123 protein-coding genes, 1 pseudogene and 6 riboswitches are annotated in these 182,969 nt (G+C 54.1%); of the genes and pseudogenes, 92 read left to right on the top strand and 32 right to left on the bottom strand.

Features of this window, described 5'->3' with window-relative positions:
• Nucleotides 1-317: 317 nt before the first annotated feature.
• A complete protein-coding gene (locus WKI47_RS03450; RefSeq protein ID WP_340225799.1) occupies nucleotides 318-1,223 on the bottom strand; it encodes a DsbA family protein in 906 nt (301 codons plus the stop codon).
• A gap of 569 nt (nucleotides 1,224-1,792) precedes the next feature.
• Here WKI47_RS03450 and WKI47_RS03445 point away from each other — a divergent pair.
• The gene (locus tag WKI47_RS03445; protein ID WP_340225798.1) at nucleotides 1,793-2,122 is read left to right on the top strand and encodes a helix-turn-helix domain-containing protein; all 330 of its coding nucleotides are present in this window, start codon (nucleotides 1,793-1,795) and stop codon (nucleotides 2,120-2,122) included.
• Nucleotides 2,123-2,259: 137 nt separating this feature from the next.
• Here the strand turns inward: WKI47_RS03445 and WKI47_RS03440 are convergent, their stop codons facing one another.
• On the bottom strand, nucleotides 2,260-3,852 hold the full coding sequence (locus WKI47_RS03440) for an ATP-binding protein (RefSeq protein ID WP_340225797.1): 1,593 nt from the start codon (nucleotides 3,850-3,852) through the stop codon (nucleotides 2,260-2,262).
• A 512-nt stretch (nucleotides 3,853-4,364) separates the two neighbouring features.
• Here WKI47_RS03440 and WKI47_RS03435 point away from each other — a divergent pair.
• Together WKI47_RS03435 and WKI47_RS03430 are read left to right on the top strand one after the other, a co-directional pair.
• On the top strand, nucleotides 4,365-7,019 hold the full coding sequence (locus tag WKI47_RS03435; protein WP_340225796.1) for a YhgE/Pip domain-containing protein: 2,655 nt from the start codon (nucleotides 4,365-4,367) through the stop codon (nucleotides 7,017-7,019).
• Nucleotides 7,020-7,162: 143 nt separating this feature from the next.
• Nucleotides 7,163-7,717, top strand: a complete 555-nt coding sequence (locus WKI47_RS03430) for a TetR/AcrR family transcriptional regulator (protein WP_340225795.1) — start codon at nucleotides 7,163-7,165, stop codon at nucleotides 7,715-7,717.
• Nucleotides 7,718-7,805: 88 nt separating this feature from the next.
• Here the strand turns inward: WKI47_RS03430 and WKI47_RS03425 are convergent, their stop codons facing one another.
• The 4 genes from WKI47_RS03425 to WKI47_RS03410 form a co-directional block, all read right to left on the bottom strand.
• On the bottom strand, nucleotides 7,806-9,341 hold the full coding sequence (locus tag WKI47_RS03425) for an HD domain-containing phosphohydrolase (RefSeq protein WP_340225794.1): 1,536 nt from the start codon (nucleotides 9,339-9,341) through the stop codon (nucleotides 7,806-7,808).
• A gap of 272 nt (nucleotides 9,342-9,613) precedes the next feature.
• Nucleotides 9,614-10,051: a MarR family transcriptional regulator gene (locus WKI47_RS03420; RefSeq protein WP_340225793.1), complete on the bottom strand. Its 438-nt coding sequence runs from the start codon at nucleotides 10,049-10,051 to the stop codon at nucleotides 9,614-9,616.
• A 569-nt stretch (nucleotides 10,052-10,620) separates the two neighbouring features.
• Complete coding sequence (locus WKI47_RS03415; RefSeq protein ID WP_340225792.1) at nucleotides 10,621-11,166, bottom strand: hypothetical protein; 546 nt, start codon at nucleotides 11,164-11,166, stop codon at nucleotides 10,621-10,623.
• 189 nt (nucleotides 11,167-11,355) lie between these two features.
• The gene (locus tag WKI47_RS03410) at nucleotides 11,356-12,066 is read right to left on the bottom strand and encodes a hypothetical protein (protein WP_340225791.1); all 711 of its coding nucleotides are present in this window, start codon (nucleotides 12,064-12,066) and stop codon (nucleotides 11,356-11,358) included.
• A 155-nt stretch (nucleotides 12,067-12,221) separates the two neighbouring features.
• Between WKI47_RS03410 and WKI47_RS03405 the strand changes: the two genes are divergently transcribed.
• From WKI47_RS03405 to bshB2, 5 genes are all read left to right on the top strand, one after another.
• On the top strand, nucleotides 12,222-13,463 hold the full coding sequence (locus tag WKI47_RS03405) for a DUF445 domain-containing protein (RefSeq protein ID WP_340225790.1): 1,242 nt from the start codon (nucleotides 12,222-12,224) through the stop codon (nucleotides 13,461-13,463).
• A 259-nt stretch (nucleotides 13,464-13,722) separates the two neighbouring features.
• Nucleotides 13,723-16,413 (top strand): copper amine oxidase N-terminal domain-containing protein, encoded by a 2,691-nt coding sequence (locus WKI47_RS03400; RefSeq protein ID WP_340225789.1) that lies wholly within the window; start codon nucleotides 13,723-13,725, stop codon nucleotides 16,411-16,413.
• A 394-nt stretch (nucleotides 16,414-16,807) separates the two neighbouring features.
• Complete coding sequence (locus tag WKI47_RS03395) at nucleotides 16,808-18,691, top strand: methyl-accepting chemotaxis protein (RefSeq protein WP_340225788.1); 1,884 nt, start codon at nucleotides 16,808-16,810, stop codon at nucleotides 18,689-18,691.
• Nucleotides 18,692-19,326: 635 nt separating this feature from the next.
• Complete coding sequence (locus WKI47_RS03390; RefSeq protein WP_340225787.1) at nucleotides 19,327-19,671, top strand: YojF family protein; 345 nt, start codon at nucleotides 19,327-19,329, stop codon at nucleotides 19,669-19,671.
• Nucleotides 19,672-19,738: 67 nt separating this feature from the next.
• Nucleotides 19,739-20,410 (top strand): bacillithiol biosynthesis deacetylase BshB2, encoded by a 672-nt coding sequence (gene bshB2, locus WKI47_RS03385; protein ID WP_340225786.1) that lies wholly within the window; start codon nucleotides 19,739-19,741, stop codon nucleotides 20,408-20,410.
• Between the two features lie 64 nt (nucleotides 20,411-20,474).
• Here bshB2 and WKI47_RS03380 read toward each other — a convergent pair whose 3' ends face one another.
• Nucleotides 20,475-22,868: a UvrD-helicase domain-containing protein gene (locus WKI47_RS03380; protein WP_340225785.1), complete on the bottom strand. Its 2,394-nt coding sequence runs from the start codon at nucleotides 22,866-22,868 to the stop codon at nucleotides 20,475-20,477.
• 254 nt (nucleotides 22,869-23,122) lie between these two features.
• On the bottom strand, nucleotides 23,123-23,641 hold the full coding sequence (locus WKI47_RS03375) for an antibiotic biosynthesis monooxygenase (RefSeq protein ID WP_340225784.1): 519 nt from the start codon (nucleotides 23,639-23,641) through the stop codon (nucleotides 23,123-23,125).
• A gap of 325 nt (nucleotides 23,642-23,966) precedes the next feature.
• Here WKI47_RS03375 and WKI47_RS03370 point away from each other — a divergent pair, with 325 nt between their 5' ends.
• Entirely contained in the window at nucleotides 23,967-25,658 is a 1,692-nt protein-coding gene (locus WKI47_RS03370) for a methyl-accepting chemotaxis protein (protein ID WP_340225783.1), read from the top strand.
• Nucleotides 25,659-25,835: 177 nt separating this feature from the next.
• Here the strand turns inward: WKI47_RS03370 and WKI47_RS03365 are convergent, their stop codons facing one another.
• Together WKI47_RS03365 and WKI47_RS03360 are read right to left on the bottom strand one after the other, a co-directional pair.
• On the bottom strand, nucleotides 25,836-27,179 hold the full coding sequence (locus tag WKI47_RS03365; protein ID WP_340225782.1) for a response regulator transcription factor: 1,344 nt from the start codon (nucleotides 27,177-27,179) through the stop codon (nucleotides 25,836-25,838).
• A gap of 42 nt (nucleotides 27,180-27,221) precedes the next feature.
• Nucleotides 27,222-29,147 carry a cache domain-containing sensor histidine kinase gene (locus WKI47_RS03360; RefSeq protein WP_340225781.1) on the bottom strand — a complete coding sequence of 642 codons (1,926 nt, stop codon included), beginning with the start codon at nucleotides 29,145-29,147 and terminating at the stop codon, nucleotides 27,222-27,224.
• A gap of 214 nt (nucleotides 29,148-29,361) precedes the next feature.
• Between WKI47_RS03360 and WKI47_RS03355 the strand changes: the two genes are divergently transcribed.
• The 3 genes from WKI47_RS03355 (at nucleotide 29,362) to WKI47_RS03345 (ending at nucleotide 32,658) form a co-directional block, all read left to right on the top strand.
• Nucleotides 29,362-30,222, top strand: coding sequence for a sugar ABC transporter permease (locus tag WKI47_RS03355; RefSeq protein ID WP_340225800.1), 861 nt, complete (start codon nucleotides 29,362-29,364; stop codon nucleotides 30,220-30,222).
• On the top strand, nucleotides 30,223-31,062 hold the full coding sequence (locus tag WKI47_RS03350) for a carbohydrate ABC transporter permease (RefSeq protein WP_340225780.1): 840 nt from the start codon (nucleotides 30,223-30,225) through the stop codon (nucleotides 31,060-31,062).
• Nucleotides 31,063-31,314: 252 nt separating this feature from the next.
• Entirely contained in the window at nucleotides 31,315-32,658 is a 1,344-nt protein-coding gene (locus WKI47_RS03345) for an ABC transporter substrate-binding protein (protein WP_340225779.1), read from the top strand.
• A gap of 299 nt (nucleotides 32,659-32,957) precedes the next feature.
• On the opposite strand, the gene WKI47_RS03340 is transcribed toward WKI47_RS03345, so the two are convergent.
• Nucleotides 32,958-33,860, bottom strand: coding sequence for a LysR family transcriptional regulator (locus WKI47_RS03340; protein WP_340225778.1), 903 nt, complete (start codon nucleotides 33,858-33,860; stop codon nucleotides 32,958-32,960).
• A 322-nt stretch (nucleotides 33,861-34,182) separates the two neighbouring features.
• On the opposite strand from WKI47_RS03340, the gene WKI47_RS03335 reads away from it, so the two are divergent.
• Entirely contained in the window at nucleotides 34,183-35,406 is a 1,224-nt protein-coding gene (locus WKI47_RS03335) for a CynX/NimT family MFS transporter (protein ID WP_340225777.1), read from the top strand.
• Between the two features lie 363 nt (nucleotides 35,407-35,769).
• Nucleotides 35,770-36,210, top strand: coding sequence for a hypothetical protein (locus tag WKI47_RS03330; protein WP_340225776.1), 441 nt, complete (start codon nucleotides 35,770-35,772; stop codon nucleotides 36,208-36,210).
• A 36-nt stretch (nucleotides 36,211-36,246) separates the two neighbouring features.
• On the opposite strand, the gene WKI47_RS03325 is transcribed toward WKI47_RS03330, so the two are convergent.
• Entirely contained in the window at nucleotides 36,247-36,789 is a 543-nt protein-coding gene (locus WKI47_RS03325) for a ClbS/DfsB family four-helix bundle protein (RefSeq protein WP_340225775.1), read from the bottom strand.
• Between the two features lie 178 nt (nucleotides 36,790-36,967).
• Here WKI47_RS03325 and WKI47_RS03320 point away from each other — a divergent pair, with 178 nt between their 5' ends.
• Together WKI47_RS03320 and WKI47_RS03315 are read left to right on the top strand one after the other, a co-directional pair.
• A complete protein-coding gene (locus WKI47_RS03320) occupies nucleotides 36,968-38,191 on the top strand; it encodes a GTP-binding protein (protein ID WP_340225774.1) in 1,224 nt (407 codons plus the stop codon).
• A 414-nt stretch (nucleotides 38,192-38,605) separates the two neighbouring features.
• On the top strand, nucleotides 38,606-39,088 hold the full coding sequence (locus WKI47_RS03315; RefSeq protein ID WP_340225773.1) for a hypothetical protein: 483 nt from the start codon (nucleotides 38,606-38,608) through the stop codon (nucleotides 39,086-39,088).
• 327 nt (nucleotides 39,089-39,415) lie between these two features.
• Here WKI47_RS03315 and WKI47_RS03310 read toward each other — a convergent pair whose 3' ends face one another.
• Nucleotides 39,416-40,045 carry a GNAT family N-acetyltransferase gene (locus WKI47_RS03310; protein WP_340225772.1) on the bottom strand — a complete coding sequence of 210 codons (630 nt, stop codon included), beginning with the start codon at nucleotides 40,043-40,045 and terminating at the stop codon, nucleotides 39,416-39,418.
• A 132-nt stretch (nucleotides 40,046-40,177) separates the two neighbouring features.
• On the opposite strand from WKI47_RS03310, the gene WKI47_RS03305 reads away from it, so the two are divergent.
• A complete protein-coding gene (locus tag WKI47_RS03305; RefSeq protein ID WP_340225771.1) occupies nucleotides 40,178-40,738 on the top strand; it encodes a TetR/AcrR family transcriptional regulator in 561 nt (186 codons plus the stop codon).
• A 98-nt stretch (nucleotides 40,739-40,836) separates the two neighbouring features.
• Here the strand turns inward: WKI47_RS03305 and WKI47_RS03300 are convergent, their stop codons facing one another.
• Nucleotides 40,837-41,328, bottom strand: coding sequence for a hypothetical protein (locus tag WKI47_RS03300; protein WP_340225770.1), 492 nt, complete (start codon nucleotides 41,326-41,328; stop codon nucleotides 40,837-40,839).
• 226 nt (nucleotides 41,329-41,554) lie between these two features.
• Here WKI47_RS03300 and WKI47_RS03295 point away from each other — a divergent pair, with 226 nt between their 5' ends.
• The 9 genes from WKI47_RS03295 to WKI47_RS03255 all read left to right on the top strand — a co-directional run bounded on the left by WKI47_RS03295 (nucleotide 41,555) and on the right by WKI47_RS03255 (nucleotide 54,506).
• Nucleotides 41,555-42,340 (top strand): glucose-1-dehydrogenase, encoded by a 786-nt coding sequence (locus tag WKI47_RS03295; protein WP_340225769.1) that lies wholly within the window; start codon nucleotides 41,555-41,557, stop codon nucleotides 42,338-42,340.
• 112 nt (nucleotides 42,341-42,452) lie between these two features.
• Nucleotides 42,453-44,141, top strand: a complete 1,689-nt coding sequence (locus WKI47_RS03290; RefSeq protein WP_340225768.1) for an alpha-glucosidase — start codon at nucleotides 42,453-42,455, stop codon at nucleotides 44,139-44,141.
• Between the two features lie 198 nt (nucleotides 44,142-44,339).
• Nucleotides 44,340-44,768, top strand: a complete 429-nt coding sequence (locus WKI47_RS03285; RefSeq protein WP_340225767.1) for a MarR family winged helix-turn-helix transcriptional regulator — start codon at nucleotides 44,340-44,342, stop codon at nucleotides 44,766-44,768.
• A gap of 72 nt (nucleotides 44,769-44,840) precedes the next feature.
• Entirely contained in the window at nucleotides 44,841-45,845 is a 1,005-nt protein-coding gene (locus tag WKI47_RS03280) for an NAD(P)-dependent alcohol dehydrogenase (protein ID WP_340225766.1), read from the top strand.
• Between the two features lie 93 nt (nucleotides 45,846-45,938).
• Nucleotides 45,939-46,670, top strand: coding sequence for an NADPH-dependent F420 reductase (locus WKI47_RS03275; RefSeq protein WP_340225765.1), 732 nt, complete (start codon nucleotides 45,939-45,941; stop codon nucleotides 46,668-46,670).
• A 394-nt stretch (nucleotides 46,671-47,064) separates the two neighbouring features.
• Nucleotides 47,065-48,588, top strand: coding sequence for an alpha-N-arabinofuranosidase (locus tag WKI47_RS03270; protein ID WP_340225764.1), 1,524 nt, complete (start codon nucleotides 47,065-47,067; stop codon nucleotides 48,586-48,588).
• Nucleotides 48,589-49,118: 530 nt separating this feature from the next.
• Nucleotides 49,119-50,606 carry an alpha-N-arabinofuranosidase gene (locus tag WKI47_RS03265; RefSeq protein ID WP_340225763.1) on the top strand — a complete coding sequence of 496 codons (1,488 nt, stop codon included), beginning with the start codon at nucleotides 49,119-49,121 and terminating at the stop codon, nucleotides 50,604-50,606.
• 213 nt (nucleotides 50,607-50,819) lie between these two features.
• Nucleotides 50,820-52,121: a glycoside hydrolase family 27 protein gene (locus WKI47_RS03260; RefSeq protein ID WP_340225762.1), complete on the top strand. Its 1,302-nt coding sequence runs from the start codon at nucleotides 50,820-50,822 to the stop codon at nucleotides 52,119-52,121.
• Between the two features lie 606 nt (nucleotides 52,122-52,727).
• The gene (locus tag WKI47_RS03255) at nucleotides 52,728-54,506 is read left to right on the top strand and encodes an alpha,alpha-phosphotrehalase (protein ID WP_340225761.1); all 1,779 of its coding nucleotides are present in this window, start codon (nucleotides 52,728-52,730) and stop codon (nucleotides 54,504-54,506) included.
• A 59-nt stretch (nucleotides 54,507-54,565) separates the two neighbouring features.
• Here the strand turns inward: WKI47_RS03255 and WKI47_RS03250 are convergent, their stop codons facing one another.
• Complete coding sequence (locus WKI47_RS03250; RefSeq protein WP_340225760.1) at nucleotides 54,566-55,396, bottom strand: CPBP family intramembrane glutamic endopeptidase; 831 nt, start codon at nucleotides 55,394-55,396, stop codon at nucleotides 54,566-54,568.
• A 192-nt stretch (nucleotides 55,397-55,588) separates the two neighbouring features.
• Between WKI47_RS03250 and WKI47_RS03245 the strand changes: the two genes are divergently transcribed.
• Both WKI47_RS03245 and WKI47_RS03240 read left to right on the top strand, forming a co-directional pair.
• Complete coding sequence (locus WKI47_RS03245) at nucleotides 55,589-56,518, top strand: manganese-dependent inorganic pyrophosphatase (RefSeq protein WP_340225759.1); 930 nt, start codon at nucleotides 55,589-55,591, stop codon at nucleotides 56,516-56,518.
• Between the two features lie 846 nt (nucleotides 56,519-57,364).
• Nucleotides 57,365-58,123, top strand: a complete 759-nt coding sequence (locus WKI47_RS03240) for a DeoR/GlpR family DNA-binding transcription regulator (RefSeq protein WP_340225758.1) — start codon at nucleotides 57,365-57,367, stop codon at nucleotides 58,121-58,123.
• 173 nt (nucleotides 58,124-58,296) lie between these two features.
• Here the strand turns inward: WKI47_RS03240 and WKI47_RS03235 are convergent, their stop codons facing one another.
• Nucleotides 58,297-60,687, bottom strand: coding sequence for a putative bifunctional diguanylate cyclase/phosphodiesterase (locus WKI47_RS03235; RefSeq protein ID WP_340225757.1), 2,391 nt, complete (start codon nucleotides 60,685-60,687; stop codon nucleotides 58,297-58,299).
• A gap of 222 nt (nucleotides 60,688-60,909) precedes the next feature.
• On the opposite strand from WKI47_RS03235, the gene WKI47_RS03230 reads away from it, so the two are divergent.
• The 6 genes from WKI47_RS03230 (at nucleotide 60,910) to WKI47_RS03205 (ending at nucleotide 68,163) form a co-directional block, all read left to right on the top strand.
• Complete coding sequence (locus WKI47_RS03230) at nucleotides 60,910-64,032, top strand: PAS domain S-box protein (RefSeq protein WP_340225756.1); 3,123 nt, start codon at nucleotides 60,910-60,912, stop codon at nucleotides 64,030-64,032.
• Between the two features lie 232 nt (nucleotides 64,033-64,264).
• The gene (locus tag WKI47_RS03225; RefSeq protein WP_340225755.1) at nucleotides 64,265-65,230 is read left to right on the top strand and encodes a zinc ribbon domain-containing protein; all 966 of its coding nucleotides are present in this window, start codon (nucleotides 64,265-64,267) and stop codon (nucleotides 65,228-65,230) included.
• The gene (locus WKI47_RS03220) at nucleotides 65,227-66,576 is read left to right on the top strand and encodes a S1C family serine protease (RefSeq protein WP_340225754.1); all 1,350 of its coding nucleotides are present in this window, start codon (nucleotides 65,227-65,229) and stop codon (nucleotides 66,574-66,576) included. Before WKI47_RS03225 ends, WKI47_RS03220 begins: the two co-directional genes overlap by 4 nt.
• Nucleotides 66,577-66,589: 13 nt before the next feature.
• Nucleotides 66,590-66,868, top strand: coding sequence for a GNAT family N-acetyltransferase (locus WKI47_RS03215; protein WP_340225753.1), 279 nt, complete (start codon nucleotides 66,590-66,592; stop codon nucleotides 66,866-66,868).
• A gap of 205 nt (nucleotides 66,869-67,073) precedes the next feature.
• Nucleotides 67,074-67,496, top strand: coding sequence for an organic hydroperoxide resistance protein (locus tag WKI47_RS03210; protein WP_340225752.1), 423 nt, complete (start codon nucleotides 67,074-67,076; stop codon nucleotides 67,494-67,496).
• A 67-nt stretch (nucleotides 67,497-67,563) separates the two neighbouring features.
• On the top strand, nucleotides 67,564-68,163 hold the full coding sequence (locus tag WKI47_RS03205; protein ID WP_340225751.1) for a hypothetical protein: 600 nt from the start codon (nucleotides 67,564-67,566) through the stop codon (nucleotides 68,161-68,163).
• Between the two features lie 348 nt (nucleotides 68,164-68,511).
• Here the strand turns inward: WKI47_RS03205 and WKI47_RS03200 are convergent, their stop codons facing one another.
• A complete protein-coding gene (locus tag WKI47_RS03200; protein ID WP_340225750.1) occupies nucleotides 68,512-69,471 on the bottom strand; it encodes a DUF6612 family protein in 960 nt (319 codons plus the stop codon).
• 169 nt (nucleotides 69,472-69,640) lie between these two features.
• Here WKI47_RS03200 and WKI47_RS03195 point away from each other — a divergent pair, with 169 nt between their 5' ends.
• The 3 genes from WKI47_RS03195 (at nucleotide 69,641) to WKI47_RS03185 (ending at nucleotide 72,328) form a co-directional block, all read left to right on the top strand.
• A complete protein-coding gene (locus WKI47_RS03195; RefSeq protein ID WP_340225749.1) occupies nucleotides 69,641-70,204 on the top strand; it encodes a DUF420 domain-containing protein in 564 nt (187 codons plus the stop codon).
• A 409-nt stretch (nucleotides 70,205-70,613) separates the two neighbouring features.
• Nucleotides 70,614-71,699 (top strand): adenosine deaminase, encoded by a 1,086-nt coding sequence (gene add / locus WKI47_RS03190; RefSeq protein ID WP_340225748.1) that lies wholly within the window; start codon nucleotides 70,614-70,616, stop codon nucleotides 71,697-71,699.
• Between the two features lie 104 nt (nucleotides 71,700-71,803).
• Complete coding sequence (locus WKI47_RS03185; RefSeq protein ID WP_340225747.1) at nucleotides 71,804-72,328, top strand: hypothetical protein; 525 nt, start codon at nucleotides 71,804-71,806, stop codon at nucleotides 72,326-72,328.
• A gap of 99 nt (nucleotides 72,329-72,427) precedes the next feature.
• Here WKI47_RS03185 and WKI47_RS03180 read toward each other — a convergent pair whose 3' ends face one another.
• A complete protein-coding gene (locus WKI47_RS03180) occupies nucleotides 72,428-72,577 on the bottom strand; it encodes a hypothetical protein (protein ID WP_340225746.1) in 150 nt (49 codons plus the stop codon).
• A 246-nt stretch (nucleotides 72,578-72,823) separates the two neighbouring features.
• Between WKI47_RS03180 and WKI47_RS03175 the strand changes: the two genes are divergently transcribed.
• The gene (locus WKI47_RS03175; RefSeq protein WP_340225745.1) at nucleotides 72,824-73,762 is read left to right on the top strand and encodes a hypothetical protein; all 939 of its coding nucleotides are present in this window, start codon (nucleotides 72,824-72,826) and stop codon (nucleotides 73,760-73,762) included.
• On the top strand, nucleotides 73,759-74,358 hold the full coding sequence (locus tag WKI47_RS03170; protein WP_340225744.1) for a hypothetical protein: 600 nt from the start codon (nucleotides 73,759-73,761) through the stop codon (nucleotides 74,356-74,358). Before WKI47_RS03175 ends, WKI47_RS03170 begins: the two co-directional genes overlap by 4 nt.
• 348 nt (nucleotides 74,359-74,706) lie before the next feature.
• Here WKI47_RS03170 and WKI47_RS03165 read toward each other — a convergent pair whose 3' ends face one another.
• The 3 genes from WKI47_RS03165 to WKI47_RS03155 all read right to left on the bottom strand — a co-directional run bounded on the left by WKI47_RS03165 (nucleotide 74,707) and on the right by WKI47_RS03155 (nucleotide 80,600).
• Nucleotides 74,707-77,442 (bottom strand): ATP-binding protein, encoded by a 2,736-nt coding sequence (locus WKI47_RS03165; protein ID WP_340225743.1) that lies wholly within the window; start codon nucleotides 77,440-77,442, stop codon nucleotides 74,707-74,709.
• A 228-nt stretch (nucleotides 77,443-77,670) separates the two neighbouring features.
• Nucleotides 77,671-79,656: a hypothetical protein gene (locus WKI47_RS03160; protein WP_340225742.1), complete on the bottom strand. Its 1,986-nt coding sequence runs from the start codon at nucleotides 79,654-79,656 to the stop codon at nucleotides 77,671-77,673.
• Nucleotides 79,653-80,600: a hypothetical protein gene (locus WKI47_RS03155; protein WP_340225741.1), complete on the bottom strand. Its 948-nt coding sequence runs from the start codon at nucleotides 80,598-80,600 to the stop codon at nucleotides 79,653-79,655. The genes WKI47_RS03160 and WKI47_RS03155 overlap by 4 nt, the downstream gene beginning before the upstream one ends.
• Nucleotides 80,601-81,158: 558 nt before the next feature.
• On the opposite strand from WKI47_RS03155, the gene WKI47_RS03150 reads away from it, so the two are divergent.
• The 24 genes from WKI47_RS03150 (at nucleotide 81,159) to WKI47_RS03035 (ending at nucleotide 115,955) form a co-directional block, all read left to right on the top strand.
• Entirely contained in the window at nucleotides 81,159-82,967 is a 1,809-nt protein-coding gene (locus WKI47_RS03150; RefSeq protein ID WP_340225740.1) for a vWA domain-containing protein, read from the top strand.
• A 966-nt stretch (nucleotides 82,968-83,933) separates the two neighbouring features.
• Entirely contained in the window at nucleotides 83,934-87,323 is a 3,390-nt protein-coding gene (locus WKI47_RS03145; RefSeq protein WP_340225739.1) for a tubulin-like doman-containing protein, read from the top strand.
• Nucleotide 87,324: 1 nt separating this feature from the next.
• The gene (locus WKI47_RS03140) at nucleotides 87,325-90,000 is read left to right on the top strand and encodes a transcription initiation factor TFIID (RefSeq protein ID WP_340225738.1); all 2,676 of its coding nucleotides are present in this window, start codon (nucleotides 87,325-87,327) and stop codon (nucleotides 89,998-90,000) included.
• A gap of 630 nt (nucleotides 90,001-90,630) precedes the next feature.
• Nucleotides 90,631-91,923 carry a vWA domain-containing protein gene (locus tag WKI47_RS03135; protein WP_340225737.1) on the top strand — a complete coding sequence of 431 codons (1,293 nt, stop codon included), beginning with the start codon at nucleotides 90,631-90,633 and terminating at the stop codon, nucleotides 91,921-91,923.
• Nucleotides 91,924-92,101: 178 nt separating this feature from the next.
• Nucleotides 92,102-93,463 carry an NAD(P)/FAD-dependent oxidoreductase gene (locus WKI47_RS03130; RefSeq protein ID WP_340225736.1) on the top strand — a complete coding sequence of 454 codons (1,362 nt, stop codon included), beginning with the start codon at nucleotides 92,102-92,104 and terminating at the stop codon, nucleotides 93,461-93,463.
• A gap of 364 nt (nucleotides 93,464-93,827) precedes the next feature.
• A complete protein-coding gene (locus WKI47_RS03125) occupies nucleotides 93,828-94,502 on the top strand; it encodes a beta-mannanase (protein WP_340225735.1) in 675 nt (224 codons plus the stop codon).
• Between the two features lie 341 nt (nucleotides 94,503-94,843).
• Nucleotides 94,844-96,100: a TRAFAC clade GTPase domain-containing protein gene (locus WKI47_RS03120; protein ID WP_340225734.1), complete on the top strand. Its 1,257-nt coding sequence runs from the start codon at nucleotides 94,844-94,846 to the stop codon at nucleotides 96,098-96,100.
• A gap of 3 nt (nucleotides 96,101-96,103) precedes the next feature.
• A complete protein-coding gene (locus WKI47_RS03115; RefSeq protein WP_340225733.1) occupies nucleotides 96,104-99,322 on the top strand; it encodes a hypothetical protein in 3,219 nt (1,072 codons plus the stop codon).
• Nucleotides 99,323-99,697: 375 nt separating this feature from the next.
• The gene (locus WKI47_RS03110) at nucleotides 99,698-101,563 is read left to right on the top strand and encodes a DNRLRE domain-containing protein (RefSeq protein ID WP_340225732.1); all 1,866 of its coding nucleotides are present in this window, start codon (nucleotides 99,698-99,700) and stop codon (nucleotides 101,561-101,563) included.
• A 35-nt stretch (nucleotides 101,564-101,598) separates the two neighbouring features.
• Entirely contained in the window at nucleotides 101,599-106,608 is a 5,010-nt protein-coding gene (locus WKI47_RS03105; protein WP_340225731.1) for a polymorphic toxin-type HINT domain-containing protein, read from the top strand.
• Nucleotides 106,609-106,626: 18 nt separating this feature from the next.
• Nucleotides 106,627-107,013: a hypothetical protein gene (locus tag WKI47_RS03100; RefSeq protein ID WP_340225730.1), complete on the top strand. Its 387-nt coding sequence runs from the start codon at nucleotides 106,627-106,629 to the stop codon at nucleotides 107,011-107,013.
• A gap of 411 nt (nucleotides 107,014-107,424) precedes the next feature.
• Entirely contained in the window at nucleotides 107,425-107,841 is a 417-nt protein-coding gene (locus WKI47_RS03095; protein ID WP_340225729.1) for a hypothetical protein, read from the top strand.
• A 15-nt stretch (nucleotides 107,842-107,856) separates the two neighbouring features.
• Nucleotides 107,857-108,657, top strand: a complete 801-nt coding sequence (locus WKI47_RS03090) for an RHS repeat-associated core domain-containing protein (protein WP_340225728.1) — start codon at nucleotides 107,857-107,859, stop codon at nucleotides 108,655-108,657.
• Between the two features lie 12 nt (nucleotides 108,658-108,669).
• The gene (locus WKI47_RS03085; protein ID WP_340225727.1) at nucleotides 108,670-108,999 is read left to right on the top strand and encodes a hypothetical protein; all 330 of its coding nucleotides are present in this window, start codon (nucleotides 108,670-108,672) and stop codon (nucleotides 108,997-108,999) included.
• Nucleotides 109,000-109,314: 315 nt separating this feature from the next.
• Nucleotides 109,315-109,908, top strand: a complete 594-nt coding sequence (locus tag WKI47_RS03080) for a GlsB/YeaQ/YmgE family stress response membrane protein (RefSeq protein WP_340225726.1) — start codon at nucleotides 109,315-109,317, stop codon at nucleotides 109,906-109,908.
• A 323-nt stretch (nucleotides 109,909-110,231) separates the two neighbouring features.
• Complete coding sequence (locus WKI47_RS03075; protein ID WP_340225725.1) at nucleotides 110,232-110,426, top strand: hypothetical protein; 195 nt, start codon at nucleotides 110,232-110,234, stop codon at nucleotides 110,424-110,426.
• Nucleotides 110,427-110,444: 18 nt separating this feature from the next.
• Nucleotides 110,445-110,846, top strand: a complete 402-nt coding sequence (locus WKI47_RS03070) for a hypothetical protein (RefSeq protein ID WP_340225724.1) — start codon at nucleotides 110,445-110,447, stop codon at nucleotides 110,844-110,846.
• Entirely contained in the window at nucleotides 110,819-111,106 is a 288-nt protein-coding gene (locus tag WKI47_RS03065) for a HEAT repeat domain-containing protein (protein WP_340225723.1), read from the top strand. The genes WKI47_RS03070 and WKI47_RS03065 overlap by 28 nt, the downstream gene beginning before the upstream one ends.
• A gap of 264 nt (nucleotides 111,107-111,370) precedes the next feature.
• Entirely contained in the window at nucleotides 111,371-111,703 is a 333-nt protein-coding gene (locus tag WKI47_RS03060; RefSeq protein ID WP_340225722.1) for an Imm8 family immunity protein, read from the top strand.
• A gap of 262 nt (nucleotides 111,704-111,965) precedes the next feature.
• Nucleotides 111,966-112,103, top strand: a complete 138-nt coding sequence (locus tag WKI47_RS03055) for a hypothetical protein (RefSeq protein WP_340225721.1) — start codon at nucleotides 111,966-111,968, stop codon at nucleotides 112,101-112,103.
• Between the two features lie 602 nt (nucleotides 112,104-112,705).
• A complete protein-coding gene (locus WKI47_RS03050) occupies nucleotides 112,706-113,065 on the top strand; it encodes a hypothetical protein (RefSeq protein ID WP_340225720.1) in 360 nt (119 codons plus the stop codon).
• A gap of 60 nt (nucleotides 113,066-113,125) precedes the next feature.
• On the top strand, nucleotides 113,126-114,190 hold the full coding sequence (locus WKI47_RS03045) for a WG repeat-containing protein (protein WP_340225719.1): 1,065 nt from the start codon (nucleotides 113,126-113,128) through the stop codon (nucleotides 114,188-114,190).
• A gap of 202 nt (nucleotides 114,191-114,392) precedes the next feature.
• Nucleotides 114,393-114,779: a hypothetical protein gene (locus WKI47_RS03040; protein WP_340225718.1), complete on the top strand. Its 387-nt coding sequence runs from the start codon at nucleotides 114,393-114,395 to the stop codon at nucleotides 114,777-114,779.
• A 207-nt stretch (nucleotides 114,780-114,986) separates the two neighbouring features.
• Entirely contained in the window at nucleotides 114,987-115,955 is a 969-nt protein-coding gene (locus tag WKI47_RS03035) for a DUF3800 domain-containing protein (RefSeq protein WP_340225717.1), read from the top strand.
• A 79-nt stretch (nucleotides 115,956-116,034) separates the two neighbouring features.
• On the opposite strand, the gene WKI47_RS03030 is transcribed toward WKI47_RS03035, so the two are convergent.
• Nucleotides 116,035-116,892: a carbohydrate ABC transporter permease gene (locus tag WKI47_RS03030; RefSeq protein ID WP_340225716.1), complete on the bottom strand. Its 858-nt coding sequence runs from the start codon at nucleotides 116,890-116,892 to the stop codon at nucleotides 116,035-116,037.
• 1 nt (nucleotide 116,893) lies between these two features.
• Complete coding sequence (locus tag WKI47_RS03025) at nucleotides 116,894-117,781, bottom strand: sugar ABC transporter permease (RefSeq protein WP_340225715.1); 888 nt, start codon at nucleotides 117,779-117,781, stop codon at nucleotides 116,894-116,896.
• A gap of 167 nt (nucleotides 117,782-117,948) precedes the next feature.
• On the opposite strand from WKI47_RS03025, the gene WKI47_RS03020 reads away from it, so the two are divergent.
• The 3 genes from WKI47_RS03020 (at nucleotide 117,949) to WKI47_RS03010 (ending at nucleotide 123,116) form a co-directional block, all read left to right on the top strand.
• Nucleotides 117,949-119,841, top strand: coding sequence for a sensor histidine kinase (locus WKI47_RS03020; protein WP_340225714.1), 1,893 nt, complete (start codon nucleotides 117,949-117,951; stop codon nucleotides 119,839-119,841).
• Nucleotides 119,834-121,585, top strand: a complete 1,752-nt coding sequence (locus tag WKI47_RS03015) for a response regulator transcription factor (RefSeq protein ID WP_340225713.1) — start codon at nucleotides 119,834-119,836, stop codon at nucleotides 121,583-121,585. Before WKI47_RS03020 ends, WKI47_RS03015 begins: the two co-directional genes overlap by 8 nt.
• Before the next feature lie 223 nt (nucleotides 121,586-121,808).
• On the top strand, nucleotides 121,809-123,116 hold the full coding sequence (locus WKI47_RS03010; RefSeq protein ID WP_340225712.1) for an ABC transporter substrate-binding protein: 1,308 nt from the start codon (nucleotides 121,809-121,811) through the stop codon (nucleotides 123,114-123,116).
• Here WKI47_RS03010 and WKI47_RS03005 read toward each other — a convergent pair.
• Both WKI47_RS03005 and WKI47_RS03000 read right to left on the bottom strand, forming a co-directional pair.
• The gene (locus WKI47_RS03005; RefSeq protein ID WP_340225711.1) at nucleotides 123,095-123,388 is read right to left on the bottom strand and encodes a hypothetical protein; all 294 of its coding nucleotides are present in this window, start codon (nucleotides 123,386-123,388) and stop codon (nucleotides 123,095-123,097) included. The two genes, WKI47_RS03010 and WKI47_RS03005, sit on opposite strands and share 22 nt — an antisense overlap.
• Before the next feature lie 3 nt (nucleotides 123,389-123,391).
• Nucleotides 123,392-123,739 carry a helix-turn-helix domain-containing protein gene (locus tag WKI47_RS03000; RefSeq protein WP_340225710.1) on the bottom strand — a complete coding sequence of 116 codons (348 nt, stop codon included), beginning with the start codon at nucleotides 123,737-123,739 and terminating at the stop codon, nucleotides 123,392-123,394.
• Between the two features lie 107 nt (nucleotides 123,740-123,846).
• Here WKI47_RS03000 and WKI47_RS02995 point away from each other — a divergent pair, with 107 nt between their 5' ends.
• On the top strand, nucleotides 123,847-124,761 hold the full coding sequence (locus WKI47_RS02995; protein ID WP_340225709.1) for an arginase family protein: 915 nt from the start codon (nucleotides 123,847-123,849) through the stop codon (nucleotides 124,759-124,761).
• 87 nt (nucleotides 124,762-124,848) lie between these two features.
• Here the strand turns inward: WKI47_RS02995 and WKI47_RS02990 are convergent, their stop codons facing one another.
• Together WKI47_RS02990 and WKI47_RS02985 are read right to left on the bottom strand one after the other, a co-directional pair.
• Nucleotides 124,849-125,163 (bottom strand): helix-turn-helix domain-containing protein, encoded by a 315-nt coding sequence (locus WKI47_RS02990; protein WP_340225708.1) that lies wholly within the window; start codon nucleotides 125,161-125,163, stop codon nucleotides 124,849-124,851.
• On the bottom strand, nucleotides 125,156-125,539 hold the full coding sequence (locus WKI47_RS02985) for a hypothetical protein (RefSeq protein WP_340225707.1): 384 nt from the start codon (nucleotides 125,537-125,539) through the stop codon (nucleotides 125,156-125,158). Before WKI47_RS02985 ends, WKI47_RS02990 begins: the two co-directional genes overlap by 8 nt.
• A 414-nt stretch (nucleotides 125,540-125,953) precedes the next feature.
• Between WKI47_RS02985 and WKI47_RS02980 the strand changes: the two genes are divergently transcribed.
• From WKI47_RS02980 to WKI47_RS02960, 5 genes are all read left to right on the top strand, one after another.
• Nucleotides 125,954-126,787 (top strand): MerR family transcriptional regulator, encoded by an 834-nt coding sequence (locus WKI47_RS02980; RefSeq protein WP_340225706.1) that lies wholly within the window; start codon nucleotides 125,954-125,956, stop codon nucleotides 126,785-126,787.
• Nucleotides 126,777-128,582 carry an ABC transporter ATP-binding protein gene (locus WKI47_RS02975; protein ID WP_340225705.1) on the top strand — a complete coding sequence of 602 codons (1,806 nt, stop codon included), beginning with the start codon at nucleotides 126,777-126,779 and terminating at the stop codon, nucleotides 128,580-128,582. Before WKI47_RS02980 ends, WKI47_RS02975 begins: the two co-directional genes overlap by 11 nt.
• A gap of 17 nt (nucleotides 128,583-128,599) precedes the next feature.
• A complete protein-coding gene (locus WKI47_RS02970; protein WP_340225703.1) occupies nucleotides 128,600-129,310 on the top strand; it encodes a HEAT repeat domain-containing protein in 711 nt (236 codons plus the stop codon).
• 84 nt (nucleotides 129,311-129,394) lie between these two features.
• Nucleotides 129,395-129,769, top strand: coding sequence for a DUF2750 domain-containing protein (locus WKI47_RS02965; protein WP_340225702.1), 375 nt, complete (start codon nucleotides 129,395-129,397; stop codon nucleotides 129,767-129,769).
• A 203-nt stretch (nucleotides 129,770-129,972) separates the two neighbouring features.
• Nucleotides 129,973-133,359, top strand: coding sequence for a glycoside hydrolase family 9 protein (locus tag WKI47_RS02960; protein ID WP_340225701.1), 3,387 nt, complete (start codon nucleotides 129,973-129,975; stop codon nucleotides 133,357-133,359).
• 721 nt (nucleotides 133,360-134,080) lie between these two features.
• Here the strand turns inward: WKI47_RS02960 and WKI47_RS02955 are convergent.
• A complete protein-coding gene (locus tag WKI47_RS02955) occupies nucleotides 134,081-136,030 on the bottom strand; it encodes an FAD-dependent oxidoreductase (protein ID WP_340225700.1) in 1,950 nt (649 codons plus the stop codon).
• A gap of 449 nt (nucleotides 136,031-136,479) precedes the next feature.
• Between WKI47_RS02955 and WKI47_RS02950 the strand changes: the two genes are divergently transcribed.
• Nucleotides 136,480-136,980, top strand: coding sequence for a hypothetical protein (locus WKI47_RS02950; RefSeq protein ID WP_340225699.1), 501 nt, complete (start codon nucleotides 136,480-136,482; stop codon nucleotides 136,978-136,980).
• A 373-nt stretch (nucleotides 136,981-137,353) separates the two neighbouring features.
• Nucleotides 137,354-138,643, top strand: a complete 1,290-nt coding sequence (locus tag WKI47_RS02945; protein WP_340225698.1) for a hypothetical protein — start codon at nucleotides 137,354-137,356, stop codon at nucleotides 138,641-138,643.
• A 451-nt stretch (nucleotides 138,644-139,094) separates the two neighbouring features.
• Here the strand turns inward: WKI47_RS02945 and WKI47_RS02940 are convergent, their stop codons facing one another.
• From WKI47_RS02940 to WKI47_RS02930, 3 genes are all read right to left on the bottom strand, one after another.
• Nucleotides 139,095-140,177, bottom strand: a complete 1,083-nt coding sequence (locus WKI47_RS02940; protein ID WP_340225697.1) for a phosphotransferase enzyme family protein — start codon at nucleotides 140,175-140,177, stop codon at nucleotides 139,095-139,097.
• A 405-nt stretch (nucleotides 140,178-140,582) separates the two neighbouring features.
• Nucleotides 140,583-142,046: an FtsW/RodA/SpoVE family cell cycle protein gene (locus WKI47_RS02935; protein WP_340225696.1), complete on the bottom strand. Its 1,464-nt coding sequence runs from the start codon at nucleotides 142,044-142,046 to the stop codon at nucleotides 140,583-140,585.
• On the bottom strand, nucleotides 142,043-142,375 hold the full coding sequence (locus WKI47_RS02930) for a PadR family transcriptional regulator (RefSeq protein ID WP_340225695.1): 333 nt from the start codon (nucleotides 142,373-142,375) through the stop codon (nucleotides 142,043-142,045). The genes WKI47_RS02935 and WKI47_RS02930 overlap by 4 nt, the downstream gene beginning before the upstream one ends.
• Nucleotides 142,376-142,609: 234 nt before the next feature.
• Here WKI47_RS02930 and WKI47_RS02925 point away from each other — a divergent pair, with 234 nt between their 5' ends.
• The 12 genes from WKI47_RS02925 (at nucleotide 142,610) to WKI47_RS02870 (ending at nucleotide 163,900) form a co-directional block, all read left to right on the top strand.
• On the top strand, nucleotides 142,610-144,199 hold the full coding sequence (locus WKI47_RS02925; protein ID WP_340225694.1) for a M14 family zinc carboxypeptidase: 1,590 nt from the start codon (nucleotides 142,610-142,612) through the stop codon (nucleotides 144,197-144,199).
• 502 nt (nucleotides 144,200-144,701) lie between these two features.
• Nucleotides 144,702-146,402 carry a proline--tRNA ligase gene (locus tag WKI47_RS02920; protein WP_340225693.1) on the top strand — a complete coding sequence of 567 codons (1,701 nt, stop codon included), beginning with the start codon at nucleotides 144,702-144,704 and terminating at the stop codon, nucleotides 146,400-146,402.
• Between the two features lie 141 nt (nucleotides 146,403-146,543).
• A riboswitch (cyclic di-GMP riboswitch) is annotated at nucleotides 146,544-146,630 on the top strand.
• 106 nt (nucleotides 146,631-146,736) lie between these two features.
• Nucleotides 146,737-146,827, top strand: a riboswitch (cyclic di-GMP riboswitch).
• 95 nt (nucleotides 146,828-146,922) lie between these two features.
• The gene (locus WKI47_RS02915; protein ID WP_340225692.1) at nucleotides 146,923-149,754 is read left to right on the top strand and encodes an LPXTG cell wall anchor domain-containing protein; all 2,832 of its coding nucleotides are present in this window, start codon (nucleotides 146,923-146,925) and stop codon (nucleotides 149,752-149,754) included.
• A gap of 195 nt (nucleotides 149,755-149,949) precedes the next feature.
• Nucleotides 149,950-150,600, top strand: a complete 651-nt coding sequence (locus WKI47_RS02910) for a class D sortase (protein WP_340225691.1) — start codon at nucleotides 149,950-149,952, stop codon at nucleotides 150,598-150,600.
• 114 nt (nucleotides 150,601-150,714) lie between these two features.
• Nucleotides 150,715-150,805: riboswitch (cyclic di-GMP riboswitch) on the top strand.
• Between the two features lie 76 nt (nucleotides 150,806-150,881).
• The gene (locus tag WKI47_RS02905) at nucleotides 150,882-152,921 is read left to right on the top strand and encodes a choice-of-anchor A family protein (RefSeq protein WP_340225690.1); all 2,040 of its coding nucleotides are present in this window, start codon (nucleotides 150,882-150,884) and stop codon (nucleotides 152,919-152,921) included.
• A gap of 243 nt (nucleotides 152,922-153,164) precedes the next feature.
• A riboswitch (cyclic di-GMP riboswitch) is annotated at nucleotides 153,165-153,249 on the top strand.
• 67 nt (nucleotides 153,250-153,316) lie between these two features.
• A riboswitch (cyclic di-GMP riboswitch) is annotated at nucleotides 153,317-153,400 on the top strand.
• A gap of 13 nt (nucleotides 153,401-153,413) precedes the next feature.
• Nucleotides 153,414-154,232, top strand: a complete 819-nt coding sequence (locus WKI47_RS02900; protein WP_340225689.1) for a transglutaminase-like domain-containing protein — start codon at nucleotides 153,414-153,416, stop codon at nucleotides 154,230-154,232.
• 141 nt (nucleotides 154,233-154,373) lie between these two features.
• Nucleotides 154,374-154,456: riboswitch (cyclic di-GMP riboswitch) on the top strand.
• A 13-nt stretch (nucleotides 154,457-154,469) separates the two neighbouring features.
• Nucleotides 154,470-155,285: a transglutaminase-like domain-containing protein gene (locus WKI47_RS02895; RefSeq protein WP_340225688.1), complete on the top strand. Its 816-nt coding sequence runs from the start codon at nucleotides 154,470-154,472 to the stop codon at nucleotides 155,283-155,285.
• A 145-nt stretch (nucleotides 155,286-155,430) separates the two neighbouring features.
• A complete protein-coding gene (locus WKI47_RS02890) occupies nucleotides 155,431-156,024 on the top strand; it encodes a hypothetical protein (RefSeq protein WP_340225687.1) in 594 nt (197 codons plus the stop codon).
• Nucleotides 156,025-156,100: 76 nt separating this feature from the next.
• Nucleotides 156,101-156,841, top strand: a complete 741-nt coding sequence (locus WKI47_RS02885) for a LytTR family DNA-binding domain-containing protein (RefSeq protein ID WP_340225686.1) — start codon at nucleotides 156,101-156,103, stop codon at nucleotides 156,839-156,841.
• Nucleotides 156,841-158,142: a sensor histidine kinase gene (locus WKI47_RS02880; RefSeq protein WP_340225685.1), complete on the top strand. Its 1,302-nt coding sequence runs from the start codon at nucleotides 156,841-156,843 to the stop codon at nucleotides 158,140-158,142. The genes WKI47_RS02885 and WKI47_RS02880 overlap by 1 nt, the downstream gene beginning before the upstream one ends.
• Nucleotides 158,143-158,271: 129 nt before the next feature.
• Nucleotides 158,272-160,398 carry a serine hydrolase domain-containing protein gene (locus tag WKI47_RS02875; protein ID WP_340225684.1) on the top strand — a complete coding sequence of 709 codons (2,127 nt, stop codon included), beginning with the start codon at nucleotides 158,272-158,274 and terminating at the stop codon, nucleotides 160,396-160,398.
• Nucleotides 160,399-160,636: 238 nt separating this feature from the next.
• Entirely contained in the window at nucleotides 160,637-163,900 is a 3,264-nt protein-coding gene (locus tag WKI47_RS02870; RefSeq protein WP_340225683.1) for an immunoglobulin-like domain-containing protein, read from the top strand.
• Between the two features lie 154 nt (nucleotides 163,901-164,054).
• Here WKI47_RS02870 and WKI47_RS02865 read toward each other — a convergent pair whose 3' ends face one another.
• A complete protein-coding gene (locus WKI47_RS02865; RefSeq protein ID WP_340225682.1) occupies nucleotides 164,055-166,676 on the bottom strand; it encodes a LuxR C-terminal-related transcriptional regulator in 2,622 nt (873 codons plus the stop codon).
• Nucleotides 166,677-166,997: 321 nt separating this feature from the next.
• Here WKI47_RS02865 and WKI47_RS02860 point away from each other — a divergent pair, with 321 nt between their 5' ends.
• The 6 genes and pseudogenes from WKI47_RS02860 (at nucleotide 166,998) to WKI47_RS02835 (ending at nucleotide 182,801) form a co-directional block, all read left to right on the top strand.
• The gene (locus tag WKI47_RS02860) at nucleotides 166,998-169,637 is read left to right on the top strand and encodes a LuxR C-terminal-related transcriptional regulator (RefSeq protein WP_340225681.1); all 2,640 of its coding nucleotides are present in this window, start codon (nucleotides 166,998-167,000) and stop codon (nucleotides 169,635-169,637) included.
• 208 nt (nucleotides 169,638-169,845) lie between these two features.
• Complete coding sequence (locus WKI47_RS02855) at nucleotides 169,846-171,897, top strand: methyl-accepting chemotaxis protein (RefSeq protein ID WP_340225680.1); 2,052 nt, start codon at nucleotides 169,846-169,848, stop codon at nucleotides 171,895-171,897.
• A 278-nt stretch (nucleotides 171,898-172,175) separates the two neighbouring features.
• Nucleotides 172,176-174,227 (top strand): methyl-accepting chemotaxis protein, encoded by a 2,052-nt coding sequence (locus WKI47_RS02850; RefSeq protein ID WP_340225679.1) that lies wholly within the window; start codon nucleotides 172,176-172,178, stop codon nucleotides 174,225-174,227.
• 228 nt (nucleotides 174,228-174,455) lie between these two features.
• A complete protein-coding gene (locus WKI47_RS02845; protein ID WP_340225678.1) occupies nucleotides 174,456-178,469 on the top strand; it encodes a TerB N-terminal domain-containing protein in 4,014 nt (1,337 codons plus the stop codon).
• 151 nt (nucleotides 178,470-178,620) lie between these two features.
• Nucleotides 178,621-179,868: pseudogene (locus WKI47_RS02840) on the top strand (ATP-binding protein); the annotation flags it as partial.
• 740 nt (nucleotides 179,869-180,608) lie between these two features.
• Nucleotides 180,609-182,801, top strand: a complete 2,193-nt coding sequence (locus WKI47_RS02835; RefSeq protein WP_340225677.1) for a DEAD/DEAH box helicase — start codon at nucleotides 180,609-180,611, stop codon at nucleotides 182,799-182,801.
• Nucleotides 182,802-182,969 lie beyond the last annotated feature (168 nt).

Here is a 182,969-nt window from a genome sequence, read left to right as displayed (position 1 = left end):
CCGCGTGTTGCAATAGGGAAGCTGCCCAGTTACCTTTTGGCGTGGGCTACTAGATTCTAGAATTAACGCTTTCTAAACATAAAAAAACCGCCTATGGGCGGTTAAGGTCTTCGGGAATTTGGTTTGCGAACCAAGCGCATAGGCGGAGGGAGGAATTCAGTGAAAGACGCCTTTGAACTCGGAAAGCAACTCCCTGAATCCCAATCATGGCAGCTTTCCGAGTGAGACAGCGTCTTGAACGAATTCCTCCCGTAGCCTCCCCCGCTTCCCCTCAAACGAAACTTCCCCGGTCAATTTCAACCGCCTCGGTATCTTGTTCAGATGTACAATTCGCCCAGCACCTGTTGAACGCGATGCGGTCGACCGCTCAATTGCGCCGTAATAAAAGCTTCGGTCTGATCCGGTTGGAGGTCGTACATCACTTCGATTTCTTTGGCGAATAGATGCTCTTTCCCTGAGAACCAGTCGGCAAGCGCAGGCACTTCGGCTGGTGTCGGCTTTTGCTTGAGGACGGATTCCAAGCCTTTGACATAGGTATCGAGTGCTTGCGCACCGACGATCTTCACGCCCTTATTTTCTTCGTTCATAAGGATGATCGTCGGGAATCCGCGTACGCCGAGGCGGGACGCGAGCGCGAAGTCTTCTTCCAGCAGGTCCTGAGCGGCTTCGGTGGCGGCTTCGTCGACGATCGCTTTCCCGTCCAGGCCGATCTCATCGACGAGGCGGATCATGGTGAGGTCTTCGGCAATATTTTCGTTGAAGGCAAACAATTGCTCGCGTGCTTTGCGCAGGAATTCCTGCTCCTTGCCCGCGTGTTTATTTTGAATGACTTTGAAAACGCGGGACGGAGGGAAAGAGGATTGAAGCGGATTGTCGAGCCAAACGCTTCCGTCGATCGGCATTCGGGAATGCTCGCCGACTTCTCTCCAGTGCCCGGCAACGTCGGAAGGCTTTTGAATCCCGTTGGCTCTGTCTCCGAAACCGTGCCAACTCGGCAGCAGTCCGCCCATCGCGATAGTCACGTTGAAATATTGGCCGTACTGGCGAATGAAGCGTCCAAGTACAGGTTCAAGCGCCCAGCAGTGCGAGCAGATCGGATCGGTGACGTAGTAGAGGGTCATTTTTGGCATTTGCGGCGCGAAGTCGATCAGACCGTTTGTTTCTTCTTCGTTGGCAGGTCCGCAGACGCCCGTTTTTAAGTCGCAGAACATATTGTCAGTCATAGATTGAATCTCCTTTCGGTATGAAGAGGAATGTATAGATTCTTGCGCGGATAATAATCTGCAATGTAAAATATATTAACTTTATTTACCTTACGTAGTACAATTATAAGACCTAAAACATAAAGTTCAATTACTGTCTTTTTCCGTACCAGGTATTCAAAAAGATACCTGGTAGCTTGTCTTCAATCGGTGAACGGTTTAGTCTGTCTGAAACGCACTAGTACTCTGTACCAATTAAATGTAAGGTTACGCTTGTCCGAAACGCACTAGAACCGTGCGCGTTTCGGCCAAACGTAAACCCACTATTTGACCTGGTACAGAGTACTAGGGCGTGTCTTCAAACCTCGATGGAAGCAGATTTTGCCGAATTTTCGTTCTCAACAAGGAACTTTTCCGAAGGCGTGCCGGGGCACGTCAAGGGAAAGTGACGTAGGAGAGGGCGAAAAGGTGGCAAAAGATGCACATTGGCAGGTTTGAAGACACGCCCTAGAACCATGCGCGTTTCAGACGAACTTAAACCTGCAATTTATTCAAGACAAGCTACTGGTAAGCGAAGATCGGAGGTTGCGATGAAATACGAATTCGATATGGACAAACTTTGCCCCGCTACGTTTTCTTTTCAGGTCGTCGGAGGGAAATGGAATCTGCCTTTGTTGGCCGTATTGTCGGAAAGCGATTCGATTCGGTATAACGAGTTAAAAAGAAGGTTGGGCGGCATCACGGCGACTACGCTGACGAATGCCCTGAAAGAATTGATCGCCTACGGCATCGTGCACCGCGAAGCGTATATGGAAAGCCCGCTTCGGGTCGAATACTCGCTGACGCAGTCGGGCAAGGAGCTAGTGCCGTTGATCGAAGCGATCGTGGCGTGGGGCGGGAAAAACATGCCGGAGTCCTGAGTTTGCAAAAAACGAACAGCCGGCAAAGAAACGCGGTTTCGTTGAACTTGCTCGGCCTATTAAGCGTTTGAACGGAAAAAGCTTCCGTTCGAACGCTTTTTGGCGTTCGGTCGGAAGCTTTGGCGAATCAAGAAGCATTAGTTTGTCCGGAATCTCACATAAAATGCCGTGCCTTCCTTGCCGGTCGACAAGTCGATCGAAGCGCCGTGCTTGTTTGCGATGCTGAAGCAGATAGCCAGGCCGAGGCCGGAGCCGTTTTCCTTCGTGGTATAGAACGGTTTCCAGATCTGCTCGACAACGTCGGCCGGGATGCCGGGACCGTTGTCCTCGATGACCAAAACGGCGCGTCCGTCCTGCATATACGTTTTAAGCTGAATCCAGCCGTTTTCTCCGGTGGCTTCGAGCGCGTTACGGATAAAGTTAAGGATCAGCTGCGTGATCTGCTTGTTGTCCATCTCGATCGACTCGACATCGGTCAGATGGGTGGTGATGATCTTGCCCGTGACGGAAGCGTCGGCTTCGATCAGCGGCAGGATTTTGCGGATCAGGTCGTTCAGATTCTCGCGCTTGAGCTGGACCATATGGTCTTTGGCCAGCGACAGGAATTCGGTAATGATCTGATTGGCGCGGTCCAGTTCCTCGATCATGACTTGAAGATAAGCCGGTTCGAGCGTGTTTTTGCCCTGCATCAGCATTAATTGAAGGAAGCCGCGCACGGTGGTCATCGGATTGCGAACTTCATGCCCGATGCCCGCCGCGACTTCGCCAACCAGATGCAGCTGGGACAGACGTTGCAGCTCGTGCTCGTACTGTTTATGCTCCGTCAGGTCGCTGATCATCGTGAGCAGCAGCAACTCTCCGTTGAAGTCGAGCCGTACGGTGCGCAAAATGCAGACCTTTTCATCCCCGGCATGGTTGGTAAACGTCACCTCGCGGCTGATCCCTTCGGGAACCGTCGAATGTTCGTCCGGCTCGGGGATCTGAAGCATCAGCTCATTGCCGCGAATCAGCTTGCTGTACTGCGTGTCCATTTGAAGGCGCGTAATGCCAAGTAGCAGCAGAAAAGCGTCATTTGCTTCAATGATCTCACGGTCTTCCAACGTTGTAATCAGCATCGGGTGCGGGCTCGCAGCGAAGATGGCCGCAAAGCGATTTTCCGAGGAATGCAGGAAGCGATTCGTTTCGGCCAAAGCCACGTTTTGCCGCTTGAGTTCATCAATCTGACCTATTCGTTGAAACGCCGGGATTAACTGCTTCGCCACCAAATGCAGGACCTCAAGCTCGATAGGATCGAAGCTATCCGTCACACGCGAACCGAATCCGATCGCAAACGGCCGATTTGCGTCGCCCACCACAATCGGGAAGCATACATAGCGCTGCAATCCCATTTGACGCAAAATCCGCCCGTGAAAATCATTCGTCTCTTGCAGACGCTCGCAGATATAAGGCTGCATCGACTTGATCGCGGCCCCGCAAATCGTCTGCCCTTGATCGAGAGAAAGCAGTGCGTCGGCTTCCTCCGCGGTCACGCCGCGATGATGGATCAACTGAAGCCGATACGGAAACCGCTCCTCCACCCAATAATTCAACAAAAGATCCAGACTAAAATATTTGCTTACGCAATCAAAAACATGCGTAAGCAGCTGCGAAGGCGTCTCGCTGGATAGGATTCCCGGCAGCAGTTCAGTCAGCACGTTATATTTTAGTTCCAGATCGGTCTCCGTGTTCAACGGAACTCACCTCATTTATCAGATATCAGACTTCCCACATTATAACTAGCACAATTATAGCATCCGTTCAGAAGGAAAAGTAGCGATTAATAAGCAATACACATAAAAACGTTCAAAAAAAAGAAAAAATCCTTATTAATGTAAAACTATTTCTACATTATGCTTTGCTTTTCCGCGATAAAAGAAAGAGAAAACGTTCATCTTTCGAAAAGGTTTGTTCTTGATGGAAGCAACAGGCGGAGGGAGAAATTCAGTTCAAGACGCCTTTGAACTCGGAAAACTCCGTATTCAAATCCTATCCATTTTCCGAGTGAGACAGCGAATTGAACGAATTTCTCCCGCAGCCGTCCATGCTTCCCTCACGAACAGGCCCTTGAGATTCTAATGAAAAGTTTTTGAAAAAGGATGAAAAAGATGTTGAATAATATGTCGAATGTGATATACTTCTCATCAGTACCGAATGACCGAAATGTTTTTCTGGTCAATTTTAGGAAAGGAGCCTAACCTCGGAAATGTTTAAATCAGAGTGGAAAAGTATTTTGAAGCATCGGATGACCATGTTGACCGTCATTGCGATGCTGTTGGTGCCGGGGTTGTACGGCTTGTTCTTCCTTTCGGCGTACTGGAACCCCTACGGTCATACCGACCGGTTGTCCGTGGCTGTCGTGAACGAAGACGCAGGCACGCAATATGAAGGCAAGCGACTCGACGTCGGCAAGGATTTCGTCGAGGGGTTGAAGGATAACGACTCGTTCCAGTGGGTCGCAACCGATAAGCAGGAGGCTCTTACAGGGCTGAACGACGAGAAGTACATCATGGTAATCGAGCTGCCGGAGAACTTTTCGGAAAATGCTTCGACCTTGCTGAACAACGATCCCAAAAAGATGAATATTCAGTATTACACCAATGCAGGCATGGGTTACTCTTCCGCACAGATCGCCAAGTCGGCAATCAAGGAAGTAAACGAAGAGATCGCCGAGCAGGTGACCAAAGAATATGCGACAACCGTATTCAAAAGCCTGACCGAGTTGGTCGACGGATTGAAAGATGCGGACGACGGAGCCAAGAAGCTGGATGACGGCGCCGCCGATCTGGCGGACGGTTCGCAGAAGCTGGCTGATAATCTCAAAAAGTTGGCCGCGAACAGCGTCTCCTTCCAAGAAGGCGTCACTGATCTGAAAACAGGCGCAGGCACACTGAGCACCGGGATTGTCAGTGCCGCATCGGGAGCCGCGCAGCTGAACAACGGTTTGGGCACACTGTCCGGCGGAGCTACCCAACTGAATGACGGATTGGGAACCTTGTCTACCGGAGCAAAGAAACTGGATAACGGTCTCGGCACGCTGTCGACAGGCGCTCAGAAGTTGGATGACGGTCTGGGCACGCTTCAAACTGGAGCAGGTAGTTTGCAGACCGGAGCCACGCAGCTCGATCAAGGGCTTATGCAGTTGAAAGACGGTGCAACGACCTTGACGGACGGTTCGCAAAAGCTGCAAAGCGGAGCGGAGCAGTTGAATCAAGGGTTGGGACAATCGAGCGCCGGCCTGAACCAACTGCAAGAACAGCTTACCCCGTTCACGGCAGGCATGGCGCAGTTGAACGAAGCGGTTCAAGGACTGGGCACGCAGGCTTCGGCGGCGGTCGACGGTCTGGGCGCGGCGCAGCAGCAGCTTCAGCAAAAAGCGGCTTCGATCAAGGAGCAGCAGGAAGCGATGGCCGCGTATATTCAAAGCAGTTCCACCATTCCGGACGCGGATAAGCAAAAGCTGCTGTCCTTGATGGCGGCGGGAGCTTCGGCTTCCGGCAGCGATTCTTCCGCAAGCGGCGACGCGTCCCAATTGCAACAATCGCTCGGCCAACTGGATCAGTTGACTTCGAGCGTCGCGCAGTTGAACGAAGGCGCGCAGCAGATCCAGTCGGCCGTCGGTCAACTGGCGAACGGGCAAGATCAACTGCTGCAAGGTTCGTCCAGCCTGGTCGACGGGCAAAAGCAAGTGACGGACGGTCTCGGCACCTTGGCGACCAAAATCGGCGAAGCCGAAGCGGGTTCGAAAAAGCTGGCGGACGGAGCAGGCAGTCTAGTCAGCGGAGCGGATCAGCTGAAAAGCGGTTCGTCGAGTCTCGTCAGTGGAGCCGATCAACTTAAAACCGGATCGGCCAGCCTGGTCAGCGGAGCCGACCAACTGCAAACCGGTTCGCAAAGCCTGGTGACGGGAGCGGACAAGTTGCAAACCGGCTCGCAAAGCCTCGTGAGCGGTCTTGGCCAATTGAAAGACGGAGGCAGCCAACTGGTAACCGGAATCGGCAAGCTCGGCACCGCAACGGGTGAGCTTAGAGACGGAGCCGATCAATTGGCCGACGGATCGGTTACGCTGAATAACGGCGTCGGCGATCTCAAAGACGGTACGAACGAATTGTACACGTCCCTGACCGAAGGCGTGGAAAAAGCCGGCGTCGTCAGCTCGGACGACAAAACGTACGACATGTTCGCGCAGCCGACCGAGCTTCAGCATTCCGACGTCCACGACGTGACCGAATACGGCGAAGGCTTGGCGCCTTACATGATGTCGATCGCCCTGTTCGCGGGCGCGCTCATGTTCTCGTCGGTCTACCCGCTCAAAACGCCGCAAATCCGCCCTCGTTCCGGCCTGGCCTGGTTCTGGAGCAAGTTCAGCCTGATTCTGTTCATGGCGATCTTGCAATCGGCGATTCTGGACGCGGTACTGATCGGATTTGTCGGGCTGCAAGTGCAAAGCCTATGGCATTTCTACGCGATCACGTTCACGCTCAGCCTGACGTTCCTGGCTCTGCTGTTCTTCCTGTTCGCGGCGCTGGGCAAGGTAGGCCAATTCATCGCCTTCCTGATCCTGCTGATGCAGATCGGCGGCAGCGCGGGCACGTTCCCGAAAGTGTTGACGCCGGACTTCTTCCAGGCGATCAACCCGTTCCTGCCTGCGACCTACGGTATTCGCGCTTTGCGCGAAGCGGTCTCGCTCGGCAACGACTGGGGCTACTTCTGGGCGCAGCTCGGCCATGTCGCGATCTTCGGGGTCGTGTTTATCCTGCTGGCGCTGGCGGTATTCCTGTTCAGCAACAAAAAGATCAAAACAGGCATCGAAGAAGAGCAAGAAGGCATGGTGCCGAATCAGACGCCAGCCAAGGCATAAAGCCGTCGCGGGCGGCCGCGCCGTACGTGACAATGTTTGGAACAAAGCTTCCCGCAAGCGAGAACGTCGCTTTGTCGGGAAGCTTTTTTGTATGAAAATGGATGACGATAGAAGCGAGGGATAGAGAAAAAGGAGGGGCCGAGATGGAAAAGAAACGACGTCGTATTCTGGAAGGAGCGATGCTCTGCTTTGAGCGCTTCGGGTTCCGGGGGACAACGATCGAGAGTGTAGCCAAAGCAGCGCATGTCAGCAAAAGCTCGATTTATGATTGTTTTGAAAATAAAGAGGCGTTGCTTCGGGCGATCGTAGAAGATGTGCTGGAGGAGTTGCTGGCCGAGTCCGACCGTGTTTGCGTACCTGGGCAGCCGCTGAGCGAAGATATCAATCGAACTTTCGATGCGATGATCGCCCTGCGCGGACAGCATCGTTTATTGGTCGGCATTTACCGTGAGGCTCGTCAGTCCGGCGCGCATGGAGTGCTGGAAATGCGAAAAGCCCTCGAAGAAGGCATTATCCGCTATATCGAGGAACGGGTTCGGCGTCACGAGTCGTCCGGCGAGACGTTCCGGCTGGAGCCCAAAGTGATTGCTTTTCTCGTCTACCGTTCGTATTTGCAGATGATTTACGACTGGGACGATCTCTACGAGCCTTTACCGCCGCAACAAATCAAAAACGCGCTGAACGCATTTGCCCTGTAAGGGTGGCGTCCGGCGCGTTTTTTTGTCGCAGATAGCGTAAATATGGGAAAAGAAGCACCTGCTTTGATGGAATGCGTGAGCGGAAATCTTAGGCTTCGGCGCGGAATTGCTCTGGCTTTGGCGCTGCCGGCTGTTCTTTTCCCTGGTAAAAGGCATCGACGAAGATTTGCGCATAATACGGGTCCCACTGCGTGCCTTTGCCTTCGGAGATAATCGAGATGGCTTTCTCAAGCGGCATCCCGCTGCGGTAAGGGCGATCCGATGTCATGGCGTCAAATGCGTCGGCTACAGCGATAATGCGGCCCAGCTTCGGAATGTCGGTTCCGGCAAGCCCGTCAGGATACCCCCGGCCGTCATAGCGTTCGTGGTGCGAACGTACGCCGGGCAGCAGGGGAGCCATCATCTCGGCCGGCTCGATCTGCTTTAGGATTTCTTCTCCCAGCGCCGGATGCTTTTTGATCTGCTCGAACTCTTCGTCGGTCAGACGGCCGTCTTTGAGCAGTACGCTGTCGCGAACGCCGATCTTGCCGATATCGTGCAGCAGCGCGCTTTTATTCAGCAGGTCCAGCTCTTCGCGTCCGAGTCCGGCGCCGCGGCCGATCAGGAGCGAATATTCGGCGACACGCTGGGAGTGACCCGCCGTGTACGTATCCCGGGCGTCAAGCGCGGCGGCCAAGGTCGAGAAATAGCTTTGCAGCAATTGCTCGTTAACGCGTTGACGCTGGGACAGCCCTTGCACCATGTGATTGAAGCCCGCGACAAGTCTGGAAAATTCGTCGGAGTACAGGTCGGAGGCGCGTACTTCGAGATCGCCGGTCTGAACGGCGCGAAGCGCCTTTTCCAAATTGCCGATCGGTTGACGGACGCTGCGACTGAGCAACCATGCCCCGAGCGACGAGAAAAGGATACCGAATATCAGAATGAGCGAGGCCCATTGCCAGTAATCTTCGATCAGGGGAGAACCGGTAACGCTCAAGCGAATTTGAGTAGCCAGAACGAAAAAGAACAAAGGAAATGTGCCGATCGAAAATGCACTAAGTTGAAACTTGCGCTGCGTCGAGACGATCACGCGCCCGTCCAGCGAGACACTGATTCCGTAGTCGCGCTGGCCCATTTCGCTCACGAATTTGAGCAGGGGACGAATAGCTTGGTCGGTCAAAAAGTATTCGATCAGGGCGTGCATGCCGGCTACCAGAATGGCGCCCGAGGCAGCGATGCCGATATAATGCACAGGCAAATCGACCCAGCCGATCCGCATAAACAGCAGCGTAAGCAAGATAGCGGGAACGGATAAGCCGAGCAGATGCGGACCCATGATGCGCAGCACCGACAGCGAAGGGAGCCGGTGAATCTGGACATAAGCGTTCCGAATATCGTCAATCGTAGGCTTCTGCTGCAAAAATAGCCCGCGGATCGGCCGAACCTGTCTCGCGAACGTTAAAAATTCCACCGACATCATCACGAGGAAGGAGATAAACAGAACGATGAAAAGAGAGCTGAATCCGCCGATCGGCAACCTGAGCGCTGACGACATGACGGCTCCTCCCAGGCAAAGAACGGCCAGTACCGAACCGATGATGTAATTGCGCACAAGCCGACGTAAGAAGCGCCGGTATTCGGTCATTGAGATTCCTCATTTCTTGAAAAACTTGACTTCGGGCCGCATTCGAACCCGGTACGTAAACGTTGCTCATTGTTGTTATCGGATCAAAACGACGCTGCCATTACAAAATGAGGATTTCCTTCGCAGGCGGAAAACTTAGAACCAAAAGCCGGTCGTCCATCGGGAACGACCGGCTGCAAAAGGCGACTTCGAATGGCTTGTCGCGCTTGACGTTCAAGTTGTAAACCGCATTTGTCCGAAGCGTAAGCCTATCCGTTTAACGAAGCGGGCTTTTAGCGGTAGTTTTCTACGCTGGCCATCAGCGTCCGAATCGTTTCGTTCAACATGTCGATCTGATCGACTTCAAGACCGCTGGATTCAACCAGCGATGCAGGAATACAGCTGGCACGATCTTGAAGCTCCAGCCCTTTTTCCGTGATTCGCACCGTTACGATCCGTTCGTCTTCCAGCGAACGGCTGCGTTCCAGCAGACCCGAAGCCTCCATCCGTTTCAGCATGGGCGTCAGCGTGCCGGAATCGAGACTGAGCACTTGACTCAGTTCTTTGATACTGCTTTCTTGCCGATCCCACAGCACAAGCAGCACGAGATATTGGGGATAGGTCAAATTCAGCTCGTCGAGCAAAGGCCGGTACATCCGGAAAATCGCCCGGGAGCAGGCATAAAGAGAGAAGCAGAGGTGGGAATCAAGCGTAAAGCGTTGTTGATCCATCGCAGTACCGATCCTTTCTTCGATTAAAAATCGTAGTTTTCTAGGGCGTGTACGCAAACTCCGAAGGGCGCAGATTGAGCTGAATTTTCGTTCTCAGCAAGGAACTTTTCCGAAGGCGTGCCGGGGCACGTCAAGGGAAAGTGACGTAGAGGAGGGCGAAAAGGCAGTTCAAGATGCACGTCGCCTGAGTTTGCGTACACGCTCTAGTACTTTGACCGCATCAAACTTAAGGATTGCGTCCATCGGAAACACGTACGGTTCAAGCAGGTTTTCGAGGGGCGTAACCTAACCTTGTAAGCGGTCATAATACTAGCATTTTATGTTTTGAGCAACACAATTGCAATAAATTATACGTAAAAATAAATATAAACACTGCATATCGCTATATTTCGGTAAAGTTCGACAAGAATTGAAGAGTAGAGGAGGAAAAAGCAGGACGCCATAGCGGCCTGCCGGTTTTTTGAGTAAGAAGGGATTAAGGGATAAACGATTAAGAGATGAGAGATAAGAGAGATAAAGATATGGAGATTAGTTCGTGATCAATTCATGGAATCGTTCGAGTCATTCCATTATTGGAGTTTTTTCATGTAAGCATCGAAACCGTCGAGGAAGAGGTCGATTTTGGCTTTGCCGGATTTTAGTTTGGACTGGCCTTGGTTATAGGTGGTCCAGTTGATTTTGGCTCCGTATAGCGACTTTTTGATCAGCTGCATGCCTTCGAGTTGAAGGGCGGCGCCTTGCAGGTAGTAACCGTGCAGCTTTGTGACTTCTTTGCCGGACGGTTTGATTTGCTTGAGGTGGTAATAGAATTTGCTGTAGTTCGGGATGATGGTGTTGTTCAATGTGGAATAGACCGCTTTGCGATTGGACGCAGATACCATGCCTACCGCGTTGAAGGCGTTTGCGGCTTTTTCTTCGTATTGAATGATGGCTTCGAGTGCATCGGCATAATCCAAAGCGGCGATCATGGCTGGGGTCAGCTCTTCTGTCGCGGCAGGGTCTGTTTCGGCCGGTTGCTGTTGAACGGGCGCCGTTTGCGCGGCAAAAGCGGAAACCGGAAGGACCGCGGAGCCGATCAGCGCGAGGGAGAGGGACAAGGACCACCATTTTTTCATTGTTCAAACAACCTCCTCTTATGTATGTAGGCGCAAGGATTGGCGATTTTTTTGCTCCCATTGCCTGTTATTTATTATAAACCAAGCTTCCATAAATTTGTGAAAAAGGGTGTTGCTTTGAATCGTTAGACAGGGGATCGGTAACGCAAATTGAGCCTAAAGGACGGGTGGAGATGTAGCCGTTTACGATTAACCTTCGATGGAGCGTGTGCTATTTTGGTTTTCGCGCGTGCCGGCTTTATTTTGCAAGTAGTCAAAATCACCGCTTAGGCGCTCGCGAATCGACTGCTCCTGTTCAAAAGAATTGCGTTTGGCGCGCTCGCGCAGTTCGGTACGAATGCTTTCCTTCAGGGCATCGTCGGCCGCTTCTGCGTCAAAGGCTCCATTGCGTTCTTCCCACTCGCTGCGAACCGCACGGGCATTCATCACTTCGTAAGCGACGAGCGCGGCGTCTTTGCGTACGGCTGCACTGGCTCCAAGCGTATTGAGTCGGCTGCTGAGGCTGATCTCGTTATGTTCACGAACCAAAGCCAGCAGTGCCCATTCGTTCTCGTTGAGCTTGGCTGCGATCGCTTCAAGCATGCCGGAGTCCTCTACGATCTGTCTGGCATTGAAGTCCGCATCCAGCAGGGGCCCCGTATAGCCTCCAATCAGACTGCCGATCGGACCCGACAGGACAGAGACGACGGAGTCGATCAGATCATTCGTCAAATGGCGGGTTCCCGTCTCGTCTTCGCCGAAATTGTAACTGCGTTCCCGTATGATTTTACCCGACAGTTTGCGCAATACGGCAGCCTGCATGACGGAATATTCATCGGTTACAGGTTTTTCCTTGAAACGATCCAGCACGGCCAAAAGCGGTCTCTCCTGCTTAAAGGTAATGAATACGATATTGTCCATCAGAGTCTCCATCCTTTCGCCGTGACCCGCTCTATCGGGACGCCGGACTTTTCTACTACTGATTTACAGCTGTTTTTTGCGTTTCAATCAGATGCTGTACTAAAATGAAGAAGAAAGTGTGACGTTTTTTTACATTGAAGCAAGGGGAGATGAACGTGGGATCAAGAAATTTGGCCGGAATCTCACTGATCGTGATGGCAGCGGGATTTGTGGCATGTCTATTTTTACCCGAAAATAACTGGACCTTCTTGTTGATCGGAGGCTTCGAAGCCGGTCTGGTCGGTGGATTGGCGGACTGGTTCGCGGTGACTGCGCTGTTCCGGCATCCACTGGGGCTTCGAATTCCGCATACGTCCTTGTTGCTAAAAAATAAGGGGCGGATCGTGGATTCACTGGTTTCTGCCATGGAGACGCAATTGCTCAACAAAGAAAGCATCACCGAGCAACTGCGCAAGTTGAATCTGATTCAAGCGGCAGCGCAAATGCTGACGCGTGTAGTCGCTCGCAAGCGTACGCGCCAGCAGGTGCTGGATTTTGCGGCAGAGACGATTGCGAAGCTTCCGCTTGAAAAAGCCGTAGAGCCCGTGCGCGACGCGGCGGCGAACTATATTCGCGGCGTTAACGCGGCAGACCTGGCGGATCGCGCGCTGACCAAAGTGCTGAACGACGGTTACGAGATCAAGCTGTTCGATTACGCATTGAAGGAAGCGAAGACATGGGCGCAGCGGCCGGAGACCAAAGATACGATGGGCGCATTGGCGATGGATCAGCTCTCGAATGCCAAAGTCGGCGGATTCACCGGGTTTGCTTTTCAGGCATTTGCGGGGATGGTCAATGAGGACAAGCTCGGCTCCATGATTCAGACCATGCTGGTTGCAGGCGTCGATTCCTTGCTGGACCCTTACGGCGAACAGCGGTTGGCGATTTTGCGCGAGGTGCGTGTGAAGCTGTTCGAAGCCGCTGGAGACGAAGAGAAGCTGGAATACGTACGGGGCCAGGTGCTTGAAGTGCTGCATGAGCAGGCGACGGAAGATTTTATTTTGAACAATCTGGAGAAGTTGCGGGAATTCGCACTGGAAAAAACGGCCGAAGAACGTGCCAAAGGCGGTCGGATCGTGTTCCGTCTCTACGCTGCCGTTATGCGTAACATGGCGTCGGAGCCGGAGCGCATCCAAATGTGGGAGGAAAAAACGCGCGGCGCGATCGTGCAGATTGCCGAGCAAAACCACTATCGGATCGGTCAACTGGTTCGCGACAACGTGGACCGGATGGACGATAATCAGCTTGTTGAACTATTGGAAGAAAAAATCGGACAGGACTTGCAGTGGATACGCGTGAACGGGGCTGTCTGCGGATTCCTGGTCGGGATTATCTTGTCGTTGATCCAGTTGATTTGAACATAAAAAAAGCTTGCCGAACGCAAAAAATTGCGCAGTCGGCAAGCTTTTTTTGCTTTTTATTTTTGGAGGCGAAAACCTAGCAACAACGCTGGTTTTCAGATCTTTTTACCAATTAGTTTGGGAGAAATTCGGAGACAAAGGCAACCTTTTCGATGTTTCATGCGTCAAATATTAGGAGTAAAGAGAAATAGGTTTTCGAAAAGTATGGAAAAAATTCAAAATCCAACCGAGGTATCGGAAAGGAGAATTTAAAATCATGAAGAAGAATATGAAAAAAATCAGTGCGGCTTTGCTTGCCGGAGCGCTTCTTGCGCCTGCGGCCATTCCCCATTCGGCAGACGCGGCAGCAAATATTAAAATCTACATCGACGGGGTGGAATTGGTTACGCGCCAGGCTCCGGTTATCCAGAGCAATACGACACTCGTTCCGCTGCGCGGTATCTTTGAAGAGCTGAATGCCAGAGTGGTCTGGAACCAGAAAACGCAAACCATCACGGCTTACAAAGGCAGCAATACCGTGATGCTGAAGATCGGTTCCAAAGCAGCCACCGTCAACGGCCAATCGGTAACGCTTGACGTACCGGCCCGCGCCATCAAAGGCAATACCGTCGTTCCGCTGAGATTCATCGGCGAGTCGCTCGGCCAGGACGTGAGATGGAACGCGGCGAGCCAAAGCGTTCAAATCACCACGACGAGCGAGCTTGTGGCTCCGGCTTCCGTCTCGGCTCGCAGTCTGGGACAATACGGCGACGGTCGCGATCTGCAAGTGACCTTCTCCAAATCGGCGGATGAATCGTATGTGGATCATTACCGCGTATACGCCGTCAAATCGGGCAGCGCGTCTTCGTTCAATGCGTCCAAAGCCTGGAACTCAAGCTACACCACGGTGCTTCCGAACGGATCGAACCAGTCGATCTCGCTGGGCGCGCAAGCTAAAGATTCGGACGGACAAGCGCTGGCGTCCGGTCAATCGTATCAGCTGTTCGTTCTTGCGGTAGGCAACCGTTATGCGACAGGCAAAACGGTATTGTCTTCCCCTTCGGCGGCGGTAACGTTGAGCGGCACTTCGACCGGAGCTGCCGACACGGCGACAGCAGTCAAAGCTACGGATACAGCCGATTACGGCGACGGCCGCGACTTGACGGTATCGTTCACCAAAGCCCAGGACGAATCGCGCGTATCGGGTTACAAAGTCTTTGTCGTGAAAACGAGAGACGCGGCTTCGTTCAACCTGAATGCGGCGAACGGAGTAAATGCGCAAAATTCGACGACGGTTGCCAAAGGTTCGGCTACGCCTAGCGTGACGCTGAATGCGCAGTCGCGCGATACCGCAGGCGATCTGATCCAAAACGGCGTGCCTTATACGGTATTCGTATTGGCAAACAGTACGACTAACGTAGCGGCCAGCAACACGCTGTCCACCGGTTCTTCTTCGGTGACGCTGGCGACGGCCGGATCGGACGTATCGGCTACGGCGGTAAGCGCGAGCGACGTCAGCGACTACGGAGACGGACGAGATCTTCGCGTCAACTTCAACCGGGCGACCAACGAATCGCTGGTCAGCCAATACCGCGTTCTGGTCGTGAAAGATTCCAAATCGTCTTCCTTCAACGTAAATACGGCGAACGGCGTATCGAGCGCCAACTATACCACGATCAACAAAACAGGTTCGAACATCGCTCAAACGCTCACCAACGGAGCACGCGACACGGACGGCGACGCGATCCGCAACGGCACCGCTTACCGCGTCTACGTCCTGACTGTGGGTTCGGGCACGTCGTCCAGCACGAACGTGCTGTCGAACGCTTCCCAGGCGATCACGCTGTCGGGCAACTACAGCGTAGGCGCGGCTTCCACGCCGTCGCTTAGCGACGCCGGCGATTACGGGGACGGACGCGACCTGCTCGTGACCTTCGGACGCGCTTCGGACGAAAGCAGCTTGTCGCAATATCGCATCCTGGTCGTAAAATCGGGTAGCGCGGGCAGCTTCAACCTGTCTTCGGCGATCAACGTGTCTTCTTCCAACTACACGTCCGTATCGAAAACGGGAGCGAACCAAAGCCAGTTCCTGAATGCTTCGACCCGCGACGTGAACGGCGAACCGATCCGCAACGGAGTCAGCTACCGCGTGTTCGTTCTGTCGGTAGGTTCGACCAACTCGTCGAATAACAATTCGAACTATGCGCTGTCGGGCGTATCGAACGCCGTATCGTTGTCGAGCAACTCGGCGGTATCCGGCGCAACCAACGTCGCCGCTACGGTAAGCGGAGCAAGAGGCAACGCGAGCGATATCGAAACGACGTTCACGCGTTCGTCGAACGAAGAGAACGTGTCCGAATACCGCCTGCTGGCCGTACCTTCGGATCGCGCCGGTTCGTTCTCGCTGGCGGATGCCAACGCGACTTCGAACTATGTATCGGTGTCCAAATCGGGCACGGGACAGATTCGCGAGTCGTTCGCGGCCAATAGCCGCGACGTGTTCGGCAACACCATTACGACAGGCGGCAAATACCGCATCTACGTTCTGACCGTAGCGAGCAGCGGAGCCAATACGCTGTCGAACGCTTCGGCCGAAATTTCGCTTAGCGAAGCAGCGGTTCAACCTGTAGCTTCTGTCGGCGTAACGGCGAATGGAGCGGCGGTGACCGTGAACTTCGCTCCTCCGGCTAATGCTTCCGGGATTTCCGGTTACCGCGTTCTGCTGGTTCGGACATCCGATGCCGCGAACTTCACGGCTTCGGTGGCGAACAGTGCGTCGACGGCGTACTCCAAGTCTTCGAGCGGCACCGCTTCGTTCAGCCTGAACAGCGGAGACACGGATATCTACGGCAACGCTTTGCAAGCCAATACGCAGTACCGCGCGTACGTACTGTCGCTTTCGGACGGCAACCAGGCTACGGCCAATGCGCTGTCCTCGGCTTCGAACGACTTCACGCTGAACAACTGATCGCAAGCGATCTCGGTGTGATCGCGTGAACCAGCCGGCTTGCCACGGCGTGGGGAAATGCTTGATAGAAGCCAGTACCTTTAGCGTTGGCAAGGCAGCGGAACGAGACACGCCCTTTTCGAAGGGCGTGTCTTTTTTAGTGCGTGTTTTAGGTCCAAAGACTCTATGGTGTTAATCTATCTAACATCAATATACATTTTATGTGAATCGTTCGTTGAATTTTTAAGAAAAAACAAAAAAATATGCGAAATGTAAGCTTTTTATCCAAAAAATTGATTGAAACGCTTTAGCCGATCGCCTAAACTTATCACAACAGAAAGAGGTGCACCCCTCTTCAGCATTCCAGTTCAGGATTGTGAGGCGAAGTTTTTTGAAAAGCTTGCAGTTGAAGATCATGTTGATTTTTTCTATCTTGATTGTCGTGTCGGAAGTCGTATTGGGTTACAGCATGTACAGGTCTTCCTCCCTGCTTCTGGTTGGCTCCGTAGGCAAACAGGCGCAGAGCATCGCGGACTATGCGACCGGAGAGATCGACACCGGCGCGTATAGCAAGATCACTCCCGAAAGCGGCGTTACCGCGTATTATTTCCAATTGCGCAAAAGGTTGAATGAACTTCGGGAAGCCAATCATCTGAAATACCTCTATACGATGAACATGCGCGACAAAGATGGGTCTCCGGAGTATTTTTACGCGGTTGACGGTGCTCCGACAAATGCCGCTGCGGAAGAAATGTCTGCGCTTGGAGCGGTAGAGGACGCAGTCAATCCGGAGCTTGAAGCCGTCTTCGCTACGGGAAAAGCGAAAATCGGCAGCCTGACGACAGACGACGAGTATGGCACCACGCTAACCTCTTATGTGCCGATCAAGGATGCGGAAGGCCAGGTTCTGGGCGTACTGGGGGCCGACTTCGACGCTACGTCCATCCAGGCGCAGATGGATCATAACCGCAATCAGGCGCTGCTGCTGGGCGGCATCGTTTTGGCTGTCTCCCTGGTTGTGCTGTATCTTCTTTCCCGAATGATCGTTGCGCCGCTGCGGAAATTGACGGGCGAGATGCGCGGGGTGGAAGCAGGGGATCTGACGCTTGCGATCACAGATACGCGCAAAGACGAGATCGGACGCTTGTCGAAAGCGTTCCGCTCCATGTTGGACACGATGAGCGGCATGATTCTGGGCGTGCGCTCAGGCACGCAGGATACCCGTCGCTCTGCGGAAGCCTTGTCGGATCGGGCAGAGGAATGGGCGGCGGCCAGCGGACAAATGGCGGTCCATCTCGGCGAAGCGGGTAAACGCATGCGGGAACAGGCTCGCCTTAGCGAAGAGAACTCGCGGGCTTTGGGCGAAGTCAGCGGAGGCATCCAGCATATCGCCGATGCGCTTAACGTGGTGGCGGGCGCCGCTCAGGAAGCTTCGGAGACGGCGAAAACCGGCGGAGAATTCGTGGTAGGCGCGCTTGGACAGATGGCAGCGGTGCAGGCTTCCTCGGACGAGACGAGATCGCGCGTAGAACGTTTGAATCAGCATTCCAGTCGGATCGGCGAGATCGTAGGCGAGATTCAGGCGATTTCGTCGCAAACGAATCTGCTGGCGCTCAATGCTTCAATCGAGGCGGCAAGAGCCGGTGAGCATGGACGCGGCTTTGCCGTCGTGGCCGATGAAGTTCGCAAGCTGGCCGAGCAGACCGCAAAATCGGCTTCGGACGTAGCGTCGATTGTCACCGGAATCATCGGAGAGACCCATGAGGCCGTCGAGGGCGTACGTGTCCAAACCGGCAAAATCGACGAAGCGGCAAGTGTGGTGAAACGTACAGGCGACTCCTTCAGCGGCATTCTGGCGTCGGTCCAACGCATCGCCGAGCAGTTGCAGGAAATCTCCGCCGTATCCGAGCAGACCGCGGCGGGAGCCCAACAAGCCACCGCTGCTGCCGAATTGATGGAAAAAGCATCGCGCAGCGCATCCGAACACTTTGTCGGTATCGAAGAATCCGCCGACGGCCAACTGACCGCGATCGACCATATGAAAAGCTCAGCCACAGAGTTGGAACGCATGTCAGCCGAACTGGAGCATATGATCGGCCGCTTCAAGGTCGACGAGGCGCTGGCTGCGGAAGCCACGAACTTGACGCCCGTAGCGGAACTTCCGATCGTGCCGTCTGCCGACGATCCCGATCAGGATTTCGTGATCGACGCCACGACTTCTGCTGAAGCAGGCAACGCGAACGTTATTGATCGTCCGGCTTCAAGCGAAGCCAACCCAAAAAGATCCGAAGCTTCCTAAGCATGCTAAAGGGACGAGGTGGAGTAAGCGGGAAAACTGCAAATCCTACAAAATGAGCGGATTTTGCTGGATTTTTGCGCTGGAAAAGGCCGTGTCCCGTGTACGCCGCTGACTGGTTTGATAGGTGTTTGAACACTCTAACGGAACGAACGGACGCTTAGAGGCGAAAAAGCGAGCATTCAAGCTTTTTCGCCTCTTTTTGTCGTTTAAGCTCAAATAGTTTCAACGCCCTATGCGAAAAGGAAGTTAAACTTTCTTCTCCCCTTACCTCGACTCGCAGCGATCAAGAAGGAAAGTCTTCGAAGAAGACCCGGCTTGTCGAGCATGTCCTGACTTCGGTTGCAGCGAAGCGGCGGAGAGGAAAATTCAGTGAAAGACGCCTTTGAACCCGAAAATTTGGGATTGGCACACATGCCACTCCCAAATTTTCGGGTGAGACAGCGTCTTTCACTGAATTTTCCCGCAGCCTATATGCTGCCCTACCGAACAGGACTTTCCCGCGACAAACCACGTCGCCCAAGAACACTCTCCTTCTTTTTCGTCTGCGTAAAATCCTCTCTTCATTGTCCCGATCGGCATCCTGTACTATAATGAAAGTTACTTTTAGTAAATTTTAAACCGAAGGGAAGACTCCGATGCTGCCGATTCAACCGCAAGCCGTTCAAGAGCTGCTCGACAAGCTGAAAAATCAGGAGCTCTATCTGCATCTTGAGCTGACCAACGGCGCCTATACATTCGAGAAAGACCGCTCGAAGCTGATTGCTTCGAACCTGATCCGCAACGTCAAAATCAGCTATTCGACAGGTTCGATCTCCGGCGTCGGCCCGTACCGGGTCGGCCTGAAAATGCCCGAGGGCTGGATCTATGCCGAAGGATTGACGCATTATGAAGAAACCGAACCGGAAAGAGCGATTCTTGCCGGTAACGATAATGACGGCAAACTGGTCGTCAGCCTGATGCTGAGCCCCGAACCTTTTTAAGTCGATACGTATCATTGATCTCCAACAAGGCGGCTTGCACCGCATCAGGAAAGGAGCGGGTATACCCGTGGAACGTCATGTTTTGATAGTTTTTCCCCATCCCGACGATGAATCTTATACCGTATCCGGTACAGCCGCTTATCATTTGCATAACGGCACGCCGGTCACCTATGCCTGCCTGACCATGGGCCAGCTCGGCCGCAACCTCGGTAACCCGCCGTTCGCGAATCGCGTGACTTTGCCGACCGTGCGCCGTGGCGAGCTTGAAGCGTCGTGCGCGGCTATTGGGATTACGGATATCCGTACGCTGGGTTTTCACGATAAAATGATCGAATTCGAAGACCGCGAGCTGCTCGACGGCAAGCTGCGCGAGCTGATCGAGGAGCTGAATCCTTCGCTCATTCTAACTTTCCATCCGGAGTACAGCGTGCATCCCGATCATGACGCCTGCGGTGCTGCCATCGTTCGTGTCGTTGAAGCCATGAAGCCCAAGGACCGTCCGAAAGTACATGTGGTCGCTTTTGCAAAAGGGCATGAGCGTGCGCTGGGTCCGGCCGATATTCATGTCGACATCACGCTTTTCCTGGAACAGAAGATCGGTTCGATCAAAGCGCATAAGTCGCAGTTCCACACCGATCCCGTATTCGAAGGCTTGCCTGCGCACCATCCGACGATCCGGGAACGTTTTGCCAGCGAGAAGTTCTGGACGTACAAGTTCGATACGCATCCGAAAAAATAACAAAAAGGAGATCCAGGCCTTGATAAGGCTTGGATCTCCTTTTTTGTCTTGAATCGGATCAATATCAAACGGGAACGTCTTTGCGGCCTTTTTTCATAGGCGAGCCACATAACGGACATGGCTTGTGCGCGGCGGCCATGTCTTTGCTGTGCATGATGCGGGTCCAGGCGACGCAAGAGCCGGTGGTGCACATCCAGACGGGAACGCTTTGGGTCCGGCCGGTGGCGGTTGCGGACGCGGATGGTGAACTTCCCGTGCCGGAGGTCACGTCTGAGCGGCCATAGCGACCGGTGCGGACTTTGCCGAAGCGGGTTGGGTCCGGGCCGCTTCGGCGGTTGCCGTGTTCGGCGCGCGCCGCGGCGTCGGAGGCTGCGGTGTCCTGGCCGAAGGCGGACAAAAGGAAGCGCGAGACGGCGGCTTTCTTGCCGCGCTGTAAAGCCGGGGAGCTGACGAATAGCTGCTCCTTGGCACGGGTTACGGCGACGTAGGCGAGTCGCCGTTCTTCTTCGAGCGCTTCGGTATAGCTGGCTTCGCCTTCCAAGCCGACCCGGGTGTCGCGCAAGGAATCGGCTCCGAGCGCCGAGGAATGCGGCAGGGTGCCTTCGGAGGCACCGATCAGGAACACAGCCGGGAACTCCAGGCCTTTGGACTTGTGAATGGTCATCAGGGCCACGCGGTTGCCTTGGGCCTGCGACTTTACGGCGGCGGTCTGTTGATTGCGCAGCAGCATGTCGTCGACGAAAGCCAGGAAGGAGACGATAGAGTCGAAGCGTCCGGCGGACGTTTCGAGTTCGTCCAGCATTTCCTTTAGCATTTCGCGGTGAGAGGTCTGCTCGCTATGCTCGCCGGCTTGAATATAGGCGTCATAGAAGCTTTTGCGAATCTGCGTGATCGCGGCGGCAGGAACAAGGCCTTTGAGCGAGCGGATCATTTCCAGGCGCTGGCGGATCTTTTCAAGCTGGAAGTCTTTCAGGCCGGGCAGAGTCAACAGGTGAACGAGCGGTCCTTTTTTTGGGCGCGCTGCATCGGTTGTCTGAATATGCGCCAATCCTTTGTCCCGCGCGATGTATAGGGTCGGCAGTACGCTTGCCATGGCATCGAAGTCGCGGCGGTTGATCGACAATCGCATATGATCGAGCACGGGCTTGACCAGCCAGTGTTCGTACAGCAGACGCCCGTCGCCGTAGTCGATATGCGGAATATCCCGCATCACGAGCTGTTCGAGCACCGCGCGGTTGGTGCTGGACGAACGGTAAAGAATCGCGAAATCCCCGTAGTCGCGGCGACCCGCATCCACCTCGCGCTGGATAAAAGCGATGACTTGGCCTGCCTCGTCGTCAGCCGAATCGGGCCGCATATAGGCAGGAAGTATGGCTCCGTTGTGCGCGGCACGAAGGGTCTTGTCGCGGCGCATTTTGTTATGTCGAATGACTTCGTTGCCCAATCCGACAATGGACGGGACAGAACGGTAATTGATATCGAGCGTGATGATGCGGGCTTTCGGATACAGCTTTTCAAATTCAAGAATAAATTCGCTGCGAGCGCCGTTGAACGAATAGATCGTCTGATCGTCATCGCCGACGACCATCAGATTGTTGCGCGGAGCGGCGATCATTTTCACGACTTCGTATTGCAGCAGGTTGGTGTCCTGGAACTCGTCGACCATCAGATGCGAGAAACGGCGACGCAGCCGCTCCAGCAGATCGGGACGTTCCTTCAACATCGCGTGCGCGCCGGTCAGAACATCGTCGAAGTCGATCCGGTCGTGTTCTTTTTTCCAAGACTCGTAGCGGAGCAGAATCCGTTTCATCTGACGGTCCGCCTCGCTGCCCTCGGGAAGCTGTTCGGCGGTCATCAGATTTACTTTGTAGGAGGAGAGCAGGGCGAGCAGATTCTCGGGCGGGTACGCATCCTGAAGGCTCAGCTCCCGCATGATCTGTTGCAGTTGAATATGCTGTCTGCGCGTATCGCCGAAAATCTCTTTTTGAACGCCTTGACTGAACAGCAGCCAAAGGCAAAAGGAATGGAAGGTACGCGCCTGGATACGCCCGGCATCATATTCGCTAATCCCCGGCAGCCCGGATATGCGCTCGCGCATCTCGGCAGCGGCTTTGCTGGAGAAGGTTAGCAGCAAAATGCCGGACGGTTCGACGCCGCGAACGTCCAGCAGATAGCCGGTTCGGCAAACCAATGTGCTGGTCTTGCCCGAACCGGCTCCAGCCAGGGTGAGCAGTGGACCTTCCGTGCAGCGCACCGCAGCCATCTGCGCAGCGTTCAGACGGATACCTGATTGCTCCAGTCGATGAAAATAAGCGGCATCCAGCTCTCCAAGCTGTCCGCCGATTCCTTTTGCCGAATATCCTCGCTCTGCGTGGGCCTTCGCGATCTCCGCTCTGGGCACCCGGGCCGAGGATGCGCCGAAAGGCTTGTTTTCAAATCCCGATGTCGATTTTTCCACTGCTCGATCCCCTCAATCTATACACTCGCCGGCGTCTGCGTTTGCGAATCGCTTCACCCGGCGGCTAAACCTACTCTTGCTCGCAGCGACTGTTTTTAGCCATTGCGGCGTCCGTTTCCGTCAAAATTCCGATCTTATAAATGTATCATGCTCCCTTCGGAAGCGTCAAAGGAATTGCTTAAAAATAAACCGCAAAAAACCTTCGACGTCGATCCGGGATCAGCTTCGAAGGTTTTTGCATCATGATCTGTTTATTAACAGGTGCTCGGTTGACCCGGTTCGGGCGGAGTTACCTTGTAAGTCGTGACGAACGACGGCCGCGCAAAAATCTCCGGGCGCTGCTGCGTGATGCCCTGCGGCGTATCGCGTTTTTGGTGGGCGTGGTTGTAAGCTTCGGATTCTTGCCAGCCTTTGAAGCTTTCTTCGTCGTTCCAGACGGTCAGTATGACGTACGTATCGCCCTGAAGCGGCCGAAGAACGCGAATGCCCGAGAAGCCTTGCATATCCTCGACGCGTCGGGCGCGCCCCAGGAAACGTTCTTCGAAAGCAGCCCGTCCGTCTTCGCTGACAGGAATATTGTTCATTACCGCGAAACCGCCGGCCAAAGAGCCGGAGCTGTCGATCGCTTGGTATGCGGAACGGGAATCGATCGAAGTGTCCGGGGGATGCGTCGTTTCGAATAAATAGACCGTTTCGTTCTCGCCTTGCAACGCATATACGTTATCGAGCTGCGGATCTTCCGGCACTGTGCCGTGAAAAAGATACAGAAACATACCGATCAACCTGCCTTTGCGTCAAAGTGGGGAAACTTCTTTTTCCCTATATGTTCATTATACCCCTACGCGGGCGGTCGGACGCTCAAGGAATCGGGCAGAACGGGAAAAACGCAAGAAAAGAAAGGACGGGAATAAATGAAATGTAAACAATCGAATTTTGCCGAACATTGTTTCAAACCCTATACGTGAGTCTAAATAACTACAAGAAACAAGGCGGATAGTCACCGAAAGACCCGGGTCCAGGTTATGAGGCATGCTCTCTTTCCGCCTGTCGATGGGTACATGTTATACATACTTCAGAGACAGGACGGGATGAGTAACGATGAAAATGACGATCGCACGAAGGCTACACGCGGGTTTTGCGGGGGTATTGTTAATCATGTTGGTGTTGGCTTCGTTCAGCTTTTACGAGGTGGAACAGGTTCATCGGAACTATGCGAGCTTGATCGATCGGCATGTGGCGGAAATCCAAGCGATCGCGGACATGAAATACGAAGCGACGGCGCAAGCCAAAAATCTACGGGGCTATCTGATTACGGGCAATCCGGAACATGTGAACTCTTTCGAACAAAATAAAGCCGATATGCTGGAAAAAATGCAGCAATTGAACGTGATGTTGACCGATTCGCAATCGCAGGCGCTGCTTGGCGAAATCGCGGAACTGGAACGCAGCTACGGCGAAGTCGGACAGCGTCTGGTGGCACTCAAGGAAGCGGGCGATACGGAAGGGTATACGCGCGTCGTGGAAGAAGAATGCGTGCCGTTGGCCGACGCGCTGGCCGACCGTTCGCAGCAGCTCGAAACGATCCAACGCTCGATGCTCGACGCTTCGGTCACGGATACCGCATCGAGCCTACGGAACATCGAAACGATCATCATTGTATTCGTCGCGGCGGGCCTTTTGCTGGGAACGGCGATTGCTTTCGTGATCGGTCGCAAAATTGCCCGTCCGGTATCGTTGATCGCCGCCGAAGCGAAAAGGATATCGGAAGGCGATCTGCGCGGAGCCGACTTACAGGTCAACAACAAAGACGAGATCGGCGAAATGGCGGAAGCTTTTAATATGATGAAAAACAACTTGCGTAACCTGATCGTCAAGATCGGCAGCAGCTCCGAACAGGTATCCGGCGCTTCGAACCTGCTTCTCAAAAGCTCCGGGCAAGCGACGGAAGCGGCCGATCATGTCACGTCGGCGATCCAGAGTGTGGCGATCGGAGCCGAACGCCAGATGGCGGGCATGGACGAGAACAAGCTGGCCCTCGAAGACGGCGGAGAGAATCTGCGCCGCGTGGCGGATACCACTTCGGATGTGTCACGAGCTTCTGTGGGGGCACTGGAAGGCGCGCAGGAAGGGACGAAGCTGATCGGAGAAACGATGGAGCGGATGCGTCTGGCGAAAGAGACGGTGGGGCGTTCATCGGAAGCCGTGCATGAGTTGGAGCGTGAATCGAAGCGTATCGCCGAAATCGTGCAAACGATCGCCGGTATCGCGGGACAAACGAATCTGCTGGCTCTGAACGCTTCGATCGAAGCCGCGCGTGCGGGCGAACAAGGCAAAGGCTTCGGCGTCGTGGCGCAAGAGGTGAAAAAGCTGGCGGAGCAGTCGAAAACGGCAGCTTCCGAGGTGGAATCCATTCTGGGCAGTATCGTGAATCAACTGCATGGGGCGGTCGAAGCGATGGAGATAGGGTCGCGCGAAGTGGAAAGCGGAGCACAAACGGCGAATCGCGCGGGAGAATCGTTCGATCGCATCTACGGCTCGCTGGAACAGATTACGGGCCGTATGCAGGAAGCGGCTGCTGCCGTCGAGCAAATCTCGGCGGGCATGCAGCAGACGCTCAGCTCGGAGCGGGATATGAACGAGCTGTCGCGCGATATTTCGGCCCGTTCCCAGAGCGTGGCCGCCGCCTCGGAGCAGCAGTTGGCTTCGATGCAGGAAGTGTCGGCGTCGGCGGAGGTATTGAGTCGGTTGTCGAGCGAGTTGCAGGGGGAAGTCGGGCAATTCAGGGTGTGAGGGGGAGAGGCTGCAAAAGCCTCTCCGGGTGGTTAGAGGGTAGGGAAGTGAAGAAAACACAAGAGGGCAAAAACAAAGCAATACAACAAAAAAGAAGGGCTGTCTCGGAGTCGCGGTTGCGGCTTAGGGCAGTTCTTCTTTTTTTACGGAGCATGATCTGAGTTTGGCGAAAACGCTTCAAAAAACGCGCCGGAATTCGTTGGGCGTATAGCCTGTCGTTTTTTTGAACACGCGGCTGAAGTATTTTTCGTCTTGGTAGCCTACCAATTCGGCGATGCGGACGATGGTCATGTCGGAGTCGAGGAGCAGGCGCTTGGCGCGTTCCAGGCGGATGTTGGCGAGGTAGTCGAAGACATTTTCGCCGAGTTCGCGCTTAAAGCGTCTTGAGATGTATTCACGGCTCAGGAAAAAGCGGTCGGCCAGGTCCTGAAGGGTCAATTCTTCGCGGTAGTGTTCCCGGATATAGGCGGCGATCTCTTCCATCACGCCTGCGCCTCCGGTGGAACCGGATTCGAAAGCGTGGATATAGGTGCTGCTCCCGCGATGATCGATTGCCGGGAGAACGAAGGTATTTCGTGTGTTTTTGCTGCCTTGATCATGTCCGGCGTGCGCGCTCGCGGCAACGGCAGGCTGCGCGGAATATCGTTTCAACGCTTCCTCCGCCTGGAGATACGAAGCCCGCAAGCCATCGCCCAATCCGTCTGCACAGCCGCCAATGCCGAAATGCAGCGGTTCGCCCAGCACGACGGCCAGGCCTGCATTGATCCGGTCCAGCTTTTCCGTGGCATGTGCCGCACCGTTCCAAAAGAAGATCGCAATTTCTCGTTCGCGTCCCAGATTACGGAAGGCATAACCCTCTACGCCGCGTCCAAGCATTTCATTCGCCACGTTGGACAGGGTGAAAAAGAGAAGTTCGGTACGCCCGGCATATTTGTGCCATAGCGGCGAATTTTCGCTTAACCGCACAACGGCGCTTCGCACGGTGCCTGCGGGTTCTTTTAACCCAAACTCGCCGGCCAGCTCCCGTTCCGCCGTCTCGCGAGCAGCCGGAGCGCCGAGCAGATCGGAACACAGCTTGTCCCGGTAAACGGGCTTGAAGCGGTTGACCTCCATCGCTTGGGCGAGCAGTTGCCTGCGATTGGCTTCGCTCACTTTCCAACTTTGCACCGCGCGGGAAAAGGAGTCGTTGAGCTGATCCGCGTCAATCGGCTTCAATAAATAATCCATGCCGCCGTAGCGCAACGTCTGACGGGCGAAATCAAAGTCTCCGTGCCCGCTGATCACCAACGTTCGGGTCTCCGGCGCCTGAAGGCTGATCCATTCCAGCAGGTCGATTCCTCCGCCGGCCGGCATAATCATATCCGTCAGCACGATATGCGGGGCATGCCGCTCGATCAGGGCGACGGCTTCGCGGCCGTTGGCGGCTTCCAGCACCTCGGCGGTTTCGTAGTGTTCCCAATCGATCAGGAGGCGAATCGCTTCGCGTACATGGGCTTCGTCGTCTACGATCAGTACTTTCATGATGAAGGCTCCTTTTTTGGAGTAATCGATCTTTCTACCTATTTATGTCCGAAAATCCTCGTCCCCAAACAAAGGTATCCGAAGTGTAACCTGAAGCCCGCCTTCAAGTGCCTGACTTAAAAATACGGCAGCCGCGTCACCAAAATAAAGCCGAAGCCGATCGCCGACGCTGCGTAGCCCGATTTGCGGCGATTCCGTATTTTGACCGAACACGAGCGGACGGTCGAGCATATCCTGTAGCTCCTGCCGCTTGGTTTGCTCGATGCCGGGGCCGTTGTCGGCGACGATGATGATCAGCTCGCGGCGGGGAAAGCGCTGAACGTTATCCGTTTGCGCTTCGTTGCGTGCCGGATGCCCGGACGCGGTCTGTTCGCCGGGCATGCCGTCTTCGTTGCCGTACCGTCCGCGCTTCTCGCGATCCACGCAGCGGACAAAAGCCCGAATACGCAGCACGCCTTCCTTTTCGGGTGCTTCATCTGCGTGCTTGAAATAATTTTCCGCCAGAGGCTGGAGAATCATTCGCGGCACCTGCACCGTCTTCGCCTCCGGCTCGATCTCCAACGAGAACCGGAAGTTGCCCTGAAAGCGGTGTTTTTGCAAACCGAGATAATCCTGCACGTATTCCAGCTCCCGGCTCAATGGGACGAAAGCGTCGCCGACGTGCATGTTATAGTGCATCATCCGGCCGAGCGAGGTGATCAGACCGTAGACCTCTTTGTCGCCTTTTCGTAACGCCTGCGTCGCAATGGATTGCAGGGCATTGTTCAGAAAATGGGGATTGACCTGCGCTTCGAGCGCCCGCAACTGGTTGGTCTTGTTCATGATCTCCAGCCGGTACTGTTTTAAAATGGAGTCGTTCAGCCTGCGCACCATGCCTTCGAACCGACGCGACAGTACGCCGAATTCGTCGGTCCGGTTCGTTTCCAGTTCCAAAGGCAGCCCGCCGGATTCCACCTGCTGCATGCCGCGGATCAGTTTGCGGATCGGCTGGGTGAATTTGAGCGAGATGAACGCCGTCGCCACGACGACCACGATCAGCGATAGCGCGCCTACAGCGGCGTTGAGCAGCAGAATCTGCCGCTCGCGGCGGTACAGGGTGTCGGTATCGACGCTTTTGATCAACGTCCAATCGGCGAGCGGGCTGCGCACTTTTTCGTAAAAAAGAAACGAGTCGCTGCCGTCTTTTTGCGCGGTGTAGCCGGAATCGTTGCGTGCCTTCAGTACCTCGTCCAACCCGTTCAGATCCGGCTTTTCGCCGAGACGGTCGGGAGGACCGACGATAAGCCGCCCTTCGCCGTCCACGATATACACCTGTTCGCCCTCGGCGGCCAGGCGCTGCGTCAACGAGCGGAGAAAGTCGATGCGCACGTCGATCGCGAGCAGTCCGGCTTTTTGGTTGCGGGGGATATCGTAGACAATGCGGTTGAACGTGAACACGTCCGTCGTCCGCTCCTCGTTTTCCGGCCGCAGCCTGTACGTGCCCGCCCGGTGGGTCAAGCCCGCGAACGCCTGCACGTTCCAGCGCCGATACTCCGGAAGCTGCTCCTGACGCGTCGGTCCGTACGGCTTGCCCGCGAAGTAGAGATAGGAGTTGCTGCTTTTGTCGATATGCAAAAAGACTTGGTAAATGCCGTCCAGCGAGTAATAGGACCGCCTCAGCGCGCCCATGACATCGTTGCGGTCCAGCCCGGAATCCAGCTCGTCGGAGCCGGACAGGATAATATCGATTACCGTGTCGCCGTAGACCGATTCGTCGTAAATTTGCAGGGAGAGCTTATTGACCGTGTCGAGATAGTTGACGATATTGATCTGCCCTTGATACAGCAAACTGGCATTGTCTTCGATCGCGCTTCGTTTGACGTTCTCTTTGGTCAGATTGTAGGCGATCAACGCGGAGAGCAGGATCGGCAAAGCCGTAGCGAAAACAAGGAATACGATCAATTTGCTGCGGATCGAGTGTCTGAACATAACGCTCTCCTTTTCCGAAAATAAAAACGCTCTCTTTTCTTATCTCGCATGTTGACCTCATTGTCGACGAAGATGGGGCAGCAGGTCAATATAGTCCACTTTATCCGTCATTTATCTCTATGTTAGCGCTTTCTTTTTGATTCTATAATAAGTGCGTACCCGAAAAAAAGACCGAAACGGGAGGTGCACCAAATTGGCTGGACGCAAGCGCTGGATGAACTTACTGATGCAGAGCGTATTCCTGGGTCCTTCGCTGCTCTTTTTCATCGTTATCGTAATCATCCCGTTTTTTCTGGGCATGTATTATTCGTTCACGGACTGGAATGGTGTCGCCATTACCGTCAATTGGGTGGGAGCGCGTAACTTTGCCGTGATGTTCGCGGACGCGAAATTTTGGACATCCTTCTGGTTTACGATTCGCTTCACCTTGGCTGTCGTGATCCTGACCAATCTGATCGCTTTCCTGCTGGCATTGATGCTGGTTCAGCCGCTCAAGATGCGCAATCTGCTGCGGACGCTGTTCTTTATTCCGAACGTGATCGGCGGACTGCTGCTCGGCTTTATCTGGCAGTTTATCTTTATCCGCGGTTTCGCGGCCGTAGGCAAAGCGACGGGAATCGGATTTTTCAACCTCGAATGGCTCGGCACGGAAGCGACCGGCTTCTGGGGCATCGTGATCGTGTTCGTCTGGCAGGCCGCCGGATACATGATGATCATCTATATCGCGGGCCTGATGAACGTCGACCGCTCGCTGATCGAAGCGTCGGAGATCGACGGAGCCGGTTATTTGCAAAAGCTGCGTTTTATCACGATTCCGCTGGTCATGCCGGCCGTCACGGTCTGCTTGTTCCTGTCGATGTCCAACGCGTTCAAAATGTTCGACCTGAACTTGGCATTGACGCGCGGCGGCCCGTTCGGTTCGACCGAATCGCTGGCGCTGAACATTTACACCGAAGCGTTTACCAACAGCAACTACGGACTCGGCACGGCAAAAGCACTGCTGTTCTTCGTCATCGTCGCCGCCGTATCCTCGCTGCAAGTCTGGTTCACGAAGCGAAAGGAGGTCCAGTCCTAAATGGAGACAAGCCGCAAATATTCCTGGCGCACGCTGCTGCTTGAGCTGATCACGGTTCTGGTCGCCCTGATGTTCCTGGTGCCTTTCTACTTCGTGATCGTGAACTCGCTCAAAAAGTTCGCCGATATCCTGAAAGATTCCGCCGCGCTGCCGAAAGCCGCCACCTTCGACAACTTCAAAAACGCCTGGCGGATTCTCGATTTTCCCAGCGCGTTCACGAATTCGCTCGTCATCACGATTCTGGCGAACGTGCTGCTGGCGCTGTTTTGCTCGATGGCGGCGTACCGGTTGGTCCGTCATCCGAGCCGCTTCAACAATATCGTGTTCATGGCGTTCGTGGCGGCGATGGTCATTCCGTTCCAGTCGATCATGATTCCGCTGGTGCGGGTCGCGGCCAACCTGAACCTGACCAACAATCTGCCGGGCCTTATTATCTGTTACTTGGGCTTCGGCGCTTCGCTGACGATCTTCCTGTTCCACGGCTTCGTGAAGTCGGTGCCGATCGAGATCGAAGAAGCGGGGATCGTGGACGGCTGCACGCCGTTCGGCGTCTTTTTCCGAATCGTGGTGCCGCTGCTCAAGCCGATGATCGTCACGGTATTCATTTTGAACACGCTGTGGATCTGGAACGACTTCCTGCTGCCTCTCCTGATTATCGGGGGCAACGCGGACTTGCGAACGATTCCGCTGGCGACCAACGCGTTCTTCTCCCAATACACGAAACAATGGGATTTGGCGCTCGCGGGACTGCTGATGGGCATCACGCCGATCATTATCTTCTTCCTGGCCTTGCAAAAGCATATTATCGCCGGTATCGCGGCCGGAGCCGTAAAAGGCTGATTCGTTACTAACGGGTAAGCGGAAAGCCCACATAAAGCGAAGCAAAAGACGGAAAGCACTCTTATTGTAAACGCTTGCCAAACGATTGAAAAGAGTATCGGTCGGAGATATCGAACGCGTTCGGAAGCCGGCAGGCATTCCGCTTGCGTACGACTTGCGTACTACCGTCGTCCGCGAAAAAGCGGTCGGCGCGCAAAGGTTCGAAAGATCGAGGGGAGCACGGTTTTACCACACACAAGGGAGGCTCTACACATGAAAAAAACAAGCTTTCTCACGCTGGCTTTACTGCTGATGATTTCGCTGCTGGCCGCTTGCGGCGGCGGGGGCGGCATGCCGAATCCGGAAACGGGGACGACGGGAACGACCGGCACGGATAACGGAAGCGCCACGACGGAACCGGCGACCGGAACCGACACGCCGACATCCGACGTTACGCTCAAGATGTTCCAGTTCAAAGTCGAAATCGCGGACGCGATGGAGAAATTGCTGGCCGAGTATAAGAAAGAAACCGGCGTCACGATTACGATCGAAACGGTCGGCGGCGGCGCGGATTACGGCGCGGCGCTGAAAGCGAAATTCGCGTCGGGCGACGAACCGGACATTTTCAACAACGGCGGCTATAACGAAGCGGTACTGTGGAAAGACCGCATGGAAGATTTGTCGGATCAGCCGTGGGTCGCGGACCTCAGCGACAACGTCAAAGACCCGATGACGATGGACGGCAAGCTGTACGGCCTGCCGATGAATATCGAAGGCTACGGCTTCCTGTACAACAAAGCGCTGTTCGAGCAAGCCGGCATCACCGAGATTCCGACGACGCTGACCGAACTGCGGGCGGCGGCGCAAAAGCTGAAAGACGCCGGCATCGTGCCGTTCGAGAACGGCTACCAGGAATGGTGGGTCATCGGGCAGCATTTGGTGAACGACGCTTATGCGAAGCAAGACGACCCGGACCAATTTATCGCGGACTGGAGAGAAGGCAAAACGTCCGTCACGGATAACGAGATCTTCAACCAATGGATCGATCTGGTCGACCTGACGATGGAGTTCAGCAACGATCGTCCGCTGACGACCGACTACAACACGCAAATGACCGAATTCGCTTCCGGCATGGCGGCGATGACGCAGCAAGGCAACTGGACGCAAGTCCAAATCGACGGCATCGATCCCGATCTGCAAATCGGCGTTCTGCCGATGCCGATCAACGACGACGAAGCGCTGAACGACAACATCTTCGTCGGCGTACCGAACAACTGGGTCGTGAATAAAAACTCGGCCAACAAAGAAGAAGCGAAAAAGTTCCTCGACTGGATGGTCACGTCCGACACGGGCAAACGCTACACCGTCGAAGAATTCAAATTCATCCCGGCGCTCAAGTCGATCACGTACGAACCGGAACAACTCGGCACGATCGCGGCCAGCATCCAGGAATACGTGCAAGCCGACAAAACGCTCGGCTGGCAATGGCCTAAACTGCCGGACGGCACGAGCCAAGAATTCGGCGCCTTGATGCAAGCTTACGTGGCGAAAAAGATTACGAAGGAAGAGCTGTTCAAGCAGATGGATGAGACGGTGCTGAAGCTGGCGGCGAAGTAAGTCCGGAGTCAAAGCATCAAGTGGCAAGCGGTGAAAGAAACGTCAACAAGCGACCTCAAAGCCGGAAAACGGCGACGGGGTCGCTTTTTTGACGCAGTTCTGTTCATTCGTGCGAAAAGGCAATAATTTAGCAAGATTTGCTGGGTTTGGACGTCATTCGTGCGTATAAGCAACAATTTACTGTAAAAACGCCTAAAAAGTCTTTTTCCGAAGTGAATTATTGCTTTTTGGCATGAATGTTCTTCTTTTAGCGAATAGCGAGTTAAATTATTGCTTATATGCAACAATGACGCTAAATCTTAAGACCCGCCTGTCTGCATCTCCGCAAAGAAGTCCGTCAACCACCGGATCAGTTCCCGCTGCGCTCCGGTCAGGAACCGATCCGCGTAATACGTCAGCTCCAGATGCCGCACCGGCTCAACGCCGGAGAGAGGGATCGCGACGATATCGGGATAATCGCCGCCGTTTTGCCCGATCAGCCCCGCGGGCTGGATCGTGGCGCCGATCCCGGCGGAAACGAGTTGCAGCAGCGAAGCCGCCGAAGCCGTCTCCATCGCCGTGGACAACTCGAAGCCCAGTTTCCGGCAGGTAGCGTCGACGAGATCGCGGCCGACGTAGCCTTTCGGGTACATGACCAGTGGGTGCGCCTTCAGATCTTCCAGCGTGATTCGTTTTCGGCGGGCCAACTGGCTGTCGGCGCGCACGAACAGATGATAAGGCTCGGACCCGAGTGGAATATGGGTAAGCCGGTCGTCCGTCAGTCCTTGAAGTCCGATGCCCAGATCGACTTTATGGCTTAACACTTCTTCATGCGCGAAAATGGTCGAGATGACTTGAAGCCGGGTATCGGGGTATTTGGTTTTGAAGCGGACGAATAAGGGAACTAAACGAAAATCGAGATCGGAAGGCAGGGCGGCCAAACGAATTTCGCCCTGGTTGCCTGATTTGAGTTCGGTCGCCGCCGTTTTTATGTCCATTTCGGCTTGGAGCATCTTCGTGCCGTAGTGCTTGAACATTTTTCCGGCTTCGGTCACGACGACTTTTTTGCCGATCCGATCGAACAGAGGGATGCCGAGTTCATTTTCCAGCGCGCGGATTTGTTGGCTGAGCGTCGGTTGCGAGATGCCCAGTTCTTCGGCGGCGCGGGTGAAGTGAAGCTGTTCGTAAACGGCCATGAAATATTGGATATTGCGGGTGTCCATAATAGTCGCCACCTTGATAATTTCGTATGTGAGGAAAATCCTGTTCGTTGGGGAAGCGGGGGGCGCTGCGGGAAAAATTCGTTCAAGACGCTGTTTCACCCGGAAAATTTGATTGAAATTTTAATGGAATTTTTCCGGGTTCAAAGGCGTCTTTCACTGAATTTCTCCCTCCGCTTTGCGCTTCAGCCAAACGAAAGATTTTCCACACACTCAATCATAGTTTTATCCTATTATAATAATAAAGTTTATAGAATTGATCAATGATTGGAGTTTGCCTATACTAAGAGCCAACCGAAATATTGATGGAGGTGGGCTTTTGAATATGAAGATGAAAAACATATACGCGTTGCTGGCGATCGGGATTGCGGCGATGAATCTTAGACCGCTCATGACTTCGGTGGCGCCTTTGCTGGGGAAGATTCAAGAGGAGCTTGGGATGAGCGGGGCGACGGCAAGTTTGCTTACGACGATTCCGGTACTGTGTATGGGATTGTTCGCGCCGCTCGCGGCAAAGATCGGGGATCGGCTCGGGATAGAGCGGACGATCTGGGCTTCGTTGTTGCTGATCGCTGCGATGACCGGACTTCGGGGGTTGGGCAGTTCGGTGTGGCTGTTAATTCTGACGGCGATTGTCGGCGGGATCGGGATCAGTCTGGCGGGGCCTCTATTGTCCGCTTTTATTAAAAAGATGTTTCCGCAACGTCCGGCTGTAATCAGTATCTATTCCGCTTCGATGACGGTGGGGGCGGCGCTTGCTTCTTCGCTGTCGGTTCCGGTGTATGAACAGAGCGGAGATCATTTGAACGTCGCGCTGGCGGGCTGGGCGGTTCTCGGCGTGGTCGCGGCGGTGTTCTGGTCAGGCTTCGCTAAGCGCGGAGGTTCATCCGCATCGGGTGTTCGCGCGCGTTCCGTACTGCCGCTCCGCAACCGTAAAGCTTTTCAACTGACCTTGTTTTTCGGCCTGATGTCCGGCATGTTCTACTCGATCACGGCTTGGATCGCGCCGATGGCGGTCGATTTCGGGTATACCCCGGATCAGGCGGCGACGTTCCTGACGCTGTTTACGCTGATCCAGATTCCGGTGTCGCTGACCGCGCCGAGCCTGGTCGCGAAACTGGGGAATCCGAGAGCGGTGCTGATCGCGTGCGCGTTGTTCGAGCTTGCGGGGATCGGGATGCTGCTGCTCGGACTCCCCATGCTTCCGGCGGTTATCGCGCTCGGACTTGGAGCCGGCGGACTCTTCCCGCTTGCGCTCATGCTGCCGATCGCGGAAGCGAATACGCCTGAAGAAGCGGGCGGCTGGTCGGCGATGACGCAAGGCGGCGGTTATATGATCGGCGCTATGGGACCGCTGACGATCGGAGCGTTGCATGATGCTTCGGGGCATTTTAACGGGGCGCTGACTGTGATGTTACTCGCGATTATCGCGATGATTGCGCTGCAATGGAAGATGACGCAAAGACATAATCCGGCAGGAGAAAAAGAGACACGTTCGACAACCGGAGTTGAAAAAGCACGTGAAACACAGATCAGGTCGCGGAATTGATCCGGCTAACGGATTGCATGTCCTTTAAAATTCATAATCGCCTCTTCTGGAGAATTTAACGGATCGTATGTCCGTTAGCCGCGCTATTCGCCATTTTTCAGACCAAAAACAAGCCGATTCTGGTTCTAAGCGTCACCTTGATCCGTTAGAATTTTTAAAAGGCTAAAAAGAGCGTTTAAGCGTCGTCTCGATCCGTTAGAGTCTGCGTATAGGCGTATCCCAAACGCAAGCCTGCCTCTTGAAGCGGCGCAAAGAACGATCAATAGCAGGATTTTATTCAGCTATGTCGAAACGGATGTACAAGAAACGTAAACGGAGTCATGCCGACCGTAACCTTTCAAAAGGCATCCAGGAGGAATAATCATGAGCCGTATCGAGAACGAACGCGTCAAAGACCAACAAACAAAACGCAGTCGCGAGCGGCGCCGAATCCTGGGCAAAGCGCGAATAATCGTGGGTGCTTCCGTCATGGTTGCGGTAATCGGCTATTGGATAGGGAGCACGAAGTTTATTGCGGAGAATGCTTTTATTCAGGCGGCTTATCGGCATATGGAAGTCGAAGAGCGCGAAGCACTGGAAGCATATCCGGGGCTGCTTGAGGTTCAGGTGCAGAAGGTTGCGCCAAATGGCGTCGTTTCTCCCGGCGGTTGGCAAGCTTTTCACCGTTGGTTGTGCCGGACAAACGGCGGATACGCGGTGCGCGTCACCTACCCGGATTTGAATCCGCGGTTCGGTAACGTGGACAAAAGTTTGTATTTTAATCCGAATACGCGGGCGTGGATCGGGTATGAGCAAAGATCATAAGTCTCCGGTCAATGCCGTTTTTTTGCGTACAACATCTCAGTAGCTCTCGCTTGTGCCTTTTTCTGCTGCTTTCGCTTTTTTCCACTTCCGTATTTTCCCTCGAAAAGTCCCGAACGGCGCAGCCGAATTGATATGTATCCAGCGCGCCATCGGCCAGTTCGGTTTGTCCCCGGTCCAGCGGCGTTGTCCTTGAACGAACACTTCCTCCTCGCTCAACCCTTCAATCCACTCCAGCCATTCCGATTCCGCTTGCGCGAACAGTTGCCGAAGCTCGGTTAGCGAATAGCCTTCATACTGCCGGTAAAAGTCCGCATACATCCCGCCGAGCTGGTTCCATTTGTACCCCGGCGCGGGCATTTGCGGCGTGCCGCCAGCCAATTCTTCCTGATCCCAATCCTGCACCAACGCCAGCCAACCCAGTTGATACGCTAAAATCTCCGCAGGCGTCCGATCGACATCTGGAAAACGTACATCTCGATCCGCGTCGCTAATTCCGTCATACTCGGCATCCAGTTTGAGGTAAGCGGCGTGAATCGCGGCTTTCAACTCGTGTTTGGATGCGTAATCGTAACTTGGCATGAAATCCCTCCTTTTTCCTCAACCTCCATTATAGACCGGTAACTCAGACAGCATAGTGTCCGTTTTGCGAACGAAAATCGGCACGCGTTGACAATCCCTATGAAAAAGGATTAAGATACAACCAGTTAAATCGTAATAATTACGATTAAATTTATTCCGAAAGGAAGCGAGAAGTCTGATGAGTCTTTTGGATATCAAGCAAACAGGGAGCGATCGCCGGATTCCGGTTACGGTTCTGAGCGGTTACCTGGGATCGGGCAAAACGACGCTGCTGAATCATGTACTGAACAACCGGGAAGGGCTGCGAGTGGCCGTGATCGTGAACGATATGAGCGAAGTGAATATCGACGCGGATCTGGTGCGCGAAGGCGGCGGGCTGTCGCGGATCGACGAGAAGCTGGTGGAGATGTCCAACGGCTGCATCTGCTGCACGCTGCGCGAAGATTTGCTGGTGGAAGTAGAGCGTCTGGCGCAAGATGGACGTTACGACTATATTCTGATCGAATCGACGGGGATCGGCGAACCGGTTCCGGTGGCGCAGACTTTTAGCTACGTAGATGAAGAAAACGGAATCGATCTGACGCAGCTCACCAAGCTCGATACGATGGTGACGGTGGTGAACGCGGCGGAATTCTGGAACGATTACCAGTCGCGGGAAAAGCTGCGGGATCGCGGACAGGAAGTCGCCGACGAAGACGAACGCAGCATTGTCGATTTGCTCGTGGAGCAAGTGGAATTCTGCGATGTGCTGATCTTGAACAAATGCGACCTCGTGGAGCCGGAAGAGCTGGACCGTCTGGAAGAGGTGCTGCGCAGCCTTCAGCCGACGGCGAAGTTGATTCGTTCGGTCAAAGGGAAGGTCGATCCGAAAGAAATCCTGAATACGGGCCGCTTTGATTTCGATCGGGCGAGCGCGTCGGCGGGATGGATTCTGGAGTTGTCGAAGGAGGAGCATACGCCGGAGACGGAGGAATACGGGATCAATTCGTTCGTGTATAAAAGAAAGATTCCGTTCCATGCCGAACGCTTCGGTCGTTGGATGGGACGCTGGCCGGAAGCCGTCGTGCGTTCCAAAGGCATCGTGTGGATGGCGTTCGACAACCGCAAAGCGTATTCGTTTAGCCAGGCCGGCAGCTCGAAAGAATTCACCAGCACGGGATTATGGGTATCGGCGCTGACGCCGGAGGAGCGCGCGTTCTACTTCGGCGAAGGCGAATCGCTGGAAAACTCGCCGGACTGGGATGAAAAATGGGGCGACCGCGTGACGAAACTGGTGTTTATCGGCATTGGCATGGATCGCGAAGAGATCGAACGGTCGCTGGACGCGACGCTGTTGACGGCCGAGGAGATGGAGGGGGATTGGAGCAAGCTGCCGAATCCGTTTAAACCGGTGACGGCGTAACCCCGATAGATAGTTTGGAATTGCAAGCTGATTTCTTTCAACCGCTTAAAAGGGATCGTAACGGATCGTATGTCCGTTAGCGATCTCTTTTAAGCGGTTGTTTATTTTTAACGGAACTAGACGACGCTTAGCCGTAAAAACGAGCGGTTTTCGGTTCCGAAAATCCGATTTTTTCCTGCTAAGCGTCCACTCGATCCTTTACATTTTTCAACAGGCCGATATCAGTCGCTAAGCATCGCTACGATCCGTTAAAAGTCGCGAACAGGAGATCCACCTTTTGATATACCGGCAGCGGAGAAAATCAATTTTCGCAAAAGAAGATATTCCTCGTTTTTCCGCACTGACTCATTGTTCAATTTCCTTGCCCGGTGTTAATGAAAGGAAGAAGATCAATCGGCAAGGGAGCGAAGCCTTATGAACGGATACCGATTCGTCAGCGACTGGATGCTGGAGACGACTGCGGAAGAATTGTGGAAACTGATCGAAGAACCCGAACGTGCCGACTGGTGGCGCGGCTGTTCGATCTGCAAAGTCAAAGCGGGCAGCGGCGGCGACGGGATCGGAGACGAATACCTCACCGTCATTCGTACCCGTATGCTATACAAGCTGTCTTTTACCGCGCAGATCGTCGAAAAGCGCAAACCCTACCTCATCGAATTGCGCGCCGACGGACATCTCGAAGGCCGCGGACGCTTGGAATTCGAACAGATCGGAGCCTGCACCCGCGTCCGCTACACCTGGGAAGTGCGGACCAAAAAACGCTGGATGAACCTCTGGGCTCCTTTCTTCCGCCCGGCTTTCGTCTGGAACCACAACCGCGTCATGGCCGACTGTATTGAAGGCCTGACCAGCCGCTTGGGTATTCGCCTGATTTCCCCCGAACCTGCCGAAGCGTGACCGATGCTCGATCCGGCAGCGAGACCTTTCGCGAACCGAATATCGAAGCGAAAATCTTGGGCCTGGGCTTACACCCGCCCGATGATTTTTTGAAATAAGTGCTCAAATGCACTTATTTCGAGCGATTTGCTCCGCGATCTTCAAATAAGTGCGAATCTGCACTTATTTAAAGAAAAAGCGCGCAATAAGGCTGGAAGCCGAGAAATTAAACGCATATTCGCATCTATTTTCTCAAAAACCTCAAATCCGAAAGAAATAGGTGCATATCCGCACTTATTCTCCAAATCCCGATCTTATAATGTAAAGGTAGTTATTTCTTCCCGTCCTTCAGCCTCTCTCGATCACCTGCCGAAAACTATAGTTCGGTATCCGCCCGCCTTCCGGCCCGATCCCGAACTCGCTAAACACCTCGAACCCGTTTTTGCAATAAAATTTCCGGTTCAATTCCGTATGCGTCACCAACGTAATCAGGCCGCCCCCGTGCTTGCGAACATGCGGGAAAATAAAGTAACGGAACAACGCGCTCCCCAGACTTTTCCCCTGATAGCCTTTGGCGACCGCAAACGAATCCACGTACCACGTCTTTTTCCCGTATCGGCGGCAAGCTTCCTTCATCTTGTCCAATGTATTCAAAATATGCTTGATCCGTCCGACCCCTACCCGAGCCGCCAGCGCCAATCCGCCGTTGAGCAGGTACTGTATGAACCCGGGCCCCGAATCTCCGCTTTTTTTCAACAACACCGCCGACACGATTTTCCCGTCCAATATCCCCACAAAACACGCCTCTTGCTGAACATACGACTTTGTATTGATATAATTAAGTCGGAATAACTCGGCCTTGTAGGCGTTGCCTTGGCTTAAAATCAGCGGAAACAACGGATACTCCATAAACGACTCCGTAAACAACGTAGCGACCTCGCGTATTTCGTGCTTTTCGGCCAAACGGTAAGATTGCATGGGTTTCTCCTTTGGTGTGTCGGTTTTCTTTATTGTAGGAAGCGGAGAAAAATTAAAATATAGCGGATTCGCCGATTGTGTCCATTACTGAACAGCGGCGTCCGAATTGTATAGAAACAAAGGAGGAAAAGCGTGGCAGACCGACGGGCGACTCGAACAAAAGCAGCGATCAAACAAGCTTTTTTGACCTTGCTGGATACCAAAACCATCTCCAAAATCACGATTCTCCAAATCACGGAGCGGGCCAATATCGGCAGAGGGACGTTTTATTTGCATTACCAGGACATTTACGCGCTGTATGAAGAAATCGAGAAAGAGATGTTGGAACGGATGGATCAGCTGTACGACGAGTCTTTTCCGATACAGGATCGCCGCGGCGTCGTCCATTTTATCCGAAAACTCACCGACTACATCTACGAAAACCGAACGCTGTTCCGCATGCTGGCCGATCCCGAAAACACGCTGCTCACGCCGAATACGTTCAAAGACTTTTTCAAAACCAAAGTGCTTCAAGAAATATTGACCGAGCGGGCATTAAGCCATCCGCCGACGGTATTCGAAGAAACGGAAAGTTTGTTTATCGTGTCGGGCGTGTTCGGGGTTATCCAGAATTGGATCGAGCGCGGGATGGAGGAGGAGCCGACGGGGATGTCGCTGCGGCTCGAACAGCTGCTGCTCAAGTTGGAGGAATAGAAGAAACGAACGTTAAAAAAGACTCCTTTTTCAAAAAAGAAAAGGGAGTCTTCGTTGCGCGCTTGGAGCGGTCTATGTGGTTAGAGTGTACGTCAGAATCACAAGCTTTCCATACTCGACGACAGGCTCGCCGAGATAATCTCAGGCAGTTCGGCCTTGTACGCTATGTAAGCTTCCTTGGTGATTTGGCCGTCGGCCAGCCGTTGTTCCAACTGCTGTTCCAACTCGCGGACTTGCAGGGAGGCCAGTTCGTCTTCGCTGCCTCCGCCGAGGACGGCGATTTCTCGCAGCGACAGACCTTCGTACATCAGATCATAAACGGCCTGCTCGTTTTGCGCGCCGAGCGCGTACAGGAAGGCGTTCGGTTTGTTCGTCGTTTCGTCGCTGGACGAAGGAGGCGTCTCGCGGTAAACGGCTTCGGCTTCCACCTTGCCTCCGGCAAGTCCGCTTCCCAGCGTGATGCCGAGCGCGAGCGTGCCGATGATCCAGATCCGTTTCAGATTGATGCTTTTTTTGACCGGAAGTTCGGACGCCGCGCTCAAGGTTCGGGGCTGCGTGCTTTTCGCATTGTTTTTTCTCATGGTTTTCATACAAATTCCTCGCTTTCTTCGCTTTGTTGAATATCGTTTTTTGCTATATGGAGGTCGGCCTTCTGTTTGCGTGTTTGGTAGTTTGTTGCTTCTTTCTATTTTTACTATAAACCCCGAATCTTAACCCAAGCTTAACTTCGGGGGATTTTTTTAAAAAAAGCGATAGCAAAAATAGAGTTTCTGTGACAGCCCAAACGTGTACAAATAAGAAGAAGGAGGGATGGTTATGTATCCGGACCTGGAAGGAAAAACGGTGATCGTGACCGGAGCCGCATCGGGCCTCGGCAAGTCGATCGCTCTGCGGCTCGGCCGCGAGAAAGCCAACGTCGTGATCAACTACCACAGTAACAACGAAGGTATCGAAGACATGGTGAAGGACATCGAGCAGGCGGGTGGCCAAGCGATTACCGTTCAGGCCAGCACCTCGGAAGAGGATGGCGTGAAGAAGCTGATTCAGGCTGCGCACGATAAATTCGGTAGCCTTGATATCATGATCAACAATGCCGGTAAAGAAAACGAAGTCGAGTCGCACAAGTTATCGCTCGATGACTGGAACAAGGTGATTGAGCTGAATTTGACGGGTTATTTTCTGGGTAGCCGCGAGGCGATCGCCTATATGCTGGAGCACGGCGTCAAAGGCACGGTCATCAACATGTCCAGCGTCCACGAGATCATTCCATGGCCTCACTTCGTGCATTACGCGGCGAGCAAAGGCGGAGTCAAGATGATGACCGAGACGCTGGCGCTGGAGTATGCACCCAAGGGCATTCGGGTCAACTCGATCGGCCCCGGTGCCATCAATACGCCGATCAACAAAAAGAAATTCGAAGATCCCGAGCAGAAAAAACAGGTGGAAAGCATGATCCCGATGGGATACGTCGGAGAGCCCGAGGAGATTGCTGCGGTGGCCGCCTGGCTCGCGTCGTCGGAATCCAGCTACGTGACGGGTATCACGCTGTTTGCCGACGGAGGCATGACCAAATATCCTTCGTTCCAAGGCGGAAAAGGATAAAGGTGTATCGCCCTGAAGTATTGAATGTAAATGAGGGGAAGCGGAAAGTCGTCTGGTTATAGGGCAGACCTTTCCGCTTCTTTTGGTTCGCGAATCGGAAGGAGGAGCACGCATGAATCCGAAATGGTGGAAAGAAAGCGTTGTTTACGAGATCTATCCGAAAAGCTTTATGGACGCAAACGGCGACGGTGTCGGGGATTTGGCAGGAATCATCTCGAAGCTGGATTATTTGCAGGAGCTGGGCGTGGACGTACTATGGCTGACGCCTGTCTACGATTCGCCCGACCATGAAGGCGGGTACGATATTCGCGACTACCGCAAGATCATGGACAAATTCGGTACGATGGACGATTTTGACCGTTTGCTGGAGGAAGCGCATGCCCGAAGCATGAAGATCATGCTGGAGATGCCGTTCAACCATACCTCCAATGAGCATCCTTGGTTCGAAGAATCGCGTGCGTCCAAGAAAAACGACAAACGCAACTATTATATCTGGCGCGAAGGACGGGGCTCCGGCTTCCCGAACAACTGGGGCTCGTACTTCGGCGGTTCCGTCTGGGAATTCGATGCCGATACGGAAGAATATTATATGCACCTATACAGCCATCGCCAACCGAATCTCAATTGGGATAACGAGAAGGTGCGCGAAGAAGCGTACCAGATCGTGAAGTTTTGGGCGGACAAAGGGGTGGACGGGTTCCATTTCAACTCGATCGCCCATATCGTCAAAACGGAAGGCCACGACGACGAGGATACGGGAAACGCGCAGCATATGCCGGTGGAGCGGGCGTATCAGATGTTTTCCAGCCTGGACAAAGTCAACGGCATCGTCAAGCGTTTATATGAAGAAATCGGCGAGGAATACGATATCGTCGCGATCGGCGAGGCGGCCGGGCTCGATCCGTCGCAGACGCTCGATGCGATCAGCGACGAGCCGGGCAAAGCGAATATGGTGCTGAACTCCGACCACCTGCTGCTGTCGCATTCGTCGCAGGGCATCGGCCGCTGGACAGACAAAACGTGGACGCTGCTCGATATCAAGCAATCCATCAGCCATTGGCAAACGGTGCTGCACGGTTACGGCTGGAATGCCAACAATCTGGCCGACCACGACCAACCGCGCTCCGTTGCACGGTTCGGCCATACGGGCGAGTACCGCGAGCTGTCGGCCAAAATGCTGGCAACGCTGCTGATGACGCTCGAAGGCACGCCGGCCATCTATCAAGGCGAGGAGCTGGGCATGATCGGCGGCGGCTTCGAGACGGTCGGCGATTTCCGCGACGAAGAAACGCTGAATTTCCTCGAACACGCCAGCGAAAGCGGCATCGAAGAAGACGAAGCGCTTCGTCTGGCGAAGCGCAATACCCGCGATGCCGGTCGCACGCCGATGCAGTGGGACGACTCCGCGAACGCCGGCTTCACGAGCGGGCAGCCGTGGATCGGGCTGGCGCCGGGTTACGAGGAGATCAACGTCGAAGCGGCGGTCAGCAAGCCGGATTCGATCTTTCACTACTATAAAAAGCTGATCGAGCTGCGTAAGGTGAGCCAGACGCTGCTGTACGGCGAGTATCGCCTGCTGCTGCCGCTCGACCCGCATATTTTCGCCTATACGCGCACGCACGAAGACGAGACGCTATTGATCGTATTGAACTTTTTTGCGGAGACGCCAACGTTCAAATGCCCGGATCGGCTGTGCGAGCGTCCGCGCGAGTTCCTGTTCGGCAACTACGAACCGGGCGTGACGCAGGGAAGCGACTTTGAGCTGCGGCCTTATGAGGCGGCGATTTATCGGTTAGGGTAAAGTATCGCAATTCATTACTTAAATTTCTAGAGCTTCGTTGTCTTTCGTGGCGAAGCTCTTTTGTCTATAAAATGCAAATGGGATGTATAGAATACGCATCTTGGAGAGAAATGTTTAAATAGAAGACTATGTTGACAAAAAAAATTCAAAGTAATATATTTAGTATGCTAAATATATTACAGCAGAAGAGGCATCCTAATGAAAAATAATTTAGAATGTGACATTCGTCAAACCTTAGATAGAATTTCTGCTAAGATGCGTCGGGATTACAGCGAAGCTCTGAGGGAACTAAATCTTTACGTAGGCCAAGATAATTTACTTTCTCGTTTGTGGTTAGGCGGCGATGGAGTAACACAAATGCAGTTATGTGAATATCTAAAGTGTGAACCTCCTACAGTGACGAACATGGTCCGCTCTTTAGAGCAAAATGGATTTATTTATCGCATAAAAGATAAGGATGATGCTAGGATAATGCGAATTTTCCTTACCGAAAGAGGAAGGGAATTAGAAGCACCGGTGACATTAAAATGGGAACAGCAACAAAAAAAGCTGTTGCATTCTATTCTGCCGAATGATCGCTCACTCCTTAGGAAACTACTGAAGCAGATGGAGAACGACTTATTTTGAGTCTTCTCTTGCGTATATATTTAGCATGCTAAATAAATTTTGAATTAACGATCCAAGAAAGGAACGATAAATATGGCAATGTCTACAGAAACAAAAATGCAATCGTTCAAGATGTCTGAATCAGGTAGAATCGAGCTTGTTGAGGAACCGAGGCCGAAACCGGCTGTTGGTCAGGTTTTGATGCGCGTAAAAGCGAGTTCTTTTAATGCACGTGATCTGTTCATGCTGGATGGTCGCTATCCAGTCCCTGTCGGTCGTGTTCCTTTATCCGATGGCGCAGGTATTATCGAGGAGGTTGGTCTGGGTGTAACACGATTCAAGATCGGAGACCGTGTAATAAACTCGTTTCAACCTACGTGGTTCGGAGGACAGCAACGTGAACCCGGTCTCTTATACCATACGCATCTCGACGGGTGGCTAAGAGAGTACGCCGTGATTGACCAACAAGGTTTGGTGATGATGCCAGAGCATCTGGAATTCACTGAGGCAGCAACTTTACCCTGCGCTGCAGTTACCGCTTGGTCGGCCGTCGCAGGCATTGGCGCGGGGGATACGGTATTAATTCAAGGAACCGGCGGCGTATCGATATTTGCCCTTCAATTTGCTCGTGCCTTGGGAGCTCGTGTGATCGCCACAACATCCAAGGATGCTAAGGTAGAGCAATTGATTCAGCTTGGTGCAAGCGACGTAATCAACTATGCGACTACGCCGGATTGGGGTGCTCAAGTGCGGCAGCTCACCAACGGCCGCGGAGCTGATTTGATTGTAGAGGTTGGTGGGGCAGGAACGATCGCTCAGTCGATCAAAGCAGTCGCATATCGTGGCGTAATTTCGCTTGTTGGACATATCGCGCACACTACAGTCGGCATGAATCTCCTTGACTTTACTTCTAGCGGTGCGACGTTGCGTACCGTAGGGGGAGGCAGTAGAAGTGATTTCGAGAATATGAACCGTGTAATCGAAGCCCATCAACTGCGTCCAGTTATTGATCGCATTTTTCCGTTTAATGATGCGCTTGCAGCTATTTCCTATATGGGTCAGGGGAATTACTTCGGAAAGGTTGTTATGAGTCACTAACGTTAATCCGACAGATGTAGAGCGTAGAGCATCTACTTGCGTTTTGAAAAGTGATGGCAAAGTGTCTAAAAATAATTTATAGGAGGAATATAAATGAAATTCGGAATAATTGGTGTAGGTAATATAGGCTCTGTGCTTGCTGAGAAGTTGGTTAATAACGGATATGATGTCAAAATTGCAGATGTTCGCGGAATTGAACGTTTGGAAGGAAAAGACGTTGTAGGTGAACGTGTGAGCGTAGAAGATGTAGTTAAAGACATTGATGTGCTTATCGCTTCAATCCCTTTGCATGCACTTCCAAGTATTAAATCTATTGTAAGTAAAGTTAGTGAAGAAGTAATTGTGGTAGATACATCCAATTACTATCCTGAAAGAGATACTCAGATTGAAGAGATTGAGAAAGGTATGGTTGAAAGCGTTTGGGTTTCCAAACAATTAGGCAGACCGATCATCAAAACGTTTAACAACTTATTGGCACTCACCTTGAAAAATGGAGGAACTGCCAAAGGTACCGACGGACGTATCGCAATAACAGTTGCTGGAGATCGCGATGATCAAAAAAAGGTTATTATGGATATTGTTAGTGAATTGGGTTTTGATAGTGTAGATAGTGGTTCTTTAAGCGAATCTTGGAGACAACAACCGGGAACTCCAGCATATTGTACAGAGTTGACAAAAGATGAATTAATGGAAGCTTTGAAAAAAGCGAATAAAGAAAAATCGCCACGTATGCGAGAAAAAGTAATGAAGAGTTTCTTAAGTGCTACAGCCGATTTATCCCATGAAGATGTTGTTCGAACAAATAGAGAAATATATAATTCTTGAATCAAAAATCTTAGCATGAATTGATCATATAAAAAGCAGCCTCTGGCCTTTGCCGGAAGCTGCTTTTTATGTGTGTAACATGCAGAAAGAATAAAGTATATCTTCTAACCGATCTTTATAATATCCCCAAAAAAGCTTGAATTCTTATAAAAAATCCTGAATCCTTCTAATTATTAATATAAACATTAATTATTCATATAATAATTGACTTGCTGATATAGGCGTGATAAAGTGGGGCGTAAAGGTTCCTCCATCCGTATATCCTACTGTCCGAGTACATAAACGATCGTCTGGATTTACGGTTCGATGACAGTACCCTGTCAGCGCTAAATGTAAGCGTTTCACCGGAAGCGAACCTTCATTATTATGCAGATGGAAAGGATGAATAAGCATCATGACAGCATCTAACCTGAAAGCCAGAATGATCGTCGACAAATCGTTTCGCATTTCGGAGATCGACGAGCGGATTTACGGGTCGTTTATCGAGCATCTCGGTCGGGCCGTGTACGGAGGAATCTACGATCCGGGGCATCCGACGGCGGACGAGCACGGTTTCCGTAACGATGTAAAGCAACTGATTCGCGACCTGAGAGTGCCGATCGTGCGTTATCCGGGCGGTAACTTCGTATCGGGCTACGATTGGGAAGACGGCGTAGGTCCGGTCGAAGACCGTCCGAAGCGTCTGGAACTGGCGTGGAGAACGCTGGAACCCAACTACGTCGGCACGAACGAATTTATGCGCTGGGCCAAAGACGCCGGCACCGACGTGATGATGGCGGTTAACCTGGGTACGCGCGGCATCGACGCGGCGCGTAACCTGGTCGAATACTGCAACCATCCGGGCGGAAGCCGCTACAGCGATCTGCGCAAGCAGCACGGATTCGCCGAGCCGCACAACATCAAAATGTGGTGTCTGGGCAACGAAATGGACGGGCCGTGGCAGATCGGACACAAAACGGCGGAAGAATACGGACGCCTGGCTCTGGAAACGGGCAAAGCGATGCGCCTGATCGATCCGTCGATCGAGCTCGTGTCGTGCGGCAGCTCCAGCACCGGCATGCCGACGTTCCCGTCGTGGGAAGCGGAAACGCTGGATCACACGTACGAGGTAGCCGACTTTATCTCGCTGCACCAATACTACGGCAACCGCGACAACGACTCGGCCAACTACCTGGCGCGCGGGATGGACATGGACCACTTTATCCATACGGTCATCTCGACCACGGACTTCATCAAAGCGAAAAAACGCAGCAAAAAAACGATGAAGCTCAGCTTCGACGAATGGAACGTCTGGTACCATTCCAACGAAGCGGACGCGAAAATCGACCGCAATCCGTGGACCGTGGCGCCGCCGCAGCTTGAAGACGTGTACAACTTCGAAGACGCTTTGCTTGTCGGCAGCATGCTGATGACGTTCCTGCGCCGCGCGGACCGCGTCAAATCGGCCTGCCTGGCTCAATTGGTCAACGTAATCGCGCCGATCATGACCGAAGACGGCGGACGTGCGTGGAAACAAACGATCTACTATCCGTACCTGCATGCTTCGATCTACGGCCGCGGCGTCTCGCTCAAGCCGGTTGTCGATTCGCCGAAGTACGACGCGAAAGACTATACGGACGTGCCGTATCTGGACACCGCCGTCGTGCACAACGAAGAAGAAGACACGCTCACCATCTTCGCGCTCAACCGTCACCTGACCGAATCGCTGGATCTGACTTGCGACGTGCGCAGCTTCGAAGGGTACGCCATCGAGGAACATATCGTATTGGAAAATGACGACCTCAAAGCCGTCAACACGGCCGACAGCGAGAAAGTCGCTCCGCATAACCGCGGCGCTTCCGAGTTGAAAGACGGCGTCGTCACGGGGCGTCTGGCGAAAGCTTCCTGGAACGTGATCCGTCTGCGCAAACGCGGCTGATCCGGTTCGCTGAAAGCAAAGTTTTCAATAAAGATCAAGTCCGATAAAGCGCAATAATGCCCGAGTCACAGCCTACCCACAGCCCAAGCAAGGAACGATTCGGCAATCGCTTCGGAATCCGCGAAGCGCTGCCGGGCCGTTCCTGTTGGTTTGTTTGGGGAGTTGAGGTGAATGTTGACCAAATGCTCGCATTTATCGGTGTAAATCGCTGTTTGGCTGGAAATGTTGACGTTTTGCTCGGATTTTCAGCAGGAGATGGAGCTTTTCGGCGTATGAAGGCTGAATTGTTGACCGAATGCTCACATTTTCCGGCGAAGTCTCGTTTCAAGCGAAAATTGTTGATGTTTTGAACACATTAGCAGCGATGAGGCGCGAGTGGCGAAGGTCGTGAAGCGAAGTTAGTGAAGTGAAGGCAGCTAAATTCGCAAAGGTCGCGAATTTTCGAGTTGCGAGACTTTTTTTGGAGCAACATCGACTTTTTTAACCCTGTTCAAGTCTGATTTTACATAGATTCCGAAGGAGGAATTTCAATGACGAAAGCATCCGTAGTGGTAAACGCCGACGTATTGTTGGGCAAGATCGATCGCAATATTTACGGGCAGTTCGCGGAGCATCTGGGACGCTGTATTTACGAAGGCATGTGGGTCGGGGAAGATTCGGACACGCCCAACGTCGACGGCATCCGCAAAGACGTGCTGCAAGCGCTGAAAAACCTGAGCATTCCGGTACTTCGCTGGCCGGGAGGTTGTTTCGCGGACGAGTACCATTGGAAAGACGGTGTCGGTCCGCGCGAAGGACGCGCTCGCATGGTCAACACGCATTGGGGCGGAGTCGTGGAAAACAACCATTTCGGCACGCATGAGTTTTTCCGTTTGTGCGAATTGCTGGAGACCGAGCCTTATATCTGCGGCAACGTGGGCAGCGGCTCGGTGCAGGAGATGTCCGAATGGGTGGAGTATATGACATTCGACGGCGAATCTCCGATGGCAAAATGGCGTCAGGAGAATGGTCGCGAGAAGCCGTGGAAACTGAAATACTTCGGCGTCGGCAACGAAAACTGGGGCTGCGGCGGCAATATGCGCGCGGAGTATTATGCCGACGAATATCGCCGCTACCAGACGTATTCGCGCAACTACGGCGACAACAAGCTGTTCAAGATCGCGGGCGGACCGAACGTCGACGATTACCATTGGACGGAAGTGCTGATGCGCGAAGCCGGACGCCATATGGACGGACTCAGCTTGCACTACTACACGATGGAAGGCAGTTGGGAAGAAAAGAAACCGGCGCTGGGCTTCGACGAAGCCGGCTGGTTCGAAGTGATGAAAAAGTCGCTGCATATGGACGAGCTGATTACCCGCCATTCGACGATCATGGACAAATACGACCCGGAAAAAAGAGTGGCGCTGATCGTCGACGAGTGGGGCACATGGTTCCTGAGCGAGCCGGGCACGAACCCGGGCTTCCTGTATCAGCAAAACTCGCTGCGCGACGCGCTCGTGGCCGGGCTGCATCTGCATATTTTCCATAAACATCACGAACGGGTGAAAATGACGAATATCGCGCAGATGGTCAACGTGTTGCAAGCGATGATCCTGACGGAAGGCGACAAAATGCTGCTGACGCCGACGTATCATGTGTTCGAAATGTTCAAAGTGCATCAGGATGCCGATGTGCTGCAAATGTCCGTGGACAGCGCCGACTACTCGGTGAACGGGGAGACGCTGCCGCAAGTGAGCGTGTCCGCATCGAGAAAAAACGGCGACGTGCATATCAGCTTGTGCAATATCAGCACGACGGAGAGCGCGAGCGTGAAGCTGGATCTGCGCGGTATCGGAGCGGAAGGTCAGGTAAGCGGGCGCGTGCTGACTTCCGGCGACATGCAGGCACATAACACGTTCAAGCAGCCGGAAACGATCGCGCCGACGGACTTTGACGGATTCGCGCGCGGCGCAAACGGCACGCTCGACGTGACGCTGCCTCCGATGTCGGTCACGGTACTGACGATCAAAGGCTAATGGCTTGACTTAAAAGTAAGATTGCGTGCGTTAAAAACGTACCTAAAGCCTATACGTTTCAAGCGAATACAGCGGAAAAAACGGACGCCGGAAAAACCGTCGTCCGTTTCGCCTTATCCGTACTCGGGCATACAATCGTTAGGGAATTTTGTGCTTGTAAGACGGACATCTAGGGCGAACATCCAATAGAAGAGAAAGAGAGGAACAATGAATATGAAGCATCACGGATACGCGCAGACGCCGCCGCTCGGCTGGAACAGTTGGGATTGCTACGGCGCGAGCGTGACGGAAGAAGAAGTTCGAGGCAACGCGGATTATATGGCAGAGCATCTCAAAAAGAACGGTTGGGAATACGTCGTCGTCGATATTCAATGGTATGAGCCACAAGCGTATTCCTCCCGTTACCGCCCGTTCGTGCCGCTGGAGATGGACGAGTATTCGCGGCTGATCCCGGCGGCGAACCGCTTTCCTTCGGCGGCCGACGGGGGCGGGTTCCGCGAGCTGGCAGCCTACGTGCACGGGCTGGGCCTGAAATTCGGCATTCATATCATGCGAGGCATTCCGCGTCAGGCCGTTCACGCCGATACGAAGCTGCTTGGCACGGACGCCACGGCGCGGCAGATCGCGCACACGAATTCGATTTGTCCGTGGAACACGGACATGTACGGCGTCGATCCGGACAAAGAAGGGGCGCAGGAATATTATGATTCCTTGTTTGCTTTGTATGCGGATTGGGGCGTCGACTACGTGAAAGTCGACGATATCGCCGATTCCAGACTGTACGGCTACCATGCGGGCGAAGTCGAATTGATCCGCCGCGCGATCGAAAACAGCGGCCGAGACATGGTACTCAGCCTGTCGCCCGGCCCGGCGCATGTCGACAAAGCGGAGCATCTGGTCGCCAACGCCAATCTGTGGCGCATGACCGACGATTATTGGGACCATTGGTTCCTGCTGCGCGGCATGTTCGAGCGCTGCGAAGCGTGGGCGCCGCATGTGGGCGCGGGGCATTTCCCCGATTGCGACATGCTGCCGCTCGGGCGGATCGGCATCCGCAGCGTCGACGGCGGTGACGAAGACCGCATGACGCGCTTTACCCGCGATGAGCAGGTCACGATGATGACCTTGTGGAGCCTGTTCCGCTCGCCGCTCATGTTCGGCGGCGAACTGCGCAGCAACGACGAGTGGACCTTGTCGCTGCTCACCAACGACGAAGTGCTGGCCGTCTCGCAAGGCGGCTCCGACCCGCGCCCGCTGCCGCCGCGCGCAGGCGATCCGGACGGCATCCGGATCTGGACTTCGCGCCGCCCGGACGGCGGCTTGAACCTGGGCTTGTTCAATCTCGGCGACGAGCCTGCCGAGCTTTCCCTGCCCCTGGGCGAGATCGCTTCCGCGCCGGATGCGCGCGTCCGCGATCTGTGGGCGCGGCAGCATATAGCCGCGCCGGAAGGCGTGCTGCGGGCGGAACTCCCGCCGCATGGCAGCCTGCTGTACGCGGTCGGCGCGGCGCTGTAAAGCGCCGACCGCCCAGGCCGCTTCGGCGCCTGTCTATTTGCTTCGCGAGGCGTTTGCGCGGTTTTCTTTTCCTGCCTTCTGCACTTTCATCTGCTTTTTCAAAATAAATGCTCATATGCACTTATTCCGCTGGGTTCTACGCTTTTTTCGAAAATAAGCGCCGGAATGCAATTAAATTCATCGATTTGCTCGCTTTGGCTCGATCTGCGTTCAATTAATTGCATATGAGCACTTATTTCCGAATAAGCGCATGATTTTCGGAAAATAAGTGCATTCCGGCACTTATTTTTGATTTTCAGCTCCCCCGGGCTCCCGAAATTCCCACAACTTCCGCAATCCCCATGAATCCCGCTTTTCCCGCGTCTCCCGAAATCTCCAATCTTCCCGCGATTCGCTTAAGCCCCGCAAGTCCGCAGCCTGTTCCTTTTTCGTTCCTTATCCCGAACTTTTCAAATTTTAAATACTCGCTGATTGGAGACTCGCCCTTGCCGGGTAAATCTTTTTCACCGCGTTGTTTGCGTACGAAAGCCTTTGCGCGTTTTTTTGCGGCGCCTCAAGCTTACGCCCGACACGCCATCTTTTGCTTCACCGAAAGGGGCTATCTCTATGCAGCACGAATCATGGAAAGAAAAAGTCGTTTACCAGATCTTCCCCCGCAGCTTCCAGGATTCGAACGGGGACGGCAACGGCGATATTCAAGGCATCGTTTCCCGTCTGGACTACATCAAGTCGATCGGCGTCGATACGATCTGGCTCGGTCCCGTGTACGAGTCGCCGCGCGTCGATCAGGGGTACGACGTGGCGAATCAGCGCGAGATCGACCCGATGATGGGCACGATGGAAGATTGGGAGGAGCTGCTGCGCGAGACGCAAGCCCGCGGCATGGATCTCTGGATGGACCTCGTGCTGAACCATACGTCCGACGAGCACCGCTGGTTCAAGCGCGCGGTCAGCTCCAAAGATAACCCATACCGCGACTACTATATCTGGCGCAAAGGCGAAAAAGACGGTCAACCGCCGAACAACTGGACCTCTTACCTCGGCGGCAGCGCCTGGACGTACGACGAAGGCAGCGACGAATATTACTTGCACCTTTACAATAAAAAGCAGCCCGACCTCAACTGGGACAATCCGAAAGTGCGCGAAGAGATTCAAAAGATGGTGCGTTACTGGATCGACAAAGGCGTGAACGGATTCCGGCTCGACGCGATCAACGTAATTTCCAAAGACAGCAGTCTCCCGGACACGGACGAAAGCAAGATGGAAGGCAGCGGCTACAAACATTTCAAAAACGGCCCCAACGTCCACGAGTATCTGCGCGAGCTGAACGAAAAAGGCTTTTCCCATAAAGAAGGCATCATCACGGTCGGCGAAGCGTCGATGGTGTCGATGGACGACGTGGCGCGCTACACGCACCCGGATCGCCGCGAATTGAACATGATCTTCATGATGGAATCGCCGAGTATTGGAACCGATCCGAACGATTCGTTCAAAAGCCGCGACTGGAAACTGACCGAGTTGAAAGAAATCGTGACGCGTTGGGAAAAAGAACTGCTCAATGTCGGTTGGTTCGGGCTGTTCGCGAGCAACCACGACCATCCCCGCACGGTGTCGCATTTTGGCAACGACGGCAAATACCATGCGGAATCCGCGAAAATGCTGGCGACGCTCGTGCATACGCTGTGGGGCACGCCGTTCATTTACCAGGGCGAAGAGATCGGCATGACGGATTACCCGTTCGAGTCGGTGGAGCAGTTGGACGATCAGATGGCGCGCCATTATTACGATTTCCGAATCGCGAACGGCGAAGATCCGGCGGAGGTCGAGAAAAAGGTGCTGTCGGGAACGAGGGACCACGCGCGCACCCCGATGCAGTGGGACGACGGGGCCAATGCGGGCTTTTCGACGGGAACGCCGTGGATGCCGGTCAACGGCAACCATGCGACGATCAACGTGCAGGCTCAAGAAAACGATCCGCATTCCATCCTCAACTATTACCGCAGCCTGATCGCGATACGCCGCGAACATGCGGAGGTGATCGTGCATGGCGAGTACGTGCCGATCCTGGAGGAGCATGAGCAGGTGTTCGCCTACATTCGCCGCAATCATGCAAGCCAGGGATTGGTGCTGCTGAACTTTTCCGAAAAAGAAGCGGAGTTCGAACTGCCCGAAGACGTCGGCGTGTGCACGGAGTCGGCGTACCGGTTGCTGGGCAATTACGAGACGGACGCGGAAGCCGCGAGAACGGCAGCGACAGCGGAAACGGACAAGACGGACGCAGGCACGCTCAACGCTTCCCGCCGCGCTTCCGGCATCATCCCGCGCAAGCTCCGGCCGTACGAAGCGATCATTTTCGGCGGGTTGAAGCCGGCCGGGACGGAATAAACCCTGTTCGGTTCGGAAGTGCGAAAAAAGATTCGTTGTCAGGCTCATGCCAAGTCCGCTCAGTCGGAATCGGAGACGGAATCCGCTTTGTGCCGGCTTGGCCTATGCGGCCCGTAATATACGGCGATGCCAATCGCGAACAGCACAACCAGAACGGACGTGACGGCCGGATCGTAATAAGAGCCGTTGATCGGGAACAATTGCCAAGTCATATTGATCGTCATATGAAAAAGGATCGCGGATACCAAGCTGCGGCCGGAAATCAGATATAGTTTCGCCATCAGAACACGCAGCGCAATCGTACCGCAAGACCACCAGAAGATCCATTCGGCCGACCCCCCGACTTGCAGCAGCGGAATCAGATGATAAGCGACCGAAAACAACCCGAGAACAAGACTCGTGCCGAAAACGCCGAAACGGCGCATAAGAGGTTCGGTCGCATAGCCGGTCCAGCCGATCTCTTCGCACCAGGAGCCGACCGTGAACAGCAGCAGGTAAATCAGGAATTGCATCATCGTAAAATGCGGAAGCGGGACGTCGACACCGGACCACCTAAGCCAGCAAAAAGCCAGCAGACTGACGGCGGGCATGGTAAGCAGAATCGGCACATATCGAACTTTGGGTCGCACGCTTGCCCAATCGGTCCCGCTGCGCAGCAACCGGATCAGCGCGGCTTTGCCTTGTTGCCGATCAGTTAGGATCAAAGCAGCGGCGGCCGGACAGATTACCATAAGCGCGTCGATCGGCAAATCCGGCAGCATTTGCAGCGCCATCCATTCGCCAAGCAGCCAAAAAGGCAGGCTCAAGCCGACGACTAGCAGGAAAAAAAGGCCGGAGGTGCCGGAACGGTTGCGGCCGGACGGTTTTTTCGAGCGTTTTGTTAGGATCATGAATGTTCCTCCTGACCGGATCGGCCGATACTTATCGATTCCTCTCGATCTTACGGCAGAATGTTTTACGTTTAAACCGTGTCGTCCCGCATAAATTTTACTGAACCGTGAACATTAAGATGTTTCCGTTCTGAAATTAATGATATAATTAGCATCGGAATTCAGGAGTTAAATTCAAGGAGGCGTTAAACCATGGCAAAGGTATTGGTTTTCGGTCATAAAAATCCGGATACGGACACGATCGCATCGGCGATCGCGTACGCGGAATTGAAAAAGCAGCTCGGCGTGGATGCGGAAGCGGTCCGTCTGGGCGAAGTGAACGGCGAAACGGCATACGCGCTGAAGCATTTCGGCGTCGAAGCTCCCCGTCTCGTGGAGACGGTAGCCGACCAATCGGAAGGCGTTATTTTGGTCGACCATAACGAAAGCCAACAAAGCGCTGTCGATATCGCCGACGCGCATGTGCTTGAAGTTATCGACCACCACCGGATCGCGAACTTCGAGACGGCTCACCCGCTGTACTACCGCGCCGAGCCTGTAGGTTGCACCGCAACCATCCTGAACAAGCTCTACAAAGAGAACGGAATCGAAATTCGCAAAGAAATCGCGGGCCTGATGGCTTCGGCGATCGTATCCGACTCCCTGCTGTTCAAATCGCCGACCTGCACCGAGCAAGACGTGGCGGCAGCGAAAGAACTGGCGGCGATCGCGGGCGTCGACCTCGACGTCTACGGCCTCGACATGCTCAAAGCCGGCGCGGACCTGAGCGGCAAAACGGCGCAAGACCTGATTTCTATCGACGCCAAAGAATTCACGATGGGCGGCAGCAAAGTCGAAATCGCGCAAATCAACGCCGTGGACGTGAACGAAGTGCTGGAGCAACAAGCCGAACTCGAAGCCGCGTTGAAAGACAAGATCGTGGACAAAGGCCTGGACCTGTTCGTGCTGGCGATCACCGACATCCTCAACAACGACTCCGTCGCGCTCGCGCTCGGCAGCAAAACGGATGCGGTCGAACGCGCCTACGGCGTCACGCTGGAAAACAACACTGCCCTGCTTAAAGGCGTCGTTTCCCGCAAATCGCAGATCGTTCCGGTACTGACGAAAGCTTTCGAAGCTTAAGATCCGGATTCGGCTCGGTCTTCGTTTAAGCAGTTAAGCAGTGCTTGAACGTCATAAGCAACAACCGCGAAGCGCGGCGACCTGTTCGCCGTGCTTTTTGCATGCGCAAAAGCGAGTTGCCGCCGTTCACGAAAACGAACGATGCGCGGAGTCCCGTGTTTGCTTTCGTTGTTCGGGGACGCGGAAATCCGACGGAGCGGAAAAGCCGCCCGGAGCGCCCGCGTAGCGTTCTCGGACCGGCTGCTCGGCATTTTAACGGATCGAGACGACGCTTAGCGGGAGTGTGGAACCGTTTCGGATTTTTAACGGATCGAGGCGACGCTTAGAACGGAAATTGGCTTGATTTTTGCGAAAACAACGGCAAAAAACTCGCCTAACGGACATGCGATCCGTTAAAATCGCGATGGAGGTTGATTTGGGCTTGTAAAGGACATACAATCCGTTAGCCCAGCCCAGCCCAGCCCAGCCCAGCCCAGCCCAGATGTGGCACTTTGCCTTTCCCCAGCAAAAAACAGCGAGGCCACCCAGCCGAGCGCTTTTTACCCATCCCTACAAAGCCGTGTGCCTTTTCTTGGCCGTAGGCGGCGGGGGAAGTTCAGTGAAGGAATGAAATGTTCGCCTTTGTCCTCGGGAAATCCCCATTAAAACCTAATCCAAATTTCCCGAGGACAACACGCGACCGAAACGAACTTCTCCCGCCGCCGCCCCCAGGCCAAGAATCCCCCGCATAGGACTTTCCCCTCCCCGTTACATCCTCTATACTAAAAACAAGAAAACCCAAACAAAAACACGGCCAAAACGCAGAAATGCGGATTAGCCGATGAACGAACGAATCGAGGGATGCTTGTGCTGGGATTTGAGCGCAGAGAGAAAATTATCGAATTTTTACGCCGGGACCAAAAGGTTTTCGTCGCCGGGTTAAGCTCCTTGTTCGAAGTCACGGAAGAGACGATTCGCCGCGACCTGGAGAAGCTGGAGAAAGAGGGCATCGTCACCCGCACCTACGGCGGAGCGGTGCTGAACGTACACACCAACGAGGATCTGTCCTACCAGACCCGCCACACGACCAATCTGCCGGAGAAGAACGATATCGCCCGCAAGCTGGCACGTCTCGTCTCGGACGGCGATACGCTGATGGCTGATCCAAGCTCGACCGTATTCGAAGCGCTGCGCGAACTCGGCAATGCCAAAAAGAACCTCACCGTTATCACCAACTCCAGCATCATTTTTTCCGAATATGCGAAGCTGGGCCATACCGTCATCTCGACCGGAGGCACGCTGCGCCCGCACTCGAACTCGCTCGTCGGCGCCGTCGCCAACGAAACCGTGTCCAAATATGTCGTCGATACGGCGCTGTTCAGTTGCAAAGGATTGTCGATCGAATACGGCGCCACCGATTCGAACGAACCGGAAAGCGAGCTGAAGAAACGGATGCTGGCCCAGGCGCGCAAAACCGTTCTGCTGGCCGACCATACCAAATTCGACAAAGTCGCGTTCGTGAAGCTATTCGATCTCGGCTCCGTCGATTATCTGGTCACCGACCGTCAGCCTGCGGACGAATGGTTGGAGCGTCTGGAGCAGCTTGGCGTCGAAGTGATTTACTGAGAATTTGTCTATGAATAAAAGGGGAGCGTCTCACCGAACCGTTAACGAAACTTCGGCGCGCTTCCGGCAAAAAGGCCGCCCGGGTCGTCGCAAGACGCCGGGCGGCCTTTTGATGCAGCATAGGTTGGTTAAAGTGCGTCCAAAGACGGGATTGATCCCTACGAAACTCGCGCTCACGAAGTCAGCTTTCGGCTTGAAAATACTTCGACCGCGGGTACCGGCTTGCTGTAATAGAAGCCTTGAGCCGTAAAGCATTGCAGATCGCACAGCAGATCCACCTGTTCTTTGTGCTCGATCCCTTCGGCAATGATGTGAAGGCCCAATTGGCGGGACATGGTGAGAATCATTTCGACGATCGCCCGGCTGCTTTCGTTCGTCGTGATGCCTTTGATAAACGAGCGGTCGATTTTGAGACAGTCGATCGGGAGCAAGTGCAGATAGCTCAGTGAACTGTACCCCGTGCCGAAGTCGTCCAGGCTGACCGAAATCCCGGCTTGCTTGAACCGAGCCAGCACTTCGATCACCTGCGTTTCATTATGCATCATGGCGCTTTCCGTCACTTCGATTTCCAGCAAAGAATTGTCGAATTTCAAGTCTTCCAGCGTAGCCAGCACGCTCTCGACGATATCGGTCTGCATTAGATGGATTTGCGACAGGTTAACGGCTACCGGAACCGGAGGCTGTCCTTCCTGCGCCCATTGCTGCACCTGAAGGCAGGCGGTTCGCAATACCCAGCGCTCCAGCGGAACGATCAGGCCGGTTTCTTCCGCGATCGAGATGAATTTCAGCGGAGGGACCATGCCGAGTCTCGGATGGTTCCAGCGGACCAGCGCTTCCATGCCGACCAGTTTTTCCGTGCGCATGTCCACTTTGGGCTGATAAAACAAGACGAGTTCGCCGTGTTCGATCGCGGCTTGCAGATCGCGTTCGAGAATCAGGCGTTCATGGTTTTCGATAGCGCGATTGCGGTCAAAAAAGGCAAAGCGCGAACCGCCGCGGTTTTGGGCGTCGAAGCGGGCCAAGTCGGCGTGTTTGAACAGCGTTTCTTCGTCCGCGCCGTCTTCCGGAAAGCGCGCGATGCCCATGCTTGCCGTCAACGCTACCGTTTGTTGGCCGACACGGAACGGCAGCGAAAATTCATCGCCGACCTGCTGCGCCGCATAGACCGGATCGAATCCGGACGGAAGCAGCGCGATGAATTCGTCGGCCGTCGAACGCGCCAGCAGCGTGCCTTCCGGCAGTATGCTTTCCAACTTGGCGGCTGCGCGCCGGATCACTTTGTTGCCGAAGTCAAAACCGAACAAATCGTTGATTTTTTTAAACCGGTCGAAATCGATAAAAAACAGATGGAACGGAGCCGCGGAAATATCCGAGGTCAGGCTGGCGACGTGTTCGAGCATGTATTTGCGGTTGAACAGTCCCGTCAATTCGTCGTGGTAAGCCAAATGACGGATTTTTTCCTGGTTTTTTTTGCTTTCCGTCACGTCTTTGGCGATACTGTAGGCGCCGTCGAAACGCCCTTCGATCAAAATAGGCAAAGACGTCAGGATGAAGTGTATGGTTTCGCCGTTTTTTGTCCTAAGGTCGATTTCGATTTCTTCCGCTTCGCCGCCGATGACTTTGGCGTAATGCGCCTCGATTTTGTTTTGCTGGCCGATCGCAACGGCTTCGGGAATTTCCGTGAACGGCGGCACGATGCCGAGTTTGCCCATGATCTCGTAAGCCTGACCGTTCATGTCGTATACTTTGCCTTCCCGGTTCAACGCGATCACGGCATCCGGATTATGCGCGAACAGCGACATATAATGTTGTTCTTTTTCCTGGATCGTATCATGCTGTTTTTGCGCGTCCGATTCACGGTAACGGTCGGTCAGTACCATCAGGCAAGCTGCCACGCTGACCATCAGCAGATAAGGCAGCATCACGTCTGCAGCCTCGGTAGGAAGCGTGTTCGTAATGCTCGGCGCGGCCGACATTGTCAGCACGGGAGAGACGATGGCGATCGCCACCGAAGCCAAAAACATCCCTGCGGGCGGGAATCGCTCAAAAAGCGTACCCTGTCTGCGGACTACAAGCGTTAACAGTCTAACCAGGGGGAACATGACGCAAAACATGCCGATCGCCGCCGTGATCAGGGGTTCGATTCGCCAATCCGCGTGTCCGAGCATTAGATACGTATTGACGTAATACATGAGCATGATCAAGACACTCAGCATGGACGCCGTCAGCAGAAATTGAAAGGCGCCTTGAAGACCGCTGCTGGCCAGCTTGAATGCCAATACGCATATAATAAGTACCGCAAGCGGGAGGAACACGAAATTTGCCAAGCCCATATTTTGCGGTCCGTCCGGAAGTACGCAAATAATTCCGAAATACTGCGTTCCGGCAAAGACCAGCGCGGTCAAAAAAGTGTACGGGAGGCGGCGAATGCCCAAAATTTCGCGCAGCGATTCAAAACTGCCGGAAGCCAGCTTGACGACCATGAGGCAGCCGACCAGCGAACACAGAAAACCGGCGGTGGCATAGTAGGGATTGAACTGTATTGATTGCAGGTATTGGATCATCAGGTTTCAACTCTTTTCGTATTAAAACATCGCTTCCTCCCTTATATCGACGAAATTCGACGAAATGGATAGTCCAATTCTTCAAATCGTTTCAAGATCGAGTAAAAAGGTTTTGGATTTGAACAAATAAATGTATACTATTGGTAAATGACCGCACGCACAAGAACGGCAGAGGCATCCGAACGGCCGAAGCGGAATATGCGGCAGAGCGAGGGGAATAGGATGAGCAAGCAGCCGGAACAACCAACGACAATCTTCGAGAGAATCTACAAACAGTCTCCGGTCGGCATCGCCGTACTGGCAGTGGGCAGGGGACATCTGTTATATGCGAATGCCAAATTGGGTCTGATCCTTGGATGTCGAGAGGAAGAACTGATCGGCTTGGAGTTCATGGCATTGCTGCATACCGAAGCATCCCCGGAACCGGAACGGGCCGACGAGCGGATTCTCAAAGCGATCGCCGATCCGGAAGACCCGCTTGAGTTTGAACGCCAATGCCGGCGCAAAGACGGAAGCGCGGTGTGGGTGTCTTTTCATCTGGCCGAATTGGATGCGGCGGACGATCAGCCGGGACGCTGTATCATCGTGCATGCGCTCGATGTCACGACGGAATATAAAGATCGTCAGCAGTTGATGGAAAATAGCGACGCCTACGAGATGCTGATGGACAATACGCGCGAATTGGTTACGCAAAGCAGTATGGACGGCCGTCTGCTGTATGCTTCGCCGTCCGTCAAAACGCTGCTCGGCTATACGACGGAAGAGATGGTCGGTCATCACCGCTCGGAATTTTACCATCCCGAAGAAATGCACGCGATGACGAATCTGTCGATCGAGGATGCCCAAGGTCAGACTTTGATGCGGCGAATCCGGCACAAAGACGGGCGTTATCTCTGGTTTGAAACGTTGTTTCGTATCTTGCGCGGGCGGCTCGGGGAAGCCGACACGATCATGGGCATCGGGCGGGACGTGACCACGCGCAAAATGTATGAAGACATGCTTGACGAAGTGCAGCGAATCGCGCATATCGGCTCTTGGGAATGGAATCTGGCGGAAGAACGGATTCATTATTCGGAGGAGACGCTGCGCATTTTCGAAGGCGAGCTGGCACAGGACGAAAGTTACCCTAAGTCGCTGCTGCGTATTTTGCATCCGGCCGATCAGGCGCATTTGCTGGATTATACGGAGCGAATGCTGCGCGGCGAAGCCGAGCCTTTTATTACGTATCGGGTGATTTTATCGGATCGGACGATTAAAACGATACGCAGCCAGTACGAAGTATGGAAAGGGCCGGACGGGGAAACGCTGCGGATCATCGGGATGACGCAGGACGTGACTCAACAAGCCACCATTGAAAATCTGATCCGCGAGAGCGAACAACGATACAAATCACTGTTCGATTATAATCCTTCAGGCGTGTACGCGTACGATCTGGAAGGACGTTTCGTAACCGTGAACGCAGGCCAGGAACGGCTGACCGGCTATTCGGAAATGGAATTGATCGGTCTTCCGATAGCCGAATTAGCCGTGCCGGAGCACAGAGGGCGTGTCGAATCGGGTTTTGAGAGCGTCAAACGCGGCGAAGCGCAGACGTATGAAGTTTGTCTCGTGCGTAAAGACGGAAGTCCGATCGATGTCAGCGTGACCAATACGCCGATCATCGTGGACGAGCGGATCGTCGGCGTGTACGGCATTGCCAGCGACATCACCGAGCGCAAACGGCATTTGGCGCAGATCGAGAAGCTCAGTTACGAGCATACCTTGATCCTGAATTCCGTATCCGAAGGCATTTTCGGTACCGATCTGGACGGAAGGCTTGTTTTCATCAATCCGCCAGGCGCCAAAATGTTGGGTTTCCGTCCCAATGAAGCGATCAACGGACTGGATTTGTCCCAAATCCAGCAAACCAGCCAAGACGGCATTCAGTACGACCCGAACGATTCTCCGCTTATGAACGCTCTGCGAACCGGCAAAGCCCGACAGGACGCGGAGTCGGTCTTTTGGCGAAAAGACGGTTCGAGCTTCCTGGTGTCGTATCGCGTCACGCCGCTGTATGATCAGGGCGAGCGAAAAGGGGCCGTCGTCGTCTTTACCGATATGACCGGCGAGATGGAGATCATCCAGGCGAAAGAATCCGCCGAGCGCGCCGACCGGGCCAAATCCGAATTCCTGGCGATTATGAGCCATGAACTGCGCACGCCGATGAACGGCGTGATCGGAATGGCTACGCTGCTGGGCGAGACGGAACTTGACGAATCCCAACATGCCTATGTGGATATCATCGTTCAGAGCAGCGAAAGCCTGATGCATATTCTGAACGAAGTGCTGGACTTCAGCAAGATCGAAGCGGGCAAGATGGTGCTCAGCAACGAGCCGATGCAAATCCGGCACGTACTGGATCAGGCGATCGATCTTTTTTCCTCGCGTGCAGCGGAAAAAGGCCTGATGCTTACGGCAAGCGTAGCACCGTCCGTGCCCGAAGTGCTGGTCGGCGATCCGGACCGCGTACGGCAGGTGCTGGTCAATCTGGTCAGCAATGCGATTAAGTTTACGGACGAGGGCGGCGTAGTGGTCACGATCGAACCCGGATTTTTCCATCCGCATAATGTGTTGACGTTGGAAGTGGCGGTGCGTGATACGGGGATCGGAATTCCGCCGGACAAGCAGGGTTTGCTGTTCCAATCATTTTCCCAGATCGATCCTTCGATCAACCGGAAATACGGCGGAACGGGGCTTGGTCTTGCGATCTGCAAAAGGCTGATCGATCTTATGGGCGGATACATCGGCGTGCAAAGTCGGGAAGGAGAAGGATCGAACTTCCACTTTACGCTACCGCTGCATATTCCGAGCGAAGAACCGTTGGAAGATTCGGCCGGGTTGGAAGCGCTAGGCGAACGGTTGGCACAAGTTTCCGCGCATGAGCGCTTTGAAGAGTCGAACGTCATCCCAAGCGTCGAAGGCGAACTGCGTGCGCTTATCGCAGAAGACCATCCGGTGAATCTTCGGCTGTTGCAGGAGATGCTGACGAAGTTCGGCTGCGTGTGCGATCTGGCTCGCAACGGGCGGGAAGCGGTCGAAGCCGTGGCGGCGCGTCGATACGATCTGATCTTCATGGATGTGCAGATGCCCGAGATGGATGGTTTGGAGGCTACAGCCCGTATCCGGAAGCTGTCCAAGGAAGAGGAGCCGGTTATTATAGCGGTTACCGCTTTTACGGATAAAGAGAATCAGGAACGCTGCCGTGAGGCAGGAATGCAGGATTTCATCGGCAAACCGTTATTTGCGGAAGAAGTTGAATCGTTGGTCGAAAAGTGGAAACGCCGGATAGCCCGCACCAGGGTATAGTGTCTGGTCACCGCTAAAAGCAAGATTACGAAAAGGTTGGGTCGTTCCGGTTCCCTGAATTTTTCAGGAGCGGACGACCCTTTTTTATTTTTTTTGAGGCGTCGCTATCTTCCTTGATTTGGGTAATAAAACTTAATTCAAAAAGTCAGGAATAAAAGAAGTCTGCGGATCGAATACAGACAAATCGACGCCGGATTCGTTAAAATAAAAGCAAAGCGAGGGGGAGTGAAATATGCGATGTGTACAATGCGGGGCCGAACTGCCGGAAGGCAGCCGCTTTTGCAGCAGTTGCGGCGCAAAGCAGCCGGGAACGCCGCCGGAATCGATAGTGAGGGAACTGGATACCCCTATAGGCACTGCCCCGGGTTGGGGAGCGAACGAAGCGAATGACAGGAAGCAAGCGACGCCGTCCAACCCGGCATGGCCGGAAGCGCGCAACATCCCGCAGCCGCCTGTCGCGGGGGTCAGTGAGACGCCGGGACTGCGGCGAAGCCCGGAGTCGGAGGAGGCGGCAAAAGCCGAACATGCCCCTCCGCCCGTGAGCGAGCCGATCGCGGTTCGTTTGACGAAGCCGGAGAGCGAACAGGGGGCATCCGGCAGTCCGTCCGGGGAGTCCGGAGGACTATTCGGTCCGGGCGAAGCTGCGCCGCCGCAAATGCGGCCTGTGCCGCCTGCCGGAGACGCTACACGTTTTGCGCCGCCGTCCGCGCCGATTGCCGGGCAGCGCCCGGATATGCGTCATCCTCAGTCCTCCGAACGCCCTGCCGCAGGGCGGAAAAGTGTTGTTGCCTGGATCATTCCGCCGCTGCTTGCGATTTGCGTGGCCGGCGTCTTGATCTGGCAGGTGGGCTATGAGCGGGGAGTCAGTGCCGAAGCTGCGGGAAATCAGCGTTCGGGCGTGGATGCGGCATTGGGCGGCAACTACGAGATTGCCGAGTCCAAGCTCGGCGAGGCTCTGAACCGGCGTCCGGACGATCCGGGAATCCGTTCCGACTTGGAATCCGTGCAGACGATCCGCCGCCTTGACGCGCAGCTTACCGAAGTTCAGCGTATGCTCAGCAGCGCGGACGCGTCGGCGGCGGCTACGAAGCTGACTGAAGTCGGACAGGAGCTTTCCTCGTTAAAAGGCGGGGCTTACAATCGCCTTCGTGCCCGTTTCGACAAGCTGCGCAATCAAGTAGAGGAGGAATCGGCATGAAAAAACAAGCGATCCTCAGCATTATAGTCAGTGCGGCCGTGTTGCTCGCCGGTTCCGCCGGCTCCTATGCCATTCATCGAAGCTATTCCACGAATACGGGCGAAGGAGCATTGCTGGCTAACATAGCGGGCGGAACCGAACTTGCTTCGACGCAGGTAACCGTAGGTTCCGCCGCGGACGACTCCAAAACCAACGACTCCCCGGACGCTTCGGGCGGAAATACGGACTCGGGCAACGCTACGGATGACGGGACGTCGAACGACTCGGCCGGGCAAGGCGGCGAAGACGACGGTTTGACGCTCAAACAAATCATTTCTGCGGTCGGCGAAAAGGTCGTCATGATCGAAACGGCAGACGGATCGATCGGATCGGGCTTCCTTTACAACGACCGCGGCGACATTTTGACGAATGCGCATGTGGTCGCAGGCTACAAAGATGTCACGATCACCACGTCCGATTCGGATCAAATGCCGGGCACAGTGATCGGCATCGGCGAAGAAACGGATGTGGCTGTGGTGCGGGTGCCCGATCTCGAAGGCGTAGAGCCGCTTGAGCTGAAGCTCAGTGCCGAAGCCGAGGTCGGGGATGAAGTATTGGCGCTCGGCAGTCCGTTGGGCTTGCAGAACACGGTCACGACAGGCATCGTCAGCGGCGTCGATCGAACGTTCGATATTGCGCCTTACTACTATGAAGGGCTGTATCAGATCTCTGCACCGATCGCGCCCGGCAATAGCGGAGGGCCGCTGGTGGACCGTCGAACCGGCCAGGTGCTGGGGATCAACTCGGCAGTTACCGACGAAGGCGGCATAGGCTTCAGTATTCCCGTGATCAGCATTGCCGATTCGGCCAAAAGCTGGTCCGACAGTCCGATGGAGGTATTGCCGACGCCGGATTACGGATACGACGAGTACGGACTTCCGACAGACGAATACGGCGACGAATACAGTGACGATTATTACGGCGACGACTACGGATATGACGATGTTCCGGCGGAGGCAACCGAGTTGGAATATGCGTCGGAGGACGTTCTGTACGAGTTCTACGACGCGGTCGCGCTGCAAGATTACCAGACGGCCTACGATCTGCTCGGTGCCGAATGGCAAGCGAAGCAGTCTTACGACAATTTCGCCGGCGGTTACAAGGATACGCTCAACGTCTATCTCGACTACTGCATCGGCGTGGAAAACGGGGACGGAACCGTCAGCGTCTATGTCACGATCGCGGCTGACGAGCGCGCAGAGGACGGAAGCACGACTACCGAATTGTACGATCTGGTCTACCAGGTCGGCTATGAAGCGGGAGACGCTTCGGATGTGCTGAAGATCATCAGCGGCAAATCGGAATAAAGGAGGATGCAAGATGACGAATATCGAGCGTAAAGAACATTCATTTGTGATGAGCAAAGACGGGCAGGAAGTCGGTAAAGTCAATTGGACGGTTCGCGGTGACGGAGTGCTTATGGTCGATCATACTTTCGTAGCCGAATCGATGCGCGGTCAGCATGCAGGCGAGCAACTGGTAGAGCGCGTTGTAGAGTTGGCCCGCGAAAGCAGCGTGAAGATCGAACCGGTTTGTCCGTTTGCGGAGGCTTTGTTTAAGCGGAAAAAGGAATACGAGGATGTGTGGCAAAAAGACTAAGGTTGAACATGCAGGCTTAATCGGCTCAAGGTTTTTCTCCGTATCTACGGAGGAAGACCTTTTTTTTATGTCCAAGTGTTCACAATTTAAATTGCAAACAACGTTGACTTCATCATGTAAATAGAATACAATTAGATTGTAAACAATTTATATATAGAACGGCGCATAACCCCAAAATAACGGAAGCGAAAAGGAGAGAATTTAAATGAGCGCATTGTATACGGCAACAGCAACAGCAGTAGGTGGACGTGACGGTAAGGTAACTTCTTCGGACGGTATCATCGATATCAGCTTGAAAACACCAAAAGGCCTCGGCGGCCCGGGCGGAGACGGAACGAACCCTGAGCAACTGTTTGCGGCTGGATACTCGGCTTGCTTTGACAGTGCTTTGAACCTCGTTATTCGCTCCCAACGCATCAAAGAAGTAACCGGAACGAGCGTAACCGGCGATGTATCGATCCTCAAGGACGCATCCGATAACGGATTCAAGCTTGAAGTGATCCTGAACGTTAAAGTCGAAGGCGTGGATTCGGAAACGGCCCACAAACTGGTGGAAGCGGCTCACCAAGTATGCCCGTATTCCAAAGCGACTCGCGGCAACATCGACGTAACGTTGAACATCGTTTAATATAGACGTATCGAAAGTCTTGGCCTTCGCTCGCGAAGCGCAAGGCGCAGCAGCAGGAGGACGGAATATGCGGCAGAACAGATTGTCTTTCTATCCGTATACGCAATGGGAGACCGGCATTCGGTCTCCCTCTTCTGCATGCGGTCCGGCTGCGATCGCGGGGATCGTGCGTTTTTGGGAAGAATGGTTGGCAAAAGAGGGCGGGAAACCGTTCGATCGTTTGCCTGCCGATCCGGTTCAAGCGGTAAACGGCATCTACGCGTTTAGCGGGGGAACGCCGCTCGGGATGCCGGCTCCGGTGTTGTCGTTCGCGCTGCGGCGGCTGTTGAACAGGCGGTTGCAAGACAGCGGATTGCCGGGCAAAGTGGTAACCCGGCGCCTTAGCGGGTTCGAAGCCTACTGCGCGGAGATCGACGCCGGACGTCTGGTCGCGGTGAAGTTCGATAAATGGTTTTCTTTTCGCTGGTTCGGCCGACGGCCTGTGTTCGATTATCATTGGACGGTAGGCTGCGGGTACCGGATCGAGGATGACGGGACGGCTTTCCTGCTTGTGCACGATGCGGGCGGCCGCGGCAAAGACGGTACGTTTGTACGGAGCCGTGAGCGGCGGATTCCTTACGAAGCGCACCGGGGGGTGTTGACGTTTGTGGGCGTGAAGTTGGGGTGAAGTCGGAGTGAAGTTGGAGGGCTGCGGGAGAAATTCGCTGTATTCGCTGTCTCACCCGGAAAGCGGCAAGGAAGGGATTTCAGGGGAGAAGCTTTCTGGGTTCAAAGGCGAATACAGCTGAATTTCCCCCTCCGCGCGCAACTTCGGTGTTTGGTAGGAGATAAGGGGAAAGAGACAAAGATAAAGATAAAGACAAGAATAAAGAGAAGAAGCCCTTTTCCGAGTGGGAAAGGGCTTCTCTTTGGGTGTAGTTCTGTTTTGGCGTAAGTTTGGAATGAAAAGAATAGTACGTATGCGCAGATTACGGATAAATGGATAGCACTTATACCGGTTCTTGCAATCGGCGTATTACTCGCCGGAAGTGTCGGTTTCGGTGTCTGTTGATTCTTTGGAATTGTCGGTACCTGTATCGGTTCCTGTAGCCGCGCCGTCTGCGGTGGCTTCGGCTGGGACGGCGATTTCGCCTACTTCGTTTTGTTTGGAGTACGCGCCGTCTGTGCTGGCTACGATATGCAGGGACTGTTCGGACACTTGAAGCGTTGTATCGAGCTTCACGCTGGAAGATGTCAGTTGGTTACTGGCTTTGTCGATGACCAGGTTGTAGCTGACGCTGCCTTCGGAGCCGCTTTGCAGCAAGGCTGAGAGCTGGTCGGCTTGGGCGGAATCGCCCATCTGGCGCGCCAGGGAAGCTTCGATCAGCTTGCCGGCTTCTTCGCCGCTGGCTTCAAGGCTCAGCGTGTAGGCTGTGTCGTCTTCGGTCAGCTTGAGGCTGTCTTTGTAAGAATCCAGTTCTTCGAGCAATGGAGCCGGGTCGAGCAGGTCCGTCGTGATTGCCACGTCTTCGCCTGCTTCTTCAAGGTTTTGCGTCGTCCATGCGCCGTCATTGCTTTTGGTATGTAGTTCGTTACCTGCCGCATAAATTTCGGTCGATCCTTGTTGTCCCTGAGAAAGCGTATCGATCTTCAGTCCGTATTGGACTTCCGGTTTGGCGATGACGTCGCCGGTGATATCGATTGCCGTTTCTGTCGGATCGGGTGCTTCTGCACCTTCGGCCGCAGGTTGCTCGACGGTATAGCTTGTTTTCGATTCGATGGCATAACTCTCCAGCGCTTGCGCTTCTTTGACGGCCAGATCGTAGACGGCAGCGGCCGTTTGCGTCGTTTCGCCGGAAGGCTTGGTTTCTTTGTCCTTGTCTGCCGTTCCGGTGTCTGCCGTGCAGGCTGCCGAGAACAGAAGCAGCGACAAAGCGCTGATTTTTAGCGTGTTAGCGAGATAATGCCGATTGCGGTTACTTTTTGCCGAGTACATGATGATCCCCTTTCGACTTGTGCGATACTTCTTACCTTACCATTTTAGGTGGACGAAGTAAAAAGTGGGTAACTTTTTTGTCGCAAACATTTCAAATTGTTGTCACTTAACATCAAAGCTTTGACGCGATATAATGGTTAACGACAAAATTTAAGGAGAATACGCCCTTATGAGCTCACCCAACGAGAACGAGAATTACCGTCCGACCACGAATCGCAACTTTGCCGGGCTGATTATTACCGTTTCGATCGTGGCGAACATCATCATCTTGCTGTTGTTCTTTTCGCCGATCGGCTATCAGGGCAGCGTGCATTTTGATCTCACGATCTTCCCGCGATTGAACGCCATCTTTAACAGCTTCACGTTTATTTTCCTGGTTTGTGCTCTCGTCGCGATTATCCGTAAAAACGTTCCGGTCCACAAAGCGTTTATCCTGGCGGCTTTCGCCTCGACGCTGCTGTTTCTGGTATCGTACCTGACGTTCCACTACATCTCGCCGGAAACGACGAAATTCGGCGGCGAAGGCATCTTGCGTCCGATCTACTTCTTCATCTTGATCTCGCACAGCATCCTGGCCGCGCTGATCGTGCCGCTCGCGCTGTTTACGCTGGTATTCGGCTGGACGATGCAAGTGTCGAAGCACCGCCAGATCGCCCGCTGGACGATGCCGATCTGGCTGTATGTCAGTTCCACAGGCGTGATCGTGTATCTGTTCATGGCACCGTACTATTGAGTTTTACCCATCCGATAGATGGAAGCAACATAAGCGTATCCGCGAGGGTGCGTTGATCTGGGCATTCGGGCAGATCAACGGGCTAGCGGATGCGTTTTTTTGTTAATCGGGCAAGGATTAAAGTGTTGAAAAAGGTACGTAGGCGCGGGGAAGCGAGAAGACTGCGAGAAAAATTGCCAGCATACGCTTCCGAAGTGCATTTCTTCGAAATCCTGTATTTCACTGAATTTCTCTCTCCGTCTTCTCGCTTCCAGCTACGTTGGGGTTTTCGACACTTTAGGGGAGGGAAAGATCGGGGAAAAAATTTAATTTGCCGATGTCAGGTTCGATATGGTATAAAACTTGACAATATCCATACATGAATTTACGAAACGAAAAAACGCCATAGGCGCAAAGGGGAGGAAGTTTTATGCTGGAATACCGTTTGCCGGAACTGTTGCACAAGCTGCCAAAAGTCGATCTGCACCTGCATTTGGACGGGAGTATCCGCGAGTCTACGTTGTGGGAGATTGCTACTGAACAGGGGATAAAGCTGCCTGCACGGAGCGCCGAGGAGCTTGTACCTTTCATGAAAGTGACAGAAGAATGCCGGAGTTTGCTGGAATATCTGGAAAAATTCGATTTCGTGGCAGGTTTCTTGCATCATGAGCATGTGCTGGAGCGTATCGCCTATGAGCTGGTTGAGCAGGCGGCCGAGCAGAATTGCCGATATATCGAAGTTCGTTTTGGCCCCCAGCTTCATCGTTCGGAAGGGTTAAGCTGCGAAGAGGTCATTGATGCGGTGCTGCGTGGACTGCGTCGTGGCGAAGATGAGTTTGGCGTTATGGCACGTGGGATCGCGGCTTGCCTCCGTCATCATTCTCCGCACGTTAATATGGAAGTGATTGCTGCCGCCGCGGCTTTTAAAAACCAAGGGCTCGTCGCTGTTGATCTGGCAGGGCCGGAAGCCGCGTTCCCCGCGCACTTGCATCGGGCTGTGTTTGAATATGCGCAGTTATTGGACATGCCGGTGACGATCCATGCGGGCGAAGCAGGGGGTGCGGAAAACGTACACGAAGCCATCACGCGTCTGGGAGCAACCCGCATCGGTCACGGCGTACGCTTGCGCGAAGATTCGAAAGTGCTGGAGCTGGTTCATGCGCGCGGGATTGTACTGGAGATGTGCCCGATCAGCAACTATCAGACGAAAGCGATGAACAGCTGGGACACCTATCCGATCCGTGAGTATTTTGATGCCGGACTCAAACTGACGATCAATACCGATAATTTGACCGTGTCTGATACGTCGATGGCGAAAGAATATGGCATATTGATTGAAAAGTTCGGGTTTACGATGTCGGAGATCGCGACGCTCATCCTGAACGGGGTCGATGCGGCTTTCCTTCGTCCGGAAGAAAAAGCCCGCCTGCGAGCCGAATTTTCAAGCGAGTTTGCATTGCTGGGATTGAAGCCATTCGCGCACCCCGCGTCATCGCAAACTTCGGCAACCGGCTAAAAAATATCGCAAAAGCGGAGAAAGATCACATTAGAGCGCTTTCTTATTGGTGTAGACTTGAGATACAAGGGTCATTGGGCACATCAATAAGGGGGCGCTTTGTCATGATCAGACGCAAATGGCGCAAGCGGGCAAAATGGAAAACGCTGCTGCTTGGGCTGGTTGGAATGGTGATGCTGACAGGATGCACGACGGTACGCGAAACGATGGGGCAATTGCAGATTTACGGAAACAATGAGTTGATTGCGCAAAGTCAGGATCGTTACAGCTACAATTCCCGCGAGGGCGAGGCAAGTCCGGAAGGCACCCAGTTTGATTTTAGACAGTTTACGGGCAAGCATACGTTGTGGACCGTGGATGCGCCGGAGAGCTCGCAACTAACCCTGGACTTGAATCTGGGTATCGATAAAGGAAAGTGTAAGCTGGTGCATGTCATGCCTAGCGGCGATGTCGTGAAGTTGGCCGATGCGAAGACCGATGCGGGAGTCATTACGGTTGAACTGCCGGAAGGCGAGAACACCATCAAGTTAATCGGGAAAAAAGCTTACGGCAATCTGAAGGTGGAATTCAGCGATACCGGAACGGCTCAGGTGTTTGCAGCTTCGGGCGAGAATAGGGCGATTGAATAGACAGCATCGGATTTTGAAAAAGTAAAAACCGGAAACTCCTGAGAAGGGGTTCCGGTTTTTTATGTCAGAGGGTACGGAAGTCGTACAACATAGTCTCTATTAGGCTTTCGCCGCTTCAAAACGCGCGATCCGTTCGAGCTTGCGCGTAATTTCTTGTTGCCATTTCTTGTCGCCTACCTGAACAGCCACATTAAGCAGAACCAAGTAGTCGTCAAGGGTAAGACTTACTCTGGAAGTTGATGGTTGCATGCGATTGTGCCCCTTTGAATATAGAATGAACGTACGGGAATGATAATCATTATCACGTTTACCTAAGTCCTATTATCCATATTTTTAAGCAAAATGCAACGAGCTAGCAGGCATAAATGTTAAACGATTAGCAGAAATGCCTTGAATTTGACGAAAATTTGAAGATTGGCGCGGTTGAAAAGAAGTTATGGAGGAGAATTGGAGCCGTAACGAATGAGAGCATGGCGGCGTTTATAAGAAAAGCAGGTGGGAGTTCAGACTTCCGGGGAGGAGCGGATTTCGGTTCAACATGATCGGATGGCATACTGGGGATTTGTCGGCTTGGCGGTTGCCGTGGCAGCCTGTTGGTTTTTCAACGTCGCCTATTATCGGGAAGCCCAGTTGGAACACCCGGTCTTTCTGGATCATTACATAGAAGCGGAAAGCGGGAGCGGCGTCGTCTTTTATTTATATGTGTTGGAAAATCGGTCAGAAACCAATCGAATAGAGCGTATCCGGATTCCCGAACTTGAAGACGCACAGGTAAGCCGGAGTTGGAACGATTCGTACCGTTATCAGGACCTGGCACACTTCGAAGTTTTTTTGGATCAGGAAATGGCTTCGGAACTCTATTTTGAAAATTGGGAGCATGCCGAGACGCCGATCATGATCGGGCAGGTGGAGGTCATGTATACGGACGGTAGCGTGTCGACTGAAAATATCGGAGAAATCCGGCTTTATCCGCGACTTTATAATACGGATAAGCCACTGTCTGCTCAGGATAAAATCATGGAAGCACAACGCGGGCAGTCTACGGTTGTTGCGCAGGAAAATTTGAAAATAACAGGCGTTGATTATAACGAGGCGTCAAGACTCGGCAATCGGCTGGAGTTGTACTGGGGTCAAGGCAGCGAAGTCGGAGAGTGGGATTTCGAACGGCCGGAGGAAGACCGGATCATCGGCAAGCCGATCCACGAAGTTCAATTCCCGATGGAGTTGAAGCTAGGTGAAGATGTGACCGTTCGCTATCGTTTTCGGGACGTAACCGCTCAGGACTGGTCGAAGGTGTACCAATTGCTCCCGCGGTTCCGGGTCGAGACAAAAAAGGAAATCATTCAAGCTCGCCCTATAACGATTCAGTATAGCCCCGCTCCAACCGAAGACGAAGTGCGTCAATTTGTTGAAGAAAGGAGAAATCGTCCATGAAGCCAGCTTTTGCAAACTTATTCTGGGGGCTACTGCTCGTCTGGATCGATATTCCTTTCTCCACATTCGATGTCTTTAACGATACGGTAGGTTATCTGCTGATCGCTTACGGGATGCACCGGATCAGCAAACCTATTCCATTGTTTACATTTGGACGCTGGTTGGCCGCATTTTTAGCGATCCTTTCGATCCCGACGACTTTTTCCGAAGAATCCGTCTCTTTATTCGACCAACCTTTCTTATTGCAAGGCACCTGGTGGGAAATTTGGATGTCAGGCGTCTTGGGCGAATTCGCCTTGCTCCTGCTGATCTACACGTTATGCGAAGGCATCGGCCGCCTAGCCAAATCCCGAGGAGAAAACGGCCTATTCGAACATATGCGCGGAAGCGGGTCCGTCTACCTTTTTTCCGCCGTGCCGTTAATGCTGATCTCCCCGTTCCTTCTTAATTTCGACATCGAAGCCCTTCCTGTCATCTTGCTCATCTTAGGCGGCGTCAGCTTAATCGGAATGCTCCTTATCCTCTACGGCCTCATCCGCGCCGGACGCGACCTGCACCGCACCACCCCTAAGCGTAGACTGGATATCCGCGTCTGACCGCCAGCCCTATCAACAACGCGTACCCAACAGCCAGAAACAAATCCTACAAGCGAGCACAAAAAAACTTCACCTTCACTCTAATGCAGTGAAGACGAAGTCGTTTTTTAGAATGAAATGATCCGTATCTCATGCTTCTAAGACCTATCTTTTCCTTCCCCTATAACCCCAAAACACGAAGCCCGCTTGTAACCGAAGCGATAGGCGAAGGGAGAAATTCAGTTTAATGCGCCTTTGAACTTGGAAAACCCCATCATTACATTCAATCAAGTTTTCCAAGTGAGACAGCGCATTAAACGAATTTCTCCCGCAGCCGCCCCAGCTTCCTTACAAACAGGAACTTCGCTGTCACCGCGACAACCACACGCGCAACAACGAGAACAATCTCTCCACATCCAACGGCTTGCTGATATAATCCGACGCCCCGGCCTCCAGGCACAGCTCACGCTCGTCTTTCATCGCCTTCGCCGTCAACACGATGATCGGAAGCTCGGCGAACATCGGCTGAGACCGAAGGGTTCGCATGGCTTCATATCCATCCATGACCGGCATCATGATATCCATCAATACCAGATCGTAAGCCGGATCGCGTTCCAGCATATCCAAAGCTTCCCGCCCGTTTTCCGCAATGCCGACCTCGGCTCCGCGGCTTTCCAAAGCGACAGTGATTGCATAAATATTGCGCGCGTCATCGTCGACAATCAGCAGACGTCTGCCTTTGAAAATCTTCCGGTCCCCGTGCTGCTCTTGTGGCAGTTGAATCGCAGGGTTTTCCTCCAACTTTTCCAAATCAGGCTTCTCATCCGTCGGAGTTATAGATTCAGGTTCGGCAGGCGCTTCGATCAACTCGGCTACAGGTTGCGTTACGTTTCGGAGATCGGTCGGCAAAAGAACGGTAAAGGAACTTCCTTGCCCCAACGTACTATTCAGCAAGATGGTTCCGCCCAATAGACGAGAGAACTCACGGCATATGGACAGACCCAGACCCGTTCCGCCGAATCGTCGCTCTGTCGAACCGTCGGCTTGCCGGAAAGCTTCAAAGATCAATTCTTGCTTCTCCGGCTCGATTCCGATCCCGGTATCCGCCACTTCAATCTGTATGCCGCTGAGGCCGCCTTCCGGACTTGGCAAGGTAGCTGGCGCAATGCGCAGAGCCACATGGCCTTCATTCGTAAACTTGATGGCGTTAGCCAGCAGATTTTTTACAATCTGTTGAAGCCGTCGTCCGTCTGTCCAGATCAGCTCAGGCAAGCCGGGTTCGGTCGTGACTTCAAAAGCCAGATCTTTTTTCTTCGCGACTTCGGTGAACAGTCCTTGCATCGCTTGCGGCAATTCCGTGAGGTTGTAGGCTTCGATCGTGACTTCCATCTTGCCCGCTTCCGCTTTGGCCAGATCCAGAATATCGTCGATCAGACCCAGCAGATCATGTCCCGAGCTGTGGATCGTCGTCGCGTATTCCCGTTCCTGAGTCGTCAGCATCCCGTCTTCCTTTTCCGAAAGGAGCTGGGACAGGATCAAAATGCTATTGAGCGGGGTGCGCAGTTCATGCGACATGTTGGCAAGAAACTCCGACTGGAACTCGGCGCTGATCAGCAGATCGTGTTGGACGACCTCAAGCAGCCGATTTTTTTCCTCAACCTGCAAATTGGTACGCTCCAGTCCGTCGTTGACCGTCCGCAACGTCTCCTGCTGGGTACGGAGTTCCTCGGATTGCGCTTGAAGTTCTTCCGTCTGACTTTGAAGTTCTTCCTCCGATTGTTGGGTTTGACGCAGCAATCGATCGACTTCCATTCGGCCGGATACCCCGCTGATCGCAATGCCGAGCGTTCCGACCAATTGCTCGATCAATCTCCGCTGCGCAGACGTGAATACGTTTAGCGAAGCCAACTCTACGACGGCCTCGACGCGGCGCTCAAAATGAACGGGAGCCACAAGCAGACTGCGAGGAGGCATTTCTCCCAAGCCCGAGGCTACATGGAGATAATGTTCCGGCAAATCATCAATCAATAAAGGCTCTTCGCTAAGCGCGGCGCGTCCAACCAAGCCTTCGCCCATTTTGAAAGCGGCAACTGAAGCATCTGCGGCATAATCGGAAAAGGAAGCAATCCGAACCAGGTCTTCTTCGCCGACCCTTAAATAGAACACGCCATAAGCCGCCCCGCTGAGCGGAACTGTTTTTTGAAGAAACGTCGATGCTAATTGTTCAACGGAGTTGATATTTTGATACAGCACGAACGATTCGGCCAAAGTGGTCTGAATCCAGGTGTGTTCTTCCAGATTCGCTGTCATCTCCCGCTCTTGGCGATTATGATGCTCAAGCGAAGCGGCCATTGCATTAAACGAAGCTTCGATATTGCCAATCTCGTCTTGAATCCGGGCATCCAGGCGCGGCAAAGACTCCTTTTCCTTGAAATCGGCACTGCGCATCACGTTGCTGACATGTTGGAGCCTGCGGGCAGTGCTGCGAATCGTCCAAAGGCTCAGTATCGCGGCTGCGGCCAACAGCAAAGGAGCCGAGATCGCCATACTCCACAGCATATTGCGCGCCGCTTGGCCGCTGTCGGCCCGGGCTTCGCTCAGTGCGTTTTCCTGTGCGGCCTGAAAAGCATCCAGATTCTCTACCAGCTGCGCGCGGAATTCTTCTGTTTGGCGACCGGGTTCGGCGATCGCGGCTTCAGTTGCTCCGGCGAGAATTTCGTCGGTCATTTGCTGCGCGGCATCCAGATAACTTTCGTAAGCGGTTCGGATCGCCGCCAGGCGAACGATACCTCGCTCGCTCACGTCAAAGCGCTCTACGATCATCAGGCGCTCCAGCGATTGTTGGCGATATTCGGCGATCTTCGCGAGTCGGTCCTGAATCTCTCCCGGGTTATCCTCGTCGCTCAGGCGGCCAAGCTCGCTGTCGAACGCGTAGAAGGCGCTGCGAAGATCGGAGCCGGCTTTTAATTTGTCGTAGCGCTCGGCGATCGTGATATTGACGGAACGATCGATCGAGTACAGAAACGAAGCCGATACGCCCAAAATCAGCAGCATAATAGCGAACAGGGAGCCGAACCCCAAAAGCTGCCTTGTTTTATAGCTCAAGTGAGTCTCCTCCAGACGGGTTATGAATCGTTGAACAAACCTGCGAAAAGTTTATGTAAGATCAAAATAAAGCAACAAATTGTACTCAAATAGTATAAGCGTTTTCGGCAAATTTGTCGTGCATCGAAGGCAATATTGGCGCGGAAAAAGAGAAACGACGCCCCGGTAAGGGACGTCGTTCTGTCGTCGTTCAAACCATGTAAGGTTATGAATCGTCGGATGTATGCTCTAATTCAACTCATCGACAACGAATACCGGCACCCGAACGGACAAGGTTTGCGTTGGCGGGCCGGATTCCGAATCCGGCTCTGCCGAAGCATCCGGGGCGGCGTTGTCCGAAGTCGGCGAATCGCTGTCGGCGGGCGTATTCGTGTCTTCTTCCGTCGAGTCCGTAACCGGAGAATCCGTGCCTGTATCCTCGGAAACGTCGGGATCGGGGACGGTTTCCGGGTTCGCGGGTTCTTGTTCGATCTCTGCGTATTCGCCTTCGAACGTTCCTGTAACCTGGTAGCTTCCGGGAACAAGGTTCGAGACGCCGCGCAGCACGATCGCCGACCCGTCGCCTGTTTGAGCAAGCGTCTGATCCGAAGCGGACGACACAACGGTCAGCCGCGTACGTACTTTTTCCTGCGGATAGTGCTCGGGGTTATCCGTGCCGATATCGAGCGTGCCGCCTTCAAGCGAGGAAAAGTAAAATTCGCCGTCGCCGCCGGAACGCTCATAAACCGCCGTCTGGCCGTCTTCTTCCGCCTCGATCGGATTTTGCGCGCGCAGCGTGTTGCCGCCATTTTCGATGGTGTAACCATCGGCTTCGATCTGGAAAAGCTGCTCGAATGATCCCGATTGCAGCACGAATGCCGTATAGACCGCTTTGCGCGACGAGGAGCTTGATTGAACCAAAATGACGGGTGCGGTAGGGGTAGACAGGGTATCTTCAACCTCCAGGCTCTGCACATCCAAGCCGCTAAGCAGGGAGGAACTGTTCCGCACACTTGTTGAATCTCCCGTCTTCGTTCCAAAGTACAGCAGACCGTTGTCACCGAGAGCGGCGACATACAAGTCAGCTCCAAAACGGTTTTTCCCGCTGATCGCCAACGAATAGACGATGGACGAATCGGCCTGTTGCAAAATGCGCAGCGGCTGCGCTTCGGTCCAGGCGCTCTCCGTCCGGGTAACTGCCTCGCTCGTGCTAAGGTACGCGTTAAGCGACTGATACAACGCAATCGCTTCTTCAAAACGTTTGTCCGCGACAAGCGAATGTGCACGGCTCATCAATTCTTCGATTCGGGCTTCGATCCATAACGTCATATCCGAATCCAGATTGGCTTGAGAGACGAAGTCGCTGAACGCGCGGGCATGACCGGAAAAGGCGGAATAGCTTTGCGCGTCCAAGTCTTTACGGAGCACGGTATCGGTTGTTTCTTCGGCTTGATGAAGCACCCAAGGCGCGCCGAAGTCATGGCTTTCGTAAGCCTCGATGGTCGAAACCGCTTCGTTCAACATCTCCTGATACTGCCCCGCGGCCGCCATTTTTTTCAACTTGCGCTGATCGTAGTTTTGGAAAAGGGCATTCAACGTCTCGGTTTTCAGTGCCTCTGCATTCGAAGCCGTTTTTGCAACATTTTCGGAAAAAAACACGGCCGGAATACGCAGCAGACTCCATTTGGCCGATTCGTCGTCATAACGGTTATCGTCAAGATTGGCGGCAAGAGCTTGCTCGAAGTCCGAACGGAAAGCGGAAAAGCCTTCGTTTACCGTCTTCGCCAGCTCGTACCGCTCGCTCAATTCCGCGTATTCGACGGCAAAATCGCTGATCAAGGACTGCTCGCGAAAGCCGTCATAAGACTCGTACGCCGTCAAAAAAGTCTCGAAGTCCTTATTTTCCGATGCCGCCAACAATTCGCTTTTGGACTTCAGCAGTTCTTCGCGAAGCGCCGTGATCGGAGCCAACTCGGTTAAGCGTTCCGCAAGATGATCTTCGCGATAACGGATGACAGTGTTGGATTGTGCTGCCGCGTACGCGACTTCGGCTTGAATCCGCAGATTTTGTTCGTAAAAGGCATCGGCCTGACGAACCTGTCCGATCTTGGCTTCGATTCGAAATCCTTTCACGATCACGGCAATCAGCGCAATCACGCAAAGAATCGCGAGCAGATTGCGCAGGGTTAGAGCGTTTCGAATCGTTATAAAAGTGTTGTTGAGCTTTTTGGTCATGAAGAGCTTCCCTGCTGCGAGGCATCGCGTGCGTTGCGTTTGCCGAATCGAACCCAATACACTTCGTCGGCTTCCAGCTTCAACGGACCGAATTCACCGGGATGCTGCGACAAGACCTCGCGGAGGCGTTCCAGTCGATCCTCCGAGAGCTTATGCGTATAACGGCGAATAAATTCCGGATATAGCTGGATATACCGTTTCATGCGCACGGCGGCTCCGGCTACGGCAGCGAGAATCTCTTCCCCTTTGCCCATATTGCGAATTTGGGGTTCGTATTTCAGGCAGTAACGGATCGAGCTTTCTTTGATCAGTTCGCGGTTCAGCTTCGCCACTTCGCCAATGTAGCCCGCCAGATGCGGCGAAAATCCGTCCATGATCAAAGGCTCGACCAGCAGATCCATATCGCGGCGCAACACAAAGGTCTGAAGCAATTCGGCCTGGAGCCCGCGGATCGGATCGTTGCGCAGCAGGGTGTTCACTTCGCGCAGCATCTCGTACGCTTTGGCCGGTTCGGCTTCCAACAATCCTTCCGCGGCGCGAATATCTTGAATCAGGCCATGCCGGATACGATCCTTGTCCCGTGCGAACAGCCGATCCGTGCGTATGCGCAGCTGTGGCTCGAATACCCGGTATTGGTAAAAAGCGAGCAGAGCGGTTAACGCGACGCCGGCCGCTGCCGCGATTCCGATCCACGGCATCGTATCCGCGAAGAACATGGCCAGCAAGGTCAGCAACGCGGAGAAAAGCAACTCCGACTGCATGGAGCGCTTGAGTTCGCGTTTGGCGTAGCCTTGAACGGTGGTTAGGGTGCGTTTTCCGCAAAACGGGCAGATTTCTTGCGACAGCACCGTGTAACCGCCGCATTTTCGGCAAACCCGCAGCTTGTCGTAAGCGTACTCGGTGCGTTCGTAAGGCTTAAACGTGACCGCTTTTTTCTTGATCATGGACTCTCACGCCGTTCGTTTAGAGTGTTTAACAGACGTTGGTCCAAATCTGCCCGGGAAAGGGCTTTTTTCGGACTACGCATATACAGAATGGATTTAATTCCTGCAAAAAGAAACAAAATCCCGAGTAGTCCGTATGTGACATAAATGATATAGGCGGACAATCGTTGCACGTCCCTTTCATGGCCCGGTGACGGGCGTATTTCGGAAGTCCCAAAGAAAAATATCGAATCGTTGGTGCAAATTGGAATAGATTCGTGAATCGCTACACGTTTTACGTTATAATTTGGGCAACGTCTCCTTGCTTAACGATAGCTGGAAAAGCGGCCTTGTGCAACATGTGAAATACGGACTTTTAACGCCTAAAAACAACGATCGTGCAGGAAGGTTACAACCTTTTCAGAAGTTATTAACGAAATATTAAGGAATTTCACAGAAAACAAGCCTATGATAGTTTCGTCGGTGTCCGTCTTTAGCAGCACGCTACGGGCAGTTGGGCTTGTTACAGATTTGATCGGGAATAACGAATCACAGATAAATCAAAGGGGTTTTGTCGAAATGGTGCCAAAAACAAGAAGGCTTATCTACCCGCTGCTCGCGGCTCTGCTGCTGGTGGCGGGATTACTTCCGGCAGGATCGCGGCTTGCGGCGGCCTCGGGAGCGACGTCTGCTGGGACAGCGGCAAGCTCGGCAGGTTCCGCGCCGATCGATGCGGTATTGGTGCTGGATGCGAGTAACTCGATGGCAACCAGCGACCCGCAGAAAATAGGCAACGAAGCGATGAGATTGTTCATCGATATGCTGCCGGTTCAGGGGGATCGCGTCGGCATCGTGTCCTACACCGATGTCGTGCAGCGCGAGAAGGCGTTACTGGAAATTCAAAGTCAGTCTGATAAGGAAGAACTAAAGACGTTTATCGGACAGTTGGGTCGGGGTGCTTATACGGATACGGCGGTCGGCGTCACCGAAGCGGTAAACATGCTGCAACGCAGCGCGCAAACGGGCCGCGAACCGATGATCGTTCTGCTCGCCGACGGCAACACCCAACTCAATAGCACCAAGTCGAAAACGTTGGAACAATCGCAACAGGAACTGGCCGATTCGGTGCAAAAAGCGAAAGCCGCCGGTATTCCGGTCTATACGATCGGACTCAATGCGGACGGCAAGCTGAACCAGGCCGAACTGGAGAAGATCGCGACCGACACGAGCGGCAAATCGTTCGTGACCGACTCCGCCGACGATCTGCCCGGTATCTTGAGTGAGATTTTCGCCAGCCACCAGCAGCTGAATGTCGTTCCGCTCGGTTCGCTGACCGGCAACGGCAATTTTCAGGACTTGAAGATCAGCGTGCCGAACGCCAACGTCCTGGAAGCCAACGTGTCGATTACTTCAACACAAAAGGTAGAGCTGAAATTGAAAGACCCGAGCGGCGCCGAAGTGACAATTCCGTCGGATGCGGTCACTTTGTCCACGTCCAAAACGTATTCGCTGCTCAAAATGATCAAACCGCAAGAAGGCGATTGGACGTTGAGCGTCAAAGGCGCGGACAAAGACCAGATCGATATCAACCTGGTGTTCAATTACGATCTGGAATTGGCGACGGCTCCGCTGAGTGGTTCTTCGTACGGCAAAGGCGATAAAGTCGATGTCTCTGCCTATCTGACAAGTGGCGGCACGAAGCTGGATTCGCCCGAGCTGTACGCCACCATGCAAGGTTCGCTCGTGGTGAAGGACGAAGATACAGGTACGGAGACGAGCGTTCCCATGACGTTAAAGGGCACGCAGTTCGACGGAAGCTATGAACTGCCTGAAGCGCACAAGTATACCTTGATTGTTCGCGCCGAAGCCGACAGTTTCTATCGGGAATCCGCACCGATCAGCATCGACGCGGCATCCGGTGCGGTATCGGGCGGGGCCGGAACTGATGCGGAGAAAAAGTTCCCCTGGATTCCGGTCATTCTGGGCGTGCTCGGTCTGCTCCTGCTGGCGGTCATCGCGTTCTTCGTGATGAAATATCTCAAAAAAGCCAATAAAGGCTTCGTCGGTCAAATGGTGATCGAGATCCGCGACGAAAACACCGGCGAACGCTCTTATCCGCAATATAAGAAACTAAATACGTACAAAGGCCGTCTCAATCTGCATCAGCTTCTCCAACTCGCTCCCGAGTTGAAGGACACCGAAAACATCGTGTTCACCCCGGGCTCCGAAGACCGCATCGTGCTGCGAAGCAGCGCCGAAGGCGTCCCGATCGAAAAATCCGGCCGCGTCGTCGACACGTCCAAAGGACTGGAGCTGAAAAGCGGGGATCGGATTACGGTCCCGATGGCGCAAGCCGGAAAAACGATTCTGGTGGAATATTTGGTGTAATGAGCTTCATCAAATCCACTGGCGAGTTTGACGAAAGAGTTTGAAGCCAGACGGTTCAACTGGCTTCAAACTCTATCCAACGAGCGATTCCAACCGAATTGATGAAGCTATGAGCTTCCTTAAATCCCTCAGCGAGTTTGATGAAAGAACACGAAGCCAGACGGTTCAACTGGCTTCGTGTTCTATCCAACGAGCGATTCCAACCGAATTAAGGAAGCCTACTTCGGAACGCAAAAGATTTTGAATTTTTGCTTTTAATATTTTGACTAGTCGTGACTTCGGCTCCAAGCTACCGTCACGACCTGCTTCACTCTTTTCTCACTTAAATGCACAAATTGCTGACTTTTCATCAACATTTCCGCGTCATCCCGCTCCGTTTTCCGTAAATGCTGATTTACCGTCAACAAATTCGCCGGAAAATCGGGATTTGGCGGATAAAAAGCGGAAAATGTTGACCTTTTGCTCACTTTTGCTGTGAAAATCTGATTTTCTGCCTAAAAAGTTGCTTTTTTATCAACATCCCCGTCTTGAGACGGTGTTGGTCTTCAGCGATATTGCCTAAAATGCAACGTAGAAGAAACAAAAGGTGAAAAATACGAGCTACCTTGCCTATTGTGCAACGTAGAACCGGCAACACGCTCGATGCAGACCGAATGAGGTGTGCCACGTTGCACAATAAGCAGCGTAAGCTCGTCAAACGGCTTCAATTCATAGGCTACGTTGCATAATAAGCAACGCAACCTATCGCACGTTTGCGAGTCACCGGGCTTAATCGGCTTGGTTGTTGGTCACTTGTCGCTTGTTATGCTTTGCTGTTCGCGGCTTGTCGCCCGTTGCGCTTCGCCTTCATGCCTGCGTGCTTGAGCGCGCGACTCCAACTCTTCACCCTTCATATCATCTACACCCCGAACCGGCTTTCCTTCGTTGCAAGCAAGGGCGAAAGCCGTATCCCGAAAGGAGCTTTTCATGAAACCGATCGTAAGAGAACATATCCAGCAACTTGACGTCTCGCTCGGAGGCGGGATCGTCAGCGAGAAAATCCGCGTCGATACTATCGACAACCCGATGCTTATCATCGGTCTGGGCGGTACGGGCATCGACGCGCTGCTGCGCCTCAAATACCAGATCAATCGCCGCTTCAAACTGCCGGAAGATCCGGTTTCCAAAAAGAAAATGGAAAAACCGTCCAACGTCGAATTCCTCGCGTTCGAGACGAACGAGCAGGATCGCGGCAAACGCTACAAAGGCATCGGGCTGGACCCGATCAACGAATTCGTGCTGCTCGCCAACGCCGAGATCGGCGGACTGCTGCAAAACCGCAGCATCTTGGAGCCGTACATCACCGAATGGCTGTCGCCGGAACTGAGCATCACCGACGGCATGAACGGCGCGGCCGGCGTACGCCAGGCGGGACGTCTGCTGCTGTTCACCAAGATCAACCAGGTGGTGCAGGCGATCGACAAAAAGATCAAAACGCTATCGGTCGGCACCAACAAAAAACTTACCGTTTTCCTGCTGACGGGTCTGTCGGGCGGTACGGGCAGCGGCTCGTTCCTCGATATTTCGTACATCATCCGCGGGTTGGTCGAGCGCGACCACGGTTCCGCCGGCGTCGACCGTCTCAATATGCTGGGCTACCTGTTCACGCCGGACGTCAACCTGTCGAACAAAAGCCTCAGCGAGCACACGCGCGAATACGTCCGCAAAAACGGCTACGCCGCGCTCAAAGAGCTGGATTACTGGATGAACGTCGACGCGCGCAGCGAGCGATTCAAGCAGCAGTACGGCAGCATCCTGACCGTCAACTCGCCGCTGCCGCCTTTTAACCTGTGCCATCTGATTTCCGCGACCAACACCGAAGGCAAGCTGCTCGAAAACGCGTACGATTACTGCATGAACGTCACGGCGGAAAATATCACGAACTTCATGGCGAGCGAAGAAAAAGCTTCCGGCGAAGAGTTCGCGATCCACGACTATATCAGCAATATCCGCACGAATATCGCGCAGATGACGAAGGCATACCCGGCCAACTACGATTACAACATCATCGGCGCGTCGTCCGCGGTGCTGCCGATCGAGGAAATGACGACGTATCTCGCGTACCGCCTGTTCCAGAAGATGGAGAAAATGTTCCAGCACGCGCCGAACCAGGAAGAGATCGAACGTTTCGCGCAAAAGATCGCTTTGGACCCGGATTCCATGCTCAAAGCGTTTGAATCCCGAGTGCCGGAACCGATTCCGGGCTACCAGAACAGCGAACGCCTCAGCTACGCCAACGTGGTCAAAATGCAGAACGTGAGCATGGACGCGGAGTTGGAGCAGACGTTCCTGACGCGTGCGCGCGAAGAATACATCAAGATGAAAAAGCAGCTTCCGGGCGAAATGCTGGAACGTTTTTCCGAACAGATCCGCCGCGCGTTCTTAAGTCCCGAACAAGGGCCGTTCTACGTGTCGCGCCTGATTTATACGGAAAAAGGCTTCTCCCTGCTCAAAATGCTGCAAGCGTACATCGAGAACCTGCGCGAGTCGCTGCTGCGTATTCCGCGCGATATCGAAGCAGCGGAAGAACAGGCGAACGAGCGTCTCGGCGACGCGAAAAGCGCTCTGATCTCCCGCGACAAAAAGAAAAACGCCTATATCGAAGCCAAAATGAACGAATACTGGCTGCGGGCCGATATTGAGCGCACGGAGCAGATGATCGAGTTCTACGAGGACTTCTACGAACTGCTCAATCGCGAAAACAACCGGATCTACGGCGTGTTTACCGAAATCTTGAACGCGCTCAGTTCGATTTTCGAACGCAACGGCGAGATTCTGACGCGCGGCGACGAGCAGATGGACCACAAAGGCAACAAAACGTACTACTGGAACGTGGTCAGCGTGCCGGACATTTCCAAAGTCGTAGGCAGCATCATGGAAAAACGCGACGTCGACGATCTGATCCGCGATTTCGCGCAAGAGCTGATCGACCACTCCGACCGCTGGATCAAAGAGCAGGAAGTCGATATCGTCGGTTCGATCTCGGACTTCCTGACCAGCAAATTCGGGGATCTGATCACCCAGTCGATGGAAGATTTCCTGCGCATGAAGTTCGGCGAAGACGAGTCGATCGAGAAGTTCGTCGAGCGCAATATCGCGGGCAAACTGGACGAAGAAGCGATTCCGGTGTTCCATCTGAGCAACAGCTCGGGCAATCTGCATTTCCCTTCGTGGGGATTCGTGTCCGTACCTGTGGAAGCGCCGGGCATTCTCAAAGGTATCCGCAACTACCAGGAGAACGCGATCGGCAAATCCAACTTCACCGTCAAAGAAAGCCGCGTCAAAAACCGGATTTTCTGGCTCAACACGCGTAACGGGGTGCCGTTGTTCGTCTATACGCCGCTCAAAGTGTATGAAGAAAATTACGAACGCACCATTCTCGGCAAAGAAGGCGTCGGCCGCCACCTGGTGCAATCGGAACGCGACAACTGGACTTATCTGCCGTCGCCGATCCCGCAGCAGTCGTGGGGCGACGTGTACGACAACGGCCGGGTCAAAGACTACAACGCGCGCGTCAGAAGCGAATTCGATCGGGCGCGTAGCTTCGGAGTCATTATCGAAAAAGACGCCGACCAAACGACGAGCAGCCGCTACTCGGTCGTGACGACGAAAACCTTCGATCTGTTCGCCGCGCTGTCCGGTTTCGATATGCAGTTGCAAAGCGCCAAGCCGAACCTGGGCGAAGTGAAGCGCGCCTATGCCGAATTGAAGCGTCTGTTGGCCGAAGGCATCGACCGCGAATCGACCAAAGACATTTTCGGCAGCATCAATGAAGAATTGGCTAAAGAAAACCTGATCCGTTCGCCGGAGCAAATCCGCCGCGTGCGCGAAGAACTGGCGAAGTACGAGCAGATTCAGGCGAAGATCGCCGAGCTGGAATCGCTATTGTCGCAGCACGCCGGGGAGGAGCAACTGCTGGATCAGTATATCGAAGCGCTGTACACCGAGACGATCGTCAAAAAAGGCGCGTTGTACGTGTATGACCGCGAAGAAGACGAGGAAAGCTGGGAACCGTTCGTCAATCTGATGAAAAGCCGCAGCTATCCGCATTTCGAAATCTACAACGTGTTCCGCGCGTTGGGCGACCGCGAGCGTCAGACGCTGCTGCGCAAAGCGTCCCGCCGCTCGAACGAGCTGACGGCTTCGGAAGACGTGTCGCTGCTGGTCGGCAAGCTGGACGAGCTTTACACGACGTTTATCGAAGCACGTCAACAGCTCGAATACGAGCGCATGGAGCTGGTCAACGGCGAAGAAGCGTACCGCTTCTATCAGGAAACGGCTGCCAAGCTGAACGAGCTGCGCAAAAGGTTGAGATAACATGAACGAGCTGTTGGAGCAATTCGCCGCCGCGTACGCGGCAAGGGAAGAAGAACTGCCCGGCTTCGCGGAAGGACGAAGCGGCCTGCATTATCCGGCCGCTTTCCTGTTTATCGGGGACCGCGCGGCCGAGGCGGCTGTATCGCTGACGGAACTGAATGCGCACAAATACGACAACGCCGCGGGGATTGCGTATTTCCATATCGCGACGCAAAGGCTGCCGGAAGATGCTTTGGATCGCCACCGGCAAGCCGTGCGTTTTCGCTGGGAGGCTTTCGGTTCGCACGGCGCGGAAGAAAATACGCTGCGGCGCGATACGCACCGGGCGTTCGTCAATTCGCAAGCCGACCATCTGTACGAGCTGAACCGCGACCTGCGCCGGTCCAGCCGGATGTTGTCGGAAAGCGGGCGGTTATTCGCGTCGTTCGACCGTCTGCATCTGTCGGTGGTCGTGCATGCGGACGACGTAATGAACGTGTTGACGCCGGAGATTTCGCTGCTGGCGGGAGCGGTGTTCGGGCAATCGTTCAAATCGGTGCAGACCGATCTGTACGTGCTCGTCAGCGATCAGGAGCAATCGGATTCATTCGGGTATTCCAGCTCGGTCGGCGTCTCGTTCCTGCGGGAGCTGGATCTGATGCAGCGGCCGGAGTATGCGTTTTCCGCGCCTTTGCAGGTGACGGAAAACCGGTTGAAGATCGACGTGAACCACGCGCCTTCGCCGCTGTTCGATCTGGTCTATATCCTGTCCGACAAAAACGAACGGGGCATCGCCGCGCCGGGCGGCCTGCGCGGGGCGTACGAGATTATTTGCCACGCGCATCTGCTCAAAAACCGCCGCCGGGACGCGGGAACGGCCGCTTCGATCGCCGGAGCGGCAGGGTCTGCGGACGAGCAACCGCTGGAAGGACTCAAAACGGGTGCCGGGCAGTACAACAATTCCGCGTTCAAAAGCGGACTGTCCAGCGAGTCGGGGCGCCGGGGCTTGGCTTCCGGCGGGTTCGCGCGGGTCACGCGTCCGGACCGCTCGATCGCGCTGGCGGTGCTGTATCAGTTCGCGCGCGGATTGAACCGCCGCATGCGGGAGATCCCCGAGATGCCGGCCGCCGAGCAATTGGCGCGGCTGGAACTGGATCGTCCGCATATGCGGGGGCGGGCCGAGCGCCTGGCGCCGGACGAAGGCCGTTTGGAGGACATGAACGGCATCATGAGTTCGTCCGTCCCGTATTCGTCGATTCGGCGGATGTCGCTGGCGGAAGCGGAAGAGACGCTGTTCGGGAAAGCCGCGGAAAGTTTTTTCCGCGGCAACTTCGAAGCGGAAGCGCAGCGCTATCTGGGCGAAGCCGATATCGGGCGCGGGCTGCGCGAGTATGCTTCGCGGGCCGCGGCGGAAGACTCGCGGCACTGGCTGTACCGGATCGCGGCCTGGAGCGATCCGTCGGAATCCGCGAACGCGGCGCCGTCGGCGCTGCTGGAGCGGATGCGCGAAGCGATGCTGGAGCGCGAAGGAGCGCGGGAGGAATTGGACAGTCTGTACGGCGGCATCGTCGAAGACCAGCCGTTCAAAAAAGCGCTGCTGCGCGACAGCCAAAACGTGCGCAATTTCGTGCGGTATTTTTTCGAGCAGGTCTACGGCTTGAAACTGCGTATCTTGCGGCTCGATATGGAGATCGAGCTGTATCGGCGGTACGAAGACGCGCTGGCCGAGCTGCACGGCCAGTACAAAGCGACGATCCGCCGCGTGGAGCAGTTGGAGGAGCGGCTGCGCCGCGCCGCGGATTACAGCGCGCGGAGCGCGGACGATTATATCGGGCAGAACCTGATGCCGTATTATGAACGCGTCGTCGACGCGGTCATGCGCGACGCCGAAGACCGGCGCGGGCGCGATTATTATTTCGAGGAACGCAGGCTCGGGGATCTGGCCGCGCTGGTGTCGGAGCGTCCGGAGGACGCTTACGGGAACGGCGTAGCGGGCGCGGCTGGTGGCGCAGGCAGCGGAAGTTACGCCGGGGCGGCCGGAAGCGGTTCCGGCGCGGAAGGTTCGGCCGGAGGAGCCTACGGTTCCGGCACGCCGAATGGCGGCGGAGCGGGCAAGGCGGAAGCGTCGGGCGTCCCGACGCCGGGCTACGGCCGGGGCATCTTGTCCGGCATCAGCGAAGCCGGACTTCCGGCGATGCACGCCGGGGAACGGCGCCTGCTTCAGCGGCTGCAAGAGTTGTGCGTGCGCGAGATTTTGGGCGCGGAGCCGCTCGTGCAGACGTACGAGCAGGAACTGCTGCGCCGGGCCAACGTGGCCGTCGAGTACGAGAATCGCGAGACGATGACGAAAGAAGATCTGTTCCGTATCCTGTACCGCAAGCTGGAAGAACGGGCGGCGATCACGCTGCGACTGTTCGACTATACGCAAGAGCATCGCCACGAAGAAAAGTATTTTTTCGGCGACGGCAACGGCGAGTTTATGCGTTACGCGCTGAACGAGGAAGAGACGTCGCGGATCTACCGCGTCGGCTACGTCCACGAGCGCCGCAGCGACGGCGTGGAGAAGCTGAACCTTATGGGCGGCTTCCATATCGAAGACCTGATGTATTACCGTAACGGACGCGTGTATTACGACGCTTATGTAAAAGCGGGGTATCTGTTCCACGCGATCGACGCGGGGAAATTGCCGAAGATTTGACGGGGGTTTGATAGGTTTTTGAATGGATTTCGATAAAATCTCGTTGGATTGGACGTTGAGCGCGCGCAGCTTTTTCACCGTCGGAAAGCTGTCCGCGCGTTCTCGTTTTGTTGGGATAAATAGCTGTACATATCCAGTTAATTCGGATCGGAGCGAAGACGAGAACGGGTTACCTGCAAATATCCATTTATTTGAGGCGATTGGGGGAGTTGGCGCTTCAGATTCTCGAAATAAATGGAGATATGCAGGTATTTGCGAAGAAAAGAAGGATTAGCATGAGAATAAATGGAGATATGTAGTTATTTTCGGATTCAAGGTGTAGGGAAGGGATTGGAGTGCGGGTAGGTCGCGGCGGCGGATTGGAAGAGTGAAAAGTTCAAGGGATGCGGCTAAGCCGGATTGGAAAAGTGGAAATTCAAAGGATGCGGCTGCGCCGGATTGGAAGAGTGAGAAGTTCAAGAGATGCGGCTACGCCGGATTGGAAGAGTAAAATTAAAAGACTGTGGCTGCGCCATTGGCCGGTCAAGTGAATGAAAAGAATGTGGCTGCGCCATTCGGAATCGATCTTCTTGCCTTCGGGTAGAAGTTCGATTGCGAATAGCACAAAGAGGGAAAAGGGGAGTGGTGAGGATGCAGCGAAAAATCAATCTGCTGCTTCTGCTGCTGGCTTTGGTGGGCGGAGCGATCGGCTTCGGCATCGGGGAATGGCTGCTGAATCATTTTGAAGGAAAAACGTCCAGCATTTTGCTGGTGGGGATTTATTTCGGCGTATTGGCTTTGTGCATCGGGCTGGGCTGTATGGTGGCGGAGACGATCTCGCCGAAGCTGAACGGACGATCGTGGAAAGAACGGTATTCGGGCTTTTCCTGGAAAATGCTCGTACCTGTGACGCTGGCGGCTTTTCTATTGTTGGGATCATTGTTCGAGTTCGTGTACGAGCTGGACTTGGGCGGGGTTAAAAAGATCAACGATATCGTCTTGGTCATCGACAACTCGGGCAGTATGATCGATACGGACCCGCAGAACGAGCGCTTTACCGCGGCCAAAGAGCTGATTGCGCGCATGGATGCGGAAAAAAGAGTCGCCGTGTTTACCTTCGACGATGTGCCGCAGCTTGTCCAGCCGCTTACTCCGGTCGCGACGGACAGCGAGAAGCAGCAGGTATATGCCAAAATCGACGCGATCGAGGAAACGGAATTTTCGACCAATATCGATCAGGCGCTGACCGCTACGATGGAGCATATCCGCGACAAAGGCAACGCCAATAGCGGAGCTATGGTAATTCTGCTATCGGATGGCATCGCCGACGTGAATTTGGATAATATCCTGTCTTCGTATCAGAGCCAACGCGTGCCGATCAATGCGATCGGACTCGGAAAAGGGCTGGTGGTGGAAGCGGAAGACGGTTTCCTTTTGCTGCAAAATATTGCGGAACGCACAGGCGGCACCTATACCGACGTATCGAACGCCGACCAGATCTCCCTGGCTTTCCAAGACATCTACCGCAACCTGGACGACCACACGCTGCTCACCGAACGCACGGGCGCGCCTGCGGGAAGCACGTATCTGCAAATTTTGCATATCGTACTGATCCTGCTGATCGGAGCCGGTCTCGGTATCGCGCTCGGCGTGATGTTCGATAACCGTTTCCTGGCCAAAAGTTTCGGGATCGGCGGAGCCGTGGCGGGTCTTGCGGCGGGGTTGATTTTGGAATTCGGTTTGCAAGGCGACACGCTGGGCGATTCGACGGTCAGACTGCTTGCCGATCTGGCGTTGGCGACGATCATCGCTTTGTTCACGCTGATTATTCCGATCCGCGAACAACAACGCAAAGAACGGGGACGAAGAGGCGCGGGCGTCGGCACGACCAATCCTTCGGCGGGTCTCGGCAATCGTCCGGGCGACCGCAGCAGCGGTTTTTAACGGAAGAGGTTCAAGCGAATTCGGCTCGGGGTCGATATTCGGCGGATTCGCGGACTTCGTTCAAGCTCCGCTTAGCCGATTCAAGGGACGGGTAAAGATATTGCGAGTAATTGAATAGTATGCTATCGACTATATGGCAATATCCTACACCCAACCCGGATCGGAGAGGAAGAATCTGATGACTCAATCTAACGCACACGCTTTTGACGTTTTGTTTATCGGTAGCGGCCAAGCCGCTTGGAACGCCGCACTGCCTTTGACCAAAGCCGGAAAAAAGGTCGCTATTGTCGAACGCCATAAAATCGCGGGCGTCTGCACCAGTTACGGCTGCAATCCGAAAATTATTTTGGACAGCCCGATCAAAACGGTCGAAGACGCACAGCTTTATGGAGGAAAAGGACTGGAAAGCTCGTTCTCGTTGGACTGGTCGAAGCTGATGGATCACAAAAATTCCATTCTCGATCCGCTGCCGGATTTTCTGGGCAAAATGCTTAGCGACGCGGGCGTCACGATCGTGCACGGCGAAGCGAAGTTCGAAGATGCACGCACGGTCGTCGTGAACGGCGAACGCTATACGGCGGAAACTTTCGTCGTTGCGGCCGGACAGCGCCCGATGCTGCCGGATATTCCGGGCCGCGAGCTGCTGAAAACGAGCGACGATTTCCTGTATTTGCCGGAGCTGCCTAAGCGCATCGTGTTGATCGGGGCGGGCTACGTGGCGATGGAAATCGCGTCGATCGCGTCAAAAGCCGGTTCGCAGGTCGAAGTCGTGCAAAATTCGGATCATGTGTTGTCAGGATTCCATCAACCGTATGCCGACGCCTTGATCGAGAAGATGAAAAGCGACGGCGTCGTTTTCCATTTCGAAGATCAAGCGGTACGTCTGGAACAGCAGGGCGAAGAATCGGTGCTGTTTACGCAAAAAGGATTGTCGCTGAAGACTGATCTGGTTATTAACGCTACCGGCCGCATCCCGAATACGGACGGCATCGGCTTGGAAGCAGCGGGCGTGGAATATACGGAAAAAGGCATCGTCGTCGACGAGTATCTGCGCACGTCCCAGCCGCATATTTACGCAAGCGGTGACGTGTTGGACAAAAAGCAGCCGCGATTGACGCCGACTTCCGTTTTCGAAGCCAAATATCTGGGGGCGCTGCTGTCCGGCTTGACCGACGCTCCGATCGATTATCCGCCAATCGCCACGATCGCGTTCACGCTGCCGCGCATCGCGCAAATCGGCGTATCGCCGGAAGAAGCGAAGAACGCGGAAGGCTACAAGGTGAAACCGGTCGAACTCGGCAAACAGTGGGACTTCGCGGGCCGGGGAGATACGGATGCGCATCTGACGCTGGTTTACGATAAGGAAGGGTTTCTGGTCGGGGCTTCGGCTTACAGCCGTGAAGCGTTGGATATCGTCAATGCGCTGACGCCGATCATCACGCTAAAACTGACTGCCGAACAGGCAGACCGTTTGGTGTACGCGTTCCCTTCGTTCGAGTCGACCATTGCGGGATTATTGCGTCAAGGACAATCCGAGTAGGTTGAAAAGAAGACATCCCAAGCCAAAAGGTCAAGACTAAAACAAAAAAACAAAAAAAAGTTCGGGATTTCAAACTTTACCTATTGCTTACCGGATGCTGTATAAGCTTTAGATGGATATCCATAACCGAAATAGCCGCACGTCTCTTGGGATTTTTGAACAACTTCAGCTTGAACAACCGCAATTTGCAGGCAGCCGATTATCCAATGGAACGTCGGTTGCCTTTTTGCCGTATTTGACTTTTGAGGCTTGCAACTTCCAAGCTCTGCCTGGTCTTCGGGCGGGGGAATGACGAACCTTGCTGTGTTATAATGAAGGAAGTTATGACGCTTGACGAACGATTGAACGAAAGGGGATATCCGCGATGCGGTTTATCGAAGCGGGACCGGATTCGCCGGTCATTCGCGAACTGACCCGCCGGGTGAACGGCGACGTCTGCACCCTGCAATGGCAGTGGCCGTCCGGTACCGACCTCGTCTACGTCGGCCGGCGCGCGCTGGACGCGCAGCACGACGTCACATCGGATGCCGAGTCCGTGACGTTCGGACCGGACGGCGGCTTCGACGCTTCGGGGTTGAAGCTGTACACGCGCGAAGAATATAAATCGGCCGGCGGGTATCGGGATCGTCTGGACGGGATCGGGCGCTATGCGTACATGGTGTACGCGGCGCTGCCCGGTTCCGGCGATCCGGTGCTGATTCGCCAGCCCGACGGATCGAATATCGTGGAGACGCCCGCGGGACGCGCCAAGATACGGTACGCGGTCCGGGAGAAAAAGCCTTTGTTCCGCGCGTTCAAAACGGTGCGGATCGAGATTTCCTGCGAAGTGCCGCTCGGAGAAGACGTGTTGTGTTACGTGAAAAAAAGCGGCGCGCATCCGAACGGCCCTCAGGACGGGACGATGTATCCGTTCGCGGCGCCTTTTCCGGCGGGCCGCACAGGATTGCCGGAGATCGAGGTCGGAAAAAATGATTACGTCCGGGTGTTTTTTACGGACGGGAAGAAGTACGGGCAGCTGTACGAGCTGCTGCCGGAATGACCGGCTACGCCATCGGCGGTCGATCCGCTTGCCTTCGTTCGGGTAGAGTAGGAGAACGACAACGAATGTTGCGAGCATCCATGATTTGAACGGCTTTTTCGTCGGAAAGGCGAAAAATGTTGCGATAGTCCATCATTTTCGCTTGTATTCAACGTAAATCCGATGATTCGGGTCGAATCGTGGGATGTTCGCAACATTTTCGTTCCTTTTTTCCTGCGACGTGATCGAATATGGGATATTTGCAACATTTACCGAATTTCAAAAGCCGGATCATGCACGTCATCTCACAAAAGCTAAAATATTTATGGTTATCCATCTATCCAGCAAGGAGGAAAAAGGGAATGAGCTTTTTCAACCTATTCAAAAGAAAGTCTCAGGAAGAACCGAGGCCGCTGTTTTACGATATCGTTTGCCCGTATTGCTTCAGCAAGTTTTCGCCGGAGGAAGTCGTGTTCCGCGCTTCGCATCACCGCGAGGACGACGAAGATTTCGCGCTGCGCGAAGACGCTCCGCTCAACCGGTACCGGGAGCGTTTCGGATTGGACACGGTTTACGATATGGAAGCGATCCTGAATCCGCAGGACATTTTGCCGGAACATCGTACATACACGGACAACGTGCTGACCGCGCTGACAGACCGTTACGGCGAGACGACGCGCAGACGGCTGTGCCCGCATTGCCATAACGAGCTTCCCGTCACCGCGGGCAAAGTGCCGAGCAATATCATCTCGATCGTCGGCGCGTCGCAGGTCGGCAAGTCCGTCTACATGACGTCGCTGATCCATACGCTTCAGCAGACGACGGCCGACCGGTTCGACGCCGCCTGCATGCCGCTCAACGCGGAGATCAGCCGCAAATTCCGCATGAACTACGAAGAACCGCTGTTCGAACGGGGCGATCTGCTCGCGTCTACGCAAAAAGAGCGGATGCAGGAACCGTTCATTTTCCAATTCGTGTTCAAAGACGAGAAAAAGCCGCCGCTCACGCTCGTGTTTTTCGACGTGGCGGGCGAGGGCATGGTGGACGAAGAGTACCTGAACCTGCATGGACGCCATATTCGCAACTCCGCGGGCATCTTGTTCATGGTCGATCCGCTCCAGATCCGTTCGATCCGCGAGCGGATTCGCATCATGCTGGGCGACAAGCCGGGCGAATGGACGAACCGCTACGACGAACCGCGCGACGTGGTGTTGACCATGTTCAGCGATTTTATCTCCCATCAGGAAAAAGGCAAAACGGATATTCCGACGGCGGTCGTGCTGACCAAAAGCGATATGCTGCGGTCGTTGGCCGACGAAGACGGGGATTATATTCGTCCGAACAGCAACGTTTTCAACAATATGGAGCACCACGATTACTTCGACCTGACCGAGTTTTCGAATATCGACGGCGAAGTGCGGCGCTTTATCGAAAAGGTCGACCGTCCGTTCAAAGGCACGATGGACGTCTACTTCAACGAGACCGGCTATTTCGCGGTATCGGCTCTGGGCAGCAATCCGGTCGACCAGAAGATTCAAGGCGTCGTCAGCCCGATCCGGGTCGACGAACCGTTTATCTGGCTGCTGCACAAGCTCAAATATATCGAGGGGAGAGAATAAACCGTGAGTCCTTTCTCCTCCAAAAAAATCGGCCAGCAGATGTACACGAGAGCGCGCAGCGGCATTTTCCGGGATACCGAAGGCTACGACACGATCGCGCGCTCGCCGGGGCTGGACGACGCGTTCGTGAAAAAAACGCTGCACCCTCTCTGCGCGTACGACGCTCCGGCCGAATTGACCGCTTCCGGCGTCAAAGAAGAAGCGGCTTACCCGGACGCGGTGCATCTGGTGCAACTGGAAAACGGCGATATTGTGCTGGGACGCAGTCTGTACAAGTCGGTCGACTTCGCGGGACTGCGCAGCACCTTTTTTACCCATAACTATGTGATCCCGGCCGAAAAAGGCGATGCGTTGACGTCGGCGTACATGAATTTCCTATATGCGGATTACGCGTCGGAAGCAACCGAATCGGCCGACGACGAACCGCGCGATACCGTGCTGCCGGAGTTGGACGAACTGCCGATGCGACTATCGTTGCCGCAGCCGAAGACCGGGCCGGATAAGCTTGCGGAACTGGGTCTGGACGGCGCCGCGTTCAAACGTCTGCTTCTGGCGCTGATGGAATCGATCAACGGTCGCCGCAAAGTGTACGTCACGCTGGATGCGCCCGTGGCCGAGTTGAACGACCGCGCGCTGCGGCTGCTCGAAGTGCTGTACGCGGCGCTGCCGCCGCAATTCCGCCGTCGTCTCGGATTCGTGACGTATTCGCGCGAACCGCACAGCCGCAAAGGCGTGCATCTGACATTCGTCGAACAAGGCTCGATGCGTCCGGGCGACCGGAATATCGAAAAAGATTTTCTGTTCGATTTCTCGCGCAACCGGATCGTAAACGCGGCCGAAGGCGGGAATTTGCAGGAGTTGGCGGATTTTCTGCTGGACGAACTGCGCGATCCCCAGCGGTTGGAACGGTTTTATGCTTTTGCCGACGAAGCGCTGGGCAGCACGCCGGACGAGCTGAATCCCGAGCGTTATCTGGAGATGTCGCGTTTGTTCCGGATCGAAGAAGGCGACGAAGAAATCTACGAAGCCGACCGCCGGGGCATTTTGAGATCGCTGTTGGATTGGGCGGGACGTCCGGGCGATTCGCGTCTCAAAGCCCGGATGCTAGATCTGCTCGGCGGGCGGTTCGACCGCGAACTGCAAGACCTGATGGCCGGACGCATTCCCGAACCGGATCGGCTGCGCGATATCGTGGCGTATTTCCGGGTGGGCGGCAAAGGGGCGGGAGCGCTTGTGCTGCGTTATCTGCTGACGCTGATGCCGATGGTGACCCGCCAGAAACGCAAAGACGGGGAACTGGCCTACTACGCGGTCATCGAAAGCGATCCGGAGCTTGCGGACACGTTCTTCTCGACGCTGATCGGCAACCGCCAATTGTCCAAACTGTTGTTCGAACCGTATCTGGACCGGAAAATGGAAGCGGCGGGCAACGCGGCTGAAGTGGTGCGGCTCGTGCAAAAATGGTCCGACGACCATCCGGGGTTGCTCAATAACGAGCATTTTTGCGACGTATCGCTCCGGGTGCTCGGCACCAAGCTGCGCCGCTCCGGCGAACCGGTATCGGCCGTGCGCGGCGTGGTGGAGACGCTGCGCGGGGACGGCAATCCGACAGCGGGCCTGATGGACGGCACCGGCGAAGAATTGATGAAGCATCCGTTATGCGTCGCGCTCGCCGACGAAGCGATCCAATATCTGCTGGACGAATGGGAATGGGAAAAAGTCACGTTGCAGCAGGTTACGGGACTCGGCTTCTTGTTCGAAGGCGAGAGCGAAGACGATCGCCGGAAAAAAACGCGCGGTCCGCGCGGAACCGAACGGTATGCCGCGCTGCGCGCCGCGTACCTGTGGTTCACGCTGGACCGCCCGGACGCAAGCCTGCTCGAAAGCTTGGCGATGCGCGAGATGGACGAAGTGCAAAAGCTCGGCCGACGCCTGCTGCCTTCCGAGATCGCGGCCGGACGTTACAGCCGTTTGCTACCCGCTTTTTCGCGCAGTTTGAGCGGAGGCGGCGAAGACGTGGATTACCGCCGCCTTGTCGACGCGGTGCGGATGAACTCGACCAAAGCGGGCGGCCGGGAATCCGTATACAGCTTCTTCGCCTGGTCGGCTACGCAGGAACCTTACGTGCAAGGGCGCAAGCTCGACCCGGATTACGAAAAAGCGATTCTGCTGTATTTCGCGACGCATGACAAAGAAGCGTTCCGCGACAAAAACAACCGCCGCGATTATTTCGATATCGCTCCCGCGCCGTTGGCGTCGGTATACCGCAAAGTGCAGTCCCAGCAGGCTTCGTCGCTGGTACGTTGGATGCGCAAAAATCGCGGCTTGACGCTGATGATTATGGGCGTATTGGCTCTTCTGATCGTCGGCGGAGCCACGGTCGGCATCCTCTACGGAACCGGGGTATTGGGCGGGCAGCAACAGGTCGCCCAGACGCCGGAAAATCCGGCGACCGACCCTTCCGGCGAGAACGGAACCGAAACGCCGGGAACGACCGGGGAAACGGTACCGGGCGAGAGCGGAGGGCCGGAGTTTCTCGTATTCGCTCCTTCGGACGGACTTGCGGTCGAATTCGGATTTCGTACCGTCGAAGAACGGAATGCTTTTATAAGCGAATCGCATACGCTGACGTTGGAGTTGGCGGACGGTAATTCCGCGAAGTACGATAATCCGCGTTTTGAGCAAGGCTCCGACCCCGAGCCGATCGAAGGCGCGGCCGGAACCGAAAGTACGCCCGGCGCGTCCGCGGACAACGGGAGCGGCGATACGCCGACCGGCAGCGATAGCGGAGCTGCGACTTCGACGGACGACAGCGCCGTGAGCGGCAGCGACACGTCGGCTTCGGGCACCGATTCCGCGGCCGATCCCAACGCAGTTACCGATCCTGATACCGCCGGCGCTACAAATGCGGGCGATCAGGGGACGACGGATACGGACGGAAGCACTGATCCCGGAGTTGCCGATCCGAACAGCGGAACCGACGGCGATAGCCCGACCGACGACGCCGCTTCTTCCGACCCGGCGACGACCGACGGCACGCCAAGCACCGGTACCGATACTTCGGCAGCGGATGAAGCGGCGGCCGCTTACCAATCGGCCGATCCTGCGGAGTACGTATACAAAGCAGTGTATCGCATAGTCCCTGCGCTGGATTCTCCGGTGGAACGAGTAACGCTGGACGATGAAAGTTACGAGATCAGAAACGATACCGCGTCGCAATAACTTATAAATTGGCCTCTATGAATTCAGCTTAAAGCTGTGTTCGTAGAGGCTTTTTTTGATGTAAAAATTTAGTTGATTATTTTCGGAAAAGTGCTAACTTAGTCTTTTTAAGTGACAAATAGCAGGACTTTCGGTTACTTTATCTACGAAATGAAATGGTAATTTTATTATTAAAAAGAAAATAAAAAGAGATCATTAGGTTTGAGGATGGATAAAGATGTTTATTTACCTTTTGTTTCACCGGATAAATAATTTGAAACATAGGCTTTCGATTTATATTTTTCCTTTATCCGGGATATACGAACCAGTCGTAAAGGTCAGTTTGTTGCTTGAACCACGCAGTCACTGCTCATCAGAATTGGAGGAATCTCGCAAATGCGCGCAAAAACAAAATGGCTTCTGTCTACCTTGCTGGTGTCCTCGCTAGGCGCCCAAGCCGTGCCTCATTCGGCTCTAGCCGATCCGGAACCGGCGGAAGCTCCGGACGAAAAGCAGCTTCAAAACGAAAAGGCAGCCGCCGAATTCGTCGAAGCGCCTGTCAAAGTCGTCAGCGAAGAACTCGCAAGCCGTACGCTGTACAGCAAAGAGTATCTGCTTAGCGACAACAGCCGCGAAACGGTGCTATCGGCCGCTCCGCTGCATTACGAAGACGGCAACGGGGATTACCAGGATATTCTTCTGGCACTGACGCTTCAGGCTTCGCCACCGCAGCAAGCGAATGAGAAACCGGTAGACAGTCCCTCGGCAGCAGAACCGGAAGTTCAACCCGACCCTGCCGCCGAACCTTCGCCCGAATCTTCCGATCCGATTCCAGCCGACTCCGAAGCTCAAGACACGCCTTCTTCGGTTTCCGTAAGCTCGATCACGTCCGCGACACCGTCTCAAGTCGGTTCATCCGCCAACCGATCCGTTGCCGCTTCGGTAAAGTCCGAGCCTTCGAACGAGGAGCCTTCGCAGCCTGCTCCTTCACCGGACGCACCGATCACCGAAAACCCGGATACCCCGACGACCGAATCACCGACGCCTGCCGAACAAGTTCCGGCTTCCGGCGAGTCCGTTTCCGAAACGCCGACCGAGCAGGAGGAAGCAGAGACGCCGCTTGACGAAGGACCCGCTCCCGCCGCTTCCGACGCCGCTCCGCAGTACACGTCTTCGACCGTTCCCTACACGCCGAGCCTACATAATGCTTATGCGCAAGGCTTTTCTCTCGGCACGGACGGCAATACGATCACCCTCGTTCCGGTCGGCGCACAAGAGTCGCAAGCCGATGTCTCGCAGGCGGCGATCGGTCAACTGGGCTACGCGGACGTCTGGACGGCTACCGACGCGACTCTCGCGCTGACCTCTTCCGGCATCTCACAGACGTTGAACCTGAATTCGGCCGACGCGCCTTCGACATTCCGTTTTGCCGTGGAAGGAACGCTTGACGAAAATCTGACCGGCGGCGGCCTGACGTTGTCTCCGGCTTGGTTGACCGACGCGGACGGGCAGCGCCGCGAAGTCGCCCGGACGCTGAAAGAAACGGCCGGCGTTCGTTACCTCGATCTGGATCTCGATCCAAGCGGTTTGTCGTACCCGATCGCGGTGCATACCGGTATCGAACTGCAAACGAACGTGCAGAAAGCGACGATCACGGACGAAGAAGCAGGCGTTTCGAACGCCGTAAGCGCGTTCGCGCGTTCCGCTCCGAAACAACCGGAAACCCGCACTTATCTGCAATACGATCTGTCCGGCTTGCCTGAAAACGCCGCTGTTCGCGAAGCTTATCTGACCACGGATGCGGGCGAATCGGGCGGCGATCCCGACACGCTGCGCGTGCTTCGGGCGGTAGAGCCGTGGAACGAGGCGACGCTTGCGTCCGATGACGAACCGAGAACGGCGCTGCGCGCCGACGGAGCCAGCTACGGCAAACTGCGCAATGAAGCGGACGGCACGCAGCGGATCGATCTCGATCCCGACCTGATCACCCGCTGGTTGACCGACGAACAGCCGAACTACGGCCTGCAAATCGACAGCGGCAGCGAGCCGACGTCATTCGCGGAAGCGCCGCAGCTTCATATCCGCCACGGCGGCGATACGGTCAGCACGCTTAGCGCGGCCGGCACGCCGATGCAGTTCCAGTACTTTTACGACGACCAGAGCCGGTTGCAGTACATCCTGTTCTCGTCGGGCGAGCGCATCAATTTCACGTACGATACCAACGGCAACCTGATCCAAAGACAATACGTGCCCGGCTCTTAAGCCAACAAACATAGAGAATCGAGGGAAAATCGTTCGTGAAAAAACCATTGTTTAGAATCCTCAACGCCGCGCTCGCCGCGGCTCTGCTGCTGCCGCCGGTCGCCGCGCCTAACCGGGCGCAAGCGGCTCCGGCATCTTCCGCCGCCGCATCGTCTTCATCGACTGCTTCGCAATCGTTCGTCACGGGTCCTTTTAACGATACCGCCACGCCGTTGTCTTTGTACGAAATCGCCGCGAACACGCCATACAGCGGAGCCGCCGAAGGCGAAAACATCTCGGACGTCACGGGATCGCTGTCGCGTCTGGAAACGGACTTCAGCTTGCCGGGACGGGGTGGTCTTGACTTTACGCTGGGCCGTCTGTACGAAAGCAACGAAGCGTATATTGAAGAACCGAAAATTACGGGCAACGCCGGATCGTACGCCAACGGGAGCGAATATTATACATACAACGAGCGCACGTCGAACCTGGGCGTCGGCTGGTCGTGGTCCATTCCTTCCGTCGAGCTGCGCGGAGACGTCCGGTATCTGCATTTTGCCGACGGAACGGTGTATCAGGTCGAAGCGGGCGGGCAAGGACTGGTGGATTACCCGCTTCAGGACGTGACGTTCGGGCCGTCTTCCGACAGTATCTCGACGCAAAACGCAGCCGGTCAGACCGTCAGCGCGACCGCCGCATACGCGTTGACCGATACGCTCGGCACGAAGGTCTACTTCAATACCGACGGACGCTGGATCGGAACGAAAGACGCGTACGGCAACGTCATTTTGGTGCAATACGCGCAAGCCGCCGTCAACGACCAGAACAGCTACCCTCTGATCAGCAAAGTCATCGACACGCTGAACCGGGAGATTGTTTTTTCGTATAAAGCCAATGCCGTGACCGTGACGTATGCGGGCAAAACGCTCACTTACAACAAAACGCTGATCAGCGGCACCACGAAAAAGCGCACGTTGTCGTCCGTAGCAAACGAAAACGGCGAGACGACCAGCTACGCGTATGCGAAGCAGGAAACGAACTACGACGCCGTCACCAACGCCGGAGCGGCCGCGGCCAAAGTCGTGTATATGGGCATGACTAAAACGACCTATCCGACCGGCGCCAGCACGGCTTACGAATACGGGCAAACGACGAAACGTCTGGGCGATCAGGGAACGCTCGGCTATTACCGCGTCACCAAGCGTTACGACGAACTGAAAGAAAGCACGACCAAAAAGAAAAATTTCGTGTCGTACGATTACGCGAACGCAACCGATTTCTCCGATCCGGCGCAAACGACCTCCACGGTTAAACGCACCACGATCAGCAATCCGAACGCTGCTTCGAACGTGGCGTCCGTCGAGAAAATCAGCGAAACGACCGTCCTGAACGCCGACCATCTGGCGATCCAGGAAACGCGCGAGAAAGCCGGCGAGTACAAAAAGCAGATCGACACCGCCTACGACCCGGATCAGCAGCTCGCGGTGCAGATCACGGAAACGGATACGGACTATACGCAAAACCCGGCGAAAACGGCCAATAAAGTCCATGCGTATACGTACGACGATTACGGCAATGTGCTGACGTACACCAATCCGCTCGACCATATCAGCAGCTACACGTATTCGGCGACGTATCCGGGCCTGACGCTGACCGAGCGCAACACCGTATCCGGCGTCATCACCGACGATATCGTACATACCGCCGATCCGGCGTTGCCGCATATCACGCAAACGGTGCAGAATTACGCGGACGAAAGCGGTCAAGCGAGCTTCCTGCAAATGACGTACCAGCACGATGCCTACGGTAACGTCACCCAGGCGGTGCAGCAGCTCGAAAACGATAAAACGCAGCAAACGGATATCGAATACGGCGCAGCCGTCAAACACGCGTATCCGACTTCGATCAAGCAAAAAGTGACCGAAAACGGCACGCCAAAAACCATCGAAGAACGCTACGAATACGATCTGCCTACGGGCCGCGTACTCAAACACTTCGATGGCAACGCCGTAGGCAAAGGCGCGCCTGCCGGTTCCGACGAAGCGTATGAATACGACAACGTCGGCCGGATTATCAAAGTGACACGTCCCGCTGCGGCGGACGGCACTCGCGCCACGTCGACTTCTTCGTTCTCGTACGGCACGATCGGCCAGATCGGTCAATACTACATCGTCGACGAAGAGGGCAAAGAAAGCAAAGAAATCTACGACGGACTCGGTCGCCCTTCCTCGATCGAACTGAAACGCAAAGACAACAATAACAACGTCGCGTTTTACACGCTTCAGTCCAATCACTACAACGATCTGGGCGAGCTGGACTACACGACGGACGGCGAAGGCCATCAAACGAAGTACGAGTATGACGCCAACGGCGAGATCAAGGAGACGATCTCGGCGGCGGGGCGCGTAACGGGGTACGGCTACAACAACGTGCTGAACCAGGCGACGACCACGACGGATTACGGTGCGAAAGTGACCGAACAAACCGACGCGGCAGGCCGCTCGACCGGCACGACCCGTACGGATGACAAAGGCAATATCATCACGACGAGCAACCAATACGAAGTCGGCGGCAACCCGTTTTCGACAAGCACGACCAATGGCAAAGGCGACACGACCGGGTTCACGAACGACGGTCTGCACCGTTTGCAAAACGTGACGCAAAGCAGCGGCGGCATGTCGCTCAACACGAAGTATTCGTACAACAAACAAGGCGCGATGACGGAAAAAGTCTTCCCGGATCTGACCAAGATCACGTACGGGTACGACGAATTGGGCCGACGCTTGTCCAAAACGGACTCCGTACTGGGCCAAGAAAGCTACACGTACGACAACAACAGCAATATCACCGGAGGCACGACGCGGGGCGGCATCAACGTCGTCAACCAATACGATGAACAAAACCGTCTGACCTCGTGGAGCAGCGGCGACAAAAACGGTTCGTTCACGTATTACAAAAACGGTCTGCGCAAGTCGATGACCGACGAGACGGGCACGACGCAGTACTTCTACACGCTGGACAACAATCTGGAACGCATGGTCTACCCGGACGGCAAACAGATTTCGTACACGTATTACAAAAACGGACTGACGAGCAGCATGACCGATCCGTTCGGTTTGACGACGACGTACATTTATAATGCGGACAATCAGTTGTCGGAAGTGCGTACCGAAAACACGAAGCAGGCCGAGTACGTTTATCGCGACGGCTTGACGCAATCGGACGAGAATTACCTGAAATCGTCGCAGTTGTACCAGTTAAAACTGGGCAACGGCCAGATCACGGCGACGTATACCAACGATGGGTTCGGACGACTGACCAACCTGCTTCAGTCGGCCGGCGGCTTGACCCAGGCGTTCACGTACGGCTACGATAACGGAGACAATATTACCAGCCGCAGCGACGGCACGACGAGCGGCACGTTCACGTACGACGAACTGGATCGGATCATCACCAGCTCGGAAGGCGCGGAGACGTACACGTACGACGGCAAAGGCAATCGCCTGACGCTGCAATCCAGCATTCAGATGCCGCATAAAGACAACGTGAATTACACGTATAACCAAGCGGAGCAGTTGAGCAACGTAACGCGCAACCAGACGTCGGTCAGCTACAAGTACAACGGCGACGGGCTGATGACCGAACGCAGCCTGACGAAAAACGGCCAAGCGAAGACGACGCGTTACTACTACGACGGCACGAACATCATCGCCGAAGGCACAGTCGCGGCAGACGGCAGCGTGACGTTCAAGGCCCGTTACGTGCGCGGCGCGCAATTGATCTATCGCGAAGACGCGAGCAACCAGAAAGCGTACTACCAGCACAACGGCCACGGCGACGTCACCGGACTGGTGAAAGCGGATGGCACGACGCTGAACAGTTACACCTACGATATCTGGGGCAACCCGCTGACTTCGAATGTCCAAGTCGAGAATCCATTTGGGTACTCGGGCGAGTTCTGGGATGAAGACACGGGTCTACAATACCTGAGAAGCCGTTGGTACGATCCGGGGATCGGGCGGTTTATTCAGGAAGATACGTTCGAAGGGTACGTAAATAGGCCGAGCAGTCTGAATCCGTATACGTATGTGGAGAATAATCCGCTGAAATTCGTAGATCCTAATGGTTACGCGCCTCAATGGTTGGAAAACACATGGAGCGCCGTCAAAACCGGTGTAAAGGAAACTGCGGACTTCCTGGTTATTGACGATATCAAGACGCTGACGAGTTCACAGTCTTCAACAATCGATAAAGTCATTGCGGGAGCCAGCCTGCTGCCGGTCGGAAAAGTCTTTAAAGGCGGCAAACTCATCGTTGAAGTTGCCCAGGTAGGAGACAAAGCCTCCGGCGCAGCGAAAGCAGCCAAAGCGGTAAATAAAGCATGCAATTGCTTTACCGCAGGCACGAAAGTGAAGACGGATCAAGGCGAGAAAGATATTGAAGACGTAAAGATCGGCGACAAGGTGTTGGCGAAAGATGAAAACACCGATGAAGTCACTTACAAGCAGGTTACGGCGACCTTTAACCATGAAACGGACGAAATCTACAGCATTCATATCGGTGATCAGGTGATCGAATCGACGTATAACCATCCGTTCTGGGTTGTGGATAAGGGTTGGGTATTCGTCAAAGACCTGAAGCCGGGCGATCTGTTGGAGCAGAGCGATGGAAAGACTTTAGAGGTAAGAAGCATCGAAGTCGAGCAACGCCAAGCGACCGTTTACAATATGACGGTGGAAGGGTTCCATACGTATTTTGTGAGCGGATTGGGGATTTGGGTTCATAATGATGAATGTAACCTACCTGATTTGATGCAATCTGCTTCATTAGGTAAGGGATCCACTGGAAGAACTACAGCAAATACTTTAAACGAACAACTAGCAATGAAAGAAGTTTTATCAAATCCACTTTCTGGAGCTACTGAACTAAAGAAACTTACCATGACTGATAAAAGATGGCTTAAAGAAGATGGCTGGGTTAAAATGAGTAAAAACGTAAATGGAGTAGAGTCTCACTTCGTTTATAACAAGGTAACAGGAAAGTTCGATGATTTTAAATTCAAATAAGGATGAGTTGATATTTTTATGAAGGAAGTTCAAATTTTATGGGAAAGTAAGAATGAAAAAATAGTTATAGAATATTTGTATGATATCGAAGGCTACTTCACTCTAGCTGTTTATGTTCAGTCAGGATGGTTTTCTGGAAAATCAAACTTTTGTATCGCACAAGATAAGGTCAACGAATTGAATAGTTTAGTAAAAGAAGTTGAATTAAATTTGGAGGGGTGCATTAAGATAGAAGATTGTGATTCTGACGCACATGTAGTTATTGAAGCAAGTAAGTTAGGACATTTTAATGTTTCAGGTCAAATTGGAAGTAGTTATGAAGAACAGAATATGAATTTTAAATTTGTCGCAGATCAAACTTTATTAAAGAATATGAGTGAGTTATTTGTAAAAATTGTCTCATGAACGACTGAGTATTTAACGTGATAAAATAGTAAGAAGAAAGGGAATTTTCGGCTTGTAACAAGTCGAAATAGGAACAATGCATTCAAACTTTATAATCATTTTTCAAGAAACCGGAATCGTTAAGCCTTAATAAGGTATGCGATTCCGGTTTTTTGCTTAGCTAGTCTTTTACATGGCAAACTCATTCGATATGCTGACAACCTATATCTAGAGTGTCTATTAGCTCAAGTGCGTACCAACAACACGAAGCAGGCCGAGCATGTGTACTGCGATGGTCTGACCCAATCCGACGAGAACTATCTCAAACCGTCTTAACTTTACCAGACTAGATTGGGTAATGGGCAGATTACTAAGACGTACACGAATGACGGATTTGGACAACTAACGAATCTGCTTTAGTCGGCGGGCGGCTTGAGTAAGACTTTCACCTACGCGTATGATAATGGAGACAACATTACCAGCCGCAGCTACGGCACGACGAGCGGCACGTTCACGTACGACGAACTGGACCGGATCATCACCAGCTTGGAAGGCGCGGAGACGTACACGTACGACGGCAAAGGCAACCGCCTGACGCTGCAATCCAGCATCCAGATGCCGCATAAAGACAACGTGAACTACACGTATAACCAAGCGGAGCAGTTGAGCAGCGTGACGCGCAACCAAACATCCGTCAGCTACAAATACAATGGCGACGGCCTGATGACCGAGCGCAGCCTGACGAAAAACGGCCAAGCGACCACGACGCGTTACTACTACGACGGCGCGAACATCATCGCCGAAGGTACGGTGGCGGCAGATGGCAGCGTGACGTTTAAGGCTCGCTAAGTGCGCGGCGCGCAGTTGATCTATCGCGAAGACGCCAGCAACCAGAAAGCGTACTATCAGCACAACGGCCACGGCGACGTCACTGGACTGGTCAAAGCGGATGGCACGACGCTGAACAGTTACACCTACGATATCTGGGGCAACCCGCTGACTTCGAATGTCCAAGTTGAGAATCCATTTGGGTACTCGGGCGAGTTCTGGGATGAAGACACGGGTCTACAATACCTGAGAAGCCGTTGGTATGATCCGAGTATTGGGCGGTTTATTCAGGAGGATACGTTCGAAGGCTACGTGAATCGGCCAAGTAGTTTAAACCTTTACACGTATGTTGAGAACAACCCATTGAAGTATACCGATCCGAGTGGGCATGAGTGTCGGGAGGGAGCAGTAAGTGGTGGTGGAGGCGGCGGAGTAAGCATACCAACAAAGCCATCTACACCAGCAAAGTATAATGTGAAATCAGGCACGCCCCAAAACATGCCTTCAAGTAATAGCCCTAATGTAACTTTTTATCGAGCAGTAAGCCCTAACGAGTTTAAAGAGATACAAAGAACGGGCAAATTCAATCTGTTGCCTACTGGATTTAGTGAGAAGCAGTTTGGATATAATATTAATGAAGTGAAAAAGTTTACTGATTTTGATACGGATTATGCTGCCATTATACAGGTAAAGATGCCAAGATCAGAGTTCAATAAAATAAAAAATTCAAATGATAGTTTAGATCCTTATCTATTCAAAAGTGGAACTTTAAGTATTCCTGAAAGTGAACTAAATGCTTTTAATTTACTTGAAAAATGGATTTCTCGCGTTTATTGAAAGAGGTGCAAAATGCTTCTAATTGAGGCTGGAATTTATTTCGACAAGCCATCAGAAAATCCTGATGCCCTAAAAAATGATTTAGAAACGAAACATAAACTTAGAACGTCGTTTAACTTTGGTAATGACCAGTTATTCTCAGGGGATATTTTGGCAGCAGGAACAGAAAAAATAATTAATAGAGGAGAGAGATATAAGGCTTTTGTGAAAATGTTTACTATAGAAGAAGAAGCCTTTAGGAACATCAGCTATCTTATTCAAAGAGGGAATTCTTTTTTTATTCAAACTCCTTCTAGAGTAATTGGACGAGGAACAATTATCGATTATGTATATGAGGACTAAAAAGAACAAACAAGAGAACCGGCACACACCGGTTCTTTTTAAATTTTATAAATTATTAAACTGAACTAGAACTTACAGATACCAGAAACGTCTATCATTTATCGACTACGGATGACCTTCCTTTTCCTGTCGAACACTTTGAGATCAACCTAGAGACCGATCAGGCTAAGAAAGCAGAAGATTAAAACGATTATGAAACGAAGTTAAACGCTAACTCTTTTGAAAACAAAGCTCGTAATAAGCGATATTGCTTTAACGCAATCGAACTAAACAGACTCGTGCCCTTTAATCGGAAAAGGAGACTGTACAGCGCATATGAATAATCTATTTAAGTTTATGGCTGCATTGGCACCAAGCACGCTCTTATTGCTAATTTTATTTCAGCTTTTCCCCTATACAGGACTTGGAAGAATTCTGACTACTCCTTTGACGTATATGCTGAACACCGGAGTGATCGGGTTTGGATTTTTGATCGTGCATCTTCTTCGACATCGCTTTTCGATTGCGGTCTGGATTACCGTCGGGGTCGTTACTCTTTGTATTACCGTTTGGCTTTATCCTCAAGAAAACCAAGCACATATTATTGATCAGATTTCGGATGCGGTCGGGAACCGTCAAGAGTTTCTGTCTTTGACTCAAGAATTGCAAAAGAGAGGCCCCCATTTAGTTTGGACTTTGATTATCGGTATAACGGTCGGTTTGATCGGACGGTCTTTTTTGGCGAAAAATATTTCCGGAGGGTTGATAGCAAGTCTGCTCGCAGGCGTAATTGGTGCTCTGGTCGGGAATCATTTTTTCCAGTACATGGGTATGTATGGATGGTTCAGTCTGGTCTTTGCTTTTTTCGCGTCATGCGCATTGGTCTTCTTGGTAGATTCGATTGTTCGTTCGGCAAATTCTGCATCATGAAACTGGGAGGTTCGATTTTTCATCATGATCCAAGACGGACGATACTATTGAATTATTATATGAATCCTATTCCGCAAATTGAAAGAAAATCAGCGAGAACGAGCAAAAGAAATTTTGCAAAGCGTGATAATCAAAAACCCGACATACGGCCCGGGAATTGCTTCGCTTTTTGGATAGTGGAGAAAACAGTTGAAAGTAACAGCGTGAGAAAAAGGGGCAAACATCATGTTGGATACAGTTATTGGTTAAATAGGAGATATTTCTAATTATTAATATTAAGGAAAATCAAAACGATATAAATTCAGGCTTGGAGATAAAGTCTTATGGAGAAAGCTTTATTGATAATAGCTGCTCTGGTTATTCTGGTTCTTTCGGCAAAAGCATTTTTTTCGCCTCCCAAAACTAATGTTTACGGAACACAGTTGAATCCTGCGCGACAAAAAGTATTCGGCAAAATCTTTGGGAGCTTGGGTGCCGTTGTTGCGTTGGGCGGTTTGTATTTCATGCTTTTCAAATAATTAAAAAGGATATCTAACATGAATATTTTTAATGGAATCGACGAAGAACTGCAAAGATTCGGGCCCTGGGCCGGAATCGAGAACCAAGATGAATACGATCTGGATCAACTCCGTATCGCCGACATCTGTTTGTATTCCGGTTGGAATCGTCTTTTACATCTAACCAAACAAGCAGTGATGATTTTATCCAAAGAACATGAGCATAGAGAATTAACCGAAAAGGTTTTATTGGTCCTGGGGCTGGATCACGAGGACGGCGAAATTTTGGAAAAGTGTGAGGAACAACTTCAATCTGACGCTGCTTTGAATTTTACGAAGAATGGCGTAATCTATCCTTTCTCCGCAACCAGATGGCAAATCGCGGAGTTTATACGTCTGAAAAAGATGTCGTTTTGGACGATTACCTGCGGATTCTGCTGAAAGATCCAGATCAATACGTGCAGCGAAGGGCTTTGTTGGCGATGGCTGAACGGACTTCGTCTTCGGCTGCCGAATGCGCATGGAAAAGGATAACCGATGATGATTTTATGCTGCGATTGGTTTCGTTGAGAATTTTGGAAGAGCTGGTTTCTTCGCGATTGATCGAAGCGCTTGAGCTATTATCCAGCGATCCTCACCCGCTTGTTCGGCAAGAAGTCGAAAGCATCATCGGAAACGGATACGGAACACAACTAGATTGACCGAAATACTCAAATTGAAATTAACCGTTCTCAAGCGTTAAAGCCGACATACACGAACAAAGTGAAAAAGAAATAAATGATAAGTTGGACTATTGACGAAAGTTTGGTGTGTGCCGAAGAGCTAGACTCGCTGCAGGAATGGGAAAAGGAATGCTTGAACAAGTTTTTTGAAGGATAACACGAGAAAAGATATATATCCAGATGCGCGATCATTCGGAGAAAAGAAGATAACGGATACGAGCATTTTATGGCAAGGAGGTCACGATGTTAAAACCTGAATTGCATTCGTTCACGGTCGCTCACGAAAGTTGGGGCGGAAAAGCGGACGACTTTTTGATCCAGATCGAACTGGACATCGGAGCCTCGTCTATACAGGGGAGCGAGACGTTCACGATCACGGTCGTCAGTCCGACGAGACTGGAGAAGGCGCTGGAGTTGAACGAGACCGAATTCGGACGCGGCATGCTCATTACGAGAAATTACGATCTCTCCCGCGTCAGGTCTTCAATCGAGAAAAGGATTCAAACCTGTTCCGGAGAAACATGGGCGGAAATAGCTTCGAACTTATCGAAGTATTTTCGTTGGGAGTATGACTGATTTTTCGAAAAGTATTTTTATCTCCGAAAGGCGTTGGACGTATTGAAGGAGTCGATCGAAAGAGGTGTAACATCATGCTGCTGTTGGAAGCAACGATCTATTAGACACCCCTCCGCAAAATCCCAATGCTTTGACAAAAGATTTGGTAACCCAACATATTCTGAGGCCGGTGATCAATTTTGGGAACGATCTATTATTTTCAGGCGAAATTTGGACTCATAATGAAGTCGAGATTCTTTACAGAGGGAGAATATACGATGTTTTGATCCATATGTTTACGATCGAGGAAGAAGCATTTGGAGCGATCGGACATTTGGTCAAGGTAGGTCATTCTTTTTCTATCCAGGCAGGTACTCGGGTTGTCGGAAAAGGAACGATTTTGGATTATGTGTATGAATGAATCGAACACAAATAAGAAGCGATCGACAAATCGAATCCTACTCTACTATATGAAGGACATGAGCGATGAAAAACGAGTTGTTTGAACTGGTTTCGAAAAGCATACGTTATGGCTTGGACCCCGGGTTGGATATCGAGATCAACGATTTCCTTGCAGATCTCGATCAAGTCGAGAATTTTTTCGTTTCCGCGCACGAGTCGATGTACGTGATTCATATACAAATGAGAAAGTACAGCATCATGGAAGTTAATATCGTTTTTCATGACTTTTTACACGCATCAGGTCTTTGAAAATTCAATCGAGTATAAAATGATATCTGCCGCTAATTTTGAAGTCGGGTTTTGCTGCAAAATCAGATTTATGCAATCTTGATCAAAAGGATTGATGAATAACGATCCGAAATCTTGTTGAAACAAGTCACGAGTTTGTCTATGCCAGACATTTAGGCTCGTTGTGCTGAACCGAATTGCATCTTGTACAGTTGCTGACATTGAATCCGGAAGATCTTGAAGCCAAAGAGCAAATGCACAAAATCGTGCTTCCGGTGGAACTGCCAAGCGAGCCCAGCCCGAAAAGGAATAAACGATGAGGAGGATAAGAAGATGACCCTGAGCGATGAAGGACTCATGGCCTATTACATACACACCCTCAACCAATGCGGACTATTTTTGCTGGATGAAGAAGACATGTTAGTCGAGTACCGGCTTTTCGAAGAATTCGACACAGGCGCTCATACTTTTCTGCATCCTTCCAATCTGGAACGTCTGCACGCATCTGGCTATATCGATCAAGATACTGTGCGCAAAAGCTTGGAACTTCGCAGCAAAGTATTCGCGTTACAGAAAAATGGAGAATGGGACATCCAAGCATTCCGAAGCTCGCCGAATTGGCTGGAAGTTCTGCGGTTATGCGACGAGATCAAGTCTTCGAATCCTGTTTGGCCCCACCCGCCGAACGGTTAAGCGATACATAAGAGAGCCGGAAACATTTGCTTCTCCGTACTTGCCGCGGGAGGTGATCGGGTGAAAAAAGGATGGTTTAAAGCCGTCATGGCTGTATTCGCGTTCATGTTGCTGCTTGCGGTCGGGTGCAGGGAGGATGGGTTCCGCCATTCGCCCGATCCCGTGGAAGCTGCGGATACGCTGCGCTCCAAAGACTGGCGTCCGGTGCTGATCGGCAGCAGTTACGGGTACGCCAATAGAGATAACCGTCTGGTGCTGCCTCCTTTGTACGACGAAGCCGGATACTTTTCGGACGGGCTGGCTTCTGTGCGAATCGGCGACAAAACAGGGTATATCGATGCTTCCGGCAAACGCGTGATCTTCAAAAGCGGCAGCGACTTTCATGACGGACTGGCTGTTGTTGCGGAAAAGGACGATGAGCGAATCGCGGATGCAGGCGGAAATTGGAACTATATCAATACAAAAGGCGAAGTGGTGCTGCGTACGGACTTTTATAGAGCCTATTCGTTTTCGGAAGGATTGGCTCCGGTCATGCCAGACGAGTCGGGTCGCTTCGCGTTTATTGATCAAAGCGGGCATATCGTCATCGAAGGAGATTACGGGTACGCGGGTGATTTTCAGGAAGGATATGCGGTTGTGATGATCGGGCAAAAATGGGGCTTTATCGACAAAAAGGGTGAGAGGCTGACAGACTTTGTTTACGATGCGGCCCGCGATTTCGTCGAAGGCAAAGCGGCGGTTTTGACGGGCGATCAATGGGGATTTATCGACAAAGGTGGACGCGAAATCATCCCGCCGCAGTATGACGACGTCGGCCCGTTCAGCGAAGGCTTGGCGAAGTTCAAGTCGGGCGGAAAATGGGGCTTCGTCGATGCTTCCGGCAACACGCGGATCAGGCCGGACTTCATGTACGCCCGAAGCTTTTCGGAAGGACTGGCGGCGGTGCAGGACGTCAACGGTTTATGGGGATATATCGACGACAACGGTTCATACCGGCTCCGACCCCAATATGAAGCGGCTTTCGGCAGCGAGAATCACACGATGTTGGTCAAACGGCCGGGAGCGGCGGAATACGAGTATGTGGATCAGAGCGGCGACAAAGTACATTTTTGGAATGAAGAGTGAAGACACTCTATTGTTTAAAATCCTTAAAGGTATATTATAACAGACGGCCCGCTGTGAAATTACAGCGGGCATTTTAGAATTTCTTAGGCCTTTATCGAAATTCTATAATTCTGAATTAAAGAATTAATTCTAATAATTAGAATTTACTTTTAGGTATTAGATCCTTATAATGATTTATAAGATGAGTAATAGGAGGTTGATTATGGTCGCGATTAAACCGGTTAAGCAAAATTCAGCAAACTCTATTCTTCAAAGCAAGTTGAATCCGCAAAAAGAATATACGTTCCAAGATATCAAAAACATCTTGGTTGCAAGCTTCGATGAAATTAACGATAATCAATGCGCTGGTTTGATTCATCGGGCTCACAGTAAGGTTGAAGGCGTATTGGTAAAGAAAGAAAAACTTTATCGGTTGCGCGCAACTGCTGATTCGACAAACGAAGAAGATGGTCTAAGCCTGGCAAAAAGTATTTTAAAAGACGCTCTTCGCGAAATTGAACAAATTCCTAATAGTCATATTAAAAACGTAGATCAATTTAACGAGCTGACTAAGCTAAAGGAAGATGTCGGTAAAATCATTGAATCGTAAATGCGAATAAAAAAACAACCTAGCCCTGCCGAATGGTGGCGGAGAAAGGTTGATTTGTAAGTACTCACAAGCCCTGCACGATGGTGGCGAGGAAAATGAGTAAGTAAATTTGAATTTCTGTTTATATTATATCTTTAATATGTAAATTAAACAAGTTCATCATGATTAAACTCTTGAAGCACCTTAATTAAGTCAGGAGACTAAGCTGTGACCTATCATATATTTTTTGACGAATCGAATAAGCTGGATCAGAAAAGTGGAGGCTATTCTTATTACGGAGCATTAGGAATCGATGAATCTGTTTTAAATCGGATTTCAAAAGTGTTAGAGTCGATTATAGGGCCCGGGCAAGAACTTCATTTTGCGGAGTACAACAATGATCGAAAATTCGAGAAGTACTTTCGTTCGATTTTACTGACGATTGCTCAAGATATTCATGTCAATATCTTTTTGGTCAATAACGAAGATGCGAAAAAAATGGGCGATAGTATGGGAATTAACGAGAAGCAATTGAGACAGTTCTTTTACGTGAAAATTCCGGAAAGACTTTTCTACGGCGTTACACGCAACTTGGCTGGCGGAGAGCAAGTTTGTATTATATTGGACGAAAACAACGAGTACGAGACGCCGGAAATCAATCTGAATGAAAGTCTGCATCGGCAGATGAATGCACATTCTGCTTATCGAAAAAAAGGCTATCGGATTGAGTCCGTTATATCGCAGGAGTCTCACGAGTCTCTTTTGCTACAAATCATCGATGTCTTGATCGGCATGGTTGTGTTTTTGATTGAAGAGCAGTACAAAGAGACAATCTCAACGAAAGAACGCGATGTAAGAAGGGTAAAAGGAGATTTGGTTTATCGAATCTTGTTGGAACCGGATATGGCCGAGCATCTTCAATCCAAAATTAGACTATACGAATGGAATACAAACTCCTTAGAGCAAATTCTTCCGTTGAACTTAGGTGATTATTTATCTAAGTTTTTGGTTGAACAAACGCAATATGATTTATCCGAAATGCTAAAGCTACAACAAATCCGATGCGTAACTCCTTCTTTGACAACCAGAGAATTAAGAGAAGCCATGGGATATTCCAACTCAAGATTAAAAACCATACAAGGTTATCTGGACCAATTGAACGGAAAAAGTCGAAATCATTATTATACAAGCAAGTAAATATAAAACTCATTGATTTCAATGTAAAGCGACCGATTGCCTTGAACACGGGTAATCGGTCGCTTTTTTTCATCCATACTTACCCTTTCACCGCCCCCGCCACGACCCCTCGCACGATATACTTTTGCAGCAGGATAAACACGACGATCGACGGCAGGACCGCCATCACCATGGCCGTCATCGCGTACTGCCAGTCCGACGTGTACTGGCCGACGAAGGTGTAGGCGGCGAGCGTCAGCGTTTTGGTGGCGGGCGAGCCGTTGACCATCAGCAGCGGGAGCAGGAAGTCGTTCCAGATCCACATGACGTCGATGATGATGATGGTGGTCGTCACCGATTTGAGCAGCGGGAAAATGACGGAAAAGAACAACCGGAAACCGGAAGCCCCGTCGATCGTGGCGCTTTCGTCGATCTCGCGCGGGATGCCTTTGACGAAGCCGTGGTAGATAAAGATCGCGAGCGGCGCGCCGAAGCCCCAATATTGAATGCCGAGTCCCCAGGTGCTTTCGGACAGATGCAGCGTTTTGGCGATTTGCAGCACGGTGAGCATGATCGACTGGAACGGGATCAGCATCGGGATGATGCACAGCATGTAGATGACGCCGCTCATGCGCGAAGAGGTACGCGACAGCTTGTAAGCGGCAATCGACGAGAACAGCACGATACCGAGCAGCCCGATCACGGTAATGACGGTATTGTTCAGGAACAGCCTCGGATAATTGACGGCTTTCCAGACGTACGTATAATTTTCGAACGTAAACGACTGCGGCAAAGCGATCACGTCGCTCATCACTTCGGCGAAGCTTTTGAACGAGTTGATGACGGTCAGGATCAGCGGATACAGAAACAGGAGCGACAGCAGCACCATGCCGATTTCCAGCACCAGACGGCCGGGACGCACGCGTTTTTTCGGCGCGGCGGATAATGTTTTGGACATGTTAAGCTTCGACCTCCCTGCGTTTGAAAATGGACAGTTGCACGATCGTGATCAGCAGCACGGCGACGAACAGGATCAGCGCTTTGGCGGTGCCGTAGCCGTACAGATTGTTCTGGAACGTGTCGCGGTAGATGTCGTAAGCGACGCTGTACGTGGTGCCGCCCGGTCCGCCCGCGGTCAGGGACAAGATCACGTCGAACACTTTGATGGAGTTGGTCAGCGCCATGAACACGGAGATGGTGATCGACGGCGCCAGCAGCGGAAGCGTCACGCTGACGAAGCGCCGTACCGGACCCGCTCCGTCGACGGTGGCGGCTTCTTTCAGATCGCCGGGAATGGCTTGCAGCCCCGCGATATAAATCACCATGTAAAAGCCGACGGATTGCCAGATCGACACGCCGAGGATCGAGACGAACGCAAGTCCCGGCTCGCCGAGCCAACTCAGCGCGAACACATGCCAACCCGTGGAGTCGCCGAGCGATTCGAAGCCTTGCATGAAGATGAATTTCCAGATAAAGCCGACGATGACCAGACTGAGGATATACGGCACGAAGAATGCGGCCCGCAGCCAGTTCGTCGAACGAAGGCCCATATCGAGCACCAACGCCAGCGCGATCGCCAGCACGTTGACCAGCACGATGTACAGAATCATATACTTCAGCGTGAAAATGGCGGCGTTCGCGAAGTTGGCGTCCCCGCTGAAGATTTGGCGGAAGTTGTCCAGCCCGACGAACGTCGGGTTTTTGGCGATGCCGTTCCATTTGGTGAGTGAGTAGCGGACGGTCATCATGAACGGCACGTAAAAAGCGAAAGCGATACAGATCAGGGCAGGCAGGGTGAACAAGCCGAATTCGAGCTTTTCCCCGCGTTTTCTTCCCAGTTTGAACATGGCGCACCTCTTTTCCGGTAAACGGATGATCCGCGGCTTTTCAAAAAAGAGCGTTTACATTCCTGTTTGAAAAGGTATGGATTTTCCTGATGTTTGTATTATAGAATGGCGGTATTCCTCGCCAAATGGAGGAAAGAAAACTCTTGAGGGTAAAAAGGTGAACTGCCATGTCCAAGCGCTACCCGCTGTTTGCAACCGTTCGACGCAAGGCCGGCCGGCTCTGGAACGTGATGACCGGACGTCTGGCGTACAAGTTGTTCGTGCCTTTTACCACGATTGTTCTGCTGGTCGTCGCGTCGCTCAGCGTCGTCTCGGATCAACGGCTGCGCGGCGAAGCGATCCGGCACAGCATCGACGCGACGTCGAACAATCTGTTGTTGGTTAACCGTAACGTCAAAGATTACATGGACGGAATCGCGCAATTCACGCTGCCGCAGCTTCAGTACGACGACCTGATCCATGCCGTGCTGAACGAAGGGGACGATTATGCGTCGCGGATGTATTTGGAAAATTATTTGCGACGGATGTATTATTCGCGCAGCGATCTGGCAGGGTTGGAATTGTATATCGTGAGCGAGGGGAAGACGTATTCGTTGACCCGGGAAGCGTATAATATCTCGATCCGCGCTTCGACCGATGCCGGAACGGCCGACACCGATTGGTACAAGTTGCTGCTGAAGCGGCCGGATAATCAGTTGTATCGCTCTTTGCTCGGCGCGGCGGAAAACGGAGCGTCGTCGCGAACTCAACCGGAAGCCGAATCGGACGCGGACGTCGGCCGATCCGGCAGCGCGGCTTACGCGGAACGGGCTTTGGCGTACCACCGCGTGCTGCGTTCGATCGCGTCGCGCCAACCGCAGGCGGTGTTGACGGTGTACGTCAACCCGTCCGCGCTGGACACGATCGTGCACGATACGCCGCTGGAAGACGGAGAGCATCTGCTGTTGTTCGGCGCGGACGGCGATCCGTATTACACGGACGACGAAGCTTTTTACCGGGAAGCGAAAGGAAACGGATTGCAGCAGGCGCTGGAACGGGCTGCTTCCGGTCCCGCCGATTGGAAGTCGGGGCGCGAAGATTATCTGCTGATGACCGACGAATCGGCAGGAGGAACCTGGACGCTGGCGAAGCCGATGCCGTACAGCCGGATCTACGAAGCGGCGGACGCGGCGCGGGAATGGAACACGCTGATCGGGGCGGGCTTCGTGGTGCTGTCGGCGCTGCTAGTCGCGTTCGTGTCGGGCGCGATTACGCGGCCGCTGGCGCGCCTGGCGCAGCGGATGAACCGGTTCAGCGGCGGGGACTTCGAGACGCAGGCTCCCGTGCGCGGGCATGACGAAATATCGCATTTGACCCGGCATTTCAACGACATGGTGCAGCGGACGAACGAATTGATCAACGAGCGTTACCGGATGAAGCTCGTCGAGCAAAGCGCGATCTTGAAAGCGCTTGAAGCGGAGCTGAATCCCCATTTCCTGTACAATGCGCTGCAAGCGATCTCGACCCAGGCGCTGCGCGGCGGGCGGCTGGATATCGCGGATATGGTCGACGATCTCGCCCAGTCGCTGCGGTATTGCATTGGGGGGAGCGATATCGTGCCGGCGAGCGACGAACTGCGGCATATCGAACGTTATCTGTCGCTGCAAAAAGCGCGGTTCGGCAGCCGTTTGCGCGTGGAATATGCGTGGCACGAATCGCTGCTCAACCTGCGAATCCCTCGTTTGTCCGTGCAATCGCTGGTCGAAAACTCGATCAAGCACGCGCTGGAACGGGTGAAAAACACGGTCACGATCATGATTCAGGCCGAGCGTACGGAAAACGGGGCGGTGGTCACGGTCAGCGACGACGGTCCCGGCATCGACCCGGTGCGCCTCAAAGAAGTGCTCGATTATCTGGAACGTCCTTTTACGGAGCGGGAAGGCGGGCATATCGGGCTGCAAAACCTGCATACGCGCCTGAAAATCCTGTACGGCGAACAAGCCGGACTCGCGATCGAGACGGGCGGGCAAGGCACGTCCTTGATTCTCCATATTCCGCAAGGAGGCGAAGAAAATGTATAGCGTACTCATTCTGGACGACGAAGAACCGCTGCGCGAAGCCATACGGATACTCGGCAGTTGGGACGTGCTCGGCATCGGGCATATTTACGAAGCGACCGACGGCGAAGAAGGATTGGTGCTGTTGCGGGAACACCGGATCGACCTGGCGATGATCGACATGAAGATGCCGGGGATGGACGGCAGCGAATTTTTGCGGCGATTGGAAAAAGACTACCCGGACGTGCTGAGCGTGGTCATCAGCGGGTACAACGACTTCGAATACACGCGCCAGGCGATCCGTTCGCATGCGCTCGATTATTTGCTCAAGCCGGTTAACCGGCATAGCCTGAACGAGGTGCTGCAACGGGCCGTCGAGGAGCTGAACGCACGCCGGAAAAAAGCGGAGGAGCTGCTGCGCCGAGGCCGCACGCTCAACGTTTCGCTGCCGAAGCTGCGCGAGAACGTGTATCTGTCGATCGTTCGGCGCAGCTTCAACGAAAGCCGGGAAGCCGATACGCTGGCGATGATCGGCGCTTCCGGGGAATCGCCGAAGCTGCATATGGCAGCGTCGCTGCGGCTGCTCAATCTGGATCGGGTACGGCGAAGCCGGTTCTACGGGGATACCGGCTTGCTGCACGCGGCGATCGCCAACGTGATCCGCGATTGCGCGCCGGAAGGCATGGAGTGTTTCGGTTTCGCCGATCCGGCTTCGCATCGCGAGATGATCGTCGTGATCCGATCGCTGTCCGACCCGGGCAAAAGCGCGGACGGGCCGCTGGAATACCGGGCCGAGATTTATTTGCGAAAACTGCTGCCGACGCTGGATCGGTTGTTCGGACTGCGGACGATCGCCGGATACGGGGGAGGATCGGCCGTGCTGGCGGAGTTGGCGGATTCTTACGATCAGGCCCGGCGCGCGGCGGGTCAGATCAATCTGCTGCGGCTTGGCGAAACCGGATACGGCGTGTCGTCGGCGAAAAGCGGCGAAAGCCGTCGGGGGAACGGCGCCGGATTCGCTTTGCCGGAATCGGCAGCGTTCGCCGCCGCATGGGCGCGAATCGCGGCGGCTGCCGGGAGCGGGGCGCCCGCACAGGCGCAGCGCATCGCCGAAGACGCGATCGTCGAGTTGAAAGCGGGCGGTTATCTGGCGTTGGAAGAAGCACAGCGGCTGCTGGGTGAGACGAAAGTCGCGTTGGGCTGTGCCGAAAAACAAGCCGGAAGCGCGGAGCAGACTGAGTCGGCGGACAGCCTGGCTCCAGCTTTTTCGCTGTCTGCGAAGCAGGCGGACGCGGCGAGCGGCGACACGGAAGAAGGCGACCTCGTAGACGTGTCCCAATGGGAACAGCGCATTCTGGAAGTCGTGGAGCAATGCTGCCGACAGGCGCGCCAAGCCGACCGCACCGGGGCTTCTTTTCATATCAGCGATATTCGCGCCTATATTGACCGGCATTACTTCGAAGAGATCAAAATCTCGATGTTCACGGAAAAATATTTCCTTAGCCGCGAGTACCTGATGAAGCTGTTCAAGCAGGAATACGGCGTCGGCATTCACGAGTACACCCAGAAGCTGCGAATGGAAAAGGCAAGGGTGCTGCTCGGCGAGGAAACGCTGAAGATTCAGGAGATTTCGGATATGCTCGGGTACAACGACAAAAATTATTTCAGCAAAGCGTTCCGCAATTATTACGGCGTGTCGCCGTCGGAGTATCGAAGCGGGGCGGGCGAACGGACCGACGGGAAAGCCGGTTTGCCGGGCGGCAGATAATCGGGCGGGGAAGCCGATCTGCCCGCCGATCCGATAGACGCCGGACGAAGCGGTCGCGCAGGTCGTGCCGTCCACTTTTTTACCCCTAACAGGCCGCTTATGTGCATTCTGCCGATAACGGGCCGTGGCCTACAATAGCGGTAACGGGCGCTGCGGTCGTTTTTCGCCGAACTTTTCCGACATGCGGCATCAGCTCCACTTTTCGAAAACAGGGGGTACGACGATGTTCAAAAAAATGTTTGCCCTGCCGGCGGTGCTGCTGCTCGGCACGTCTTTGCTGGCGGGTTGCGGAAGCAGTCCGGCCGCCGATACGGGATCGACGGGATCGACCGAAGAAGCGGCTGCGGATCAACCGGTCACGATCAACATGTTCACCGCTTCGCCGGAGTACACGGATGCGTTCAACGCCTATATCGAAGAGTATAAAAAGGTCAAACCGAACGTCACCATCAATCTCGAAATCATGCAGGCCGATTACAATACCGTCCTCAAATCGCGGATCGCCGCAGGCAGCACGCCGGACGTGTTCCAGACGACGGCGGGCGGCGACATCGACACGTACGCCGATTACAGCGCCGATCTGACGAACGAACCGCTGGCCGCCGCCATGACCGATGCCGTACGCGCCAATATGAGTTCGACCGACGGCAAGGTGCTCGGGCTTCCGGTCAAAGGCAATCTGTTCGCCCTGATCTACAACAAAGACCTGTTCGAGCAAGCCGGAATCACCGAACCGCCGAAAACGACCGCCGAAATGGACGACGCGATCGCCAAGCTCGAAGCCAAAGGGATCACGCCTTTTGCGAACGCTTACAAAGAGTGGTGGGTGTGGAAGCACATCTTCCAGCATTACGTGGACGCGGCCGCCGACGATGCGGGCATCTCCGCGCAGGAGCTGGTAAACAAATTCATCAAAGGCGAGACAACGTTCAGCGAATACCCGCTGCTTGAAAACAACTTCTTCGCCTTTATCGACACGACGATCGCGCACGGAACGGACAAACCGCTCGAACGCGATAGCAACGCCGAAGTCAGCGATTTCGCGTCCGGCAAAGCGGCCATGATGACCGGCAAAGGCGCATGGGACGAAGAAGCGATCATGAAGATCAACCCGGACTTCAAGATCGGCATCATGGGCTATCCGGTGAGCGACAAAGCCGAGCAATCCCAGATCATCACCGGAGCCGACCAGGCGCTGCGGATCAACAAAGATTCGGCCGTCGCGCCGCAAACCATCGAATTCTTCAACTGGCTCTACACGTCGGACTACGGCAAAAACTGGTTCTCCCAAGTCGCCAAAGTCATTCCGCCGATCAAAGACGCTCCGCTGCCGGATCTGCAAATGCCGAAAGAAATGGACGAAATCCTGAAAACCGAAAAATCCGGCGATCTGTCCGTCAACTATTCGCTGGATACGTTCCACCAGAAATTCGGCGAGATCATGCAAGCGTATATCGGCAAAAACAAAACGAAAGAGCAAGCGATCGAAGAAATTCAGCAAGCGTGGATTCAGTTGGGATCTTCGCAGTAATAAAAAAGCCCTTCGACGAAAACGTCTATCTCGCTCTGAGCGAGGACGTTTCCGATCGAGGGCTTTTTGACGCGTTTAGGGTTGTACAAATAAATCCCGCTTCCGTTCTGTGCGCCGTAGTAGCGGAAATAGCGACCGTCTCGATACAGATCGCGAACGCGTTCGATATTCTCGTCGTTCGCACGCTTATGAATCTGTTCGTCGTTAAACGGATTCGGGATATTCAAAGTACGATACTGCTCGTAAATCCGCCCAATATCGATGATCGCCAAAAGTCAGTCCTCCTTCGGCTGATGCTCCGTGCCCCACTCACATAACCCTTCCATCAGCGGCATCAGCTGTTCCGCTTTGGCGGTCAGCCTATATTCGACCTTCGGAGGAATCTGCGGGTATTCTTTGCGCTGCACCATGCCGTCGGCTTCCAGTTCTTTGAGCTGCGCGCTCAGCGTTTTGTACGTGATGACTCCGATTTGCCGCTTCAAGTCGTTGAACCGTACCGGAGGATTTTCCGCCAAAAGGTACAGGATGACCATCTTCCATTTGCCGCCGATCACGGACAGCGTGTAGCCGAAAGGGGTGTCCTGAATATGCTTCACTTTGCCTTTGTAGGCTTCCATGCTCATGGTATGCACTATCCTTTCCGACAGTATCTATCTTTAAAGTGCGTACTGTTTTTTCGCTCGCGTTCATTTTACAGTAAGGGGACTTCGAAAGAAAAGGGGATACGAACATGACGAGAAAAACGCTGCGCGTGCTGATGCCTCAATGGCAGGGCGGGGATAATCCGAATTACACCTTCGGTGCGGAACTATTGGCCTGGCTGGCGCCGGAAAACGACCAACCGCTGGTGCGGGTGCCGGTTCGGGAATACGACGGCGTGCCGCTTACGAGCGATAACGGGATCCACGGACGAAAAGAACTGCTGGAACAACTGGACGCGGCGGACCATCTGATTCACGCGCACCGGCCGGACCGCGTCGTGATGTTCGGCGGGGATTGTCTGGTGGAGCAGGCGCCTTTCGCTTACTTGAATGAACGGTATGAAGGGAAATTAGGTTTGATTTGGATCGACGCGCACAGCGATTTGGTGCAGATCGACGGATATGACCGGGGCCACACGCTGCCGCTCGGCAATCTGCTCGGGGAAGGCGACGCGGAATTCGCGAAACGGGTGAAGATGCCGTTGAAGCCGGAAAATGTGTTTATCGCGGGATTGTCGGAGCCGACGGCGGAAGAAGGGGCGGTGATCGGGGAAGCGTTCGAACGGCTCGGGATTTCGATGAAAGAAACGGATGCGGAGATGATCCAGCGGTTGGGTATTCGTACGTTGAACGCTCAAGAGACGGCGGTCGGAACGGAGTCGATCCGGGCGTGGATAAGCGAGAGTGGCATCAAGCATCTGGCGATTCACGTTGATCTGGACGTGCTCGATCCGCAGGAGTTCCGCTCGCTGTTGTTCGCTAAACCCAATGATCCCTACACATACTCGCCGCCGGGCCGGTTGAAGTTCGCGCGTCTCGCCGAGCTGCTGCGCGAACTGTCGGAAGAGACGGACGTGGTGGGGTTAGGCTTTACGGAACATACGCCGTGGGATGCGATTCATTTGAAAAAGATGTTGGCGGAGATTCCGATATTGAACGGGTAAACGCAAAAGCGCTTGGAGTAGAAAAAAGATACGTTTGCGCGTCTTTAAGACGAGGCAGACGTATCTTTTTTGTGGACGGGGGCGAATTTAGCTTACGATAAATTCTTTGGTGAATTCGGGTTTTTCTTTGAACATTTGCAATAGTCTTTTGGAAGGGCCGTTAGGAATACTGCGACCGGATTCCCAAGCTTCGATTGTTTTCACGGATACGCCAAGTACGCTAGCAAATGCGGCAGCGGAAAGATGGGTTTCTTCACGAATAGATTTGATCTCCCCTTCGGATAATTCCGGAAGGGATTTGAAGGTCAAGTTTCGTAAAGTTCCTTTTGTCGAATCGCCTTTTGCGAATTCAATACCTTCGTGCAGACTTTCTTTCAATGAATTAAATAAAGATTTATCCATTTTGGTTACCTCCATAATGAGTTTTAAGCTGGTCGACTAACTGTTTGAGTTCGTTCGTCTCGTGTTTAGTCAAGGTATCCGAAACGTTTTTGCTGTAAACGACTAGCAGAATCACAAGATGCTCTTGTTCGATATCCAAATAAATGATCCGATAGGCTCCACTTTTGCCCGAGTTCTTTGTGGATGGAGAAAATCTGAATTTTCTTAGTCCGCCAGTTCCTTGAATAACAGGTGCACGCTTTGAATCTTCAAGCAATAAAAGCTCCAATTCAAGCAACTCTACATCAGTAAATTTTAAACTTTTCCAGGTTGAGATGAAATTCTGCAATTCTACAAATCTGCGTGTTAAACCTTCCGCTTCGAGTAGATGCCGCATTTTATAACCTCTTTTATTAAATATAAGTTCATTATACCCTATTCGTTAGGGCATGTCTTCAAACCTCGACGGAAGCAGATTTTGCCGAATTTTTGTGCTGAACAAGGAACTTTTCTGAAGGCGTGCCGGGGCACGTCAAGGGAAAGTGACGTAGGACAGGGCGAAAAGGCGGTAAAATCTGCACGTTGGCAGGTTTGAAGACACGCCCTAGGGCGAATGTATAAACATTTTGCTTTACAGGCGACGAGCACATGGAACGAATACTTTTTTACATAAATACAATAAACCGCAGCCGGGATGCTTCATGATCACGCAGCTGTGGTTTTCCGCGTTATCCTTATCAAAACTTCCGCTTGCGCATGACGTTACGTCAGGACCTATACTGGAATCAGCAAGAGAAAGGAGGCGTATCGGATGCCGGAAAATCAAACGTATACGGTAGGCGCGTTTGCCAAGTTAACGGGAGTTACCGAGCGTACGCTGCGTTTTTACCATAAGAAAGGTCTGTTGGAACCGTCCGCTTATACGGAGCGCGGGCATCGGCTGTATACGGACCGTGACTTGATTCGGCTTCAGCAGATTCTGACGCTCAAGTTTCTCGACTATCCGTTGGAACGAATCGCGGAAGAATTGGAAGCCGAAGGAAGTGCGCTTCGCAGCTCGCTGGAGCATCAGGAACAGTTATTGCGGCAAAAAAGGGATCAGCTCGACCGGATGCTGCATACGCTGGAACATACTTTGAATCTGTCGGAAGGCGTCGATGAAGCGGAGTGGGAACCGGACGTTCTGCTGCTCATGATCCATTCGGTCTCGACAGAGGAGCAGCAGCGGCGCTGGATGGCGGAGCGGATACCGGATTCGCTGATGCAGCGCTTCTGGCCGGAAGGCAAGGCGTCGGAAAAGTGGCGGGCGATCGAACGCGAGACGATGCAGTGGATCTCGCGGCTCAAAAGGCTAATGCGTGCAGGACTTCCGCCGGAAGATCCGGCAGTGCAGCAGTTCGCAACCGAGTTGTCGGGACGGATCGGCGGAATGCTGTCCCGATTGGAGGAACCGTTGACGGAAAAGGAAATGAAGGCGTTGGAATCTTTTGCAAAAATCGACCTGTCTCAAACGTTTCAACTTCCGGTGACGTTTACGACCGAGGAAGAGCGTTACGTCGAACGGATGTGGGATGCACTGGTAGAAGATTGTGTCGAACATGAGGACGGCGAGACGCCGGACGAAGGAGGAAACAATGGAAGATAGGCTAAAAGGAAACGCTACACCGACTCCAAGCTGGGGCTCGTTTTGGAAACTGGTCGCCAAGTATATGCCCAAAGGCTGGTTGCTGACCGCGGCGGTTGTGCTGGGCTTGTTCGAGACGGTGTTCACGCTGGCGATTCCGTTGTTGACCAGTAGGCTGGTAGACGGATTTTCGATGGAAAACCTGACGGGAGGCACGATTGCTTTGCTCGGCGCGGCGTTTATCGCTCAAGCGGTAATGTCTGGCCTTGCCATCTACACCATGTCTTACGTGGGACAGTTTATCGTGTCGGGCTTAAGACGCGATCTATGGCGGCGGATTCTGAGGCTGCCGATCTCGTTCTTCGACCGCAGCGCATCCGGAGAAACGATGAGCCGGGTCACGAACGACACGAATATTGTCAAAGACTTCATTACCGGGCAGGTCATCTCGTTTCTGTCGGGGATTGTGGCGATCGTCGGGTCCGTGGTCATTTTGCTGACGATTGATTGGAAAATGACGCTGTTTGCCCTACTGGCGATTCCTGCGGCGATGCTGCTGCTATGGCCGGTCGGTCGCCGCATGTACGCGATCTCGCGCGATACGCAGCAGGAAGTGGCCGAATTTCAGGGCGATCTCGGGCGGGTGCTCTCGGATATTCGCCTGGTCAAAGCTTCGATGGCCGAGCCCGTCGAGCGGGTTCAGGGGGAAAAGCGGATTGCGGGCTTGTTCCGTTTCGGTTTGCGCGAAGCGCGGATTCAAGCCATTGTCTCTCCGCTGATGATGACGGTGATGCTGTTGATCCTCGTGGCGCTGATCGGGTACGGCGGCGCACAGGTCGCACGCGGCGTATTGACGGCGGGTTCGCTGGTCGCGATCATTCTGTATATGTTCCAGATTGTCGTACCGTTTACGCAGCTAGCCACCTTTTTCACCCAATTCCAGAAGGCGCTTGGAGCCACCGAACGACTGAGGGAGATCATGGAACTGCCAGCCGAGGATAGCGACGCGTCGGATACGGATGCGAAAATGGAGCATATCGCAAGATCGTCTGTCCATGGAGGACATTACATCCAACAATCGCTTGTTTTCGATCACGTAAGCTTTGGTTATTCCGAAGACAAGCCAATTTTAAAAGGACTGAATTTTACGGCTGAAGCGGGGCAAACGACAGCGTTTGTAGGTCCGAGCGGGGCTGGCAAGACCACCATTTTCTCGCTGATTGAACGATTCTACGAACCGACGGACGGGAGACTCCGGTATGGCAGCGATGAGGCGGTTCATATTCCGATTCGCGAATGGCGGAGTCGGATCGCTTACGTCTCGCAGGAAAGTCCGGTCATGGCGGGGAGTATTCGAGACAATCTGACCTACGGACTTGCAGGCGCCGAGGATTCGGCTATCGAAGAAGCGGTTCGTTTAGCCAATTTGTCCGAGTTCGTTGCTTCTTTGCCGCAGGGATTGGATACGCAGGCAGGCGAACGGGGAGTTAAGTTGTCGGGAGGTCAACGTCAGCGTCTGGCGATAGCCCGGGCGATTCTGCGCGATCCGGATATCCTGCTGCTGGATGAAGCGACGGCGCATCTGGACAGCGCATCCGAGGCTCAAGTTCAGGAGGCGCTGGACAAGTTGATGCAGGGACGGACCACGCTGGTAATTGCCCATCGGCTGTCCACTGTGCGCGGAGCGAATAAGTTGATCGTGATCGAAGGCGGGCAGGCAACCGGACAGGGAACCCATGAAGAATTGCTCGCTTCCCATGCTTTTTATCGCAAAATGGTCCACCGGCAATTCGAAGCTTCGGAACAGGCGGAATGAAGCAAGGAGGAACAAGAATGACTGAAAGGCGCCCGATAGCTCCGAACGACAGCGAACAGGAAATTAATCGCATCATAGCGGAACTTGATGAGTTGGAGAGCAATAGGGAAGAACCGGATCTGTCCCGTCTTGCAGTCTATGCCAGGCATTCGGATTCGTTTATTCGGTCGAAGGTGGCTTTGCATTTGGGCTTTCACCCGTCCGAACAGGCAGACCGTCTGCTGTTGATGCTGCTGCATGACCGGGAGTGGCTCGTACGGGCGGAAGCCTGCGAATCGCTGGGGCCGAGCCGTTCGCCGAAAGCGCTGGAGAGGCTCAAGCAGACAGTAGAGTTCGATCCGTCCGTGATCGTCAGGGTGTACGCGCTACTCTCGATCGGCGATCTGGCCGAGCGGTTATATGGCAATCCGACCGCGGATCGCCGCTTCGTCAAACGTATCCTACTGACGCACAAACCGCTAAGCATTAAGCTGGCTTGCGACGCCGTGCTCGTGCAATGGGGCGAACCCCTCTTTTTGCAGCCGCTGATTCAGGCTCTAAGCAAGCGGGATGCGAATATTCGGGCCGCTACTGCCCACCGTCTGCTTGAACTGGTGAATCCGGAACGTGCGAGGATCATCGCCCTCGGCGTGGCGAAAGCGCTCTTGTTCGAGCCGCCCCGCGGAATCGGATCTACGCTTGCAGAAGTGCTCGACGCATGCAGGGATGCTCTTCATCCACCTGAGTAAGGTCAACTTTTCCCGCGATGGGTAAATAGATTAGAAAAACCGACCGCTTCCGGCGACTCGGCCCTACGGGAGGCCTTTATAAGTATGAATCTAAAAGAATTCAACGCGATCGTCAGCAGCCCAGCCGATCTGCGCTACGAATATTTCGTTAAGAAAACGGCAGATACCCAGATTCTCTGGGGCTTGTACGACGAAGGTTGGGCGATGACGCATGATCAGGATGGCGCGGCATTGCTCCCCCTGTGGCCCAAAGGCGAGTTTGCCGAGCATTGCGCGATCGACGAATGGTCGGCATATTCCAGCCGCCCGCTCGACCTGCTTGCTTTTATGGACAAAATTTTGCCGAAGCTTGAACAAGACGGCGTTAAAACGGCTATCTTTTACAACAACAGCGATTCGGCGATCGTAGGAGCTTCGAAGCTTTTGCAGGATCTGGAAGCGGCATTGAAAAAATATTGAAAGCAGGCGTGTAAAGCGGGATTCCGATCAGGGGATTCCGCTTTTTTTGATGACGTGATTTTGCATATGTAAATACTTTCAAATCGGAAAATCTCTAATTTTAATAGGTAAAGTTGTCGGATTTATAGGGTGTTTTTGCATGGAGAAAGTGATTAAGCTATAGATTGAAAACGCTTACTAAATTTGCGGAGGGTTGTCTACATATGAACACTCGAAAAAGAACAGGCCATGCCAAGCGGACGTTATTCAAAGTCGTCGGAGGGCTGCTCGCGGTATCGTTGGCGTTCCCGGCATTCGGACCGATCGAGACGGTGCGGGCGCAGACGGACGCGATCTACGTGCCGCCTAGCTCCGACTGGAACAAGCTGCGGGATATCCAGCTGGAGAATTACGCTTGGGGTTACGGCAGCAGCGTCACGCAGGAAGTGTACCGGGACAAATCGTCGCAGAAGATCGTCGCGAACGATTATTGGGCCCAGCAGTACACGACCAACGGCTGGCAGACGTTCGACTTCTCCGCTTACGCCGAAAATGGCACGCTGGAATTCGACGCGATCGGCGAACAGGGCGGCGAATCGTTCCGGATCGGGTTCCGCGACGGCGTTCACGAGCGCAGAGTGAACGGGGAATTTTATAAAGACCAGGACAGCAACCCCGAAGAAACAAACGAAGACGCGCTATCCAAAGATGTAAACGAATACATGCCGCTCACTACAGAGTGGCAGCATTATTCGATTCCGTTAAAAGACCTGTTCGGCGCAAATCCGGTGTTCGATCCGAGCAAGGTTCAATTGTTGAAATTGGCAGGAGTCAGCAACGCGGCGCAGACGTTCCATATCGCCAACATGCGCGTCACGTCGCCGGATACGGAAATTTCCGCGGCTCCGATCAAAGTCAACCAGATCGGTTATTTGCAGGCCGGCGAGAAGTATGCGTTGATCAGCGGCTATTACAACGAACTGAACGCGCAGGAAGGCACGCCGTTCGAGGTCAAGCGCACATCGGACAACGCGACCGTCTATAGCGGAGCGCTGACGTTGGTCAAAGCCTATGATCCGTTGTCCGGCGAAAAAGTGCTGAAAGCCGACTTCACGGCGCTGCGCGAAGCAGGCGACTATTACGTGTCCGTCGAAGGCGTCCCGCAGCCGTCCGTTTCGTTCGAGATCGGAAACGGCATCTACGGCGGACTGCTTAAAGACGTGCAAAAGTTCTTCTACTACCAGCGCGCCAACGTCGATCTGGATTCGCAACATGCGGGCGATTACGCGAGAGAAGGCAAGTATAAGCAAGAAGATCAGGCGCTGCCGCTGGAGTCGAATCCTTCCGTGACCAAAGACGTATCCGGCGGATGGTGGGACGCGGGCGATATGGGCAAGTATGTGACGGCTGGCGCGACGGCCGTGTCCGATTTGCTGTGGGCGTACGAGACGTATCCGAACGTGTTCGAAGACAGTCAGTTGAACATCCCGGAAAGCGGCAACGGCATCCCGGACCTGCTGGACGAGATCAAAGTCGAAACGGACTTTTTCCTGAAGATGCAGGATACGGCGACGGGAGGTTTTTACGCTTACGTCAATCGCGAACCGGCTCCGAAGCGCTTCATCATGGACGGAACCGGGGCAAACAGCCTGATTCCGACCGTGCAAACGGCGAATACCGTCGGCGCTCTGGCGCATGCGTCCATCGTGTTCCGCTCGCAGCCGTCGCTTGAAAGTTATGGAGACCAACTGCTGACGGCGGCCGAAAAAGGCTGGGCGTATCTGGAGCAGCATCCGGAATATATTCCGCAGCCGGACGGTCCGTACAACGACGAAAAAGACCAAAACGACCGGTTCTATGCGGCGGCGGCTTTGTATCGGGCGACGGGCGATTCCAAGTACGACGATTACGTCAAAGCGCACTACACGGAGTTCGAAACCGTATTTGAAACCAAAGATTTCTCGCACGGTATCAACGGCATGGAAATGATCGGGTACTACCAGTATCTGAGCGCGCCGCAGGCGGACGCGCAAATTCGCGAATGGTTCGCTGCGCGTTACGCCGTTTGGCGCGAAAAAGCGCTGGATATCGCGCTCAACCAAGCGGTATGGCGCAATTCGACGAAGGACGGCTTCTACTGGGGAGCGAACTCCAACGTCGCGAGCATGCCTATGAGCCTGGCGATCGGCAGCCGTATTCTCGGCACGTTCGACGAAGCTAATCTCCAAGCGGCGGCGGGCAATCTGAACTATCTGCTCGGCATCAATCCGCTTCAGCTCAGTTATATTACCGGCTACGGGGAAAATCGGATACGCATCACGCACCACGAGATTTTCATGCGCGACTTTATCGTCGAAATGCCGAACGGATACATGGTCGGCGGACCCAACAACGGCAAAGCCAAATTCCCGGCAAAAGCCTATAACGCGTCTACGATCGATTGGGAAACGAACGAGCAGGCGCTGAACTACAACTCGCCGCTGATCTTTTTGACGGCTATGCTGCAAGATGCCAAGTTGTCGGAGTCGATCAATCTCGACCGCACCTCGGGCACGCTGAATCCGGGTCAGGAAACGGTCATCGAAGCAACCGTGGCGCCGAACGATGCGACCGTGAAGTCGGTGTCGGCCGTATCGGCCGATCCGTCGATCGCTACGGTTAAAAACGTGGCGTTTGATGAGGTTTCGGGAAAAACGAAAATCACGGTCGAAGCGAAAGCGGCAGGCGTCGCGCAAATCGTGGTGTCGTCCAAAGACGGAAGAGTGACAGCGACGTACGAAGCGACAGTGCAACCGGCATCCGCGCCGCCGAGCAATCCAATGCCGTCGAACCCTTCGACGCCTTCGGTGCCGGCAACGCCGTCCAACCCGGCGCCGACAAACCCGACTCCTGCCGCGCCGGGGAACGCGACGCCCGGCACGGTGACGCCGACGCCAAGTACACCGGCGCCGGGCAGCGAACCGGCGAGCGTGTTCGCTGCCGGTCTCGTGGATCGCTCGAAGCTGCTGCAACGCTTCGAACAAGGGCAGCAAGCGGCCGCCGCGCAAACGCCTGCCGCGTTCTCCGACGTCAAAGGCCATTGGGCGGAAAAAGCGTTAAACGGCTTGGCGAAGCTGGGCGTGTTCGAAGGCTATAGCGACGGAACGGCGAAGCCGAACGGAGCGATCACCCGCGCCGAATTCGCCGTGCTGCTCGATCGGCTGTTCGACTTGCAAGCGAATCCCGCGAAAAGCGCCGCTTTCAAAGACGTGAACGGCCATTGGGGCGAAGACTCGATCCGCACGCTGGCTTCGCTCGGCATCCTGAACGGCTACAACGACGGCAGCTTCAAGCCGGGCAAAAGCTTGACGCGGCAAGAAGCCGCGGTTATCCTGACCCGCGTACTCGATCTGCGCAACGCCGCGCCGACCTCGGCTTCGGCCGAACTCGACGATCTGGACCGGGCCGGCAGCTTCGCCGCCGACGCGTTGAAGCAAGCCGCGAAGCACGGCGTGATCCGCGGCGGCACATTCCGCCCGACCGCCGACGCTACGCGCGCGGAAACGCTGCAAATGCTTTGGAACGCGCTCGAACTCGATCCGGACGTGAAGCAAGTGCTGGATTCGCTGTAAGCGGCTTGGTTTTTTCGCCTTCGGCGAGCGCGTGCGACGAGTACGGCGAGCGCGCAAAAAAGGAATAACCGATAAAGCAGTAACCAATAAAGGAGTAAACAATAAAGGAGTAAACAGTAAAGAAACGGCTTGCTGAACCAGCAAGCCGTTTTTCTGCTTGCGACCGCATCTTCGCGGTCCGCCGGAGTTGCGGTTTTTTCTTCAAGCGAAGCTGTATGCTCGCCAAATAAGTGCGCGAATGCAACTATTTCCTCCGAATCTTCCGTAGATTTCAGAATAGATGCGCAAATGCAATTATTTCAGCCGAAAATCGCCAATCGGCGAAAAATTCGAGAAATAAGTGCACCTGAGCACTTATTTTTGCCAAAGCGTCAAATTCGGAGAAAATAAGTGCATATTCGCATTTGTTTTTTCAAGTATCTTCATTTTCGCCCGATCTCCGTTTCCTTCTCTGGTTCCGTTTCCAACTTCGTTTCCGCCTCTGCCTCCTTCTATTTCTCCGCGACGGCTGACGGCTGCGACTGACGATTGCCCCGATTCTTTCGCAATCCGGGCAACCTTCGCTTTGTCGTGTACGATTCCGGGTTTTCCGGGCCTGCGTCACAAGTTTCCCGCAAAACAAAAAAAGGAGGTCCCGCCGCCGGATCGCGGCTGGCGGGACCTCCTTTTCGGATCATGCTTGGCTTAGGCAGCTTCCTGCATCACGCTTCCTGCGCCGCGCCTATTGCATGGCACTTTCCGGATTTTCCGGCGTTAGGAAATGCTTCGACAGATCGCCGACCAGCGAATAGTAATCTCCGTTCGTGAGCTTTTCCTGATCGGATATCAGATTCAAGGTGTCTTGCTGCAACCAGCCGTCCGCGACCAGCAGTTCAGTCGCACTGCCTTCCTCCACGGGAAGATCCAGCGCGCTTGCGATTAAGCTCGAAGCCGTCTCCAGCGAAAGCTGCTGCGTCGCCGGATCGGCGATGCCTGCGAGCGCACCCTGCATTTCGCCAGGGAAGAAGTCGGGGTGAAGAGAACGAACCACGCGTACCGCGTTGAAGAACCGCTGCACGTTGGCTTCGCCGTCCAGCCCCCAGCCGTCGTTTTCATAACCGCCTGAGGTCAGGTACATATTGGCTGCTACCAGCATGCCGGCGTAGTCTTTGTGCTTGGTGTATTCCGGCTCCGGCAGATTCGGGCGAGACAAATCCATGCCTTGTTTGCGAAGCTTCTTTTTCAATGCGGTGATTTGCTCCTCGGAACCGGACAATTCGCGCAGCGTCATATCCGTGTTCAAAGCCAGCTTCACTGCCGCGCCAGCCGCTTCGCCCGTGCCCATGCCGACCGGGATCGTGCGGGCGCTTCCGTGCGGCACGGTATCGAAGCCAGCCGAGCGTCCCACGACGAGCAGGCCGTCCACGGTGCGAGGCACCAGGGTGCGGAACGGTACGCCGTATTGGCTTGGCTTCATCAGCACCGTACCGATGCGCCCATCGCTTGTGCTCTGGATATCGACGGGATAGGAGCCATAAGCGATATCGTCCCAATGCGCGCGATTTTCCATTACGTCGACCAGCGTTAACCGATACTCGGCTTTGAGATGGCGGGATTCGCGCAGGTATAACTCGCTGGCGACTCCGTCGTATTGCAGCGTCGCCATTTCCGGGAAACGCTTTTTGAGGAACTCGACGATTTTCGGCGCTTCCGCGGTTCCCGTCTCGATGCCCTGCTTGATCGATTCCGGATCAAGCGGGTCGATGCCGAACAGCAGCATGGAGTTGATCAGAATCGTATCGTCGTTTTGGCGCCCGATATTCAAACCGCGCATTTTAACCTTGTTCGGATCGCTGGACTCGTATTCTTTCGCTTCCTTATAACCCCATACGCTCATCCGGTCGATTCCGGTGTCGTCGTGCTTGCCGAGCTTCTCCCAGATTTCCTGGGTCATGCCGCTCATGCGGAACACGAGTGTCGAGGCCATGACGCTGTTGGTATCTCCGATGTCTTCGCGTCCCAGCGTGAATTCGGCTCCGGCTTCGGCGGCCAGATCGGCATTTTGCGTGGCGTCGATAAGAGCCGAAGTCGTGACTTTCTTTTGGCTTCCGTCTTTTAGCGTCAGGTTCACTCCTGTCACGACGGTACGTTCGTCTCGCATTTCGGTTAACGGAGACATGTCCTGGGTTTCCATGAGCAGGTCGATGTTCGATTCGTTTTTAACCATCTTATAGAACACATTGGCGGCAACGTTCACATCGAACGCCGAACCGTCAAATTGATCGTACCACTCTTGGAAAATGCCTTCGTTCAAATACTTCGGTTCTCTCAACTGAGGAAGGAAAAACGGCTGCTCCGGCGAGTAGTTGAGGTCGATCATATTCAATCCGCCGACCGTCATCAGACCGCCCAGCATCGTACGGTTATGTCCATCGACAAGCAGCACCTTCAGGCCGTTACGCGCAGCAGAGATCGCCGCAGCGATACCTTCCGGATCGGTTCCGGTCACAACCACATCGTAGCGGTCCGCGACTTCGGTGACAGAGACGACAGGCAGTAATTCTTCCGTTACCCCATGATTGACCAGCCTGGCGTGTTCCAGGTATCGAACGAAGAAGAACCCCGCGATGCCCAAGACGCAAACGACGGCAAGAGACAGAAAGACGACTTTTTTCCAGTTTTGAAAAAGCATGAGTATGTAAGATTCCTTTCGATTAGGCGGCGAAACGTATTCTCCGTACAAAAAACTACGCTATAAATCGCCGGATTTGCATCGTTTTTTCCAGACGCATGTCCTGACTATATCGGGTTTTTCTTGGACGAACAACCTTTTGCGGCTGATTGGCAAGTAACAATTTTGTAATGATAAGGATGACGGCAAAACGGAAAGTGGTACAAAAAAATAAACGCGTTTGAACCGACAAAGAAATAAGGAGGTGAATCGGTCACTAAAATTTCAAATAATAAGGTCTTTAGTCTCATGTATTTTAGGTCAAATTGCATAGTAGTATAAGGCTTGTCTTCAAAAAACTTTCGCCCTGTACGTGAATTTCGGTCTGTTTTGTAGTTCGTCTATCGGATTGCCAAGCAATCGAAGCAAGCGTTACATTGAAGCGAGAAAATGAAGCAGGGGGTGTTGAAATGGAAAAAGTGTCTTTTAACAAAGGAGACTCGGGAAACTGGGCGATCGATTACAGGCCTTCGAACATTGCGAATCCGGATTTGGTCGTTCAAAAGCCGAAAGCGGAATCGTCGAAAGTCGTAGTCACGAAAGACAAAACCGAACTGTACAGCGGACCGACGGGGGAGAAAGAACTGGCGAGCGACGTGGAACGGAAAAAGAAAGAAGCGGAGCTGGCTCAACAGCTTGCGGAAGAACGTTTGGCTCAGCAAAAGCTGTTACAAACGTTTTATGCGGAAAAAGCCCGGGTGGAGCTATCTCCGGACAACATCAAGGATGCGATGAAAGCGCTGGCGGAGCGCTCGATCGAGCAGTTGATGATAAGGGACGGTTCGTCCATGAGACTGGAATGGAAGTCGGAGCTGCATAAGGTTCGTGTGGAAATCAGCGCAGACGCTTACGACAGATTAAACGAGCATACCGATTCGAAACAAGAGTGGGCCGAAGCCGTTCAAGCTTGACCGACCGCGATTCGAAGGTACACCGATCGCCTTCCGAGTGAAGGCGGTCTTTTTTTTGCGCGTAAAAAGAAAAAATAGGAAGTCGGCGACTAAGAAGCTTTCCGAGACGAATTGCGGAAAATCAGGTTTTGGGCTACGGACTGAGAACGCTGTAGAAAAAAGTCGCTTAAAAACGAATAACTCAAACATGCTCGAATTCGACAAGAAAAAGCCAGCCATTGTTTCAAAAAAGACCGCCTGCGGCTCCTGTTTTCCGGCAAAAAAAGCAAGCAAACAGTAAGGAAAGCACTCCTATTCCCTTTCTTTTCCAAAAAATAGTAAACTGGACCCAGCGATAACGCACCATATTCAGATATCGAGGGGGTTGCGAAAAATGAGTACATTATCCGCTTACTCGCCGCTTTCCAAACCGGATCAAACGAACCGGATCGATTATGCCGCGAAAACGACTTCCATCAATAAAGACTCTTCCAAAACAGGCGTCTATGACGCTGCGAATCAAGATAAGGCTTCATCCGGCAAAAACACGGACACGCGAACCGACGCGCAGATCAAAAAAGAAAAAGCGCAGGTCTACGAACGCATGGAAACGAATCGCAAACAGCAATACGAGTTGTTGCAAGCGATCTATTCGCGGAACGGCTTTACGTTGAACAGCGAAGACTTTAAAAGCACGATGAAAAATCTCGGCGAGAAAGCAATCGAGCAAAAAGCCTCAAAGTCCGGCGTGAGCTGGAAGTCCCAACTGCACCAGCTCCGTATGGATATCAGCTCCAGCTCTTATCAACTGTACACCGGCAGCCAAGCAGCCAAAACTCAAGGAGCTTCCGCGACCGAAGGAACGTCAGCAACCGTTTCGTCGACAGCCGCGAATGCCGCGTCCGCTACCGCGCCGATTCTGGGCAGCGTCAGCGTCGTTTCGGAACAAGCGGCATCGGCGGCTGGCACGACGAATTCCGCTCCGACGCCAACGCCGGTTCAAGAAACGAAGCCGTCGGAGGAAGCGCCGCCAGCGCCGATTCAAGGCACGAAACCGGCGGAAGAAGCGCCGGTGCCGATCTCCGGCACGAAGCCGACGGAGGAAGCGCCGCCAGCGCCGATTCAAGGCACGAAACCGGCCGAGGAAACGCCGGTACCGATCTCCGGCACGAAGCCGACGGAAGAAACGCCGGTACCGATCTCCGGCACGAAGCCGTCGGAGGAAGCGCCGCCGGTGCCGATCACCGGCACGAAGCCGTCGGAAGAAACGCCGGTGCCGATCTCCGGCACGAAGCCGTCGGAGGAAGCGCCGCCGGTGCCGATCACCGGCACGAAGCCGTCGGAGGAAGCGCCGACTCCAACGCCTACGCCGGTCGTACAAACGCCAGCGCCGACTCCCGCGCCGAACGTGATCGACACCGTAGTCGGCGTCGTGAACTCGACCGTAGGCGGGTTGGGCAGCGCGCTCGGCGGCGCGACTCAGGCGACGCCAAATGCGTCTCCGTCGCCAGTCGCCTCCATGCCTGCGGCCGCACCTTCGTCCGCAAGCGCGAATCCGGTAACGAATTCACCGGCCGCTTCCACACCGACCCCGGCAGCCGCTTCGCCGACGACCGGTACCACTACCACGGCCGGCGCCCTTATGGGCGGCGTGACCAAAACGATTCTCGGCGGCAAAAAATAAAGCACTCTTTCTATGGTTTTGGTCACGCAACGGCCGCCTACCGCAAAAAGCCCCCGATTTCCTCAAAAGGAATATCGGAGGCTTTTCGTTTGATATCGAAAATACAAACCGGAACGCCGCGTTCGTTGCGGCAAAGCACTTTTTTCGCTCTGCGCACGCTTTCGGCCAAAATAAGTGCGCAGATACACTTATTTCCCTCGATTTCTCGCCTTTTACAAAATTAAGTGCGCCTATACAACTAAATGTACGATTTCATATCGAAAAGATCAGAGAGGTTCAAAATAATTGCACATACGCACTTATTTACCTCTCAAGCGATTTTTCACGAAAAATAATTGCACAATCGCACTTATTTTCCCGCTTCCCCGGCGATTCGGTCGACTTTCGGAGAAACGTCGCAACAACTCCGGCTTTTTTCGGTCGCGAATCGCCGATCTTCACGCGCCGGTATTTACTGCTGTTCGCCGTCCGATTCCGGTGTCGCGGGGTCCGTCGCCGTATCTTCCGCCGCTTCCGTCTCGATCTGCTGCCGAAGCTGCGCTTCCCGTTCGGCGAATCGACTTTCCAGACGGCTTTGCCACTCCGGTCGCGCTTCTCCCGCAACCGCATCCAGCTCGCGGCGCATCGAAGCCAGCAGATACAAGCGATGCCATCGCCGGAAAAGTTTCAGTTCCCGATCCGAAGGCAGCGGATAAGGCGAATATTGCGCGTATCCGTGCAGAAAAGCTTGAGTTTGCGCCGGTTGTGCCGAGGCTGCGGCGCGATCGGGCTGTTCAAGCTGCGTCGGTTGCGCGATTTGCGCCGCATCCTCCGCCGTACGCAGACTGCGAATCGCATACTCGATATCCGCGCCCGGCGGGTAGACCCGGCAATCGTCGAAGTCGATGATCGCGATCTTCCCGTCTTGCCAGAGCAGATTGTCCATTTCAAAATCGAAATGAACAAGCGTTTCCGGCCGTTCGGCGCACAAAGCTTCCATTTCCGCGGCCGCCCGCTCCAGCGTGCGGCGGACGATCGGCGTATCTTCGCGCAGCATTTGCCGCATCCGGGCCAGATCGCGGCGCCAATCGCCGCGTCCTTGCCAAGTCTGTACAGGCATCGCCGCGAATTCCGCGTGCAAGCGACCCAACTCTTCGCCCCAACGCAAGCATTGCGACTCGGTCAGATCTTCGTCGTCGGGATGTTCGCCCGGCATGCCTTCGAACAGCGCCGCATGATACACGTCTCCGTTCCATTCCAGCGTTTCCACGAGTTTTCCGGTGAGCGACGGGATCGGCTGCGCGGCGCGGACCGAACCTTTTTCCAAAGCGCGCAAAATACGGATCTCCGCTTCCACTTCGCTCAAACCGCGTTCTTCCGCCAGGTTGAACCGCAGAAAATGCCGCTGTCCGTCCACGTTCAATACGAATGCGGCATTCGAGCTGATCCGCCAAAAATAAACGCTGTCCGGATCATGCTTCCACAAAGCGGCAAACGGCTCGGCGGCGGAGCTTCTCCAGGTAGTTTCGTCGACGGATTCCATTACTTTTTTCATTTGGCTGATTTTCATCATGGTTAATTATGCACGGCCTTTCGATAGGGGATAGGTAAAAAGGACAAGTGTGTAGTAACGGTGAGGTATTTCGTTAGAGTCGTCATAGATGCCCGGAATCCGCCTGCCATGCTTTTCGCTTTTCCATACGAAAAAACCGCGAAAGCGTCAAAGCTCCCGCAGTTTGCTTAAAGTAATCGATCCGAGCGCACGTCGCAAAAAACAACGCCAAACAGAAAAGCCGGAACCGTATAGGTCCCGACTCCCGAGTTCGCATAGCAGCCGAAAAGCCGCCGATCAGATCATGCCGTAAGGGAGCGAGAAGCGATGAAGTTGCGTTTTCATAAGGCTTGCTCACTCCCTTCTTGTTTTGGATGACGTTAATTTAGCATAAGAAAAAGGAAGCTGTCAACGTTTCCCTCGGTTGGCGTACAATTCGAAGCCGCCGATGCGGAAAATCAAGCGATTGTCGGCTTCAGGCAAACGTGTCGCCCGGGTCGGAATCATGTCTTTGCGTCGGTAAATACCGAGAATCAGACCGAAAATCGCGAAATGAATCATGGTCGAGAAACCTCCGTAACCCATGAAAGGCAGCGAAAGCGTGGTAAAAGGCAGCAGATTGAACGAAGCGCCTATTCCGTAAATCAACTGACACGCAAGCAGGATCGAAAGACCCGTAGCCAGCAGGCGTCCATACGCGTCCCCGATTTTCCGAACGGTGCGAAGCAGCAAGATGATCAACCCTACGATGCTCGCGACCAACAAACCCGCCGCGACCCATCCGAAGCTGTAAGTCAGATAGGGAAGCATGGATTCGGCATGTGCGTAGACCAAAAGATTGCCCGACTGGCCGAATCCTTTCCCAAACCAGCCCGCATTTCGAACAGCATGTCCGATAGAATCATTCAAATAGTTGTTTGCGTCGTTCTGCAATTGCGGCGCAAAAACGGATTGAACGCGCGCTTGCCAATGATCGACATAAACATACAGGCCGGCCATCCAAGCAAATGCGGCGGCGGAAAGTCCATAGATGTACAGACGCGACCCTCCCGAACGTATGTACAAGGTAAAGGCGGCGATCAGGTAAGCGGCGAGCATTAACCAGTTCAGCAGATCGAAAAAAACATAGAGCAGAACAGGCAATACGATCGCGCCGACAGCAAGCAGTTGCCGCAAGTTCGTTCGTTTTTTATTTTGCAGCAACAATCGTTCCAAAACGCCCGGCAGTGCCAACACGAACAGCACGAACATGTACACCGATACATCGATCGTAAAAGGCCCGACAAGGACCCAGTTCATATTTCCGTTCAGCGACATGACGAATGGAGATTCAAGCAGCAAAACGGTGGAGACAACCGTAAAAGCATACAAACCGAGCGCGTGCTTTTTGAAAATCCGGTAATCGACAAAAATGCAAACTATTAATGCCACCCAACCCAACGCGTAAAAGAAAAGTTGTCGAGTACCCGGATTGAACTGACTGTAGACGCCTTCGCCCGTCGCTGCCAACGAAAATAAAGCCAAGAGCGCGAAGGCCATCATGACCGCCAGCGGAATCAACAATCTCCAATTCAACTTCGGCCGATGCACTTGTCCCAGCGTGCCGCCGACTTCATCCGCATCTCCCATTTGGGTAAGCGCCCAAGTCGCGGCTTCGACCGGCGAAAGACCTTCCTCTTCTTTTTCCGCCATCAACTCTTCGATATGCCCGCGTATTTCTTCCCGCAGTTCGGGATGCAGCTCTTTGGCCCGAATGCGCGCGCAGACCCGATCCAGATATTCTTCGATCAACGGATCGGCTTTGCTGGATGATTCGGCTCTTTTCGCGGCGGGCTGCTCGTTTTTCGGCTTCATGCTTTTTTCCCCGCTCATGCCCCGTCCTCCCCGAGAACCGCGTTCACCGCGCCGCTGAACGTGCGCCATTCTTCGGTTTTATGCCGGAGCTGCTTCAGTCCGGCGTCGGTCACCGTGTAATACTTGCGTTTGCGGCCGCTGCCGTCTTCCCAATGCGACTTCACCCAGCTTTCGGCTTCCATCGCGTGCAGGATCGGGTACAACGTGCCTTCCTTGAGCGAAAACACGCCGCCCGAGCGGTTGTCCAGTTCCTTGATGAGTTCGTAGCCGTACATGCTTTTGCCGGACAAGACCGTCAGTACCAGCGTTCCGGTCGAGCCTTTGAGCAGTTCTTTGCTGACTTTCACTTGAAGGAGCCTCCTTTTTATATACATAGAATTACTATGTATCGTAATGCTAGGCGTAACACGTTGTCAACCGGATCGGGAAAAAACGGCGCGCGGCAGGATTTCGTACACGGATGCGCGAATGCTAACAAGCGGGAGTGCTGGCAAGTCCGGAAGGAAACACGTACAGAGGCGCGAAAAAAGCGTAAGGCGGGCGCCCAACCGGAAAAAGAACGAATCATACAGGGGGTTGTGATGAAAAGAGTAGGAATGGCGCTTATGGCGTTGATCTTGGTGGTGCTGACGTTGGCGCCGGCAGGACGTTCGCAAGCGGCGGGAGCGAGTATCGTGGACCCGTCAGTCACGTATACATACGGCGTGTTAACGCGGGATATTCGGGAGTTGGCGGCGAAGTACCCGGATATCGTCGAATACAAGTCGATCGGCAAAACGCTGTACGGTCGCGATATTTGGGCGGTCGGTCTGGGAACGGGCAGCGCGACGGTCTTTTTCAACGGTTCGCACCATGCGCGCGAATGGCTGACGACGACGCTGAACATGCAGATGATCGAGCAGTACGCGGCGGCTTACGCCGAAAATCGCAAGTTCGAGGGCTACGACGTGCGGGATATTTTGAGCAAAACGAAGATCTGGTTCGTTCCGATGGTCAATCCCGACGGCGTTACGCTTCAGCAGACCGGATTGCAATCGTTCCCGGCAAGCGTGCATAAAGCGTTGATCGCGATGAACGACGGCAGCCGCAACTTCAAACGCTGGAAAGCGAACGCGCAAGGCGTCGATCCGAACCGGCAGTACGACGCGAATTGGGAAGAGTTGGTCAACAATTATTATTATCCGCACTGGATGGGGCATAAAGGCACGGCTCCGATGACCACGCGGGAAAATAAAGCGATGATCGCGTTCACGTACGAGATCGACCCGGAGATCGCGGTGTCGTATCATTCGGCGGGCCGTATTTTGTACTGGAATTTCCGTACGCCGGCCGCCAACGTGGCGCGCGACAAGCGTTTGGCGAATATTTTCACGGCGTTCACCGGATACAGCCAGGTCAGTCCGAGCTACAACTCCAACGGAGGCGGCGGTTACACGGATTGGTTTATTCAAAAGCTCGGCCGTCCCGCGTTCACCCCGGAGATCGGAGTGAAAAACGGCGAAACGAACCTGCCGGTATCGGCGTTCGGGGAAGAATGGCGGCGCAACAAAAAGATCGGTTTGTGGATCGCGCAGGAAGGCTACTCGTTATGGGCGGCGAAAAACAAAACGACGGTCAAACCGGTATCCGTGTTCCTCGACGGCAAACGGATCGACGACGATCTGGCGGCGTTCAACGAAGACGGAGCGACCTTTGTGTCGTACAAACCGCTGCTGACGTCGCTTGGCTACAAGCTGAAGTGGGAAGGCGCGGCCAAGTCGGTGACGGCGACGGGCGATTACGGCACGCTCCGCTTCACATTGGGCAAAAAAGAAGCGGAGATCAACGGGAAAACGGTGACGTTGACCGCCGCGCCGAGATTGTACGAAGGCGTCATTTACGTGCCTGTGCGTTTGATCAGCCAAGCGACCGGAGCGATATTGACGGTGTACAACGACACGGGCGCGGTATCGATCAAAAGCCCGGCGCGCGTGACGCCCGAGCCTGAAGTTCCGACGGTTCCGACCGTCCCGACGGAGCCGGTCGAACCGCCGACGGAACAACCGCCGGCCGTCGTGCCGACGCCGGAACCTTCGGAGCCGGCTCAGTCCGAAGTGCCCGGCGAGGTTCAACCTTCCGGCTCCGGCGGCGAAGACGTCGTTCCCGGAACCGTGGTACAGCCGGGCGCATAAAAAGCGACGAAGCGATCTGCGATTTTTGTCCGGTTTCGTTTGTTTTCGGAATCGAGTTGCTTCGACCGCTTGACGGAACCCCGATTCCGGTGGTACAAAGGTGTCACGGATTCATGAATTTTACAAATCAACAGCAACGACCGGGGCCATGCCTCGCGGGCGCCCGGGCTTTCGAAAGACTGGGCGCATCCGCTGCCGACAGAGAGGAATTTCGGAACGCCCGTCTTGATCGCCCGCGCGGTGAAGATAAGACAGCGGACCGGCTGCAAGAATTCCCGGCAGACGCGCGAAGTCCCTTCCCCGCGAGCTGCGACGCTCCAGACGTCGCCGGATGTCCGCCGTTAACGGACTTTGAGATTTTTCGCTTGCGCAAGTTAACCTAGCTTGCGGCAGCGGAAAAGGAACTAGGGTGGTACCGCGAAGACATATTCGTCCCTGACGAATATGTCTTTTTTTGCGTCCATCTTGTACGGACTATTTATTTTTAAAGGAGAGAATTTCGATGAAACAAAATCAATTGCTTATTCCTACGCTGCGCGAAGCGCCTGCGGATGCCGAAGCGGCCAGCCACAAGCTGATGCTGCGCGCGGGACTGATCCGTCAGCTCGCGTCCGGCGTGTACACGTATTTGCCGCTCGGTTTCCGGGTGTTGAAAAAGGTGCAGGAGATCGTGCGCGAAGAAATGGACCGCGCGGGCGCGCAGGAGCTATTGCTTCCGGCGATGCAGCCTGCCGAACTGTGGCGTGAATCCGGTCGTTACGACGTGTACGGCCCGGAGCTGATCCGGCTGAAAGACCGTCACGACCGCGAATTCGCGCTCGGGCCGACGCACGAAGAAGTCATCACGGCGCTGGTCGCGGGCGAAGTCAGCTCGTACCGCCAACTGCCGCTTACGCTGTACCAGATCCAGACCAAATACCGCGACGAACGCCGTCCGCGTTTCGGTCTGCTGCGCGGACGCGAATTCCTGATGAAAGACGCGTATTCGTTCGACCGGAGCTGGGAGGAGCTGGACGTGACGTACCGCGCGATGTACGAAGCATATTCCCGCATTTTCACCCGGGTCGGCTTGAACTTCCGCGCCGTTCAGGCGGACGCGGGCGCGATCGGCGGCGAAGGCGAGACGCATGAGTTTATGGCTTTGGCGGATATCGGGGAAGACACGATCGTCGTGAGCGAGAACGGGAATTACGCGGCCAATCTGGAAAAAGCGGAGATGTTCTGGGAGGAACCTGCCGCGTCCGATCAGGAAGTGCCGCCGATGAACCGCGTGCATACGCCGAACGCGCACAGCATCGACCAGTTATGCGCGCATTTCGCCGCGGAAGCGTCGGTCTTTTTCAAAACGTTATTGTACAAGGTGGACGATCGGCCGATCGCGGTCGTGGTGCGCGGCGATCGCGAAGTCAACGAGACGAAAGTGCTGAACGCGCTCGGCGGCGAACGGATCGAATTGGCGGAAGGCGCCGAGGTCGAACGCTTGACCGGAGCGGCTGTCGGTTTTGCTGGACCTGCGGGATTGTCCGGCGTCAAGCTGCTCGTGGATCGCGAAGTCCAGGCGATGGAAGCCGGGATCGCGGGCGCGAACGAAACGGATTACCATGCGGAAAACGTGCAGCCGGGACGCGACTTCGCGGCCGATCTGGTCGGCGACTTCCGCAACGCGGCCGAAGGCGATCTCAGCCCGGACGGCAGCGGACCGCTGAAGTTCTATCGCGGAATCGAGGTCGGCCATGTGTTCAAGCTCGGCACGAAATACAGCGAGAAGCTGGGCGCCGGGTATCTGGACGAAGGCGGGCGCAGGCAAGCCGCGATCATGGGCTGCTACGGAATCGGAATTTCGCGCATTCTGTCCGCCGTGGTCGAACAAAGCCATGACGCGAACGGGATCGTCTGGCCTGCGGAATTGGCTCCGGCCGTCGTGCATATCATTCCGGCCGCGATCAAAGACGAAGCGCAGCGGAATCTGGCCGTCGAATTGTACGAGCGTTTCCGCTCGGCGGGCATCGAAGCGCTGTTGGACGACCGGGATGAGCGCGCGGGCGTGAAATTCAAAGACGCCGACCTGATCGGGATTCCGTACCGCATCGTGGTCGGTCGCGAAGCGGCGGAAGGGCGGGTCGAATTCAAACGGCGCGCCGACGAAAACAAAGAATCGTTGAGCGTCGAAGAAGCTTTTTCCCAAGTCACAAGCGGCCGCTGATCGGCTGTTAATCGAGCAAGCCCGAGCATGGATCGGATCGACGCCCGGGTTTTTTTGTTTTGCGAAATTAAATTTTCGGTAAAAGTATTGACGGAAATATAATTCGTTCGCTATACTCGCCTTAACCAAATAACCGACTTGATTAGTGAAACGCAAACCGGCCGAAAGTCCGGGACGCAAAGTCAGGAATCTACAGCGAATGTTCGCCATGATCGTCCGACCGCCTCGGTAAGCTGGGCGGTCTTTTTGTTGCATATGTTCGGAAATATAAGCCTCGGTCTGAGACAAGCTGCCGGGCTTCGCCGACGCTGTGCGCATTCCGCTTCCATGCCCTTTCCGAGAAACGCAAACCAGCCGAAAGGCTGGGACGCAAAGTCTGGAATCTACGGCGGGCTTCGGCCCGTCACGATCGTCCGACCGCCACGAATGTTTGATTGTTCATGGCGGTTTTTTGCTGCCTTCAAACTGCCCTATACCCTAAAAAAGCGAAAAGACGAAAACCCGGGAGGACTTACATCACATGAGCAAAATCACAAAAGCATCCGCAGCCATTCTGTTGACTTCCACACTATCCCTGACGCCGTACGCGGCTTCTATTTCCCACGTTTACGCAGCCGAGCAGACTTCCGGAAGCACGCAAAACGCGAACGGTTCGGCATCCAAATACAATCAGCAGATCCAGGAAGCGACGACTGCCGCGCAAAACGCCGACAAAGAAGCTTCCGCCGCGCAAAGTTCGGCCGACCAATACGCGGCAGCCGCAGCAAGCGCTTTGCAAGCCCGCAACGCCGCTCAACAAAAATACGACCAAGCGCAGCAGAACGTTCAGCAAAAACAAACGGATCTGCAAGCCAGACAGCAACAAGAGCAAGCGGCCGCGCAAAAAGTAGCCCAGGCTCAAGCCGCCGTCAACAAAGCGCAAAAACAAGCCGACAAAGATTGCGGCAAAAACAGCAAGTCCAACCAAGAACTCCGCAATGCCAAAAGCGCGCTGAACGCCGCCAACTGCGATCTGCAAAACGCGAAATCGGCTACGAAGCAGGCGCAAAGCGCGTACAACAACGCCCAGAGCAAAGCGAACGCCGCGAAATGCGAACTGGACGCGGCTGCCAAGAAATCCGATCAAGCCGCGCAAAAAGCGACGCAAGCCCAAGCTTCGGCCGATCAATCCAAAAAGAACGCGGAAGACGCTTGGAAAAAAGTCGACGACCTGAAAAAGCAGCAAGCCGAAGAAGCCGCCGCGGCCGAAAAAGAAAACCAGTCGAGCGATCCTCAGCAACCGGGCACGGACGAGCCGACAACGACCGTACCGGACGACGAAACGCCGAAAGGCGAGCCGACGACAGGCGGTAACACGAGCACGGAAACACCAGCGCCATCGACTGGTGATAACACCAGCACTGAAACACCAGCTCCATCGACTGGTGACAATACAAGCACCGAAACACCAGCACCATCGACTGGTGACAACACCAGCACGGAAACGCCAGCACCGACAACTGGCGATGACAACACAAGCACCGAAACACCAGCGCCAACAACAGGCGACAACACCAGCACGGAAACGCCAGCACCATCGACTGGTGATAACACAAGCACGGAAACACCAGCGCCAACGACAGGCGATGACAACACAACCACAGAAACACCAGCGCCAACGACTGGTGATAACACAAGCACCGAAACACCAGCGCCAACCACTGGTGACAATACGAGCACCGAAACACCAGCGCCGACGACTGGTGATAACACAAGCACCGAAACACCAGCGCCAACGACTGGAGACAACACGAGCACGGAAACGCCAGCGCCGACAACTGGAGACAACACGAGCACCGAAACACCAGCACCATCGACTGGCGACAATACAAACACGGAAACACCAACGCCAACGACAGGCGATGACAACACGAGCACTGAAGAAACACCAGCGCCAACCACTGGTGACAACACGAGCACGGAAACACCAGCCCCGACGACTGGTGACAATACAAGCACCGAAACGCCAGCACCGTCGACTGGCGACAATACAAACACGGAAACACCAACGCCAACGACAGGCGATGACAACACGAGCACTGAAGAAACACCAGCGCCAACCACTGGTGACAACACGAGCACGGAAACACCAGCCCCGACGACTGGTGACAACACAAGCACCGAAACGCCAGAACCGTCGACTGGCGACAATACAAACACGGAAACACCAACGCCAACGACAGGCGATGACAACACGAGCACTGAAGAAACACCAGCGCCATCGACTGGCGACAACACGAGCACCGAAACACCAGCGCCAACGACTGGTGACAACACCAGCACCGAAATACCAGCGCCAACGACTGGTGACAACACGAGCACTGAAGAAACACCAGCGCCAACGACTGGTGACAACACGAGCACTGAAGAAACACCAGCGCCAACGACTGGCGACAACACCAGCACTGAAGAAACACCAGCGCCATCGACTGGCGACAACACGAGCACCGAAACACCAGCGCCATCGACTGGTGATAACACGAGCACGGAAACACCAGCACCGACGACTGGTGACAACACCAGCACACCGACGCCGTCGTCTAGCGACAACACAAACACAACAACACCAGCGCCATCGACTGGCGACAACACGAGCACTGAAGAAACACCAGCGCCAACGACTGGTGACAACACGAGCACTGAAGAAACACCAGCGCCATCGACTGGTGACAACACCAGCACCGAAACACCAGCGCCATCGACTGGTGATAACACGAGCACGGAAACACCAGCACCGACGACTGGTGACAACACCAGCACACCGACGCCGTCGTCTAGCGACAACACAAACACAACAACACCAACGCCGTCTTCCAGCGACAACTCCGGCAGCGATACAGTCGTGATCCCGGATAACGAGACGCCGCAAGGCTCGCCGACCGTGCAAGCGGAACCGGCTCAAGACTCTTCGACGCCGACAGATAGCTCCAGCGATTCTTCGCCCGACACCGTAACCGTGCCGGACAACGAAACGCCGCAAGGTTCGCCGGACACGAACGACACGTCTTCGAATCCCGATGAAGTAACCGTGCCCGACAACGAGACGCCTCAAGGCTCGCCGGAAACCAACTCCGTTCCGTCTTCGGACAATACGCCGTCGGCCGATCCTGAACCGGATACCGTGACCGTGCCGGATAACGAGACGCCGCAAGGAACGCCGGATAATGCTTCCCAGCCATCTTCGTCCGGTCTGCCGAGCACGCTGCCGAAAACGGGCGAAGCTTCCGCAACGCCGCTGTACGCTTTGGGCATGGGCTTGATGGCAATCGGAGCATGGTTGCGCCGCAAAACCAAAAACAAACAAAATCAATAAAAAGAGCGCGTCGATCGTAATGAAGTCAAAAGTTTCGCGATATTCGCTAAATAAATTTCCTTGATTTTCCGAAGTATGGCATAGACGGCATCTGCATTCACGGCTTCCTTGAATGCGGCGGCCGCTTTGTGCCATACTTTTGAGGTTATAAGGACATATACAGACTGATTGGAATAAGCAAAAGGAGGAACGGCATTGAAAAAATGGTCGTACATCATCATGCTGCTGGGACTCTGCATCATTTTATATCCCACCGTCAATAACTGGCTGGACGATCGCGCCCAGGCGCAGTTACTCGAAAAAGCCGAAACCGAAAGCCAAAAACCGCTGGATCTCACGCGTGTATCGAGCGAATCGGCTGTCCCGGATTACGAAAAAATCTCGAATTTGCTGGACGAAGGCGACGAAGACAGTACGGACGCGCTGGACGCGGACTCGTTGCAAGACGGCGAAGTGCTTGGGGTTATTCGATACGATAAGCTGAACATCAAGCTCCCGATCGTCGAAGGCGCCACGAAAGAAAACATGAAAAGCGCGGCCGTGCACGTCACCGGAACCGGTCTTGCCGGAATGGAAGACAGCAATATGGCCGTCGCAGCCCACCGCGCGCACAAAACAGGCCGGTTGTTCAACCGATTGGGCGAAGCGAAGGTCGGAGACACGATCGAAATCGATCAGGGCGGACAGAAGTATACGTATGAGGTGGACAAGATCCATATCGTCGAGCCGACGGAAGTCTGGGTGCTCAATCCCACTGAAGGCGAGACAGCGTTGACTTTGATCACGTGCGATCCGTTGGTTAATCCGACTCATCGCCTGATCGTACATGCCATTTTAAAAAATTAGGCTTACAACCTTTGAATTGGGACTAAAGTAACATTGACGCTCCTTTTGAAAATCCATTATATTATTTGTGAGTAATTTGGTTGACAGATTGGTTATGCCAAATCGAATGTATGATCCTGAGAAACGCAAACCAAGCGAAAGCTTGGGACGCAAAGTCCGGAGTCTACAGTGCATCTTCTCGCACAATGACCGTCCGACCGCCACGAAGCAATTTCTGGCGGTCTTTTTGCGCTTTCCGCGAAGAGTGCGCCAAATACGGTTCAGTAACGGAGGAGATGCAAATGAACAAATTTACGAAAATTTCCGCGGCGACGCTGTTGGCGCTATCGATCGGGTTCAGCCATCCGAACGTGAAAATCTATGCTTCGAGCAGCTCGATTCTCGGCCCTGCGCAGTTGTTCAACGTATTCGTGCTCGGCGATCTCAATCAAAAATATACCGATGTCGAAGGCCGGATCGCGGCAGGCGGCAACGTCGTCGTCGAAGGATATTCGGTCGGCAGCAATCCTAAAAACAGCACAGGACCTATCCTTGTAGTAGGCGGAAACCTGACGTTTTCGAACGGGCAAGCGAACGGCAACGTATCTTACGGCGGTACGCTTGACAAGCAACAAAGCGGTACGATTACGGGAACCGTGACAAATGATGCAGCAAGTATTGTAGATTTCGCTGCGGCCGCGGAATATTTGAAAAATCAGTCAGCATCGCTATCCAAGCAAAGCGCAAACGGGACATACGCGGACTATTACGGAGAAGCGCGTCTTAAAGGTACTGATACCAAGTTGAATATTTTCACTTTAACGGCCGAACAGTACAGCAATTCCAACGGGATTCGCTTCGACGTTCCAACAGGCTCGACGATTGTTTTGAACATCTCGGGAACGACTTCGGGCGTGCAAAAAGGCGAAACCTTCTTGGGAAACGCCAACAAGCAGAATATTATCTATAACTTCTATGAAGCCAGTTCGTTGACGATCAATAATAGTGTCAAAGGCTCGATCTTGGCTCCTAACGCAAACATACAGTCCGGCTACGCTCATATCGACGGTACGATCATAGGCGCTTCATTGGACGGACATATTGAATCGCACAACTATCCATTTGAAGGCGATATTCCGACACCGGACCCGACGCCAACGCCGGACCCGACACCAACGCCGGATCCGACACCAACACCGGACCCGACGCCAACGCCGGACCCGACACCAACGCCGGACCCGACGCCAACGCCGGACCCGACACCAACGCCGGACCCGACACCAACACCGGATCCAACACCAACACCGGACCCGACGCCGACGCCGGACCCGACACCAACGCCGGACCCGACACCAACACCGGATCCAACACCAACACCGGATCCAACACCGGACCCGACGCCAACGCCGGATCCAACGCCAACGCCGGATCCAACGCCAACACCAGATCCGACACCAACACCAGATCCGACGCCAACGCCGGATCCAACGCCAACACCGGACCCGACGCCAACGCCGGATCCAACGCCAACACCAGATCCGACGCCAACGCCGGATCCAACGCCAACACCGGACCCGACGCCAACGCCGGATCCAACGCCAACGCCGGATCCGACGCCAACACCGGATCCAACGCCAACACCGGACCCGACACCAACGCCAACACCAACGCCGGATCCGACACCAACGCCGGATCCAACGCCAACACCAGATCCGACACCAACGCCGGACCCGACACCGACACCGGATCCGACACCAACGCCGGATCCGACGCCAACACCGGATCCGACACCAACACCGGATCCAACGCCAACACCAGATCCGACACCAACACCGGACCCGACGCCAACGTCGAACCCAACGCCAACAACTAATCCCGGCACCGTCGTGATTACGGACGATCCGGTTCCGCAAGGAACGCCGACACCGGACCCGACACCAACACCGTCGGAGCCTACGCCTTCGACGAATACGTCGACGCCGTCCGAGCCGGAAGTCGATATTCCGGACGACGAGACGCCGCAGGGGACTCCCGACCTTCCTTCGGAGACGCCTTCCGTTCCCGAAAACGAAGTGAGCATCCCGGAAAATCCGACGCCTCAAGGCACGCCGGGTCTTCCGTCCGAAACGCCTTCGGTTCCTACGCCTACGGATGAAGTAACGGTTCCCGAGAATCCGACCCCGCTCGGAACGCCGGTCGTTCCGGGAACGGTCGTACCGTCGACGGACCAACCGCAGACGCTTCCGCAAACCGGCGAGACTTCGCAGACTCCGGTCTATATGCTGGGTCTGGCGCTCGTTGCGCTCGGCGCGGGATTGCTCCGACGTGCCGCAAAAAAATAAGATACCGATCAAGCTTTCCAGAACCGTTCTCTTTTTCCAGAGAGCGGTTCTTTTTATTGCAAATTAATTGCTGAATCGCTTATCGAATCGTTCTTTCGTACCGATGATATTAAGAGGAAGCGAATTTTCAAGAAAGTTGTTCGCAAGTTCCAAAAAATAAATTAGGTCTTTTGTATGAATTCATAAAAAGCCCGTCTTGTTAAATGAAAAATTCGTGATACTATATGACTAGAAGAAGCTTTTCACCGATAAAGGCAAACCTGGACGAAAGACAGGGACGCAAAGCTATAGGGCCTTACCCCCAGGGGGTTGGTAGCCAGCCACCGAAAGATAGGGCTTTTTTCGTGCATTCATATAAATTTTCCTGAATAACTCACGATTGAACGATAAGACTAAAACGATAAAGGCAAACCTGGACGAAAGACAGGGACGCAAAGCTAAAGGGCCTTACCCGCAAGGGTTGGCAGCCAGCCACCGAAAGGAGTTTTATCCATGCGTAAATGGATCCTCAAACTTACACTCGCACTTAGCTTGACTGCTGGCTTGTTGCCTACAGTAGCTGCACCGGCCTCCGCCTCTTCCGTAGATGCTTCCTGGCTGGACACTTCGACCCTGGGTCAAGGCACGATCGGTGTCAGCTACAGCGCGAACACTTCCAAAAGAGTTAAAGTCATGATCGCCAAAGCAAGCACGGTATACACATACGACCTGAACACAGCGAAAAAAAGCGAAAGCTTCCCTTTGCAATCCGGCGCTGGTTCGTATGAAGTAACGCTACTCGAAAATACAAGCGGTACAAGCTACAAAAAAATCGGCTCGTCTTCGGTTGAACTGAGCTCCGATAGCCAAGCTAGCGTATTTCTGGGCTCGGTACAAAACGTAAACTGGAAAGACGCTAAAAACGCAACGGCATTGGCAGCGAAACTGACAGCAGGCAAGAAAACCGACAAAGAAAAAGCACAAGCGATCTACGACTATGTCGTATCGACTGTTAAATATGATACAAAGCTGGCGGCAACGGTTGGCAATGTATACCTGCCTTCGGCAGACGCTACGCTGATCTCCAAAACAGGAATTTGCTACGACTACGCATCCTTGATGGGCGTGATGCTGAGAAGCTCCGGTATCCCAACCAAACTGGTAATGGGCAGCACAACGTATGTCAAAGAGTACCACGCTTGGAACGAAATCTACCTGGACGGCAAATGGGTAGTCGTGGATACTACGGTTGACGCAGCTTACAAAAACGCAGGTAAAACAATTTCTTTCGCTAAAGACGCAAGCAAATACAGCGTGCAAAAAGTATACTGATTTTCCGAATAAAATACCGATTTTTCGATTATCGTTCTAACCTTGTCCTCTGGGCAAGGTTTTTATTTTTGGTATTTATTTTAAAATAATGGATTAAATTTGAATTCATTTGCGTATTTTCTGTTTTATGGATGGTAAGCACGACGATAAAGGCAAACCTGCTTGAAAAACAGGGACGCAAAGCTAAAGGGTCTTTCCCGAAAGGGTGGCAGCCAGCTATCGAAAGGAGATTGCGCGATGTATAAACGGACGGTACAAACGGCCTTGGCTTTCAGTTTGGTGATGGGTTGGATATCGACTTCTGTGTTATCGGTCGCCAACGCTTCAACCGAAGCAGTGTCCGGGATCGAAGTTTCTTCGTCGCATCCAGGCACGGTGACGATCGGCTATGATATCCGTTTTTCTCCGAAACGCTACAAGTTGATGATTCTCAAATCCGATACCGTGTATACCTACAATCTGGATGCTGCCTGGGTGTCCGAGACGTTTCCTTTGCAATCCGGCGGCGGTGCTTACGAAATCACGTTGCTTGAACAGGTGAGCGGCACGAATTATCGCAAAATCGATACCGCCTCCGTAAAACTTACGGCTTCCGAAGCGGATCAAGCGTTTTTAAGTTCGGTGCAAAATGTCAACTGGCAAGAAGCCCGCAAAGCGACCGCATTGGCGACCAAGCTTACGTCCGGTAAAAAAACCGATCGGACTAAAACGCAGGCGATCTACGATTATGTCACGGCAAACGTCGTATACGAAGCCGAAGAAACGCCTATCGCCTATCTCCCTTCGGTCGACGACACGCTCACTTCGGGAAAAGGGATGTGTTACGATTATGCGTCCTTGATGGCGGTTATGCTGAGAAGCTCCGGAATCCCGACCAAACTGGTTATGGGGAATACGACTTACGTCACCCAGTACCACGCCTGGAACGAAGTCTATCTGGACGGCGAATGGGTGATCGTGGACGCGACGGTCGACGCCACTTACAGGCAAGCCGGGAAAATCATTCCTTTTGCCAAAGAAGCGAGCAAGTATACGGTACAGAAAGTCTATTAAAACAGCGTTTTCCAAACTCCGGTCTATCCGCTTATTCAAACCCTTTGCTCCCGGCAGAGGGTTATTTTTGCGGAGCGTCATAACGAAAAAGCAGCGGACGACGTTTAAACAAGAAGTGATGGTGTAAGCCGAAGGAGGAACAATCATGAAAACACCTTACGCACTCGGACTAATCTTCCTTTTGATCTTAGCGATTTTTCTGTGGGAATTTCCGTTTTCGAAAGAGATCGACAAAGAGATTCCGGCGGTTATGTCGATTGCCGATACGCCGTATCCTTATGAAACGTCGGAATCGGGTGAATCGGAGATTACGTATACGAACAAACCGACCGTGATTCATATTAAAGGTAAAGTATCGCGTAAGTTGTTTCGCAAACCGGAGTTGGATGTGAAGATTACGGCGGACGGATTCGGCTGGATGAAGGACGGGCGTCATTCCATGTCTGGGCCTTTGGTTAGCGAGCGAAAAGACGGAATCAATATGGGAAGCATCACGTACAACTATGAACCACAGTACTCAAGCACCGCTTGGTTTGAACATACCAAATTTGCGACGGTCTTTTTCGATAACGACTTTGAACAATTCTATTTATGGACGTCGACGGAAGAATGGATGGGCGAAGCGGAACCGCGTCTGTTGAAAATAACCGGTCCGGCGCAAAACAAACAAGAAGCCGAACAGGTGCTGGGCAAGATTCATGAAGCTTACGGCGACTGGATGAACGAAACCGAGCTTTAAGCGAAAAAGAGTATAATATGCGATCCCCGCCGAAACCTATATAATAGAAGAAAAAAATCGCGGAGGGACGCCTATCATGTACCGCATTGCCATTTGCGACGACGAGCAGCCGCGCCGGGCGGACGTTCGGCGCATGCTGCTCGATTTGTCGGTCAAGTCCGGCATCGATTTTGAAACGGAAGAATTCGAGTCGGGCGAAGCTTTGTTGTCTCATTACGAGAACGGCGGCGAGCCTTTTCATATTTGGGTGCTGGACATCGAAATGAACGGACTGACCGGAATCGAGACGGCGCGCAAACTCAGGGAAACGAAGCGGTTGAGCGAACAGATCGTTTTTCTGACCAGCTATGCCGAGTATATGCTGGAAAGCTTCGACGTCATGACGTTCCAGTACCTGCTCAAGCCGGTCGATCCCGTAGTGTTTGAAGAAAAAATGCTGAAGCTATGCCGTTATTTCGAGGAAAAAGAGCAAGAAATCTTAATCGTCAAATCGGCGGAAGGCGACTTGGTGCTGCGGCATGACGAGATTATCGCGATCGAAGCAGCCAACGGCCTTACGGCGAAAAACCGGTTGAAGATCACGACGACGCGCGGCGTGCATGACGGAAGAGGCTTGATTTCCGGGTATGCCGATGCGCTGAAAGAAGGCCGTTTTTTGCAAATCCATCGTTCGGTATTGGTGAATCTGTCGCATGTGCATAAATTTTCCGGCAGTCGGGTAGTCATGTCGAACGGGATCGAACTTCCGATCGGACGCTCGAAGATCAAGGAAGTCAAAGACGCCTGCACGCGCTTTATGGTGTCGAGGATGGAATGATGGGAGATCAACTGATTTTGCTTCTGATCAATATCGGGACTTCGCTCGTCATGGCTGTTCAGGTGAACTTTTACTTCAATTCGGTGTTCGGCACGGAAAAAAGCAAGCGCGGCAAAAAATACTGGATCGCCGCTTTTTTACCGTTGATCTTCGTGTATTTGACAGTTGCGTTGCCGGATCTGCTGTCGTCTGTTTTCGCGGTATCGGTTATTTTCCTTTTCGCCCAAGGGTATAACGTCTCGCAAAAGTTAAAATTGATGTTTGCGATTCTCTATGCGGTACTGCTGACGTTGATCAATCTGATTCTGATCTATCTGATCCATCCTTCGCTGGAGCCGTTTAGTTTAAGAATGCCGTCGGACGAGATTCCGGATGAGCTGTCGCTTGCCATGACCATGCTGCTGGGCTGTACCATTATGTTCGCGGTGATTCAGGTGATCCGTCTCGTGGTCAAAAAACGCCGTTTTCCGTTGGAGTCGCGCTATTCGCTGCTGTTCCTTTCGGTGCCGATCATCAGTATCTATCTCGTGAACGTGTTTACGTTGTACAGCGAAAAAAATATTCATTACTTTCTGTCCGTTTTCGGCTTTATCGTGTTGAACGTGCTGGTCGTGTATATGCTGGATACTTTGATCGCCCGTTTTCAGTTGACGCTTCAGAACGACCGGCTGCAAAACCAGATGGATTACCAGGACGCCAATTACGAAAAAACGGTGCATAGCTTCAAAGAGATCAAGCGGATCATCCACGATACGAACAAGCATATGCTCGTGGTGGCGGAATATATCGAACGCGGCCGAAGCGAAGAAGCGATTCAGCATATCCGAGCGACGCTGCAAAGTATCGACAATGCTTATGTGCGGGTCAATACCGGCAATCTGGTCGTCGACGCGCTGGTGACGAACGCGCTCAACGTGGGGCGGGCCAACGGGATTCGGATCGACACCGAGCTGAGGCTGCGCGAACCGGAGCTTGCGATCGAGCGTTACGATCTGTGCGTCGTGCTCGGCAATATGCTGGACAACGCGGTGGAAGCTTCCAAAAGCGTGCGGCAGGTCGAAGATCGGTTGATCCGGATCGAGATCCGTTCGAGCGAAGCGGCGATGTTTGTCCGCGTGCGCAATCGGACGGAGCGCGAAGTCACCGATCTGCGCAGCCGCAAAGCGAATGCCGAAGAGCATGGATTCGGGCTGACCAATATCGAGCGGATTTGCGAAAAATACGGCGGCCATATGACGATCTCGACGGAAAACCGGACGTTCGACAATATGGCGATGCTTCCTTTTCCTCATTTAAAATGATCTTCGAACTTGTCGTTCGGGGATCTTTTTTTGCGTTTCGGGACGATTCCGCGCGCCTTTCCGATCTGCGGGTTATGCTCAAGTCATCAAATACGAGAACCCGCACTTCACGGAGAGGATGAATCACACATGACACAACCGACCCACGTTTGGAAAAAAACAAGCACGGCCGCGCTCGTCGCGCTGCTGCTGGCTTTGCCGGTAGCCGAAGGACAAAGCTCCGCGCAGAACGTCAACGCACCGACCGCTACGCAAGCGCAAGCGACCGCCCCGAAAAACGTCGCGCAAGCGCAAGCCAAAGCCCAGGAAATGATCGAGGCGCTGATGGCGAACTACGGCGTGACCGGCGCGCAATACGCGATCCGCGACGGCGGCAAAGTGGTATTATCCGGCGGCACGACGCTGGATGATAGCGGCAATAAGCAAAAAATCGACGCAGGCAGCATGTTCGGCATCGGCTCGGTCAGCAAAATGTACGTTACCGCTTCGGCAATGATGCTCGTCGACGAGGGCAAGATCGATCTCGACAAGCCGCTGACGACGTATATTTCCGATTTCAAAATGGCGGACGAGCGCTACAAGCAAATCACGCCGCGCATGCTGATGAACCATTCCGCCGGCTTGTACGGTTCGCATTACAAAAACACCATCTTGATGAACGACAACGATACGCAAAACTACGACCAACTGCTAAGCAATCTGAGCAAGCAGCGCCTGAAGTCCGATCCGGGCGAATATTCGGTCTACGCCAACGACGGCTTCCAACTGCTGGAGCTGCTGGTGGAGCGCGTGAGCGGCATGGGCTACACCGAATTTTTGCAAAAGCGCGTCAGCGAACCGCTTGGCCTGAAATCTACGAAAACGCCGCTCGACACGTTCGACCGCAGCGTGCTGGAACCGGTCCGTTTGCCGGGCGTGCCGAATGCGTTGCCTGACGAAAACGCCAATATTCTCGGTACGGGCGGGGTATACTCGACCACCGAAGAGATGACGCTGTTCTCGGAACTGCTGAGCGGCAAGCATCCGGAACTGTTGTCCGCGGAATCCGCCGAAGCCATGCTTCAGCCGGAATACCGCAGCGGCGTCTGGGTACCGGATACGAATAACGCGTTCGGATACGGACTCGGCTGGGATTCGGTCGATCTGGAACCGTTCGGCCAATACAATATCCGCGCGGCGACCAAAGGCGGCGATACGATCATGTACCACTCCGCGCTGATCACGCTACCGGACGACGATCTGTCGATCGCGTTCACGACTTCCGGTGGTTCGTCTATTTTCAATACGACTTCGGCCACCAATATTCTGTTGCAATACCTCAAAGAAAACGGCAAGATCACGAACATTTTGCCGGAAAAAACGTTCGAAAAACCGGTGAAGCAAACTATGCCGGACGATTTGAACAAGTATGCGGGCCTGTACGGAACCGTAGGCGAGACGCGCGAATTGGCGATTCAAAACGGCGAGATCAAAATGCCCGCCATGATGAGCGACCTTATTCCCGCTCAAACTTACGTCTATACCGGCGATCGGGAATTTACGAGCGAAGACGGCCGCAGCGTGCTGAGCTTCGACGAGCAAACCAACGGCCATACGTATATCCGCGTCAGCAGCCAGGTCGAACTGCCGAGTCTGGGCAGCTCGCGGATGGCGTTCTACGAAGCGCAAAAGCTGGACGCCAACCCGGTCGAAGCTTCGGCGAAGGCAGCTTGGACGCAGCGCGAAGGCAAAACGTTTTACGCGCTGGACGAGAAGATCAATTCGTTCTTCTATATCGCGCCGTCCGTGCTGCTCAAAACGGTATCGCTTGACGCAAGCGGCGGCTACGCCAACGGCGCGAAGATCGTCGACGCCGACCACGCGGTCAACGTCGCCGAGATTCCCGTCATGAACGGCCGCGACGTGTTCGACCTGGACTTTTCCCGCGAAGGCGACATCGAGTACCTGCAAGCCGACGGCCGCACGTACGTAAGCGAAGACTCCATCAATCCGCTGTATGCCGGACACTCTTCCGTCGTCACGATTCCAGCTTCGGGCAGCGTACGCTGGTTCAATATTCCGACCGTAGCGGCAGGCAAAACGCTCACGGCCGAACTGCCGGAAGGCGCGGGCTTCGCGGTCTATGACGCCGACGGCGCTCCGGTCGCTCTATCTATCGCGATGGGCACGAACACGGCGGTCCTGCCGGAAGGCGGCAAGATCGTGTTCGGCGGCAAAGCCGGGGACGTGGTGAAGGTGACGTTGGAAAGCAAATAATCCGAGAAAATAGATAAACGGCTTTGCGCCGAATAGAAAAGTCCCGATTTCCGTTTCTTTTGGAAATCGGGACTTTTTTTAGGAAAGTATAATTTTTTCGAATTTCTCTTGAATTTGTAGTATTCACAATGTGTTTTGCCTTATATAATGAAGCATAATCATAAAAGAGGGAGCATGAAAAATGCAAAAAAATAAGCCTGAAACAGAAAAAAGAAGGCGGAATGCAAAGAAATCATGCGTGTTGCTGTTTTTGGTTGCTTTGTTGCTGACAACGACATGGGGACTGCCTGGGGCGGTCGGCATACCGAAAGCGCAGGCTGCCGCGCCGGCGACGGAAAAGGTGTACGGATTCGGTTCCGGACAATACGGGAAACTGGGACCGATAGGCAGCAGCTTCATCGCCAAAATCGTATATGATTTTCCTGTTTCCAAGCAAGTTTCGGCAGGCGGCGATCATGCGCTGGTTTTGACCGAAGACGGGAAAGTTTACTCGGTAGGTTCGAGCGGTTACGGTCAAGGAGGCGCCGTTTATGATATCTGGCCGCCGTACCCTACCCTGATTACCGGTCTTCCGGCGATTAAACAGGTGGCGGCAGGAGCTTTGTTTTCTTTGGTTCTTTCGGAAGACGGAAAAGTGTATTCGTTCGGCGGCAATTACTCGGGCCAGCTGGGCCGGGGAGACGTTCAAACTCCGGTAGTACCCGGAGAAGTCGCGGGTCTTCCTGCGATCAAGCAAATCTCGACGGGCGCCGACCATGCCCTGGCGTTAACCGAAGACGGCGAAGTGTACGGATTCGGCTCCAACAACCATTATCAACTGGGTTTGAACGATGATTTGGATCGGAGTACGCCGCAAAAAATTCCGGGTCTGTCCCATATCAAACAAATCTCGGCCGGAGGATATCATTCTCTCGCGCTTGCCGAAGACGGGACCGTATACGCTTTCGGCGAAAACGCAAGCGGTCAGTTGGGTCTGGGCGATTTCGTGAATGCACGCGTGCCGCAACAAGTCAAGGATTTGCCCGTAATCAAACAGATCGACGGAGGCTTGAACCATTCGTTGCTGCTTGCCGAAGATGGGACCGTATATGCCACTGGCCTGAATACCAGCGGCCAATTGGGATTGGGAACTTCGCCTAGCGCTATTGCCACTCCTCGGATCGTGCCCGGCTTGTCTGCGATCCAATCCGTTTCGGCAGGCAGCCGGCATTCGTTGGTCACAACGGAAAACGGCACAGCTTATGGTTTCGGCGCGAACGATAGTGGACAGTTAGGGATAAGGAGCTATATCGGTCAAGTCTCTCCGCAACCGCTCCCGTTGGCCCATATCAAGCAACTTGAAGCGGGCGGCGATTTTTCGCTCGTGATCGTACCCGAACGAAGAGTAAGCTTCGACAGCACGGGCGGAAGTTCCCTTCCGACAACAATCACCGCATCCGGAGGCAAGATCGACGATATGAAAATGCCTCCGACAAAAAAAGGAAACCTGTTCGAAGGCTGGTACGAAGATATCGGTCTGCTTCATCCTTTCGACTTCGATACGCCTATTTTTGCCGATACCACTTTGTATGCAAAATGGTTGGATATCAGCCGTCCGTCCGTTGCTTTGTCGACAACGGCAGGCAATCCGACCAATCAACCATTCGTTGTAAAAGCGGAATTCGACGAACCGGTAACGCAGTTCGACACGGAGCGGGTCGTCGTGACGGGGGCGGAAGTCGGAAAAGCGGAAACGGTCAGCGCGAGCGTATATGCTTTCACGGTGACGCCGACTTCGAGTAACGGTACGATTACGGTGCAATTGGCGCAAGGAGCGGCAAAAGATCTGGCAGGCCACGACAGCCTGCAATCCGACGTATTGGAGCGCGAGTTCAATTCCGTCGCTCCGACATTGAAATTGAACGGCGAAGCGCGAATGCCGGTCGGCATGGGCACAACGTTCGTCGATCCGGGCGCAACTGCGCAAGACGTGCAAGGGGTATCGCTGACGGAAAATATCTCCGTCACCGGTAAAGTCTTTACGGAAAAAGACGATGTATACGAATTGACGTACAGCGTCAGCGACTCGGCTCTCAATACATCGACGGTCACGCGTTCGGTCTATGTGATCGAGCCTCCGCTCGTGATTCCGAACGGCGAGATCGAAATGGAGATCGAAGAAGACACGAAGTTCGTTGATGAAGGCGCGTCGGCATCTGATGCGTTCCACGGCGATCTGAGCGATCTCGTCGTGACGGAAGGAAGCGTGGATACGAGCCGTCCGGGCACTTACACGTTGACGTACAAAGTGACGAACCCGATCGGTCAAACCGGGCAAGCGGAGCGGCAGGTGAAAGTTACGGAAAAAGCGCAACCTCCGGTTGTCGAGCCGCCGATCGCGAATCCGCCAACGACGGCAACCCCGGCCGGGTCGCCGACCGTGCCAACGTCTGCGAGTTCCGTTCCGGTGTCTTCCAGCGACGGAAACCTGACGCTTGCGGCTGGACAAGCCGGACAAGTGAGCATGGGCAGCGAGGTTTATCTGCAAATTCCCGTAGGCGCGACTAACCGTCGGATAGAGATCCGCATGAATGCTTTGACTGCGGCCAACAACGGATTGACCGCCGAAGCGAAAGCGCTGAGCACGGTATATCAACTCACCAAGACCGTCCCGGCGAACTTCCTGCGTCCGGTCAGCCTGACGCTCTCGTTCGATCCGTCGAAGCTGGCGCAAGGCGAACAAGCCGCAGTCTTCTACCAGAACGAAGACGGAGGCCCGTGGGTGCGCATGGACGGCGGCACGATCCAGCAAGGTCGCAACGCGGTCGGCGCATCGGCTTCGAACAGCGCGGTCATCACCGTGCTGACCGACCACTTCACGAAGTTTGCGGTTCTGGCCGTGAAGGATACGACACCAAGCACGCCGGAAACGGATGCTTCCGAGAACGGCGGAATCTCTCCTGCGATTGCGTTCACGGATATTTCCGGTCACTGGGCCGCTGAGGCGATTACCGAATCGGCTGCTCTCGGGTTCGTAAAAGGCTACGCCGACGGCACGTTCCGTCCGTCGAAAGCCGTCACGCGGGCGGAGTTCGCGACGATCCTGGTGCGGGCTTTGGCGCCTGTTGCCGACGAAGCGGCAAGCGAAGAGGCGATCCCTCTCGTCGCCGCGCCGTTCGCGGATCAGTCTTCGATCCGCGATTGGGCGGGCCAGTCTATCGCGCAAGCCCGCGTGCTCGGCTGGATACAAGGCGACGCTTCCGGCAACTTCCGTCCGAACGACGCGGTCACGCGGGCGGAAATGGCGGCGATGCTGTACCGGGCGTTGACGCTCAAAGGCGCGGACGAAGCACTCTTGAACCGGTTCGCCGATGCGGACAGCATTCCGGCGTGGGCTCGCGAAGCGGCAGCCGCGCTGACGGCGACCGACGTGCTGCAAGGCGATAGCGGCGGGAAGTTTGCGCCGAACGCGGCGGCGACTCGCGCGGAGATCGTGCAGGTATTGATGCGAGTGTATCAGTAATCGCTGCGAGAACGGCGATAGGCGACACTTGCAACACCCGCGATAAATAAGAAAAGCCTTTTCCCGAATCATAATCGGGAAAAGGCTTTTTGCATATTTTTCAAGATTCGTGCTTTTCAAGACACACACTTTTAAGAAAAGTCCTGATCCCAAATCACAGCCCCAACAGCTTGCCTTGCCGCACGGCTTCGTCGCGCGTCTCCACATACAGTTTGCCGTAAATGTTGTTGATATGCGCCCGCACCGTGCCTTTGCTCACTTGCAGGCTTTCCGCGATCTCCTGATTGGTCCGTCCTTGCACGATCAGAGCCAGAACTTCCAGCTCTTTCGCCGTCAGTGGCGAAGACGGATCTTCGCTTTCGCGCGGCAGGTCGCTTCGTCCGAGCTTGGACAGCAGCTTATGCAGATACGCGGCAGAAGGGGCCGGGTCTTCGCCTTTGCCGATCCATTGTTCGCCGATCCGGATCAGCAGCCGTTCGATCATGGGACCCGCGTCCAGATACAGGCGAACGAAATCGTGCGGCTCCGTGTCGCGGAGCATCCGCAGCAGCAGATCGGCCGCTTGCTCCGCGCCGCGTTGCGAAGCGCGTTCCAGCAGCACGCATTGCAGCAGCTCGATCTCGATCTGCTGTTGGAAACGTTTGTTGCGCTTGGCCGACACCAGCATGTTGCTCGTCAATGTCCAGGCGCGGTCGTTCTGATTGTTCCAGACCAAAAATTGCGCCAGGTACTGCTGTTCGTAAAGATTGGAGAAATCGAAGTCGTCCGGGTCCGTCTGTTGGGATCTGTCGTACAACCGCAACCAGTCTTCTGCCGACTGCTTTTGGCCTTTTTTCCAATCCAGCATCGCGATTTCCGCGTCGCAGTATACGATAGAGCGCGTCATCCCGAGTTCTACCGCTTGTTTGCGCGTGCGTTTCAATTCCTGCCGAGCTTCCTTAAGCCGGTTTTGCGCCAGCAGCGAGCGCGACAACGTAAATCCGGCAGGCAGCAGAAGCTCGGCAAGAAAACCGACCAGGCCCGGATCAGTGGCTTGAAAAGCAAGTCTGGCGTTGGTTTCGGCCTGTTCCACTTCGTCGTATTGATACTGATTTTCCGCGAGACAGGCGATGATCGGTCCAGCCAAACCCAATTGGTGCATAGGCTCGATCATTTGCTGCAAAAACGGAACCAAAAATTCGCTGGATACCATCCCTTCCTGCTGCATATGCTCTTTGGACACGCTGGGAATGCCGGAATTTTTGGAACGGGCGAAAATCAGATTGATTCCCGACGGCGTGAATTTTCTCGATTCTTGCATATAATAACCCGCCATCTCCTGATCTCTGATCACGGACGAATACAGCATTTTCAAAAAGTAAAAAATACCGCGGTAGTCGTTGGTTCTTTTTTCGCTCCAGTTCGATTCGTTTTCGTTCAAATACTGTTCGGCTCTTTCAAGCATGCGCAAAGCGCCGGGGATATCTTCTTCTGCCAACAGTACCAAATGCACATAAGAAAAATACAGCAGAGGCTTTTCCAACAAAATCTCTTCCGGGATAAAAGCGAACTGCCGGCTCATCCAGAGGTCATCCATGCTGCTGACTTTGCCGAGCATGTCTTCCAATAGAGCGACGGCCTCGCGGTAACGCTCGCCCGGCAAATAATATTGCAGCGCTTCCTCGAACGATCCGGCCTGCTCGCTCCATTCTCCGGCTTTGCCGAGCAGGGCTTTGATTCGTTCGCCCGATTCCCGTTCCAGCCGCTCGCGCAAAAATTCGCCGAACAGATGATGGAACCGGAACCACTGCCCTTCGCCGTCCAGCGGAATCAGGAACAGGTCGGCTTTTTGCAGATAAAGCAGTTTGTCGCCGCTGAAAAGGTCTTCCGTCACAGCTTCGCAGAGCGAGGCGTTCATCCGTCGCAGAATCGAACAATCCAGCAAAAAGCGTTGATTCTCCGGGCTTTGCCGCTCGAACACTTCTTCCATCAGATAATGCTCCATGAGATTCGACGAACCGGAAAAGCGCCGGAGCAGTTCCGACGAACGCTGGCCGCCGCGCATGGACAAAGCCGCCAGCTTCATCGCGGTGATCCAGCCTTCCGTACGTCTGACCCAAGCCAGCGATTCGTCGGAAGAAATGTGCAGCGACATGCCCGAGCGGTAAAAGTCGATCCCTTCGTCGGCGCGGAACCGTAGTTGTTCGCGATCGACGAGCACAAGTGATTCGCTGCTGTCGGTTTTAAAAAGCTCGAACTCTTCTTCCTGCCGGGACGACAAGATCAATTGGACGCCGCCGGGAAGACGCCCGGCAAAAAAAGCGATCGATTCCAGCAGCGAACGCTCCGAAACGAGATGGAAATCGTCCCAGATCAACGTGAGCGGTTCACGCACTTCGCGAAAAGCGTCGAGCAACCGCAAAACCGGCATTTCGTGCTGATCCGGCTGGATCAAGCGGACCGCGTCCGCCGAAGCTTCGGCGAAGCCCGGCACAGCGGCGTCGATCGAAGCCGAGACGTATGACCAAAAGCGGACGGTATCGTTGTCGGCGGCATCCAGCGACAACCAAGCCGTCTTGCGTCCGGTTCTTGCCGACCACTGTTCCAGCAGCGTCGATTTGCCGAAGCCGGCTGGCGCGACGATCCGGACGATACGCCGATCCGAAGCCGCGTTCAGGCGATCGATCAGGCGTTGACGGAGTATCGCGTCGGCGGCGGAACGGGGCGCGGACAGTTTGGTTTTCAACAAAGGAACGACGGAAGGGGTTACGGAAAAAGCGGTGGACGGCGTATTCATGTTGGATTCACTCCTGGAGAGGAAACGAAAGTCGTAGGAAGGATAGTACAGGGACCGAGGATTCGATGCGGTCAAAGTACGTGTGCCATGAACGCAACCCTTAAATTCGATGCGGTCAAAGTACCTGAGGAGAATATTTCGTTTCTTTTGAATTTGAAATAACACAACTTGTGGTGAACATTCGACACGAGGAAACGCAAATCCTTTGAAAATAAAGCCAAAGTGTCCGGTTTTCGAATATTCTTTGGGATTTATAATTTTATTTCGCGTTTCTTTACTTATAATAAAAGTAAAATTCAAACGGAAAGAGGAGCGCGCGGGATGCGGAAAAAAAGCGCGGACGGGGAAAGCGGGAAAATGGATTTCAAACCGGAAAACGCCGGGTTTCGACCGGAAACGAACGCTTTTCCACAAGTGGAACGACCGAGATTGATTGAGCGGCTGGTCATGCTTTCGGAAGAACAAATCGTATATTTGACCGCTCCGGCCGGATACGGCAAAACGACGCTGATGAAGCAATGGGCGCGGCGAAACGGTGGGGAAGCGGCGTATCTGGAGGTGCAGCTGGGTGACGATTCTCTGCATGGTTTTTGGGAACGTACCGTTCAGGTGTTGAACGATGTCGCGGAAAAAAATTTTGCGGAACAAGCAAAAGACGCGCTGGATTATTTGCGGGTCGGACAGAATCAAAACGGGATCACGTTGCTGTTGCATCACTTGGCGTCGATCGCGGGAAGTCCGACGCTGATTTGGGACAATCTGCATCTGCTCCACAACGCGGAATTGTTGGAATCGCTGGCCTTTTTCGCCGAGCATAAGCCTGCCGGCTTGCGCGTGGCGGCTGCGGGCCGGGGATATCCGCCTTTTCCGGCGGCACGCTTGATCGCCCGGCAGCGGATCGCGCTGTTGGGACCCGAAGAGTTGCGCTTTACCGAAGCGGAAGGCGAAGCTTTTTACTGCGGCGGCTTGGGCAGGGACGCGTCCGGTTCGACAAACGAAGTCGCGGCGCCCCCGGGGAAAGCTTCCCGTGCAACGTCCGCCGAAGCGGTTGCGCGAACACGCTCGGACGAAGGGTGGATCGCCGCGATGCAGCGAAGCGAAGCGGAATTGGACCGGTATATCGACGAGCAGGTCTGGTCGGGCTTGGACGAAAATACGCGGCGTTTTTTGCTGGACGCTTCGGTGTTGAGACTCATGAACGGTCGCATCTGCCGCGCGCTGCGAGAAACCGGCAACAGGCCGATGCCGGAAGAGTTGTTCCGGCGAACGGAGCTATTGATCGTGCCGTACGGGCCGGAAGAAGGCTGGTTTCGTTTGCACGGCCGGTTTGCCGGATTTTTGCGGCGGAAACTGGATAACCAATCGCCGGAAAACAGCCGTGCGCTGCTGCGCCGGGCAGCCGAAGCGTTTTGGCGCGAAGGGCGGCGCGCCGACGCGCTGGAGCACACTTTGGACGGCGGGCACTACGAGCAAGCCGGCCGGATGCTGCAAGAGGTCGGTACCGATTCGGACCGGCACGACAGCGTCAGCGCGGCTTGGTTGTCGAAGCGGCTGGCGGAACTTGACGGCGGCGAATTGTTGAGCGAACCGTTTTTGTATTTTTCATTGACGTACAGCGTGCTGCTGGGCGACCGGAATTACGAGCGTGCCCGTCGTCTGCTGGACGAGGCGCGGCGAATGGATGACGAACGGAGGCAAAACGAAGCTGGGCAGAACGGTCTGCCGCGTGAAGACATCACGGAAACGCTGAACGCACTGAACGCGGTATATGCGGCGGTCGCGAATCGGGATTTCGCTCAAGCGCTGGGCTTGATGCGCCTGGCTGCGCAGGAGCCGGACGCCCGGCCGAACAAGCACGCTTTTGCGAGACTGGCGCTTCCTCCGGTGTATTCGATACTGGCGGAATACGGACAACAGACGACAACCGGGACTGCGGCAATCGGAAAAACCGCTACGTTGTCGTTTTTGAACGAGGCGTGCGCGTGGACCGGCAGCCACGACATGGCGGCTGCTTTTGCCGCGGCGCGCGCGGAAGCGCTGCACGAATACGACGAAGCGGCCGAAGCGGCGCGTATCGCGGAGCAGGCTTACGCCTGGGCCGCGGCGGGACGCCGCTCCGTCGCGGCTTTTGCGCCGGCGGCCGGATTGGCGCTGGCGCGCGCTTATCTCGCGCTCGGCGAACGCGGACAAGCGAAATACGCGCTGCTGCGGCTGCGCAAAGATCTGCCGCGTTTGCGGATGCAAGAAGCGGAAGCGGCTTGCGCCGCGGAGCTTGCGCTGCTCGCGCTGGACGAAGAAGAACCGGGACCGGCGCGGGAATGGGTTCGGCGCTTCGCGGGGAAGACGCCGAAAAGCGGCGAGCTTTTGGCGGAATCGACCGATTTGCGGCGTCGGTTCGATCTGCTCCGCATTCGCGTTGCGCTCGGCGACGACGCGGAGGCCCGGCCGTTGGCCGATCTGCTGCGCGACGAAGCGGCGAAGCGCGGGAACGCGTACTTGTCGGCGCGTATCGGCGTGCTGGATACGCTGCTGCTGGAGCGGGAAGACCGCCGCGAAGAAGCTTACGACCGGCTGGGCGGCGTGCTGTTCGACGCGGAACCGCACGGATTCGTGCGCGTTTTCGTCGACGAAGGCGAACCGGTCCGCAAATTGCTGTCGGGCTTGCTGGCTTCGCGCAAAGAACATCGCGAAGACAAGCGGCCTTCGCTGGCATATGCCCGATTGCTGCTGGCCCGTTTCGGCGGCGAAGCGGGCGTAAGCGAAGCGTTGGCGCTCATTTTGACGCGGCAGGAGATCGAAGTGCTAAGCTTGATCGGCGAAAACCGCACCAACAAAGAAATCGCGGCGCAGCTCGGCATCCGTTACGAAACGGTGCGGACGCATATCCGCAATGTGTATGCCAAGCTGAAGGTGGGTAGCCGCGAAGACGCGTTGGCGGAAGGCAGGCGACTTGGCCTGTGATCCAATGTCGAAAAATTGAATGAAAAACAAACGAAATAGAGGACGATCTATACAAATTTTGATTCTCTATGTCGAAACATATACAGAGCTTCAAGGTTTTCCAAGCCGTTTCCGATGACTCAACGAATGTCGACTTTTACACCATGACGTCTACACAAGCTTATCGACGCGCTCGCGGTTTGCGTAAACGCTACAAAGGAGCCTTTTGATGAAACTTTTTCGTGGATTGAAACCAAGCTTATTCGTGCGCATCATGTCCGTTACCGCTTTATGTATCGTGTTGTCCATGCTTGCTTCCGTAACCGCGATCGGGTACATGACATTCCGTTCTTACGAGTCGTTGAACACCGATACGTTGACCCGGGTAGCCGACGAAAAAGCGACCGAGCTTCAGCGGACGATCGCAACGCAGCAAAACGTGGCCGACTCGATCGCGAAAGAAATCTTTAACGTCGACTTTTTCCGGCAGCTTGACCGAACGGGTACAGCGGACACCGCAGATTATGACCGTATCCAAAGCAGCCTGAAGCAAAAGCTCGACGATGCCGCCGGGCTGTATGAAAATATCTTTTTCACGTATCAAGACAAGGTGTATGTGGACGGATTGTCGGGCGTTTCCGTAGGCACGGATATGCTGTCGACTTCTCCGTGGTACAAACCGGTACTCGACAGCGGCAATCCGGTTATCGGGGATTTGCAGACTTCGCCGGTATCGGGACGTCCCGCGATCGCGATCGCGGCGCCCGTCAAAGATCCTTCGAGCGGTAAGGTATTGAGCGTTTTCGCGCTTCCGATCGATATCAACGTCCTGCTCGGCGGCGTCACCAACAAAGAAAACGATCAGGTCATCTCGACCGTCGTCACCGACGAAAAAGGCCTGGTTATCGCTTCGCAAAACGCCGATCAGGTGCTCAAAACCGATTTTACCCGATTGGACAATGAAAAAGGGATGCAACAGATCGCGACGGCCGAAAACGGGAGCGGCTACGTGACGATCGACGGCGTGCGTTACTTGGCTTCTTTCACCAAAAACGACGTGTTGAAGCTGAATGTCGTTACCTTTTTGCCGATTAGCAGCTATATGAACGAACTGTACGGCATTTTGGCGACGATGGCCGCGATAACCGTTGCCGCTCTGGTGGTCGCGTTGACCGTGTTGTTCCTGGTCGTGCGCAACATCGTGCGTCCGATACGCGCGGCGTCCGGTCAATTGGAAGCGATGGCGCAAGGGGACTTCTCGCAGACGCTGCCGGAACGTTACGGAAAAAAATCGGACGAAACCGGCATGTTGATCCGTTCGATGAACAAGATGCAGGCCAACACCAAGCAAATCATCCGGTCGGTCAATCAGGAGTCCGATTCTCTCAAAGAATCGGCCGCTGCCGCGAGCGAGATGTTTACCGATATCGACCGGCAATTGCAGGACGTATCGGCCACGACGCAAAATATGTCCGCAGGCATGGAAGAAACGGCCGCTTCGGCGCAACAGATCAACGAGTCCACGACCGAATTCGAAAAAGCAATCGGTTCGATCGCCGCGGGCGCGCACGAAGGCGCGGAAGAAGCGGCCGTCATCAGCAAGCGTGCGGGAGATTTGAAAAGCGCGTTGGAACAATCGATTACGGAAACGACGGGCGCTTACGACGAAGTGAAATCCGGCTTGAACGAAGCGCTCGAAAAATCCAGATCGGTCGACGAAATCAAAGCGTTGAGCGAAGCGATTCTGCAAATTACCCAGCAGACCAATTTGCTTGCGCTCAACGCGTCGATCGAAGCCGCGAGAGCCGGGGAAGCGGGCAAAGGATTCGCGGTCGTCGCGGACGAGATTCGCAAACTGGCCGACGCTTCGAAAAATACGGTCGGGCAGATTCAGACGATCACCGGCAACGTCACGGAATCGGTAGCCCATCTTCAGCAGTTCACGCAGCGGCTCGTCGAGCTGTTGACCGGCAAAGTGATGGAAGATTACGCCATGATGAACCGGACCAGCGAAGCTTACCTGAATGATGCGACCTACATGGATCGGATGGTATCGGAATTCAGCTCGACCAGCGAACAGTTGAGCGCTTCCGTGCAAAATCTGGCGCAGGCGATCCATGAAATCTCTACCTCCAACAACGATTCGGCGCAAGGCACGGAAGAGATCGCCGACAAAACGGCTTCCGTCGCGGACAAAGCGAACAGCATCGCTGGAGAAGCGCAAAAAACGAATGACAGCGCGGATCGGTTGAGCCGGATTATGGGACAGTTTAGATTCTGATCAAACGCTTTTGTTTTGAAAATAGAAATATAGGTCTTTGGATCTATCTCTGTTTCGGACCGAGATAGATCCTTTTTGTTTTTCAATAAGCGTTAAAGCTTTTTATATCAACTGTTTAAGCAATCAGCCGACCAAAATGAATATTAAAAAATTTAAATATTTTCTTTATCCGATTAAAACGTGAATCAAGAAAAGAGAAAAAGGTTAATAGTCAAATGGAACTAATTGCGAAGAATCAAACCGTGCCAAATTAACTGATAGAGGAGCCTTTTTCAATTATGAAATCTTTTCGAAACCTGAATAAAAGTTTATTTTCGCGCATCATGTCGATAACGGCTTTGAGCATCGCGTTATCGATCATCGTTTCCGTTGCCGCGATCGGCTATATGACGAACCGATCCTACGAAACATTGAACTCGGACTCGTTAACGCGCGTGGCGAACGAAAAAGCGACCGAGCTTGAACGCACGATCGCTTCGCAGCAAAGCATGGCCGCTTCGACTTCGGAAGAATTGTTCAACGTCGACTTTTTCGAAAAATTAAACACAACAGGCGTAACCGACCAGGCGAGCTTCGATCGGATTCAAAACAGCCTGAACGGAAAGCTGCAAAACTCGAACGGACTGTACGAAAACATCTTTTTCACTTATAAAGACCTTCTTTATGTGGACGGCTTGTCCGGCGCTTCGCAGGGAACCGATATGCTGGCGACTTCCCCGTGGTACAAACCGGTGCTCGATAGCGGCCAACCGATCGTAGGCGATCCGCAAACGTCTCCGGTAACGGGACGCCCGGTTATCGCGATCGCTTCTCCGGTCAAAGACGCCGCTACCGGTCAGGTGTTGAGCGTGTTCGGACTTCCGATCGATATCGACGTTTTGCTAAAAGGAATCACGGCCAAACAAGACGATCAAGTCATCACGACCGTGGTTACCGACGACAAAGGCTTGGTCATCGCGTCGCAAAACGCCGATCAAATCCTCAAAACCGATTTTACCCGACTGAGCAACGAAAAAGGGATGCAGCAGCTTTCGACAGCCGAACAAGGCACAGGCTACGTGACGATCGACGGCGTCGAATATCTGGCTTCTTTCATTAAAAACGATGTGCTTAAAATGAACGTCGTGACTTTTTTGCCGGTTAGCTTTTATATGAACGAATTGTACGGCATGCTGACGACCATGGCCGTGATCGCGCTCGTCGCGCTGTTGATCGCGTTGGCCGTTCTGTTTTTCGTGGTGCGAGGCATCGTGCGTCCGATCCGCGCGGCGTCCGGTCAACTCGAACTCATGTCGCAAGGCGACTTTTCCCGGGAACTGTTGCGCGATTATGAAAATAATACGGACGAAACGGGCGTGCTGATACGTTCGATGAACAAAATGCACGAGAATACCAAGCAGATCATACGATCCGTCGGTGAGGAATCGAATCGCCTCAGACAATCGGCGGAAGCGGCAAGCACGTTGTTCACCTATATGGATCGCGAATTGCAGGACGTATCGGCGACGACGCAAAACATGTCCGCGGGCATGGAAGAAACAGCAGCCTCCGCGCAGCAAATCAACGCTTCCGCGGACGAGTTCGAAAAAGCGATCGGCTCGATCGCGGCAGGCGCGCACGAAGGTGCGGAAGAAGCGGCTGTTATCAGCAAACGGGCCGGCGATCTCAAAATCGCGTTGGAACAATCGATCGCCGATACCACGGTCGTGTACGAGGAAGTCAAAAGCGGCCTCGACGAAGCGCTCGAAAAATCCAAGTCGGTCGACGAGATCAAAGCGTTGAGCGAAGCGATCCTGCAAATCACGCAGCAAACGAACCTGCTTGCGCTTAACGCGTCGATCGAAGCCGCCAGAGCCGGGGAAGCGGGCAAAGGATTCGCGGTCGTCGCGGACGAGATTCGCAAACTGGCCGATGCTTCGAAAAACACGGTCGGGCAGATCCAGACGATCACGGGCGGCGTTACGGAGTCCGTCGGCAATCTGCAACATTTCACGCAGCGATTGATCGGCCTGCTGACAGGCAATATTGCCGACGACTACGCGATGATGAACAAAACGAGCGAGTCTTACCTGAACGACGCGATCTATATCGACCGGATGGTCGCCGAATTCAGTTCGACCAGCGAACAGTTGAGCGCTTCGGTGCAAAATCTGACGCAAGCGATCAACGAAATCTCCAGTTCCAACAACGAATCGGCGCAAGGCACGGAAGAAATCGCCGACAAAACGGCTTCTGCCGTAGGCCAGGCGAACCAAATCGCCGAAGAAGCGCGGAAAACGAACGACAGCGCCGATCGGCTCTATCAAATGATTCGGCAGTTCACATTTTAGTCCCGAAAACGCAGCACAATAAGATCATACCGGTGATGTATTCAGCCGCCCTCCGTCGCAAAACGGAAGGCGGCTTTTTGCGAAAAGCGAAAACAGGTTCCCCTTTTCTTGTCGAAAAGCATTTATCCGCGGAAAAACGATGGTATAATGAACGAATCGAAAATTCAGGCAAGCTCCGGTTCCGGCGATCTCGGGCGAGACGTCGGACCCGAGCGTTAGGGGAGTAAAATGAGCGACTTTTTCGCAAGAACCGCAGCTTATTCCTATCATCTATATTTGAGCGCGGACGGCGGGGGCAAGTTCTGGCTGAGCGCGACGGACGGGGAAGGTCCCGTTCTGCTTCGCGATGCGCTGACGCCGCTGCCGCGCTATATGCTGCCGGAGTATCGGCTGAACCGGGAAGAGGCGCCGATCCGCGCTTCCCGGTTGCTTGTCGTTCGCGATACGTTGCTCAAAGCGATCGAGCGCGGCGACGCGCCGGGGCTGCACCTGCATATGGGCGACGAGGTGGAACTCGCGATGATGGCAGACCCGGACGGGGATTACGGCGTCACTTTTTTCCTCGATAATGAACGGTCTTCGTTGATCGGACGTTTGCCGGAAGGCGCGACCTATCTGGAGTCCGGTTGGTTCGGACGTTTCGGAGACAACGGGTACGAGCTGATCGACCTGCCGGGCTTCGAAGAAGACGATCTGGATTGGATCGGGCGGCGCATCGGGACGGATGAGTGGGAAGATTTGCTCGTACAGGCGGTTCCGGCCATGCGCGAACGTACGCTGCGGGTGCAGAGCGAAATCGAATATTCGCCGGAGCCGGTCGGGCGGATCGAGATCACGGATTGCGGCGAAGATTACGCGGCGGCAAAATTCTCTGGTGGCAGCAAAGCATTGAGGTTGCTAGGACTGGACGGTTACGTGTTGGAAGCAGCCTGGACGGACAGGCAACCCGATCGGGAAGACGCCGGACAGTCCGACGAATCGAAAGCGCAGGCTGACCTTTTGGAAGCTTTGCCGAATTCGCCCGAACCGGACGCGAGAGGGACTTTCTTCATGCGGCCTGCAATGGATGCGCAGCAGATGCTCCGGTTGTTCGGCAGCGAATCCGGCGGAATCGCACGGGGCGATAAGCTGGCGGAATTCGCCTGCCTGGTCGAACGCGAATGGGGAGCGATGGTGACGGGGGAAGCTCTGGTTCGGTTCCGGGATTTGCATCGTCTTTACGACGCTTCGGATTGGAATTGGTCGCTTCGCGGCGGACCTGTAGGGGAGCGCGGCGTAGGCGTCGTGCAGGCCGAACCGATATTGAGCGTAGGCGAGCAGAAGTTTGCGGCTGCCGAATTGACGGACGCCTGGAGCGAAGGACGGCGATATCTGCGTTTGGAAGATGGCTGGATCGATTTGGAGGCGCCGGAGTTCGCACGCAGCTTGCGCGAGCATGGAGCAGGTGGCGGGTCTGCGGGTCTGATCTCGGCCGGCTTCTCCTACAGGCAGCGTATCGGATTGCCGGGCGAAGCGATAGCGGGAGAACTGCCGATCGAACTGGAAGGACCGAAGCCGGTCGAACCCGAAGAAAGAAATCCCGTTCTGGTTCATCTGCGGTATTTGACAGGCTGGGGGATGAACGGAGGGTTATACGGCGGTGTCGAACACAGGCTTCCGGAACTGGCGGCCTGGATGGTCGAGGCTCTCGCCGCATCGCCTGATTGTCGGCTGCTGGTCGTCGGTCGACGTGAGCTGTTGGCGGTATTGGCCGAGCAGATCCGGCTTGGAACGTCGGAAGCGGTGGATACCTTGTCCAAATTGGCGCGTTGGGCGGAAGAACAAAGTGAGGGATTCGAGCCGCCGCCGAAAGCCGATATCCCGGTCCGGTTTCTCGATTCGTCCGCGAATGAAGAACAGGATTCGGATCAGCCGGGATTGATTCTGGTTCCTGTATCGTCGCTTCAAAGGACCGATTTCGAAGTTCCGCTGCGCGCGGATATTTTGCTGCTGCTTGAACCGGACACTGCCGTGCGTTCCGACGAGACGCGGCTGTTCAGCCGGATCGATGCCGCCGAGGCAAAAGTTCGGTTAGCGATCTATTCGGACGAAGGACAGATGAACGATGCCCGGGTACGCGCTGTTCAGGTTCGCTTGCTGAAACTGTACGATTCGCTGACTCGCAGTTATTTACTGATCGATCCGAACAAAGGCAAGCCCGCTACCGGAGCCAGACCGCCGCTGCGCGATGTTCCCGCTTTCCAACTGCCTTCTCGGCGAAAAGAAGGCGGTATGGCCGAGATGTTCGTGGATGAAGCGCGTGTTCGGCCGGAGACGCCGCCGAGTCGGGGGATGGCGATTCCGCCGCGCGTTGTCGACGGAGACGGCGGAGGTCGAGGCGATGCTTCCCGCCGCCGATCCGAAAGTCCGAATCCGCAACGCGAACCGGACCCGAGAGATATCCAAACGTCGCGCCCCGAGCCGGAACGTACCTCTTCGCATATGCCGCCGAAGCGCCGCCAGTCTGCGTACGGCAGCGAAGCCCGTCCGATTCGTCCCGTTCAGCAGCAGTCGGCGGAACGGGAGTTTATTGGCCGGGCGCTGGAAAATGCGGACCGGACCGAATCGGAAGTGCCGTTCGTGTCTTTTTCGAGCTACTGGCCGACGTATGCCGCGATGAAGCCGGAGCAGGAGCGATGGTACTTTTATTGGAGAACCGAATTCCGGCGGGGCGAAAAAGTCGAGACGGACTTGTCCTATCTGTTCATCTATGTGTACGAACTGATCAATGGCGTAGGTTGGGATGATCCGAAGGACGGATTAAGCGCGATGGTCCGGGTATGGGAAAGCTACCGTGCTCGTTTCCGCCGTTTGGATGGATATATGGCCGATTGGGTTCGGGAATTTGTATTGGTGAATTCGCTCGATCTGCCGGAATCGTCCGCTTTGGAACAGACGGCCGGACAGTTAAAAGGCGAACTGCTGGATCTTGAGTTGTCGCGTCGTTTTGGGGAGACACCTGTAGAGCTGACGTGGGATTTGATCGCGAGGCTGTCCGATTACGATATGACGACCAGTCGTTTTTACAAGGATGCGGGCAAAAAGGCGTTGCCGCGTGTGCTGCCCCATGTTGTTCGCGCTATTGATGAACATCTGATTCACACGCGCGGGATTCGGCTGACGGGATTGTTCCGCGAAGCCGATATACGGATTACGGAGCGCTATCTGTTCCGCAGCGCCGTTTACGATCCGGAAAAATACGGACGAACGTTTCTGGTCCGTGCGCCGAAACTGAGTCTGCACGCGCAACTGCGCGATTTTATGACGCAGGTGACGCGGCAGACGGAAAACGAGCTGCGCGCCCGATTTAAATTCGGCGGCCGCCTGCGCGGAATCAAGCTGGACGCCGAAATTTCGGAGACGATCGCGGCGGCGGTCGAGCGCGAGTTCGTTCCGCCGGAAGAACGCGTACTGCCGGAACCGCCCAAGCGTCCCGAGGTGCAGTTCAACCTGGAAGAGTTGGAAAAGCTTCGCCGCGATTCGGACGAGGTGCTGCGTATGCTGACAGGCGAATTGATGAGCGCCGGAGACTCGTCGAAGTCAATCGGGGAAGCGAACAGCGAGAATGCGGCAACGCCTGTACACGCGGGCGCCGGACCGACCTCCTCATCCGTGAACTCGGAACCGGAGCCGAAGGCTCAAGACGATCCGGTCGAGTACGACGGCTTCGAGACGATGGAACTGCCGGAAGATTCGGAAGAAGGATGGTCCGCTGACTCTATTCCCGGAGCCCTTTCGTTCGATTCTGTCGCTGACGGTTCGAATAACGAAAAGCAATCCGGTCGCTCGAACGAACGCGAAGATGACGTGACTGTACCGCTTTTAAGCAAAAAAATGCCGAACCCGGATGTTCCGTTTTCCGAGCTGCAAGCGTCTGACCGTAATTCTCCCGAAGCCGCTCCTGTTCCCGACGCGTCTGCAAGCATCGGCGAAGAGGACTGGGACATTGCGAGCCTGGCTGACGATTGGCGGTCTCTCGCCGCGTTACTCGGTTCGGCGGATCGGCAGATGCTGCGCGCGGTGTTGCTGCATTCCAGTGACGCCGAGCGGATGAGTATTGCCGGAGCGGCAGGCGAGCTGCCGGAGACGGTGATCGACCGTATCAATGAAGCCGCGATGGAGACGATCGGAGATTTGTTGATCGATGCCGGAGAGGTGCTGGAGGAATATGTGCCGATCCTGGAAAGACTATATGCACCGTAAATCATCGGAATTCCGAAAATTCGCGAAAGCTTATTTTTGAATCGGAACATGGGGAAAGAGTATGGTATAGTGGTGCGGAACGTTCCGCTTCGGCGGATTAGTGCTCTGTATCGGATACAGAGTAGTAGGCAACATTCGGAGGTGACTGAACGTGAATCAAACGAAGATCCCGAAGCGGATATCGTCGGCGCTGGTGAATTCATTGAGTGCGGGCGTGGTTCCGCGGATCGGACTGGAATATATAGCGGTCGGGCGCAAGCTCGAAATTGAATCGGTGCTGCGCGAGCTGGGCAATGTGGCCGAAGGCGGCGCGGCGTTCAAGCTGATTACGGGACGGTACGGCAGCGGCAAAAGCTTTTTAATCCAGATTTTGCGCAACTACGCGATGGATCGCGATTTTGTCGTAGCCGATGCGGACCTGTCGCCGGAACGCCGGTTGGTCGGCACCAAAGGGCAGGGTCTGGGCACGTACCGCGAGCTGATGACGCATCTGTCCACGCGCACCCGTCCCGACGGCGGCGCGCTGGAAGCGGTGCTGCAAAAATGGTTCGCGTCGCTTCAGCAGCAGGCGATGGCGGAGCTGGGACTGCGGCCGGACGACGAAAAGCTGCCGGTCGAGGTCGAACGGCGCATTTTCGAAGTGACGGGCAATATGGAGCATATGGTGCACGGCTTCGACTTCGCGAAAGTGCTGGCGGCCTACTGGAACGGCTACAAAATGTCCGACGACGAGCTGAAGCAAAACGCGCTGCGCTGGCTGCGGGGCGAGTTTCCGACCAAAACGGAAGCGCGCAAGTGCCTCGGCGTAGGCGTGATCATCGACGACGACAACTGGTACGACTATATGAAGCTCTGGGCCGAATTCATGTCGAAGATCGGGTATAAGGGGTTGCTGCTGTTTATCGACGAAGGCGTCAACCTATACAAAATCACCAATACCGTCTCGCGGCAAAGCAATTACGAAAAGCTGCTGACGATCTTCAACGACACCATGCAAGGCAAAGCGCAGCATCTGGGCATCTTCCTCGGCGGCACGCCGCAGTTTGTGGAAGACCAGCGTCGCGGTCTGTTCAGCTATGACGCGTTGCGTTCGCGCCTGGTGGCCGGACGTTTCGGCGAAGGGGCGGGCATGCTGCATTACGCGGGGCCGATTCTGCGTCTGGAAATGCTGTCGCACGCGGAAATTCTCGTTTTGCTGGAAAAGCTGCGGGATCTGCACGCGTCGCATTACGGCTACGAGTCTTCGCTGGATCAGGGGCAGTTGACCCGATTCATGGAATCCGAGTTGGGACGAATGGGGGCGGACGCGCTGCTGACCACGCGAGAAGTCGTACGCGATTTTATGGATCTGCTTAACACGCTGCATCAGTACCCGGATCGTGGCTTCGACCAACTGCTGCCGGACGTATTGGGTCGTGCGCAGCAAAGTAGCGGGGCATTCAGTGGACTGGGCGGATCAAGTTTGTCCAATGAGAGTTCGGCGTCCCATCCGACGGCTTCTGGCGCAAATACGGCTGCAACCGAGCAACCGGGGACTTCGAGTTACGGCGTTGGTCGTGGCAGCGGCGGTTACGATACACAGCCAGCTTCCAAGCCTTCGCCGAGCGAAGCGCCGCTATCCGGAAATCGGGGTGTGCAAGAAGCGCGGCCAAACGCTTATCCGACGTCAAACGGTTCCGAAAGCTCCGCGAGCGAAGCGGCTTCGACCTCTGCTTCATCGTTCCGTCCGCGCGGAAGCGGCTTTCAAAGCGGGGAGAACGTCGAAAGCTTGAGAACGGAGCCGGACTTTTACGGGGGCAACGTGTACGAGTCGGCAGGATATTCTTTCCGTGGGTCGTCAGATTCCCGTTCGAGTTATGGCAACGCCGGGTCCGATCCTCGGTTTTACGGAGCGTCGGCACCCCGTGCTCCATATTCGGATCAATCGCCTCGGACGGAAAGCGAACGCATCGCTCCCGATCAGAACGATGAACAACGTCTGGGCGATATGCAGCGGCGTAGCGATGAGGAATACCGGAGTGACGCGCAGTATGGAAAAGGAGACCGGGATTCAAACAATGCCGTAGAGGCCGAGCCGAACAACGATGCTTCTGCTTCCCGAAATGATGCACCGGACGATATTCTCGCGGAGCTTGACCTGTGAGCGCGGAGCATCCGTTTTATCGGCTGGCTCCGTTTATCCAGGAATATATTTACCGCAGCGGTTGGGAAGAATTGCGCGAAGTGCAGGTGGAAGCGAGCCGCGTCGTGCTGGATACGAACCACCATATGCTGATCGCGTCCGGCACGGCTTCGGGCAAAACGGAAGCCGCCTTTTTCCCCGCGTTGACGCTGCTTGACCAGGAGCCTTCCCGTTCGGTCGGCATCCTGTATATCGGGCCGCTCAAAGCGCTGATCAACGACCAATTCCAGCGGCTCGAAGGACTGATGCGCGACGCGCATATCCCGGTCTGGCACTGGCACGGCGACGTTCCGCAATCCGAAAAAACGAAAGTCATGCGCAATCCGTCCGGGGTGCTCCAGATTACGCCGGAGTCGCTGGAAGGTCTGCTGATGAACCGTCCCAACGCGATCCCGGCGCTGTTCGGCGATCTGCGCTTTATCGTGATCGACGAAGTGCATGCGTTCATGGGCGCGGATCGCGGATCGCAGGTGCTGAGCCAGCTTGAACGCTTGTCGCGTATGGCTGGCTGTTCGCCGCGCCGGATCGGCTTGTCCGCGACGCTCGGCGATTACGATTCCGTGAAAAACTGGCTGGCCGGCGGCACGCATATCCCGGTCGAGCTGGTCTCGCCGCCGGGGGGGCGCAAGCTGCGGCTGTCGATCGAGAATTTCGCCATGCCCGACGCCCGCGACGAACGGCAAAGCGAAGCATTGGAGAATGCCAAAAAGGCGTACAACAACTTTATTTACGACCATACGCATTTGAAAAAAGCGTTGGTCTTCACCAATAGCCGCACCACCGCCGAGACGACCATTTTGGAAATGCGCCGGATCGCCGCGCTGCGCGAACAGCCCGACGTGTTCCACGTGCATCACGGCAGTATCTCTTCGATGCTGCGCGAGGAGGCTGAAGCGGCGCTGCGGGAAGGCTACGGTCCAGCCGTCGCGGCGGCGACGCTGACGCTTGAGCTGGGTATCGACCTCGGAAGTCTGGAACGGGTGATGCAGCTTGGCGCGCCGTATTCCTGCGCCAGCTTCGTTCAGCGGCTCGGCCGTTCGGGGCGCCGCGAAGGCGCGGTCGCGGAGATGATGTTCGTGTGCGCCGAAGAAGACGACGAAGAAGCGCAGCTTCCGGCCCGTATGCCGTGGACGCTGCTGCGGGCGATCGCGGTCTGCGAACTGTACGTGAAAGAAAAGTGGATCGAGCCGCAGGTCGTGCGCAAGCTTCCGCTTGGATTGCTGTACCACCAGACGATGAGCGTCTTGCGCAGCTTCGGCGAAGCCGATCCGGGCGAACTGGCGCGCGCCGTGTTGACGCTGCCGCCTTTTGCCAACTTTACGACCGATCAATACCGCGAACTGCTGGAGCATCTGCTGGCGACCGACCATATCGAGCAGACCGAGGAAGGCATGCTGATCGTCGGCCTGATGGGAGAGCGGGTATCCGGGCATTACCGTTTCTATGCCGTGTTCCAGGACGAAGAAGAACATTCCGTCTATGACGGCTCGGAAGAGATCGGTTCGATCACCACCGTTCCGCCTGCGGGGTATTGCTTCTCGCTTGCCGGACGGCTGTGGAAAGTCGAAGAAGTCGATAACCGCCATAAAGCCGTTTACGTCAAAAACGCAAAAGGCAAAGCGGATACGCTCTGGCTCGGCGCAGGCGGAGATATCCATACTCGGGTAGTCCGTAAAATGCGGGATATTTTGCGGGAAAACACGCTATATCCGTATCTTGCGCCGAACGCGGTAGCCCGGCTCGAACGCGCGCGCCGACTTTCTCGCGAAACCGGATTGACCGAACGCCTCGTGCTGCCGGCGGGCGGCGATTCCATGTTCGTCATGCCGTGGATCGGCAGCCGGGAATACCGGACGCTGGAACGCCTGCTCAAAAACAATCTGTCCCAGCAGCTATCTCTACGTTCCATTGTTCCGATGGAGCCGCATTACATGGTCGTCGCCGGACGTACCGATGCGAACGAACTGGAGCATCTGATCCTGTCCGAGAGCGAACGCATGGAAGACCCGATCAATCTGCTGGACGAGTTCGAGGCGCCTTATCTCGGCAAATACGACGAATTTACGCCGCCGGGCCTGATCCGTTCGGCGTTTGCGGCGGACGGGCTGGATTTGGATGGGCTACGTAGGGGATTGCGGAAAATGGATTGAGAAGAGGGGGCTAGTACTATCAAGTACTAATTATGATAAAACTCGCTTTTTTATTTTGATTTGAATAAAGTTAGCTACTAAAATTAATTAAATTAATTTCGCAATTAGATGTTCATTTAGATAGGAGAAGAAAAATGAAGATAAATTTTGAAAACATAGAAAATATTT

The sequence above is a fragment of the Saccharibacillus sacchari genome, assembly GCF_037722395.1.
Classification (GTDB): domain Bacteria; phylum Bacillota; class Bacilli; order Paenibacillales; family Paenibacillaceae; genus Saccharibacillus; species Saccharibacillus sacchari_A.
The sequence above is the reverse complement of the archived record's forward strand: the minus strand, read 5'-3'. Positions and strand labels throughout refer to the sequence as shown.

Excerpts from the sequence above, each read along its gene's own strand:
- WKI47_RS03450 (WP_340225799.1), bottom strand. The coding sequence starts at position 1,223 with ATGACTGACAATATGTTCTGCGACTTAAAAACGGGCGTCTGCGGACCT.
- WKI47_RS03445 (WP_340225798.1), top strand. The coding sequence starts at position 1,793 with ATGAAATACGAATTCGATATGGACAAACTTTGCCCCGCTACGTTTTCT.
- WKI47_RS03435 (WP_340225796.1), top strand. The coding sequence starts at position 4,365 with ATGTTTAAATCAGAGTGGAAAAGTATTTTGAAGCATCGGATGACCATG.
- WKI47_RS03430 (WP_340225795.1), top strand. The coding sequence starts at position 7,163 with ATGGAAAAGAAACGACGTCGTATTCTGGAAGGAGCGATGCTCTGCTTT.
- WKI47_RS03425 (WP_340225794.1), bottom strand. The coding sequence starts at position 9,341 with ATGACCGAATACCGGCGCTTCTTACGTCGGCTTGTGCGCAATTACATC.
- WKI47_RS03420 (WP_340225793.1), bottom strand. The coding sequence starts at position 10,051 with ATGGATCAACAACGCTTTACGCTTGATTCCCACCTCTGCTTCTCTCTT.
- WKI47_RS03415 (WP_340225792.1), bottom strand. The coding sequence starts at position 11,166 with ATGAAAAAATGGTGGTCCTTGTCCCTCTCCCTCGCGCTGATCGGCTCC.
- WKI47_RS03410 (WP_340225791.1), bottom strand. The coding sequence starts at position 12,066 with ATGGACAATATCGTATTCATTACCTTTAAGCAGGAGAGACCGCTTTTG.
- WKI47_RS03400 (WP_340225789.1), top strand. The coding sequence starts at position 13,723 with ATGAAGAAGAATATGAAAAAAATCAGTGCGGCTTTGCTTGCCGGAGCG.
- WKI47_RS03395 (WP_340225788.1), top strand. The coding sequence starts at position 16,808 with ATGTTGATTTTTTCTATCTTGATTGTCGTGTCGGAAGTCGTATTGGGT.
- WKI47_RS03390 (WP_340225787.1), top strand. The coding sequence starts at position 19,327 with ATGCTGCCGATTCAACCGCAAGCCGTTCAAGAGCTGCTCGACAAGCTG.
- WKI47_RS03375 (WP_340225784.1), bottom strand. The coding sequence starts at position 23,641 with ATGTTTCTGTATCTTTTTCACGGCACAGTGCCGGAAGATCCGCAGCTC.
- WKI47_RS03370 (WP_340225783.1), top strand. The coding sequence starts at position 23,967 with ATGAAAATGACGATCGCACGAAGGCTACACGCGGGTTTTGCGGGGGTA.
- WKI47_RS03365 (WP_340225782.1), bottom strand. The coding sequence starts at position 27,179 with ATGAAAGTACTGATCGTAGACGACGAAGCCCATGTACGCGAAGCGATT.
- WKI47_RS03360 (WP_340225781.1), bottom strand. The coding sequence starts at position 29,147 with ATGTTCAGACACTCGATCCGCAGCAAATTGATCGTATTCCTTGTTTTC.
- WKI47_RS03355 (WP_340225800.1), top strand. The coding sequence starts at position 29,362 with ATGAACTTACTGATGCAGAGCGTATTCCTGGGTCCTTCGCTGCTCTTT.
- WKI47_RS03350 (WP_340225780.1), top strand. The coding sequence starts at position 30,223 with ATGGAGACAAGCCGCAAATATTCCTGGCGCACGCTGCTGCTTGAGCTG.
- WKI47_RS03345 (WP_340225779.1), top strand. The coding sequence starts at position 31,315 with ATGAAAAAAACAAGCTTTCTCACGCTGGCTTTACTGCTGATGATTTCG.
- WKI47_RS03340 (WP_340225778.1), bottom strand. The coding sequence starts at position 33,860 with ATGGACACCCGCAATATCCAATATTTCATGGCCGTTTACGAACAGCTT.
- WKI47_RS03335 (WP_340225777.1), top strand. The coding sequence starts at position 34,183 with ATGAAGATGAAAAACATATACGCGTTGCTGGCGATCGGGATTGCGGCG.
- WKI47_RS03330 (WP_340225776.1), top strand. The coding sequence starts at position 35,770 with ATGAGCCGTATCGAGAACGAACGCGTCAAAGACCAACAAACAAAACGC.
- WKI47_RS03325 (WP_340225775.1), bottom strand. The coding sequence starts at position 36,789 with ATGCCAAGTTACGATTACGCATCCAAACACGAGTTGAAAGCCGCGATT.
- WKI47_RS03320 (WP_340225774.1), top strand. The coding sequence starts at position 36,968 with ATGAGTCTTTTGGATATCAAGCAAACAGGGAGCGATCGCCGGATTCCG.
- WKI47_RS03315 (WP_340225773.1), top strand. The coding sequence starts at position 38,606 with ATGAACGGATACCGATTCGTCAGCGACTGGATGCTGGAGACGACTGCG.
- WKI47_RS03310 (WP_340225772.1), bottom strand. The coding sequence starts at position 40,045 with ATGCAATCTTACCGTTTGGCCGAAAAGCACGAAATACGCGAGGTCGCT.
- WKI47_RS03300 (WP_340225770.1), bottom strand. The coding sequence starts at position 41,328 with ATGAAAACCATGAGAAAAAACAATGCGAAAAGCACGCAGCCCCGAACC.
- WKI47_RS03295 (WP_340225769.1), top strand. The coding sequence starts at position 41,555 with ATGTATCCGGACCTGGAAGGAAAAACGGTGATCGTGACCGGAGCCGCA.
- WKI47_RS03290 (WP_340225768.1), top strand. The coding sequence starts at position 42,453 with ATGAATCCGAAATGGTGGAAAGAAAGCGTTGTTTACGAGATCTATCCG.
- WKI47_RS03285 (WP_340225767.1), top strand. The coding sequence starts at position 44,340 with ATGAAAAATAATTTAGAATGTGACATTCGTCAAACCTTAGATAGAATT.
- WKI47_RS03280 (WP_340225766.1), top strand. The coding sequence starts at position 44,841 with ATGGCAATGTCTACAGAAACAAAAATGCAATCGTTCAAGATGTCTGAA.
- WKI47_RS03275 (WP_340225765.1), top strand. The coding sequence starts at position 45,939 with ATGAAATTCGGAATAATTGGTGTAGGTAATATAGGCTCTGTGCTTGCT.
- WKI47_RS03270 (WP_340225764.1), top strand. The coding sequence starts at position 47,065 with ATGACAGCATCTAACCTGAAAGCCAGAATGATCGTCGACAAATCGTTT.
- WKI47_RS03265 (WP_340225763.1), top strand. The coding sequence starts at position 49,119 with ATGACGAAAGCATCCGTAGTGGTAAACGCCGACGTATTGTTGGGCAAG.
- WKI47_RS03260 (WP_340225762.1), top strand. The coding sequence starts at position 50,820 with ATGAAGCATCACGGATACGCGCAGACGCCGCCGCTCGGCTGGAACAGT.
- WKI47_RS03255 (WP_340225761.1), top strand. The coding sequence starts at position 52,728 with ATGCAGCACGAATCATGGAAAGAAAAAGTCGTTTACCAGATCTTCCCC.
- WKI47_RS03250 (WP_340225760.1), bottom strand. The coding sequence starts at position 55,396 with ATGATCCTAACAAAACGCTCGAAAAAACCGTCCGGCCGCAACCGTTCC.
- WKI47_RS03245 (WP_340225759.1), top strand. The coding sequence starts at position 55,589 with ATGGCAAAGGTATTGGTTTTCGGTCATAAAAATCCGGATACGGACACG.
- WKI47_RS03235 (WP_340225757.1), bottom strand. The coding sequence starts at position 60,687 with ATGATCCAATACCTGCAATCAATACAGTTCAATCCCTACTATGCCACC.
- WKI47_RS03230 (WP_340225756.1), top strand. The coding sequence starts at position 60,910 with ATGAGCAAGCAGCCGGAACAACCAACGACAATCTTCGAGAGAATCTAC.
- WKI47_RS03225 (WP_340225755.1), top strand. The coding sequence starts at position 64,265 with ATGCGATGTGTACAATGCGGGGCCGAACTGCCGGAAGGCAGCCGCTTT.
- WKI47_RS03220 (WP_340225754.1), top strand. The coding sequence starts at position 65,227 with ATGAAAAAACAAGCGATCCTCAGCATTATAGTCAGTGCGGCCGTGTTG.
- WKI47_RS03215 (WP_340225753.1), top strand. The coding sequence starts at position 66,590 with ATGACGAATATCGAGCGTAAAGAACATTCATTTGTGATGAGCAAAGAC.
- WKI47_RS03210 (WP_340225752.1), top strand. The coding sequence starts at position 67,074 with ATGAGCGCATTGTATACGGCAACAGCAACAGCAGTAGGTGGACGTGAC.
- WKI47_RS03205 (WP_340225751.1), top strand. The coding sequence starts at position 67,564 with ATGCGGCAGAACAGATTGTCTTTCTATCCGTATACGCAATGGGAGACC.
- WKI47_RS03200 (WP_340225750.1), bottom strand. The coding sequence starts at position 69,471 with ATGTACTCGGCAAAAAGTAACCGCAATCGGCATTATCTCGCTAACACG.
- WKI47_RS03195 (WP_340225749.1), top strand. The coding sequence starts at position 69,641 with ATGAGCTCACCCAACGAGAACGAGAATTACCGTCCGACCACGAATCGC.
- add (WP_340225748.1), top strand. The coding sequence starts at position 70,614 with ATGCTGGAATACCGTTTGCCGGAACTGTTGCACAAGCTGCCAAAAGTC.
- WKI47_RS03185 (WP_340225747.1), top strand. The coding sequence starts at position 71,804 with ATGATCAGACGCAAATGGCGCAAGCGGGCAAAATGGAAAACGCTGCTG.
- WKI47_RS03180 (WP_340225746.1), bottom strand. The coding sequence starts at position 72,577 with ATGCAACCATCAACTTCCAGAGTAAGTCTTACCCTTGACGACTACTTG.
- WKI47_RS03170 (WP_340225744.1), top strand. The coding sequence starts at position 73,759 with ATGAAGCCAGCTTTTGCAAACTTATTCTGGGGGCTACTGCTCGTCTGG.
- WKI47_RS03160 (WP_340225742.1), bottom strand. The coding sequence starts at position 79,656 with ATGACCAAAAAGCTCAACAACACTTTTATAACGATTCGAAACGCTCTA.
- WKI47_RS03155 (WP_340225741.1), bottom strand. The coding sequence starts at position 80,600 with ATGATCAAGAAAAAAGCGGTCACGTTTAAGCCTTACGAACGCACCGAG.
- WKI47_RS03150 (WP_340225740.1), top strand. The coding sequence starts at position 81,159 with ATGGTGCCAAAAACAAGAAGGCTTATCTACCCGCTGCTCGCGGCTCTG.
- WKI47_RS03145 (WP_340225739.1), top strand. The coding sequence starts at position 83,934 with ATGAAACCGATCGTAAGAGAACATATCCAGCAACTTGACGTCTCGCTC.
- WKI47_RS03140 (WP_340225738.1), top strand. The coding sequence starts at position 87,325 with ATGAACGAGCTGTTGGAGCAATTCGCCGCCGCGTACGCGGCAAGGGAA.
- WKI47_RS03135 (WP_340225737.1), top strand. The coding sequence starts at position 90,631 with ATGCAGCGAAAAATCAATCTGCTGCTTCTGCTGCTGGCTTTGGTGGGC.
- WKI47_RS03130 (WP_340225736.1), top strand. The coding sequence starts at position 92,102 with ATGACTCAATCTAACGCACACGCTTTTGACGTTTTGTTTATCGGTAGC.
- WKI47_RS03125 (WP_340225735.1), top strand. The coding sequence starts at position 93,828 with ATGCGGTTTATCGAAGCGGGACCGGATTCGCCGGTCATTCGCGAACTG.
- WKI47_RS03120 (WP_340225734.1), top strand. The coding sequence starts at position 94,844 with ATGAGCTTTTTCAACCTATTCAAAAGAAAGTCTCAGGAAGAACCGAGG.
- WKI47_RS03110 (WP_340225732.1), top strand. The coding sequence starts at position 99,698 with ATGCGCGCAAAAACAAAATGGCTTCTGTCTACCTTGCTGGTGTCCTCG.
- WKI47_RS03100 (WP_340225730.1), top strand. The coding sequence starts at position 106,627 with ATGAAGGAAGTTCAAATTTTATGGGAAAGTAAGAATGAAAAAATAGTT.
- WKI47_RS03085 (WP_340225727.1), top strand. The coding sequence starts at position 108,670 with ATGCTTCTAATTGAGGCTGGAATTTATTTCGACAAGCCATCAGAAAAT.
- WKI47_RS03080 (WP_340225726.1), top strand. The coding sequence starts at position 109,315 with ATGAATAATCTATTTAAGTTTATGGCTGCATTGGCACCAAGCACGCTC.
- WKI47_RS03075 (WP_340225725.1), top strand. The coding sequence starts at position 110,232 with ATGGAGAAAGCTTTATTGATAATAGCTGCTCTGGTTATTCTGGTTCTT.
- WKI47_RS03070 (WP_340225724.1), top strand. The coding sequence starts at position 110,445 with ATGAATATTTTTAATGGAATCGACGAAGAACTGCAAAGATTCGGGCCC.
- WKI47_RS03060 (WP_340225722.1), top strand. The coding sequence starts at position 111,371 with ATGTTAAAACCTGAATTGCATTCGTTCACGGTCGCTCACGAAAGTTGG.
- WKI47_RS03050 (WP_340225720.1), top strand. The coding sequence starts at position 112,706 with ATGACCCTGAGCGATGAAGGACTCATGGCCTATTACATACACACCCTC.
- WKI47_RS03040 (WP_340225718.1), top strand. The coding sequence starts at position 114,393 with ATGGTCGCGATTAAACCGGTTAAGCAAAATTCAGCAAACTCTATTCTT.
- WKI47_RS03030 (WP_340225716.1), bottom strand. The coding sequence starts at position 116,892 with ATGTCCAAAACATTATCCGCCGCGCCGAAAAAACGCGTGCGTCCCGGC.
- WKI47_RS03025 (WP_340225715.1), bottom strand. The coding sequence starts at position 117,781 with ATGTTCAAACTGGGAAGAAAACGCGGGGAAAAGCTCGAATTCGGCTTG.
- WKI47_RS03020 (WP_340225714.1), top strand. The coding sequence starts at position 117,949 with ATGTCCAAGCGCTACCCGCTGTTTGCAACCGTTCGACGCAAGGCCGGC.
- WKI47_RS03015 (WP_340225713.1), top strand. The coding sequence starts at position 119,834 with ATGTATAGCGTACTCATTCTGGACGACGAAGAACCGCTGCGCGAAGCC.
- WKI47_RS03010 (WP_340225712.1), top strand. The coding sequence starts at position 121,809 with ATGTTCAAAAAAATGTTTGCCCTGCCGGCGGTGCTGCTGCTCGGCACG.
- WKI47_RS03000 (WP_340225710.1), bottom strand. The coding sequence starts at position 123,739 with ATGAGCATGGAAGCCTACAAAGGCAAAGTGAAGCATATTCAGGACACC.
- WKI47_RS02995 (WP_340225709.1), top strand. The coding sequence starts at position 123,847 with ATGACGAGAAAAACGCTGCGCGTGCTGATGCCTCAATGGCAGGGCGGG.
- WKI47_RS02990 (WP_340225708.1), bottom strand. The coding sequence starts at position 125,163 with ATGGATAAATCTTTATTTAATTCATTGAAAGAAAGTCTGCACGAAGGT.
- WKI47_RS02985 (WP_340225707.1), bottom strand. The coding sequence starts at position 125,539 with ATGCGGCATCTACTCGAAGCGGAAGGTTTAACACGCAGATTTGTAGAA.
- WKI47_RS02980 (WP_340225706.1), top strand. The coding sequence starts at position 125,954 with ATGCCGGAAAATCAAACGTATACGGTAGGCGCGTTTGCCAAGTTAACG.
- WKI47_RS02975 (WP_340225705.1), top strand. The coding sequence starts at position 126,777 with ATGGAAGATAGGCTAAAAGGAAACGCTACACCGACTCCAAGCTGGGGC.
- WKI47_RS02970 (WP_340225703.1), top strand. The coding sequence starts at position 128,600 with ATGACTGAAAGGCGCCCGATAGCTCCGAACGACAGCGAACAGGAAATT.
- WKI47_RS02965 (WP_340225702.1), top strand. The coding sequence starts at position 129,395 with ATGAATCTAAAAGAATTCAACGCGATCGTCAGCAGCCCAGCCGATCTG.
- WKI47_RS02960 (WP_340225701.1), top strand. The coding sequence starts at position 129,973 with ATGAACACTCGAAAAAGAACAGGCCATGCCAAGCGGACGTTATTCAAA.
- WKI47_RS02955 (WP_340225700.1), bottom strand. The coding sequence starts at position 136,030 with ATGCTTTTTCAAAACTGGAAAAAAGTCGTCTTTCTGTCTCTTGCCGTC.
- WKI47_RS02950 (WP_340225699.1), top strand. The coding sequence starts at position 136,480 with ATGGAAAAAGTGTCTTTTAACAAAGGAGACTCGGGAAACTGGGCGATC.
- WKI47_RS02945 (WP_340225698.1), top strand. The coding sequence starts at position 137,354 with ATGAGTACATTATCCGCTTACTCGCCGCTTTCCAAACCGGATCAAACG.
- WKI47_RS02940 (WP_340225697.1), bottom strand. The coding sequence starts at position 140,177 with ATGAAAAAAGTAATGGAATCCGTCGACGAAACTACCTGGAGAAGCTCC.
- WKI47_RS02935 (WP_340225696.1), bottom strand. The coding sequence starts at position 142,046 with ATGAGCGGGGAAAAAAGCATGAAGCCGAAAAACGAGCAGCCCGCCGCG.
- WKI47_RS02925 (WP_340225694.1), top strand. The coding sequence starts at position 142,610 with ATGAAAAGAGTAGGAATGGCGCTTATGGCGTTGATCTTGGTGGTGCTG.
- WKI47_RS02920 (WP_340225693.1), top strand. The coding sequence starts at position 144,702 with ATGAAACAAAATCAATTGCTTATTCCTACGCTGCGCGAAGCGCCTGCG.
- WKI47_RS02915 (WP_340225692.1), top strand. The coding sequence starts at position 146,923 with ATGAGCAAAATCACAAAAGCATCCGCAGCCATTCTGTTGACTTCCACA.
- WKI47_RS02905 (WP_340225690.1), top strand. The coding sequence starts at position 150,882 with ATGAACAAATTTACGAAAATTTCCGCGGCGACGCTGTTGGCGCTATCG.
- WKI47_RS02900 (WP_340225689.1), top strand. The coding sequence starts at position 153,414 with ATGCGTAAATGGATCCTCAAACTTACACTCGCACTTAGCTTGACTGCT.
- WKI47_RS02895 (WP_340225688.1), top strand. The coding sequence starts at position 154,470 with ATGTATAAACGGACGGTACAAACGGCCTTGGCTTTCAGTTTGGTGATG.
- WKI47_RS02890 (WP_340225687.1), top strand. The coding sequence starts at position 155,431 with ATGAAAACACCTTACGCACTCGGACTAATCTTCCTTTTGATCTTAGCG.
- WKI47_RS02885 (WP_340225686.1), top strand. The coding sequence starts at position 156,101 with ATGTACCGCATTGCCATTTGCGACGACGAGCAGCCGCGCCGGGCGGAC.
- WKI47_RS02880 (WP_340225685.1), top strand. The coding sequence starts at position 156,841 with ATGGGAGATCAACTGATTTTGCTTCTGATCAATATCGGGACTTCGCTC.
- WKI47_RS02875 (WP_340225684.1), top strand. The coding sequence starts at position 158,272 with ATGACACAACCGACCCACGTTTGGAAAAAAACAAGCACGGCCGCGCTC.
- WKI47_RS02865 (WP_340225682.1), bottom strand. The coding sequence starts at position 166,676 with ATGAATACGCCGTCCACCGCTTTTTCCGTAACCCCTTCCGTCGTTCCT.
- WKI47_RS02860 (WP_340225681.1), top strand. The coding sequence starts at position 166,998 with ATGCGGAAAAAAAGCGCGGACGGGGAAAGCGGGAAAATGGATTTCAAA.
- WKI47_RS02855 (WP_340225680.1), top strand. The coding sequence starts at position 169,846 with ATGAAACTTTTTCGTGGATTGAAACCAAGCTTATTCGTGCGCATCATG.
- WKI47_RS02850 (WP_340225679.1), top strand. The coding sequence starts at position 172,176 with ATGAAATCTTTTCGAAACCTGAATAAAAGTTTATTTTCGCGCATCATG.
- WKI47_RS02845 (WP_340225678.1), top strand. The coding sequence starts at position 174,456 with ATGAGCGACTTTTTCGCAAGAACCGCAGCTTATTCCTATCATCTATAT.